General features: G+C 56.7%; 162 protein-coding genes and 1 pseudogene (1 of these 163 only partly in view). 91 read left to right on the top strand and 72 right to left on the bottom strand.

The genetic code is table 11. The features are described from left to right. Positions 1-186 precede the first annotated feature (186 nt). Positions 187-1,425 (top strand): hypothetical protein, encoded by a 1,239-nt coding sequence (locus HGT1_RS13300; RefSeq protein ID WP_176250436.1) that lies wholly within the window; start codon positions 187-189, stop codon positions 1,423-1,425. Between the two features lie 61 nt (positions 1,426-1,486). Continuing rightward, positions 1,487-1,837, top strand: a complete 351-nt coding sequence (locus HGT1_RS13295) for a hypothetical protein (protein ID WP_176250435.1) — start codon at positions 1,487-1,489, stop codon at positions 1,835-1,837. Positions 1,838-1,941: 104 nt separating this feature from the next. Here HGT1_RS13295 and HGT1_RS18345 read toward each other — a convergent pair. From HGT1_RS18345 to HGT1_RS13280, 4 genes and pseudogenes are all read right to left on the bottom strand, one after another. After that, a pseudogene (locus tag HGT1_RS18345) lies at positions 1,942-2,082 on the bottom strand (IS481 family transposase); the annotation flags it as partial. A gap of 226 nt (positions 2,083-2,308) precedes the next feature. Continuing rightward, complete coding sequence (locus HGT1_RS13290; protein WP_176250434.1) at positions 2,309-3,748, bottom strand: DUF6538 domain-containing protein; 1,440 nt, start codon at positions 3,746-3,748, stop codon at positions 2,309-2,311. Positions 3,749-4,250: 502 nt separating this feature from the next. Continuing rightward, positions 4,251-5,492, bottom strand: a complete 1,242-nt coding sequence (locus HGT1_RS13285; protein WP_176250433.1) for a saccharopine dehydrogenase family protein — start codon at positions 5,490-5,492, stop codon at positions 4,251-4,253. 44 nt (positions 5,493-5,536) lie between these two features. Next, complete coding sequence (locus HGT1_RS13280; protein ID WP_176250432.1) at positions 5,537-6,631, bottom strand: carboxynorspermidine decarboxylase; 1,095 nt, start codon at positions 6,629-6,631, stop codon at positions 5,537-5,539. A gap of 477 nt (positions 6,632-7,108) precedes the next feature. Between HGT1_RS13280 and HGT1_RS13275 the strand changes: the two genes are divergently transcribed. The 16 genes from HGT1_RS13275 (at position 7,109) to HGT1_RS13200 (ending at position 20,689) form a co-directional block, all read left to right on the top strand. Then, positions 7,109-8,002 carry a DMT family transporter gene (locus HGT1_RS13275; RefSeq protein ID WP_176250431.1) on the top strand — a complete coding sequence of 298 codons (894 nt, stop codon included), beginning with the start codon at positions 7,109-7,111 and terminating at the stop codon, positions 8,000-8,002. 264 nt (positions 8,003-8,266) lie between these two features. After that, entirely contained in the window at positions 8,267-9,472 is a 1,206-nt protein-coding gene (pcaF, locus tag HGT1_RS13270; RefSeq protein ID WP_176250430.1) for a 3-oxoadipyl-CoA thiolase, read from the top strand. 29 nt (positions 9,473-9,501) lie between these two features. Beyond that, positions 9,502-10,494, top strand: a complete 993-nt coding sequence (paaA, locus tag HGT1_RS13265) for a 1,2-phenylacetyl-CoA epoxidase subunit PaaA (RefSeq protein ID WP_176250429.1) — start codon at positions 9,502-9,504, stop codon at positions 10,492-10,494. A 6-nt stretch (positions 10,495-10,500) separates the two neighbouring features. Further along, positions 10,501-10,794, top strand: a complete 294-nt coding sequence (gene paaB / locus HGT1_RS13260) for a 1,2-phenylacetyl-CoA epoxidase subunit PaaB (protein WP_176250428.1) — start codon at positions 10,501-10,503, stop codon at positions 10,792-10,794. A gap of 29 nt (positions 10,795-10,823) precedes the next feature. Continuing rightward, positions 10,824-11,546, top strand: a complete 723-nt coding sequence (gene paaC / locus HGT1_RS13255) for a 1,2-phenylacetyl-CoA epoxidase subunit PaaC (protein WP_176250452.1) — start codon at positions 10,824-10,826, stop codon at positions 11,544-11,546. Then, complete coding sequence (paaD, locus tag HGT1_RS13250) at positions 11,540-12,007, top strand: 1,2-phenylacetyl-CoA epoxidase subunit PaaD (protein ID WP_176250427.1); 468 nt, start codon at positions 11,540-11,542, stop codon at positions 12,005-12,007. Before paaC ends, paaD begins: the two co-directional genes overlap by 7 nt. A 3-nt stretch (positions 12,008-12,010) precedes the next feature. Then, positions 12,011-13,075, top strand: coding sequence for a ferredoxin--NADP reductase (locus tag HGT1_RS13245; protein ID WP_176250426.1), 1,065 nt, complete (start codon positions 12,011-12,013; stop codon positions 13,073-13,075). 10 nt (positions 13,076-13,085) lie between these two features. Further along, the gene (paaZ, locus tag HGT1_RS13240) at positions 13,086-15,110 is read left to right on the top strand and encodes a phenylacetic acid degradation bifunctional protein PaaZ (RefSeq protein ID WP_176250425.1); all 2,025 of its coding nucleotides are present in this window, start codon (positions 13,086-13,088) and stop codon (positions 15,108-15,110) included. Next, the gene (locus HGT1_RS13235; protein WP_176250424.1) at positions 15,100-15,870 is read left to right on the top strand and encodes a PaaX family transcriptional regulator C-terminal domain-containing protein; all 771 of its coding nucleotides are present in this window, start codon (positions 15,100-15,102) and stop codon (positions 15,868-15,870) included. Before paaZ ends, HGT1_RS13235 begins: the two co-directional genes overlap by 11 nt. A 55-nt stretch (positions 15,871-15,925) precedes the next feature. Next, positions 15,926-16,540, top strand: a complete 615-nt coding sequence (locus HGT1_RS13230; RefSeq protein WP_176250423.1) for a ribonuclease D — start codon at positions 15,926-15,928, stop codon at positions 16,538-16,540. Beyond that, entirely contained in the window at positions 16,537-17,499 is a 963-nt protein-coding gene (locus HGT1_RS13225) for an SIS domain-containing protein (RefSeq protein WP_176250422.1), read from the top strand. The genes HGT1_RS13230 and HGT1_RS13225 overlap by 4 nt, the downstream gene beginning before the upstream one ends. Before the next feature lie 5 nt (positions 17,500-17,504). Beyond that, positions 17,505-18,113, top strand: coding sequence for an LPS export ABC transporter periplasmic protein LptC (gene lptC, locus HGT1_RS13220; protein WP_176250421.1), 609 nt, complete (start codon positions 17,505-17,507; stop codon positions 18,111-18,113). A gap of 35 nt (positions 18,114-18,148) precedes the next feature. Continuing rightward, positions 18,149-18,604: a lipopolysaccharide transport periplasmic protein LptA gene (lptA, locus tag HGT1_RS13215; protein WP_176250451.1), complete on the top strand. Its 456-nt coding sequence runs from the start codon at positions 18,149-18,151 to the stop codon at positions 18,602-18,604. Then, entirely contained in the window at positions 18,604-19,362 is a 759-nt protein-coding gene (gene lptB / locus HGT1_RS13210) for an LPS export ABC transporter ATP-binding protein (protein WP_176250420.1), read from the top strand. Before lptA ends, lptB begins: the two co-directional genes overlap by 1 nt. Before the next feature lie 251 nt (positions 19,363-19,613). Then, the gene (gene hpf, locus HGT1_RS13205) at positions 19,614-20,180 is read left to right on the top strand and encodes a ribosome hibernation-promoting factor, HPF/YfiA family (RefSeq protein ID WP_176250419.1); all 567 of its coding nucleotides are present in this window, start codon (positions 19,614-19,616) and stop codon (positions 20,178-20,180) included. Between the two features lie 44 nt (positions 20,181-20,224). Continuing rightward, on the top strand, positions 20,225-20,689 hold the full coding sequence (locus HGT1_RS13200; protein WP_176250418.1) for a PTS sugar transporter subunit IIA: 465 nt from the start codon (positions 20,225-20,227) through the stop codon (positions 20,687-20,689). 5 nt (positions 20,690-20,694) lie between these two features. Here the strand turns inward: HGT1_RS13200 and HGT1_RS13195 are convergent, their stop codons facing one another. From HGT1_RS13195 to cysQ, 9 genes are all read right to left on the bottom strand, one after another. Further along, the gene (locus HGT1_RS13195) at positions 20,695-22,122 is read right to left on the bottom strand and encodes a nodulation protein NodH (RefSeq protein ID WP_176250417.1); all 1,428 of its coding nucleotides are present in this window, start codon (positions 22,120-22,122) and stop codon (positions 20,695-20,697) included. 3 nt (positions 22,123-22,125) lie between these two features. Further along, complete coding sequence (locus tag HGT1_RS13190) at positions 22,126-23,823, bottom strand: beta-1,6-N-acetylglucosaminyltransferase (protein WP_176250416.1); 1,698 nt, start codon at positions 23,821-23,823, stop codon at positions 22,126-22,128. After that, complete coding sequence (locus HGT1_RS13185; RefSeq protein WP_176250415.1) at positions 23,820-24,800, bottom strand: glycosyltransferase family 2 protein; 981 nt, start codon at positions 24,798-24,800, stop codon at positions 23,820-23,822. The genes HGT1_RS13190 and HGT1_RS13185 overlap by 4 nt, the downstream gene beginning before the upstream one ends. A gap of 95 nt (positions 24,801-24,895) precedes the next feature. Further along, positions 24,896-26,026, bottom strand: coding sequence for a glycosyltransferase (locus HGT1_RS13180; protein WP_176250414.1), 1,131 nt, complete (start codon positions 26,024-26,026; stop codon positions 24,896-24,898). Between the two features lie 67 nt (positions 26,027-26,093). Further along, entirely contained in the window at positions 26,094-27,077 is a 984-nt protein-coding gene (gene galE / locus HGT1_RS13175) for a UDP-glucose 4-epimerase GalE (RefSeq protein ID WP_176250413.1), read from the bottom strand. A gap of 20 nt (positions 27,078-27,097) precedes the next feature. Further along, positions 27,098-27,991, bottom strand: coding sequence for a UTP--glucose-1-phosphate uridylyltransferase GalU (gene galU, locus HGT1_RS13170; RefSeq protein ID WP_176250412.1), 894 nt, complete (start codon positions 27,989-27,991; stop codon positions 27,098-27,100). Positions 27,992-28,100: 109 nt separating this feature from the next. Continuing rightward, complete coding sequence (locus HGT1_RS13165) at positions 28,101-29,333, bottom strand: glycosyltransferase family 2 protein (RefSeq protein WP_176250411.1); 1,233 nt, start codon at positions 29,331-29,333, stop codon at positions 28,101-28,103. Beyond that, positions 29,330-30,130, bottom strand: a complete 801-nt coding sequence (locus tag HGT1_RS13160; RefSeq protein WP_176250410.1) for a 3-deoxy-manno-octulosonate cytidylyltransferase — start codon at positions 30,128-30,130, stop codon at positions 29,330-29,332. The genes HGT1_RS13165 and HGT1_RS13160 overlap by 4 nt, the downstream gene beginning before the upstream one ends. Continuing rightward, positions 30,130-30,927, bottom strand: coding sequence for a 3'(2'),5'-bisphosphate nucleotidase CysQ (gene cysQ, locus HGT1_RS13155; RefSeq protein ID WP_176250409.1), 798 nt, complete (start codon positions 30,925-30,927; stop codon positions 30,130-30,132). Before cysQ ends, HGT1_RS13160 begins: the two co-directional genes overlap by 1 nt. A gap of 113 nt (positions 30,928-31,040) precedes the next feature. On the opposite strand from cysQ, the gene HGT1_RS13150 reads away from it, so the two are divergent. Beyond that, positions 31,041-31,865: an ABC transporter permease gene (locus HGT1_RS13150; RefSeq protein WP_176250408.1), complete on the top strand. Its 825-nt coding sequence runs from the start codon at positions 31,041-31,043 to the stop codon at positions 31,863-31,865. A 1-nt stretch (position 31,866) separates the two neighbouring features. On the opposite strand, the gene HGT1_RS13145 is transcribed toward HGT1_RS13150, so the two are convergent. Further along, entirely contained in the window at positions 31,867-32,469 is a 603-nt protein-coding gene (locus HGT1_RS13145) for an alpha-ketoglutarate-dependent dioxygenase AlkB (RefSeq protein ID WP_176250407.1), read from the bottom strand. A gap of 209 nt (positions 32,470-32,678) precedes the next feature. Between HGT1_RS13145 and dnaK the strand changes: the two genes are divergently transcribed. The 4 genes from dnaK (at position 32,679) to HGT1_RS13125 (ending at position 37,334) form a co-directional block, all read left to right on the top strand. Next, on the top strand, positions 32,679-34,586 hold the full coding sequence (dnaK, locus tag HGT1_RS13140; RefSeq protein ID WP_176250406.1) for a molecular chaperone DnaK: 1,908 nt from the start codon (positions 32,679-32,681) through the stop codon (positions 34,584-34,586). A gap of 77 nt (positions 34,587-34,663) precedes the next feature. Further along, a complete protein-coding gene (dnaJ, locus tag HGT1_RS13135; RefSeq protein ID WP_176250405.1) occupies positions 34,664-35,821 on the top strand; it encodes a molecular chaperone DnaJ in 1,158 nt (385 codons plus the stop codon). 96 nt (positions 35,822-35,917) lie between these two features. Further along, positions 35,918-36,679 (top strand): DNA repair protein RadC, encoded by a 762-nt coding sequence (gene radC / locus HGT1_RS13130; RefSeq protein WP_176250404.1) that lies wholly within the window; start codon positions 35,918-35,920, stop codon positions 36,677-36,679. A gap of 67 nt (positions 36,680-36,746) precedes the next feature. Continuing rightward, positions 36,747-37,334 carry a hemerythrin domain-containing protein gene (locus tag HGT1_RS13125; protein ID WP_255200201.1) on the top strand — a complete coding sequence of 196 codons (588 nt, stop codon included), beginning with the start codon at positions 36,747-36,749 and terminating at the stop codon, positions 37,332-37,334. Between the two features lie 4 nt (positions 37,335-37,338). Here the strand turns inward: HGT1_RS13125 and HGT1_RS13120 are convergent, their stop codons facing one another. From HGT1_RS13120 to HGT1_RS13055, 14 genes are all read right to left on the bottom strand, one after another. Next, positions 37,339-38,901 carry a substrate-binding domain-containing protein gene (locus HGT1_RS13120; RefSeq protein ID WP_176250403.1) on the bottom strand — a complete coding sequence of 521 codons (1,563 nt, stop codon included), beginning with the start codon at positions 38,899-38,901 and terminating at the stop codon, positions 37,339-37,341. Positions 38,902-38,919: 18 nt separating this feature from the next. After that, positions 38,920-39,927, bottom strand: a complete 1,008-nt coding sequence (locus HGT1_RS13115; RefSeq protein ID WP_176250402.1) for a hypothetical protein — start codon at positions 39,925-39,927, stop codon at positions 38,920-38,922. Positions 39,928-40,041: 114 nt separating this feature from the next. Next, positions 40,042-42,171 (bottom strand): polysaccharide biosynthesis tyrosine autokinase, encoded by a 2,130-nt coding sequence (locus tag HGT1_RS13110; protein WP_176250401.1) that lies wholly within the window; start codon positions 42,169-42,171, stop codon positions 40,042-40,044. A 238-nt stretch (positions 42,172-42,409) separates the two neighbouring features. Further along, positions 42,410-42,973 carry a membrane integrity-associated transporter subunit PqiC gene (locus tag HGT1_RS13105; RefSeq protein ID WP_176250400.1) on the bottom strand — a complete coding sequence of 188 codons (564 nt, stop codon included), beginning with the start codon at positions 42,971-42,973 and terminating at the stop codon, positions 42,410-42,412. Between the two features lie 3 nt (positions 42,974-42,976). Continuing rightward, entirely contained in the window at positions 42,977-45,061 is a 2,085-nt protein-coding gene (locus tag HGT1_RS13100) for an intermembrane transport protein PqiB (protein ID WP_255200200.1), read from the bottom strand. Position 45,062: 1 nt separating this feature from the next. Then, positions 45,063-45,659, bottom strand: a complete 597-nt coding sequence (locus tag HGT1_RS13095; RefSeq protein WP_176250449.1) for a paraquat-inducible protein A — start codon at positions 45,657-45,659, stop codon at positions 45,063-45,065. Positions 45,660-45,670: 11 nt separating this feature from the next. Beyond that, positions 45,671-46,318, bottom strand: a complete 648-nt coding sequence (locus HGT1_RS13090; protein ID WP_176250398.1) for a paraquat-inducible protein A — start codon at positions 46,316-46,318, stop codon at positions 45,671-45,673. A 126-nt stretch (positions 46,319-46,444) separates the two neighbouring features. Next, positions 46,445-47,767, bottom strand: coding sequence for an aspartate aminotransferase family protein (locus tag HGT1_RS13085; RefSeq protein ID WP_176250397.1), 1,323 nt, complete (start codon positions 47,765-47,767; stop codon positions 46,445-46,447). Between the two features lie 24 nt (positions 47,768-47,791). Further along, complete coding sequence (locus HGT1_RS13080; RefSeq protein ID WP_176250396.1) at positions 47,792-48,763, bottom strand: C45 family autoproteolytic acyltransferase/hydolase; 972 nt, start codon at positions 48,761-48,763, stop codon at positions 47,792-47,794. A gap of 18 nt (positions 48,764-48,781) precedes the next feature. Continuing rightward, positions 48,782-50,242 (bottom strand): biotin carboxylase, encoded by a 1,461-nt coding sequence (locus tag HGT1_RS13075; protein WP_176250395.1) that lies wholly within the window; start codon positions 50,240-50,242, stop codon positions 48,782-48,784. A 17-nt stretch (positions 50,243-50,259) separates the two neighbouring features. Continuing rightward, positions 50,260-52,998, bottom strand: coding sequence for an aminotransferase class I/II-fold pyridoxal phosphate-dependent enzyme (locus tag HGT1_RS13070; RefSeq protein ID WP_176250394.1), 2,739 nt, complete (start codon positions 52,996-52,998; stop codon positions 50,260-50,262). Between the two features lie 79 nt (positions 52,999-53,077). After that, positions 53,078-54,196, bottom strand: coding sequence for a carbon-nitrogen hydrolase family protein (locus HGT1_RS13065; protein ID WP_176250393.1), 1,119 nt, complete (start codon positions 54,194-54,196; stop codon positions 53,078-53,080). A 170-nt stretch (positions 54,197-54,366) separates the two neighbouring features. Continuing rightward, positions 54,367-57,135, bottom strand: coding sequence for a TRAP transporter permease (locus tag HGT1_RS13060; RefSeq protein WP_176250392.1), 2,769 nt, complete (start codon positions 57,133-57,135; stop codon positions 54,367-54,369). 122 nt (positions 57,136-57,257) lie between these two features. Further along, positions 57,258-58,217: a TAXI family TRAP transporter solute-binding subunit gene (locus tag HGT1_RS13055; RefSeq protein ID WP_176250391.1), complete on the bottom strand. Its 960-nt coding sequence runs from the start codon at positions 58,215-58,217 to the stop codon at positions 57,258-57,260. A gap of 445 nt (positions 58,218-58,662) precedes the next feature. Here HGT1_RS13055 and HGT1_RS13050 point away from each other — a divergent pair, with 445 nt between their 5' ends. After that, complete coding sequence (locus HGT1_RS13050; protein ID WP_176250390.1) at positions 58,663-60,279, top strand: FMN-binding glutamate synthase family protein; 1,617 nt, start codon at positions 58,663-58,665, stop codon at positions 60,277-60,279. Positions 60,280-60,395: 116 nt separating this feature from the next. Here HGT1_RS13050 and gabT read toward each other — a convergent pair whose 3' ends face one another. Beyond that, positions 60,396-61,706, bottom strand: coding sequence for a 4-aminobutyrate--2-oxoglutarate transaminase (gabT, locus tag HGT1_RS13045; RefSeq protein ID WP_176250448.1), 1,311 nt, complete (start codon positions 61,704-61,706; stop codon positions 60,396-60,398). 254 nt (positions 61,707-61,960) lie between these two features. On the opposite strand from gabT, the gene HGT1_RS13040 reads away from it, so the two are divergent. Then, positions 61,961-62,512 carry a cupin domain-containing protein gene (locus HGT1_RS13040; protein WP_176250389.1) on the top strand — a complete coding sequence of 184 codons (552 nt, stop codon included), beginning with the start codon at positions 61,961-61,963 and terminating at the stop codon, positions 62,510-62,512. Between the two features lie 21 nt (positions 62,513-62,533). On the opposite strand, the gene HGT1_RS13035 is transcribed toward HGT1_RS13040, so the two are convergent. The 4 genes from HGT1_RS13035 to HGT1_RS13020 form a co-directional block, all read right to left on the bottom strand. Continuing rightward, entirely contained in the window at positions 62,534-62,692 is a 159-nt protein-coding gene (locus HGT1_RS13035; RefSeq protein ID WP_176250388.1) for a hypothetical protein, read from the bottom strand. A gap of 311 nt (positions 62,693-63,003) precedes the next feature. Beyond that, positions 63,004-64,725, bottom strand: coding sequence for a sensor histidine kinase (locus tag HGT1_RS13030; RefSeq protein WP_176250387.1), 1,722 nt, complete (start codon positions 64,723-64,725; stop codon positions 63,004-63,006). Between the two features lie 2 nt (positions 64,726-64,727). Then, the gene (locus HGT1_RS13025) at positions 64,728-65,285 is read right to left on the bottom strand and encodes an RNA polymerase sigma factor (protein ID WP_176250386.1); all 558 of its coding nucleotides are present in this window, start codon (positions 65,283-65,285) and stop codon (positions 64,728-64,730) included. Further along, complete coding sequence (locus HGT1_RS13020) at positions 65,282-65,452, bottom strand: NepR family anti-sigma factor (protein ID WP_176250385.1); 171 nt, start codon at positions 65,450-65,452, stop codon at positions 65,282-65,284. The genes HGT1_RS13025 and HGT1_RS13020 overlap by 4 nt, the downstream gene beginning before the upstream one ends. Positions 65,453-65,556: 104 nt before the next feature. Between HGT1_RS13020 and HGT1_RS13015 the strand changes: the two genes are divergently transcribed. The 4 genes from HGT1_RS13015 (at position 65,557) to HGT1_RS13000 (ending at position 68,257) form a co-directional block, all read left to right on the top strand. Continuing rightward, positions 65,557-66,366 (top strand): response regulator, encoded by an 810-nt coding sequence (locus HGT1_RS13015; protein WP_176250384.1) that lies wholly within the window; start codon positions 65,557-65,559, stop codon positions 66,364-66,366. Positions 66,367-66,500: 134 nt separating this feature from the next. Continuing rightward, a complete protein-coding gene (locus tag HGT1_RS13010; protein ID WP_176250383.1) occupies positions 66,501-67,379 on the top strand; it encodes a glycosyltransferase family 2 protein in 879 nt (292 codons plus the stop codon). A 189-nt stretch (positions 67,380-67,568) separates the two neighbouring features. Then, positions 67,569-67,871: a YqjD family protein gene (locus tag HGT1_RS13005; RefSeq protein ID WP_255200199.1), complete on the top strand. Its 303-nt coding sequence runs from the start codon at positions 67,569-67,571 to the stop codon at positions 67,869-67,871. After that, complete coding sequence (locus tag HGT1_RS13000; RefSeq protein WP_255200198.1) at positions 67,871-68,257, top strand: hypothetical protein; 387 nt, start codon at positions 67,871-67,873, stop codon at positions 68,255-68,257. Before HGT1_RS13005 ends, HGT1_RS13000 begins: the two co-directional genes overlap by 1 nt. A 65-nt stretch (positions 68,258-68,322) precedes the next feature. Here HGT1_RS13000 and HGT1_RS12995 read toward each other — a convergent pair whose 3' ends face one another. Continuing rightward, complete coding sequence (locus tag HGT1_RS12995; RefSeq protein ID WP_176250445.1) at positions 68,323-69,204, bottom strand: YihY/virulence factor BrkB family protein; 882 nt, start codon at positions 69,202-69,204, stop codon at positions 68,323-68,325. Between the two features lie 386 nt (positions 69,205-69,590). Between HGT1_RS12995 and HGT1_RS12990 the strand changes: the two genes are divergently transcribed. Beyond that, positions 69,591-70,841 (top strand): aminotransferase class V-fold PLP-dependent enzyme, encoded by a 1,251-nt coding sequence (locus HGT1_RS12990; RefSeq protein ID WP_176250382.1) that lies wholly within the window; start codon positions 69,591-69,593, stop codon positions 70,839-70,841. Between the two features lie 100 nt (positions 70,842-70,941). Beyond that, positions 70,942-72,222 (top strand): acetylornithine deacetylase/succinyl-diaminopimelate desuccinylase family protein, encoded by a 1,281-nt coding sequence (locus HGT1_RS12985; RefSeq protein WP_176250381.1) that lies wholly within the window; start codon positions 70,942-70,944, stop codon positions 72,220-72,222. Between the two features lie 3 nt (positions 72,223-72,225). On the opposite strand, the gene HGT1_RS12980 is transcribed toward HGT1_RS12985, so the two are convergent. Continuing rightward, on the bottom strand, positions 72,226-73,497 hold the full coding sequence (locus HGT1_RS12980; RefSeq protein ID WP_176250380.1) for an Hsp70 family protein: 1,272 nt from the start codon (positions 73,495-73,497) through the stop codon (positions 72,226-72,228). A gap of 144 nt (positions 73,498-73,641) precedes the next feature. On the opposite strand from HGT1_RS12980, the gene HGT1_RS12975 reads away from it, so the two are divergent. Further along, the gene (locus HGT1_RS12975) at positions 73,642-75,120 is read left to right on the top strand and encodes an ABC transporter substrate-binding protein (protein WP_176250379.1); all 1,479 of its coding nucleotides are present in this window, start codon (positions 73,642-73,644) and stop codon (positions 75,118-75,120) included. A 162-nt stretch (positions 75,121-75,282) separates the two neighbouring features. Then, on the top strand, positions 75,283-75,471 hold the full coding sequence (locus tag HGT1_RS12970) for a CTP synthetase (protein ID WP_176250378.1): 189 nt from the start codon (positions 75,283-75,285) through the stop codon (positions 75,469-75,471). Positions 75,472-75,480: 9 nt separating this feature from the next. On the opposite strand, the gene HGT1_RS12965 is transcribed toward HGT1_RS12970, so the two are convergent. Then, a complete protein-coding gene (locus HGT1_RS12965; RefSeq protein ID WP_176250377.1) occupies positions 75,481-76,590 on the bottom strand; it encodes an acetoin utilization protein AcuC in 1,110 nt (369 codons plus the stop codon). Positions 76,591-76,689: 99 nt separating this feature from the next. Beyond that, positions 76,690-77,136: an HdeA/HdeB family chaperone gene (locus tag HGT1_RS12960; RefSeq protein ID WP_176250376.1), complete on the bottom strand. Its 447-nt coding sequence runs from the start codon at positions 77,134-77,136 to the stop codon at positions 76,690-76,692. 178 nt (positions 77,137-77,314) lie between these two features. On the opposite strand from HGT1_RS12960, the gene HGT1_RS12955 reads away from it, so the two are divergent. The 7 genes from HGT1_RS12955 (at position 77,315) to HGT1_RS12925 (ending at position 84,535) form a co-directional block, all read left to right on the top strand. After that, positions 77,315-78,262, top strand: a complete 948-nt coding sequence (locus HGT1_RS12955) for an ABC transporter permease (RefSeq protein ID WP_176250375.1) — start codon at positions 77,315-77,317, stop codon at positions 78,260-78,262. Beyond that, positions 78,259-79,074 carry an ABC transporter permease gene (locus HGT1_RS12950; protein WP_176250374.1) on the top strand — a complete coding sequence of 272 codons (816 nt, stop codon included), beginning with the start codon at positions 78,259-78,261 and terminating at the stop codon, positions 79,072-79,074. Before HGT1_RS12955 ends, HGT1_RS12950 begins: the two co-directional genes overlap by 4 nt. Beyond that, complete coding sequence (locus tag HGT1_RS12945) at positions 79,071-80,672, top strand: ABC transporter ATP-binding protein (protein WP_176250373.1); 1,602 nt, start codon at positions 79,071-79,073, stop codon at positions 80,670-80,672. Before HGT1_RS12950 ends, HGT1_RS12945 begins: the two co-directional genes overlap by 4 nt. Continuing rightward, positions 80,669-81,133 carry a GNAT family N-acetyltransferase gene (locus HGT1_RS12940; RefSeq protein ID WP_176250372.1) on the top strand — a complete coding sequence of 155 codons (465 nt, stop codon included), beginning with the start codon at positions 80,669-80,671 and terminating at the stop codon, positions 81,131-81,133. Before HGT1_RS12945 ends, HGT1_RS12940 begins: the two co-directional genes overlap by 4 nt. Positions 81,134-81,223: 90 nt before the next feature. Then, positions 81,224-81,970, top strand: a complete 747-nt coding sequence (locus HGT1_RS12935; RefSeq protein ID WP_176250371.1) for an SDR family oxidoreductase — start codon at positions 81,224-81,226, stop codon at positions 81,968-81,970. Between the two features lie 65 nt (positions 81,971-82,035). Further along, a complete protein-coding gene (locus tag HGT1_RS12930) occupies positions 82,036-83,031 on the top strand; it encodes a P1 family peptidase (RefSeq protein WP_176250370.1) in 996 nt (331 codons plus the stop codon). 127 nt (positions 83,032-83,158) lie between these two features. After that, positions 83,159-84,535, top strand: a complete 1,377-nt coding sequence (locus HGT1_RS12925; protein ID WP_176250369.1) for a tetratricopeptide repeat protein — start codon at positions 83,159-83,161, stop codon at positions 84,533-84,535. Positions 84,536-84,591: 56 nt separating this feature from the next. On the opposite strand, the gene HGT1_RS12920 is transcribed toward HGT1_RS12925, so the two are convergent. The 7 genes from HGT1_RS12920 to HGT1_RS12890 form a co-directional block, all read right to left on the bottom strand. Further along, complete coding sequence (locus HGT1_RS12920; RefSeq protein WP_176250368.1) at positions 84,592-85,029, bottom strand: cytochrome c family protein; 438 nt, start codon at positions 85,027-85,029, stop codon at positions 84,592-84,594. 77 nt (positions 85,030-85,106) lie between these two features. Further along, complete coding sequence (gene maiA / locus HGT1_RS12915) at positions 85,107-85,754, bottom strand: maleylacetoacetate isomerase (RefSeq protein ID WP_176250367.1); 648 nt, start codon at positions 85,752-85,754, stop codon at positions 85,107-85,109. Then, entirely contained in the window at positions 85,751-86,455 is a 705-nt protein-coding gene (locus HGT1_RS12910; protein ID WP_176250366.1) for a fumarylacetoacetate hydrolase family protein, read from the bottom strand. Before HGT1_RS12910 ends, maiA begins: the two co-directional genes overlap by 4 nt. Positions 86,456-86,524: 69 nt before the next feature. Then, positions 86,525-88,771: a heavy metal translocating P-type ATPase gene (locus tag HGT1_RS12905; protein WP_176250365.1), complete on the bottom strand. Its 2,247-nt coding sequence runs from the start codon at positions 88,769-88,771 to the stop codon at positions 86,525-86,527. Between the two features lie 155 nt (positions 88,772-88,926). Then, entirely contained in the window at positions 88,927-90,435 is a 1,509-nt protein-coding gene (locus HGT1_RS12900; RefSeq protein ID WP_176250364.1) for a heme biosynthesis protein HemY, read from the bottom strand. Between the two features lie 10 nt (positions 90,436-90,445). Beyond that, on the bottom strand, positions 90,446-91,636 hold the full coding sequence (locus HGT1_RS12895) for a COG4223 family protein (RefSeq protein ID WP_255200196.1): 1,191 nt from the start codon (positions 91,634-91,636) through the stop codon (positions 90,446-90,448). A gap of 216 nt (positions 91,637-91,852) precedes the next feature. After that, entirely contained in the window at positions 91,853-92,557 is a 705-nt protein-coding gene (locus HGT1_RS12890) for a uroporphyrinogen-III synthase (protein WP_255200195.1), read from the bottom strand. Between the two features lie 80 nt (positions 92,558-92,637). On the opposite strand from HGT1_RS12890, the gene tsaD reads away from it, so the two are divergent. From tsaD to HGT1_RS12870, 4 genes are read left to right on the top strand one after another with little or no spacing between them, the layout of a single operon-like run. Continuing rightward, positions 92,638-93,723: a tRNA (adenosine(37)-N6)-threonylcarbamoyltransferase complex transferase subunit TsaD gene (gene tsaD, locus HGT1_RS12885; protein WP_176250362.1), complete on the top strand. Its 1,086-nt coding sequence runs from the start codon at positions 92,638-92,640 to the stop codon at positions 93,721-93,723. Continuing rightward, complete coding sequence (locus HGT1_RS12880) at positions 93,720-94,673, top strand: NAD(P)H-dependent glycerol-3-phosphate dehydrogenase (RefSeq protein ID WP_176250361.1); 954 nt, start codon at positions 93,720-93,722, stop codon at positions 94,671-94,673. Before tsaD ends, HGT1_RS12880 begins: the two co-directional genes overlap by 4 nt. 1 nt (position 94,674) lies before the next feature. Beyond that, a complete protein-coding gene (locus HGT1_RS12875) occupies positions 94,675-94,947 on the top strand; it encodes a YciI family protein (protein WP_176250360.1) in 273 nt (90 codons plus the stop codon). After that, complete coding sequence (locus HGT1_RS12870; protein ID WP_176250359.1) at positions 94,947-95,366, top strand: EVE domain-containing protein; 420 nt, start codon at positions 94,947-94,949, stop codon at positions 95,364-95,366. The genes HGT1_RS12875 and HGT1_RS12870 overlap by 1 nt, the downstream gene beginning before the upstream one ends. 235 nt (positions 95,367-95,601) lie before the next feature. Here HGT1_RS12870 and HGT1_RS12865 read toward each other — a convergent pair whose 3' ends face one another. Then, complete coding sequence (locus tag HGT1_RS12865) at positions 95,602-95,943, bottom strand: DUF2853 family protein (protein WP_176250358.1); 342 nt, start codon at positions 95,941-95,943, stop codon at positions 95,602-95,604. 104 nt (positions 95,944-96,047) lie between these two features. Further along, on the bottom strand, positions 96,048-96,806 hold the full coding sequence (locus HGT1_RS12860; protein ID WP_176250357.1) for an MBL fold metallo-hydrolase: 759 nt from the start codon (positions 96,804-96,806) through the stop codon (positions 96,048-96,050). A gap of 42 nt (positions 96,807-96,848) precedes the next feature. Here HGT1_RS12860 and HGT1_RS12855 point away from each other — a divergent pair, with 42 nt between their 5' ends. Next, a complete protein-coding gene (locus HGT1_RS12855) occupies positions 96,849-97,985 on the top strand; it encodes a pyridoxal phosphate-dependent aminotransferase (RefSeq protein ID WP_176250356.1) in 1,137 nt (378 codons plus the stop codon). 28 nt (positions 97,986-98,013) lie between these two features. Next, positions 98,014-99,366, top strand: a complete 1,353-nt coding sequence (locus HGT1_RS12850; RefSeq protein WP_176250355.1) for a cytochrome-c peroxidase — start codon at positions 98,014-98,016, stop codon at positions 99,364-99,366. Here the strand turns inward: HGT1_RS12850 and HGT1_RS12845 are convergent. Together HGT1_RS12845 and HGT1_RS12840 are read right to left on the bottom strand one after the other, a co-directional pair. Then, positions 99,363-100,877: a CRTAC1 family protein gene (locus tag HGT1_RS12845; RefSeq protein WP_176250354.1), complete on the bottom strand. Its 1,515-nt coding sequence runs from the start codon at positions 100,875-100,877 to the stop codon at positions 99,363-99,365. The two genes, HGT1_RS12850 and HGT1_RS12845, sit on opposite strands and share 4 nt — an antisense overlap. Beyond that, a complete protein-coding gene (locus tag HGT1_RS12840; RefSeq protein ID WP_176250353.1) occupies positions 100,874-102,073 on the bottom strand; it encodes an ROK family protein in 1,200 nt (399 codons plus the stop codon). The genes HGT1_RS12845 and HGT1_RS12840 overlap by 4 nt, the downstream gene beginning before the upstream one ends. A 282-nt stretch (positions 102,074-102,355) precedes the next feature. On the opposite strand from HGT1_RS12840, the gene xylF reads away from it, so the two are divergent. The 6 genes from xylF (at position 102,356) to HGT1_RS12810 (ending at position 109,060) form a co-directional block, all read left to right on the top strand. Further along, positions 102,356-103,378 carry a D-xylose ABC transporter substrate-binding protein gene (gene xylF / locus HGT1_RS12835; protein ID WP_176250352.1) on the top strand — a complete coding sequence of 341 codons (1,023 nt, stop codon included), beginning with the start codon at positions 102,356-102,358 and terminating at the stop codon, positions 103,376-103,378. Between the two features lie 125 nt (positions 103,379-103,503). Then, positions 103,504-104,817, top strand: coding sequence for a sugar ABC transporter permease (locus HGT1_RS12830; RefSeq protein WP_176250351.1), 1,314 nt, complete (start codon positions 103,504-103,506; stop codon positions 104,815-104,817). Next, complete coding sequence (locus HGT1_RS12825) at positions 104,814-105,560, top strand: ATP-binding cassette domain-containing protein (protein ID WP_176250350.1); 747 nt, start codon at positions 104,814-104,816, stop codon at positions 105,558-105,560. The genes HGT1_RS12830 and HGT1_RS12825 overlap by 4 nt, the downstream gene beginning before the upstream one ends. Before the next feature lie 22 nt (positions 105,561-105,582). Further along, a complete protein-coding gene (gene xylB / locus HGT1_RS12820; protein WP_176250349.1) occupies positions 105,583-107,016 on the top strand; it encodes a xylulokinase in 1,434 nt (477 codons plus the stop codon). A 22-nt stretch (positions 107,017-107,038) separates the two neighbouring features. Then, positions 107,039-108,337, top strand: a complete 1,299-nt coding sequence (gene xylA, locus HGT1_RS12815) for a xylose isomerase (protein WP_176250348.1) — start codon at positions 107,039-107,041, stop codon at positions 108,335-108,337. A gap of 30 nt (positions 108,338-108,367) precedes the next feature. Beyond that, positions 108,368-109,060: a DUF1045 domain-containing protein gene (locus HGT1_RS12810; protein WP_176250347.1), complete on the top strand. Its 693-nt coding sequence runs from the start codon at positions 108,368-108,370 to the stop codon at positions 109,058-109,060. Here HGT1_RS12810 and HGT1_RS12805 read toward each other — a convergent pair. Genes HGT1_RS12805 through HGT1_RS12790 form a run of 4 tightly spaced genes read right to left on the bottom strand, consistent with a single transcriptional unit; the run spans position 109,034 to position 114,039 of the window. After that, the gene (locus tag HGT1_RS12805) at positions 109,034-110,566 is read right to left on the bottom strand and encodes an indolepyruvate oxidoreductase subunit beta family protein (protein ID WP_176250346.1); all 1,533 of its coding nucleotides are present in this window, start codon (positions 110,564-110,566) and stop codon (positions 109,034-109,036) included. The genes HGT1_RS12810 and HGT1_RS12805 overlap by 27 nt on opposite strands. Continuing rightward, the gene (locus HGT1_RS12800; protein ID WP_176250345.1) at positions 110,563-112,698 is read right to left on the bottom strand and encodes an indolepyruvate ferredoxin oxidoreductase subunit alpha; all 2,136 of its coding nucleotides are present in this window, start codon (positions 112,696-112,698) and stop codon (positions 110,563-110,565) included. The genes HGT1_RS12805 and HGT1_RS12800 overlap by 4 nt, the downstream gene beginning before the upstream one ends. A gap of 10 nt (positions 112,699-112,708) precedes the next feature. Then, positions 112,709-113,182, bottom strand: coding sequence for a MarR family winged helix-turn-helix transcriptional regulator (locus HGT1_RS12795; protein WP_176250344.1), 474 nt, complete (start codon positions 113,180-113,182; stop codon positions 112,709-112,711). A 59-nt stretch (positions 113,183-113,241) separates the two neighbouring features. After that, entirely contained in the window at positions 113,242-114,039 is a 798-nt protein-coding gene (locus tag HGT1_RS12790; protein WP_373028356.1) for a cyclase family protein, read from the bottom strand. A gap of 177 nt (positions 114,040-114,216) precedes the next feature. Between HGT1_RS12790 and HGT1_RS12785 the strand changes: the two genes are divergently transcribed. After that, positions 114,217-115,269, top strand: a complete 1,053-nt coding sequence (locus HGT1_RS12785; RefSeq protein WP_255200194.1) for an aminotransferase class V-fold PLP-dependent enzyme — start codon at positions 114,217-114,219, stop codon at positions 115,267-115,269. On the opposite strand, the gene HGT1_RS12780 is transcribed toward HGT1_RS12785, so the two are convergent. After that, positions 115,266-116,372 carry a pyridoxal phosphate-dependent aminotransferase gene (locus tag HGT1_RS12780; RefSeq protein ID WP_255200205.1) on the bottom strand — a complete coding sequence of 369 codons (1,107 nt, stop codon included), beginning with the start codon at positions 116,370-116,372 and terminating at the stop codon, positions 115,266-115,268. The two genes, HGT1_RS12785 and HGT1_RS12780, sit on opposite strands and share 4 nt — an antisense overlap. Positions 116,373-116,524: 152 nt before the next feature. Between HGT1_RS12780 and HGT1_RS12775 the strand changes: the two genes are divergently transcribed. After that, complete coding sequence (locus HGT1_RS12775; RefSeq protein ID WP_176250340.1) at positions 116,525-117,247, top strand: SDR family NAD(P)-dependent oxidoreductase; 723 nt, start codon at positions 116,525-116,527, stop codon at positions 117,245-117,247. Positions 117,248-117,319: 72 nt separating this feature from the next. Here the strand turns inward: HGT1_RS12775 and ahcY are convergent, their stop codons facing one another. Beyond that, the gene (ahcY, locus tag HGT1_RS12770) at positions 117,320-118,708 is read right to left on the bottom strand and encodes an adenosylhomocysteinase (protein WP_176250339.1); all 1,389 of its coding nucleotides are present in this window, start codon (positions 118,706-118,708) and stop codon (positions 117,320-117,322) included. A 208-nt stretch (positions 118,709-118,916) separates the two neighbouring features. On the opposite strand from ahcY, the gene HGT1_RS12765 reads away from it, so the two are divergent. Further along, positions 118,917-119,513 carry an HD domain-containing protein gene (locus tag HGT1_RS12765; RefSeq protein ID WP_176250338.1) on the top strand — a complete coding sequence of 199 codons (597 nt, stop codon included), beginning with the start codon at positions 118,917-118,919 and terminating at the stop codon, positions 119,511-119,513. Then, complete coding sequence (locus HGT1_RS12760; RefSeq protein ID WP_176250337.1) at positions 119,510-119,995, top strand: GNAT family N-acetyltransferase; 486 nt, start codon at positions 119,510-119,512, stop codon at positions 119,993-119,995. Before HGT1_RS12765 ends, HGT1_RS12760 begins: the two co-directional genes overlap by 4 nt. A gap of 3 nt (positions 119,996-119,998) precedes the next feature. Here HGT1_RS12760 and HGT1_RS12755 read toward each other — a convergent pair whose 3' ends face one another. Next, entirely contained in the window at positions 119,999-120,553 is a 555-nt protein-coding gene (locus HGT1_RS12755) for an ActR/PrrA/RegA family redox response regulator transcription factor (RefSeq protein ID WP_176250336.1), read from the bottom strand. A gap of 78 nt (positions 120,554-120,631) precedes the next feature. Further along, on the bottom strand, positions 120,632-121,249 hold the full coding sequence (locus HGT1_RS12750) for an SCO family protein (protein WP_176250335.1): 618 nt from the start codon (positions 121,247-121,249) through the stop codon (positions 120,632-120,634). A gap of 100 nt (positions 121,250-121,349) precedes the next feature. Here HGT1_RS12750 and regB point away from each other — a divergent pair, with 100 nt between their 5' ends. The 8 genes from regB (at position 121,350) to trxA (ending at position 133,227) form a co-directional block, all read left to right on the top strand. Continuing rightward, complete coding sequence (gene regB / locus HGT1_RS12745) at positions 121,350-122,741, top strand: sensor histidine kinase RegB (RefSeq protein ID WP_176250334.1); 1,392 nt, start codon at positions 121,350-121,352, stop codon at positions 122,739-122,741. Between the two features lie 93 nt (positions 122,742-122,834). Further along, positions 122,835-124,349: a PAS-domain containing protein gene (locus HGT1_RS12740; protein ID WP_176250333.1), complete on the top strand. Its 1,515-nt coding sequence runs from the start codon at positions 122,835-122,837 to the stop codon at positions 124,347-124,349. A 50-nt stretch (positions 124,350-124,399) separates the two neighbouring features. Then, positions 124,400-124,870 carry a tRNA (adenosine(37)-N6)-threonylcarbamoyltransferase complex ATPase subunit type 1 TsaE gene (gene tsaE, locus HGT1_RS12735; protein ID WP_176250332.1) on the top strand — a complete coding sequence of 157 codons (471 nt, stop codon included), beginning with the start codon at positions 124,400-124,402 and terminating at the stop codon, positions 124,868-124,870. Next, positions 124,867-125,871 (top strand): phosphotransferase, encoded by a 1,005-nt coding sequence (locus HGT1_RS12730; RefSeq protein WP_176250443.1) that lies wholly within the window; start codon positions 124,867-124,869, stop codon positions 125,869-125,871. Before tsaE ends, HGT1_RS12730 begins: the two co-directional genes overlap by 4 nt. Continuing rightward, the gene (locus HGT1_RS12725; RefSeq protein ID WP_176250331.1) at positions 125,847-126,539 is read left to right on the top strand and encodes a nucleotidyltransferase family protein; all 693 of its coding nucleotides are present in this window, start codon (positions 125,847-125,849) and stop codon (positions 126,537-126,539) included. Before HGT1_RS12730 ends, HGT1_RS12725 begins: the two co-directional genes overlap by 25 nt. Next, positions 126,532-129,495: a double-strand break repair protein AddB gene (gene addB, locus HGT1_RS12720; RefSeq protein WP_176250330.1), complete on the top strand. Its 2,964-nt coding sequence runs from the start codon at positions 126,532-126,534 to the stop codon at positions 129,493-129,495. The genes HGT1_RS12725 and addB overlap by 8 nt, the downstream gene beginning before the upstream one ends. Then, the gene (addA, locus tag HGT1_RS12715; RefSeq protein WP_176250329.1) at positions 129,492-132,869 is read left to right on the top strand and encodes a double-strand break repair helicase AddA; all 3,378 of its coding nucleotides are present in this window, start codon (positions 129,492-129,494) and stop codon (positions 132,867-132,869) included. Before addB ends, addA begins: the two co-directional genes overlap by 4 nt. A 37-nt stretch (positions 132,870-132,906) precedes the next feature. Further along, positions 132,907-133,227, top strand: coding sequence for a thioredoxin (gene trxA / locus HGT1_RS12710; protein WP_176250328.1), 321 nt, complete (start codon positions 132,907-132,909; stop codon positions 133,225-133,227). A 50-nt stretch (positions 133,228-133,277) separates the two neighbouring features. Here trxA and HGT1_RS12705 read toward each other — a convergent pair whose 3' ends face one another. Further along, on the bottom strand, positions 133,278-134,186 hold the full coding sequence (locus HGT1_RS12705; RefSeq protein WP_176250327.1) for a hypothetical protein: 909 nt from the start codon (positions 134,184-134,186) through the stop codon (positions 133,278-133,280). Between the two features lie 100 nt (positions 134,187-134,286). Here HGT1_RS12705 and hslV point away from each other — a divergent pair, with 100 nt between their 5' ends. The 3 genes from hslV to HGT1_RS12690 are packed head-to-tail and all read left to right on the top strand — an operon-like array spanning position 134,287 to position 137,413. After that, complete coding sequence (gene hslV, locus HGT1_RS12700; RefSeq protein WP_176250326.1) at positions 134,287-134,844, top strand: ATP-dependent protease subunit HslV; 558 nt, start codon at positions 134,287-134,289, stop codon at positions 134,842-134,844. Next, positions 134,841-136,148, top strand: a complete 1,308-nt coding sequence (gene hslU, locus HGT1_RS12695; protein WP_176250325.1) for an ATP-dependent protease ATPase subunit HslU — start codon at positions 134,841-134,843, stop codon at positions 136,146-136,148. The genes hslV and hslU overlap by 4 nt, the downstream gene beginning before the upstream one ends. Before the next feature lie 38 nt (positions 136,149-136,186). After that, complete coding sequence (locus tag HGT1_RS12690) at positions 136,187-137,413, top strand: MFS transporter (RefSeq protein WP_176250324.1); 1,227 nt, start codon at positions 136,187-136,189, stop codon at positions 137,411-137,413. Here the strand turns inward: HGT1_RS12690 and HGT1_RS12685 are convergent. Genes HGT1_RS12685 through HGT1_RS12675 form a run of 3 tightly spaced genes read right to left on the bottom strand, consistent with a single transcriptional unit; the run spans position 137,404 to position 139,672 of the window. Then, positions 137,404-137,985, bottom strand: a complete 582-nt coding sequence (locus HGT1_RS12685) for a Smr/MutS family protein (protein WP_176250323.1) — start codon at positions 137,983-137,985, stop codon at positions 137,404-137,406. The genes HGT1_RS12690 and HGT1_RS12685 overlap by 10 nt on opposite strands. Continuing rightward, positions 137,982-138,992 (bottom strand): murein transglycosylase A, encoded by a 1,011-nt coding sequence (locus HGT1_RS12680; RefSeq protein ID WP_176250442.1) that lies wholly within the window; start codon positions 138,990-138,992, stop codon positions 137,982-137,984. The genes HGT1_RS12685 and HGT1_RS12680 overlap by 4 nt, the downstream gene beginning before the upstream one ends. Before the next feature lie 20 nt (positions 138,993-139,012). After that, a complete protein-coding gene (locus HGT1_RS12675) occupies positions 139,013-139,672 on the bottom strand; it encodes a Tim44/TimA family putative adaptor protein (RefSeq protein ID WP_176250322.1) in 660 nt (219 codons plus the stop codon). A gap of 102 nt (positions 139,673-139,774) precedes the next feature. On the opposite strand from HGT1_RS12675, the gene HGT1_RS12670 reads away from it, so the two are divergent. Both HGT1_RS12670 and secB read left to right on the top strand, forming a co-directional pair. Beyond that, a complete protein-coding gene (locus tag HGT1_RS12670) occupies positions 139,775-140,272 on the top strand; it encodes an FxsA family protein (protein ID WP_176250321.1) in 498 nt (165 codons plus the stop codon). Between the two features lie 63 nt (positions 140,273-140,335). After that, positions 140,336-140,827: a protein-export chaperone SecB gene (gene secB / locus HGT1_RS12665; protein ID WP_176250320.1), complete on the top strand. Its 492-nt coding sequence runs from the start codon at positions 140,336-140,338 to the stop codon at positions 140,825-140,827. On the opposite strand, the gene dnaQ is transcribed toward secB, so the two are convergent. Genes dnaQ through HGT1_RS12645 form a run of 4 tightly spaced genes read right to left on the bottom strand, consistent with a single transcriptional unit; the run spans position 140,824 to position 143,522 of the window. Beyond that, the gene (dnaQ, locus tag HGT1_RS12660) at positions 140,824-141,510 is read right to left on the bottom strand and encodes a DNA polymerase III subunit epsilon (protein ID WP_176250319.1); all 687 of its coding nucleotides are present in this window, start codon (positions 141,508-141,510) and stop codon (positions 140,824-140,826) included. The genes secB and dnaQ overlap by 4 nt on opposite strands. Continuing rightward, a complete protein-coding gene (gene coaE / locus HGT1_RS12655) occupies positions 141,503-142,093 on the bottom strand; it encodes a dephospho-CoA kinase (protein WP_176250318.1) in 591 nt (196 codons plus the stop codon). Before coaE ends, dnaQ begins: the two co-directional genes overlap by 8 nt. Then, entirely contained in the window at positions 142,093-142,926 is an 834-nt protein-coding gene (locus HGT1_RS12650) for a shikimate dehydrogenase (RefSeq protein ID WP_176250317.1), read from the bottom strand. The genes coaE and HGT1_RS12650 overlap by 1 nt, the downstream gene beginning before the upstream one ends. Next, positions 142,923-143,522 carry a nucleoside triphosphate pyrophosphatase gene (locus HGT1_RS12645; RefSeq protein WP_176250316.1) on the bottom strand — a complete coding sequence of 200 codons (600 nt, stop codon included), beginning with the start codon at positions 143,520-143,522 and terminating at the stop codon, positions 142,923-142,925. The genes HGT1_RS12650 and HGT1_RS12645 overlap by 4 nt, the downstream gene beginning before the upstream one ends. A gap of 402 nt (positions 143,523-143,924) precedes the next feature. Here HGT1_RS12645 and HGT1_RS12640 point away from each other — a divergent pair, with 402 nt between their 5' ends. The 7 genes from HGT1_RS12640 (at position 143,925) to HGT1_RS12610 (ending at position 151,261) form a co-directional block, all read left to right on the top strand. Next, positions 143,925-144,374, top strand: a complete 450-nt coding sequence (locus HGT1_RS12640) for a CopD family protein (protein WP_176250315.1) — start codon at positions 143,925-143,927, stop codon at positions 144,372-144,374. Between the two features lie 125 nt (positions 144,375-144,499). After that, positions 144,500-145,771 (top strand): transcription termination factor Rho, encoded by a 1,272-nt coding sequence (gene rho / locus HGT1_RS12635; protein ID WP_176250314.1) that lies wholly within the window; start codon positions 144,500-144,502, stop codon positions 145,769-145,771. A 30-nt stretch (positions 145,772-145,801) separates the two neighbouring features. Beyond that, positions 145,802-147,088 (top strand): tRNA uridine-5-carboxymethylaminomethyl(34) synthesis GTPase MnmE, encoded by a 1,287-nt coding sequence (gene mnmE / locus HGT1_RS12630; RefSeq protein ID WP_176250313.1) that lies wholly within the window; start codon positions 145,802-145,804, stop codon positions 147,086-147,088. Between the two features lie 14 nt (positions 147,089-147,102). Further along, positions 147,103-148,965: a tRNA uridine-5-carboxymethylaminomethyl(34) synthesis enzyme MnmG gene (mnmG, locus tag HGT1_RS12625; protein ID WP_176250312.1), complete on the top strand. Its 1,863-nt coding sequence runs from the start codon at positions 147,103-147,105 to the stop codon at positions 148,963-148,965. Continuing rightward, entirely contained in the window at positions 148,962-149,570 is a 609-nt protein-coding gene (gene rsmG, locus HGT1_RS12620) for a 16S rRNA (guanine(527)-N(7))-methyltransferase RsmG (protein WP_176250311.1), read from the top strand. The genes mnmG and rsmG overlap by 4 nt, the downstream gene beginning before the upstream one ends. After that, positions 149,563-150,363: a ParA family protein gene (locus HGT1_RS12615; RefSeq protein WP_176250310.1), complete on the top strand. Its 801-nt coding sequence runs from the start codon at positions 149,563-149,565 to the stop codon at positions 150,361-150,363. The genes rsmG and HGT1_RS12615 overlap by 8 nt, the downstream gene beginning before the upstream one ends. Positions 150,364-150,373: 10 nt before the next feature. Further along, complete coding sequence (locus tag HGT1_RS12610; RefSeq protein WP_176250309.1) at positions 150,374-151,261, top strand: ParB/RepB/Spo0J family partition protein; 888 nt, start codon at positions 150,374-150,376, stop codon at positions 151,259-151,261. On the opposite strand, the gene hemW is transcribed toward HGT1_RS12610, so the two are convergent. The 3 genes from hemW to rph are packed head-to-tail and all read right to left on the bottom strand — an operon-like array spanning position 151,258 to position 153,729. Next, positions 151,258-152,415, bottom strand: a complete 1,158-nt coding sequence (gene hemW / locus HGT1_RS12605; protein WP_176250308.1) for a radical SAM family heme chaperone HemW — start codon at positions 152,413-152,415, stop codon at positions 151,258-151,260. The genes HGT1_RS12610 and hemW overlap by 4 nt on opposite strands. After that, positions 152,408-153,019, bottom strand: a complete 612-nt coding sequence (gene rdgB / locus HGT1_RS12600; protein ID WP_176250307.1) for an RdgB/HAM1 family non-canonical purine NTP pyrophosphatase — start codon at positions 153,017-153,019, stop codon at positions 152,408-152,410. Before rdgB ends, hemW begins: the two co-directional genes overlap by 8 nt. Beyond that, a complete protein-coding gene (gene rph / locus HGT1_RS12595) occupies positions 153,016-153,729 on the bottom strand; it encodes a ribonuclease PH (protein WP_176250306.1) in 714 nt (237 codons plus the stop codon). The genes rdgB and rph overlap by 4 nt, the downstream gene beginning before the upstream one ends. 99 nt (positions 153,730-153,828) lie before the next feature. Between rph and hrcA the strand changes: the two genes are divergently transcribed. Together hrcA and HGT1_RS12585 are read left to right on the top strand one after the other, a co-directional pair. Beyond that, positions 153,829-154,893, top strand: a complete 1,065-nt coding sequence (hrcA, locus tag HGT1_RS12590; RefSeq protein ID WP_176250305.1) for a heat-inducible transcriptional repressor HrcA — start codon at positions 153,829-153,831, stop codon at positions 154,891-154,893. Between the two features lie 9 nt (positions 154,894-154,902). After that, the gene (locus HGT1_RS12585; RefSeq protein WP_176250304.1) at positions 154,903-155,466 is read left to right on the top strand and encodes a nucleotide exchange factor GrpE; all 564 of its coding nucleotides are present in this window, start codon (positions 154,903-154,905) and stop codon (positions 155,464-155,466) included. Between the two features lie 66 nt (positions 155,467-155,532). Here the strand turns inward: HGT1_RS12585 and mutS are convergent, their stop codons facing one another. After that, positions 155,533-158,154 carry a DNA mismatch repair protein MutS gene (gene mutS, locus HGT1_RS12580; RefSeq protein ID WP_176250441.1) on the bottom strand — a complete coding sequence of 874 codons (2,622 nt, stop codon included), beginning with the start codon at positions 158,152-158,154 and terminating at the stop codon, positions 155,533-155,535. 151 nt (positions 158,155-158,305) lie between these two features. Between mutS and HGT1_RS12575 the strand changes: the two genes are divergently transcribed. The 3 genes from HGT1_RS12575 to HGT1_RS12565 all read left to right on the top strand — a co-directional run bounded on the left by HGT1_RS12575 (position 158,306) and on the right by HGT1_RS12565 (position 163,254). Next, positions 158,306-160,036 carry a DUF563 domain-containing protein gene (locus tag HGT1_RS12575; protein WP_176250303.1) on the top strand — a complete coding sequence of 577 codons (1,731 nt, stop codon included), beginning with the start codon at positions 158,306-158,308 and terminating at the stop codon, positions 160,034-160,036. 75 nt (positions 160,037-160,111) lie between these two features. Next, positions 160,112-162,370: an NADP-dependent malic enzyme gene (locus HGT1_RS12570; protein WP_176250302.1), complete on the top strand. Its 2,259-nt coding sequence runs from the start codon at positions 160,112-160,114 to the stop codon at positions 162,368-162,370. Further along, positions 162,367-163,254, top strand: coding sequence for a ribokinase (locus HGT1_RS12565; protein ID WP_176250301.1), 888 nt, complete (start codon positions 162,367-162,369; stop codon positions 163,252-163,254). Before HGT1_RS12570 ends, HGT1_RS12565 begins: the two co-directional genes overlap by 4 nt. On the opposite strand, the gene msrA is transcribed toward HGT1_RS12565, so the two are convergent. Further along, on the bottom strand, positions 163,244-163,909 hold the full coding sequence (gene msrA, locus HGT1_RS12560; protein ID WP_176250300.1) for a peptide-methionine (S)-S-oxide reductase MsrA: 666 nt from the start codon (positions 163,907-163,909) through the stop codon (positions 163,244-163,246). The genes HGT1_RS12565 and msrA overlap by 11 nt on opposite strands. A gap of 147 nt (positions 163,910-164,056) precedes the next feature. Here msrA and HGT1_RS12555 point away from each other — a divergent pair, with 147 nt between their 5' ends. Together HGT1_RS12555 and HGT1_RS12550 are read left to right on the top strand one after the other, a co-directional pair. After that, entirely contained in the window at positions 164,057-164,965 is a 909-nt protein-coding gene (locus HGT1_RS12555; RefSeq protein WP_176250299.1) for a D-amino acid aminotransferase, read from the top strand. Next, a complete protein-coding gene (locus HGT1_RS12550; RefSeq protein ID WP_176250298.1) occupies positions 164,965-165,657 on the top strand; it encodes an HAD family hydrolase in 693 nt (230 codons plus the stop codon). The genes HGT1_RS12555 and HGT1_RS12550 overlap by 1 nt, the downstream gene beginning before the upstream one ends. An 86-nt stretch (positions 165,658-165,743) precedes the next feature. Here HGT1_RS12550 and HGT1_RS12545 read toward each other — a convergent pair whose 3' ends face one another. After that, the gene (locus tag HGT1_RS12545; protein ID WP_176250297.1) at positions 165,744-166,964 is read right to left on the bottom strand and encodes an argininosuccinate synthase; all 1,221 of its coding nucleotides are present in this window, start codon (positions 166,962-166,964) and stop codon (positions 165,744-165,746) included. 125 nt (positions 166,965-167,089) lie between these two features. On the opposite strand from HGT1_RS12545, the gene ilvA reads away from it, so the two are divergent. Next, positions 167,090-168,322, top strand: coding sequence for a threonine ammonia-lyase IlvA (ilvA, locus tag HGT1_RS12540; protein ID WP_176250296.1), 1,233 nt, complete (start codon positions 167,090-167,092; stop codon positions 168,320-168,322). A gap of 2 nt (positions 168,323-168,324) precedes the next feature. Here ilvA and HGT1_RS12535 read toward each other — a convergent pair whose 3' ends face one another. Next, positions 168,325-168,657, bottom strand: a complete 333-nt coding sequence (locus HGT1_RS12535) for an Hpt domain-containing protein (RefSeq protein ID WP_176250295.1) — start codon at positions 168,655-168,657, stop codon at positions 168,325-168,327. Positions 168,658-168,866: 209 nt separating this feature from the next. Here HGT1_RS12535 and HGT1_RS12530 point away from each other — a divergent pair, with 209 nt between their 5' ends. After that, on the top strand, positions 168,867-170,069 hold the full coding sequence (locus HGT1_RS12530) for a fused response regulator/phosphatase (RefSeq protein WP_255200192.1): 1,203 nt from the start codon (positions 168,867-168,869) through the stop codon (positions 170,067-170,069). Here the strand turns inward: HGT1_RS12530 and HGT1_RS12525 are convergent. Further along, positions 170,056-170,499: an NUDIX domain-containing protein gene (locus HGT1_RS12525; RefSeq protein ID WP_176250293.1), complete on the bottom strand. Its 444-nt coding sequence runs from the start codon at positions 170,497-170,499 to the stop codon at positions 170,056-170,058. The genes HGT1_RS12530 and HGT1_RS12525 overlap by 14 nt on opposite strands. Before the next feature lie 80 nt (positions 170,500-170,579). Here HGT1_RS12525 and HGT1_RS12520 point away from each other — a divergent pair, with 80 nt between their 5' ends. The 6 genes from HGT1_RS12520 to HGT1_RS12495 form a co-directional block, all read left to right on the top strand. Further along, on the top strand, positions 170,580-171,566 hold the full coding sequence (locus HGT1_RS12520; protein WP_176250292.1) for an Hsp33 family molecular chaperone HslO: 987 nt from the start codon (positions 170,580-170,582) through the stop codon (positions 171,564-171,566). A 43-nt stretch (positions 171,567-171,609) separates the two neighbouring features. Next, positions 171,610-172,152, top strand: a complete 543-nt coding sequence (locus tag HGT1_RS12515) for a CoA pyrophosphatase (RefSeq protein ID WP_255200204.1) — start codon at positions 171,610-171,612, stop codon at positions 172,150-172,152. Continuing rightward, positions 172,131-173,315, top strand: coding sequence for a CCA tRNA nucleotidyltransferase (locus HGT1_RS12510; RefSeq protein WP_176250290.1), 1,185 nt, complete (start codon positions 172,131-172,133; stop codon positions 173,313-173,315). Before HGT1_RS12515 ends, HGT1_RS12510 begins: the two co-directional genes overlap by 22 nt. A 67-nt stretch (positions 173,316-173,382) precedes the next feature. Next, positions 173,383-175,218 (top strand): ABC transporter ATP-binding protein, encoded by a 1,836-nt coding sequence (locus HGT1_RS12505; protein ID WP_176250289.1) that lies wholly within the window; start codon positions 173,383-173,385, stop codon positions 175,216-175,218. A 2-nt stretch (positions 175,219-175,220) separates the two neighbouring features. Continuing rightward, positions 175,221-177,050: an ABC transporter ATP-binding protein gene (locus HGT1_RS12500; protein WP_176250288.1), complete on the top strand. Its 1,830-nt coding sequence runs from the start codon at positions 175,221-175,223 to the stop codon at positions 177,048-177,050. 39 nt (positions 177,051-177,089) lie between these two features. Beyond that, positions 177,090-177,507 carry the 5' end (the start) of a class I SAM-dependent RNA methyltransferase gene (locus HGT1_RS12495; protein WP_176250287.1) on the top strand. 821 nt of this gene lie beyond the right edge of the window, so the window shows 418 of its 1,239 coding nt (coding positions 1-418); its start codon is at positions 177,090-177,092; its stop codon lies off the right edge, out of view.

Raw genomic sequence — 177,507 nt, 5'->3', positions numbered from 1 at the left:
TTTTAAGTGACATCCAACAGTACTCCTTAGACCTGGCTCAACGGTAAAATCATCTTACGCTACGCCGGTGCAGGGTCCGTCTACAGCATCAGGGCAAACTGATTAGCGCTTTGCAGCCAACCAGCCAAGCACTATCATTGCGACAGTTGAATGGACCGCACGAGCGGCAATGACAGGAGAGCGCGCTTGGCACAGGCACTTCGAAGGCATGATCATACGGCCTGGGTCACACATTTCGTGCGAAATCGCTTGCCGGAGCAAGATTTCCCCGGTGAAGACGAAGACGAGTATGGATACTTCGCGGGCGGCGAGCTTGAGGCCGATGCGGGTGCATTTCAAGTGCTCACTGCAATCATTCGCCTGGGCGGTCTTATGCCCGGCTATTCGTTTCGCAAGGGACGCACCACGATATACGGCGGACAGCCGGCGGTTTGTGCAACAGAGATGCCGCTCTATGCCTTCGCAACTTATGCGCGCGAGCGTGCGGAAGCCGGCAACGTCTCAGCCTACGGCATATCGTTCCTGAAGTCAGAGTTCTATGCAGCAGGCGGACGTCCAGCTATCTACGGGCTGTCGACTGATAACGTCAAATACAGTCGAAATGATCCCACCTGTAGGATCATCGATGAGGCGATCCTACCAGTCCGAGAACAGTTCCGTTTCATCGCGCATAATCCGGGCGGTGCGACCCGCCCTATCGACTGGAGCCATGAGCGGGAATGGCGCTGGGTAGCCTGCGACGACGAAGTCGATAATATCTGGGTCCAATACTATAATGGCATTTACGGCCCTGCGCCCGCCCTGCCTCTGTTCAAGGGTCCCAAGGAGGGACGGCCGCTCTCGCGCGTTTGCATCATCGTGTGGACGGCGGACGAGGCCAAGGAGATCAACGAACTCCTGACCGGATTTCATCTCGCCGGCTCGAACAACTACGGCTCACCCTTCGACAGACAAGTGATCGAACGATCGCGGATAATCGTGCTCGAGGAAGTCATCAAAGCTGTCGAGAAGAATCATGAACTCAATGCTCAGACGATAGAAGGTTTAGAAGAGGCCCAACTGTTGAGGTCTATAACCATCGCCCGCCCTCCTAAAAACGCGGCCAAGATTGTCGCAGACGCTTTCGCCGCGGCGAAGACGGCCGGCGAGCAGGCTGGTGCCGCCTTCAACGCGAAACATGGCAATGCCTCGGCCAGCTTCGGCTTCGCCCACGCCGCCACTACTGACGTCACAAGTCCTATCGTCCAGTACCTGCTCGCGTCCAAACAGGCGTCAGGGCCTTTCGACGGCGAGGTCTGGCTCAATTACCCAGGTCCCCACGGCTCCGGAAACATCGACTATGTCGAGGTAGTCTGCCGGGCGGCTGCGCAGGTCTTGGCTGAGAAACTTGGAATCGAGGTCTATGTGTCAGTGGCTTTGGACTGACTGAACCAACGCGGCCTCCAAGCCCGTGCTTCTATACAACCAAGCTCGCAGTATCGCGCTGATGAAGATAAAAAAGAGACTGCTTTGGTCAACTACCAATCAGCTTAACGGCGACGGCTATGGGGTCGGCTTCCGCCCCGACGATAACGCACGGGAACTGGAAGCTATCAACATTTGCCCTATCGAAACATGCCAGTCTGCCAGCGACTTCGAAGCCGCCATTGCCTTGGGTCCAAAGAATGGCAGGTATGTCCGCACAACGGACCTTGGTGCAACACGCAGCGAACGGCTGCTCTCCGCCCTTGGTGTCGGCGCTGGCTTTTTAGGCCAATCCAATTTCGCGGTTGCCGCGAAAGTCGGAAAAGTACGCCTACCAGACATAGACAAGCTCCGAGAAACAGATCCCAATTAAGCTCCCGAAAAATTCTTTGGCAGCTTCACGTCGTCTGCGTCCCTTTGTGGTATGACCGCGCCACGCCATTTGCATCATTTACAGCAAAGGGCTGGCGCGACACTATCTCGCTTGCGCCATTTCCACACAGTCTGTTCTGTTATGCCGTACCGCTCCGCCAGAACCCAAGCAGGCTCATCACTCGCTTGTATTTCCGCCTGCACCTTGTGCGTTGTCGTCGCCTGGCTCTGAAGTTTAATCAGTATTTGGCGTTCTTATGGATGTCATCTAAAACCGATCTTGCCATGAAAAATGAAGTACGGTGAGGGTCTAAGTGATCGTCCGAGATGGAATAGTCAGGGACTATGTTTACAGCGCCTGCTTATCAGAACAAAGGTATGTGGGACGTTTCCAAGAACAGTTGTTTTTGGAAGGTCGCGCACCCTGCCCCATTTACGCCGCCAGAAACCCATTTCACAACAAAGGCCAATTCTATCGCAACCGGTGACCCTCTTCCTCGAGCAACTGGTCAATCTTCGCCCAGAGTTCGGCTCTCGGACGTGGTTCCCAGCCATCTCCCTCGATACCAACGATCTCCTGGAGCAGGGCGCGCGTGCGTAGGTCCAACTCACTCCCGTAGACGGGACGCCCTCGCACTCTGCCGATCGAGTGCCCCATGAGGTATGCTCTTTCCTCGTTAGGCAAGCCTGCTTTCTTCATCCGGTCTTCAAACGTGTGGCGTGTACCGCTGATGACGTAGCGGCCGGTCTGACCATCGGGCAGCGAAGGGAAGAGGCCATTCTCACGGAGGAACCCGTTCACGGCTCCCGAGTAGGACGCCTTACCGCGATACTTTGCGAAGCCCATGGGGTACCTCCGCATGGCTTCGAGAGCCGGTCCAAGCAACACGATCGCACGGGCCGCAGACTGTCTCTTCAGTTCGCGCCGGTTCTCTCCCTCCAGCACCACCCTCAGCATGATGTGCGGAATCGGATCCTCCAGATGGATGTCCTCTTCTGGAAGATCGTAGATTTCGGACGCGCGGCAGCCGCATATGGCTGCAATGATAGCGATGTCCGAAGCCTCTTGATTCAAGCCTTCGAGCACTCTGTCTCTGATCAGGCTCTGCCGAACCCATTTCTCGGGTAGCACAAGCTTCTTCCGCTCGTCATCGGAAGGGTCGTAGGAGAGCTTCTCTACGCGCATACCCTTGAAAACGTTGGTGCGCTTGCTTTTCGGCAGCCGGATGTCGTCGTAATGCGCGTCGATCATCTGGCGCACGTATCTGATCTGCTTGTTTCCATAGTTCGTGGTCACCTCGCCGGTTCTGGCGCGCCGCTTCCAGAAGTCCTCATAGTCGGCCGCGTCCTGTTCAGAGATCGTGAGGATGGTCCGCATCCCGATCTGCGCCGTGAAGTCCTTGGCCGCGCGCTTGTAGTTTCCGCACCATTCACGGTGCTGGCGGGCATTCTTGGCACGGATGTCAGCCTCCTTCAGGACAGGCATGCGCTTTGACATCTCGTCGAGCGAGGCATCTGGGAGGTCGATGGAACCTAAGGCCGCAGGAACCGCCGCCGAATTTGGGTCGACGTTGGCGATGGCCTCGATTCGCGAGAGGAGCTCCTCTATAGGTCCTTTGAGCAGGTCATCCATCGGGCTAAATGTCAGGCCCCAGCCCTTGAGCAGCTCGATCGACGTATCGAAGATCGCGCGGGTGTCAGCTGCCTTGCCGGCACGTCGCGCCCTCCAGTCATTGAAGAGTGCCGCCCGCATGATCGAACACTGAGCTTCAGCCTCAATTCTGTCGCGTGTCTTCAGGGACCTGTTGATCTCAGGAAGCGGCTCGACGTCCGCGAATTCTGCCGGGACGCGCATGCGGATGTAGTAGGTCTTGCCTCGCTGGTCGAGGTATTCGGCGGTACTTGATGACAAAGGATCTGCCCCACATTCTGCCCCACACTGGGGTCGGCTTTAAGGATCCCCATCCGAGGTCGGATGGAGCGATTTCTCCTTAAATACTTGGGTTCATTTGCCCGAAGAGGAAAAACCTTACTTCCCTCCTGTTTGCCTCTTCTGGGCACCATTTAAACAGAGTAAGTTCTTTGATTGAAAAGAATTTATGACTGGGGGAAATTTTTAGACCGCGTTATCCTCTCAGCGCTGCTTGTATTCATCGCCCCATAAATATCGGCAGATGCATTTAGAGATATGTTGATTCATATCCATGGGTCTAGATTTCCACCGCTATCGGAAAAATCCAGTTCGCAAACCTTGGCATACACACACGCGTAATAGTTCTTGGTGTCGGCCGTAGATTTCTCATCACGGGTCGCTGGCGACGGTCCGGTTGCACCAGACCGCCGAGCGCGATGTTACCCGCAATGTTTGTTGTCATTAAGCAAACGGGCCCAAACCGTGACAGTGACGCCTGAGCCTAAGCGAGATGCCATTCCCGGTCCCCTTTGGCGTCTTTCACCCGTGTCGGAAGACCAATGTCATCAAGCAAGGTGAACAGCGGCTTGGGGTCCAGCTCTTCGACGTTCAGCATCACACCCTTGTCGTAGGTGCCATCCGCGATCAACATCGCGACCGCCACCGGAGGTACGCCCGCAGTGTAGGAAATGCCCTGGCTGCCGACCTCGTTAAAGGCGTCCTTGTGATCGGCGACGTTATAGACGAACACCTCGACCTCCTTGCCATCCTTGGTGCCTTTTACCAGATCACCGATGCAGGTCTTGCCGGTGTAGTTCGGCGCAAGACTGGACGGGTCAGGCAACACGGCCTTGACCAGTTTCAGCGGCACGACCTCAAGCCCTTCGGCTGTGACGACAGGCTGCTCGGACAACAGCCCGAGGTTTTGCAACACGGTAAAGACGTTGATGTAGTGGTCGCCAAAGCCCATCCAGAACCGGACATCGGCCTGCGGATAGTTGGCCGCCAGCGAATGAACCTCGTCATGGCCGGACATATAAGCCTTTTGCTTGCCGACGACGGGCAGATCCCATTCGCGGCCGACCTCGAACATCTTGTTCTCCTGCCACGCCCCGTTCTGCCAGCTGTAGACCGTGCCGGTAAATTCGCGAAAGTTGATCTCGGGATCGAAGTTGGTTGAAAAATACTTGCCGTGGTTGCCCGCATTGATGTCAACGATGTCGATCGACGTGACCTCGTCCATGAATTCATCCACCGCGAAACGCGCAAAGGCATTCACCATGCCGGGATCAAAACCGGCACCCAAAATCGCCGTCACGCCAGCCTTTGCGCAATCGTCGCGACGCTTCCATTCGTAATTTCCGTACCATGGGGGCGTTTCGCAAATCTTGGCGGGGTCTTCGTGAATGGCGGTGTCAATATAGGCGGCACCGGTCTGGATGCACGCCTCGAGCACGGTCATGTTGACGAAAGGCGACCCTACGTTGATCACGATCTGGGCACCGGTCTTGGTGATCAGGGCAGCGACCGCGTCACTGTCCATGCCGTCGACCTCATGCGCTTTGAACACGCCGTCCTGTTTCATCGCAGCCTTATCATGCACGCTTTGGATGATCGCCTCGCATTTCGCGACTGTCCGGCTGGCAATATGAAGATCGCCCAGAACATCGTTATTTTGCGCGCATTTATGCGCCACGACCTGTGCGACGCCACCAGCGCCAATGATAAGAACATTGCGTTTCATGTATCCAAAAGACCTCTTTTGTTGTTGCGTTCGTGTGAGCAGTTTTACGACAGGGCCGCGGCGAAATCATCGTAATCAAAATCGCGTACCAAGCGCGTCGTGCCATCCAGTTCACGGATCGCGATGCCCGGCATCTTGACCCCGTTGAACCAGTTTTTCTTGACCATTGTATAGCCTGCGGCGTCCTGAAACGAAAGCCGGTCCCCGGCCTTCAACGGCGCATCAAAGCGGAATTCGCCAAAGATATCGCCCGCAAGGCAGGATTTCCCGCAGATCATCCATTCATGATCGCCGGTGTTCGGGCTGATTTTCGCGGGCTCGCGGTAGATCAGCAGATCCAGCATATGCGCCTCGATCGAACTGTCGACGATGGCAAGGTTCTTGCCGTTGTACATGGTGTCCAGCACGGTCACCTCAAGCGTTGCGGCCCCTGTGATCGCGGCCTCGCCCGGTTCCAGATAGACCTGAACGCCATAGGTCTGCGCAAAAGCTTTCAGCCGCGCGGCCAAGCGGTCAAGCGGGTAATCCGCGCCGGTAAAATGGATGCCGCCGCCCAGACTGATCCAGTCCATATCACGTATCACCGCGCCAAACCGATCCTCGATCAAGGTCAGCATCTCGTCAAACCGTTCAAAACTGTCGTTTTCGCAATTGTTGTGGAACATCAGCCCGCTGATCTGGTCCGCGACGGCGGCAATCCGGTCGGGATCATGTTCGCCAAGCCGGCTGAACGGGCGCGCGGGATCGGCCAGATCGAATTCGGAAGTGGATACCCCGGGATTGACCCGAAGCCCCCTGATATGGCCCTGCGACGCATCAGCAAATTTGGTCAGCTGACCGATGGAGTTGAAAATGATCTTGTCGGAGCATTCCAGCACTTCGGCGATCTCGTGATCGGCATAAGCAACTGAATAAGCGTGGGTTTCACCGGGAAACTTTTCGTGCCCCAAGCGGACTTCGTACAAGGACGATGACGTTGAGCCGTCCATGTATTGCGCCATGAAATCAAACACCGACCACGTCGCGAAACACTTGAGCGCCAACAACGACTTCGCCCCGGACTCCGCGCGCAGCCAGGCGATTTTCTCGAGGTTCGGCAGCAGGCGCGCCTTGTCGATCAGGTAATATGGTGTTTGCAATTCAAGATCTTTCAACACGTTTCCGAGGTCTGTCTAGGTAGGGCCGAATGATCAAATCGGCAAGGCTTTGAGTAGGGCAATGTGGCTGAATTAGCGTCAACGCCAACCAACAGCCCGCGCGTGTCCTGGGGCCGCAGGCGACGTCAACCACCAATCAGGACACACCCCTGCAACCAAAGGATCAGCGAAGAGCGCATGATCCAGACCCACGCGAGCCGTTTCACCCCAGACAAACAGGCGTTTGCGATTTGAAATCGGGCGGCGAAGATCCGCGCCAGAATCAACGCGCGGGCATTCAGCAACCCCGGCTGGAGAAGCAGGCAGTTTCAACGATGCAAGGCTCAGTGCGCCCGCCCTGCCCCTCAACCTGTGATGTTCGGTCAATTCCTTTGGCTTTCTCTTGCCCTGCCCCGATACTGGTCCTACTGCTGGTGGTCTGGGAATTTTCCCATCGTTTTTTGGGATGGCAAAGCGCAGATGACCACCGGAAATCCCTCACAGGTCACTGGCTATACGGCCGCTTGGGTGATCGTCTTTGTCTGGTCCTTTTGGCTGATCGTCAGCCGTGTCGCAAATAACAGCGGCCTGACAGTGTATGATCTGGCCGCGATGCGCTACGGGCTGGCGTCCATCGTGGCGATACCGCTTTGCCTTTATTACAAACCGTGGCGGGGGCTTTCGCTGACGCAGATTGCAGTGCTCTCGTTCATTCTGGGGCCTGTCTATATCCTGTCGGTGTTTTCCGGCTTCCTTTTTGCGCCTGCCGCACATGGCGGTATCTTCATGAACGGGATACTGCCGCTGGTCGGCATCATTTTGGGTCTGGTCCTTTTCAGCGCAAAGCCCAGCCTGCGGCAGATGCTGGGGGCCGCGCTGATCCTCGTGTCTGCGGTCGTGCTGGCCTGGGACGGGGTCGCCACCAGAAGCGAGACAGCATGGATCGGCGACCTGCTGTTCATCGTGGGGGCGGTGTTCTTTTCATTTTACATGATCCTGTCAGAGCGGTGGCAGCTGGGGGCGATGCAGATCATCTTTTGCGGCACCGTCGTGAATGCAGCGCTCTATCTGCCCGTCTGGGCGCTGTGGCTGCCCTCTGGCATTGCTGACGCGCCGATGGGGCCGCTTTTGTTACAGGCCGTTTATCAGGGGTTTGTGCCCAACCTGATCGGGCTGCTGTTCATCGCCCACGCCTCGCGCAGGATCGGAAACGGCAATACCTCGTCCATCCTTGCGGCTGTCCCCGGTGTGGGCGGAATTTTAGGTGCGTTGATCCTGGGCGAAAACCTGAGCTGGCTGAGCATTGCCGCCCTTGGCCTTTTGACAGTTGGATTGTTGATCAGCGTGCGCAAGCGCCAGATGCTGCCGCCATGATGTGGCACCGCCCGTCCACCTAAAGGGGCCATGTTTGCGGGCAAGCATCGCAGACTCGTTGACAACGCGCAGGCGAAACCTGTCGGCCAAGGTGAATGACGCACACGCCCCAGGGTTCACGCTTTGACAAAGGGTACACGGATTTGGGGGCCGCGCTATCGGAACATTGTGTTACAGTTATTTATATCACCCAATTTTTAAGTAACATTTAAGTTGCGGCGAATCACGACTAACCCTAAGTTCGTCAAACTAAGGGAGACTTTCATGGACGCTTACATTTGTGACGCACAGCGCACGCCCATTGGCCGCTTTGGTGGGGCTTTGTCATCGGTTCGGGCCGATGATCTGGCCGCAGTGCCGATTGCTGCGCTGATGGCACGCCACCCCGATCTGGACTGGTCAAAGGTGGACGATGTGATCTTTGGCTGCGCAAATCAGGCGGGCGAAGACAACCGTAACGTCGCGCGGATGGCCGCCTTGCTGGCTGGCCTGCCTGTCGATGTTCCGGGTGCCACGATCAACCGTTTATGCGCCTCAGGCATGGATGCCGTTGGTGCCGCCGCCCGTGCAATCAAGGCTGGCGATATGGATCTGGCCATTGCCGGTGGCGTTGAAAGCATGACGCGTGCGCCGTTTGTGATGCCCAAGGCCGAAACCGCGTTTTCGCGCGGCAATGCGGTCTATGACACCACCATCGGTTGGCGGTTTGTGAACCCCAAGATGAAATCAAAATACGGCGTCGAATCCATGCCCGAAACCGGTGACAATGTGGCCACCGACTATAACATCAGCCGCGCCGATCAGGATGCGTTTGCCAAGCGCAGCCAGGACCGTTGGGATGCCGCCGACAAGGCTGGCATTTTCGCGGATGAAATCGCACCTGTGACAATCCCGCAGCGCAAGGGTGATCCGATTGTGTTTGACCGCGACGAACACCCGCGGCCCGGCACGTCGATGGAAGCGCTGACAAAACTGCGCCCTATCAACGGCCCTGATCTGACCGTCACAGCCGGCAATGCGTCCGGCGTCAATGACGGTGCCGCTGCAATGCTTATGGCGTCCGAAGCGGCGGCCAATCTGCACGGCCTGACCCCGATTGCCCGCGTCGTCGGCATTTCGGCCGCCGGTGTCGAACCGCGCGTGATGGGCATTGGCCCGGTGCCCGCCAGCCAAAAGGTTCTGGCCCGCGCCGGTCTGACCATCGACCAGATGGATGTGATCGAACTGAACGAGGCATTCGCCAGCCAGGGCATCGCCACATTGCGCGCCCTTGGGGTTGCGGATGACGCGCCACATGTGAACGCAAATGGCGGCGCGATTGCCATTGGTCACCCGCTTGGCATGTCGGGCGCACGGTTGGTGATGACTGCCGCGTTGCAACTGAAACGCACAGGCGGCCGCTATGCCCTGTGCACCATGTGCGTCGGTGTCGGCCAAGGTGTCGCCATCATTCTTGAACGCGCAAGCTAACTGGTAAATCCCCTGAAAGGATCTGAACGATGTATGCACAGATGATCAAATCCACCGGCGAAGGTGTCAAATCTCTCGAAGAGATGGATCCGCAAGAGCGCGCCTTTCAGGAACGGATCAATGCAGGCGGCAAGATAGAGCCGAAAGACTGGATGCCGGACGGGTATCGCAAGAACCTGATCCGGCAGATCGGCCAACATGCGCACTCTGAAATCGTCGGCCAATTGCCCGAGGGCAACTGGATCACCCGCGCGCCCACGCTGGAACGCAAGGCGATCCTGCTGGCCAAGGTGCAGGACGAAGCAGGCCACGGTTTGTATCTGTATTGTGCCGCAGAAACGCTGGGGGTGACCCGTGATCAACTGACGCGCGATTTGCTGTCGGGCAAGATGAAATACTCCTCCATCTTCAATTATCCGACCCTAACATGGGCAGATATGGGTGCTGTGGGCTGGTTGGTTGATGGTGCCGCGATCATGAACCAGGTGCCATTGCAACGCACATCCTACGGGCCCTATGCCCGCGCGATGGTGCGTATCTGCAAGGAGGAATCGTTCCACCAGCGCCAAGGTTACGACATCATGATGAAGATGGCGAATGGCACGGCAGCGCAGAAAAAGATGGCGCAGGACGCGCTGAACCGCTTTTGGGGGCCTGCGTTGATGATGTTCGGCCCGTCAGATGAAAATTCGGTCCATTCGGCGCAATCCATGGCGTGGAAGATCAAGATGAACAGCAATGACGAGCTGCGTCAGAAGTTCGTCGATGAATGCGTCCCGCAGGCTGAATATCTGGGCCTGACCGTCCCTGACCCCGATCTGAAATGGAACGAGGAACGCGGGCATTACGACTTTACCCAGCCCGATTGGGACGAATTCTTTGACGTGCTCAAGGGCAACGGTCCTTGCAACACCGAACGGCTCGAAGCGCGCAACAAGGCGTGGGATGACGGCGCTTGGGTACGCGATGGCCTGATGGCCCATGCGGCGAAAAAACGCGCCGCAAAACTGGCAGCGGAGTAGACTGAAATGACCAATACAACACATGAATGGCCCCTGTATGAGATCTTTATCCGTGGACAACACGGGCTAAGCCACCGCCATGTCGGATCGCTGCATGCGCCCGACGCGGAAATGGCGATCAAGAATGCGCGCGACGTCTATACCCGCCGCAACGAAGGCGTCAGCATCTGGGTCGTTCAGGCCGCTGATATCGCCGCGTCCTCGCCCGAGGAAAAAGGGTCGCTTTACGAGCCTGCGAATGACAAGGTTTATCGCCACCCGACTTTCTTTGATATCCCCGACGAAGTGGGTGCAATGTGAGCGATCACCTGTTTGAATACCTCTGCCGGATGGGCGACAACACCTTGGTTTTGGGGCACCGCGTGTCTGAATGGTGCGGCCACGCGCCCGTGCTTGAGGAAGACATCGCGCTTGCCAATACCGCGCTGGATCTGATCGGGCAAACGACCCTGTGGCTGGATCTGGCCGGAGAGGTCGAAGGCGCAGGTCGTGACGCTGACAAACTGGCCTTTCACCGCGATGTCTGGGATTTCCGCAATCTGCTGTTGGTCGAACAACCCAACGGGGATTTCGGCCAGACCATGATGCGGCAGTTTCTGTTTGATGCGTGGCACCTGTTGCAGCTCAAGGCGCTGATGGGCAGTAGCAATGCGCAGGTTGCCGCCATCGCCGAAAAATCCTCCAAGGAAGTCACCTACCATCTGGAACGGGCCACCGACACGGTGGTTGGTCTGGGCGACGGGACCGAGGAAAGCCACAACCGGATGCAGGCCGCATTGGATAAATTATGGCCCTATGTCGGGGAAATGTTCACTTCTGATGATGTGGACGCCGCTATGGTAGATGCTGGCATTGCGCCCGATCCGGCATCCTTGCGCCCTGCATTTGACGCGCTGCTGGACGATGTGTTCACCGCCGCCACGCTGGTCAAGCCGCAGGATGACTTTGGTCACAAGGGCGGCAAATCCGGCAAGCGGCATACCGAACATCTGGGTCACATGCTGACGCAAATGCAATGGCTGCAACGCGCCTATCCGGATGCCACATGGTAGTCGAAAAGCCCACGTTAGAGACTGTTTGGGGCTGGCTTCACGCGGTACCAGACCCCGAAATCCCAGTCATCTCGCTTACCGATCTGGGGATCATCCGGGATGTTCAGTGGCAAGATGACACGCTAGAGGTGACAGTGACGCCGACCTATTCGGGCTGCCCTGCAACCACGATCATCAACCTTGATATCGAAACCGCCCTGCGCGGGCATGGCATCGAAAAACTGACCCTAAAACGGCAACTTTCGCCTGCCTGGACGTCAGATTGGATGACGGATTCAGGCCGCGCCAAATTGGAAGAATACGGCATCGCGCCGCCCCAGCCTGCGGGCGGGCCGCAGCACTGCCCCCGTTGTAAATCCACAGATGTGGAAAAGATCAGCCAGTTCGGTTCGACCCCTTGCAAGGCGCAATGGCGCTGTACCGACTGCCTGGAACCCTTCGATTATTTTAAGTGTATCTGACCCATGAGCCAATTTCTCCCCTTATTAGTCACTGATATTCACCACACAATCCGCGATGCTGTGGTGCTGACGCTCAAGCCCGAAGACGCGGATGCCTTTGCGTTCAGGCAAGGTCAGTACCTGACGTTCAAGCAGGATTTCGACGGCACCGAACTACGCCGCAATTATTCCATCTGTGCCGGTCTGGACGATGGCGTGTTGCAGGTCGGCATCAAGCGCGTCGACGGCGGGGCGTTTTCGACCTTTGCCAATGAAACGCTCAAGGTGGGCGACACGCTGCACGCGATGCCGCCACAGGGCAAGTTTTTCACCGAGTTAGAGCCTGATACCGCCAAGAACTACCTTGGTTTTGCGGGCGGGTCCGGCATCACTCCGGTGCTGTCGATCCTGAAAACCGTACTGAAACGCGAACCGCAATCCACCTTTACGCTGGTCTATGCCAATCGCGCCGTGAACACGATCATGTTCCGCGAAGAGCTTGAAGACCTCAAGAACCGTTTTATGGGGCGGCTGAGCGTGATCCATATGTTGGAATCCGGTCAGGATATCGACCTGTTCACCGGCCGCGTCGATCAAGCCAAATGCGATGCCTTGTTCGAAACATGGATCGACATCAAAAACATCGACACCGCGTTTATCTGCGGGCCGGAACCGATGATGCTGGCCATTGCGGAATCCCTGAAAACCCATGGGTTAGAGCCTGATCAGATCAAGTTCGAGCTGTTCAGCGAAAGTCAGCAAGGGCGACTGGCCAAGCAGGAAATGGCCAAGCGCAGCGAAGACCAGGCGCTGACCCAAGTGACCGTCACCATTGACGGTGCGGCCCATAATTTCACCATGACCAAAGGCCAGTCCGTGCTTGAGGCTGCGTTGGAAAACAATCTTGATGCGCCGTTTGCCTGCAAGGCGGGCGTGTGTTCGACCTGCATGTGCAAGGTCACCGAAGGCGAGGTAGAGATGCTGTCGAACCACGCCTTGGAGGATTACGAGGTGGAACGCGGCTATCGTCTGAGCTGCCAAAGCTATCCGATCAGCGACAAACTTTCCATCGACTACGACCATCACTAGGGAACTTATTATGCGCGATATTCAAAGCTTTGCCGCCGGTCAGTGGATCAATCCGGGGGCCGGTTCCCGCAATATCGCGAGCGCCATTACCGGCGATGTGATCGCGCGCGCTGGCAACGACGCTTTGGATATTCAGGCCATGCTGGCTTACGCCCATGACGTTGGCGGACCGGCCCTGCGCAAGCTGACGTTTCATGACCGAGCCAAGATGCTCAAGGCGCTGGCGACCTATCTAAAAGAACATAAACAGAGCCTATATGACCTGTCCTTTGACACCGGCGGCACCAAATCCGACCACATGATCGATGTGGATGGCGGCATTGGCACGATGCAGGTCTACGCCGCCAAGGGCCGCCGCGAGATGCCGGATGATCAGGTATTTCTGGATGGCCCCCCCGAACAACTGGGCCGTTCCGGTCAGTTCATGGGCCGCCATATTTGCACACCCCTGCAAGGTGTCGCCGTCCACATCAACGCGTTCAACTTTCCCGTCTGGGGAATGCTGGAAAAGCTGGCCCCGACCCTGCTGGCCGGTGTCCCTGCGATCGTAAAACCCGCAACCGCGACCTGCTATGTGACCGAGGCGTGTTTTCGCCTGATGATCCAGTCGGGCATCTTGCCAGATGGCGCTATCCAACTGGTGACAGGGGGATTGGGCGATATGCTGGATCACCTTGATTGTCAGGACGTGGTCAGCTTTACCGGATCCGCCGAAACTGCCAACAAACTGCGCAGCAATCCCGCGCTATTGGAACGGTCCGTCCGGTTCGCATCCGAGCAGGACAGCCTGAATGCGTCCGTGTTAGGGTCTGATGCAGCGCCGGGCACGCCCGAATTTGATCTGTTCGTCAAAGAGGTCCAGCGCGAGATGACTGCGAAAGCGGGTCAGAAATGCACGGCCATTCGCCGGATCATGGTGCCTGAGCCGCATGTCGACGCGATGATCGCTGCGATCTCAGCACGGTTGGCCAAGGTGACCATCGGTGATCCACGGCTGGAAACAACGAAAATGGGCGCGTTAGTGTCACAATCGCAACGCCGCGACGTGCTGGAAAAGGCCGCGCTGATCGGGGCCGAGGCCGAGCGGGTCTTTGGTGACCCTGACAGCTTTGCAGTCGATGGGGCCGACTGCGAAAAGGGCGCTTTTGTCCCGCCGATGCTGTTCCATTGCGCCGATCCTGACAACGCGATCCGTGTTCACGATACCGAAGCGTTCGGGCCCGTTTCAACGATCATGCCCTACCGCGACACCGACCACGCCATCGCACTTCTGAACAAGGGCAAAGGGTCGCTTGTCGCCTCGGTCATCACCCGCGACGGAGATATCGCGCGGCAAATGGCAATGGGGGCAGGTGCCTTTCACGGGCGGCTGTACTTCAACAACCGCGATTCCATGGCCGAGGCGACAGGCCACGGTGCCCCCCTGCCCCACATGGTGCATGGCGGGCCGGGCCGTGCAGGCGGCGGCGAAGAACTGGGCGGCATTCGCGGGGTCATGCATTACATGCAGCGCACCGCCATTCAGGGCAGCCCCGACATTCTGACCGCCATCGGCAAACAATGGGTTCCCGGCGCAACCGAGATTTCAGACCGCGACCACCCGTTCACCCGTGTCTTTGGTGATCTGGATCTGGGCGAGACGTTCAATTCAGCCAGCCGGACCATTTCGCTGGACGATATCGAAACCTTTGCGCACTTCACTGGCGATACCTTCTATGCCCACATGGACGAAGACACCGCCAAGGCGAACCCGTTCTTCCCCGGTCGTGTTGCCCACGGTTACCTGCTGCTGTCCTTTGCCGCCGGTCTGTTCGTGCAACCCGATCCCGGACCTGTGCTGGCAAACACCGGTTTGGACAATCTGCGCTTCATGGCACCGGTGCAGGCCGGCGACAGCATCAAGGTCCGGCTTAGCGTCAAGGCAAAGACCCCTCGTAATGATGAATACGGTGAGGTACGCTGGCACGTGACCCTGACCAATCAGGATGATGCCGCCGTGGCCGAGTATGAACTGCTGACGATGAATGCCTACTGACGATTTTACAAATGCAATAACCCCCCTAAAACAACTTGGCGGACAGCGCGTCTGGTCGCTGATGATCAGCCTGTTCGGCGACCTTGCGCGACGCAAGGGCGATATTATCGACGGGCCGGTACTGTCTGCAATCATGGCCGAAATGGACGTGCGCCCCGAAGCGGCGCGCGTGGCGCTGCACCGGTTGCGCAAAGACAATTGGATCGCATCGGAAAAGCAGGGGCGGATCAGCAGGCACAGCCTGACACCTGACGGTCGCAGCCAGGCCGATGATGCAAGCGCACGTATTTACGCAACGCCAGATGAACTTTGCCAGGGATGGCAGATGGTGTTGCTAAGCGGTGTCGCCGCTGAGGCGGATGATTTAAACGGATTCACCCAAGTGAATGGCCGCGTGTATGTGGGCCCGTCTGACATCGAACCACCGCAAGATGCCTTTGTTACCACGGGAAACACTGCGCCCGATTGGCTCAAGACCGAATTGGAACCCGCAACGCTTGAACAAGCCTATGCCCAGCTGCAAGCGGCGTTGGAACACGCGGCGCAGCATCTGCCCGCCCACGAGTCCCTAAGCCCGCTGCAAGTCGCGACCTTGCGCTGTTTGATCGTCCATAACTGGCGGCGCTTGGCGCTCAAGCATCCTGCATTGCCGAAACCGCTGATGCGAAACGACTGGGTCGGGCTGAAATCTCACGGTCTGGTTGCCGATCTGCTGGCGCAGTATCCGCGGCCGGATCCGTCGATGATTGCCGCCGCTTAACCGGCGCTCAAAAGCGGCGCTTTCCCAAACCGCGCGAGGGCGATATAGGGAAGGCATGAAAAATAAAGTTTACCAAAATGACCTGCCGGACGGGCTTGATCTGGGTGCAATCGTCGCGATTGATTGCGAGACGATGGGCCTGCATCCGCATCGCGACCGCCTGTGCGTTGTGCAACTGTCAAGCGGCGACGGCCACGCGCATCTGATCCAGATCGCCAAGGACCAGACCACGGCACCCAATCTATGCGCATTGCTGGAAAATCCGGATGTGCTCAAGCTGTTTCACTTTGGCCGTTTCGACATCGCCGCGATGCTGAACCGGTTCGGGGCCAAGGCCACGCCGGTCTACTGCACCAAGATCGCTAGCCGCCTTGTGCGCACCTATACTGACCGCCACGGGCTGGCAAAGCTGTGTCAGGAACTGCTGAGCGTCGATATTTCCAAGCAGCAGCAATCCAGCGACTGGGGCGCGGAAAAGCTGACCAAAGCGCAGATCGACTATGCCGCGTCGGATGTTTTGCACCTGCACAAGCTGCGTGACGCGCTGAATGTGATGCTGCTGCGCGAAGACCGTATGGAGATCGCGCAAGCGTGTTTTGATTTTCTTCCCACCCGAGCCCAACTGGATCTGGCAGGCTGGCCCGACACGGATATTTTTGCACACGTATGAGCACCCCATTCCTTGATACTGCCCGGCGGGTCATCCGCACCGAGGCTGACGCGCTGACGGCTTTGGCTGACAGTCTGGATGATCGCTTTCGTCAGGCGATTGACCTGCTGATCGCCACCCGTGGCCGCGTGATTGTTACCGGTATCGGCAAATCCGGCCATATCGCCAAGAAAATTGCGGCCACGCTGGCCAGCACCGGCACGCCTGCCCAATTCGTCCACCCCGCCGAGGCAAGCCACGGCGATCTGGGCATGATCACGGGCGATGATGTGGTGCTGGCGATATCTAACTCGGGCGAGGCCCCTGAGCTGGCCAATCTGATCGCCTATTCCCGGCGCTTTTCCATTCCCTTGATCGGGATCACCAGCCGCGAGGGCAGCAGCCTTGGTGCCCAATGTGATGTGGTGCTTTTGCTGCCGCAACTGGCCGAGGCCTGCGGCACCGGCGTTGTGCCATCGACATCCACGACCATGACCCTTGCGATGGGCGATGCGGTTGCGATTGCATTGATGGAAAACCGGTCGTTTACCGCGGAACATTTCCGCGAATTTCACCCCGGCGGCAAATTGGGCGCGCGGCTAAGCCGTGTGGCCGATCTGATGCATACGGGCGATGCCCTGCCCATGGTCAAAGACGATGCGCCGATGTCTGACGCATTGATGATGATGAGCAGCAAATCATTCGGTGTGGTGATCGTTACCGACGCCGCCGGCACCCTTGCCGGGATCATCACCAGCGGCGACTTGGGGCGCCATCTGGACGGACTGATGACAAAGACCACGCGCGATGTGATGACGACAGCGCCCGTGACAATCGCCCCCGATGCGCTGGCCGAAAAAGCCGTGGGAATCATGAACACCCGCAAGATCACCTGCCTGCTGGTTGTCGAACCGAACGGCAAAAACGTCCCTGCGGGGCTGATCCATATCCACGACTGCCTGCGCGTCGGATTGGGCTAAGGATCATGCAGGGGGACCGCTACTCCAAACTGGTATCCTGGCTAAAGGTCTTGTTCCCGCTGATGGCTTTGGCGCTGTTATCGACACTATTCCTGATTTCGCGCGCCATTGATCCCGGTCAGTCCATCCCCTTTGCTGAAAAGGAAATTCAGGAAAGACTGCGCGACCAGCAACTTACGGCACCTTTTTTTACCGGTACCACGGCTCAGGGCGACGAACTGACGTTCTATGCTGATATATTGACCACGCCGGACGGGAAAATCGGGTCAAACAAGGCCGAAAACATCCGTCTGACGATCAAAACGGCCCAAGGCGCATCCTATCGTCTGCAATCCGGCCAGGCCGAGATTGATCTGGCCAAGAATATCGCCGAACTGACCAATGATGTGATCATCATGACTTCGACCGGATATCGCATGACCAGCGACTATATGACATCCGGCCTGTCGTCTCTTGATCTGGAATCTCCGGGGCGTGTGTATGGCACAGCACCCGAAGGCATCCTCGAGGCCGGTTCAATGACAGTATCGCAACCAGAAAATGGCGAAGCGACCCAATTGTTTTTCACAAATGGGGTGAAGCTGATATATAAACCGAAACCTTTGATAGAGTAACTTGCGTGAAATACATTCTGCTGCCGCTTTTTTTGATGTTCTCTGCCATGTCGGTTGCGGCCCAAGGGGCCAATGTGGCCTTTGGAACGATCCGCCAGGATACCGGGCTTCCTGTTGAAGTGACCGCTGACAACCTGTCTGTCGATCAGGCAACAGGAACCGCGATTTTCACCGGAAATGTGCTAATTGGACAGGGTGAAATGCGTTTGTCCGCATCGCGGGTTCTGGTCGTGTACCGCGCCAACGGCGACGGCATTGCCCGGCTAGAGGCGACGGGCGGCGTTACGCTGGTATCCGGCCCTGATGCCGCCGAATCAGAGCGGGCAGATTACGATATCGACAAGGGTACAATCGTGATGTCTGGCAATGTTTTGCTGGCTCAAGGCCGCAATGCGCTCAGCTCCGACACGATGAGCGTCAAGCTTTCTGACGGTACGGCGCAGATGTCGGGCCGGGTCAGAACGGTTTTGCAGCCCGGTGGCAATAACTGATGTCGACCCCACAATTGACTGTTAAACAGGGTGGCAGTGGCCTGCGTATCGAACACCTGCGCAAATCCTATCGCAAAAAGACGGTCATTCGCGATTTTTCAATGCATCTTGATCGGGGTGAGGTTGTCGCCCTGCTGGGGCCGAACGGGTCTGGCAAGACGACGACATTCTACGCCGTGGCGGGCCTTGTGATGCCCGAAGGCGGGACTGTCACCATTGACGGCAAAGACGTGACGTCCTTGCCCATGTACCGTCGTGCGCAGTTGGGGATTGGCTATCTACCTCAGGAAATGAGCATTTTTCGTGGGTTGAGCGTTCAGGATAACATCTCGGCGATCTTGGATATTTCCGTGCCGGACGCGCGCAAACGGCGTGAACGCCTCGAGGCACTGCTGTCCGAGTTTTCAATCGAACATTTGCGCCGCGCACCTGCCTTGGCCCTTTCGGGCGGGGAACGTCGCCGCGTAGAGATCGCCCGCTGTCTGGCCGCCGATCCGAAATACCTGCTGCTTGATGAGCCCTTTGCCGGGGTAGATCCGATATCGGTCGATGACATCCGGCATCTGGTCGCAGACCTGAAAAAACGCGGAATCGGCGTGCTTATTACCGACCATAACGTACGCGAAACACTCGAGATCGTGGACCGCGCCTATATTCTGCACGAAGGCAAGGTTCTGATGTCGGGCACCCCGTCCGAAGTCGTTCAGAACGAGAACGTCCGGCGTGTCTATTTGGGTGATAATTTTCGTATCTCCTAATTTTTCATGAATTTGCTGGGCTATTTTTCGCACATTTTTCTGCCAGATTCATTTGACAATCGGTGCCTTTCGGGCGCTCAATGGAGTTATGGCGACACTACGTTCCTTGTTTGTCCTACCTGACCCTTTCAACCAAGGGCCAAAGGCATTCATTCTGAACGCATCGCCATTCACCCGCATCTGACCCCGCCCCAAACCGCGTTTTTCGCGGTCATGGACGCTGTTCAGAACGTTATGAATAAGGAGACTATATGCGGTACCAAATCAGTGGCAAACAGATCGACATCGGCGAAGCCCTGCAGACCCATGTGAAAACCGAACTGGGCGAAGCAGTCAAAAAATATGCAGAGCGTCCGACGGATGCGAATGTCATCTTTTCCAAGTCCGCCCATGAGTTTGTTTGCGAAGCGACGGTGCATCTTTCAACCGGTCTGACCGCGTCGGCAAAAGCTCATGCTACTGATATTTATGGCTCTTTTGACTCCTGTGCAGCCAAGATGGAAAAACAGCTTCGCCGTTACAAGCGACGGTTGAAGGACCACCACAGAGAGCGCCCGGAGCCTGTTGAACTTTTCGGCGCTTCCTCGTATATCCTCGCATCAGAAAGCGATTCAGATGCGCAGGAACCCGAAACCCTCCAACCCATGATCATTGCCGAAATGCAGACCAAGATCGCAAACTTGTCTGTCGGAGAAGCGGTTATGCAAATGGAAATTTCAGGCTCACCTGTCGTCGTGTTTCGTAAAGAGGGTAAAGAAGGCGTAAACGTTGTGTACCGTCGTGATGACGGAAACATCGGCTGGATCGACCCGTCCTAGACACAACGGATCGCGAAAAAGCGGACCAGAATTGAGCCAGCAGAATGAATTTTGCGACACTCCTAAAGCCCGGGGCCGTTAAGGTTCTGACGTCCGCATCAAGCAAGAAGCGTCTGCTCCACGATATCGGGGAGTTGGCGTTTCACGCATATGGTCTGGAGTCTGGCGCTGTTGTCGAAGCTTTGCAAACGCGCGAATCCCTTGGCCCCACAGGTGTGGGCCACGGGGTCGCCTTGCCACACGCACGTCTTGAAGGGTTGGAAACTGTCCTTGGCGCGTTCGTGTTGCTGGACAAGCCGATTGATTTCAACGCAGTCGACCGACAGCCGGTTGATATTGCCTTTGCGCTTTTTGCCCCCGAAAATGCTGGTGTTGAGCATCTAAAGGCATTGGCACTGGTATCGCGCACGCTGCGCAACGCATCGGTCTGTGCCAAGCTGCGCGCAAACCCGGAGCCGACGACGCTTTACACAATTCTGACAGAAGCACAGGCAACGCAAGTGGCCTGAGGTCGCTATTGCCAGCTGTCAAACCCGAAAATCATATAATCCCGCTGATAGGCATCCGAGGCGAGCTTTTCGATCTCGGCATCGTAAATTTCTGGCAGGTCAAACGGGCCGGTTTGCAGGCGCTTCGGCACGGCTGGCGCCGCCGTGACGCCAACGGATGCCGCCAGTTCGGCCAAATCGTTTTCCAGATCTGCCTCGCGGATAATGCGGTCGGGAAGGGCGAATTCGCCGAAACCCTGTACGGCTTGCGCTTGGGTACACCAGGCTTGATCAACACGAATGGCGGTCTGGCCATTCAGGTTCCCCTTGAGGAAAACCAGAAACGCCTTGAACGCCGCGCGATGCGCATCCGCGTCATAGTTGGCATCGGGTTCGCCTTCGGGCAAAGGCAGTTTATAGCGCCTGATCAGATTGCCCCGCAGCTGGGTATAGCTGCCCTTGCCGGTCGTCACGATATGGCGGCAAAAGGCGTCATGGGCGCGGTCAACGGGGTGGCGCAGCACCGTAAAGCTGCGATGCCCGACATTGCGGCGTTTCCATTGGCGCAAATCCTTTTGGCTCATCTTGTTGTGCAACTGGTTGCGCTTTACCCCATCAACGGCAGCCAGCCAGTCCAGAACCTGCGGTTCCGGCCCGCTGCGCAGCGGCAGATACAGCAAGGGTGCTTCGGCCGCAGCAACATAGGACGGCACCACAGGCCCGCGACGGGGCTCGAAATTCGGCGTGCGCGTCAGATCAAAGCGGTCCAGCCGCGCCAGAGCCGAAAGCATATCATCGTAATTGCTGACCTTGGTCGAGATAGGTTCGGGGTTTTGCTTTTTCAGGCTTTTGTCCAACCCCTCAAGCGCCTCGTCCACACCCAGGAACCGCGCAAGCCCGTTCATCACCTCAACGCTTTGCAGGTCTTCGTAGGCGACATAAAATGCAGTCTGGCCCAAAACCTGAAGACGGTTCAGCAACAGCAACTGGAACTCTTGCAGGGCTTCCAGATGGGCCGCGAATTCATCCTCGTCAAACAGCGCCTGACCGGCCTTATGTGCCTTCATGTCGGTCAGCTTCCACTGTCCGGTGGCCTGCGCGATCTTCCAGCTGACATAGCTTTCGACGGGGTTGCGGGTCAAAATGATCTTGGCACAGGTGTCGTCATTCAGCAGCGTGTCCAGCACGCGGGGGTCGTGATCGTGAAAATAGCGAAAACCGCCCAGCCCGTCGGATTTTGTCCGTATCGCAGCCAGCAGGACGTCAGGGTTGGTATCACGGGTTTCCTGATCGACACCCAGAATATCCGCCGCCTTTGGGTAGCCAATAAAATGCGGGTTAAAGGCCTCTCCGTGGCAGGAGATACCCTTGAAAGCGTTCAGGTTGGTTTCAAGAAAATTCGATCCGGTGCGCATCTCGGCGAAAACAACAAAGCTTTTGAAACTGGAAGGCATGATTTACTGCACCAAATAGGGTTTGCGCGACGACGCCTGATTGGCTGCCACACCGCGTTCCACAGGGAAGTCGCCCATAAGATGCGGATGCATCCCCTGATTCTTGAGGTTTTGCAAAAATTGCCCGAACCCTGACAGATCGACCATCCTTGGGACCTCGGCAATGCGGTTCAGCTTGGTGTGTCCGATCTCGTCCAAAATCCCTTGAAGCGGCTCCATCGGAGCCTCGATGAATTCGGCCATATTCCAGATCCGGACGCGCGCCTTGGTATAGGGCGACCGCAGGATGTTCATATGTTCGCTTTCGACTTTTTGCAAAATCGCAGCCTCGCGGCGGATGTCGGCGAAATCCATATTCGACCGGAACAAAGGCACCGACCACGCACCCGTAATAACGGACACCTGCGCATTCGGGTCTTTGGCAATACGCCAGCAAACGTCCTGATTGTCACCCGGCCCGAATTGGAAACATTGCCGTTCGCCACGGGTGTTCCAGATCAGGTTGGTTAGAAACGCCTTGGCATTGTAATCGCGGGTCGTGGCACTGTCGCTTAGCGCACCGTTGATGGCTGTCTGGTTTTCGGCATAGTGAACCTTGTCAGGGGCAAACAGATGCCCGTGCACGCGCGCGCCTGTGGATTTTGCCAACCACGGCTCAAAATTCTCGAACAATTCGGCAAAGCCCTGAAACATCGAATACGTGGCCGCAGTCACCCCGTTTTCCCAGTCTTCATTCGGGAAACGGCTTTGCATATACAAACCCGACCGCCCGCGCGTCCGGCGTTCAACGGCCTTGGCAAAGATGCGGTCGATCTTGCCGGGGTTCGGCTCGGTCTTTTTCAGCGCGTCGGCTTCGTCGGTCAGAAACGCCTCGTAGAGGCGATCTGCGTAGGGCCAGATCTTGCGCGCGACAAAGCAGTCAGAGCGCCGCAAAAGCTGCAAATGGTCATCATAGAAAATATGCGGTTTACCCTGAAAGTCGAATTTGGACAGGGTCAGTGAACGGCTTTCGATCTTGATCGCATATTGCCGCGCCAGGGTCTGGAAATAGCTTTCGTCGGGAATCCAGACATGGCGGAAATAGCGGTCGTATTCATCACGGTCAGGGTCTTGTAAAATAGCTGATAACGTCTGGCGCGTAAGACACCACCATTGTGACCCCATATGCGGGACAAGGCCGTTCGGCATTTTACGCTTCAGGCCGATAATGCGTTGGAGAGCGACTGATTTATCAAACAAATACCGCTGCTTCTTCCAGGAAAACGGGAAGTGCATGGTAAAGCGTTCTTCGTCCAGACCGCCCACCGTCCATGGCACATCCGCTGTTGTCGCGCTTTCGATAAAGTCGGTTTTGGGACGTGCTGCAAGATAGTTGATCAGCTCTTGGACCGGGCGAAGTGGCAGGCAGGAACCGGATGCAAGATAGACATGGCGCACGTCGGGAAACTGCGCCAGCATCATCTCTGACCCCGCCTGAGAGGCCGCGATGATGCCCCAGGTGCCCCATTCACACCGGAACCGTTTGCAGAATTTCAGGTCCGGCACATCAGACAGGCTTTTGACAAAGGCGTCATAGACCTTGCGCGACACGTTTTTGTCGACATGGATAACGACGGGACAGCCCGCAGCCGACCAATGGCGCGCGACCTGCTCCGCCCGGCCAAGGGCAGTATGCACCAACATGACAACACCGACCGTCATGCCCAGTTCCCCTTGGACATGAGGCCCAGAATTTCAAGCTGGCGCCAGTTGATATAACGTTCAGACCATTTGCACCAAAGCTGGGGATCGGACTGCAAGCTTTCGGCATAGGCCTTGTATTCGACCGACCCGGCATAGTGTTGACCGCGCTCAAGTTCCTCAAGCGCTTTGGCGCTAAAGGTATCAATGAACTTGGCATGCAGCAGCACGCCCGACGCCTTTTCCCCGCCCCATTCGTCATAGACCTGGTTCAGCCCGCGTGGCAGCAGCATATGCGTCGAACTGACATAGACATAGCGCCGGTCCCATTTCACCAGCGGTATCTTGTTGAGCGCCGGCGCTTTCTTGGGATCGTCCTTGAAGAAGACACGCGCGCGCGGGCCACCCTGAATCCATAAATTCGCAAAACCGAAGTTACGCGAGAGCGAATAGTTTCCGCTGTCGAACCACGATGCAATTTCGATCGGGTTTTGCCCCGATTGATAAGGTTGTTCGTCAAGCCGCCCCTTGGGGTACATATCCAGCAACATCGCGGAAAACGACTTGATCGACGACGCATCCAGCCAGTCGGTTAGCGCCCGCAACGGTCTTGTATCACAAAACGGATAAATCAGGAATTCATCAGGGTCGACGGTCAGGGTCCAATGACCGTGGGCATGTTTCATCTGCAACCAATTCAGCCAATCCACACCAAACCGCGCGCTCTTATAGCTTGCGCGAGCGTGCCATACCGACACATCCGGCTGATCCGCCAAGTATTCCGCAGATCCGTCATCGCTGTTATTGTCCACGAAAAAGAAATGACCAACGCCCAGTTTCCGGTAGTAATCAAGGAAATAGGGCAGGCGTATTTTTTCGTTTCGCTGCGTGCAAAACAGCAAAATATCGTCGGGCTTGATCTGTTTGGTGCGGTTCACAATAGGCTTTAGCTCGCGGCGCTTGCGAAACGCGCGAATACGCCATCTCTTGCGCTGCATTCTAAGCCGATATGATTGAACGATACCCAAAAACTGCCCTTCATTCTCGGGGGTGTGCTAAGCTTTTTAACCAGAGTGGCCCGTTATGGGACAGTCTACGCCCGCAGGCTTAACACACTATTGAAATGATTTTGCCATGTCGGACCTTTAAACCCCGTCAAAGTATCATCTATTTCTGGCGCGCTGGCCCATTTTTTTATTACCCTTAACCACTGATACTGGTCTGAAACGCTTGCGTAAACAGGCTTATCACTCAAAAACTCGTGCAAGACCTCAAGATCGTTGCATAAAACACGCGTTTCCAGCATCAGCGCCTCAAGCGGAGGCAGGCCAAAGCCCTCGGCAAGGCTGGGGAACAATGCGCCAGCAGCATTTTGCACCAGTGCCCCAAGGGCAGCATCCGACAGATCTGGCAATTCTCGCACGCGGCTATCGGGGCCCAGAGAATCAAGACGGGCAAACAGCGCTTCATTGTTCCAGCCACGGGTACCACAGATCAGCAAAAGCGGTGCATCCGCGCCCAGAGCGTCCCAAATATCCAGCAAGAAGGCGTGGTTTTTGCGAGGTTCAATTGTTCCGACGGTGACAAAATACGGCCCCTCTGGCGGCAGGCCCACAGGCAGCGCTGACAGGTCTGACTGGGGTGTTACTGTTCCCAGATGCGCAACAATACCGTATGGGACAGCCCCCCATTCGGCCATCTTCGCCTCGCTCCGGCGTTGTGTATCGGCCGAATTATAGATCACACGATCAGCCCATTTTTGCACGCGCTGCAACTTGTCTTGAAACGGCTTTACCGTCCCGGGGCGCTGGTATTGCGGATATTCAAGCGGGATAACGTCGTGGACCAGCACATTGATATCGATGCCTTTGGCGTTCATCCCCGATAAAGCGCGGGTGGTCAGGTTGCTGTGGCCCACATTGAAATAGCTGCACGGTGCAGGCAGTTTAGCCAGCAACCGTGACAGACGCCAAGGCGTAGCGCGTGCAATAGCCAACCGCCGGAAATCAGCCTCGGCGCGCTTGCCCGCCATCGACCGGCCCCGCAGGAATCGGGAAAGAACATCAGGCGGGCCCCAGCCAGATCGCCCGACCATCCGGTCTTGAAGCCCCTGCAAACCGGCGCGATCCAGCAAAAGGTAGCCATACGCGGTGCGGGCCAGGCCAAAGCAAGGCGCATCATCCGATAAAAAGCGCGCGAGATAGGCAAGTTCGACCCGATCCACACCCGTCGCCATACGCCCAGCGCGGCGCAGAGTCCGCGTGATATCCAGCAGCCGGGCGGGCGGTGCTTTATGTGTCGTAGCGGCCAGTTTGGTGCCATCTCCATGCGTCAGAAATCATTTGCGACATGGTGGACCGTTTGGGGGACCACCCCAGCTCTGCCATAGCGCGGGTGGACCCCGAAACCAGCTTGGTGCAATCGCCCGGACGACGCGCGCCTTCCTTGACGGGTACCGCGCGATTGGTCACCTCGCCGCTGTGATCGACCACTTCGCGCACTGAAAACCCGGTACCGGTACCCAGATTGAACACCCGGCTGGGCTTGCCTTCCAGCAACCAGTTCAGACCCAACACATGGGCATCAATCAGGTCGCAGACATGCACATAGTCGCGGATGCAGGTGCCATCGGGCGTATCATAATCCGTGCCAAAGATTGTCAGCGCGTCGCGTTTTCCGTCGATCGCATCCAGCATCAAGGGCACAAGATGTGTCTCGGGCTGGTGGAATTCGCCCACCTCCCCCTCGGGATCAGCGCCAGCCACATTAAAGTAGCGGAAGATCACATTCTTCAGGCCATAGGCTACTTCAAAATCGCGCAGGATGTCTTCGATGGCACGTTTGGACGCGCCATAGGCGTTGATCGGCAGCTGAACGCTGTTTTCGTCCAGAACAACATTATCCTGATCACCATATGTCGCGCAGGTGGATGAGAACACGAAATTCTTGCACTCGGCCTCAACCGCAGCTTCGATCAGGTTCAGCGATCCCTGAACGTTATTGCGCCAATAGACACCGGGCTGATTCATGCTGTCGCCCACCTGACTAAGTGCCGCGAAATGCATGACTGCAACGGGTTTATACTGCGCAAATGCCGCGTCGATTTGGGCGCGGTTCAGCAAATCCCCTTCGATCATCGGCCCGAACTTGACAGCATCACGCCAGCCGGTGACAAAATTATCAAAGGTCACGGGGGTAAAGCCGGCAGCGGCAAGGGCTTTGCATGCGTGCGATCCAATATAGCCCGCACCGCCGGTTACCAAAACATTCGCCATCAATTCGCCTTTGCCAAAGTCTATTGAGCAGCTCTATCAACGCTCATGATATCTTGCAAATAGGCATAGAGATCATCGCGCAGGTCTTCCCGGGCCAGACCAAAGGAAACAGTCGCCTGAAGGAACCCTGATTTAGAACCACAGTCAAACCGTTGCCCCTTGAAGCGATAGCCGTATACGTCATGGCCTTGCGTCAATTCCGCCGCAATCGCATCGGTCAGCTGGATTTCCCCGCCCGATCCGGATTTCAGGTGGCTCAGGTTCTTGAGCACGTTTGGCGACAGGATATAGCGGCCGATCACGGCCAGATTGGATGGAGCGTCTTCGGCTTTGGGCTTTTCGACCATGCCGCGCACCTTGACCAATGCGCCCTGATCGTCCGCCACATCCAGCATCCCGTAGGAAGAGGCGCGTTCTCGGGGTACTTCCATCGCGGCGACCATGTTGCCGCCGGTTTCTGCGTAGGCCTCGACCATTTGTTGCAAGCAGGGCTTTTCGGCGGCAATCACGTCATCTGGCAACATAACCGCGAAAGGTTCGTTGCCGATCAGACGACGGGCACACCAGACAGCGTGACCCAACCCCAACGCCTTGTGCTGGCGGATATAGGCGATGGCACCACTTTCCATGTTTGTATTCTTCAGAATTTCCAGAAGCTCGGTTTTCTTTTTCGACCGCAATTCCTGCTCGAGCACAGGGGAGTGGTCAAAATAATCTTCCAATGCGCCTTTGCCGCGCGAGGTCACAAAGATGAATTCCTTGATGCCGGCAGCGCGTGCTTCGTCAATCGCGTACTGGATCAAAGGGCGGTCGACCAAGGTCATGATTTCCTTTGGCACCGATTTGGTCGCTGGTAGAAACCGCGTACCCAAACCCGCCACCGGAAAAATTGCTTTTGTTACCTTCTTGCGCATAAATGCCCCTGTAGACTTCATATTTGTTTTTTGCTCTGTAAGACACAAACCACTAACAATGCAGTGTTAAAATAGTTTTGCCTGAAAAATATAGCGAGATTTTGCCCGTTTATCGGCGAAAGCCTCTTTGTAAAGCGATCCGCCGGGTTTCCTGCTCTGCCTTTCTGGCTCTGGATGACAGCTTGAACACACGATCACTGCGCTCAACCTTACCAAAAAGCCCGCCTTTCTGCACCCATAATCCGTCATCCGTGAACGAGACTTGGTGGAATGCAACCGTGGGTGACAGAATCAACAACGTCACGATATGGCCCGACGCCAAATCTTCCAGCGCGCGCTTGCGGTCCCGTGTGGCGCTGAGCGGTCTGCTTACGATCATCTTGGGGTGTCTTGGCTGGCTCGGGAAACGCTTGAACGGATCAATGGGATGTTTCGCAAGCGGCGCAGGTGCGACTTTGCGTTCCAGCCCTTCGGCATAGCCGCGATCCAACCGCTGCATCAGGCGACGTATATCGCGCGGTTCCAGCGCGCCAGTTTGAAGAAACCTAAGCGCCCTTTGACGCTGTTCTTTGCGAAGGCTGCGCCATTGGGCGGGTCTGTCGCCTTGGGGTACGTGTTTGCGTTGGAAAGCGGCCCAGCTTGCCCCGATATCGAACAGGTCGGTCGGCACCCTCGCCGCTGTCCGCATCCGGTTTTCTGCGTAGCCGTGGTGGACCTCGGCCAAAGGGACAATCGCCGTGGCATAGCCCGCTTTGGCCAAGCGCATGTTCAGATCGGTTTCGTCCAGATAATAGTGAAAGGCCGGATCGAACCCGCCCAGATCAATCAGCACATCGCGCCTAAACGCCATGTTAGTGCCTTCTGTCTTGATCGCGCGGCCTTTTGGTGGCGTCATCACTGTCGCCTGTTGCGGATCAAGCGCCAGCGCGTGGGGCATCCCGTTACTGTCCAGACTGGCAGCTTTCCATTGATAGGAAATGCCATTGCGTCCGCGCACATATCCCCCCATCGCCGCAACATCACTGCGCATGGCAGGGGCAACCAGATGGCGCAGCCACATGGGTTCAGGCACCGCATCATCGTCAATATACGCAATGATCTCGCCCGCAGCATGGCAAAGCCCAAGATTGCGCGCAGCCGAGATATTAGGCGTATCGTAAGGGACCAGCTTTAGGTCGTCGGCAAAGGGCAAGGCTGTGGCCGATGCGATCCCTGCGGGGTCCGCAACGACGACCACCTCGAAATTCCAGTATTGCAGCTGCGAAATGCCTGTCAGCGTGCGAGCCAGTGATTGTGGGCGTCCACGACTGACGATCACAACACTGACAGGCAGGTCGATCATTCCAAACCCATCTGCGCCATCATTGCCTCGATCTTGGGCACGTCTTCGGGGTTGTTCAATTCCCAGAACTGGCGGCCTTTTGCCTCCACCTCGACGCACAAAACCGTATGACTGTTTTCCATGAACCGAAGCTGTTCCAACCCTTCGAGCTGCTCAAGCGGGCCAACGGGCCACGAGGGGTATGCAGCCAGCGCATCGGGGCGATATGCATAGACACCCACGTGATGAAAAACCGGTGTCGGATCATCGTCGCCATAGGTTTTCGACGTGAACGGCACGACTTCTTTCGAGAAGTAGAGCGCACTGTGATCGGCCGCAAAGACAGATGTCGTGCCCCCGACGCGCCCCGCTTTGCGATCGGCAAGCAGGCTGTTCAACGCAGCACCATCGCAACGCAACACAGGCGTGGCTATCCCTGCTTTAGGGTCGCTTTTCAGCCCCTCGACCAGGCTTTCGACGAACCAATGCGGCGTCAGGGGGGCGTCCCCCTGAAGGTTCACAACGATGTCGTATCCGCCGCCCAGAACCGCGTGTGCCTCGGCGCAACGTTCTGTTCCATTGGCGCATTCAACCGACGTCATGACGACTTCGGCACCAAAGGCTTCTGCCGCCGATTTGATCCGGTCATCGTCGGTTGCGACAACAACCTTGTCCACACCCTGCACTTCGCAGGCCGCGCGCCAGCTGCGTTCAATCAGACTGCGGGATGTGCCGCTGGCCCCCTTGAGCATCGCCAAAGGTTTCGCCGGATAGCGGGTCGATGCATAGCGGGCAGGGATTACAATCAGGACCGACATCAAGACGCCTTTAGATCGACGCCGGGTGCATAGGCGATAAAGAACGGATTTGCGAAATCAGCCTTGCCGTATGTCAGCGGTGTCAGATCATCAAAGCGCACAACCGCACCGCCTGCCCCGTTCAGGACTGCGTGACCCGCGGCAGTGTCCCATTCCATCGTGCGACCCACACGCGGATACAGATCAGCCTCGCCCGTGGCGATCAGACAGAACTTGAGCGACGAGCCCGCGCTGGTCATGTCACGCACGTTGTATTTGGCGATATAGTCATCGGTCGCCTGATCGCGATGCGATTTCGATGCCACGACCATAAGCGCCGAATTATCCGGGTTAGAGACTGTAATTGCCTTTGTCGGGCCCGTTTCACCCTTGGGGAAATCACCGGTTTCTTCAACAGCGCTGCCATCTGCCAGCGTAAAGAACATACGCCCGCGCGCAGGGGCATAGACGACACCACGGGTCGGCACGCCGCCTTCGACAAGGGCGATGTTCACGGTGAAATCACCCCGGCGGTTGATAAATTCCTTGGTGCCGTCCAGCGGATCAACGATCAGGAACGTATCGCCACTGGCGGTATGTGTGGCGGATTGTTCTTCGGTGACCAGCATAACATCGGGAAATGCAGCGCGCAGACCGTCGGAAATGATCTTGTCCGCTGCCTCGTCCGCGATTGTGACGGGGCTTTCATCAGACTTGGTTTTCACCTCAAAATCATCGGTTCCGTAGATCTCCATGATCTTGTCGCCCGCCTCCAGCGATAGACGCCGCATCACTGTCACCAGCTTTTGATAATCCATTATGACGCGACCCCTTCAGTTTCGTTGATTACTTTGCGCAGACCCCTTATGATTATAGATTAACGGAACAGCAAGAATTCCGTGCAAAAACCCATTGCATAGAGGCTTTTGAGATGTTCCAACCCCGCCGCACTGCCCAAGGGCCACTCGCCTCCGCCCTTTCGATTGCTGAACTGGTGTATCATTCGGTTGTCCGGCAGGTGCGCAAGCAGCACAACAATGCCTTTGCTGCGATCGGGATCAACATCTTTCAGGCGGTGATCTTTGTTGGCGTCTTCTATGTGATGTTTTCGCTCCTCGGCATGCGTGGATCTGCGATCAGGGGTGACTTTGTCATCTATATCATGAGCGGCATCTTCCTTTACATGATGCACACCAAAACGGTGACGGCTGTTGTCGCAGCCGAGGGGCCCGCCAGCCCGATGATGCAACATGCCCCGATGACAACGATGGTCGCTTTGGCGGCTGCGGCGTTGGGGTCCCTTTATGTTCAGATGCTGTCGCTGGTGATGATCATGTCGGTCTATCACCTCGCCTTTAATCCGGTGGTTATCTACGACTGGTCAGGGGTGTTTGGCATGATGATGGTGGCATGGTTCACCGGAGTAGCCGTTGGCATGGTCTTGCTTGCAATCAAACCTTGGGCACCGTCTTTTGCGACGATTTTCACGTCCCTGTACCAGCGTGCCAACATGATCGCGTCGGGCAAGATGTTTCTGGCCAATTCACTGCCCAGTTTCATGCTGGCCATGTTTGACTGGAACCCGCTGTTCCACATCATCGATCAGGCGCGCGGTTTCGCATTCATCAATTACAACCCACGCTACAGCAATTGGGAATACGCGGTCTGGGTTGGTGTCGTTTTGATGGTGATCGGTTTGATGGGCGAATTTTATACCCGCAAACACGCCTCGGCCAGCTGGAACGCACGGCGCTGACCTAATCGACCACACGCAGGGTCAGGTTGATACGCCCGCCTTTAGGCAGCAACTTTGACGATCCGGCCCTGATCCGGTCCACCCCGTGATGGTTCAAACGCGCCTCGCCGCCCATGACAACCACATCGCCTGATTGCAGCCAAAGACTGTCGGTTTTGCCGCCGCGCTTTTGGCCGCCGATCCGAAACAGCGCTTCGTCGCCCAGCGAAACCGATACCACCGGCCACCTGAAATCGGCCTCGTCGCGGTCTTGGTGCATGCCCATTTTCGCGTCAGATGCGTAATAGTTGATCAAGCAACACTCGGGCCTGCGCTCCAACCCTGTCAGGCTGTCCCAAATCGCCAAAACGGGATCAGGGATCGCAGGCCAGACCGCCCCGTTCGGATGGGTTTCTGCATAGCGATAGCCGTCGGCATCCGACATCCAGCCATACTGACCCGCAGACGTCATACGCACAGACATCTTTTGCCCACCGGGTGTGACCGGGCGGAAAAACGGGGCTGCCTTGACCACAGTGCGCACCCCATCAAGCACGGCGCGCTGCGCATCGGGATCAAGAAACGCTTTGTGGATTTCAAAGCCACGCAACCGCAAAACCGTCATTTATTTGCCCCTCATGGCCTGAATACGGAAAAATCCACACAGATTCTCCATTTCCTTTCTCATGCAACGGTTGCAGGGTCCAGAACTGCTCCTTATATACCCATCGAACCGCTGAGGGCATCCCGCCCTTGGTCCAAAAGATCGGGGCACGGGTGCCACAATGGGCCCAAGCCTCGTGTCATCGCCTTAACTCAATGAGGGATCAAACCATGGCCAAAGTAATTGGTATCGACCTAGGAACCACCAACAGCTGTATCGCCATTATGGACGGCAGCCAGCCACGCGTTATCGAAAACGCGGAAGGTGCACGTACAACTCCATCAATCGTCGCCTTTACCGACGACGAGCGTCTGGTCGGCCAGCCTGCCAAGCGGCAAGCGGTCACAAACCCAGAAAACACAATTTTCGGCGTTAAGCGCCTGATCGGGCGTCGCAACGATGACCCGGATCTGGCCAAGGACAAAAAGAACCTGCCGTTTAACGTCATCGACGGCGGCAATGGCGACGCATGGGTCGAAGCCAAGGGCGAGAAATATTCCCCTTCGCAAATCTCTGCGTTCATCCTTGGCAAGATGAAGGAAACAGCTGAATCGTATCTGGGCGAAGAAGTGACCCAGGCGGTTATCACTGTGCCTGCATACTTTAACGACGCCCAGCGTCAGGCCACCAAAGACGCGGGCAAGATTGCCGGTCTTGAAGTGCTGCGGATCATCAACGAACCGACAGCGGCGGCCCTGGCCTATGGTCTGGACAAAAAAGAAACACAGACAATCGCGGTCTATGACCTTGGCGGTGGTACATTCGACGTAACCATCCTGGAAATCGACGACGGTCTGTTCGAAGTTAAATCCACCAACGGTGACACGTTCCTTGGTGGTGAAGACTTTGACATGCGCATCGTGAACTACCTTGCGGATGAATTCAAAAAGACCAACGGCGTTGACCTGACCAAAGACAAGATGGCGCTTCAGCGTCTGAAGGAAGCGGCAGAAAAGGCCAAGATCGAACTGTCCAGCGCCAGCCAGACAGAGATCAACCAGCCGTTCATCTCGATGGGCAAAGACGGTTCGCCCTTGCACATGGTGATGAAACTGACCCGTTCCAAACTGGAACAGCTGGTTGGTGACCTGATCAAAGCGTCGATGAAGCCATGTGCCGCCGCGTTGAAAGACGCTGGTATCTCGGCCTCTGACATCGACGAAGTCGTTTTGGTTGGTGGTATGACCCGCATGCCGCGCGTCATCGAAGAAGTGACCAAATTCTTTGGCAAAGAGCCGCACAAGGGTGTGAACCCTGACGAGGTTGTTGCCATGGGTGCGGCCATTCAGGCGGGCGTTCTGCAAGGCGACGTGAAAGACGTTGTTCTGCTTGACGTTACACCGTTGTCGCTGGGTATCGAAACATTGGGCGGCGTATTTACCCGTCTGATCGATCGTAACACCACGATCCCGACCAAAAAGTCTCAGGTCTTTTCGACTGCCGAAGACAACCAGAACGCTGTGACCATCCGCGTGTTCCAAGGTGAACGCGAAATGGCTGCGGACAACAAGATCCTTGGTGCCTTTAACCTGGAAAGCATCCCGCCAGCACCACGCGGCATGCCCCAGATCGAAGTGACCTTTGACATCGACGCGAACGGTATCGTTGCTGTTGGCGCGCTGGACAAAGGCACAGGCAAGGAACAAAAGATCACGATCCAGGCCTCTGGTGGTTTGTCCGATGCAGACATCGAAAAGATGGTGAAAGACGCCGAAGACAATGCCGAGGCCGACAAGGAACGTCGCGCATTGATCGAAGCGAAAAACCAAGCGGAATCGCTGATCCACTCGACCGAAAAGTCGTTGGAAGAGCATGCCGACAAGGTTGACCCAACCACCGTCGAAGCGATCGAACTGGCCATCGCGGCCCTGAATGACGAGCTGGAAACCGACAACGTCGAAAAGATCAAATCGGGCATTCAGAACGTCACAGAAGCAGCGATGAAATTGGGCGAAGCCATCTATAAGGCCGCACAAGACAGCAACGAAGACATGGCCGAGGCAGCTGATGCACCTCATGGCGATGACGATATCGTTGATGCCGACTTCGAAGATCTGGACGACAACAAGCGCGCGTAAGCGTGCCATTGGAACCACTGATGGGGCCGGTCCGCTTGCCGGGCCGGCCCGTCACGTTCCAGCGTAGGAGCTAATTCATGGCCAAACGTGACTATTACGAGATCCTCGGGGTTGCCAAAGGTGCATCCGCTGACGAGATCAAAAAAGGCTACCGTACCAAAGCCAAAGAATTGCATCCCGACCGCAATGCCGACAATCCCAAGGCCGAAGCCCAGTTCAAAGAAGCGAACGAAGCGTATGAGGTTCTAAAGAACGCCGACAAGAAAGCAGCCTATGACCGTTACGGTCACGCCGCTTTTGAAGGTGGCATGGGCGGTGGCGGTCAGCGTCCTGGTGGTTTCGGCGGCGGCGGTCAGGGTGATTTTTCATCCGCATTTTCCGATGTATTCGACGATTTGTTCGGCGATTTCATGGGGCAACGTGGTGCTGGCGGCGGCGGACGTCGTGCCGCGCGCGGTGCTGACCTGCGCTACAACCTTGGCATCTCGCTTGAGGATGCTTTCACGGGACTGCAAAAATCGATCAATGTGCCAACATCCGTTGCCTGCGATTCCTGTAGTGGCACAGGTGCCGAAGGCGGCGCTGAACCCACGACTTGCCCGACCTGTTCCGGCATGGGCAAGGTGCGCGCGCAGCAGGGGTTTTTCACGGTCGAACGGACCTGCCCGACCTGTTCGGGTATGGGTCAAATCGTTAAAAACCCATGCAAATCCTGCCGGGGTGCGGGCCGCCTTGAGAAAGAACGCGCGCTTTCGGTGAATATCCCCGCGGGTGTCGAAACTGGCACACGTATTCGCCTTGCTGGCGAAGGCGAAGCCGGGATGCGTGGCGGTCCATCGGGTGATTTGTACATCTTTATCGAAGTGCAAGATCACGAGCTGTTTGAGCGTGACGGGCCAAACCTGTTTTGCCGCGTTCCCGTGTCAATGAGCACGGCCGCCTTGGGTGGCAGCATCGAAGTGCCGACCATTGATGGCGGGCGCGGGCGTGTTCAAATCCCGTCGGGCAGCCAGTCGGGCCGCCAGATGCGTTTGCGGGGCAAGGGTATGCCCCCCCTGCGCGGTGGTGGCACGGGCGATATGATCATCGAACTGGCGGTCGAGACGCCCGTGAACCTGACCAGTCGCCAAAAAGAATTGCTGCAAGAGTTTGAAAAGGAATCCGAGAACAACAACCCGGAATCCAGCAGCTTCTTTTCCTCGGTCAAATCCTTTTGGGATTCGATGAAGGGCTAAAATTAGGGTGGGGCTTTGGCCCCGCCTGACCCCACATCCTGTGTTTCTTCGGACGCGTTAACTTGTTTGTAACCAGTGGCCATAGATGCTGCTGCTATGCGAAAAAACGCCTCCTCTTTTGCTGATCCACTGCTGCCCTTCCTTCGGGATGAAGCACCTTTGGCGACCCCTGTTTCAGCCAAGCAACCTTCCTACATTGCCGATCACCGCCAACGGTTGCGGGCGCGGTTCATGCAAGGAGGTGCTGACCCGCTCCCGGATTACGAACTGCTTGAACTGGTCCTGTTCCGCGCTATCCCCCGCCGCGATGTGAAACCGCTTGCCCGTGCACTGATGGACAGGTTTGGCGATTTCAACCGCGTTATCACAGCCCCCGAGCCGCGCTTGCGCGATATTTCAGGGGTCGGCGATGCCGTTATTGTCGAGCTCAAAATCGTCGAAGCAGCAGCGCATCGCATGGCCCGGTCAAAAATCATGCAGCGCCATGTTGTGTCCAGTTGGGACGCCCTGCTTGATTATTGCCACACCGTGATGGCGCACCGCGAAACCGAACAGTTTCGGGTTCTCTATCTTGACCGTAAAAACGTCATCATCACAGACGAGGAACAAGGCAAGGGAACGGTTGACCATGTGCCCGTCTACCCCCGAGAGGTCGCAAAACGGGCGCTTGAATTAAACGCCAGCGCGTTGATTCTGGTGCATAATCATCCATCCGGCGATCCGACCCCGTCCCAGGCTGACATCGACATGACACAGCAGGTTATGGCAGCCTGCCAGGCCCTTGGGATGACCCTGCACGACCATCTGATCATTGGAAAATCAAACGAGCTGAGCTTTCGATCCGAAGGATATCTTTAAATCTGCGGCTGACCTGTTCGGATTTGCAGAATTTACGTGACGGCCCGTATCTTCTATCACGCACTCCATGACAGATATGAATATCCCCCAAGATTTGCTTCTTTCAAAACGCGACGGGTTGCCAGATGCACTGCGCGCCCTGATCAAAGCATACCCCCGTGCCGGTTGGGTTCAAAACCCCAACTATTCCCAGCTGATCGCCTTTTGGCTTGACCGTCACATGATGTTTCGCCGCTTGCTGGACCAGTTGGACAGCGACGTCAAAGCAGCGCTGGATGGCGCTGAATCCCAAGACGTTTATAAACGTAAACTGCACCGGTTTGGCGGCATGCTGATCAATGAATTGCACGGACATCATCAGATCGAGGATGCACAATATTTCCCCGTGATGGCCAAGCTTGAAAAAAACGTCGAGCGGGGTTTTGATATTCTGGATACCGATCATCATGCCTTGGATGGCATCCTGTCGGATCTGGCAACCAGCGCCAATGGCGTCTTGCAACACGGCGGGGCGACTGCGGGGTTTATCGATGCGGCAGCCGCGTTCAAAGGGCGGTTGGATGCGTTTCACCCGATGCTGAACCGTCACCTTACCGACGAGGAAGAATTGGTCGTGCCGGTCTTGCTGAAATACGATCCGCCGCAGTTCCGTTAACGGCCTAGCGCACCCAGACTTCGACGCGCCGGTTGGCCTGCCGGCCCCACGCGCTGTCATCGCAGGCCATTGGCAACGCCTCGCCGAACGCATCAACATCCAATGTCACACGTTCAAGGTTAACGGTTACGGCTGCGGTGGTTACGGCACGGCGCACGGCTTCTGCACGGCGCAGGGCAATCTCTCGGTTGGCGCGGGCAGCCCCTTCACCATCACTGAAACCTACGAACAAAAGGCGGCGCGCATCATACTGACCAACCTCAAGCGCGCGGGCCAATTGCTGTACGTTTGACCGCGATTGCGCATCCAGTCTGACCGACCCTGTTTCAAACCGGAAAGACGTGGAAAGCCGCGCCATCGGGGTCAGCGTCGCAGTCATGCGTTGCAGTTCTTCCAAGGTGGTTTCGGGGCCGGCGACACTGATCGCGTTGGCAAAACGATTGCCCTGATCATCGACCGGGATTTCTTCGGGGGTTTGATCCACAAATCCCGCCCGGCGGATTACGATCTGCGCCGTCGGGCTGCGGGTGAACGACAGAAAATCCCGCGCCAATTGCGGCAAACGCCGAGCCGGAAAATACAGAAACATCGGTGCCGTCAACGGATAGTCTTCGGTTTTGATCGTCCGGCGAGAGGCATCAAGCGCAAACCCGCAAGCGCCTGTTAACGTCAACACATTGGTATTTCGCCGCTCGGCATAGCTGGTGATGCCCAGGGAAAAAGTATCAGCTGCAACGGCAGTCGCCAAATCAACCGGCAGCGCATGGCGGGTGATACCTTTCGCCAGTTCCAGGTCGACAGGGCCCAAGACCTGATCCGTGATCGCCTGCGCCAGACCGCTGCTGTCATCGGGCAGGTGCAGATCAATCGGCGCGTCAGGCCCGCCCAAGCTGTTCCAATTCGTGATCTTGCCGGAAAAAATTTCAGCCAGGGTGACTGGCGAAATGGATTTAACCGGGCTCGACGCCGACACCACCGGAACAACCGCATCCAAGGCCAACACACGGCTACGGTTCAGCCCTGTCATGTCGCCCATTCCTGCTTCTCGGGCACGTTGGCGTTCCTCGGGGCGCATTTCGCGCAGGGACATCACGATATCGGCCTCATCGGCCAGTAGATCGGCAAAGCCCTCGTCGGTATTGCTGGCATGAAACATAAAGATGCCAACTGTCTTCCCGGTTTTCTCGTCTTCCAGAAGATAGGTAAACCGGTCGTCTTCCTCATCTTCACGGCGGGCGCGATAGCCGCTTCGAGCGGCAAAGGCGTCAATGAGGGCGGGCATCAGAACCTGCCCCATTGTGGCCGAGCCGGATAATTGCAGCTCAGCGACATAGCTTTCGAGGTTGGGACAGCCCGGACCAGAACATTGTACTCCTGACCCGTCGACGGTCAGTTCGCCATATTCGGTGTCGATCCGGTAAAATTCGCCGTCAAAACCCAGCAGTGTCCCGCTAAGTTCGATCTTGCCATCCCGCGACGTCAGCGCCACATCCTGTGCCACCAAGGATCCAGCCCAGCCAAATATGAAAAGTGCGACGAAAACCGCCGCACGTAATGAAGTGAGCATGTACCCTCAAACGCTGATTTAGTTGCTGGCAACTTTCAGGTCTGTGAACAGATTATTCAACACCAGAAAGCTACCAACTGCATCACAATCGGGCACAGACAGGGTTAAATCTCGTGTTCGGATATCATTCCCCGAAACCAGTTCCAAGGATTGGGCTTCTATCTCCTGGCCGCAATTGCGTGAATTCACCTCTGCCTCGACGCTGATTGCAACGCCGCCATCGCGGCCAACACTGTCAGCAGGCAAGGTATACACTTCGGCAATCATCGGTGAAGTCGCGCTCAAATCACCGTTGATGGTGATAAACCCGCCTTCGCCTGTGATCGCTGACGCCATATCGCGCGGCTTGCCAGACCAGACATGGCCGGCGTCGCCGTATCCTGCGCCGAACTCAAGCGCGTGAATCTCGAAGCCGGCGTTGTCTTTCCATTGCAGGACCACACGGTCAAAATCGGCAAGGTCTTCGACTTTGGCCTGCGCCACGGCACCGTCACCATTGCCAAAGGCAAATACAAACACGGCTGTTTCGCTTAGGGCGGGAACGTTGATGTTCAGCCCGCCGGTGGACGACGTGGTTTGCGAAAAGATCATGCCGTTGTGATGAACGGTGATCCGTTCGTTCGGAAGGCACGGCGCATCAAGGGTAAGGTTTACCATTGCGGCGGCCATCGGGCGCGCCTCGGCGCTGATCTCGCAACTGTCAGAGACCACCTGTGCCGAAGACCCTGCCACAGGCGCTTCAACGTCTGATACGGCGGCAAGCGTTGCCTCTGTAGCGGGTACAGAAAACTCGACCTCGACTTTCTCTTGGTCCAGATCAAAGGCTGCCGATGTCAGTTCGATATCCTGCACCTCGAGGATCGACGATTCAGCGGCAAGGCCTTGCATCTCACGCTCATGCTGCGCCACGTCCGATGCGGCCCCGTAACGGTCGGTCGCCGCGTCAGAGCTTTGCATGATAAATCCGATGCCCAAAGCGCAACCAAGGGTGCCTGCGGCAGTAAAGATTTCTTTGGTACGTGACATGTCGATGACCCCGCTTGGAATGATTCCAGTCGAATATCGGACATAAGGACGTCGAAGCTAAGGCAACGCAAAGGTATCAATCAGGCAATTTTGAGGCAGCGACACCCGGTGGCGTCAGGTTTCGTAATAGCCCTGGCCATACGCGGCATATGCACCGCCCTTGGCACCATAGCCGTATCTTTTCATGCCCTTTTCATCAATCTGACCCAGAACAAACCCGGTAATACGCTGATTGGAATTGTGGAACATCCGCATGGATTCGTCCAATAGCGCCTTGCTGGTGCTGTCCCATTTCACCGAGAACAGGATCGCGTCAGCATTCTGGGCAATGATCCGCGCGTCGGGAACAACCAACACTGGCGGCGTATCGATGATGATAAAATCATATTGCTTGCGCATCTCGGCGATGAACGTCTTGAAGGTATCGGACGAGAAAATATCCGCCGCGTTCACGCTGGTTTTTTCGCCCGCCAGAACATCCGCTTCAAAACCCTTTGGGCGGTGAATGGCATCGGCAAAATCAATTTCCCGGTTCAACACGGACGCAATGCCGACTTTTGGCAGGGAGGGGAAATATTCGTTCAACGTCCGGCGTCTGATATCACCTTCGATCAGCAGCACGGATTTCCCCAGACCGGACAGGAACTTGGCCAGAGCCAGCGAAACCGTGGTCTTACCCTCGCCGGGGATCGACGAAGTTGACACGATGACCTGAGGCTTCTTATCAAGATTCGACAACATCAAGGAGGTTCGCAGGTTGCGAATGGCTTCTGCTGCGGCCGATGTTGGCTTGTCCGAAAGATACTGCAACGTGTCCTGACGTTTACGGGTCGGGATGAGCGGTATTTGCCCCAGAACGGTATAACCTGTGTAGGCTTCCAGATCGCCCGCCGTGCGGAACGTGCTCATCCGGAACTCGCGCAGCAGCACAAGGCCGGAACCGATCATGGCCCCAAGGATCATGGCAAGCGCTACGATCTGCGATTTCTTGGGCGCGCTCGGGCTCGCGGGCACAACAGCATGGGACAAAACCCGGCTATCCGCTTTTTGAATGCCTTCCTGGGCGGATGTTTCTTTCAAACGGGTCAGGAAATATTCGTACAACAGCCGGGTTGCCTCGGATTCACGGGTCAACTGTTGCAGCGCAATCAGGTCTTGGCCTTGGTTCTCAAGCTGGCTGCCAAGCTCCGTTTCCGACAGGCGCAAGGCGGTCAATTGTTGCCCGGCCCGTGTGATATCTGTCTGCACGCGATTGATGATCGTCTGAAAGCGCAGATCAAACGTGTTCAGGTTCGCCGCAGATGACATCCCGCCACTGGCGATACGGTTAAGCGTCGCATCATTGGCCACGGCCAGTTTTTCGTCAGGCGTTTTGGCGGCGTTCAGCTCGTCCAGCGCTTTCTCAAGGCCAGCCTTGGTGATCTCGGCATTGGTGATCCGATCCCGCAGATCCTTGATCTGCCGCTCGAGTGCTTGCAATCCGTCAACAGAGACAAGCTGCGTTTGCGCGGTGAAATCCGATACTTTCTTTTCAGCGGTCTCCAACTGGACCTGCAATTCGGAAACCCGATTGCTCAACCATTCTGTCGCTTGCTCGGTTGCGGCGAACTTCACTTCGATCTGGTTCAAAATATAGATTTCGGACAGTGTATCAGCGATTTTTGCAGATTTGACCGGCGATTGGGTTTCAACTGCAATATTGAAGACCAGACTTTGCCGGATGTTGCTTACCGCAATTTTGCTCAGCAAGTTGGCAGTTACGTTATCGCGGATACGGTTCTTCTTTAGAACTTCATCCTGCGCGATTGCATCGGAACTGCTGGGGCGGATGATAGATTTGATCATGCCAATGACCGATCCGATCAGCGACGGTTCCCTCAAACTGCCGTTAAACTCCGGATCTTCGATCAGGTTTAGCCGCTCGACCACTTTTTCAGCCAAACCACGAGACCTCAACACCTCTACTTGGGTGTTTACCTCGGTGCTGTCGCCCGACAGACCGCCGGCAACGGATTGCAGGTCAACAATGCTATCCTGCTTTGTCTGCAAAATTACCACCGCAGTGGAGCGGTACATCGGAATTGCCACGAAATACGCATAGTAAATGGCCAGGGTCATTGCGATGCCGGTCACGATCGCGATCAGCCACTTTCCCCGCCATAGAGTCCCGATCAGGGCACCAATGTCGATTGTATCCTCTTCGGCTTCGGATCCGCCCTGAGGTTTCTGCAAAATATCGCGCATTGTATTCCTGTCGTTCTTCAAAAGGTGGCTCAATTCCGTGGAGGAAATCCGCCACCAAATCAATTTCAACCAAAGTTCGGCTCAGTAAAGTTTCATGTGCCAGCTACAGTGCTGATCCTATTGTCCTGCTAAGAATTGGCTACCCTGTCATATTTGGGGGACTACTAATGGCTTGGTCGGAAATTTCAACATAAAGTTGACTGCCACACACTAGTTCGCGTGACTTTCAGCGCTGCCATTACATCAACCCGTCTTTTGCAATAAATTCGGCCAGCTTGAGAATCAACTGCCCGCGTGCCGCGGCAATTCCGGCGGGGCCGCTCTTGGGGTCAAACGTGACGGTTTGATCGAACAGGCCCGACCGTTCCCGGCCACCGCCGGTGACGGCAACGAAATACTGGCCGGTTGCGCGGAACTGACCGGTTTCTGTCGCCAATAGCTCGGCAAAACGCAGCTCGAGCCGGGCATCGGGGTAGGCCTCAAAGGGCCACGGCTCGGATGCGATGCGGCGGTTGGTCAGGCGGGACAGGCTTTCACTCAGCTCAAGCGCGACGGCGCGTTCGGGCGCATCGGCCCACAGTTGATCTGAAGAGCTGACCAATGTGCCGTCATTTTTACGAATGTGGATTTCGTCGGCAGCTGCATAGCTGGGCAAGGACACATCGCGCACCTCGACCGATCTAAATGCAATGCGCACGGTTTCCGTCACAGGGGGGATCGTAACAGCATAGCGATCCACAGACCCGCAGGCCGCAAGCGCCAAGGCAAAGCCCAATGTTGCAATCGTTTTCAAAGCATTCATTTTTTAGCGTCCTAGCAGTAGCGAGTTTGGATTACGTTCAATGGTCCGCGCCAAAGAAGCAAGCGCGTCAGCCGCTTTTTGAATATCACGCAGTGTCTCTTGTGCGGTGCGGCTTATCTGTTCGCCTTGATCATATCCCTGAATTGTACGGCTGGCCTGATTGAACAGCGATGACAGTCGGTCAACGATTTGTGGCAGGTCTTTTGCCGATACGGCGATATTATCGGCGGCATTGCGTGCGGAAGCCAGGGTTTGGTTCACGTTTTCAACAGCCCCGCCTTCACGCAGTTCTTGCAGGGTGTAATTCAGCTCGTCCAACGCGTTTTTCAGCGATCCCGGCAATGCAATAGCATCAGGGGTACCGATAACGGCGTCGGCTGAACGGGTCAACGCGGTCAGCTCGTCCACCAATTGCTGCAACTCGATCTCGCCGGCTTTCGCGGCGACGGCCTGCATCTCTGTGATCAGTTCCGGCACGCCTTCGGTTGAGCTTGTGAACGCATCCGCGGCACCGGATACCGCGTCAACGGCATCCATCAACCGCCTGGCCATTTGCTCTTGCTCAAGCGTTGCGACCAGCGCTTCGACCCGCGACAAGGTCGCGTTCAAGGTAACCGGGATGTTTTGCACGGAGTCCGATGCAACCAATCCGGTGACTTCGTTGATCAACGTCCGCACATCTTTGGGCGTCTGTTGCAATTCGTCACTGCCGATAAACGACTGGGCCGAATTCATCAGGGCAATGGCGCTGTTCAACAGCTCTTCGATGGGCAGGTTATTGATACGGGTGAACACACCTTCCACGGTTGCAGCCGCGTCAGAGGTTTCGTTTTTCGTTGTCGGCATGACAGGCAAACCATCAGGTGCCGCAACCAGCCGTGCCGTTGGCGCGCCTTCGACCGTCACCAGTTCAACCTTAAGGCCGCCGGTCAGCAGGCTGGCCGAGGCCAGACGCGCGCGCAAACCGTTCGCCACGCGGTCTTGCAGGAATTCCAGCGCGCTTTCTGCCGATACCTCGCCGGGAAGGCCAAGGCGCGCGGGCTGGATCGAAAGGGTCACATTCAAACGGACACGGCTGTCGCCAAACTGGTCGTAATCAACAATGCCGGACAATGCTTCGACCTGACCGATGTTCAGCCCGCTCAATTCAACTGCAGCCCCGACCGCAAGGCCCGAAACATTTTCATCAAAGATCACGCTTAGCTCCAGCGGATCGACGGCAGAGGAATTGAATACCGCGCTGCGGGCCTCTTCTTTGCTTGAAAAGATTTCAAACACGGTCCCGTCTTGGACCCGACCCCCGCCTGACACGAATGTGTCAAAGGTCACGCCACCCCCAATAAGTGTCGCGATGGATTGGAAATCGATTTCGGCACCGCTTGGCCCGATAGAGACGCTAAATCCGGAACTTTCCCAAAAGCGGGTGGATGTGTTTATCAGATTGCGGTGCTCTTCATAGATCAACGCCTCCACGATTGCGAAATTGCCAAGCGGTGCGATTTCGGCCTTGCCCAGACGGCCCACTTCGATGCCGCGATACAGGATCGGCGCGTCGTCTGTCAGTTGACCGTTCCCGACCGTACGAAACGCGATCTGCAAACCGTTCTGTCCCGCCCGGATCAGCGGCGCAGAGTCAGCCCCGCTAAAGCGGTTTTCAAAGGTGCCGATTTCGTCGTTCCAGGACCCTTCAATATAGACCCCGCTTAACACGGTACTCAGACCGGTAATCCCTTTGGCAGACACTTCGGGCTGCACGATCCAGAATGCGGCGCTGTTATCAATATAGGGTGCCACATCTTTATCGACGCGGATCGTGGCAACAACCTTGCCCAATCCCCGGGAGAACCCGACCGCTTCGACGCGGCCGACGGTCACATCGCGATACCGCAATTCGGTTTCACCCGCCTTGATGCCGGCACCCTTTTCGAATTCAACGTAAATTTCGGGCCCGCGCGCATTATAGCTGTTCCACGCGACACCCAGGGCAACCAAAAGCGCCAATAACGGAATGATCCATACGATCGACGCGCCGCTCAGGAATATCTTGCGTGCGGATTTGATCGACACGTCAGGTGGTGTATCAGTCATTTTAAACGGAGTCCCCATCCCTTGCCTGGTCATCCCAAATCATACGGGAATCGAAAGCCTGCGCCGAAAGCATCGTGAAGATCACGGAAAGTGCGAAAAACATGCTCGCGGGTCCGGGATTGATTGTTGCCAGTGTCTTGAGTTGCACCAGCGATGATAAAATCGCAACGACAAAGATATCGATCATTGACCAACGGCCAATGTATTCAACGATTTCATACATAAAATGCCGCGCGTGGTTTGACGCCATTTTACTGCTTTTGACGCTGATCGCCAAAAAGGCGATGGCCCAGAATTTTGCCAAAGGAATGACCACCGAGGCCAGCAAAATGATAAAAGCGATGCCGAATGCGCCGTGCTGGGCCAATTCAACGGCACCGCTGATAATCGTGCTTTCGTCTTTCTGAAACAACGTCTTGGTCTGAAGCATGGGATATAAATTCGCGGGAACATAGCACATCAGCCCCATCACCCAAAACGCCCAAACCCGCTGCAAGCTGCCAAAATCGCGCGACACCATTTTATGGCCACAACGCCCGCAGATTTGCGTGCCAAAAGGCCATGCCTTTGTGCAGCGCGTACAGGCCACAATGCCCATCTGGCGTGCGCTCAGGATTTTTTCGGGTTTTCCAGCGAATTCCATACCGACCATCTACAAATATAGTTGTCTTGGGCAACAACCAGAACCACCAAGCCGCCAAACATCCAGAACGCGGGGCCAAACCCCACCGTCGCCAGATCGGCAATCTTGACCAGCGCAACCGCGCAACCCAATGCGAAAATCTCTGCCATTGACCACGGGCGCAACGCCTCGGACAGGCGAAATGCCTGTATCGCGTATCGCGAAGGCGGCAGATCCAGCACAATCGGCACCAGCACATAAAGCGTGATCACCACACGTATCAGCGGCACAATCAGGATCAATCCTGCGGTCGCCAGGGCCAACATCAGCAAAGGCCCGCTGGAGAATGCCAGCGCCGCATCCATCACAGAGACCGAATTTTTGTTACCAGCCGCATCAATATCAAGAAACGGAAAGAACGCCGCGCCAATAATCAGAATGAAGGTCGCAAACGAGATCGCAATGATCTTTAGCCCGGCCTTGTGCCGTGGGGCGATCAGAACCGTATGACATTGCTGACAAATTGCCTTTTCGCCCATTTTCGGAATTTTCAGATGATACACGGCATCGCATTTCGGACAGACAATAATATCTGACAACGGCATGGATGTTTCATGATCAAGGGCGTCTTTCATGCTGGGCTTATACAGTGCCTTTCAGGGGTATAATATCCGAAACCTCACACGATTTAGTCATAGGGTTGCATCGTTTCACCATTTTTACGGGCGGTTTTCTCAACCGCAAAAACCCTGACCTGACGGTCAGGCCAGCGCTTGGGTGATGCTTTTACCCAGCTTTTCAACCAATTCGTCGATCTGCGCGTCGGTGATGATAAAAGGCGGGGCCAGCAGCACGTGATCTCCGGTTTTGCCATCAATTGTTCCGGACATCGGATAGCAGATCAGGCCATTCTCGAAGCCATGTTTCTTGATCTTGGCGGCGATACCACGGGACGGATCAAAGGGGGCTTTTGTCTCTCGGTCGGCGACCATTTCAACCCCCATAAACAGGCCACGCCCCCGGATATCACCAACATTCGGGTGCTGCCCAAAGGCAGCGGTCAACGCATTGCGCAATGTGTCGCCCTGCCGCTGCACATTGGACAGCAGATCGCGGCCCAGCACGGCAGAGACAACAGCAACCCCGGCAGCCGCCGCCGTAGGGTGACCGATATAAGTATGCCCGTGCTGGAAGAACCCTGTGCCGTCCTGGATGGTTTTATAGATATGTGCGGTACACAGCATGGCACCGATGGGTTGATACCCGCCGCCCAAACCCTTGGCGATACACAGGATATCGGGGGAAACACCCTCTTGAGTGCAGGCAAACAGCGCGCCGGTGCGCCCCATGCCGCACATGACCTCGTCAAGGATCAGCAAAACACCGTATTGATCGCAAATCTCGCGGATGCGTTTGAAATACCCCGGTGCAGCGGTCAACGCGCCAGAGGTCGCCCCCACCACAGGTTCCGCGATAAAGGCCATGACGGTCTCAGGCCCGACGCGCAGCAATTCTTCCTCAAGCAGGTTCGCGGCGCGAATGCCGTATTCTTCGGGCGTTTCACCGTCACGCTTCAGGCGGTATTCATAGCACGGGTCAATGTGGCTGATGTCCAGCAGCAGCGGCGCGAATTGCGCGCGACGCCATTCATTGCCCCCTGCCGACAGCGCCCCGATCGTATTGCCGTGATAGCTTTGCTTGCGGGCGATGATGCGGCCCCGTTCCGGCTCGCCGCGTTCCACGTGATACTGGCGCGCCAGCTTGAGCGCGGCCTCGACCGCCTCTGACCCGCCGGACACCAGATAGACGCGGTCCAGATCACCGGGGGCGTGTTTGATCAGCAGATCGGCAAGGGTTTCGGCAGGTTCAGACGTGAAAAAACCCGTGTGTGCATAGGCCAGACTGTCCAACTGCGCCTTGATCGCGTCGATCACCTCGACGTCGCCATGACCAAGACACGACACTGCCGCCCCCCCAGATGCATCCAGATATTGTTTGCCACTGGCATCGGTTAAATAGCACCCTTTGCCGCTGACAGCGACCGGCGGGAGGTTGCGGGTATGACGGGGAAAAATATGGGACATGGGCAGGCTCCTAGGGTGAAAGGGTCAGGCAGCACCGGGCAGCAGAACGTTACGCGACCCTTCTTCGAAAGTGTCGATGGTTTGGGACCAGACAGTGCCGGGCCAACGCAGTTCCATCTGACGTTTGCGGGGCCGGTACACAGCAGTATAAAGCGTTCCAAACCCGGCGTTAAAGGCATGGGAATACAGGGGCGGCTTTAGGAACGTGCCGATGAATTTTTCTTCGGGGTCGCGATGAAAGCGCAGCCGTTGCAACAAATAGCGTTCGCGTTCAACCGTCGCAGTGAAACGCGCGTGGCTGATCCATTCAACGGTTTCTTGATGGTTGGTGGCCACGGCGGCATTGGTGATGATTGTCTCGCGGTCGGGGGCCATAAACGCGGTCAGATACTTGCGTTTGCGGTCCAGCACAGTGACGTTATAGCTCATGTGGGTTGGGACGCGGGCCAATACTTCGCCCGCCTGTTCGGTGTTTTCGCACGTTTGCAGAACATAGCGCAGAATCAGCGGCACGCCAAATCCGACACCCACAACCCGCCTGCCGCCAAAGGTTAACGAAATCGACAGGCCCGCGTCATTCACGCCGTCCACCAACCCGAACAGCCCGTCCGACGTGCCCATGACTTTGCGGCCTTGCCACCCCGTGTGCAAAACCAGACTGTCAAAGGCGTTGGTGTTATAATCATAATTGCGCACCAGCACGGGTTCCCTGCCGCCCCAAACCGCCTGACTGCACCCCGAAAGGTAAGGGGGCGGGCAGTAGAAGCTTAGGAACCGCGCTGCCAGATCGCCGCCGCCTGCTTGTTCGCACAGTTCTTCGTAGAGCGGGATCATCTCGGGCATGTGCTTTTTCAGCGCACGCACGCATTCGGCATAGGTCGGGCGCACGGATTCACCCTCCTTCAGCCACCATTTACGGTAGTGAGGCCAATATTCGGCGAAAAGCCCGGCCCATTTGGGACCGGGCGTTTCTTCTGATATCGCACGCCAAAGCATGTGCTGGCCTCTCGAACCTTAGAGGATTTTAAAAGCCGGGTCTGAAAACGCCGGACCTGCCTCTGCCACTGGCAAAGGACGGCCGTGAACCGACTGCTTGATGCCGTGAATCCACTTTTTCGCGCGTTCATTCAACTGGAATGATTTGGTCATCGACCGGCCACGGGTCACAAGGATGCCAATATCGGCCCCTTCATAGCGGTAATCGCCGGGCTGGAGGATGCGCAAAAAGAACGCTTCGTTTTCGGATTCAACCGCACGACGGTGATAGTCAAACCGGTCAAACACCACACGACCGTCTTCAAGCATCTTGTAGATGCCGGTTTCAGGCGCATCGCTACAGATATCGACGCTGTCGTCGGTGTGCTTGATCACCATCTGCGACCAGCCATCGATCATCGCAGGATCAGCCCAACGGTTGTTCAGCTCTGTTGTGTCCAGATTGAATTTCTTTTTCGAGAATTCAAGCAGGTGGAACAGGAACAGAGGGGCATCGGCATGGGCGAAAGCCGCGTGGTTGGTCATGGAGGACGCGCCGGTGATGCGCGGGTTCAATTCGCCCAACCAAAGATCGCCGGTCTTTTTGTCGATCAGGAAATCGAGCTCGAAATAGCCACGGTAGCCTTCCTTGCGCAGCTGTTCACCAAATTTGAAGGTCAGTTCACGGGCCTGCTGGCGCACTTTCGGCGGGAAGGCCGTGGACAGGATTTCGTTACCACACCAGCCACCCCGATAGGGTGTGAGGTCTTTGAAACCAACAAGTTCGGTCATCAACGGGCCAACGATCGTGCCTTCTTTGGTGGCACAGGCCTCGATCGCGGAACCACGGCAATCGATGCGCTTCATGATCTTGATCTCGCCCTCGCCGACGATCTCGGATTCGTGACGGCGGAAGTCGGCCTCGGATTTGATGAAGAACGTGGTGTGGCCACTGTCGCCAAAGGCCGATTGCAGCACCAGATCGTGACCGATACCCGCTTTCTCACAGGTTTTCTTGAGGTCTTCGTAATCCTTAACCTCGGCCAGCACGTTTGGCACCGACGGCACGCCCGCCTTGTTGCCGATGCGGACGGTTTCGATCTTGTTGTCCATCTTGGTGCGCAGCTTGGCCTTGGGGAACCAGACTTCGGCACCCAGCTCTTTCGACAGACGCTCGGTTTCTTCATCGAACATCAGGAACACGAACTTGGGCTTGCCACCGCGGCGCTTGATAAAGTCGATGACTTCTTTGTGCTGCAACAGATAGTTGTTGATGTCTTCGATGCTTTGGAATTCGGCATGGGGCTGTTCGGACGGGCAGAACACGTTCGGGTGCTTGCCGCCGTAGCAGTCGATGTAGCAGATATATTTAAAGTTCTTCACCCATTCATCGAGACCCAACAGGTTAAAATTGGTCGCCGAAATGAAATAGATCGGGTCTTCGTTTCGGTGAAAGAACCGGCGGATTTCCGAGATATTCTTGAGAACAGTCGTGGTCATAGGTTTGGGTCCTTTTCTTATTCAGGTGAAGACGAAAGATTTTTCTTCCGCACGCGTTTCAGCGCTGCTTCGGTAAAGACGCGTAGCCCCAGATCGGGGCGGTAGCCGTGTATTTCGCTGACATCCAAAGCACGCATGAACGACAGGATTTCCTGGCTGACGACCTGCCCGGGGACAAGGATCGGAAAGCCGGGAGGATAGGGGATGATAAAGCTGGCCGACACCACGGTTTTACCCGCATCCATCGCCTCGCGCAGGGTGCCGTCAAGATCCAGATAATCCGTGTTCTTTTCCTCATAAGCGAGGAAGAAGGCGGTGCGAATATCCCCTTCCGACGTCACGCTATCGGTACGGAACGCATCATGAAAACGACTGAAATCAGGCAGCGGCGGATAGTTTTCCATCAGGTTCGCCACGCGATTGTCGAATGACCGGCGCTCCATCTTGCTGGCGTCATCCAGTAGATCATCCAGCGATTTGGCGATCTCGACCAAAACCTCGATCAGATAGGCAACGCTGGACCGAGTCGTGCCGATGTTGGTCATGAACAACACGGTGTTGCGCGATGTCTTGTTGATCTGGATGCCGTATTTATCCATCAGGATATCGGTCTTGAACGTGTCGCCGTCCCAGCCTGTCCCGCCAACCAGCAAGGTCACACGGCTGGCGTCCAGAACGAACTGGTCTTTCTCCCAGCAGTCCCACATGTCGGTCCAGCCCTGTTCCTGATCGTAATAACTGGTCACCCCGCTTTCGCGATATTCTTCGGGGATCATGTCACCTGCGGTCAGCACCTTGAAGTATTTCGACAGCAGCGGATGGTCGGCAATGGCACGCCGCATCGAAAGCGCCGCTTCGATCTGGCGCTGGACGAATTCGAACCCTTCCAATTCCACCTGACGCCGGCCCACATCCAGTGACGCGATGATCTGGTAGTTCGGCGATGTAGACGTGTGGGTCATATAGGCTTCGTGGAACGACTGTTCGACCTCGCCCTTGAAATCCTGATCGTTGACGTGGATCATCGACCCTTGGCGCAAAGATGTCAGCGTTTTATGGGTCGATTGCGTGGTATAGACCCGCACCCGCGACTTTGGCGGCGGGATCAGGCGCGTATTCATCAGCGTCTCGTCATCCGCGTCTTTCAGCTCGGCCTGTTGTTTTTCGTAGGCTTCGGCGTGCTTGGCGGATTTGAACTTTTCGCGCAGGGTGTTGGCGGCGTTCATGCCGGTGCGCTGGCGATAGGTCGGGTTGAACCGGGCAAAGGCAAACCACGCTTCGTCCCACAGGAAGATCAGGTCGGGCTTGATCGCCAGACATTCTTCCATGACGCGTTCAACGTTATACACCAGGCCGTCAAAGGTACAGTTGGTCAGCAGCAGCATGCGCACCTGATCCAGCTTGCCCGCCGCTTTCAGCGCCAGCAACTGGTGCTTGATCTCGCGCAGGGGCACAGCGCCATACATGGAATATTCGTTCAGCGGATAGCTATCAAGGTAACAGACCTGCGCACCGGCCAGCACCATGCCGTAATGGTGCGACTTGTGGCAATCGCGGTCGACCAGCACGATATCACCGGGACGTACCAGCGCCTGAACGACGATCTTGTTACAGGTCGACGTGCCGTTGGTGGCAAAGAACGTCTGCTTGGACCCGAAAGCCCGCGATGCCAGTTCCTGCGCTTCCTTGATGGGGCCGTGCGGTTCCAGCAAGCTGTCCAGCCCCCCCGAGGTGGCAGAGGTTTCGGCAAGAAAGATGTTCGGGCCGTAGAACGCACCCATGTCCTGAATCCAGTGCGACCGGGTGATCGACTTGCCGCGGCTGATCGGCATGGCGTGGAAAACACCGGTTGGCTGTTTGGAATATTCGACAAGCGCCGTAAAGAACGGCGATTTGTTACGGGCCTGAACACCGCGCAGAATGTTCAGGTGCAGTTCCATAAAGTCTTCCTGATTATAGAAAACCCGACGGCAGATCCCCAGATCAAGACCGGCGATATCTTCGACCGACCGTTCGGTCACCAGATAGGCATCAAGCTCGGGGCGCACTTTGGCGATCATCCGGCACAGCTCGGGGCCGTAGTTTTCCGGCTGCAACTTGTCGATCTCTTCCTGACCGCCTGCACGGGCCAGATACCGCGTCAAAATCGACTCGTCGTTTTTGGATTTCAGCGTCAATCCGGGACGCACGACAATGGCTTGAATATTGTGGTTGAACAGGACTGCGATCAGCGCGTCTTCGATGGATTTAACGACCACGGCCTCGTAATGAAACGGGTCTTCCGACCGGCGCATGCGGCTGACGTTGGATTTCAGCCAGCGTTCCTGCTGGTCGTTCACATCATCAACGATCAACACTTCGAAATACGGCTTGGTCAGGGCGCGCGCCTCGGGAGAGAGCATCGCTTCGTCATCATGTTCGTCGTGGTCAATGCTGTCGCGCTCCAGCGGAATCGACCGGCGGCGATAGGCCCCTGTGGTCAACGCGCGGGTGATGCGGTTGACGGCAAATGACAGATCTTCAAAGCTGTTGTGGTTCAGCATCCGTTGCAGATGCTCGAACGCGGGCATGCCCGGAAACGCCCAATAAGGTTCAATCAGCGCAAGCGACGCGAACAGAGCCTGGCATTTGCTCCGCAGCCTTTCGGTCTCTTCTTTGCTTGGGCCACGGGTCAGGGCCATGCTGGATTCGCGCAAGGCGCTCCACCGGTCTGATCGTAACTGTATAGCCGACGAATAGTCGTTCATAGAATGCATCAATCGTACTCCGCTATGGGCGTTTGGCTGCTGCATGCTATGACCCGACCAAAGAATGGTCGGGTCGAAATGCCTCAGCTTAGCCGCTGGATGTTTCTCCGCTGCCAGCATGAATGCCCGGCTTTACGGGTGGAATGGGTGTCTCTGCGGGGGCAACCGCATGAGCATGAGCGTGGACGTCGACCGGAACGGTCGCTGTTCCGGCAGTTGGGTTCGGCAAGGGTTCGGGTGCAAATTCAGGCTGAACCGACGCGAAACCGGGCTGGGTTTCTTGGCCCTTGAAAACAGGCGCATCGGGGATCCGTTGCGCGGGCACATCAACATGCAGACCTGCGCGGGTCCCCTGATGGGGCACCTCAAGCGGGCCGAGCGTGTTCAGATAGGCATCCGTTCCGCTGCTGCGATCATAAACCGAAAAATCGGTCGAACGGTCGCGGAAGGATTTCAGAACCTGACCCAGACCCTTCATGCCGGTTTCACGCTGACGACGGACCATCGACAGGTCGACCTCGATCGGGAACATGTCTTCCTGGCCAGCGGACTGGTGCAGAACCATGGATGTGGGATCAACAACCAGAGATTTGCCAACGCCGCCTGCGCCCAAACCGTTCACGGCGAAAACATAGCACTGGAACTGCGCCGCCGTGGCACGCGCGATGGCCAGTTCGGCATCGCGGTCGGTTGTGCCGGTCAACACAGGTGTCAGCAAAACTTCGACGCCCTGGCTGGTCAGTTGGCGCGTGGTTTCGGGGAACCACATGTCATAACAGATCGACAGGCCGAAACGGCCCACTTCCGGCACGTCGAATACGCAGAATTCTGTGCCCGCAGCGATGCCGGATTCGTAAGGCCGGAACGGAAACATCTTGGCATAACGGCGGATGATCTCGCCTTCGGGGTTGATCACCACGGCGGTGTTGTAAACGCGGCCGTCTTCGGGGTTTTTCAAGAACATAGACCCCGGAATCAGCCAGACCCGATGCTTGCGCGCCGCAGCTTGAAACAGCTCAAGCGTTTCATTTTCCTGCGGCAGGGCAAAGCGGTCCAACGGGCCAAAAGGGGCCAGTTCCGAAAACAGAACCATCTGTGTCCACGGAAAACGCGCCATCAGGATATCAAGCCGGTGGATCATACCCGCGACGTTGGATTCCAAGGCGTTCACGTACATTTGCACGCCGGCAATTGCGAAAGGTGTCATAACTGGTCACTCCGTCCAAAGGGGCTGGTCTGGCGGAAAACATCCCCGCCAGAAGCCCAAGTTGAACCGTCCATATCCCGTCTGTTCAGGATATTAAACAGGTGACATGCTGGTGCCCTCAGCGCCCTGTGCATGGCTTCTATGCGTAACTTGCACATCGGTTTTTTTGCTTAAACTGCTGCGGTCTTGCGGGAGCCGCGCGCGTTGCGGCCCCGTTGCAGCAAGACAACCAGCGCAAGCAACAAAAGCGCAGGGATAAACATCCAGTATTTGCTTGGTGTTGGCACAGGCTTGAGCACGCGCAGCACCTCTTGATCCCAGTCCAGACCGGCGGTCGACGCCGGTGAATTGTACAGCACATCATCAATGATCATCTTGTCGCCATCCATGCGCGTCACGATACCGGCAGCTTCCAGCTTTTCCTCGCCCGTGGTGCCCGCACCGATCGGCAGCAGCGCAACGAATTCGATCGGATCGCCCAGATCACCAACGCCGGACACGCGCAGGCGCAAGTCTTGGCCAATAGGTGTATCGGCTGCGGCCTGCACGATCTCGGCCGGGGCTTCCTCAAGATAGGGTGGGAAGACCATGTCCATCCAGAACCCCGGACGGAACAGCGTAAAGGCGATCAGCAGCAGGGCAATCGTTTCGTAGAAACGGTTTTTCGCCAGGAACCAACCTTGGGTCGCCGCCGCGAACAGCAGCATTGCAAAGGTCGCGACAATGAAGACGAATATGCCTTGGAACATGGTCACGTTGATCAGCAGCAGTTCGGTGTTGAAGATGAACAGGAACGGCAAGGCGGCGGTGCGCAGCGAATAGAAGAACGCGACCACACCGGTCTTGATCGGATCACCACCGGATACAGCGGCAGCGGCAAAGCTGGCCAGACCCACAGGCGGCGTCACATCGGCCATGATGCCAAAGTAGAACACGAACAGGTGCACAGCGATCAGCGGCACGATCAGTCCGTTCTGCTGGCCCAGTGTTACGATGACGGGGGCAAGCAACGCGGACACAACGATATAGTTCGCTGTGGTCGGCAGACCCATGCCAAGGATCAGCGACAAGATTGCGGTCAGGAACAGGATTGCAAGGATATTGCCGCCCGACAGAACCTCGACCACATCGGCAAGCGCTGAACCAACACCGGTCTGGCTGACCACGCCCACGATGATACCCGCCGTCGCCGTGGCGATACCGATACCGATCATGTTGCGCGCACCGACGACCAAGCCGTCGATCAGGTCTTTCAACCCTTCGACCACATCATTGGCGAATTTGCTTTCGCCGCGGAAAATCGCCATCAGCGGACGCTGGGTAACAAGGATGAACACCATATAGGTCGTCGCCCAAAAGGCCGACAAACCGGGGGACAAGCGGTCAACCATCAGCGCCCAGACCAGCACAACGATCGGCAGGATAAAGTGCAGACCGGACCGTACGGTCGGGCCAGGCATTGGCAAACGTGTGACAGGGGCGTTCGGGTCGTCCAGCTTGAGCGGCTCTTCTTTTGAACCGACATAGAGCAGGGCGGCGTAAACGGCTGTCAGCACACCAAAGATGATGTAGCCCGCGCTGTTGGGGAATGCGGGGCGCAACCAGCCCATACCATAGTAAACGGCAAAGCTGAGCGCACAGATGCAAGCCACGATAAACGCGGAAACCAGCAGGCGTTGGATGATGGGTTTGGGGGTATAGGGGCGTTCAAGGCCGACCATACCGGCCTTCAGGGCCTCAAGATGCACGATATACACCAGCGCGATGTAGGAAATCACCGCTGGCAGAAACGCGTGTTTGACCACGTCGAAATAGGGGATACCGACATATTCAACCATCAGGAACGCGGCCGCGCCCATAACGGGTGGCATGATCTGGCCGTTCACAGACGAGGCAACCTCGACCGCGCCCGCCTTTTCAGAGCTGAACCCGACCTTCTTCATCAACGGGATCGTAAATGTACCCGTGGTCACCACGTTCGCGATGGAGGACCCCGAGATGAGGCCCGTCATGGCCGAAGAAACAACGGCAGCCTTCGCAGGCCCGCCCTTCATGTGACCCATCAGGCTGAACGCCACCTGAATGAAGTAATTGCCCGCGCCAGCTTTATCCAGCAATGCGCCGAACAGAACGAACAGGAAAACAAACGAGGTTGAGACACCAAGCGCGATACCGAACACACCTTCGGTGGTGATCCACTGGTGGTTCACGATCTCGGACAGGCTGTTGCCCTTGTGTGCGATGATGTCGGGCATGACCGGACCAAGCACGTTGTAGATCAGAAACACGGACGCAACGATCATCAAGGCAGGCCCAAGCGCGCGACGGGTCGCCTCGAGCAGGATCATGATGCCGATGACGAAAACAACGGTGTCTTGCATGTTTGGCGCACCGACGCGGCCCGAGATTTCACGGTAATAGACGAACAGATACAGGGCAGAAGCAGCCCCGACGACGGCCAAGATCCATTCCCAAACCGGTATGCGGTCTTTGGGGGATCCCAGAACAACAGTGGCGACAACAGCAATGGCAACCAGCGGAATCCACCATGTCGAAACGCCATCTTTGGCACCGACCATGAACAGATAGGCCAGAATAATGGGAACCGCGACGCCAAGGCCCAGTTGCACTTTGGTGCGGGCGGCAGGGAATGCGGCGATCCCCAGGAAAATAGCAAAGGCAAGGTGGATCGAACGGGTTTCGGTGTCGTTGAAAACACCCCAACCCACAATAAAGGGAACAGGTGACGCGATCCAAAGCTGGAACAGCGACCATGCAAGGGCGGTCATGGCAAGGAAAACACCAACGCCCCCTGTCGCAGAACGGCCACCGGTATCAGAGGAAGCAACCAGCTCATCCAGTTCCGTTTGGCTCAGGCCACCTCGGCCTGCGGCTTCGGCTTCGACGGCGGCGGCTTGCTGTTGATCGTTGTTTGACATGTTACGTCCCCTTGGCGGCCCCGTCTTAGGACAGGTGCACTTTTATTATCTTTGGGTAGATCGTCGGTAACGCAGGGCCGGAAGCGGGGCGCGCCCGCTTCCGGTTATTTTAGAGGGGTGGATTACTCCATCCAGCCACGCTCTTTGTAGTACTTCACAGCACCGTCATGCAGAGGGGCGGACAGACCATCCGTGATCATCTCTTCTTCCTTGAGGTTCTCAAACGCGGGGTGCAGCTTCTTGAAGCGGTCAAAGTTGTCGAAAACAGCTTTTACAACTTCGTACACAACATCGTCGGCAACATCAGAAGACGTCACGAAGGTTGCTTTCACACCAAAAGTTTTCACGTCGCTGTCTGTACCTTTGTACATGCCACCCGGGATCGACGCATAGGCGTAGAACGGGTTGTCAGCGACCAGCTTGTCGATGGCTTCGCCCTGGACTGGAACCAGCTTGGCATCCACTGTGGAAACGGCTTCCTGGATCGACCCGTTCGGGTGGCCCACGGTGTAGATGATTGCGTCAACCTTGTTGTCGCCCAGTGCGGCGGCTTGCTCGGCTGGCTTCAGCTCGGATGCCAATGCAAAGTCATCCATTGTCCAACCCTTGGCGGCCAGAACGACCTCCATCGTGGCCAGCTGACCGGAACCGGGGTTGCCCACGTTCACGCGCTTGCCCTTAAGGTCGTCAAAGCTTTCGATGCCTGCATCGGCACGTGCAATCACGGTGAACGGTTCGGAGTGTACAGAGAAAACCGCACGCTCTTTGTCGAACTTGTCGCCTTCGAACTGCGAGGAACCGTTATAGGCGTGGAACTGCCAATCGGACTGGGCAACGCCCATGTCCATGTCGCCGGCCTTGATCGCGTTGATGTTGGCGATGGACCCGCCTGTCGAAGGTGCCGTGCACTTCAGACCGGTTGTGGCGCTGTCACGGTTAACCAAGCGGCAGATCGACTGACCCACAACAAAGTAGACGCCCGTTTGGCCGCCTGTACCGATGGTGATGAATTTTTCCTGTGCTGTCACAGCTGTACCCGCAAGCAGTGCGGAAGCGATAGCGATGGACTTGAAAATCGTCATTTTAAGTCTCCCAACTTTTTCTCAGAACCCCCGTCATTGTGCGCGGGGTTTCAATAATACCTGAAATGAGCGCAGATATTCAGGCGTAAAACAAGCAAATTTATCCCGCAAAAAGGGTTGTTTTGCGCTGCATGACAGCAACTGAACCTTTACCGGCCCGCTTGCTGCGCATTTTGCACAATCGCGCGTATGCGTTGGATTTAATACCCACACCTTCCAGTCGCTCCGGATCAATACGGACTAACCAATTGTTTTTAAAAACATATAGGAAAATTATTTTCACCCACTAAACCCCAATAATTTCCAGACGTTGAAAAAATCAAACGACCGGATTTCATATCTGACGGGGTAAAAGATGATCCGTTCGTGAATTCTCAAGTTTTTATGCTATAGGCTGTATCAACCTTACCGAATGCCCATCAAATGCCCATCCGCAGGAGCAAATATGAAAAGAATCTCTTCCCTCGCCCGCTTTGGTACGTTCGCGGGGGTGCTGCTTTTAGCCTTGCTGTCGCTTATCCTTTTGATCACCTGGTCGCTCTGGTTCATCGTGCCGCTTGTCCTGTTCGGGGTCCTGTCGGCGATGGGCGTCTACGACGTCATTCAGGAAAAACATTCCATCCTTCGCAACTATCCGGTGCTCGGCCACATGCGGTTCTTCTTTGAGGGGATTCGCCCGGAAATCAGACAATACCTGATTGAATCCGATCAGGATGAAGAACCCTTTAGCCGCGACGACAGGTCGTTGGTCTATCAACGCGCCAAGGGTCAAGAGGACGCCCGGCCCTTCGGGACCCGGATGCGGGTCTATGATGCGGGCTATTCCTGGGTGACCCACTCTGTCCAGCCCGTCCATATTGAAAACACTGATTTTCGCGTCCGTATCGGGAACAAGGATTGCAAACAGCCCTACGATGCGTCGATCTACAATATCTCCGCGATGAGCTTTGGATCGCTTTCCGCAAACGCCATCAGCGCCCTGAACAAAGGTGCCAAGATGGGCGGTTTTGCGCATGACACAGGCGAAGGCGGGGTCAGCCGTTATCATCGCTCCGGCGGGGGTGATCTGATCTATGAGGTCGGTTCGGGCTATTTCGGCTGCCGCACCGATGACGGGCAATTCGACCCCGAAAAGTTCAGGGATCAAGCCAGTAGCGATCAGATCAAGATGATCGAGGTTAAACTAAGCCAAGGCGCAAAGCCGGGGCATGGCGGCATGTTGCCAGCCTCGAAGATCAGCAAGGAAATCGCAGAGGCGCGCGGCGTGCCGATGGGGCAGGATTGCGTGTCCCCTGCGGCGCATTCGGCATTTACAACGCCGATCGAGATGATGGATTTCCTGGGTCAACTGCGGGACTTGTCGGGCGGCAAACCGGTGGGGTTCAAGCTGTGCATCGGCCACCAGCGTGAATTCATGTGTATGGTAAAAGCGATGCTGGAAACCGGCATTGTCCCTGATTTCATCGTGGTCGACGGCACCGAAGGCGGCACCGGGGCTGCACCGCTTGAGTTTGCCAACCATGTCGGTATGCCGATGGTCGAGGGGCTTACCTTTGTGCACAACACGCTTCGGGGTGCCGGCATTCGCGATCAGGTCAAGCTGGGCGCGGCGGGCAAGGTCGTATCGGCCTTTGACATCGCGCGGGCCTTGGCCTTGGGGGCAGACTGGTGCAATTCCGCGCGCGGTTTCATGTTTGCGATCGGCTGTATTCAGGCGCAGGCATGTCACACGAACCATTGCCCCGTTGGTGTCGCAACCCAAGACCCCACCCGCCAACGCGCGTTGGATGTCGGCCACAAAAGCGAACGCGTTGCCCGGTTTCATCGCAATACCCTGAAAGCGTTGGGTGAAATGACAGGCGCTGCGGGGCTGGAAAACCCGAGTGAGTTTCTCCCCCGCCATATGATGCTGCGCCAAGGCGACAAAAGCATGGTGCAAGGCGACGAGGTCTATGGCTACCTTCCCGAAGGGTATCTGCTTGATGACAAGGCACAGGACTACAAGGGCAACAAAACCCGCTGGAGCCGCGCGCAGGCTTCGAGCTTTGTGCCCTTCGATTAACGCAGACGCCGGAATTTTTCAAAATTCCGGACCGTTTTCTTTGAAAGAAAACGTCCACAAACGCAAAAGGCGCGCTGGTTTCCCGGCGCGCCTTTCTCAATTCGGGTGATCCCGGCTTATTCAGCCATTGCAGCCTGAACAGACTCTTCGAATATGGCCAGGCCTTCTTCGATGATTTCATCCGACGCCGTCAGGGGCACCATCACACGGATGGCATTGCCATGCATGCCACAGCTAAGCAGCAACAGGCCGCGCTTCATCGCATGGGCGATGACACGTTTGGTAAAGCCGCCGTCAGGCGCTGCTGTTTCAAAATCCGTCACGAATTCGACTGCAACCATAGCACCCAAACCGCGGATATCCCACATGCGGAACGGTGCGGAGCGTGCGCCGATCTCGGCAAAGCGCGCCTTGAGGTGATCACCCATCGACGCTGATCGCGCCAGCAGGCCTTCTTCCTCGATCGCGGCGATGGCTGCCAAGGCTGCGGCGCAAGCAACAGGGTTGCCGCCATAGGTGCCGCCCAAGCCGCCCGGGGCCATTGCATCCATCACATCGGCACGGCCAATCACGCCCGCCAGAGGATAGCCGCCCGCCATGGATTTCGCCACGGTGATCAGGTCAGGCACAACGCCGGAATGTTCGATTGCGAACCACGTACCTGTGCGGCCGAAACCGGCCTGTACTTCGTCAGCGATCAACAGGATGCCATGTTCGTCGCAGATGTCGCGCAGTTGGCGCATCATGTCGAATGGGACGGGGGTATAGCCACCCTCGCCAAGTACGGGTTCGATGATGATGGCAGCAACACGTTCGGGCTGCGCATCTGTCAGGAACAGGTTTTTCAGGCCGGTAATCGCATCCTGCACGGTGATACCGTCACGCTGGGACGGGAAAGGCGCGCGGAAGATGTCGGACGGGAAAGGACCCACGTCTTTTTTGTAGGGCGACACTTTGCCAGTCAGGCCCAGCGTCAGCAGCGTGCGACCGTGATATCCGCCGGTAAAGGCGATCACACCGGGGCGACCCGTTGCAGCGCGTGCAATTTTAACAGCGTTTTCAACCGCTTCGGCACCTGTGGTGACCAGCAGCGTCTTTTTCGGCATATCACCGGGGGCCAGCGCGTTCAGTTTCTCGGCCAGCTCGATATAAGGGCCGTAAGGCACAACCTGAAAGCTGGTGTGGGTGTACTGGTCTTCTTGGGCTTTTGCTGCCGCGATCACCTTTGGGTGACGGTGGCCTGTGTTCAGCACACCAATACCGCCAACGAAATCGATATAGCGGTTGCCTTCAACATCCCAAAGCTCTGCGTTCTCGGCGTATTTTGCATATATCGGCGCGGCAGAGGCAACACCACGTGGCACAGCCAGTTCGCGGCGGGCAATCAACTGCGCATTTGTTTCAACTGTCACGTTCGCTTGGAGCATATCTGGGACCACCGTGCTTTTGGCCGATTTCTGTGCAGCGCCTTTGCGGGACTGCTTTTTGACTGTGCTGGACATATACAATTCCTTTTGTAGGACGCAGGTGTTGCGTTTAAAATCCTCTTATTGCGTTTAATTTAATTGTCAATGAAGTTTGGTTTGCCCAGATGGGTAGCGTCGAGGCGCGGCTAAAATTCGCCTGTGATCGCACGCAGATACAGGTTAGAGGTCAGGAAAGAAAAATTCAGGGGCCAGACATGAACATCGGTCAAAGGCTAAGAACGATTCGCGAGGAGCGCGGGCTTTCACAACGGGAGCTTGCCAGTTTGGCTGGCCTAACTAACGGCACAATCTCGTTGATTGAAAAGAACAAAACCAGCCCGTCTGTCGCGTCGCTGAAAAGTTTGCTCGATGCGATCCCGATCAGCATGGCAGAGTTTTTCGCCACTCTTGAGGATCAAGAGACCCCGAAGGTCTTTTACCGCAAGAATGAATTTGTCGAAGTTTCGCCTTCAAGCGAGGGTCAGGTTTCCCTTCGCCAGCTTGGCAATGCGGAGCAGCACAGTTTGCAGGTTCTGCACGAAACCTATCAACCCGGCGCAGATACCGGGCCTGAATGGATCGTGCACGAGGGAGAAGAGGCCGGCGTCGTGATTTCGGGCGAGGTCGAAGTGACTGTCGATGGCATGATCGAGGTGCTTGGCGCAGGTGACGGCTATCTTTTTGATAGCCGGCTGCCACATCGTTTCCGGAATATCGGCGATACGGTCTGCGTAGTTGTCAGCGCCTGCACGCCGCCCAGCTTCTGAAAACAGGCGATCCGGGCCTGCCTACGTACCCGTCATGTTGTTGTTGTCGTCATCATCCGATCGGAAACCCGACCATCTGTTCTTGCGTTGGTCGCCGCGTCTGCGGGTCGTCAAGGAAATGATGGCGATGACAGCCAAGGTCAGGATCATCAAGGATCCGATGAACAAGTCTACTGTCACAGCTGCCTCCTTTCAAAATTCGTGTTTCAGGTCTCGGGGCCTCAACGGGCGTCACAGCTTATGGTTCCATATCGAAAATCGGGTTTCGGTCCCATTTTCGTGAACGCACAGCTGAAAATTCGCCGAAATATGGCTCGCGACATTATGGTTGGGCGCGGCCGACACGGAATATCGCCTTTATTTCAAGGCGTTTCGCATGATAATTCCAAAACTGTCGGTCAAGTTCTTTTGGCTCTTGGGCAGAGGCTGACGTATAGAAATAGTTATATATGTAACAATTCCGAGAGCGCGTTTCAGAGCGCAGATGCCCGTTAGTAATCGTAAACGATCTTGGATTTCTGCGGCACTGGGAATTCGACGGTCAAGGTATAGCTGTCGGCTTCTTCCAGCACTTGGAACTGCCCGTTCAACTGGCGCGAAAACGCATTGATCAGCCGTGACCCAAGTCCGGTACCTTCTTCGACTTCACCATGACCGGTCGAGTTTTTGACCGTCAGCAAAGCCATTTCTGGGCCAGTGTATTTCAAGCTAACCTCGATCGACCCTTTTTCGACCTGATCCACGGACACGTATTTTAGCGCGTTTGTAACGGCCTCCGACACCAGCAGCGTCAAAGGTGCCGCATCATCGGGGTCAAGCTGGATCGCTTCGTAATTCTGCCTGACTTTGATGCCCGACCCGCTGGGCAGGCCGACGCTCAGCAACTGGTTCACAATTTCATGCATCAACACGCCGCCATCGACACGCGTCAGGTTGTCGTTTTGATACAGGCTTTTGTGGACAGTCGCGAGGCTGAGGATACGGTCCTGAAGCCGCTGCAAGACGCGCTTGGCGTCGGGCGTTTTTGCCTGCCGGATCTGCATGTTCATGATCGACGAAATTAGTTGCAGGTTATTTTTGACCCGATGATGCACTTCTTTCAAAAGGATGTTCTTTTGGCGCAGGTTGTCTTCCAATTTGGCTTCGTCCCGCAGGATCGATTCCGCCATCCCGAGGAATGCTTCTTCCATGTCCACAATTTCGGTGGGAACAACGCCGCTCAGTGCGGTGCGTGGCAGCGTTCTGTTCAAAGCGAAATGCCGCATCTGCCGGCCAAGTTTGCGAATGTGTTTAATCGCCAGCCGGTTCAGCGCCCAAAACGCCACAACCAAGCTTGCGATCCACATCACAACCGGCAGCAACAGGTTCAACCGGGAAGCGGCACCGGCCTTCAGAAAAAGGGAATCAGGCGGCCAGACGCTCATGGCATAAACAACACCCGGAACAATGGGAAGGATCGCATAAACCCGGTCATCGCCTGCGCCATTGGTGTCACGGATCACCCGGCCCGATTGGCCAGTATACCACTTAAGCTCTTGAAAGGACGGGAGCTCTTTTTCTGCAAAAGCGCGATCATTTTCTGTGGTCAGGATGTCGCCATCAGCGTTGAAAGTCACCATCGCGGTGGGCCGGATTTCCAGGTCCGGCTCTAGAACCTGACGAAAGACACGTTCTGGGATCGACATATTTACAAAGCCCAGCAATTGATCTTCGACATTTAACGGCACGCTGACGATAAGCACGGGTTCTTTGCTGAAAGGGGGGGTCAACGACAAGTTTGCCGCACGTTTCTTATTATGCAGCAGCCTTTTGAAAATCACGTTTTCGCTCAGGTCCGCCGATGCACTCGACGAAACGCACTCCATCTTCCCGTCAGCAGCGACAAAGCTGACAATCGTATAAAGATTGGAGGATTCCTGATATTCACGTAAAAACGAGCTGCACGAGAAACTATCGGCCTTGATTAGGTTAACGACAGCCGCCAGCGCATCTGCAGCACCAAAGGCTTCCTGGATCAGACTGCTTTCGGTCGACGACGCCTGCTCTGTAATAGCAAGCAAAGACAGTTCGGCATTTACCATGTTCTGATCGGCGATCTCGCGGGTCTGCACCACCGAGATCAACCCGATCGGCAGCAACGCCAAAGACAGAAACAGCAAAACCCGAAAGGTCAGCCCCCGAAAGACGTCAGCACCAAGAAAACCTGAGGTCATCGTTAAAAGGACGAAACTTTGGAAGACGAGATAACCGACATCGTCGCGTCATCTGTCATCTCGAGGCTCTCATCATCCCGAAGGCCCATAAGCTCGGCGATTTTTGCACGTGCGCGGTTCGTGCGGCTTTTGATTGTCCCCACGGCAACGCCACACATCTCGGCGGCTTCCTCATAGGAAAAACCGGACGCCCCAACCAAAAGCAGTGCTTCGCGTTGTTCGACTGCCAGTTCGTTCAATGCCTTGCGGAAATCCGTCATTTGCATGTGGCCGTCATGTGCCGGCTTTTCAGCCAAACTTTCGGTAAAGACACCATCAACATCCGCAACTTCGCGGTTGGCCTTGCGACGTGACGAATAATAGGTGTTGCGCAGGATCGTGAACAGCCAGGCCCGCATGTTGGTCCCGACCTCGAATTTGTCGATGTTGGTCCAGGCTTTTACGACCGTATCTTGCACCATATCATCCGCAATCGCAGAATTTCGCGTCAAGCTGATGGCAAAAGCGCGCATGGCTGGCAGGTGTTCTACCAGCTCATCGCGTGGGTCTGACCTGCTCATTCGGACTTTCCAGTAGCTGGCTGCCCGGAGCTTTCTTCCTGCTCTTTCAGCTTTTTCAGCAAATCCTTGAACTTGTCAGGTATGCCTTCCTCGACAGTCTCTTCATAGACACGGCGAAGATTTTCGTCGATAAAACGCTCGTTGTCATCGTTTTTGCCCAGCTGCATCAACAATTTTCCTGACTTTACTTAAGATTTCTTGCACACGATATGGAACTAAACACATACCCGCGGGGTTTGGTTCCATAAATATTTTAAAAGGACAACGATAAATGACGGACGCCAAAGAAACCACCAGTGTCAGCGATGCGTTAAGTCAATGCCTGCCATATCTGCGCCGCTATGCCCGCGCGCTGACCGGTAGTCAAACCAGCGGCGATGCATTTGCGGCCGCAGCCCTCGAGGCAATTCTGGTTGATCGCTCTGTGCTGGACGGCATGGATGTGCGGACCGGAATTTTCAAAGTATTGTACAGCATTTGGGCCAGCGCCGGTGCCCCCATTGAGGAAGGCGAAAGCGGCGCACGTGCCCGCGCGCAAAAGCATCTGGCAAAGCTGACCAACCACAGCCGCGAAGCATTGCTGCTGCACACCATCGAAGGGTTTTCTTTTGCCGAGGTCGGTATGATCATCAACGTCGAAGAAGAAGAAGCCAGCCAGCTGGTGCAGATCGCCCGCCGTGAAATGGCCGACAGTGTCACAGGTTCGGTGATGATCATCGAAGACGAGGCGATCATTGCGATGGACATTGAATCCATCGTTGCCGACATGGGCCACCGGGTCACCGGCATCGCCCGCACCCGTGATGAAGCCGTGAAATTGGGCAAGGCCGATGTGCCTGACCTGATCCTTGCGGACATCCAGCTTGCGGATAACTCCTCGGGTATTGATGCGGTGAATGATCTGCTGGCCGATCTCGGGCACCGTCCGGTCATTTTTATCACTGCGTTCCCCGAACGTCTGCTGACAGGTGACAAACCGGAACCCGCGTTCCTGATCTCCAAGCCATACACCGTCGATCAGGTTGTATCGGCCGTATCGCAAGCGATGTTCTTTTCCTCGACGGAAACGCTGAACACCTGATCGGTTTTCGGAACAGCATTCAAAGGCCGCGCCCCAAAGCGCGGCCTTTTTCGTTGGGTCATCGCCACATGGTCCAACGCCGCTAAAAATCAAAAGCCCTTGTCACAGCTTTTAGACGCGGCATAAAAGAACCCATGAGCACATGCGCAATCACAATGGTTTACAAGGACTACTGGGCGCTCTCGCAATGGTACGCGCATTATGGCCGCCTGATAGGGTACGATAACCTTTATATCGTCGCCCATGGCGCTGACCCGATGATCGCCGAACTATGCCCCCAGGCAGATGTTATTACCGTGCCGCGTGAAACCCTCGAAGGGTTCGACCGGCGTCGTGGGCAGATGTTGAACAGTTTCGCGGATGGCTTGGGGCTGTCCTATGACTGGGTCATTCGCACCGATGCCGATGAACTGGTTTGCTTTGACCCGGCGCTTTACGCGTCTTTTGACGATGTTTTCAAAAATCCCACGTCGAATGCCATGTTCGCCTTGGGCTTGAATGTTGCCGAAACGATAGGCGACCAGATTTTGAACGCGGGCGAAATGGCCCTGGGCCACCGGTCCACAGCAGTTTTCACCGGCCATTACAGCAAGGCCTGGGCCTCAAAACGCGGGACAGCATTGTGGCGCCACGGCATCTGGGTCGGCCCCCGCAAGCTGGCCACGGCCGCGTTCCAGCTTCCTCAGGGGGTGTATCTGTTGCACCTTAAATACGCCAACCTGAAGGCCCTTGAGGATGCCAACCACCACCGGATGGAAGTTGGAAACGCCGAAGGCAAAGGTCTGCCCGGTGCCGCCTGGCGTGAGGCTGACAAAGACGCTTCGCGGTTTTACGCAAATTTGGCGCGGTACAAAGAAAAGGATTGGACCAGCGCCCGGGATGAAGCCTATCGGTCAATCACCACCGAGCCTATCCGCGATGAAAAAGAGAACGTACTCAGAAGCAGCTCCAAGGTGTTCAAACACCGCGTGACATTGCCAAGTTGGTTCAAAACGCGGTTCGGTACCCGCTAAGGCACAACTGCCAATCCTAACCCAAAGCCAGACAGCCCCGACCAGGGGACTGCACTTCCTTGCGGGCCGTTTTCAGGCAACCCTGATTGATTTGCATCAACCCGTTCGTGCCCCGACCGCTATGATATAATGGAACTGAATCACAGCCCGCGCGTTTGTAGGACAGATAATACGTTAAGGAGACAGAAAATGGCTAAGGACATTAAAATGAGCAAAGACGTCACCGTAGAAGATCTATCCACGCAAATCGCAATCCTCAAGGATGACATTGCTGCCCTGACCAGTTCGGTCAGCCAGTTCAGCAAAAGCACAACACGCGATGCCGCAAATCAGGCAAAGGCAGCCGCTCATGATTACGCCGACCTTGGCAAAGAGAAGGTCGTTGACGCGCAGAAAACCGCAGAAGACTTTATTCGCACGCAGCCAGCCACAGCGATGGGTGTTGCAGCAGGGGTTGGTTTTCTGATCGGGCTGATCACGGCACGCCGGTGATGCAAGCCATATTGGACGCCCTCACCGACAGAGTAGCCCAAAGAGCGGCTGAAACAGCCCAGACCGCAGCAATCGGTCTGGGTGCTGGTTTGTGCCTTGTGGTTGGATCAATCTTTCTGTCTGCGGCAGCCTGGATATTCCTGCTCACGATCACCTCGACATTAATTGCATGTCTGGTCATTGGTGGCGTGTTTTTTGGCGCGGGTCTGGTAATGGTCGCTGCCACCAGCATCCGATCGCGGAACCTGAAACACCAAAGAGAAGCAGAACGCTTGCGCCTTCAGGCACAGCAGCGTGCACAGGCGTTGGGCGGGGTCGAAGGTATCGCGACTTTGGTCGTCGCTTTGATCAACGGCTTCAACGCAGGAAAGAACGCGCGTTTATAACCGCTTGGGTCAAACTCTCATCGGTAAAAGGGGTTTGGGACCGCAGGCATCCATTAAAGGGCCGTCTATTCAGACTGGCCCTTTTCTGCTGTGATGAACGTCTCTGCAACGGCAGGCCCGCGCTTTGCCGGTTGATGCGGGTGCCCGATAGCGGTGTCCGGGCGCAGACGCATTTCGACCTGAGCATTCCAGGACGCGCCCATAAGCACCAGAAAACTGCTGATCCAAAGCCACACCAACATCGCAATCACAGCCCCAATGGACCCGTAAACCTGATTGTAGTTGCCGAAATTAGCGACGTAATAGCTGAATCCGATGGATACCACCGCCCAAGAGGCCACGGCGAATATAGCGCCAAAGCTCAGCCAGTTTGGCTTGGCTGTGCGGTGGTTTGGTCCGAACCGGTATAGCACCCCGATACCCGCCAGCAGCACCGTAATGGCAATGCTCCAGCGGATCAGATCAGCCAAAATAACTCCGAAGATACCCAAGGGGATGAAGGCCAGAACGATCGGCGCAATAACCACGGTGACCAGCGCAATGATCCCGACCATAACCAAACCAAAGGTCAGCATCAGCGCACGAAAGTAATGCCTTGCCACATTCCGGTTGGGCTGGTGATAGACACTGTTCAACCCGATCATCATCGCCCCGACACCGGCACGGGCAGACCACAACGCCGCAAGCACCGATATCGCGCCGGCCCAACCCAATGTCTCGGAACTGGTGGTCACCAAAGACACGATTTGCTGGTTCATGATGTCATACACGTCGTCAGGCAGCAGGCCACGCATCTCTTCGAGCTGGGCAATCACAACGACCGGGTCCGAAATCAGGCTCAGCAAGGTGACAAGGGCCGCCAATGCGGGAAACAGCGACAACATCCCATAAAACGCCACACCCGCCGCAATCAGCGCAATATTCCGTTCGCTGATATCTTCAATCATCGCCCTGAAAGCAGTCCAATACAGCACGACCGTATCCAATGTTATTTTTCCCAAGGATCGGGTCCTTTCGATGCGGTCCGGCAATGCACCCACGGGCTGACAAACGCCTCGGGATATAGCTATTTCAATACTTCTACCTCATCGCGCCGCTGACCCCAAGCCGCGAGGGCAAAACTGATCACCCCCAGACGATATTTTCCGAAATTGCCGGAATAAAAACCCCGAACACAGCCCCCGGACCCGGTTGTCCCTTCGGGATCAACGCCACCATTTCGACCCACCGCGCCTAAATGCTGATGACCCAAGCAGATAATTGTGGTTGTGATTCAAGGGCGAACCAGCGCAGAAATCTCAAATCCACTCACGCCAACGCAGTCAGGGCCAAAATGTTCACGCACAACTCAGACCTCATGCAATCGATCCGCGCCAGCTTTGCCCATGTGGATACCTGCCCGTTCCAGGGGCCGCGCATCTTCTTCGAAAATGCCGGTGGCGCTTTGACGTTGAATTCGGTGGTACAGACCTCGACCCTGTTCGCGTCGATCCCGGACAATCAGGGCCGCGACAACCCCGCCTCACATGCGCTCGTTGAAACCATCAAACAGGCCAAGGCTGACATGGCCGTGTTTTTCAACGCGCCCAACGGCCAGTTTTTCGTTGGCGAAAGCGGCACAGAACTGTCCTTCCGCCTGATCCGCACCGCTGTGACGGGCACCCCCGATGGCGCTGTGATAGGCTCTAGTGTTGAACATCCCGCCTCGCGCAGCGCCGCGCTGCATTGGGCCGAAAAAACGGGCAAAGCCTATATCAACGTCCCCCATGATGATGCCACAGGGCAGGTCACACCCGCCGCCTATGCCGCCCTGATGACACCCCAAGTACGGGTCGCGACGATCCTGCACACGTCACCCGTCACCGGCATCGCCAATGATGTCGCCGGTATCAGTGCCGCGATCCGCGCCGTTGCCCCCGATGCGTTCATCTTCGTCGATGGCATCCAGCACGCCAGCCACGGGCGTATCGACATCGCCAGCTACGACATCGACGGCTATGTGATCTCGCCCTACAAACTGTTCTCGCGCCACGGCTATGGCATCGCCTGGGCGTCGGACCGCCTGAGCACGCTGTCGATTGAAACGCTCAAGGACGGCCCCGCCGGAAATTGGGAAATGGGCACGCGCGATACTGGCGCTTACGCCACCTTCAGCGATGTGGTGCGCTATTTCGAATGGCTGGGCCAGCAGGTTTCCGATGCAACCGCCCCCCGCGCCCAGATCGAAGCCGCCGGTGTCGCGATCCATGACCACGAAAAACACCTGACCGACGCCCTGCTGTTCGGCACAGGCAACCTTGCCGGTCTCGCCGATCTGCCCGATGCCACCATTCTTGGGGGCACGGGTAACCCCGACCGCGAAGGTCTGGTTTGTTTTAGCCTCAAATCGGTCCCCGCCGCCGAGATTGTCGAAAAACTCAATGCCCAGGGCATCCGCACCCATCTGCGCAAGGCGGATCACTACTCCGGAAACATCCTGACCCCTCTTGGCCTGGATGCTGCCGTGCGCGTTTCGCTGTGCCATTACAACACATTGGACGAAGTCCGCGCTTTGCTCACCGCAATAAAGGACATCGCCGGATAATCCCTCCGGCCCTGTTTCATTTTGCAAAATAAACTCAAATCCAACGGCGCAACCCAAGTCACCGCTTGCCATATCAATGCACACGATCAAACATGCACCTATGACAAGCACACTCTCCGCCGCCATTATCGCCAAGCGTGACGACCTGATCGCGCTGACCCAGGATTTGATCCGCATCCCGACGCTCAACCCGCCGGGGCGCGACTATCTGTTGATCTGTGAATACCTCGACAAAAGGCTCAAACAGCACGGGTTCGAGACGCAATTGATCCGCGCTCACGGCACCCCCGGCGACAGTGCGAAATACCCCCGTTGGAACATCATCGCCCGCCGCGAGGGCACGCAGTCCGGGGAAACGGTGCATTTCAACAGCCATACCGATGTGGTCGAAGTCGGCGCAGGCTGGACGTTTGACCCTTTCGGGGCCGAAATCTCGGACGGCAAGATTTACGGGCGCGGCACCTGCGATATGAAAGGCGGGTTGGCCGCGTCTATCATCGCCGCCGAAGCGTTCATCGAAACGCATCCCGAATTTTCCGGCGCGATCGAAATTTCCGGCACCGCAGATGAAGAATCCGGCGGCTATGGTGGCGTGGCCTATCTGGCGGAACAGGGGTTCTTTAACCCTGAACGGGTCCAGCATGTGATCATCCCCGAACCCTTGCAGAAAGACCGGATTTGTTTGGGCCATCGCGGTGGCTGGTGGGCGGAGATCGAGACAAAGGGCGAAATCGCCCACGGTTCGATGCCGTTTCTGGGCGATTGCGCCGTGCGCCACATGGGTGCCGTCCTGTCCGAGTTCGAGAACAAGCTGTTCCCCGCCATGGCCGCACGTCACACCGATATGCCCGTCGTCCCCGAAGGGGCGCGCAGTTCAACCATGAACATCAATTCGATCCACGGCGGTCAAAAGGAAAACGACGAAGATTTCGACGGCCTGCCCGCCCATTGCGTGCCCGACAGTTGCCGGATCACCATTGACCGGCGGTTCCTGATGGAAGAACCGCTCGACCAAGTGCGCGACGAAGTGCGCGCCCTGCTGGAAGGGTTGCGCGAAACGCGGGTCGATTTTGATTACGAGCTGACTGAGCTGAATTCGGTGCTGCCCTCAATGACAGACCGGGACGCCCCCATCGTTCAAACCGTGGCCAGCGCCATTCAGGATATCATGGGCAAAGCGCCAGAATACGTCGCCTCGCCCGGGTCATATGACCAGAAACACATCGACCGGATTGGCAAGCTCAAGAACTGTATCGCCTACGGTCCGGGCCTCTTGGAACTGGCGCACAAGCCTGACGAATATATTGGCATCGACGATATGATCGACAGCGCCTGCGTGATGGGTGCCGCACTCGAAACGCTGCTTTTGCCGAAACAATAGGCTCTATTCCGTCGCAAAAGCGTGGGACGCGGCAATTGCCAGCCCGTCGACGATCGCGGTCATTGCGGCACCCCGATGCAATTCAGCCTGCGGAAAGGTGCCGCGCATGGCCATGTCGATCACCCCCATCAGGCTCGACCCGCCGACAAAGATCAGCTTGTTCACATCCGAAGGCGCAAGGTCGGCCTGCGCGACCAGATCGGTGGCAACCTGCGCGATGCTATTGGCCATTTCATTCAATGTCGCGGCCATCATCGCGGGGGGCAGCGGCACGCGCAGACCACGCTCCAGAATATCGAGTTTGATTTCGGGCGGCGCGGTCGCTGCCACATCATTCGCCGCGATCTTCCCTGCCTCGACGGCAAAGGCGATGTCGTGGCCCAGCTCGTCCTCAAGCACCTTGACCAGACGGTTCAGCAAATCAGGCTCGACCGCATATTTCGCCAGATCATCGACGGCACGCCGTTGTTCGCGGGTATAAAGGAACGGGATTTTTTGCCATGTCGCCAGATCGGTGAACACGGCATGGGGTGCGGCATGGGTTTCATCGCCGAACACATGTTTGATCTGGCTGCCCATGCCCAGATGCGGCATGACGTGATGCAAGCTGAGCTCCCGGTCGAAATCCGTACCGCCCATGCGCAGGCCCTTGCTGGCCAAAATATGAATGCCTGCGTCGCCTTGCTGGCGAAACAGCGTAAAATCCGATGTACCCCCACCGATATCCACGATCAGCCCCAGATCACCGGGTTCAAGCACGCCGCGGTTGGCCAGGGCGGCTGCTTCGGGTTCAGGCATGAAACGCACGTCTTTGAAACCGGCAAGGTGATAGCATTCGGTCAAATCGACCAACGCCTGGGCATTGCGCGCGGCATCGGCGCTGTGAAACATCACAGGGCGCCCCGATAGCGCACGATCGAATGTCTGGCCTGTGGCCGCTTCGGCGCGTTTTTTCATCTCGGCCAGAAAGCTGGCCACGATGGCGACAAAATCCATCCGCTTGCCCATCAACATCCGGCTTTCGCGCATCAAGGGCGTGCCCAGCAGGCTTTTGAGCGCGCGCATATACCGCCCCTCGTCGCCGCCGATCAGCGCTTCTTGGGCACCGCGCCCGTATATGATCCGCTTTTCCTCGACATCGAAAAACAACGCCGTGGGAAGGGTGTTTTCGCCTGCCTCGACATCAATCAGACGGGGCACACCGTCGATGGCATAGCCCGCCGCAGAGTTGGACGTCCCGAAATCAATTCCCAATGTGGAAGATACCGCAGTCATAACGCACCCCTGCCTGATAAGCGAAGGTGGCGCATAAACCGCCAGCGCAAGCGGCACAATACAAATTTGTTAGTGTTATGGCAGTGCTGGTCAAAGCGTTTCGAACTGGATAGACTTTTTTTGAAAGTTAACAGGAGACCTCCGATGTTTCACCTTCGCTCGCTTATTCTTGGTACTTGCGCTGCCGCGCTGATGGCCGGTGGTGCCGCTGCACAATCCGACATTACCGTCGCAATGCAACTTGAACCGCCACATCTGGACCCGACAAGCGCCGCTGCTGGCGCGATTGATCAGGTGCTTTATTCCAACGTTTTTGAAGGCCTTACGCGGTTCATGGGCGATGGATCGGTTGTTCCCGGTCTGGCAAAATCGTGGGAAATTTCAGAAGACGGTCTGACCTATACGTTCAAGCTGCAAGAAGGTGTGACCTTTCACGATGGCACCACAATGGACGCCGAAGATGTGAAATTCAGCCTTGACCGGATCGGGGCCGAAGACAGCGCCAACGCGCAAAAAGCGTTGTTTAGTGCCATTTCCGAGGTCAATGTGATTGATCCCACAACGGTCGAGATCAAGCTGAGCGAGCCGAACGGCAACATGCTGTTCAACCTTGCGTGGGGCGATGCCGTGATTGTGGCACCCGAAAGCATCGACAACATCAAACAGCTGCCCATCGGCACCGGTGCGTTCAAGTTCACCAGCTGGACGCAGGGCGATAACATCATGATCGAAAAGAACCCCACCTATTGGGGTGCGCCTGCCGCGCTGGACATGGCAACATTCAAGTTCATCTCGGACCCGACTGCAGCTTTTGCGTCGATGATGGCCGAAGATGTCGATGTTTTCGTTGGCTTCCCCGCCCCTGAAAACCTGCCCCAATTCGAGGCAGACCCGCGCTTTCAAGTGCTGGTCGGATCGACCGAGGGCGAAACCATTCTGGCGATGAACAACAAGCAAGCGCCGTTCGACAACGTAAAGGTGCGCGAAGCCGTCGCCCATGCGATCAACCGTCAGGCCATCATTGACGGTGCGATGTTCGGCTATGGTACGCCCATCGGCACCCATTTCGCACCGCACAATCCGGCCTATGTAGATGAAACCGCGATCAGCGCGTTTGATCCTGAAAAATCCAAAGCCCTTCTGGCCGAGGCCGGTTTCCCAGACGGGTTCGAGACAACGCTTGACCTGCCGCCCCCTTCCTATGCCCGCCGTGGCGGTGAAATCATCGCGGCGCAACTGGCCGATGTGGGGATCACCGCAAAGATCAACAATGTCGAATGGGCGCAATGGCTTGAGACTGTGTTCAAGGGCAAGAACTTTGGCCTGACCATCGTAAGCCACACCGAACCGATGGACATCGGAATCTACGCAAATCCGGATTACTATTTCCAGTATGACAACCCCGATTTCCAGGCGTTGATGGCCAAATTGAACGCAACCACAGATGCGGATATGCGGACTGAAATGCTGGGCCACGCGCAAAAGATGATCTCGCAAGACTATGTGAACGGCTATCTGTTCCAATTGGCCGCCATGTCAGTCGCCAAGGCCGGGGTGCAAGGCCTTTGGTCAAACGCACCGACGCAGGCAACCGACCTGACGGGCGTAACCTGGGCTGAATAGACCTTCGTCTTTTAAAGAAATTGAAACGCCTCCGTTTTGCGGGGGCGTTTTTCGTTGGGAAAGGGGCCGGGATTCACACGGGCTTTTGTTGATATACATCAAGGACGGGCCACCTGCCCCGCCGATAGTTTGCCCACAAACCAAACAACCGGAGAGCGCGACATGTTACGCCTTGCATCAATTCTATATTCAATCGTCGCAACATCTTTGGCAGGCTCTTTGATCATTGTCGCTCTGGCTTCAGGCTACGATACCCTCACGCCTATTCTTGGCGGGGCCGTGATTGGTGCGGTGCTTGCCATTCCGGTCAGCTATTTCGTGGCACGGGCGATTATTTCCAACAAACGATAGCGCCTGCCCTCAGCTGCGTGCGGCAAGCAGCTTTACCATCTGTCTGATTTCATCCCGAACGCCCCCTTGGCGCGGCGTGTCGCGCAAGGTTGTGAACCAGTGATCGGGCGGGTTTTTGCCCCGACGGTTGCCATCAAACCGCAAGGCGCGCAGCACGGTCTGGGCCTTGTCGGGCAGACGTTCAGGTATTTCCAACCCGTTCAAAGTTGCCCAGACCCCTGTCCATAACCGCCCGACCGACCACGGGTTATACCCGCCCCCGCCAAGCACCAGCAGGCGCGGGGCCATACCCATCAGCCCGCGCAAAACATCCAAATGCGCGTTGTTAGAGAGTGATAGATGCGACAGGGGGTCTTCCTCCACGGCATCAGCACCACACAGCAACACAATCGCATCGGGCCTGAACGCCTGAACCTTGGGCAAGATCAGATGATCGCGGATATGGGCCATTTCACTGTCGTTCAACCCGCGCGGCACAGGCAGGTTAAACGCATTTCCACCCGCATCATTTTCGATGGGCCCACTGCGCGGCCAAAGACGGTCTTCGTGAATTGAAATCATCAGGCAGTCGGGATCACCGCCAAAACCGACCTCGACCCCGTCGGGATGATGCGCGTCGATATCAACATAGGCGATGCGGCGGACACCATGATGGCGCAGGGATTTCATCGCCAACACCGGATCGTTCAGATAACAAAAGCCGTTGGCGCGGTCTGGCATCCCGTGATGGGTCCCACCAGCAGGGTTATAGATCACGCCGCCATCGCGCAGCAATTCACCGGCAAGGATCGACCCGCCCGCAGCTGTGGCAGGTCTGCGGAAAATTTCACCAAAGACTGGGTTGGTCACACTGCCGATATCATGGCGATCCAAATCATCAGCGGTCGCTTTCTGGTCCGCTTCAACGCGCTGCAAGGCTGCGATGTATTCTGGCGTGTGCCAACCGATCAAGGCCTTTGGTTTCGCCCGAGGAGAGGTGATGTATTGCGATGGAGGCAACCATCCCATTGCACGGGACAGGTCGATTACCGTCGATACCCGCGGCACACGCAACGGGTGCCAGCGCCCATAACTAGAACCCCGGAAAATTTCGTGCCCGATGAACATTGGTCTGCGCATAGCCAAGATATCTAACGCTTTGGCATCGGATAGCGAGGCATGTTTCACAAAAAAACGGGCGCAAAAATGCGCCCGTTCAAACTCGTTAACAAACAGCTATTACTTGGTGCCAACAAGGCCAGCTGCTGCTTCACCTACTGTCGCGTCAAAGTTGAGCGAACAAATGCGGTAAAGCTGCTTTGTTGCCGTCACAACAGTCGGTTCCGCCGTTTCATTGGACGCTTCGGTGTTTCCGCCTGTTGGCTCTACCGCTCTGGCTTCGCCGTCTATGATCGAATCGCTGACAGCCACACCATCAGTCGCGACTTCAGCGGTGACATCCGCTGACATATCGGTGGCACGGGCGTTATCATCAAGGGATTCGCCGTTATAGCCATCGTCGATTTCAGCAATCGCCATGGATGCGACGGTCGCTTGGTCTTCCTCGGACAGTTGGTTGAACTCGCCACATGTCATCTGCGGGCTGGCGTGAGCCGCGGCAAATGCCGGTGCGGAAATGGTACCCATCAGGGCGGCAATTGCGAGAGTTTTAAAAGTATTGGTCATCGTTAAGCTCCTTGTTACTAACTTCTGCATTACCAACACGACCAGTTGCCTTATTGTTCCAACTTTTGCGAACATCCTGTAATTTTATTTTATTTCAGATGGTTAAAAGCTGCCAAATCAGCGGGTGACATTCCTTTCCTATCTGGACGCGTTCAAAATCCGCGCCTAACCTGTGAAAATGTTGCGTTATACAATCAAACGATTGCTTTCCCTTTGCATCAGCCTTGCTGTGGCATCCCTTGTCATCTTTTCCGTTATCGAAATCGCGCCCGGTGATCCTGCCTCGTTCATGCTGGGCATGAATGCACAGCCCGAAACATTGGCCGCCCTGCGCACGGAACTTGGCTTGGACGCGTCAAAACCCGAACGGTATTTGTCATGGGTTGGCGGTTTGCTGACCGGTGATTTCGGCACGTCCTATACATACCGCACCCCCGTCGCTGATATGATCGCCGCGCGCATGTGGGTGTCGCTGCCGCTTGCGCTTTATGCTTTGGCTCTGTCCACGCTGATCGCCTTTCCCGCCGGAATATATGCCGCCTCGCGTCGGGGCCGTGCGGGGGATCTGGGCGTTATGGGGGCCACGCAACTGGGTGTCGCTGTGCCGAACTTCTGGTTTGCGATGATGCTGGTGCTGATTTTTTCGATCAATCTGCGGTGGTTTGCAGCGGGCGGGTTTGTTGGCTGGGACAAAGGGCTGTTGGCCGGTCTGCATGCCCTGACATTGCCCGCAATCGCGCTGGCCTTGCCCCAGGCCGCGATCCTTGCGCGGGTGATGCGGTCATCGCTGCTGGATGTCTTGGGCGAGGACTACATGCGCACCGCACGCGCCAAAGGTTTGACCGAACGCCAGGCGCTGTGGCGGCACGGTTTGCGCAATGCGTTGATCCCGGTGCTGACGATCATCGGTTTGCAATTCTCGTTTTTGCTGGCGGGGTCCATCATCATCGAACAGGTGTTTTACCTGCCCGGATTGGGGCGGCTGGTGTTTCAATCCATATCCGCGCGCGATCTGATCGTCGTGGAATCTGTTGTGATGTTGCTGGTGTTCTCGGTTATTCTGGTCAATTTTCTGGTCGATCTGGCCTATGCCGCCGTCGATCCGCGCCTAAGGTCCCGCACATGAACCGCAATCTGATCATTGGCGCGGCGCTCACCGGATTTTTCATCCTTGCCGCTCTGGTATCATTCGTCTGGACGCCATTTGATCACACCGCGATGGACATCCCCAACAAGCTAAAGGGAATTGGCGGCGATCATCTGCTGGGCACAGATCACTTTGGCCGCGATATTCTAAGCATGATCATGGTGGGGGCCCGCACATCCATCGCCGTTGCGCTGGTGGCCGTTGGCATCGGCATGGGGCTGGGCATACCGTTAGGCCTGTGGGCGGCAGCACGGCGCGGGTCGCTGGTGGACGAGCTGATCATGCGCGGCAACGACCTGATCTTTGCCTTCCCCTCGCTGGTGATTGCTATCCTGATCACAGCAATCTTCGGGGCCAGCGCGATCAACGCCATCATCGCCATCGGCATTTTCAACATCCCGGTCTTTGCCCGCATCACCCGTGGTGCCGCGCTAAGCCTTTGGGAACGCGAATTCATCCTTGCTGCCCGAGTTGCTGGAAAATCCGCCACGCGCATATCGGTTGAACATATCCTGCCGAATGTGACCAACCTGCTGATCGTCCAAAGCACAATCCAGTTCAGTCTGGGTATTCTGGCCGAGGCGGGCCTTTCCTATGTGGGTCTAGGTGCCCAACCGCCGACACCGTCATGGGGGCGGATGCTGGCAGACGCCCAAACACTGGTGTCGATCGCGCCGCATATGGCGCTTATCCCCGGCTTTGCGATCATCCTGACCGTGTTGGGGTTGAACCTGATGGGTGACGGTTTGCGCGATTACCTTGACCCACGGTTGCGGGTGGCGCGGGTATGACATTGCTCAGCATCACCAACCTGTCGGTCGCGATCCACAGCTATCCGATCTTGCATGATGTAACGATCACCGTGGATCAAGGCGAAATCGTCGCCGTCACGGGGGAAAGCGGATCGGGCAAATCCATGACAGCCCTGGCTGCGATGCAACTGCTGCCCAAGGGTGCCCATGCCAAAGGGCATATCATGCTGGGCGATCAGGATTTGCTGAAACTGTCCGAACAGGAACTTTGCGCGATCCGTGGCAACGACATCGGCATGGTGTTTCAGGAACCGATGACCGCGCTCAACCCTGTGCAAACCATTGGGGATCAAGTCGCCGAAACGATCCGTGTGCATGACCGGTCAGTCTCACGCGGTGATGCGCTGGCGCGGGCGGCGGAAACCCTGGAACGTGTCGGCCTTCCAAATGTGAAATTCCCCCTGTCCCGCTATCCGCATGAACTGTCGGGTGGCCAACGCCAGCGCGTTGTCATTGCCATGGCGATTGCCCTTCGCCCCCGGTTGCTGATCGCCGATGAACCCACAACGGCGCTGGATGTGACCACACAGGCGCAAATCCTTGACCTGCTCAAATCGCTGGCCAAGGCCGATAATATGGGCCTGCTGATGATCACCCATGATTTGGCCGTCGTTGCCGATATGGCTGACCGCATTGTCGTCATGCGCAAAGGCGAAGTGGTCGAACAAGGCGAAACCCGATCCCTGCTGCGCGACATGCACCACCCCTATACGAAAATGCTATTCGCGGCTTCGAACCACAAGGTTGCACTGCCCCCCGCGCCACCACCCGCCCCCCTGCTTGAGGTGCAAAATGTCAGCCGTGATTACCGTCTGCCCCGTACCACTGTGCTTGGCAGTTCCGGCACATTCAGGGCCGTCGATAACGTGTCCTTTACCCTCAAACGAGGCGAGCGTCTGGGTCTGGTCGGTGAATCCGGCTGTGGAAAATCGACCCTGACAAAGGCAATATTGGGCCTTGAACAGATCCAGTCAGGCACAATCACCCTCGAGGGAGAGCCGGTTTTTTCCGGAAACAAGCCGAACCTTTCCGTGCGCCGCAAAATGCAGGTGGTGTTTCAGGACCCCTTTGGCAGCTTCAACCCCCGTCACCGCGTTGACCGCCTGATCACCGAACCCTTTCACCTGCTGACCGACCCGCCCAACGGTGCCGCGCGTGAAAATGCCATAGCCGAGGCCCTGACCGCTGTCGGTCTGACCCCGGATGACGCGCGCAAATACATTCACGAATTTTCCGGCGGCCAGCGCCAGCGCATCGCCATCGCACGCGCCCTGATCATCCGCCCCGATCTGATCCTGTTCGACGAGGCCGTCAGCGCCTTGGATGTGTCCGTGCGTGCCCAAATCCTCGACCTGCTGGCCGATCTTTGCAAAGCCTATGATCTGACATATCTTTTCATCTCGCATGATTTGTCGGTGGTGCGGACCATTACGGATCGCGTGTTGGTGATGAAATCCGGCCAGATCGTTGAACAAGGGGACACCGAAACCGTTTTTGAAAACCCTCGGCATCCCTATACCCAAGCGCTGCTTGCCGCAGCGCCCGTGCTGCCCGAACTTGGGGGGATTAACCCGTGACGCTTTCAATCGCACCCGTTCCAGAACACAACCGTTCGGTGTTGGATACGATGGCCAAAACGTATTTCGCCGAACTGCTGCCCGATGGGCCGGTCTATTACCCCTCGGCGCTTGACCGCTACTGGATCGAAAAGGGCCGGCACCCCTATCTGATCAACCTCGACGGGGTGCCCATCGGGTTCGCCCTGGTATGGAACCATGCGGATGGCACCCACGAGCTGACAGAATTCACAATCCGCCCCGACCACCGCCACCAAGGGATCGGCACACAGGCCGCGCATCTGATATTCAACGCCCTTGGCGGCGATTGGACATTGGGCGTGGCCACCCATTCTCCCGGCGGCATGGCGTTCTGGGAACAATGCCTTTCCGACTGCGAAAACGTCTGCGAGATCACAGCAGGCCCACCCAAAACGGCGCAGCAGATCGGCTGCTTCACCTTTCGGATCGAACGCCCCTGATGTCCCCGACGCCTTCTTCAACACGCCACTTGGCGGCGGCACAGATCCTGCGTAGCATACCTGCAACAAACCCCAACAAGGAGACCCAAGATGCGACTGACAGGAAAAACCGCAATCGTGACAGGTGGTGCCTCCGGCTTTGGGGCCGGCATCGTGCGCCGTTTTTTGCAAGAAGGCGCACGCGTGATGGTCGCCGATATCAATGGCACCGCAGCCGGACAATTCGCCATTGAAATGGGCGATCATGCAATTGCCCAACAGGTTGATGTGGGCGACGGTGCTTCGGTTCAGGCGATGACAGATGCGGCTCTGGCGGCATGGGGCCATATCGACATCCTGGTCAACAACGCAGGCGTTTCGCATATGCCTGCCCCCCTCGAGACGATCAGCGAAGACGATTTTGACCGTGTCACCCGCGTAAATATAAAATCCGTCTACCTGACGGCCCGCAGCATCGTACCGCATATGAAACAACGCCAAACCGGCGTGATCCTCAACGTTGCCTCTACCGCCGGTGTGTCCCCGCGGCCGAACCTGAACTGGTACAATGCTTCAAAAGGGTGGATGATCACCGCAACAAAGACCATGGCGGTTGAACTTGCCCCCCAAGGCATCCGCGTCAACGCGATCAACCCCGTTGCGGGTGAAACGCCGCTGCTGAAAACCTTCATGGGCGAAGACACCCCCGAAATGCGCGCCAAGTTCCTGTCCACCATCCCGCTCGGTCGTTTCAGCCAACCCGAAGACATGGGCAACGCTGCCCTGTTCTTGTGCTCGGACGAGGCAAGCATGATCACCGGCGTCGCAATGGAAGTCGACGGCGGCCGTTGTATCTAGGCCATTTTCATTTTGCCAAATAAACTCCCCGCGGAGCGTTCCGCCCTTGCTACAGGCACGAAGCCATGAAAACCGGTCCCCAAAACCTGATTACGGATATCGCCGGGCTTCGTGTCGGCAACGCTCAGGATGACCCCTTGAAATCCGGCACCACGGTCTTGACCGCCGATGCACCTTTTACCACCTCTGTCCATGTGATGGGCGGCGCACCGGGTACGCGCGAAACCGATTTGCTGGCACCGGACAAATCCGTCGCTGCCGTCGATGCCTTGGTCCTGTCGGGCGGGTCTGCTTTCGGCTTGGATGCCTGCTCTGGCGTGGTTGACCGTCTGCGCGCCGTCGGTCGCGGCTTTCAGGTGGGGCCTGCCACGATCCCCTTGGTGCCCGGCGCAATTTTGTTTGATTTGCTGAACGGCGGCCAGAAAGACTGGGCCGAAAACCCCTACCGCGCCCTTGGTCGTGCTGCATTTGATGCGGCCAGCGACAGTTTCGCCTTGGGAACGGTTGGCGCGGGCACTGGCGCGCTCAGCGCTATGGTCAAAGGCGGGCTTGGCTCTGCCTCGTTGCAATTGCCCGACGGCACGATGGTTGGCGCATTGGTTGCCGCAAATCCCGTGGGTGCCGTGACAACCCCCGGCGATCGTCATTTTTATGCTGCCCCGTTTGAAATGGGCAGCGAATTCGGCGGGCTTGGTCCTGATCCCGCCAGCGGCCTGGGGCTTACCCTTGATAGTCGGAAAATCGCAGCAATGTCGCCGCGCGAAAACACCACGATTGCGATTGTTGCCACAGATGCGACCCTAACAAAGGCGCAGTGCAAGCGGATGGCGGTTGCAGCCCATGACGGTATTGGCCGCGCAACAGTCCCCGCACACACCCCGCATGACGGGGATCTGGTGTTCGCGCTCAGCACCGCAGGTCATCAGGTTGAGGATCGGATGCTGGCCCTTATCGGCCACGCGGCATCATTGTGCCTTGCCCGTGCAATCGCCCGCGCGATCTACGAGGCCACCCCTGCCCCGGGTGACCTGCTGCCGTGTTGGAGGGATCTGAATGCCTGAGCATTCCCTTCCCAAGTGGGCCGGCATTTGCTTTGGCGGGGAATGACAAGATTGTTCTGCGCGTCTTGCTGAACGATATCATGACGCATTTTGGCTCTAACACAGGGCATTTAGTAAAGGGTGCAGTATGACAACCGATCTATACGGTCTGCCGATCACCACGCAAAACCCGCAGACCCTTCAGGGGATCAATGATTTCATTCACGGTTTCATCGCCTATGAGACGAAGGCCCCGAATATCATTCCGACAGCCGATGCCGACCCGGCCTGTGGGCTGGCAAATGCCTATGCCGCGATGCTGTGGATGTTTCTTGAGGCCCCCGCCGCCCCGGCCAAGGCTGCACCCTATATGGCCCGCGCGCGTTCAGCCGACCCCGGCACCCAACGCGAGGCGCAGGTGATTGAAACCATCGGTCAATGGGTTGATGGCGATATCCCCGCGATGCTGGCAGGATGCGATGCCATTACCACCGACCATCCGCGCGATGTCACCATGCTCAAGCTGGCGCAGTATCATCTATTCAACACCGGTGATGCCGCCGGTATGCTGCGCTTTGCCCTCAAGGCCCTGCCAGACGCCGTTGATATCCCCTATGTGCACGGCATGATCGCGTTCGGCTATGAACAATGCCACCTGCTGGACGATGCCGAAGCCGCCGCGCGGCGGGCCATGTCCCTGCGCCACGACGAACCTTGGGCCCATCACGCCTTGGCGCATGTCATGCTTACCCAAGGGCGCGTATCCGAAGGGGCCGCGTTTCTGGAAAGCGTTGCTGGCACATGGCAGCCCCTGAATTCCTTTATGCGCAGTCATAACTGGTGGCATCTGGCGCTGTTTTATCTGTCACAGGGGCGACATGACGACGTGCGCTGCGCCTATGACACGCATATCTGGGGCTTGGCCAAAGACTATTCCCAGGATCAGGTCGGTGCCGTGTCGCTGCTGGCGCGGATGGAATTCGCAGGCGTCAGCGTGGGTGACCGATGGGCAGATGTTGCCGATCACATCGCATTGCGCGGGCAGGATACGGTAAATGCATTCCTGACCCTGCAATATCTATATGCGTTAGGTCGCACAGCCAAACCGGAGGCACAGTCCCTGATGGCTGCCATCAAAGCCCGCGCCGCAGATACCCGCCAACATGATCATATTGCGTGGGCAGAAGTCGCCCTGCCTGCTGCCCGCGGGATCATCGCACATAGCAAGGGCGATTGGCCGACTGCGATCACGCTGTTGGGTCAGGCGTTGCCCCGCATGGCGGAATGTGGCGGCAGCCATGCGCAGCGCGACCTGTTCGAGCAAATCCATCTGGATGCGCTGGTTCACGACGGGCGTGCATCAGCCGCGCAACAAGTGCTTGAGATGCGCCGCACCTATGACCCTGACGGCGTGCCGCTGAACATGCTTTTGGGCGATATCTATGAAAAAACAGGTTTGCCCGAACAGGCCGCCAAGGCCCGTGCCCGCGCGGAAAAGACCCGCACATCGGTCGCATCACAGTAAAAGACCCGCACAACGATACCGTTGGGCGGGCCTTTTGGTTATCCGTTCAAGGTCGTTTATTCGCTTTTAGGCTCTGCTTCGCCCGCGGCGGGGGAAACGCTGGCCAGATATGCAGCCACGTCTTCGCCACCCTTGCGCAGTTTGAACGACATGTTCGACCGCACCTTGGCGTCGTCCAATGTTTCACGCAGAAAATCGGTCGGGTTCGTCATATAGGCGGCCAAAGTGGCTTCGTCCCAGATCAGGCCCGCTGCGCCAGCCGCAACCAGTGCATCGCTATATTTAATGCCATCAACCGAGCCGGCCTGACGCCCAACGATATTGAACAGGTTCGGGCCGGTTTTGCCACCCTTCTGGATCACTTCGCCTGCATCATCGACGATCGCGTGACAGGCCTTGCACTTGCCAAAGTTCTTTTCGCCATCGGCTACGTCGCCTGCGAATGCAGGGGCTGCAAAGGCGGTTGCCAAAAGTGCTGTATAGATCAGTTTCATGTGTCGTCTCCCGTTTAAAGCTTGTGGAGTAAGATAGCGCGCAACGGCACTAGTCAATATCGACCAATGGGCAGGTTTCAGCCGGCATCGGGCTGGTTGGGCGGTGATGCCTGCACCAAAGCGGGGATCGCCATGCAGTTCTCGTGGATCCGCCGGATCGTCGGGAAGGGTGTCATATCCACCTCGAACCGCACGTTGTTGAGCACTTGCGCATAGAGGCAGAGATCGGCAAGACCCACCTTGTTTTCATGACAAAAATCGCCTGTTTCCGGTTCGGATGCCAACCGCTTTTCCAATGCCTCAAGGCCCGCACTTGCCCATTTGCGGAACCACGCGGCCTTGCCCTGGGCATCCACCCCAAACTCTGTCTCAAGATGCTTGAGGATGCGCAGATTGTTCACCGGATGGATGTCCAATGCGACAATATGCGCAAGGCTTCGCACCCGTGCACGGCCCCAAGGGTCGGAAGGCAGCAGCGGTGGCTCCGGATGCGACTCGTCCAGCCACTCGAGAATAGCGAGCGATTGCGGCAATGCACCCTGCGGTGTGACCAAAGTGGGGACGAGGCCCGAGGGGTTCAGCGCCAGATGTTCGGGGCTGGCCTGTTCGCCCTTGAGCAAAGACAGCGGGATATAGTCGTATGCCAACCCCTTGAGGTTCAGCGCCGCCCGCACCCGTACCGAGGTAGAGCTGCGGAAATAGTTATGCAGCGCAAAACCCGTCATGCTCGTGGGCCTATGGTGACCTCGAGCGTGCCAATGCCCTCAACGCCGCCTGTGACAACATCGCCCGCTATGATTGCACCAACACCGGCCGGTGTGCCGGTCATGATGATATCACCGGGGGCCAACGTCATCGCGCGCGACAGGGTCGCCACATGTTCACGCACAGACCAGATCAGATCGGCCAGATCGGCGTCTTGTTTCGTCTCGCCGTTCACGGCCAGCCAGATGCGCCCGTTTTCAACAGAAGGCACATCGGCAATCGGGACAATCGGCGCGATGGGGGCCGAATAATCAAACGCTTTACCCCAATCCCACGGGCGGCCCATCGTTTTGGCCTCGTTCTGCAAATCACGGCGGGTCAGGTCGATGCCGACCGATGCCCCCCAGACGTGATCCATCACGTCTTCCTCGGCGATATCAGCGCCGCCCTTGCCAATCGCGATGATCAATTCGATCTCGTAATGCAGGTTTTCGGTCAGTGGCGGATAGGGGATGGTGCAAGGCGTATCAATCGCCGCGTCAGCGGGTTTCGTGAAAAAGAAGGGGGCCTCGCGCGTCGGGTCTTTGCCCATTTCGATCGCATGGGCCTCGTAATTCCGGCCAACGCAAAAGATACGGCGTACGGGAAACCGTGCGTCTGATCCTTTGATCGCAAGACTTGCCTGTTTTGGCGGCTCAAATGCATAGGTTTCAGACGTCATGTACGTGCCCTTTCTGAAGATTACATGTCTGGGATAGCGCCCAATTTTTCCGGCGTCATCCGTTAAGGATCAAACCTTTACATTTATGCGCCGCAACCGCAGAGCGTTGGTCAGCACAAACACCGACGAAAACGCCATGGCCGACGCGGCAAGGATCGGTGACAGCAAAATCCCGAACACCGGATACAGCACACCTGCGGCAACGGGGATCAACGCCACGTTATAGCCGAACGCCCAGAACAGGTTCTGGCGGATATTGCGCAAGGTTTCATGGGACACGGCAATGGCGCTGTTTACGCCGGTCAGACTGCCGGACATCAACACCACATCGGCGGATTCAATCGCGACATCGGTGCCGGTGCCAATGGCGATCCCGACATCCGCATGGGCCAAGGCAGGGGCGTCATTGATGCCATCCCCGACAAAGGCGATCTTTTTGTCCGATCCGCGCAGCTTGTCCAGCGCATCGATTTTACCATCAGGCAGAACGCCCGCAACGACGTGGTCAATGCCAAGGGTCGCTGCCACGCTATGGGCTGTTTTGGGGTCATCGCCGGTAATCATCGCGACCTGAATGCCGCGTTGGTGAAGCGCTGCAATCGTGGCTTTGCTATCGGGTTTGATCGGATCGGAAATTGCGACCAAACCTGCAATTTTCCCCGCAACAGAGACATAAAACACGGTTTCACCCTGTGCTGCGCGGGTGTCGAATTCGGTCACGAAGGATGATGTATCAACATTCAGCTCCTCCATCAGCCGCGCATTCCCGATGTGAATGTCCTGACCATTTACTGATGCGGTGACCCCTTGGCCATTAATCGCCTGAAACCCTGTGGCTTCGGGCAGTGTCATGTGTTTTGCGGCGGCGGTAATCGCGCTTGCGATCGGGTGTTCCGACAGAATTTCCACTGCCGCAACCTGCGCCAACAGGCTGTCGCGCGACCGGCCTTGCGCAGGGATCAGGGCGGTCAGCGCCGGGTGGCCCTGGGTCAGGGTACCCGTTTTATCAAACGCCACGATATCAACGCCACTTAAGGCTTGCAGCGCGTCGCCCTTGCGGAACAACACGCCCATTTCAGCCGCACGGCCAGTGCCCACCATAATGGATGTCGGTGTGGCCAGACCCATTGCACAGGGGCAGGCGATAATCAGCACCGACACCCCCGCAACAAGCGCATGGGACAACACCGGCGAAGGCCCGAAAAATGCCCAGATGGCGACCGTCAGCAGCGCGATCCCCAGAACGGCAGGCACAAACCAAAGCGTAACCCTGTCAACCAACCCCTGGATCGGCAACCGCGCGCCTTGGGCTTGCTGAACCATACGAATGATCTGCGCCAGCGTCGTATCATCCCCAACCGACGTCACGCGGCATGTCAGACTGCCTGTACCATTTACGGTACCACCGGTCACAGGATCCCCAGCCGTTTTGCGTTGCGGCATCGGTTCGCCGGTGATCATGCTTTCGTCGATGCCGGAATCGCCGCTCAGGATCGTAGCATCAGTCGGCAAGCGTTCACCCGGACGGATCAATATCTCATCGCCGACTTTCAGGGTCGAAATATCCACATCAACCCAATCTGCCCCGCGTTTGACCCGCGCCGTATTGGGTTGCAGCCCCATCAGCTTTTGGATCGCGGCACCTGTCCGGCCCTTTGCGCGCGCCTCGAGCCAGCGGCCCAGCAAGATCAGCGCGATGATTGCGGCGGCGGCTTCGAAATAGACCTCGCGGGCGGTGGCCGGCAAAAGTTGCGGCAAAAACAGCGCGACGGTCGAATAAGAAAACGCAGCCCCCGTGCCCAAGGCAACCAGACTGTTCATGTCAGGTGCGCCGCGCAGAAAGGCCGGTATGCCCAATGAATAGAACCTGCGGCCGGGACCAAGGATCAGAACCGTGGTAAGGACAAACTGGATCAGCCAACTGCCCTGATGGCCGATTGTGCCAGCGATCAACCTGTGCATCCCAGGGACCATATGAGCCCCCATCGCCAGGATAACTACCGGCAACGCCAGCGCCGCAGCAACATAGAAGGCGCGCCCGACTTCCTCTGCCTCTTCGCGTTTGTGGATGGCGTGGTCTTGCGTTGTGGTTTTGGTCGCGGCCACGGCGGGATAGCCCGCATCTGTCGATGCTTTGGCAAGGGTTTGGATCGTTACCGCGCCCTTGGCATGGGTTACCATCGCCGTGTCGTCCGCAAGGTTCACACTGACCTCGGTCACACCGGGCACGGCCCGCAAGGCCTTGTCGACCCGCGCGGCACAGCCTCCGCAGGTCATACCGCTTACCGACAGTGTTTGTATTTCGTCCCGCGCCATTTCAAACATCCTAACCGAAAGGGTTACCCACTATATAGGCCTTCGGGGGATGCATTGAACAGGGGGCGCTGATCAAAGCGCCTGCGTCACAAAAACAAAGACCGACGCCAACGGGGTACGCTGGCATCGGTCTGACGATTTGTGCAGTCCGGCGGTTACTTTTCCGCAGGGGTATCCGGCTGTTTCTTATCTTGCTCGGCATCAACAGGGTCGTCGATCAATTCGGCGTCCTCAATATCAGCCCGCGTTGCAACGGGTGCTTGCGCATCCGCACCTGAATTATCTTCGATTGCGCCTACGATCAGCGGCAGCATTTGCAACCCGCCCGGCATCGCGACTTCGGACATGGGCGGTGTTTTCCACGCCAGCGTATCAAAGCTGTGGCAGTTTTCGCAGGTCGGTGCCCATGCAGCGTGGATATGCTGGCAGTTGTCACAAATCCACTGCGGGCCACGCGATACGGTCAGCGCGCGGGCAAGCCAGCCTTTGACGACAGTATCAGACGCGCCCTCTCCCCGCTCAATCGCAGCCATCAAAGTGACGGACCGCGCTGTCGGATCGGTTTCAACCAGATCACCCAAAGACCGCCGCGCTTGCGGGAAATCTTCGTTGGCGATGTTCAGTTCAGCAAGCAACATCTTGGTTTCAGCATGATCCGGCTGCGCTTTGGTCAGCGCCGTGAACCGTTTCAACCGTTCGCTCGGGCTCTCGTTTGGTGCAATTGCGGCAAAGGCTGCGGCCAGATCGGGGTGCGGTTGAACGCTCCATGCCTTTTTCAGCAGACGGGCGGCGTATTTGGGTTTGCCTTGATCGATAAAACCATGCGCCGCCATCACGGCCGCCGGGATCAGGTCAGGCGACAAACGGTTCGCTTCGATCGCCGCTTCGCGCGCTTCGATGCTGCTGCCGTCGCTGATGATGTCTTTTGCTTCGGACAAGGCCAGAACGGCATCGCGGCGTTTGTGAACATCGCGCGGCAACTGGCCATTTTTCAACTTGGTGTTCAGCGTTTCGCGTGCACCCTTCCAGTCTTCTTTTTCAGCCTGAAGCTTTAGCAAAACATCGCCGGTTTCTTCGTGCTTTGGCTTCAACGCAAAGGCTTTCTTTGCCAGCATCAGCGCTGTGTCCGTGTCACCATCGGCCAGTTTTTGCTTCATGATGCCGCGTATGCCCACAAAACGGGTCGATGTATTTTCCACCATCTTGCGATAGGATTCTTCGGCCAAACGGCGGTCGCCGGCCATTTCGGCGGCTTGGGCAATCAGCAGATTGGTCAGTTCAGGCTTTTCCAGATATTTGTCCGCTTTGGCGGCCTTGGCCAACGCCAACCGGCCCTCGCCACTGGCCAGCGCCATCAACCCTTCGGACAGGGCCTCGTAACCTTTTCTTTCGCGGTTGCGATCAAAATAGCGCGACAACGCGGTCTCATCGCCATTCAGGAAGTGCCAGGTCGCCACCAAAAGCGCGATCACCTTGAGCAACACCCAAACCCCGATAACCAACAGAATAATTGCGATAACAGATTGCAGTGGGCCAAAGTTGAATTCGGTCCCCATGACAGTCACCTGCAATCCGCCCGAGCTTTCCAGCAGGAAACCGGCACCCCATGCCAAGGCGGCAATGGCCGCAACAAACACAACGATCTTAATCAATGACCAAAGCATATCAGTTTCCTTAATTTGCCGTCAGGCGTTGCGTCAGGGTGTCTACGGCATCTTGCGCTGCCTGACGGGCTTGCGCATCCGCGATCCAGTCGGCCAATGGCGCTTTGGCGCTGTCGGGCAGGGCGTCGATTTCGGTCAATGCTTGTGCCAGTTGCCCTTCGCGCATCGCCGCTTCGGCACGCGACAAGATTGCGTCGGGGTCATTGCCTTCGCGCGGGATAACAGATCGCGCCCCAAGCTGGTTTTTCAAGAAATTGCCCAAGCCGCCAGTGGCACCCGCAGGCTCTTCTGCACGCGCAACCGCCAAGGATGCCCGCGCGGCATCGGGGAAACGGTCTTGCAAATTCGCACTGGTCACAACGCCCGTTTCGGCGGCTTCTGCCAGAACGGTGGGCAGATCGTTGATACCGTTGGCCTGCAATTCGGCAAGTTCATCCGCAAACGGCTGGCCGGTGCTGATCGCCGCAACGATCCGGGCAAGGGCCGATTGTGCTGCTGCGGCCTTCGCGGCTTTTTCTGTTGCTTCCTCCACGCTCAGCGCGTTCTCCAAAAGCTTCGCGATTTCGTCACGTTGGGTTTCAACCGAAGACTTGAGCCCGGCCAGTTCGGCCTCGAACCCTGATGTGTCGATTTGTGGGCCATCACCCGCGCTTGGGGCTGGACGGCTGGCAATCTCGTCTACACGGGCGGACAAATCCGCGATCGCGGCTTCAATTCCGGACATATCTGCGGGGGCAGCAGCAGGCGCTGCGCTTGCTTGCTCAAGCTTGGCGATCCGCGCCTCTTGTGCGGCAAGGTCCTGCGTAAATGTGGCTGGTGCTGCATCCTCAGAACGCAGCCCCAAAACGTTCAGCTCTGCTGCGGCAAACCCGATGGCACCGGCAACGATCCCCCCCAGAACCATCGGAAAAAACACGCTTCTGGATTTTTCGGGTTCTACCTTGGGCGCAGCAGGCGGGGACGACACAGATGCGGTGCTGGCTGTTTTCACAGGCTCGGTTGCCGGCTTTGCAGGTTCGGCCTTTTTCTCAACCGGTTTATCGACGGTTTCGGCCTTGGCTGAGGTTTCGGGTGCGATAGCAGGCTTTGCGCTGTCCATCTTGGGCACATCCGGCGTCGAAGATGTCGTTGGATCTTTGGGTGCCTTCGCGGCGGCAGTGGGTGCCGGCGTCGCGGGTGCAGGCTGGGTCGGCTTTTTCACTTGATCAGCCTTCTCAGCGGGTTTCGTTGTTCTGGCTGGCGTTTTACGCACGGGTTTCGGCTTGGCCGCGGCAGAGGACGCACGCGAGGCCGTATTTTCCGTGGGCTTGTCGCCGCCAGTGGTTGGAGTTTTCGCTTTCGCCACGCTTGAAACCTTTCCGATTCTGACTGTTTGTCAGGCAATATCCTCAACCTTAGACGGCAATCAGGTTGGTCTTCAAGGTAACGTGGCCCAATCTACGGCAGTTTCAAGCGCAATATGCATGGATGCGGCGTTAGGGCAGTCGGCAACCACAAGTTTACCGATGTCGGACTGCGCAAGCGGCTTTGCCACAGCATCGCTTAGCGCAATCACCACGGCTTTGTGTAAGTTTGCGCAGTCAGCAACGAACTGCGTCGCCGTTCTGGGCGAGAACAGCGGCACGATACAGGGGATTCCAGCGGCAAGCGCGGTTTGTGCAGCCATCGAGAGCGGCAAAAGCTGTTGATCGTACACGGCAACAACATCCGTTTGCACCCCCGCAGCTGTCAATCGCGCAGCGATATCCCCGCGCTGGTGGACGCCGCCGATATGCAGCAAAGGGGCCGGGGGCGGGGCTTTGATCAGGTTTTCAATCAATTCATTTGCATTTTGACCCAAAACGCTGGCATTCCAGCCGCGCTGCCTTGCGGCCTCGGCCGTGCGGGCACCGACGCAATAGGCCGGAAAACCATCACCGTTCCCCGCATGATCGACCCCGTTTGCCGAAGTGAAAATCACCCCTCGATAACGCGTCAGGTCCACGACCGCATCTGTCGGCATAATTTTCAGCAAGGGGCTGGTAATCAGCGCCAGCTTTGCCAGCACCTCAGGCTTGATCGCGTCAACAAACCGCTGGGACGCAAGCGCAGGGCGGGTCATGATCAGCACAGGCAATGTCATTCGGCCAAGGCACCCCAAGGATTGTTCCGTCTGTCCCAAGGTGTTACTTGGCCCGGAACACCCTTGCAACGGAAACGGCCATGATTGTTCTTGGATTGGAAAGCAGCTGCGACGATACCGCTGCCGCAATAGTACGTCATACACCCGGTGAAAACGGGGTTGTTTTGTCGTCGGTTGTCGTGGGCCAAACGGATCTTCACGCCGCTTTTGGTGGTGTCGTTCCTGAAATCGCCGCCCGCGCGCACGCCGAAAAGCTGGACCTTTGCGTAGAAGAAGCCCTGAAAAAAGCGGCTCTAACACTGGGTGATGTTGATGCGATCGCCGTGACGGCTGGCCCCGGTCTGATCGGCGGTGTGCTGTCAGGGGTCATGTGTGCCAAGGGGTTATCGGCCGCAACGGGCAAGCCGCTTTACGGGGTGAACCATCTGGCGGGTCACGCCCTGACGCCGCGCCTGACCGATCATGTCGCCTATCCTTTCCTGATGCTTTTGGTATCGGGCGGCCACTGCCAGTTTCTGCTGGTGCACGGGCCGGACCGGTTTCAACGGCTTGGCGGCACGATTGACGATGCCCCGGGCGAGGCATTTGACAAGGTTGCGCGGCTGATATCACTGCCGCAACCGGGCGGGCCTGCCATCGAACAGGCCGCTTTGACCGGCGATGCCAAACGCTTTGCGCTGCCCCGGCCCCTGCTGGACCGTCCCGATTGCGATATGTCGTTTTCCGGTTTGAAAACGGCTGTTCTGCGGGCCCGTGACAAGGTTATTGCCGAAAAAGGCGGGCTTACCGTTCAGGATCAAGCCGACCTTGCCGCCGGATTTCAAGCCGCTGTCGTTGATGTACTGGCGGAAAAGACGCGACGCGCGATGAAGGCCTATATGGATCACGACCCTGCCGAGCCTGCCTTGTGTGTTGCAGGCGGGGTTGCGGCGAATCTGGCCATTCGCGCTGGGTTAGAGACTGTTTCGGACGAATATGGTGCCCTATTTGTCGCGCCCCCGCTGGCCTTGTGCACAGATAACGCCGCCATGATCGCCTTTGCCGCAGCAGAGCAAAGCAGCCTGCGCGGGCCGGATGATCTGACGTTATCCGCACGGCCAAGATGGCCGCTGGACACCAACCAACCGTCAATGTTGGGCAGCGGAAAAAAGGGAGCAAAAGCATGAGCATTGCAGTTCTTGGTGCCGGTGCCTTTGGGACCGCGCTGGCGATTTCACTGGCGCATAAAGGGCCTGTTTCGCTTTGGGCGCGTGACAGTGGTGACATGGCGCTGGTGCGTGAAAATGCCAAACGGCTGCCGGGCTGCCCCTTTCCCGACCCGCTGTTTGTGACCGATATGATCGAGGACGCGACCAAGGCCGATATCCTGCTGGTGACGGTCCCCATGCAAAAACTGCGCGGATTTCTGACCCAGAACGCCGGCTATTTGAACGGCAAGAACATCGTCGCGTGCTGCAAGGGGATCGAACTGGAAACCGGGCTGGGGCCGATCGCAGTGATCCGCGAAACGCTGCCCGATGCGGTGCCTTCCATTCTGACAGGCCCCAGCTTTGGCGCTGATATCGCGCGCGGCCTGCCCACGGCACTGACCCTCGCCTGTGCGGATGCGAATGTGGGTAAAATGCTCCAGACCGCTTTGACCACCAATAACCTGCGGCTTTACCGGACCACTGACACAATCGGTGCCGAACTGGGGGGCGCATTGAAAAACGTGGTCGCCATCGCCTGTGGTGCCGCGATCGGTGCCGGTTTGGGGGAAAGCGCGCGTGCCGCTGTGATGACGCGGGGCTTTGCCGAAATGCAACGGCTGGCCGAACACCTGAACGCCAAGCCGGATACCTTGGTAGGGCTATCGGGGTTTGGTGACCTTGTGCTGACCTGCACATCGACCCAATCGCGGAATTACCGGCTGGGGCTGGCCTTTGGCGAAAAGCAGCCCTTTGACAGCACAACAACCGTCGAAGGGGCTGCCACCGCGCGCGCCGTTGATACGCTTGCCCGTGAACGCGGTCTTGACCTGCCGATCACCGCAGCCGTTGCAGGGTTGGTCGAGAATAGATTAGATGTGCCCAGCGCCATGAAAGCGCTTTTGAACCGTCCGCTAAAGGAAGAATAACATGTTTGTTGCCCTATTCGCCCACGACAAACCCGGTGCACTGCCCGTGCGTCAGGAAAACCGTCCCGCCCATGTCGACTATCTGAAATCGACCGGATGCGTTGCGCAGGCCGGCCCTTTGCTGGATGCTGACGGCCAAATGTGTGGATCACTCGTGATCTTGGATGTGGCAGATATGGCTGCCGCGCAAAGCTGGGCCGACAATGACCCCTATGCCAAGGCCGGTCTGTTCGCGGATGTGCAATTAATCGCTTGGAACAGGGTCATCGGCTGATGGCGTTTTGGCTATTCAAATCCGAACCATCGACCTGGGGCTGGGATGACCAGGTCGCCAAAGGTGCCGAGGGCGAAGAATGGGACGGCGTACGCAACTATCAGGCGCGGAATTTCATGCGCGAGATGGCGTTGGGGGATCGTGGATTTTTTTACCATTCCCAAGGCGAACGCGCGATTGTAGGCATCGTAGAGGTGTGCGCCGAGGCGCATCAGGACAGTTCAACCGACGATGAGCGTTGGGAATGCGTCGATATCAAAGCCGTGCGACCGTTCAAAAAGCCCGTTACGCTGGATCAGATCAAATCAGATGGCAGGTTTGACGATATGCCATTGGTCACAAGCCCGCGTTTGTCAGTGCAGCCTGTTACGGATCAGCAGTGGCAGCAGATTTGCGCGATGGGCGATACGGAAGCGTGATTTGTAAAAGGGTTCCGGCACCCCGCCAGAACCCTTTCTCACCCCACACGTCCCCCGAAAGGCCACCTCGTGTGTATCGAAATTTGTTCTGGCCATCCTGGCCGACTTGGTTTGGATACAGCCGCAACTGCGTCGGCGCAAGAATCTAATGTTTAAAAGGCCTTACAATACATAAACGCCCGATTAACCAACCGGGCGCCTATGACTTGGTCTTGGTTTCGTAATCTGTCCGGGCTTAACCGTAGACGGATTCTTTGCCGAAATGCTTGGTCAGCATATAATAAATCACCGCGCGGTATTTGTTGCGCTCTGATTTGCCGTATACTTCGATCACTTTATTGATCGCTTCCATCAGCTCGGGGCCGTCTGCCATGCCCAGCTTTTTGATAAGAAAGTTATTCTTAACCAGCTCAAGTTCGCTTGCTTGCGATCCGGCCACTGTTTGCGCATCCGCGTTGTAGATCGACGGTCCGCAGCCAATTGTAACTTTGGTCAGCAAAGCCATATCCGGCGTCATGCCGCATTTATTTGTCAGATCATCCGCGTATTTCGCGATCCATTCGTCTCTTTTTCCCATTTGATATCTCCCACAGTTGTATTTGACCGATGATTACGGCCTTGGAGCGAAGCCTAGTCAGAAATTTTCAGTCGCAAAAGGTTTTTTGTGACGTTGACGCAAAGTCACGGAAACCAATGCGGTGCCTTTTTTAATGTGGGCCAGTCTTCGGGGCTGTGGCCAAAGATGATAAGGGCATCCCGCTCGGCCGCCATCTGCATCAACCGATCACCATGATGGATGGCAAGATCAACATCCCATGATCCCGCGAATTTCTCGTCAATCTCGGACGCGCGGCTGATCGCGTCTGACGTCAGCAACACCCAGCCGGTTTGTGGAAGCCGCAGCATAAACGCCAACTGACCCGGCGCATGTCCGGGGCACAGCAGCACGTCAAACCCATCCCCCAGCGCGAAATCCTGCGTGACCAGTGCGTAATCGGCATCCGGCCACTCCATCGCCTGTTTGCCGGACCAATAAAGTGGCCGTGGCAACGCGCGCTCGGCTGCGGCGATCAGAATTGGTGCTTGGGGATAGCCGCCCATATCGCCCACATGATCGATATGCGTATGGCTTTGGATCATCAGCGTCACATCACCTTTGGACAAGCCCAGTTTGGCCAATTGCGGCCCGGGCATGTTGTCGGCGGTCACTGACAAAACCTGACCAAAGCCACCCAAGCTGTCCTGAGCCGTGGCTGCATCTGCATCCTTCGCATATTTTTGCGGAAAACCAGTGTCTATCAAGACGGTTTCACCTGCGTCCGTCTGGATGACGTACCCACAGATCCCGACATCACGGGGCCCTGAATGCACGCGGAACAACCCGTAATCCAGCACCGCCAGACGGATCGGTTTGCCTTTCAACGAAACTTGCATATTCATATATCCGGCCCCTATCGCGGGCATGTTAGCCCAAGGCGCGTCATGAAAGTCAAGATACACACCCTGTTCCAGTATCTGCTGGAAACCACCGATGCCGCCCCCGAGGCGATTGTCGGCTTTTCGCTGTCAGGGTCACCCAAGCTGGGGGATTATCTGGCCGACCTGAACCCCGAACAATCGCTGGATTGGAACAACCGCGACTTTCGCGGCCTGCCGGAACTGCGCGATCATGTCTTGGCCCAAGCGGGACTGACGGGCATTTGCACCCCCGCCGATGTCCTGATTACCGCCGGGGCAGCCGAGGCGAATTACCTCGCAATCATGCAAACGCTTCAACCCGGCGACGAGATCGTGATCGAAACACCCGGCTGGCCGCAAGCCGAGGTGCTGGCCAAGGCGATCGGGGCCAGAATCACGCGGATCGAACGGCGCGAGGCGGACGGCTGGCGACTGCCCATCGACCAGATTGCCGATGTGGTAAACGACCGGACCAAGATGATCTTTCTCACCAATCCGAACAATCCCACAGGCGATCTGCTGTCTTCTGACGAAATTGCCGAACTGGTGCGCATCGCCGATCCGGTCGGGGCGTGGTTGCTGATCGACGAAGTGTACGCCGGGCTAGAATGGGATGGCCCCCGCGCACCGTCTGTCGCCGGTATGTATCAGCGTGGGATAACCACCGGCTCTGTTTCAAAGGCGTTGGGACTTCAGGGGTTGCGCACGGGCTGGATGATTTGCCCCGATCCCCAGATGATCATGGACGCGGTTATTTTACGTGAAAATTCATCCGAGATCATGAACATCATGGGCGAAGTCATTGCCGAAATTGCCCTGCGGCCCGACCGCTTTGGCGCAGCCATGCACAAGGCCAGAGCAGAAGGCCGCGCAAACCTTGCCCAGATGAACGCTTGGGTGGAGGCGCAGGACGGGCTTTCTTGGATATCGCCGCGTGCGGGGCTGATCGGGCTGGCACGTCTACCTGATGGTATTGACAGCGATCTATTTGCCCGCACCCTTTTGGCGGACCCGTATCGCACGTTCCTGCTGCCGGGCAGCGCCTATGACCAGCCGAACCACATCAGACTGGGTGTCGGCGGCGGTGCTGCGGTCAATCTGCAAGACGGCTTGGAACGTGTTGCCAAGGCCCTGCAAAATTGGGATCACCAGCCTTGTTGAGACGGAAAAATTGCGCAATGTTGTCCCCATGATTTTACGTCGTTCATCCCCTGTTCTGTTTGCCTTCAGCGCGGTTGCCGCTTTGGCCGACCCCTTGCCTGAACCTGTACCGGCATCAGCGTTTGATCCTGTGAACATGGACGAAGCGATATTGGGGCAATTGCTGTTCTATGATCCGGTTCTCTCAGGCAATAAGAACATCGCCTGTGCAACCTGCCACCACCCGGATTTCGCCACCAGTGACGGGGTATCGCTGGGCTTGGGCGAAGGCGGCGTTGGTCTGGGGCTTGAGCGGCGCGGTGATCCTGACAACATGCCAGAGCACCGGATTCCCCGCAATTCGCCCGCTTTGTTCAACCTTGGTGCATCGGAATTCACCGTTCTGTTCCATGATGGCCGGATCGAAGTTGACGCGGCCATGACCTCGGGGTTTCGCACCCCGCTGGACGACGACATGCTGGAGGGCTTTGCCTCGCTTTTGTCGGCGCAAACCATGTTTCCGGTTCTCAGCCCGGATGAAATGGCGGGGCAAGGGCGCGAAAACGATGTGGCCAAGGCCGTGCGACAGGGGCTGATCACAGGTGAAGGTGGCGCTTGGGATATTCTGGCGCGCAGGGTTGCGGCGCTGCCCGGCTATGCCCAGCGGTTCCAAGCCGTTTATGACCATATCGACAGTCCTGACCAGATTGCCTTTACCGATATTTCCAACGCGATAGCAGTGTTTATTGCCCATGAATGGCGGTCGGATACATCTATTTTCGATGCTTACCTGCGTGATCCCAAGACGGATTACCCCTTGGATGCGGCCAAGGGGCTGGACCTGTTTTATGGCGATGCGGGATGCAGCACCTGCCATTCCGGCCCGTTCCAGACCGACCATAAATTTCACGCGATGGGTGCACCGCAGCTTGGCCCCGGCAAGGCAGCGGCCTTCGAGACCCATGCCCATGATTTGGGCCGCCAAGGAGTTACCGGCGATCCAGGTGATGCTTTTGCCTTTCGCACACCGTCCTTGCGCAACGTGATGCAGACCGGGCCGTGGGGCCATGCCGGTGCCCACAGCCGGATCGAAAGGTTTCTTTACGATCACCTTGATCCGGCATCCGCCGCAAAAACCTATGCTGATGATACCGACGAACGACGCGCGGTGCGCTTGCCCCCGCTTGCCACCGATGACTGGCGTGAAATGGATGACCCGACCGCCCGCGACAACATCCTTCAGGCCGCGCTGATCCGCGCGCCTGTCGGGCTGAGTTCAACAGATATCGCCATGTTAGTCTCGTTTTTGCGCACACTGGATGATGAAACGGCGTTGAATGGCCGGCTTGGCATCCCGCGTGACGTGCCCAGCGGTTTGCCCGTGGGCGGTGCCCCGAATTAATCCGCTTGAACAATCACGGCTGTTTCGCCTGCCTTGGCGGTGATGGGCGCGCTTGTTGTACCATCGGGCCAGCGTACGGTGATCTGGGCCGTTTCCGCGCGCCCGATCCCGAAATGCAGCGGCAAGGCCACGCCGCCCGCATGACCCCCGCCAACAGTGACCTGCTGGCTTTGCCCTGATCCGCCCGCGTTGATCATGACCCGCGCGCCTATAGCAAAGCGGTTGCCACCAGCCCCGTCAAGCCGCACCGCGATGGCGTTGCCCGAATCTGTGCTGACGTTATGATACAGTCGCATCGGTGCGCGCCGGTTCACCACCACCAAATCCAACAAACCGTCGCCATCAAAATCGGCCAAACCCGCCCCACGGGACCGCGCCACATCGGCAAGACCAGCCGTTTCGCCTGCTTCGGCAAACCGGCCATCTGCGCCTTGGATCAACAGGTTGTTGGGGTCACGCATTGCCATCCCGGGCATCTGGTCGACATTGCCCTTTGCGATAAACAAATCAGGCAGCGCATCGTTATTCACGTCACCAAACGTCGCGTGCCAGCCGGTCGATGGCCGCCCATCGCCCTTGATATAGGGGTTATGCGCAAAGGTGCCGATATCGTAGGGCGCGTTTATATAGGTGCCATCCGGTTGGGCGATCTGCATCAGTTGATCCCCCATCGACGTCAACATCAGCTCGTCCCGACCGTCCCCCGTCAGATCACGGCTGGCAATTCCCATACCCCAAAGTGACACGGTCGCAAAACCGTCATCAGGACCCAGAAAGCGGCGCTCCTTGATATCCCACACCTGTTCCGACCCGCCGGAAACATAGTAATGCCGATCATTCGAAATGCGCAGCGACATTACACCACGCGCATCTTGGGCCGCCAGCATCGACAAGGTGCAATATCCGGGCGCAAGCGTTTCGGCGGCATAGGTTAGCGTATCGGTGGCGGCTGGGGACAGGATGGTTTGCGTATCACATGTGCCAAACGGGCCGTCAGGGTTGGCGCGGTCAACATAGTGACCGACAGCCAAGGTGGGAAACTGCGCGCCTTCGTCCCACCAGGCGGTAAAGGCGGTTGTCCATTGATCGGTCTGCGGAATGGCCCAGCTTTCGGTAACATCCGTGAAACCGCAATCAGGCCCGCCGCGCAACACACGGTCTGGCCCGACACGCATCACATACAGATCCAGAACCCCGTCGCCATCAATATCAACCGGATAGACCCCCGTTACGCCGGTCAGCTCGCCCGATACAGAGACCGGATCAAACGCGATAGCCCCTGCGTTAGAGACGTTTCTAAGCAAGATCATCGGTGACGTGCCGCCCGCTGCCACAAGATCGGGCAAACCATCGGCCGAACAGTCAAAGGCCGACACGCCACCGCCGACAAAATGTTCCCAGCCGCCGGTGTACATATGGTCGGGCAACGCGGTGGTGATATCGCTGAACACAGGTTCGGCCTGCAATGATCCGGCTGCCAGGACGCAGACAATAGACAGCCGGCAGATCATGCGGCGTTTTCCCCCAGCAGCGCATCTGTCACTTCGGACAAGGCAAGCGCCGCAGCACCCTTGGCCCAGACTGAGCCGCCCCAGGCGTGAATATCGACGGGGGTTGGCGTCCGTCCGGCAGGGAGAATCATGCTGTTCATCTCGGCTAACATATCGTCGGTGGTCAAATAGTCATAGCGCATCCGCTCGCCGCTCAGGATGATCCGCTCGGGATCAAACAGCTGGACGATATTCGCCAAACCCACACTCAGGAACCGCCCTGCCCGCCGGAAAATGGCCAATGCGGCCTCGTTTCCGGCATTTGCTTCCTCGTACAATGTCTCGATCATGGTCACCGCAGAACTGTTGGATCTGGGATCGCGGTCCAGCGCGGTGCCAGCCTCGCGGACAAGGGCGTAATCAGCGACATAAGCCTCAAGACACCCGCGCTGGCCACAGCGGCACAGCGCCCCATCCAGCTGCACCTTGGTGTGGCCCAGCTCCATCCCCGGGCCCAACGCGCCGCGGAACAGCCGGTTGTTCAACACCAGCCCCATGCCAACGCCGCGTTCAATGGTAACAACAACGAAATTCGACGTCCCCCGCCCCGCACCGAACCACAATTCGGCAAGCGTCAGCAGGTTGGTGTCATTGTCCAGCGATACGGGCAGGTCCAACTGCTCCATCAGCAATTCGCGCAGCGGAATGTCGGTGTCGGTCATCACCGGCGACCATTTTACAACTCCGGTACCTGCATCCACGATCCCCGGCAGGCCGATCCCGACAGCACTGATGGAATCATGCTCTTGCCCGGCTTTCTGCAAAAGCTTCTTAATTAGGGTCGAAACCTCGGCTAAAACTTCGGCTGTGCTTTGGCGTAATGCACCACTGGTCAACTGCGCCTCGGCGATGACCGTGCCCGCCAGATCCAGCAGGATAGCGGTATGGCGTTCGTCTGAAAGCTTCATCCCGACCACAAACCGGCTGCACGGGGCCACACGCAAGGCGATTGGCGGACGGCCACGGCTGGTGCCGCGCTGGCTGTCCTCGACCTCTTGCAGCAGGCCGCGCGTGATCAGGTCGGATGTGATCGTTGTGACCGAACCGGGGCTGATATCAAGGGTGCGCGCCACGTCCATGCGGGGCATGTGCCCTGCCGCACGCACCTGTTCGAACACCTGCTGACGCAGCGGGCGGGTATCTTCTTGCGACAGCATAAGTCGCGGCCCGCAGCCAAAAGGCGCTGCTTCGCTGCCTTCCAATCTGCCCTGCCGAATTAGTTCGCTAGCCAAACTTTATTCCCCCATCAGATCCAGTGATCCAAATACTTCTCCCCGGATCAGTCGAAATAAGCCGCCTTTTGCGGACATCTGTCAAATTATTTATCGTTTTTTTGAAAATTTATTTTGACAACTGAATTAAAACGCGCAACCTCAGGACACGGAGAAAAAATCGATGCCATCTGGGACATCGGAATCATTTCATCTGGGAGGAAAGAAATGCGTAAACTCTTTATGGCAGCGGCTGTCGCCACTGCCGGATTCACCCATGCCGCAGCAGCACAAGACATCACTGTCGGCGTGAGCTGGTCCAATTTTCAGGAAGAACGCTGGAAGACTGACGAAGCCGCGATCAAAGCTGCTTTGGAAGCTGCCGGTGCGAAATACGTCAGCGCCGATGCGCAGTCGTCTTCAGCCAAGCAATTGTCCGATGTTGAAAGCCTGATCGCCCAAGGCGTTGATGCCTTGATCATTCTGGCACAAGACAGCCAAGCGATTGGCCCGGCCATCACAGCCGCGGCTGATGAAGGTATTCCGGTTGTTGGCTATGACCGCCTGATCGAAGATCCTCGTGCGTTTTACCTGACATTCGACAACGTCGAAGTTGGCCGTATGCAGGCCCGCGCCGTTCTGGAAGCCATGCCAAAAGGCAACTACGTCATGATCAAGGGCTCGCCCACCGATCCAAACGCCGATTTCCTGCGTGGCGGCCAGCAAGAAGTGCTGCAAGCTGCAATCGACGCGGGCGACATCACCATCGTTGCCGAAGCGTACACAGACGGCTGGTTGCCTGCCAACGCACAGCGCAACATGGAGCAGATCCTGACAGCGCAAGACAACAAGGTTGATGCGGTTGTTGCATCCAACGACGGTACAGCTGGCGGTGCGGTTGCAGCCCTGACAGCACAAGGCATGGAAGGCACACCTGTGTCCGGCCAAGATGGCGACCACGCTGCGTTGAACCGCGTTGCAATGGGCACACAGACCGTCAGCGTTTGGAAAGACGCCCGCGATCTGGGTAAGAACGCTGCTGAAATCGCAGTTGCCCTTGCTGGTGGTGCAGAAATGGGTGCCGTTGATGGCGCACAGGAATGGACATCGCCCGGCGGCACAACATTGTCGGCCAAGTTTCTGGCACCTGTGCCGGTTACCATCGACAACCTGAACGCCGTTCTGGACGCCGGCTGGATCACCAAAGAGGCGCTTTGCCAAGGTGTTACAGACGTCGCAGCCTGCGAGTAATCAAAACAATTGCATCCCGGCCCCGGTCGGGATGCACCCCCTTATTCCTTTTATGCGCGGGCTGTTTTTCGAACCAATGCCCTGACCGCTGAAAGAAACCGCGACCCAATCCGGAAGCCAATCACATGACAGATACATCGACACCCGGGACAGATTCACATCGGTCACCGACAGCCTCTAAACGTTCTTTCCTGACCCAGCTTGAGATCGACACACGCCTGTTGGGCATGATCGGTGCCTTTGTTCTGGTGTGTCTGGTGTTCAACGTGCTGACAGACGGCCGGTTTTTGACGCCGCGCAACATTTTCAACCTGACCATCCAGACCGTCAGCGTCGCCATTATGGCCACTGGCATGGTGTTTGTGATCGTCACTCGCCACATCGACCTGTCCGTGGGGGCCATGCTGGCAACCTGTTCGGCCGCGATGGCGATTACCCAAACCGACATTTTGCCCAAGATGCTGGGGCTTGGCCTTGGTCACCCGCTGATCCCTTGGATCTCTATTCTGGCGGGATTGATCGTAGGCACCGTGATCGGCGCGTTTCAGGGGTGGCTTGTCGGTTATCTGACGATCCCCGCCTTTATCGTGACGCTGGGCGGCTTGCTGATCTGGCGCAACGTGGCGTGGTACATGACCGACGGTCAAACCATCGGGCCGCTGGATGAAACATTCCGCAATTTTGGCGGCATCAATGGCACCTTGGGCGAAACATGGTCCTGGGTCGTTGGCGTGATCGCCGTCGTCCTTGCGCTTTGGGCCCTGTCGGCGTCGCGTCGCAACAAGATCGGGCATGGTTTTCCGGTCAAACCCGTCTGGGCAGAAGCGATTGTCGGGTTGATCATCACTGTCGGCATCCTTGGCTTTGTCGCCATCCTGAACGCCTATGAGGTGCCCACCGCGCGACTGATCCGTGAATTCAAAGCAAATGGCGAGGCGATGCCAGAGGGTTATACAGCCGCCTATGGCATTCCCTATTCCGTGCTGCTGCTGATCGCGATTGCCATTGGCATGACCGTGATTGCGAAACGCACGCGGCTGGGACGCTATATCTTTGCGACAGGCGGCAACCCTGACGCGGCAGAGCTGTCCGGCATCAACACACGGCTGCTGACGGTCAAGATCTTTGCGCTGATGGGTGCCTTGGTCGCGCTGTCTGCGGTTGTCGCATCGGCCCGTCTGACCAACCATTCCAACGACATCGGCACGCTGGATGAACTGCGCGTCATCGCTGCTGCGGTGATTGGCGGCACGGCCCTTGCGGGCGGGATCGGCACCATTCACGGCGCAATCCTTGGGGCGCTGATCATGCAATCGCTGCAATCGGGCATGGCCATGGTGGGCGTCGACGCGCCACTGCAAAACATCGTTGTGGGGGCTGTTCTTGTCCTCGCCGTTTGGATCGACATTGTCTATCGCCGCCGCACAGGAGGGAAATGATGACACCTTTAGTAGAGCTTAAGAATATCTCGTTGTCCTTCGGGGGCGTGCGTGCCGTCGATAACGTGTCGCTTGATCTATATCCGGGCGAAGTTGTCGGCCTGCTGGGCCACAATGGCGCGGGCAAATCGACGCTGATCAAGATTTTGGCCGGTGCCTATCAGATGGACGAAGGCGAAATCTGGATCGAGGGCAAAAAGGTCAACATCCAGTCGCCCCGTGATGCGCGGCGTCACAACATCGAAACGATTTACCAAACGCTTGCGCTGGCCGATAACCTTGATGCGCCCAGCAACCTGTTTCTGGGGCGCGAATTGACCACCCGTTTCGGTCTGGTCGACGACGCCAAGATGGAGGCAGAGACGCGCAAGATCATGGCGCGGCTCAACCCAAACTTTAAAAAGATCAGCGAACCTGTTTCGGCGCTTTCGGGTGGCCAGCGGCAGTCGGTGGCGATTGCGCGCGCGGTGTATTTCAACGCGAAAATCCTGATCATGGATGAGCCCACTGCCGCTTTGGGCGTGCACGAAAGCAAGATGGTCGCCGATTTGATCAAGGAGCTGAAGGCCCAAGGTCTGGGCATCTTCCTGATCAGCCACGACACACGCGAAATGCTGGATCTGTGCGACCGCGTATCGGTAATGAAAAACGGCACGCTGATCGGCACTGAAAAAGTCGGTGACGTGACCGAGGATGACATCCTCAGCATGATCATCATGGGTAAAGCGCGCGACGCTGCTTAGGCTCTAACACACGGGGAAACACATGTTTTTAGGTCTTGATTTAGGTACTTCGGGCCTGAAAGCGCTGCTGGTGGACGGTGATGAAAACATCATCGCCGAATCCAGTGCGCCTTTGCAGGTATCGCGCGCCCATGACGGGTGGAGCGAGCAAACCGCCGTTGATTGGTTCACCGCCTGCGCAGCTGCCGTGCGCGGTCTTGGCGTCGATCTTAGCGCTGTTCAGGGCATTGGGCTAAGCGGTCACATGCATGGCGCGACGTTGATTGATGCAAACGGCGCGGCGTTGCGCCCCTGTATGCTGTGGAACGATACCCGCGCTGCCGTTGAAGCGGCTGAAATGGATGCCAACCCGATCTGGCGCAAGGTCACGGGCAACATCGTTTTCCCCGGCTTTACCGCGCCCAAGGTTGAATGGGTCCGGCGGCACGAAGCAGATATCTTTGCCAAGATCGACAAAGTGTTGCTGCCCAAAGACGCCCTGCGGTTCTGGCTTACGGGCGAAGCCGTGTCAGAAATGTCCGACGCCGCTGGCACCAGCTGGCTGGACACTGGCGCGCGCGACTGGTCGGATGAACTGCTGGCGCTGTCGGGTCTGTCACGGGCGCAAATGCCCCGTCTCGTCGAAGGCTCCGAGGTTTCTGGCACCCTGACCGGATCAATCGCCGCCAAACTTGGCCTGCCTGCGGGCATTCCCGTCGCGGGGGGTGGTGGGGATAATGCCGCCTCCGCCATCGGGATGGGTGTTGTGAAACCGGGGCAGGCGTTTGTGTCGCTGGGCACCTCTGGCGTGTTGTTCGCCGCGACGCCCAACTATGCCGCAGCCCCCGAAAGCGCCTTGCACAGCTTTTGCCATGCCTTGCCTGATCTGTGGCACCAGATGGGAGTGATCCTGTCTGCGACAGATGCGCTGAACTGGCTGGCGGGGGTGTTGAACGAAGATGCCCAAACGCTGACCGGTGATCTGGGGCAGCTACAGGCCCCAAGCCGCACGATATTCATGCCCTATCTGGGCGGCGAACGTACGCCCCACAACGATGCGCAAATTCGCGCCGGATTCCTGCATTTGGGTCACGCGACAGATCGCGCCGCAATGGTCCGCGCCGTCCTAGAGGGCGTCACCCACGCCCTGCGCGACAGCTTTGATGCGATGGCGCTGACCGGTACCAAGATCGACAGCCTGATGGCAGTCGGCGGCGGGTCAAAGTCCGATTACTGGCTCAAGGCGATTGCAACTTCGCTGGATATGCCGATCCAGCTTCCTGCGGCTGGTGACTTTGGTGCCGCCTTGGGCGCTGCGCGTCTGGGCCGCATGGCCGCAACTGGCGAAGGTGCCGAAATTGCTGTGCCGCCCCCCGTTTCCCGCGTGATAGAGCCTGATCAAAAGCTCGTTCCAGCTTTTGCTGACGCGCACGAACGCTATTCCGAGACATATCGCGCAATCAAGTCCCTGCGCTGACCTACACTTAAGGAGCCTCCCCATGACCGACTTTTTCGCTGGTATCCCGACGATCACCTACGATCCCGATGCGACCCATGATTTCGCCTATCGCAGCTATAACCCTGATGAGATTGTCATGGGCAAGACGATGGCGGAACACCTGCGCTTTGCCGTTGCCTATTGGCACAGCTTTGCCTGGGAAGGCGGCGACCCGTTTGGCGGCCAGACGTTTGAGCGCCCCTGGTTCGGCGACACGATGGATCACGCCAAGGTCAAGGCCGATACCGCGTTCGACATGTTCAAGATCCTTGGCCAGCCGTATTTCTGTTTTCACGATGCCGACGTCCGGCCCGAAGGCGATACATTCGCCGAAAGCACTGCGCGCCTGCACGAGATCACCGATTATTTCGGCGAAAAGATGGAGCAGACAGGCACCAAGCTGCTGTGGGGCACCGCGAACCTGTTTTCGAACCGCCGCTATATGTCGGGTGCGGCGACCAACCCGGACCCTGATGTCTTTGCCTATGGTGCCGCGACCGTCAAAGAATGCATTGACGTCACCCACAAGCTGGGTGGTGAAAACTATGTGCTGTGGGGCGGGCGCGAAGGCTATGAAACCCTGCTGAACACCGACATGAAACGCGAACGTGAACAGGCGGGCCGTTTCCTTCAAATGTCGGTCGAATATGCACGCAAGATCGGTTTCAAGGGCGGCATCCTGATCGAGCCTAAACCTCAGGAACCCACCAAACACCAATATGATTACGACGTCGCCACCGTTTACGGTTTCCTCAAGGATTTCGGGCTTGAGAACGAGGTGAAGGTAAACATCGAACAGGGTCACGCGATCTTGGCCGGGCATTCGTTTGAACACGAGCTGGCGCTTGCCTCTGCGCTTGGTATTTTCGGATCGATCGACATGAACCGCAACGATTACCAATCGGGTTGGGACACCGACCAGTTCCCCAATTCGGTGCCCGAAGTCGCATTGGCCTATTACGAAGTACTCAAGGCAGGCGGTTTCACCACAGGCGGCACCAATTTCGACGCCAAGCTGCGCCGTCAATCGCTGGACGCACAGGATCTGATCCTTGCCCATGTCGGCGCGATGGATGTCTGCGCCCGTGGTCTGAAAGCCGCAGCCGCGATGCTGGAAGACGGCAAGCTGGAAGCCGCCCGCGATGCCCGCTATGCTGGTTGGGGTTCGGCGCGCGGTCAGGACCTGTTGAACAGCAACCTCGAGGCTATCAACGCACAGGTCAAAGCAGACAACCTGAACCCGCAGCCAGCCTCGGGCCGCCAAGAGGCGTTGGAAAATCTGGTGAACCGGTATCTTTGACCTTTAGCCCGCGTCGGAGTAGCTGAACCCATGTTCAAACGCTACGCCATCTATTTCACGCCGCAGTCAGGCCGGTTTGCCCAATCGGGTGCCGCCTGGCTGGGGTGGGATTTGGCCAAAGGCTGCGCCGTTGCGCAGCCACATATCGATGGTATCGACGTTGCCGCGATAACAGACAGGCCGCGCAAATACGGGCTGCACGCCACGATAAAGGCCCCGTTTACCCTAGCCGCCGCCGTGACCGAGCAGGATTTGACGGAGGCGTTAGGGGATTTTTGTACCTCGCATCAAGAACTGTCGATTGAAGGGCTGCACCTGACCCAGATTGGCCGATTTTTGGCTCTGACCCCCAAAGGGGATGTGTCGCAGCTGAACACGCTGGCCGCCGCAGTGGTGCGTTCGCTGGACCGGTTTCGCGCACCGATCACCACCGCCGAATTTGACCGCAAGAACCGACGCAACATGTCTGATCGCCAGCGACAGCTGTTGCGCCAATGGGGCTATGCCGGGGTCGAAGAATTCTTTCAGTTTCACATCACACTGACCGGGCCGATCCCCGACGATGTTAAAGACCGCGTAATCGACTTTCTGGATGGCTACCTTTGCCCAACGATCCCCGCGCCATTGAAAATCGACGGCCTTTCCCTGTGTGCAGAACGAACGGATGGTTGTTTTCAACAAATCGCGCGGTTTGCGTTAAACAAAGCTCCGAACAGTCTCTAACGCGCCGGAAAGCGCCTTTCCGTCGGGGTCTTGCAAGGCGGCTTCGCGCAGGCGGGCAACCCAATCGGACGCATCTTCGCGCCCCTTCAACATGTCGGCGGCGTTCATGACGCTGTCAAATTTCGCCAATCCCCGCGCATGGGTGTCGGAATACCCTTTCACCAGACGCCTGCACCGCAGCAGTTCAACGCAAAGCTCGTAATCATTGGTAAGTGGCGCAAGACTGCGGTCAAGCCACGCCTCAAGATGCGCAACCTCGACCGCATGGCGGCGGGTTTTCAGGCGGTAGGATTTCAGCCCGCCCAGAAGATGCAGCATCACAAAGGCAGGCAGACTGTCTGTGCGCAACCGCCGCCCCATGCCAAACCACCGATCCAGCCGCGCCATCGCCTTTGGCTTTCCTTCGATCCACGCGCCAAGCCTTGCGGGCAAAAGCCCGGCAATTTCCTCTGCCCTTGGGTGGAAATATTCGGTCAATTGCATGACCTGATCGAGTTTCGCGCCCATTTCGTTGCGGATGCGGTCGAATCTGGGGCTTCGCGTCTTGATGTCGGCAACGCGGATCATGTCGTCATAGGCCATCGCGTTGGCGATATATTTCGCGGCTGTCACGCTAAGCAGCCAATCTTGCGCGGCGCTGTCACGGGCGATCATCGCGTTGAGCCGATCCAGATAGGTCGCGCCATAGCCGCAATCCTGAAAATCGACGACCTTTCGCAGGCCCGCCGTAGCCATCTGCTGAACGGTTGGCGGCATTGCGTTGATGCGGTCGACCAGCGCGTTCCATTCGTCCAACACCCCTTGGGGTCCGGTGATCTTCTGTTCGGGTTCCGGTTTCTGCACGTCCACCGTTTCGCGATGCTGCGCCGCATCGAAGCCCGCTTTGAAGGCGCGCAAACTGGCATCGACTCCCTTGCCGCTTTTGCGGATCGCGTCCTCGAACGCCTCGCGCGGAAATGGCAAAGCGCCGGACCCGGCAAGGGCACCAAACAGGCTCGCCGAAATAACCGAGCCCTGATCGACGGCCAATTGCTCCATATTGGCCAATATCAGTCTCTGCGCAGCGATTTCAGCGGCGGCGCGGACTTCGTCGGCATCTGCAATACCGTCACCCGGCACCGTCTTTTCAGACACGGCAAGCGCCCGGTGGGTTGATCCGATCAACACGGTGCGATCCGGGGTCACGAACCCCCGCAAGACGGCGCGCCCGACCTCCATCATCTCGGCTGCGATCAGAATATCAACATCGCCGGCGGACGGAGCCAGGGCAAAGACCGGCAGCTGATCGGTTCTGGGGATCATTTCGATGTAATAAATCGTAGCCCCGGTGCGTTGCGCCACACCTGCAACGCTGGTGGCCTGCACATCATAGCCCTGCGCACGGGCCAATGCCTCGATCCAGCTCGTCAGAACGCCGCCGCCCTGCCCGCCAACAGCCATCACCGCCAGCTTGGTGATCTTGGCAAGGCCCGCATCTTGGGGCTTTTCCGGAAACAGCGCGTTCATAGGGCCAACCGTTTGGCAGCACGGCGGTTTTGCAGCCAGCCGATAATCTTGATGCGTTGTCTTGCCCGCCATGCCTCAAAACCGGTCGGGTTATGCACCACATCCGCCTGATAGAATGACGGACACAGGATCGCCTCGTCCGCGACTTCGCCGCAATTGCCGCAGCCAACGCAGGTCTGGTCAATATGCGCCACAGGGTCGTCGCGCAGCGGGTCATCAAGCTTCTTTAACGACAGCGACGGGCAGCCCGACAGCCGGATACACGCGTGATCGCCCGTGCAAATATCAGGGTCCACGCCAAAGCGCGGGATATCAACGCGGCGGCCATCCTGTATCGCTTGATTGCGCAGCGGCTTTTCGCGGCGCTGTTTGTTCAACATACATTCCGACGATGCCACGATCACCTTTGGTCCGGCGTAATCGGTCGTTAATGCTTCGCGCAGAACCTCGCGGACTTTGCCAACGTCATAGGTGCGGTCGATCTGGCGCACCCATTCGACACCAACCCCCTTTAACGCTGCTGAAATCGGATTATTCGTCGATTTAGTGTCGTTTATTGCGCGGCTGGACAGCACGTCCTGCCCGCCCGTTGCGGCGGAATAATAGTTGTCGACAATCACCGCGACCGTGTCTGATTTGTTGAACACCATGTTCCCGATCGAGGAACTGAGCCCGTTATGCCAGAACCCGCCATCCCCAAGGATAGAGATCGCCCGCCGTTCGCCACCGCCATCAAAAGCGGCGTTTGACGCAGGCCCCAACCCATAGCCCATCGTCGAACCGCCAATTTCAAACGGAGGCAAGGCGGCAAATAGATGGCAGCCAATGTCGCCACTGATCTGATGCTTGCCAAGTTCCTGTTCCGTCAGCTTCAACGCAGCGAAAATCGGGCGTTCGGGGCAACCCGTACAGAACCCCGGTGGCCGGATCGGCACGGTTTTGGACAGGTCCGGTATCTGCGGGGCCTTTGCATTTGGGGCACGAACGGCACCCGGCAACATTTCAGGCGCGGCGGCCTTTAGAAATGCGGTCACACCGTCCAGCATTACCTGCCCGGTATATTCACCAGCCATCGGCAGCATGTCTTTGCCATGCAATTCGACCGAGCTGCGCGCTTTGTACAGAAAACTGCCAAGCTGCTGCTCGATAAACTCAGGCTGACCTTCCTCGACAACCAGCACATGATCCTTGCCCTCGCAAAACCGGTTAAATTCGTCCCTAACCAAGGGATATGTGACGTTCAGAACATAAAGCGGCACGTCGCTGTTGCCATAGATATCTGCCAGCCCCAACCGCTGAAGCGCCCGCACCACGCCGTTATACATGCCCCCCTGAACAACGATCCCCAAAGGGGCGCGGTTGGGGCCGATGATTTCATTCAGCTTGTTGTCGATGATGAATTTTTCCGCCGCAGGCCAGCGGTTTTGAACTTTGTCCTGTTCGTGAAGATAGCTCATCGGAGGAAGAACCACGCGGGCGAAATCACTGCGCGGGGCAGACAGGGCATCGCGCACCGTCAACGGCGGCGGCACGTTATCGCGGGTTTCAAAGCTGCCTGTAACGTGGCACGATCTGATCCGTACCATCAACATCACAGGGGTATTGCTGGCCTCGGACAGTTCAAAGCCATCTTTCACCGCTTTGGTAATGCTGGGCAGGTTCGGGCGCGGGTCCAGCATCCAGAATTGCGATTTCATGGCAAAGGCGTGGGATCGCTCTTGCATGATCGACGACCCTTCGCCGTAATCTTCGCCCACGATCACCAAAGCGCCGCCCGTCACACCGGATGAACTGAGGTTCGCCAGCGCATCCGACGCCACATTTACGCCAACCGGCCCTTTGAACGTCACGGCACCACGGATCGGATAGTGGACAGACGCCGCCAACATCGCAGCGGCTGCCCCTTCGCTTGCGTTTGCCTCGAACCTGACGCCAAGTTCGCCCAGCACGTCCTGGGCATCGGCCAGCACGTCCATCAAATGGCTGATCGGCGCACCCTGATAGCCGCCAACATAGCCAACGCCGTTTTCCAACAGCGCTTTGGTCAGGGCCAATATCCCTTCTCCGGTAAATACGTCTCCGTCGCCCTTGCGCAGATGCTCTACCTCTTTTTTGAAGGAACGTTCGGCCATCTGAGCCCTTTCAGAAATCGTGTTTACGAATGTTTTTCAGCACTTTTTGCAATGTGCCGATGAACGCCTGTTTTTCGTCACCCTCAATGCCCACAAACATCGCGTGATATGCATCAGACATATGTGGCCATAGACGCCTAAATGCCTCTCGGCCGGCATCGGTCAGAAAGATGCGGGTGGCACGGCTGTCGTCGGGGTCAGGCTGACGCAGAACCAAACCGTTTTGCGCCAATGTATCCAAGCCCCGGCTAAGGGTTGATTGCTGAACAACGGCATAAACCGCAAGTTCGCGGATCAGGATCCCGTCGCGCACAGACAGCACGGCAAGGGACCGCATCTGGGGCGTCGTCAGACCCAGCTTGGACATTTCTTCCTGCAAGGCAGCGTTGTAGCGCCCCATGATCCTGTTCATCAGATAGGGGGCAAAGCCGTCCAGCCCCATATCGCCCAAGGAGTCTATTTCAGCAATTTCCTTGCCAGTCATCCGAAAGGTCCCTTCCAATAGCCGACCCCAGGTTAGGGCCGAAAGTGGGGTGTTAAATCTCAAGCTTTGGGGATCAAGGCAAGGGCGCGGATCGGGCTGCCGGTGCCCCGTTCGATCTTGAGAGGCGCGGCAATCAGAATGGCCCCCTTTGCAGGCAGTTTGTCGAGATGTGCAAGGGAGGCGAGGCCAAAGCAATTGTCACGGTGCAGCAGGTTATGGGCGGGGTATGGCGGCTCCATTCCTCCGGCTTGGCCGGCGTCGGTGCCGATACATTGCGTGCCCCATCCAACGATCCCTTTGGACAATAGGTATTCGATACAGTCGGGGGTCGGGCCGGGGCTGTGCGGGCCTGTGTCGTCAGCGTTCAGGAACTTTGCCGCATCATCAGCGCGTTTGTCCCAATCCGTGCGCATCACGACCCATTCACCCTTGCCGATCGCGCCATGTTCGGCTTCCCAGGCTTTAACGCCATCCGCAGTCAAAAGGAAATCTTCGTTCTGGGCAGATTGTGCCGCGCAGTCGATCACGTTGACGGGTGCCACAAGGCGCTGCACATCCAGCGTATCGGTATAGCCGTCTTCGTAATCCTTGCCCGTGATCCAATGGTGCGGCGCATCAAAATGGGTGCCGGAATGTTCGCCGAGTTTCAGCCAGTTCCACGCGAAAAACGGGCCGTCGCTGTCGTATTCGCTGATTTTGTGGATCTCGATTTTCGGGGTGTTTTTGGCAAAATCTTCGGGCAGTTGCAAAATCGGCGTATCGGGGCCAAGGCTGCCAGAGCAGTCGATCACTTCGACAGCCCCTGTCGCCAACATCATCGCAAGGTTCGTCAGACTATCTGCGCCGCTCATATTCATTTCTCCCCTGACTGTGTGGCTGCACTGTTGTTGATATAAGATGCTACGTAGCGTTATATGCGTTTGCAACTAAATTCACATGCCATCTGGGTTCTACATTAAAACGAGGGGCTTATGCCTGATCCTGCTTACTTTCTTTACCATTCCATTGGTCAATATCCCGGCAAAGCACAGGATATGGCAGCCGCCCTGGCCGCGTTTTCAACTGGCTGGGGTCAGCCGGATGATGCGCAGTGGCCCACTGTTTTGGGCAAACGCCAAAAGTTTCTGACCCTTTGGCGTGATCTGATCGACGCACCGGCTGACACCCTGACCAGCGCCGAGAATGTGACAACCGCGTTGTTTTCGATCCTTGGCGGGCTGCCCAAGGGACAATTGCGCGGCAAACGGGTGTTGATCGCGGCAGATTGCTTTCCTTCGCTGCATTTCCTGCTGAACGGCTTGGCAGATCGGATGGGGTTCACCTTGCACACCGTGCCGATACGCGATGGTGCATTTTGGGTAAATGATGATGATCTGCTTGACGCTTGGGGCAGCGATGTCGGCCTCGCGCTTTTGACTTTTGTCACCTCGACCAGCTCGCACCGCTGCGATTTGCAACGGCTGATCGCCCACGGGCGTGAAATGGGCTCGCTGATCGGGGTCGATCTGACCCAAGGAATCGGGATCATCCCGTTTTCGTTAAACGACTATCCCGCCGATTTCGTGATCTCGACCAGTTTGAAATGGCTGTGCGGCACACCGGGTGCGGGCATTATCCAGATGCGCAAGGAATTGATCGACGACGTGACGCCCGAATTGCGGGGGTGGTTTTCGCAGGACAATCCGTTTTCGTGGGATCTGGATGCGTTTGATTATGCGCCCGATGCACGGCGTTTTGACCATGGGACACCATCTGTTTTGGCCTGTTTAGGGTCTATTCCTGCCCTGCGCTGGCACGCGGCGCAACCTGACTTGCCGGGCCAGAACCGCGCATTGACCGATCTGATTATCGCTGCCGCAGACGATGCTGGGCTGACCATTGCGACCCCGCGAGACCCTGAAAAGCGGGGCGGGTCCATCATGGTGCAATTGCCGCCCGCCGTTGATGCGCAGGCGCTGGTTGGCCAATTGCGGGATCAACATATTCACGTTGATTGCCGTGGCCGGATTTTACGGTTGTCACCGGGTGCAGTCACCACAGCGGCGCATGTTTCAAACCTGTTTATCGCGTTGAAAACACTGATCTAAAGACCGTTAAAGAACCGTTGCATCCTGTCCATCGCATCGGTCAGCACGTCAATTTCAGCGCACCCGAAACACACACGCAAATGCCCCTCGCCTGCGTCACCGTAAAAGCTGCCTGCCTCGACCACCACACCGGTTTCCTCCAGCAGGCGGTCCGCACAATTCTGCGCCGTCAATCCGGTCGCCGTAATATCCGGAAAGGCGTAAATCGTCCCTTCGACCGTGGCGCAGGTCACACCGGGCATCTGGTTCAGCCGCCCGATCACCAGATCGCGCCGCGTGCGATCCCGTGCGACCATGCCCGCCAAAATGGACGGGTCGCCCGTGACCGCCGCAAGGGCACCGTGCTGAATGAACGTGTTCACATGGGTCACTTCGTTGGTCGTGATCTTCATCAACGGTCCCATCAAATCGCTATCGGCGACAACATAGCCCAAGCGCCAACCGTCCATCGCATAGGCTTTGGTAAAGGCAAACATCGAGATCGTGCGCGCCTTCATGCCGGGCAAGGACGCAATGGAAATATGCGTCGCGTCATAGGTGATCTCTTCATACACCTCGTCCGAGATCACCAATAGATCGTGTTCCTGTGCAAGATCGGCGATGACTTGCAGTTCATCACGGGTATAGACGCGGCCTGTCGGGTTGCAGGGGTTGATCAAGGCAATCGCGCGGGTCGCCGAGGTGATATGTGGCTCTATCAAGGCGCGATTGATGGAAAACCCGTTTTCAGCATCCAAGGGCGCGATGGTGACCTTGGCACCTGCCAGCTCGGCTTTGCCGATATGTTGCGGATAATAGGGGGCCAGCAACAGTGCCTCGTCGCCGTGATCCAGAAACGCCATGAAGGCAGCAAATGACCCTTGGGTCAGACCGTTGGTGATCAGCACATTATCGGCTGTCACGTCCAGCTTGTTCTGGCGGCGCAGCTTATCCGCCAAGGCGCTGCGCAGTTCCGGCAGGCCTTGCAGATCGGAATAATGCACCGCCCCCCGTTGCAAGGCAGCAATCGTTGCGTCCTTGATGTGTTGGGGGGTATCTTCCGCTGGCATGCCAAGCTCCAGATGGATCAAATCGCCTGTCCTCCCGACCGCCTTGGCAAACATTCCAAAGTTCTTTGGGCTGGTATCGGTAATTCTGCGAGCGGGTCGAATGGGCATCTGGCTCTCCTTGCATGGAAAAATACATGCGTTTACATCTATTTTGGATAACGCGGGTTTGATGAAAATGCCAACCGCAAATGGCGTGGGGGACTGAGATGAAGAAGATTGCAGTGGTTACAGGGGCCGCAGGCGGCATGGGGCGGGCGATTGTAGACAGGCTTAGGGCTGACAGTTTTCATGTCATCGGCTTGGATATCGACGCAATCGGGCTGGCTGACATGCTGTCGGACGGTTTCGAAGGTATCTCCATCGATCTGACCGACCCGAAAGAGATCAAAAAGGCGTTCAAGCAGATTGAGGCCAATCACAAGGGTGTCGATGCGCTGGTCAACAACGCAGGCACCTGTTTCATGTCTGAATTCCCCAACATTCCTGTGGGCGAATTCGAAAGGCAGATGGCGCTGAACTTTTCCGGTGCGTTCCACTGCTGTCAGGCCGCGATCAAGCTGATGGCCGGGCGCGATGGCGTGCGAAAAATCGTCAACATCAGTTCCAACGGGGCGTATAATTTCGACGCCTTTGACCCGCCCCATTATCGCGCCTCAAAAGCGGCATTGGACACACTGACCAAGGATCTGGCGCGGCGCTACGCCACCGACAAGATCGCCGTGAATTCGATTGCACCCGCGATGACAGAAACGCCCCTGTTCGGTGTGGTCAGCAAGGAAGTGCTGGAAAAAGCCATCGCGCAAATGCCCCATGGCCGTGCGATGCAGCCGTCAGAGATTGCGGCATGGGTCGGGTTTCTGATCTCGCCTGCGGGGGATGTTTCCAGCGGGAATGTGATCATCCTGAACCAGGGGCGTGATGTCAGATAAAAAAACGCCGCCTCGCATTTCTGCAAGGCGGCGTTGATGTGATCGTAGGGTGGGGTTAACCCCACACCCCGCTTAGTAGCGATAATGCTCTGGCTTGAACGGGCCATCAGCGGATACGCCGATATAGGCCGCTTGTTCGTTGCTCAACTGGGTCAGTTTAACGCCGATCCGTGCAAGGTGCAGACGCGCAACCTTTTCATCCAGATGCTTGGGCAGGATATATACGTCGTTTGTATATTTGCCGGTGTTTTCCCACAGTTCGATCTGTGCCAAAACCTGGTTGGTAAAGGACGCGGACATCACGAAAGACGGGTGGCCAGTCGCGTTACCAAGGTTCAGCAAACGACCCTCGGACAGCAGGATCAGACGGTTGCCCGAAGGCATCTCGATCATGTCGACCTGTTCTTTGATGTTGGTCCATTTGTGGTTCTTCAACGCAGCAACCTGGATTTCATTGTCAAAGTGGCCGATGTTACCAACGATCGCCATGTCCTTCATCTCACGCATATGCTCGATGCGGATCACGTCTTTGTTGCCTGTGGTGGTGATAAAGATGTCGGCAGTTGCCAGTACGTCTTCCAGCAGCACAACTTCGAAACCGTCCATCGCGGCTTGCAACGCGCAGATCGGATCAACTTCGGTGACTTTTACGCGGGCACCGGCACCAGCAAGGGACGCAGCCGACCCTTTACCAACATCACCGTAGCCCATGACGACGGCAACTTTACCGGCCATCATGGTGTCGGTGGCGCGGCGGATGCCGTCGACCAGCGATTCCTTACAGCCGTATTTGTTGTCGAACTTGGACTTGGTGACGCTGTCGTTCACGTTGATCGCAGGGAAGGGCAGCTGGCCTTGCTTGACCAGTTCGTACAGGCGGTGAACGCCGGTTGTTGTTTCCTCGGAAACGCCTTTGATCTGGTCGCGCATTTTGGTGAACCAGCCGGGGCTTGCTTCCATACGCTTTTTGATCTGCGCCTTGATCGCGACTTCTTCTTCGGATTGCGGCACTGCAATCACGTCTTCACCGGCTTCGGCACGGGCACCCAGCAGGATGTACAGTGTCGCATCGCCGCCATCGTCCAGAATCAGGTTCGGGCCTTCGGGGAACATAAAGGATTTATCAAGGTAATCCCAATGCTCTTCCAGCGACTGGCCTTTGATCGCGAATACAGGCGTACCACCGGCAGCAATCGCCGCAGCAGCGTGGTCTTGGGTCGAGAAGATGTTGCACGATGCCCAGCGGACGTCGGCACCAAGCTCAACCAGCGTTTCGATCAGAACAGCGGTCTGGATCGTCATGTGCAGGGATCCAACGATGCGCGCGCCTTTCAGCGGCTTCTTCGTCCCGTATTCCTCGCGCAGCGCCATCAGGCCCGGCATTTCTGTTTCAGCAATATCAAGTTCCTTGCGGCCATATGCAGCAAGGTTAATGTCTTTAACGATATAATCGTTGGCCATTTGGCATCCCTTTTCAAAAGATCGGATATTTGCCACGCGCGTAGCACTTTAAAGCGGCAATCTCAACGATTGATGGGAAGATGCATTAACAAGTGATCTATTTTGCACCATTCCGGCGCTCGGAACCGGGCCGCCCTGCGCATTTCCGGTTCCATGATTGCGGGCTACGTGGGATGAACAGGGCAAAACCGAATGACGGAGGATCATCATGGCGCAGCAACCCCGTGCATGGCAACGCATGCTGTCGGGCCGCAGGCTGGACCTGCTTGACCCCACCCCCGTCGATATCGAGATTGAAGATATCGCGCACGGGTTGGCTTTTGTCGCCCGCTGGAATGGTCAAACCCACGGGGATTACGCCTATTCCGTTGCTGAACATTCGCTGTTGGTCGAAACATTGTTTGCGCGTCTGAATCCGAAATCACCCGCCAAATGGAAGCTGGCCGCACTGCTGCATGATGCGCCGGAATATGTGATCGGCGATATGATTTCACCTGTAAAGGCAGCCGTCGGGCCCGGCTACGGTGCGCTGGATGAGCGGTTAACGGCCGCAATCCACATTCGTTTCGGGCTGCCTGCCGCGATACCAAAGACCGTCAAACAACAGATAAAGAAAGCGGATAAAATCAGCGCCTGGATGGAAGCGACCCAGATCGCAGGGTTTTCAGAAACCGAAGCAACACGGTTTTTTGGCAAACCCGACACCCGCATCATCGAAGATCTGGCAATCGTGCTGCGCCCGCCGGTCGAGACCCGCAATGATTTCACCGCCCGTCACGCGATCCTGCTCAAGGAGATATCATGACCAAAGTCAGACCCCCCATTGCCCTGGATGCCCCCGATATGGCGCGACTGTTGAACGAGATTATCGAGATTGGCGGCACCACCGCAATCACCCGGCCTGTCACGGGGGGTGATCTGAAACAATGGATGGCGTCAAACACGGAGCAAAGCGCGTGGCATGTTGCCTTGGACGAGAATGAAAAGGTCGTCGGCTTTCAATGGATCAGCCCCCATCCCGATTTGCCAGCCGAGGCCTGCGATGTCGCGACATTTGTGCAGGTCGGGCGCACCGGTCTTGGCATCGGGTCGGCGTTGTTTAGCGCCACATCAGCGGCGGCAAAACAGCTGGGCTATGTCTGGATCAACGCAACAATCCGCGCCGATAATTCGGGCGGGCTGACCTATTATCAAAGCCGCGGGTTTCGCGACTGGCATTTTGACGAAGGGGTGTCACTTGCGTCTGGCCAGATCGTCGACAAGATCAGCAAACGATACGACGTTTAGATCCTAACGCGGGCTTCTTTTCGCAAGAATGCGCTGCAATGTCCGGCGGTGCATGTTCAGGCGCCGTGCTGTTTCAGACACGTTGCGATCGCATAATTCATAGACCCGCTGGATGTGTTCCCATTTCACGCGGTCCGCGCTCATCGGGTTTTCGGGGGGCGGGGGCAGGTCATCACCATTCGCCAACAGCGCATTGGTGATGTCATTGGCGTCAGCCGGTTTGGACAGGTAATCCGTTGCGCCGATTTTCACGGCAGCCACCGCAGTCGCAATCGCGCCATATCCGGTTAGCACAACGACCCGCGCGTCAGGGCGTTTCTCGCGCAGAACTTCGACAACATCCAGACCGTTCCCGTCCTCAAGCCGCAGATCAATCACGGCATAAGCTGGGGGGCGGGCTGTTGCGATGGCACGACCCCCGGCGACGGAACCTGCGGTTTCCACCTCGAAGCCGCGTTTTTCCATGGCTTTGGCCAGACGACGCAAGAACGGTTCGTCGTCGTCCACCAAAAGCAAAGTCCGATCATCGCCTAGATCAAGCGCCTGCGTCTCAGCCATGTTGTGCCTCGCTCTTGTCGGGTTGGTCGTCACATTCATAAACAGCTATGTAGTGCTTCTTTGTGCAGGTCAAATTTTCTACTGATTTTCGATGAAGCAGCCGATCTTGTCTGCCATCTGGTCAGGCGACACATCGCGCCGGAAAAAGTCGACAAATCCTTCGCCGGGCATCACCAGATAGCTAAAGGTCGAATGATCAACGAGATAGAACTCATCCTTGGCCTCATGGGCTTTGTAATACGTGCGGTACGCTGCACTTGCCGCTGCGACCTGTTCAGCCGAGCCGGTAAGCCCGATCATCTTTGGGTGCATGTTATCGGCGAATTCGCCAACGGTTTCAGGCGTATCGCGTGCCGGGTCGATCGAGATAAAGACAGGCGTGACCGACATGCCGCGTTCTTCCAGAATATCAATGGCAGTGGCATTGCGCGCAACATCAAGCGGGCAGACATCGGGGCAGAACGTATAGCCGAAATAGATCAGGCTTGGTTCGGTGATCACATCCGTATCGGTCACCGTCTGACCGGCTGAATTCACCAGTTCGAACGGGCCGCCCAAATCACTGTCACCTGCAACGGCAGAGTTCTTGCATTGCGCATATTTGTCATCGCTATCCCCGCCAGTGCCCAGATAAAGGGTCAATGCCATGAAACCGAGCGCCACCACGGCGGCACATATTGCAATTATTCGCGTCATCATCATTCTCCTGCGCCAATTGGGGCTCTTGATCACTGTGTATAGCAGACCTACGCTTGTGTCCTATCTATGCAATGTATCAAGTTGAAAAGATGCGCCAATGACGCAGGCCACAATTACACCCTTGGGCGATCGTACCCGGGCGAACTGGATCAGACTGCGCACAATGATCGTGCTGCGGTGGGTTGCCATCGCCGGACAGTTAACCGCGATAACCGTGGCAGAACGGCTGTTTGGCCTCCAGCTTGAGCTTGGGCTTTGCTATCTGGCTATTGGTGTGTCCGTTGTGGGCAACCTGGTCGCGATCTTTGTATTCCCCGAAAACAAGCGCCTGTCAGAGCGTGAAAACCTGTCGATGGTGCTGTTCGACCTGCTGCAACTGTCGTTTTTACTGTTTCTGACGGGCGGGCTGCACAATCCGTTCTGCTTGCTGCTTTTGGGTCCGGTCACCATTTCAGCAACGACACTTAGCCTGCGATCAACGGTGATTTTGTGCACCACCGCAATCGTTCTTGTCAGCCTGTTGTCGCTGTATCATTTGCCGCTGAAAACCCAGACTGACGGGGTGTTGGTGATCCCGGGTATCTTTGTTTTCGGCCACTGGGTCGCGCTTGTCATCTCGATCCTGTTTTCGACCGCTTATTCCCGTCGGGTTACGACCGAAATCCATTCCATGTCGGACGCGTTGGTTGCCACACAGATGGCACTGGCGCGTGAACAGAAGCTGACCGATCTGGGCGGGGTGGTCGCCGCCGCCGCGCACGAGCTGGGCACCCCGCTGGCAACGATCAAACTGGTCAGCGCAGAGCTGCTGGATGAATTGCAAGACAACCCCGAACTTGCCGAAGATGCCGCGTTGATCCGCGATCAGGCCGATCGGTGCCGCGATATTTTGCGCGACATGGGCCGCGCCGGAAAAGACGATTTGCATCTGAGGCAGGCACCGCTCAGCGCCGTGATAGAAGAGGCCGCTGAACCGCACAAAGACCGTGGAAAAGCGATCGAGTTTTCATTCGGGAAAACCGCAGGTCCGGCGCAAGAGCAACCTTCTATCCTGCGCAAACCCGAAATCATTCACGGTCTGCGCAATTTGATTCAAAACGCCGTCGATTTTGCCGATAGCACAGTCTGGGTCGAAGCGAATTGGACAGATACCCAGGTTTCAGTCCGCATTTTCGATGATGGCAGGGGCTTTCCTCCGCATCTTTTGGGCCGGATCGGTGACCCGTTGATGCGCAGACGCAGGTCACAGCAGACCTCGGCCGAGCGTCCCGAATACGAGGGGATGGGCTTGGGGTTGTTCATTGCGAAAACCCTGCTGGAACGGTCGGGCGCTGAGCTGAGCTTTGCCAATGGATCAGACCGCGCATCACGTGCAGACCGGCGCAGGCTTGGCGCGGTGGTCGAGGTCGTTTGGCCCCGTCGCAAGATTGATGCCGTGTGGGGAGAAACCCAAATCCCGCAGGGCGAAAATATGCCCATCGTTGTCTAGGATCGTCGCGGGCAAACCTCACGTCGGTCAAAAATTAACCATTAGTTAACATTTGAACCGCAAACATTCCGCTACAGTCACAAGGAATGTCGCGTGATCGATCCAATCGATTTCATTTTGATGATATGTTTCGCCATTGTTTCTGGCGGACTTGCCCTTGGCTGGATCAACAGCCCGACAAAACACCAAAATCCACATCACAAAACCGCCGCTGACGATCAGGTTTATCATTTTGATCACGGGGTTTTGCAGTACGCATCCGAAGGGACCCGAAATCTTGTACCGCTCGAAGCCGGATTTCACGAATGGGACGATCTGCGCGAAAAAATACTGGACCGCTTTACCCTTTTTCCAAAACAGCCAAGACTGGAAGGTGCGGGCAGCCTGACCCTTGAGGCAATTGACCTGAACGGGCCAACGCAGATCCATATCAGTTGGGACAATGGCCTCAGCAGGGTCCAGTTTCTTTGCCACGAGGATCACCAGCATGCAGAAGCTTCTGAAAGCAGGATTTTATCCAACGGATTGACCGCCTCTTTGACAGTCCCCGTGTGGCAAGCAACCAAAGACGGCACAGTGCTTTGGTGGAACCCCGCCTACGAAGAATTACATGCGCGGATATTCCCGAACGAAGCTGTCGAGGAAACGCCGCTGTTTACGCCCGAAAGCGCTGCATCATCCCAGCGCGTTTCCCTGCGCGATACCGTTTCAGGCAAGAAAGAATGGTTCGATGTCCAATATCGCGAGGTTGACGGGATGTTGAACTTTCAGGCCATTTGCATCAGCAACCTTGTCCATGCCGAAGAAGCGCAACGCAATTTCGTGCAAACCCTGACCAAGACATTTGCGCAACTGTCTATTGGTCTCGCCATTTTTGATCGCAACGGTCAGCTTGCCCTGTTCAACCCTGCGCTGGTCGATCTTACCGGTCTGCGGGCGGAGTTTTTGAGCGCGAGACCAGCCTTGCAAACCTTCTTTGACCGTCTGCGCGAAACCCGCAAAATGCCCGAACCAAAGAACTATGCCGATTGGCGCACCGCAATCTCTGAACTGGTCAACGCGGCCCATGATGGCAGGTACGAGGACATCTGGTCGCTGGATTCAGGCCAGACCTTTCGCGTAAAGGGGCGCCCGCACCCCGACGGGGCCACCGCATTTCTGATCGAAGACATCAGCGCCGAGGTCAGCCTGACCCGCAATTTCCGCGCCGAGCTTGAGCTGGGGCAATCCATGCTGGACACATTGGACGATGGCATTGCGGTATTTTCCGGCACCGGCATTCTGACATTTTCCAACACGGCCTACCAAAATCTTTGGAAAGTCGACCCAAATACCAGCTTTGCCGATATTACGATCCACGATGCGATCCAGGATTGGAAACGAAAGGCCGCTGAGAATCCGATGTGGTTTGAAATTGAAAATTTCGTGCGCAGTTTCGCAGACCGCAAAAGCTGGAGCATCCCAGTCTATCTGACAGACGGCACCCATATGACCTGCATGATTTCTCCGATTGTTTCAGGGGCGACCCTTATCAGGTTTCACATTATCAAACCCCCCGATGTGGTTGTCCCCCTCAAGCCCTTCCTTGGCTTTCCGCAAGACAGCTAAGCACCGCTTTCACCTTGCAGCGCACCTGCCTGGCCAAGTAGCTTGGGCATATGTCTGACCACACCCTTACCCTTGAGCTGCCAGATGCAGACCACACCAGCCAAGCCGCCCGTAGCCTGGGTGCTGCTTTGGCGGCTGGCGATACAATTTTGCTGACCGGCGATGTCGGGGCGGGCAAAACCCATTTCGCGCGGTCCCTTATCCAGTCGCTGCTGACCGCCCCCGAAGATGTGCCTTCGCCGACGTTCACCCTTGTGCAAACCTATGACACATCCGCCGGCCCGGTTTGGCATGCGGATTTATACCGCCTGACCTCAACATTCGAGATCGAGGAACTGGGCCTTTCAGACGCGTTCGAGGATGCGATTTGTCTGGTGGAATGGCCGGATCGTCTGGGGCCGCTCAAACCTGAAAATGCGTTGAAGATCACGTTGACGACAACCGGCGACGACGGCCGCGTTTTGACGGCAAGCTGGGACGCCGGCAAATGGGGCCCGAAATTGAAAAGCTGGCGCAAATGACACCCCGCAGCACCGCAGCACAAGATTTTATCAAAACCGCCGGATGGGGGGCCGCCACGCAATCCCTGCTGGCCGGCGACGCCTCAAACCGCCGTTATGACCGGCTGACACAGCCCGATGGCACCGCGGCGGTTTTCATGGATGCCCCCGCCGACAAGGGCGAGGACGTCAGACCCTTTGTGCGCATTGCCCAGTTCCTGATCCTGAACGGGCTCAGCGCCCCACGCATTCTGGCGCAGGATACTGAAAACGGGTTTTTGATCATCGAAGACTTGGGCGATGCGCTGTTTGCACGGTTGATGGTCGACACACCCGACATGACCGCCCCGCTTTATACTGCCGCCACCGACATGCTTGTGGCCTTGCACAAAGCGCCACCGCCGGAATTGCCAATCTGCAATTCCGACTGGCTGGTGAGTATGACCGATCTGGCCTTTGGCTGGTATGCAAACGACGAAACCGCATTCGCCGGTTTTGATGCCCTGTTCCGGCCACTGGCCCGGCAGCTTGATCAGGCCGCCCGCGTTGTGATCCTGCGGGATTTCCACGCCGAGAACCTGCTGTGGCTGCCCGACCGGAAAGGCGTTGCGCAAGTCGGTGTGCTTGATTTTCAAGACGCGCTGCTGGGGCATCCGGCCTATGATCTGGTGTCGATCCTTCAGGACGCCCGCCGCGACGTTCCACCCGCGATCGAAGCCGATATGATTGCGCATTACACGAGCGTCACAGGCACAAAGCCTGATGCTTTCAAAAACGCCTATTCCGTTCTTGGCGCGCAGCGCAACCTCCGCATTCTGGGGATTTTCGCGCGGTTGTGTCTGCGGGATGGCAAGGCGCATTATGTTGATTATATCCCGCGGGTCTGGGGCTATTTGCAGCGCAACCTTGATCATCCCGATCTGGCTGAACTGGCCACGTTTCTGGGCAAGACCCTGCCCTATCCCAGCCCCGATTTCCTTGAGGATTTGAAAGCACGATGCGCAACACACCCCACGCCGTGATGATGTTTGCCGCTGGCTTTGGCACGCGGATGAAACATCTGACACATGACCAACCCAAACCGATGGTCAAGGTCGCGGGGCGGCCCCTGATTGATCACGCGCTGGATCTGGCAACGGGTATTGCTCAGGATCGCATTGTCGCGAACCTGCATTACAAACCCGAACCCTTGCTGGCCCATCTTAAGGGGCGCAATGTTCAAACCATTGTTGAACATCCCCAGATCCTCGAGACGGGCGGCGGATTGCGCAATGCATTGCCGTTGTTGGGGGATGATCCGGTTTTCACCATGAACACCGATGCGATCTGGGCCGGACCGAACCCGCTGGCGATGCTGCTAGACGCCTGGAACCCCGACCTCATGGATGCCCTGCTGATCGGAATTCCGACAGGTCAGGCTGTGGGCCATTCCGGCAAGGGTGATTTCATTCTGGGGCAAGACGGGCAGCTTTCCCGGGGAGCCGGGGTGATTTATGGCGGCGTGCAAATCATCAAAACCGGCCTGTTAGAGACTATTCCAGATCAGGCATTTTCCCTGAACCTGCTGTGGGACAAGATGCTGGCCAAAGGCCGCATGTACGGTATCAGCTATACGGGGCAATGGTGTGATGTCGGCCACCCCGAAGGGATCACCCTTGCGGAAACCATGCTAAGGGATGCCAATGTTTGAGCCCTCTGACACGCCACGTATCTTTGGCCTCGCCCCCGGTGTGGATTTCCCCCAAGAGCTGCTGAACGGCCTGCTTGACCGGTTGAACGGCCATCCCCCCCAAGCGATCGGGCGGATTGATCTGGTTGTTAACACCCGCCGGATGCAGCGCCGCCTGCGCGAGCTTTTCGACAAAGGCCCCGCCAGCCTGCTGCCGCGCATTCATCTGATTGATAACCTTGATACCCTGTCGTCCGGCATCGCCCTTCCCCGCCCCAGCCCGGCGCTGCGGCGACGGTTGGAACTGATCACGCTGGTTTCAAAACTGCTGGATCAAGCGCCCGAATTGGCCCCGCGCGCATCGCTTTATGACCTGTCCGACAGTCTGGCTGGCCTGATCGACGAAATGCAGGGCGAAGGCGTCCCGGTCGAGGCGGTCACCAATCTGGATGTCAGTGACCAGTCGGGGCATTGGGAACGCGCCAAGCAATTCCTGGACATCGCCCATCGTTATCTTGGGGAAAGTGTCACCCGCCCCGACCCGCGCGCGCGTCAGCGCCAAGTCGCAGCGCAACTGATTGCCAGCTGGGCAGAAACACCACCCCAACACCCCGTGATCGTTGCGGGGTCAACCGGATCACGCGGGACATCCGCCCTGTTGATGCAAGCGGTTTCGCGGTTGCCGCAGGGCGCTATCATCTTTCCTGGTTTTGATTTCGACATGCCCGGCAATGTCTGGACAGATCTGGGCGACGATCAGGAAAAGCTGTCGCAGGATCATCCGCAATACCGGTTTCGCGACATGTTGCGTGCGCTTGATATGTCGCACAGGCATGTCACCGCCTGGACAGACAGGCAGCCCCCGTCGCCCGAACGCAATGCCTTGGTTTCCTTGTCACTGCGCCCTGCCCCCGTCACCCACGTCTGGCTTACCGAAGGGCCCAAATTGCCGGACCTTCAGGCCGCGACCCAAGGGCTGACGCTGATCCAGGCCCCGACCCCCCGCGCCGAAGCGATTGCGATTGCGCTGCGCTTGCGGAAAGCCGTCGAAGACGGGCAGACCGCTGCGCTGATCACGCCGGACCGGATGTTGTCGCGGCAGGTCACATCGGCGCTGGACCGCTGGAATATTGTGCCCGATGACAGTGCCGGATCGCCCTTGCACCTGTCGCCCCCCGGCCGTTTCCTGCGCCACATTGCCGATCTGTTCGTGCGCAAGCTGGATTCAGAGGCGCTGCTGACCATCCTGAAACATCCGCTGACCCACAGCGGCGGCGACCGCAACCTGCATCAGCTCAACACCCAACGGCTGGAATTGCAGCTACGCCGCGACGGCCTGCCCTATCCTGACGCCGAAGGTATCCTGCGGTTGGCGCGCAAATCGGTCGCCCGTTCGCCGGACCCTGATCAAATGGATGTCTGGGCGACCTGGGTCGGCCAAAGCTTTGCCGATCTTGAGGGCACGGGCGACGGCCCTCTTGAGGCGTGGGTGGCGCAGCATCTGAGCCAGGCCGAAACAATCGCCAACGGATCAAACCCCACAAGGGAAAGCCGGCTGTGGCACCATACGTCGGGCGAAGAAGCCAGCAAGGTCATGACCAATCTGGCGGAAAATGCGGAATATGGCGGTGACATGTCTGCGTCGGACTATGCCGATCTGGTCGGTGCCCTCCTGCAAAGCGGCGAGATCAGGGAACGTGATGCACCGCACCCCCATGTGATGATCTGGGGCACGATGGAGGCCCGCGTTCAGGGTGCCGATCTGATCATCATGGGTGGTCTGAACGACAGTACCTGGCCCGAGGCACCGCCGCCAGATCCGTGGTTGAACCGCCAGATGCGGCTAAAGGCCGGATTGCTGTTGCCCGAACGGCGCATCGGGTTGTCTGCGCATGATTACCAGCAATCCATCGCCGCGCCCGAAGTCTGCCTGACCCGCGCCATCCGGTCGGACGAGGCTGAAACCGTGCCATCCCGCTGGCTGAACCGCCTGGGCAACCTGCTAAACGGCTTGCCCGATCAGGGGGGTGATGCGGCGTGGAAGGCGATGATCAAACGCGGCGATCACTGGCTTGAACAGGCTCGCGCCCTTGAAACGGTGACCCGCGTCGCCCCTGCTACGCGGCCTTCGCCACGGCCACCACGTGCTGCGCGGCCCCATGCCTTGTCAGTGACGGAAATCAAGCGACTGATCCGCGACCCTTACGCGGTTTATGCCAAACACAGCCTGAAACTGCGGGCCCTTAATCCGCTGGTTCAATCGCCTGATGCCCCAGTGCGCGGCATCATCGTTCACGAGATCATGGAGCGGTTCATCAAATCCGTATCCGCAAACCCTGCAAATCTGACGAAATCCCACTTGTTAGAGACTGCCGCGCAGGTTCTGGAAGTCGAAGCCCCCTGGCCTGCCGCCCGCGTCATGTGGCTGACCAAAATTGAACGCATCGCGGATTGGTTTGTGGAAAACGAGATCAAACGCCAAAGCTATTCCAGCCCCGCCGCCTTTGAAAAAGCCGCTAAGGGCAGCCACAGCTTTGCCGATCTTGGCTTTACCCTCACCGGCTTTGCCGACCGGATCGACCGGACGGATGATGGTGAGATCCTGATTTATGATTACAAAACCGGCGCACCGCCCAGCAAGGCCGAACAAAAAGCATTTGATAAACAACTGCTGCTTGAGGCCGCGATGGTCGAGGAAGGCGGCTTCAAACAGATCGGTGTCGCCCGTGTTGCCAATGCCGCCTATATCGGGCTCGGCAGCAATCCGGTTGAGCTTTCTGCCCCGCTAGAGGAAGAGCCCCCGCACGAGGTTCTGGCCAAGCTGCATGCGTTGATGACCAGCTATTTGTCGGATGATCAGGGGTTCACATCGCGCCGCATGGTGAAAACCACCGATTTCGCAGGTGATTACGATCAGCTTGCCCGTTTTGGCGAATGGGATGGCACGAATGACCCCGTTCCAGAGGATCTGACATGACATCGGAATTTGATGATGCAACCCGCGCGCAAATTGATGCCGCCCGGCCCGATGCGTCAACATGGTTGGGTGCGAATGCGGGGTCCGGCAAGACACGGGTGTTGACCGACCGTGTCGCACGTCTGCTGTTGAACGAAGTCGAACCACAGCACATTTTGTGCCTGACCTATACCAAGGCCGCCGCGTCAGAGATGCAGAACCGGTTGTTCAAACGCTTGGGCGCTTGGGCGATGCTCAAGGATAATGATCTGCGCGCGTCATTGGCTGAACTGGGCGTGACCGATGCCTTCACCCCCGAAAAGCTGCGCATGGCACGCACGCTGTTTGCCCGCGCGATTGAAACCCCCGGCGGGCTGAAAATTCAAACGATCCACTCGTTCTGCGCCTCTTTGCTGCGACGGTTTCCGCTTGAGGCCGGGGTAAGCCCGCAATTCACCGAAATCGAAGACCGCGCTGCTGATCTGCTGCGGGCCGAGATCGTGGATAAAATGGTCGAAGGTGATGACGCGGAGCATGTGATTGCTTTGGCCCGGCATTACACCGGCGAGGATTTCAGCAAGCTGACCAGCGCCATTGTCGGTGAACGCGAAGGGTTCGAGGTGCCGTTGGCCTGGGGTGACGTGCTGGCGCTGTTTGATCAAGCCCCTGACCTGACCCCCGAAACCATCGCATCGTCGGTATTTTTGGGATCAGAGGCCGCCATCATCGACGAGATGATCGCCGCCATGAAAGACAAATCCGTCACCGACCAGAAAAACGCGGAAAAGCTGCGGTCGATTGGCGCGCTCGACATCACCGCCCTGCCCGTTCTTGAGGGGGTCTTTCTAACCGGCGGTTCAGCCGCGTCACCGTTTAGCGCGAAAATTGGCACCGTGCCAACCAAGGCCACACAAAAGGTTTTGTCGCATATCATGCCACAGATCGACGATCTGATGGCGCGGGTTGAAACTGCCCGTAATGCGCGGCTTTCGCTTAAAGCGGCGCAAAAGACGTTTGTTCTGCACCAATTCGCCCATGCGTTCCTGAAACGCTATGCGCTTGAGAAACAAAAACGCGGCTGGCTGGATTTCGACGATCTGATCCTTAAAGCGCGGGCATTGCTGACCGACCCCACCGTTGCTGCATGGGTTTTGTACCGCATTGATGGCGGCATCGACCATATTCTGGTGGACGAAGCGCAAGACACCAGCCCGCGTCAATGGGACGTGATCGAACGGCTGACAGACGAATTTTACAGCGGCGATGGTGCCAACGAGGGCGATGCGCGCACCTTGTTCGTCGTGGGCGATAAAAAGCAGTCGATCTATTCCTTCCAAGGGGCTGACCCACGGGAATTCGATCACAAGCAAACCCTTTTTGAAGGCAAGATCACCGATGCCGGACAGGTATTCCAACGACGCAGTCTGGATTATTCGTTCCGGTCGTCATCGGCGATTTTGCAACTGGTCGATACCAGTTTCATCCCCCATGCCAGCGCCGGCTTTGCAGCAGATAGCCAACATATTGCGTTCAAATCCGCCCTGCCCGGCCGTGTTGATCTATGGCCTTTGGTCGAAAAATCAGAAGAACCGGATGATCGCGAATGGTCCGATCCCGTCGACCAGCAATCGGGTCACCATCACACGGTCGTGCTGGCAGATAAAATCGCGGCGCAGATCAAAACCCTGATCGAAGGGGATCATTATCTTCCTGTCGATGCGGAAACACCGGGCGGGTTTGAACGGCGGCGCATTCGGGCGGGTGATTTCCTAATCCTTGTCCAGCGGCGCAGCGCCCTGTTTTCCGAGATCATTCGCGCCTGCAAAACCGCTGGCTTGCCCATTGCGGGTGCGGACCGCCTGAAGGTTGGTGCCGAACTTGCGGTCAAGGATCTGGCGGCGCTGCTGTCGTTTCTGGCCACACCCGAAGACAGCCTGTCACTGGCCACGGCGCTGAAATCGCCCTTGTTCGGGTGGTCCGAACAGATGCTGTTCAAGCTGTCGCATTACCGAACCCAAGACCACCTTTGGCAGGCTTTACGCGATAATCCTGATTACCCCGAAACCGTCGAAATCTTGCGTGATTTACGCGACAAAGTTGATTTTCTGCGGCCATATGACCTGATCGAGCGGATTTTGACGCGTCACGAGGGCCGGAAAAAATTGCTGGCGCGTTTGGGACCCGAGGCAGAAGACGGCATTAACGCGATGCTTTCCCAGGCGCTGTCTTATGAACGCGGCGCGATCCCCAGCCTGACCGGGTTTCTGGTGTGGATGCAGACCGACGACCTCGAGATCAAGCGCCAGATCGACAATGCCTCTGATCAGATCAGGGTGATGACGGTGCACGGCGCAAAGGGGCTTGAGGCACCGATCGTGATCCTGCCCGACACCGGCAAACGCAATCTTGTGATCCGCGACGAGATTATCAAAATGGGCGAAACTCCCGTTTGGAAAATGTCGGATACCGATATGCCGAACGCCATGCGCGCAGCGCTTGAGGCACGCAAAGACCGGGAACGCGACGAGCGGTTGCGGTTGCTCTATGTGGCGATGACGCGGGCGGAAAAATGGCTGATCGTCGCCGCCGCCGGTGAGCTGCCAAAGGATGACAGCAGTTGGTACCAGATGATCGGTGCTGCAATGGGTCAGGCCGGCGCTGTACCGGTTGGAAAGAACGGGAAACTGCGCTTTGAATATGGTGATTGGGATGAGCTGCCCATTCGGGACCAACGGTTTGAGACGCCAAAGCGCCCCTTATTAGAGCCTATTTTCCTCGAAAAACTCGACAAAGTTCCGCAGCGTTTCGCAACGATATCACCCTCTAACCTCGGGGATGCCAAGGCGCTTGCCGGCGAGGACGGGATGACCGAAGCAGAGGCCAAAGCATATGGCAACCTTGTCCACAAACTGCTTGAAACCATGCCCGCCTTGCAAAGCGATCTGTGGGATGACCAGCTGCGCAGCATCAGCGACGGCTATGACCCCGCAACAGCCAACCGCACCCTTCAAGAAGCTGTGGGCGTGATGACCAAGCCAGAGATCGCACATATCTTTGCGCCTGATGCCCTGGTCGAGGTGCCGGTTACCGCGACGATCCCCCTGGGTCGCATTCACGGAACGATTGACCGGTTGCTGGTGACCGATACCGACGTGCTGGCGATTGATTACAAGACGAACCGCGTTGTGCCGACCACGCCTGCCGCCTGCCCCGGTGGGATTTTGCGCCAGATGGGTGCTTATGCCGCAGCGCTGGCGCAGGTATTCCCAAACCACCGTATTCGCACTGCAATTTTATGGACGCGGGGTGCGACCTTGATGGAACTGCCCGACGATCTGATCACAAATGCCTTGTCCCGCGCTGTCGATCTTGACGAAGTCACGGCGGCTACATAGGTTCCCACTCTAATCATTCCTTGTGCAGGAGAGCATCATGGCCACGGTCGCAGTCACAGACGCAACATTCGACGCTGAAGTTAAAAATTCCGATATCCCCGTTGTGGTGGATTTCTGGGCAGAATGGTGTGGCCCATGTAAGCAGATCGGCCCATCGCTGGAGGAGCTTTCTGCTGAGATGGACGGCAAGGTAAAGATCGTCAAAGTAAACGTTGACGAAAACCCCAACAGCCCAGCGCAAATGGGTGTTCGCGGCATTCCGGCCTTGTTCATCTTTAAAGGTGGCGAAGTTGTTTCGAACCTGTCCGGCGCACGCCCAAAAGGCCAGATCCAAAGCTGGATCGAAGAGTCGATCTAAACCTGATCTGAGTTCAGTTTTTCAAAGGGCGTGCCGGAAACGGTGCGCCCTTAATCTATGGGCCAGTCAAATCGCCGGAACCGCGCGGCGATCTTGCCATAAACATCATCCCGCCCTGCGTTGATGCTTTGGTCTTGCCAGAACCAGTACAGGTATTTCGCATAGTCAGGGCGATGGGTTTGTACCTGGGCAAAGCTGTCTGCCAGCCTGTCCATATCTGCGCGCACGGCAATGTGGTGAAAATCAATATCGCCAAACAGCAGCGCCGGTTTGCCAAAGAAATATCCGGCAAAGGCAACGCTGGAATTCTGGCTGACAACGTAATCACAGGTTTGCAGCAGCGGGATCATATCACCCACATCCACGCGCAAACGCGGGTATTTCCGCTCCAGCGCCTCAAGCGCGGCAATTTCGGTATCGGTATAGGTTTCGGTCGGGTGGATCGTCGCAATCACCTGACGGGTTTTGTCATGGGCCAGACAGTGTTCGACCATCGCGATCGGACTGCACGACTGGAAAGACCGATGCTCGGTCAGGTGCCCTTGCAGGGGAATATAGACAAAACCGTCACGGGACGTGGTTCGGGGGGCATTCTGGTACTGGCGCTTTTGCCAGAACTCATAGAATTGCGCAGCCTCTGGCCCAGAAATCAGCGCCGGATCGAATGCAGATTTGGCAACATCCCATTCCCAGCGCTGGGCCGACCCGTCAATTTGCCAGAACGGGTATTCATAGACGCGCCGGAATACCAAGCCACGCTTTTCCGGCGGCGGCTTCATATGGCTTAAAACATAGGTGTCGTTGCTGCGATCTGTATCGCCATGGTCGCGATATTCGACCCTGAACCCCGCAGATTCCAGCACCAACGCCATTTTTGCGATGAACGGATGCTCACCCAAGGCCGCCGCCTGTCGCAGGTCTGGTTCGAGGTGAAAATGCAGATGATGTGCGTCGCTCATAGGGGCAGGCTAGCCTTGGCAAGTCTGTGCCACAAGTGGCGGCACCCTTGTCCCCCGCGTTTTCGGGGACCATATAGAAGATCAAAGAAGGAGACCGCGCATGTCTAGCCAAGAATTCCCCGGATGGCACGGGACCACGATCATCGGCGTCAAGAAAGACGGAGAGGTGGTCATTGCAGGCGACGGTCAGGTCAGTCTGGGCCAAACCGTGATCAAGGGTACCGCGCGCAAGGTGCGCAGGTTGAACCCCGGCGGTTTTGACGTGGTGGCAGGTTTTGCCGGATCAACAGCAGATGCATTTACCTTGCTGGAACGGCTTGAGGTCAAGCTTGAGGCAACGCCGGGGCAGCTGGCGCGCGCAAGCGTCGAGTTGGCGAAAGACTGGCGGACTGACAAATACCTGCAAAAGCTTGAAGCGATGTTGATTGTCACCGACGGTACCGAATTGCTGATCATCACAGGTGCCGGCGACGTGCTTGAACCTGAACATAACGTGGCTGCCATCGGGTCGGGCGGAAACTATGCGCTGGCCGCAGCCCGCGGCATGATGGACAGCGACCGCGATGCCGAAGCTGTCGCGCGTGACGCAATGAAGATCGCAGCGGACATCTGCGTTTACACAAATGGCAACCTCACGGTGGAGAAAATCAAACCATGACCGATCTAACCCCCCGCGAAATCGTATCCGAACTTGACCGGTTCATTATTGGCCAGAATGACGCGAAACGCGCGGTTGCCGTGGCCTTGCGCAACCGCTGGCGCCGCAAGCAGTTGGGCGACGACCTGCGCGACGAAGTGTACCCCAAGAACATCCTGATGATCGGGCCCACAGGCGTTGGTAAAACCGAGATCAGCCGCCGCTTGGCCAAGCTGGCCCGCGCGCCGTTCCTGAAGGTTGAAGCCACCAAATTCACCGAAGTCGGCTATGTCGGGCGCGATGTTGAACAGATCATCCGCGATCTGGTTGACAGCGCCATCCTAATGACCCGCGAACATATGCGCGAAGACGTCAAAGCCAGCGCCCACAAGGCTGCCGAAGAACGTGTGATTGATGCCATCGCCGGTGAAGACGCCCGCGAAGGCACCCGCGAGATGTTCCGCAAAAAGCTGAAATCAGGCGAGCTGGACGCCACGATGATCGACCTTGAGGTAAGCGATACCTCCAGCCCGTTCCCGACCATGGATATCCCCGGTCAGCCCGGCGCTGGCATGGGCATGATGAACCTGGGCGACCTGTTTGGCAAAGCCATGGGCGGCCGCAAGACAAAGAAGCGGCTTTCCGTATCGGAAAGCTATGAAATCCTGATCAGCGAAGAGGCTGATAAACTGCTGGATGACGAAACGGTAAACCGTGCGGCGATTGATGCGGTCGAACAGAACGGCATCGTGTTTCTGGACGAGATCGACAAGGTTTGCGCGCGCTCTGACGCGCGTGGCGGTGATGTGTCCCGCGAAGGGGTGCAGCGCGATTTGCTGCCGTTGATCGAAGGCACGACCGTTTCGACAAAATATGGGCCGGTGAAAACCGACCACGTCTTGTTCATCGCCTCGGGGGCGTTTCATATTGCGAAACCGTCTGATTTGCTGCCTGAATTGCAGGGTCGTCTGCCGATCCGGGTTGAATTGCGCGCCCTGACCGAAAACGACTTCGTGCGCATTCTGACAGAGACCGACAACGCGCTAACCCTGCAATACACCGCGCTGATGGGCACCGAGGAAGTGGAAGTGTCCTTTACCGAAGACGGTATCAAAGCGCTGGCCAAGATCGCGGCAGATGTGAACCATACCATCGAAAACATCGGGGCGCGGCGGCTTTATACTGTGATGGAGCGGGTGTTCGAAGAACTGTCGTTTAGCGCACCGGATCGCAGCGGTGAAAAGATCGTCGTCAACGGTGATTTCGTCGAAAAGAACCTGGGCGAACTGTCGCGGTCCACCGATCTGTCGCGCTACGTGCTTTAACGCTTTCCATTTCACCATGCGCCTGAGAATGATGGCGCATGGTTTATCTTCAGTTTATCCGCGCCAATTGGCTGTTTTTATTGGCTGGTTTTCTGCTGACCTTTACGTCTTCCTATGGGCAGACCTATTTCATCTCGCTTTTCGCAGGCGAGATTAAGGGCGAATTCGGCCTGAGCGATGGTCAATGGGGCGGTATTTACACCATCGGCACGACGCTTTCGGCGATCACGATGGTCTGGGCGGGGGTTCTGACAGACCGGTTTCGTGTGCGCCGTTTGTCATTCTGGGTGATGATCGCGCTGGCAACGGCCTGTCTGGCGATGGCCACTGTGCCCAATTGGATCGCGCTGATCTTTGTGATCTACGCGCTGCGCCTGACCGGACAGGGGATGATGTCCCAACTGGGGTCCGTCGCCATGGTGCGCTGGTTCGAAGCGACGCGGGGCAAGGCGCTGTCGCTGTCGTCTATGGGTTTTGCAGCGGGGCAGGCGATCTTGCCAGTTGTCTTTGTGGCCTTGTTCGCCAGTTTTCACTGGCGCAGCCTGTGGATGCTGGCCGCCGCGCTTGTGCTGATCACCATGCCGGTAATGCTGATGCTGCTACGTCAGGAACGCACCCCGCAATCCATGGCCGAGACCACGCAAAGGACAGGGATGGACGGGCTGCACTGGACGCGGATGCAAATGATGCGTCACGGGCTGTTCTGGCTCATGATCCCGATGATTATCGGGCCTGCTGCCTGGGGAACGGCGCTGTTCTTCCAGCAGGTCCACCTGACCGAGGTCAAAGGCTGGACGCTGGTCAGTTTTGTCGCCCTGTTGCCGCTTTATACCGTGACATCCGTGATCTCGACCTTTGTTTCGGGTTGGGCGGTAGACCGTTTTGGTGTCAACCGTGTGACGCCCGTGCAAATGCTGCCCTTTGCCCTTTCATTCGCAGTGCTGGCCTATGCCGATACGATCGTCATGGCGGGCGTCGGGCTGATGATATTCGGCGTCGGGCAGGGGATGCAGGCCACTGCAACATCCGTGTTCTGGGCAGAGTTTTACGGCACGCGCTATATCGGGTCGATCAAGGCGGTCGCAGCGGCGTTGATGGTGTTCGGATCGGCAATCGGGCCGGGCGTTACCGGCCTGTTCATTGATTTGGGCGTGGATTTCCCTGAACAGATGATCCCGATTGCGATCTATTATGTGATCGCCGCTGCCATGGCGACGACTGGCATCCTGAAATACCAAGGCAGGCTAGGCCGATTTCAGCGGTGACGCCTCAGATAGACGTAATAAGCGCCGCCGCCGCCGTGGCTGATATGGGCCTGACTGACCTGCAACACAGCACTGGCCAACGGTGCCATCGACAGCCATTGCGGCACCTGATGGCGCAAGACCCCGTGCCGCACGGGGATTGGCCCGCCTTCGTCGCGCATTTTGCCTTTGCCGGTGATCACCAGCACCAGACGTTTGCCGTTTTTATGCGCGTTCAGAATGAACCGCGTCAGGGCAGGGTGGGCACGATCCAATGTCATGCCATGCAGATCGATCCGGCCTTCGGGGCTTAGCTTGCCACGTTTCAACCGCGTAAAGGCTTTGCTGTCCATCTGGACAGGGGCCTTGCGGATCTGATCTGGCAGGGACGGCATCAGGTCGTGGGTAGACCGGCGCGGTTTGGGCTTGGGTTTGCCCAGAATAACCGACGTCGTTTTGCGGATCTGCGGTGCGCTGGGCGCGGGCGCATCAATTTCGGGGCGGAAAAGCTGGTTCATGTCCAGTTTCTCTGTCCGTTCGGTCACTTTCTGCCACAGCGACAGGTCATCCTTGTTCAACCGCTTCCGGGTCATAAGAGGGGCTCTGACAGCAGGGCATAGGCGCGTTGGATTGGCATCAAGACCATCATCCGCCCGGGATCGCGCAGCTTGCCGGCAGCCCGGCCCGCTTTGTCGCCCGTCCCAAAGAAGATATCCGCACGTTGGGCCCCTTTGATCGCTGATCCGGTATCCTGGGCGATCATCAACCGGTGCAGCGGTTTCTTACCTTCCTTTTCAATCCAGACTGGCGCGCCAAGGGGGACAAACTTTGGGTCAACCGCAACGGTCCGCATATCGGTAACAGACCGGTTCATCGCGCCAAGCGGCCCCTTGTCTGCGGGCACTTGGCTGACCTCGCGAAAGAAAACATATGACGGGTTGTGATACAGCAAATCGCGCCCGTCTTCGGGGTTACGGCGCACCCAGTTCTTGATGACTTGGGCGCTGACCTGATGGGCATCATAGACACCGCGCCGCACCAGTTCGACACCAATGGACCGATAGGGATGCCCGTTTGCGCCACGGTATCCGACACGGATATATTGCCCGTCTGGCAGACGAATACGGCCAGACCCTTGGATTTGCAGGAAAAACAACTCAACGGGATCATCGACATAGGCAATCTCGAGGCCGCGGCCCTTCATCACGTCTGTGTCCAGAATATCCCTGCGGGGCAGCCAGGGGTTGTTCGTTTTCGCCTCGTCCGGCATGGAATAGATCGGATATTTATACCGCGATGACGGGTAGAGATCACCGTCAAGTTCAGGTTCGAAATAGCCGGTAAACATCGCCTCTGCGCCGTCTTCGATCAGCACGGGGCGAAAAAACAGCTCAAAGAACTGGCGCGGTTCAGGTTCGGCTTCGGCGAATTTGCACAGATTGCGCCAATCCACGTCTTTCATGTCGCGGCAGGTGTTCAGAAACGTCGTCAGCGCGGCCGCGTGGTCATCGGTTTCCCAAGCGGCCAGCTGGTCGTAATCCATGATGGTATAGGTCACGTCTGCAAAAGCGGGCGGCACCGTTAGGCCCGCCCACAGCATTGTACCCGCACAGGCACGAATTAACCGTCTGTAGAAACGAGCAGCCAATTTGGATCATCCGAGCCCATGACCCGCGAGAATACCCACGTGTCTTTTTGACGTTTCACTTCGGTCGGGCTCCCTTCGACAACATTGCCGTCCTGGTCTTTCACAACCGAAGTCATTTCAGCAACGAAACGAATGGTCAGGTCAGCCTCGTTGGTGGCTTTGTCCATTGTCGCGCTGTCCAGTTCCATTTCGCGAATGCCAATGAAATGGGATTCAACAGTCAGGCCCTGATCTTCGCGGGCGGCAACACCGTCCACAAAGCTTTCGTAGATTTCTTCGGACAGGAACGGTTTGATTTCGTCCAGATTGCCATGCTCGTACCCCATGACGATCATCTCATAGGCACCGCGGGCACCGCCCAGAAAATCGCTGACGCCAAAGGAGGGTTCGACGCGCTTCATATCGGCCAGAGCGATTGCAGTGTCAGACCCTTCGGGAGCGTGATCCGTGATGTCCAGATCGGGGCCGCCCTCGATGACTTCGAATGCGGGACCGGCAGGTTTTTTCGGAGACACGTCGACCTCGGGTGTTTTTTCAAACCCGTCGCGTGTGCCCAAGGCGTTTTTCAAACGCAAGATCAGGAATACCGCAATGCCGGCAAGCACCAGAAGCTGTATCATAGGCGAATTCATAGGAACCTCTTGGTGAGAAACATGGAAACGTCGTGTCGTTGCCCTTATGTAGGGTGTGAACCGGGCCAAGTCCACTCTGGCCCTTATGAAAGGACCCGCGACATGTGGTTGTTTTTGGCATTTCTTGCCGTACCATTGATTGAAATCGCTTTGTTTATCCAAGTAGGTGGGGCAATTGGCCTCGGCTGGACGCTTGCGATTGTTGTTTTGACGGCCCTTATCGGCACGTCATTGATGCGCACACAGGGGGCGATGGCAATGAGCCAGATCAAATCCTCCCTTTCCGAAGTCCGCGATCCGACTGAACCGCTGGTAAACGGCGCGATGATCCTGTTTGCCGGCGCATTGTTGCTGACGCCGGGGTTTTTCACCGACGCCCTTGGCTTTGCCCTGTTGGTACCGGGTATTCGGCGGGCTGCATTTCAGGCCATGCGGTCGCGCGTCAAGGTCAGCGGCTCCATGAGCTTTAGCGGCGGGTTTACCAACACCCGAAAAGAACCACACCGGCCCATGCAAGGTGATGTGATTGACGGCGAATACCACGAATTGTCCGAAGACGAAAAGAAAGCCCAGCATCCATCGGGTTGGACAAAGCATTGAGCGCCGCCGCCAGGTCTGATAAAGCCAGCAAAACGCATTTTTTACCCTCAAGGAGCCCGCAACATGGCTGAAGAAGCAGCACCACAACCGACACAAGCAGCCCAGCCGCAAATGCGCATTTTGGGTCAGTTCATTCGCGACATGTCGTTCGAGAACATCATGGCGCAAAAAGGGGCACCAAGTGATGTGCAGCCTGACGTTCAGGTTCAGGTAAATCTGGACGCCAAAAAGCGTTCGGCAGACAACCAGTATGAATCTGCAATCAAGTTGCAGGTCACATCAAAGGCTAAAGACGGCGACGCCATGCTGTTCCTGTTGGAAATCGACTATGTCGGCATTTTCCACATCGAAGGTGTGCCAGAAGACCAGATGCACCCGTTCTTGCTGATCGAATGCCCACGGATGATCTTCCCGTTCCTGCGCCGCGTTGTCAGCGACATCACGCGCGATGGTGGTTTCCCGCCGCTGAACCTGGAAAACATTGATTTTGTTGCGCTTTACCGCAATGAAATCGCACGCCGTCAGGCCGAGAATCCCCCAAAAGCCGACGCCTAAAGCGTCTTCCACACCGCGCCGTCGCCCAGCTTGCTGACAAACTCAGCATGGGCGGCGGCCTCGTCCTGCGAAATCCGCGAGGGCAGGGGATTGGGCCGCGGCTTTGGCGTCCACTCCACCGACATATCACCGGCCCTGCGCTCCGGCTTGGTTGACAGACCAAAGTCAGGCTGACGCCCGCCGATCAGTTCCAGATAAACTTCGGCCAGAATTTCACTGTCCAGCAACGCGCCGTGAAGCGTTCGTGACGTGTTGTCGATGCCAAAACGGCGGCACAACGCATCCAGCGACGCGGGTGATCCGGGAAACCGCTTGCGGGCAATCGCCAGCGTATCCAACGCTTGTTCCCAAGGGATAAGGGGCAACCCCATCCATCTCAGCTCCGCATTCAGAAACTTGATATCGAATGCAGCGTTATGGATGATCAGCTTGGAATCTCCGATAAAATCAAGAAATCTTTGCCCGATCTGCGCGAACTTGGGCTTATCACGCAAAAAGTCGTCACCAAGCCCGTGCACCTGAAACGCCTCGTCCGGCATGCTGCGTTCGGGGTTGATATATTGATGATAGGTTTCGCCCGTGGCCACGTGACCCATCAGTTCAACCGCACCAATTTCGACAATCCGGTCGCCGCTTTCGGGGTCAAATCCGGTGGTTTCGGTATCCAGAACGATCTCACGCATGGTTCATTTTTCCTTTGATATCGTCGATAATGGCCAGCACCTGGGCGCGGGCATGGTCAAGGGTATCAGTCTCGATCACGTAGTCGGAAAGCGCACATTTCTGGTCATTCGGCATCTGTTTGGACCGGATATTCTCGAACTGTTCCAAGGTCATCGTCCCGCGCGCCATCACGCGTTCCTGCTGGGTTTCTGCCGAAACAGTGACACATGCAACCGCATCCATATTTTTATTGCCGCCGGTTTCAAAGATCAGCGGAATATCCAGTACAACAATGTCCGAAGGTGCCTGCGCCAGAAACGCGGCACGGTCCTGACCGACCAGCGGATGCACAATCGCTTCGATCTTTTTCAATGCTCCCGGGTTCTGGCCGATGATCGCCTTGAGCGCGGGGCGCGAAACGGCACCGTCGATCACAGCCTCAGGAAATGCCTCTTTAAAGGCGGGCACGGCCGCGCCGCCCTTGGCATATAAACGGTGCACTGCGGCGTCGGCATCCCAAACGGCGCATCCCGCCTCTGCGAACATGGCGGCGGTTGTCGATTTACCCATCCCGATTGAACCGGTCAAACCTAGCAGAAACATCAGCGCAGCGCCGCCGCACGGGTGGCGCGGTCAATCTCGGGGCGGGTACCGAACCAGCGTTCAAATCCGGGAACCGCCTGATGCAAAAGCATACCCAACCCGTCCACGGTCACGCAGCCAACTTCTTCGGCTGTCAGAAGCAGGTTCGTCTTGAGCGGCGCATAAACCAGATCGGTCACAACAGTCTGCTTGCGCAACCCGTCCAGCGGCACACGCAATTCCGGCTTGCCGACCATCCCGAGCGAGGTTGTGTTTACCAAAAGGGCGGCATGATCCAGCATATTCCCGGCCTGCACCCAATCATAGACGGTCACACGGGGCCCAAAGACTGTTTTCAAATTATCCGCACGCACCCGCGTCCGGTTGGACAAAAGGATTTCAGGCACGCCTGCGTCCAGCAGCGATGCAATAACGGCGCGCGCGGCCCCGCCGGCACCAAATATCGCTGCGGGCCCAGCCTTTGGGTCCCAATCGGGCGCGCCGCTTTTCAGGTTTTCCAAAAACCCGTAACCATCTGTATTATCGCCTTGAATCTTGCCGTCGGCGCGAAAAATAAGTGTATTTACCGCCCCGATCAAAGCTGCGCGATCCGTGATTATATCGACAATCTCCATCACTGCTTCTTTATGCGGAACAGTGATATTTGCGCCGACGAACCCCATTTTCGGCAGGGTGCGCAACACCTGTTCCAGATCCTCAGCCGCAACATCCATAGGGATGTAAGCGCCCTGAATCCCCAGATTTTTCAGCCAATGGCCATGAATTTGGGGTGATTTTGAATGTGCTATTGGCGATCCGATCACGCCAGCAAGCGGAATTTTTGGCAAAGTCATGCGGGCAGGTCTCCCCTGATCGTTAGGTAGTTAATAAGCTCAATCAGCGGCAATCCTAGGACATTAAAGTAATCCCCTTCAATGCCACTGAACAGGCGCACACCCTCTTCCTCAAGTTTATATGAACCCACAGCATGTTGGATGCTATCCCAGTTTCGTTCAACGTAGTCGGCAATATAGGCGTCAGACGCATCGCGCATGCGCAACCGGACCTGACCCACGTGACGCCAGATCGGTTTGCCATCCTCTACGATAACGGCTGCTGACAGCAGGCTATGGCGATCCCCGCGCAATCCGGTCAGCTGTTCGATCGCGTCCTGGGGTGTTTTCGGCTTGTTTAACAGCTTTCCACGATGATCAAGCACCTGATCGCAGCCCAGAACCAAGGCACCGGGGTTCTTGTCACTGACCCTGCGGGCTTTCATCTCCGCCAGAGAGTCAGCGATATCACGGGGCGGGGCCCCTTCGGAAAGCAAGGCAGCTTTGATCATTTGTTCATCAATCCGCGCGACGCTGACCTGATGCGGGATGTTTGCCTGCTGCAACAACTGCGCCCGGATGGAGGAGCCGGAGGCAAGGATGAGGGTCTGAACCATGTGGATAACCTGTGTGCGATGTTAAGGAGTTTTTAAGGACTTATCCCCGAGAATGCGAGGGCAAGCACGTTGCCACGGGATATCCGTGAATTCCGCTGCGACTATCCCGATTTATGCGGGGTAGGATAAGGATAACTTTGCAAAGCCCTGGATCGCGTTTATAACAAGATTATCCACAGTCTTGTACAGTAGCATCACTTGATTATTTTACATTAAACATCTGTTATATATATATTATTTTTGGCACTTTGATATTTCTCGTTCATCTGTGATCTAAACGTTAACAAGTGGATAACCACTCGTATATCTCGTTAATCCACAGAAAATCGCCTCCCTACTTACATCATCATCTTTCTTCTTTTCTTATTTATATTAGAAAGGAGGCAATGAACGGAGTGTGACATGTCTGACTTTCTGGCCCTTGCCTATCCTTGGACAAAGTCGATCCATATCATGGCGGTGATCTCGTGGATGGCAGCCTTGTTCTATCTTCCCCGTTTGTTGGTCCATCACACGGAACGGGTCGGCCTTTCCGGGGAAACTCATGAATTGTTTACCATGATGGAATTCAAGTTGGCCAATGTGATCATGCGCCCAGCAATGATTGCCACCTGGATTTTTGGTCTTTGTCTGGTTTTTACGCCCGGTATCGTCGATTGGTCGATGATCTGGCCCTGGACCAAGGGATTGGCCGTGATCGCAATGACAGGCTTCCATGAATGGCTGTACGCACGGGTTAAGGGGTTTGCCGCGGGGCAGAATACCCTAACCGGCAAACAATACCGGATGATGAACGAAGTTCCGACAATTTTGATGATTGTCATTGTCTTGTCGGTTGTCGTAAAATTCTAAGCGGATTGACGAAAGCACCTGTCCTGACTATGTATCCCTTCGCACCCTGTTCTGGGATTGCATCCGTCTGACAAATTTAACGATACGACCCGCCTGATGTGATCTGGCCGGTACAGGATATTTCCATGACAACCGAAACGCTGAACCTCGCTGATCTTAAGGCGCAGACCCCCAAGAACCTTCTGGCAATGGCCGAAGAGCTTGAGATCGAAAACGCGTCGACGATGCGCAAAGGCGAGATGATGTTCCAGATCTTGCGCGAACGCGCGGATGAGGGCTGGGAAATCTCGGGCGACGGTGTGTTGGAAGTGTTGCAAGACGGGTTCGGCTTTTTGCGTTCACCCGAAGCAAACTATTTGCCGGGCCCTGACGATATTTACGTTTCACCCGAAATGATCCGCCAGCATTCGCTGCGCACAGGTGACACGATTGAAGGGTTGATTAAGGCCCCTGATGACACGGAACGCTATTTCGCGCTGACCGAAGTCACTAAGATTAACTTTGAAGATCCTGAAAAGGCCCGCCACAAAGTTGCGTTTGAAAACCTGACGCCGCTTTACCCTGACGAACGTCTGACGATGGAAGTCGAAGACCCAACCGTCAAAGACCGTTCTGCCCGGATTATCGATTTGGTATCGCCCATCGGTAAAGGCCAGCGTTGCCTGATCGTGGCCCCGCCGCGCACTGGTAAGACGGTTCTGCTTCAAAATATCGCCAATTCGATCGAAAAAAACCACCCTGAGTGTTATTTGATCGTTCTGCTGATCGATGAACGCCCCGAAGAAGTTACCGACATGCAGCGTTCGGTTAAGGGCGAAGTTGTATCTTCGACCTTTGATGAACCGGCGACACGCCACGTTGCTGTTTCCGAAATGGTGATCGAAAAGGCCAAGCGTCTGGTTGAGCACAAGCGTGATGTTGTCATCCTGCTCGATTCGATCACTCGTCTGGGCCGTGCATTCAACACTGTTGTTCCATCGTCGGGCAAGGTTTTGACCGGTGGTGTTGATGCGAACGCCTTGCAGCGTCCGAAACGGTTCTTTGGTGCCGCGCGCAACATCGAAGAGGGTGGCTCCCTGACCATTATCGCGACTGCATTGATTGATACCGGCAGCCGCATGGACGAGGTGATCTTTGAAGAATTCAAAGGGACCGGTAACTCTGAAATCGTTCTGGATCGCAAGATTGCAGACAAACGTGTGTTCCCGGCCATTGATATTCTCAAATCCGGTACCCGCAAAGAAGACCTGCTGGTTGATAAAATCGATTTGCAGAAAACATTTGTTCTGCGCCGTATTCTGAACCCGATGGGTACAACGGATGCGATCGAATTCCTGATCGGAAAACTGAAACAAACCAAGACGAATTCCGACTTCTTTGATTCAATGAACACCTAAGTTATTAAATTATAACAGTGGGTTAGACCAATGGATACGATTTTTGCCCAGGCCACCGCGCAAGGGCGTGCTGGGGTTTGCGTTATCCGTATCTCTGGCGCTCATGCGTTCGAAATTGCGGAGAAAATTGCACACCCGCTGCCCCCTGTTCGCCACGCTGCGGTCAGGCCGATTGTCGGTCTGGATGGCGGGACAATTGATAACGCTTTGGTTTTGGTCTTTCAGGGACCAAGCAGTTTTACAGGTGAAGATGTCGTTGAACTGCATCTTCACGGAAGTATCGCTGTTGTAAAAGCGGTTCTGACCTTGCTTTCGACGTTTCCGGATACCCGTTTGGCTGAGCCGGGGGAGTTTACCCGCAGGGCGATGGAAAACGGCAAGCTTGATCTGACCCAGGTCGAAGGTTTGGGTGATCTGATCGAGGCAGAGACAGAAGCACAACGCAAGCAGGCACTTCGTGTTCTTTCCGGGCATCTTGGTCAGCGTGTTGACGATTGGCGGGAAAAACTGATCAGAGCGGCGGCACTTTTGGAAGTTACCATTGATTTCGCCGATGAAGATGTTCCCGTTGATGTTTCCGGTGAAGTTGGTGAGCTTCTTGCATCTGTTAACAATGATATATTGAATGAACTCAAAGGCTTCCATACGGCGGAACGTATTCGGACAGGGTTTGAAGTCGCAATTATCGGCCGGCCAAATGCCGGAAAATCGACGCTTTTGAACGCACTTGCGGGGCGGGATGCTGCGATTACGTCTTCTGTCGCCGGCACAACCCGTGATGTCATCGAAGTCCGGATGGATATCGGTGGTCTTCCGGTGACTTTGCTGGATACCGCTGGCCTAAGAGAAGGTGCCGATGAGGTAGAAGCGATTGGCATCGATCGCGCGATGACCCGCGCGGCACAAGCAGACTTGCGCGTCTTTCTGGTGGAAGAGGGCGAGGAATTGCCGGTCTTGGCTGAACCGGAAGACATCCGCCTTTTGCCCAAAGCAGATTTGCGCGACGATCCTGCCGGTGCTGTCTCTGGCACAACGGGGCAGGGGTTAAGCGATTTGATCGCTCAAATTCAGTCTGTTTTGGAAAAGCGAAGCCTGACTGCTGGCCTTGCCACGCACGAGCGGCATAGAAATGCTCTGCAGAAAGCCGCTGATGGTCTGGAATTTTCGATGTCAATTCTGGATCATGGACCGGATCAGTATGATATAGCTGCTGAAGAGCTGCGGCATTCGATTCGTGCGCTGGAAGCCTTGGTTGGGCGAATCGATGTAGAAAATTTGCTGGACGTGATCTTTTCCAGTTTTTGTTTGGGTAAATAGATGGAGTGTTTCACGTGAAACATTTTGACGTCATTGTTATAGGTGGTGGTCACGCGGGGGCAGAGGCCGCCCACGCATCCGCGAGAATGGGCGCATCGACAGCGCTGATTACAATGTCGCGCGACGGAATTGGCGTTATGTCTTGCAACCCGGCAATCGGGGGGCTTGGTAAAGGTCACCTGGTCCGCGAGATTGACGCAATGGATGGCGTGATGGGCCGGGTCGCCGACAAGGCGGGCATTCAGTTCAGGTTGCTTAACCGCCGCAAGGGGCCGGCGGTTCAAGGTCCTCGCGCACAGGCGGACCGCGCCATATATCGCACCGAGATGCTATCAGAGACCGAAAAGCGAGATAATCTTGAGATTATCGAGGGTGAGGTTACCGATTTTGTTGTCGAGGATAGCCGCGTTTGTGGGGCAGTTCTGGCGGATGGTACGACGATAAGGTCCAAAACCGTAATCCTGACTACGGGCACCTTTTTACGTGGTGTTATTCACATTGGTGATGTGTCCCGCTCCGGTGGCCGGATGGGGGATAAAGCGTCGGTCGATCTCGCAAACCGGATCGATTCATTCAATCTGCCTTTGGGCCGCCTAAAGACCGGTACGCCGCCGCGCTTGGATGGGCGCACAATTGACTGGGCCAATCTTGAGATGCAACCGGGTGACGATGATCCCGTTGTGTTTTCGTTTTTGTCGAAAGGTGTGTCGGCCAAACAGATTTCTTGCGGAATCACGCATACAAACGAAAAGACCCACGAGATCATCCGATCGAATCTGGAACGCTCGGCGATGTACGGCGGTCACATTGAGGGGATCGGTCCGCGCTACTGCCCATCGATCGAGGATAAAGTCGTTCGTTTCGCCGATAAAACGTCCCATCAGGTGTTCTTGGAGCCTGAAGGTGTTGATGACCACACGATATATCCGAACGGTATTTCCACATCCCTACCTGAAGATGTGCAGCTTGAATATGTTCGATCGATGGCGGGGCTGGAGAATGTAAAGATTCTGCAACCTGGCTATGCCATTGAATATGACTACGTTGACCCGAGGGCGTTGGATTTGACGCTGAAAGTCCGGACAGTCCCTGGGCTTTACCTTGCTGGTCAAATCAACGGGACAACCGGTTACGAGGAAGCGGCAGCACAAGGCCTTGTCGCCGGATTGAACGCGGCACTTGAAGCGCAAGGCAAAGAACCTGTGATATTCAGCCGTGCACAAAGCTATATCGGGGTGATGATCGACGACCTTACCATGAGAGGTGTTACCGAACCGTATAGAATGTTCACGTCGCGTGCTGAATTCCGCCTGTCGCTGCGGGCTGATAATGCGGACCAGCGGTTGACGCCGCTTGCGATGAAGCTTGGATGTGCCTCTGAGGAGCGTTCCGCCGTTTTTCTAGACAAGATGGAACAGATGGACAAGGCGATGCAGCTTTTATCCGATGTTACTTGGTCGCCGAAAGAGATCGCGCAAGTGGGTATCAAAATCAATCAAGACGGCACCAAGCGGTCTGGTTTCCAACTCTTGGCTTTTCCAGATGTTGTTTTTGAGGATTTGTTAAGCTTGCAGCCAAATCTGGCTGAGGTTTCCGAAGAAATCCGCCGCCAGGTAGAGCGTGACGCGCTTTATGCGAACTATATCGCGCGCCAACAGAGGGATATTGATCTTTTGCAGAAGGATGAAGCTCACGTCATTCCTGCGGATTTTCATTACGGTCAAATTGACGGCTTGTCGAACGAGCTTACGTCAAAACTCGAAAAGACAGCACCTACAAATCTTGCGCAAGCAGCTAGAATTGATGGCATGACCCCCGCCGCGCTTACGTTGCTGCTATCGCATTTGAAGCGGGATAGCAGAAAGAAGTCAGCGTGAGTGCGTTTGAGGGTGCAGATGTTTCACGTGAAACATCTGATCGGCTGGCGCAATTCGCGCAATTGGTCGAGAAGTGGACCGCCAAGATCAATCTGATCTCAAAGCCAAGCATACCGCATATCTGGGAGCGGCATATCATTGACTCCGTTCAACTCTATCAGCACGCGCCTGTCGCAAATCATTGGGTTGATCTGGGAAGTGGCGGAGGCTTCCCTGCAATAGTCTTGGCAATTTTGTCAGCAGAAGATGGTCGCGAGACGAAGTTTACGATGGTCGAGAGCGATCAGCGTAAGTGTGTGTTTCTGCGCACCGCCTTGAGGGAGCTGGGCTTGGAAGGTCAGGTGCTGAACAAGAGAATTGAAGAACTGCCAAGCCTTGAGGCTGATGTTTTGTCCGCAAGGGCGCTAGCGGATCTGACAACCTTGCTACAGTTTACCGATTTGCACCTCCGAAATGATGGAACGGCGCTTTTCCCGAAGGGTGAAAACTGGCAGGTTGAGGACGCAGCTGCAAGAGCTGCTTGGCGATACACCTGCGAGCCCATCCCAAGCGTTACAAATCCTGCCGCCGCTATTCTTAGAATCAAGGAATTAACCCATGTCTGATCTTTCGCGCCCTGCAGGACCAAAAATTATTGCAGTCGCAAATCAGAAAGGCGGCGTGGGGAAAACCACGACGACAATTAACCTTGCTGCAGCCCTTGCCGAACAGGATCAGCGGGTTTTGGTCGTTGATCTGGATCCGCAGGGCAACGCGTCGACGGGTTTGGGTATTGATCTTGATGACCGCGAATTCACTACCTACGAACTGCTTCTTGAGGACATTTCGCTGGATAAAGTGGTTCTGAAAACCGAAACGCCAGGCCTGTATATCGTGCCTGCAACCGTGGATTTGAGTTCGGCTGATCTTGAACTTATCTCGAATGAGAAGCGGAGTTTTCTTTTGCATGACGCGCTGCGGCAGACGCAAATGGACAGCTATGCATTTGATTATATTCTAATTGATTGCCCGCCGTCGCTGAATTTGCTGACCGTTAATGCTATGATTGCCGCACATTCGGTGCTTGTTCCGTTGCAAAGCGAGTTTTTCGCGCTTGAGGGCTTGTCGCAACTTATGCTGACAATTCGAGAGGTCCGGCAAAGCGGCAACAAGGATCTCAGGATTGAGGGGGTTGTCTTGACGATGTACGATCAGCGCAACAACCTTTCCCAGCAGGTCGAACAGGATGCGCGGGCAAATCTGGGGGAGCTTGTTTACAAGACTGTCATTCCTCGAAATGTTCGGGTCAGTGAAGCGCCCAGTTTTGCGATGCCGGTGCTGAGCTATGATAGCGGATCAAAAGGCGCAAAGGCGTATCGCGATCTGGCGCGGGAAGTATTAGAAAATAGCGTAATTTAAGGGGTCAAACATGGCAGACAGAGAAAAACGGCGCGGATTGGGGCGTGGGCTTTCGGCTTTGATGGCAGATGTTGCTGAAACACAGACGGTAGCTGCCCAGGGGAGTGCCGAACAGTACATCCCGATCGAGAAAATATCCCCGAACCCCGAACAGCCAAGAAAACGGTTTGATCCGGAGGATTTGAACGATCTCGCGAACTCGATCAAGGAAAAGGGGGTTATTCAGCCTCTTATTGTGCGTCGCAGGGAAGATGGGACATTTGAAATCGTCGCCGGCGAACGCCGCTGGCGCGCGTCGCAAATGGCAAAACTGCACGAACTTCCTGTAATCGTTCGTGAATTTACAGATCTCGAAGTTCTCGAGGTTGCGATTATCGAGAACATCCAGCGGGCTGACCTCAACTCCATCGAGGAAGCCGCCGGGTATCGCCAATTGATGGACAAGTTTGGTCATACGCAGGAAAAGATGGCCGAAGCGCTTGGTAAAAGCCGGAGCCACATCGCCAACTTGTTGCGCCTTTTGAACCTGCCGGACACCGTGTTGGAAATGGTTCGCACAGGCGATCTTACTGCAGGACATGCCAGAACTTTGGTTCCTGCCGATGACCCCGTAAAACTAGCCAAGCAGATTATTGCGGGTGGTTTGTCTGTTCGGGCGGCGGAAGCTTTGGTTAAGAAAGAGCAAAACGCTGGAAAAGACGACGCGCCACTTAAGGCCCCCAAGGCGCTAACCGAAAAGGACGCAGATACGCGTGCGCTTGAGAGCGATCTTTCGGCAAGCTTGGGGATGAAAGTGACATTGAACCACAAGCCGGGGCAGGAAGCCGGGCAAATGGTTCTAAGCTATAAAAACATGGACGAACTGGACGAGCTTTGCCGCCTTTTGTCGGTCAGCTAGTCGGCCAATAGCTCAGCTAGAATAGCGTTAAGGACCATAAAACCCTGATCCGTTACTTTCAGCTGATCACGCTCCAAACTGATCATCCCGATGTCTTGCATCCGGATGATCTTTTTTTGTGACAGAGGGGTGCCAGCGAGCGCCGAATATCTTTTCAGATCGACCCCCTCTTTGAGACGCAGGCCCATCATAAGAAATTCACTGGCTTGATCCTCAGGAGAAAGCGCCTCTCGGGGTTTTTCTGTTTTGCCAGAGGCCGCGGCATCCAGCCAGCGCTGCGGATTGCTGAAACACTCAGTCGCAAAGCGGTGGCCGTTCTGGGTTAACCGGCCATGTGCGCCGGGCCCGATCCCAAGATAGTCGCCATAGCGCCAGTAGATCAGATTGTGCCGCGATTGAGCCCCGTCGCGCGCGTGGTTTGAAACCTCGTAGGACGGCATGCCCATCTCGTTGCAAATGTCTTGGGTGGCGGCATACATATCTGCGCCAAGATCGTCGTCGGGCAACCCGCGCAACTTGCCAATTGCGTAACGGTCACCGAAGGCCGTGCCTTGTTCGATCGTGAGTTGATAAAGTGAAATATGGTCTATCGCTAGGGATAGGGCCTGTTTTAACTCGGATTGCCACGCTGGCAAGGTCTGGTTTTGCCTGCCGTAAATCAGATCAAAACTCACCCGATCGAAGGTAGAACGCGCAATATCAAAGGCTGCCAATGCCTCTGCCGTGTTATGGATACGACCAAGACGTTTCAGATCCGCATCGTTCAGCGCCTGAATCCCCATTGAAACGCGGTTGACCCCGGCGTCGTGAAATCCCTTGAACCGTCCTGCCTCGACCGAACCGGGGTTGGCTTCCAGGGTGATTTCCAGATCATTTGCTGTTGGCCACAGACGGTAGATCGCAGCGATCACATCTGCAACGATATCCGGGTCCATCAGGCTGGGGGTGCCACCGCCAAAGAACACTGCGTTCAACACGCGCCCTTGGGTTTCGGCAGCACCACGTTCAAGCTCGGCCAGGTAGGCATCGCACCAGGCTCTCTGGTCAATTTTGCGACTAACATGGCTGTTAAAGTCACAATAGGGGCATTTAGCCTCGCAAAATGGCCAGTGGATATAAAGGCCAAAGCCGCCCTGGCACCAATCTTCAGTCAAAGCAGGCAGAGGTCAGTTTGGCGAATGCATCCGCGCGGTGGCTGATCCGGTTCTTGGCATCATGCGACATTTCACCAAAGGTCTGTTCGTATCCGTCAGGTTGGAACATCGGATCATACCCGTGACCAATTTCGCCCCGCATCGGCCAAACCAAGGTGCCGTCAACTTTGCCTTCGAAAATCTCTTCGTGACCATCGGGCCAAGCCAGGATCAAAGTTGCGCAAAACCGTGCGCGACGGGGGTGAGGGGCGTTCTTTCCTTCAAGCAGGTTGTGGGTTTTTGTCATCGCCATGACGAAATCACGGCCATTTGGTGTCTCTGACCAATCCGCGGTATAAACGCCGGGCGCTCCATCCAGAGCTTCGACCTCTATCCCTGAATCATCGGCCAGCGCAGGAAGGCCAGTTGCCTTGACCGCCGCAACCGCTTTGATCCGCGCATTACCGATAAAATTGTCCTCAGTTTCTTCAGGCTCGGAAAGGTTCATTTCGGCGGCACCCACAACGCGCACGCCAAAAGGGGCAAAGAGTTCGGCCATCTCTGCCAGTTTGCCCGCGTTATGTGTGGCGATCAGGATTTGATCGCCAGTGAATTTACGTGTCATGCAGTTGCGGCTTTCTGTATTTCGACCAACTCGGCGACGCCTTTTTCGGCAAGATCCATCAGATGGTTCATCTGTTCGCGCGAATAGGTGGACCCTTCGGCGCTCATCTGGGTTTCGATCAGGCGGCCAGTGCCCGTCATGATAAAGTTGCCATCAACACCGGCTTCGGAATCTTCGGGGTAATCCAGATCAAGAATGGGCTGGCCCGCGTAGATGCCACAGCTGATCGCGGCGACGGGATCAATCAACGGGTCGTTCTTTACGTCGCCAGCTTTCATCAGCTTGTTCACAGCCAGTTTCAAGGCAATCCAGCCCCCGGTGATCGACGCGCAGCGGGTGCCGCCATCGGCCTGCAAAACATCGCAATCGATGGTGATCTGACGTTCGCCAAGGGCGCTGCGATCAACGCCGGCACGCAGGGCGCGGCCGATAAGACGTTGAATTTCAACGGTGCGCCCGCCTTGCTTGCCCATTGCGGCTTCGCGGCGCATGCGGGTGTTTGTTGCGCGGGGCAGCATCCCGTATTCAGCGGTAACCCAGCCCAGACCGGACCCCTTGATAAACGGGGGAACGCGGTCTTCGATGGTCGCGGTGCATAGCACATGGGTGTCGCCCATTTTGATCAGCGCCGACCCTTCGGCATGTTTGGTAAAGCCTGTTTCAACAGACACAGCACGCATTTCGTCAAGTTTCCGTCCGGAGGGGCGCATAAGATTATCCTTTATGAGTTGCATTGGGGATAACTCTGCACGCCATCTTGATGCAACCCCGATTGACGTTTGCCCCCCGAGCCCCTTTATTAGGGCATCATGGAAAAAACACCCACAGTTCTAGATGAAATGAATGACCGCTCGCGCGAAGTGTTTCGCCGCGTGGTCGAAGGATATCTGGCGAATGGTGATCCTGTTGGGTCGCGAACCCTCACGCGTGACTTTAGCGAAAAGGTCAGCGCGGCGACCATTCGCAATGTGATGCAGGACCTGGAATATATGGGTCTGCTGGGCAGCCCCCATGTCAGCGCCGGGCGTATTCCGACCCAGATGGGGTTGCGGATGTTTGTCGACGGGATGATTGAAATCGGCGATCCGACCGATATCGACCGCGAGAAAATCGACGCAACCATGGGCGATAACGGTGCTGATGTGGGTGGTATTCTGGACCGCGTCGGATCGGCGCTGTCGGGGGTTACAAAAGGGGCTTCGCTGGTATTGACGCCCAAACACGAAGCACCGATCAAACATATCGAATTCGTCTCTCTTTCGCAGGATAGAGCCTTGGTCGTTCTGGTTTTCTCGGACGGCCATGTTGAAAACCGCTTGTTCACGCCACCGCCCGGCCAGACGCCAAGCAGCATGCGCGAAGCGGCGAATTTCCTCAATTCATTGGTTGAAGGAAAAACCATTTCCGAATTGCAGCGGACCATTCTGACCCAGATCAACCAACGCCGGCAAGAAATCGACATTCTTGCGCAACAGCTTGTCGAAAGCGGCCTTGCGTTGTGGCAAGGCGACGGCGAACACCCCGAGCGTTTGATCGTGCGGGGACGGTCGAATTTGATCAACGCAGAAGGCGAGGCGGAGAACGTCGAGCTGATCCGGCAACTGTTTGATGATCTGGAGCGCAAGCGGGATATTGCCGAATTTCTTGAACTTGCGGATGGCGGCGACGGTGTGCGCATTTTTATTGGGTCTGAAAACAAACTTTTTTCACTTTCGGGTTCCTCTCTCGTCGTTTCCCCTTATATGAACGCAGATCGTAAGGTGATTGGTGCCGTCGGTGTGATTGGCCCCACACGCCTTAATTATGGACGTATCGTGCCGATTGTGAATTACACGGCGCAGCTGGTTGGGAAACTGATCTCAAACCGCAGCTAGAGGTGGACTATGGCAGAGCCGAGAGACAACGAATTTTTGGACGACATTGATGACGCAGAGGCAGAGGCCTATGCGGATGAAATGGAAGAGATCGACGATGAAGCGCTGGAATTGGACCAGCTGCGCGCCGAACGTGATCTGTTGAAAGACCGCTTTATGCGGGCACTGGCCGATGCAGAAAACGCACGCAAGCGGTCCGACAAAGACCGCCGTGAGGCCGAAAACTATGGCGGGTCAAAGCTGGCCCGTGACATGCTGCCGGTCTACGACAACATGAAGCGCGCGCTGGAAGCCGTGACCGACGAGCAGCGGGCGATTTCGGGCCCATTGCTGGAAGGGATTGAACTGACAATGCGCGAGCTTTTGAACGTGTTCAAAAAGCACGGTATGGAAGTGATCGCGCCCGAAGTCGGCGATAAGTTTGACCCGCAGCTGCATCAGGCGATGTTTGAAGCACCTGTGCCAGGCACAAAGGCCGGTGAAATCATTCAGGTCGCAGCCGAAGGGTTCATGCTGCACGATCGCCTGTTGCGCCCTGCGCAGGTTGGCGTTTCGTCCATGCCCGCAAGCTGAGGCGTTTTGCCTTAGCGGCGGACCCTTCGGGGAGGATTTATTTCCATTTGGAATTTAAGGGGGCGGTCAATCTTTGGCCGCCTCTTTTAGTTTATAGAGCAGATCAAGGGCTTCGCGCGGGGTCAGTTCATCGGGCAGAATATCGGCGAGGGCCGCTTCGACTTTTGATGCCTTTGCCGGTTTTGGTGGTGGCGTGGGGTTGATCGCGAAAAGCGGCAAATCGTCGATCAGGGTTTTTTGCGTGGCACCCCCTTCGCGTTCGCCCTTTTCAAGCGCCTCAAGAACAACGCGGGCGCGGGCGATGACAGAGGGCGGCAGGCCAGCCAGTTGGGCAACTTGCACACCATAGGATCTGTCGGCCGCACCTTTTTTCACCTCGTGAAGGAAGATGACTTCGCCTTCCCATTCCTTGACGGTGACGGTCGCGTTTTCAACGCCGTCCAGCTTGTTCGAAAGCGCGGTCATTTCGTGGTAATGGGTGGCGAACAACGCGCGGGACCGGTTCACATCATGCAGGTGCTCAAGGGTTGCCCATGCGATGGAAAGCCCGTCATAGGTTGCCGTTCCGCGCCCGATTTCATCCAGAATGACCAAGGCGCGATCATCGGCCTGGTTCAGGATCGCCGCGGTTTCGACCATTTCGACCATGAAGGTCGACCGGCCACGGGCCAGATCATCAGAGGCCCCGACGCGGCTGAATATCTGGCTGACCAAACCGATATGCGCCTGCGACGCGGGCACATAGCTGCCCATTTGCGCCATCAAGGCGATCAACGCATTCTGACGCAGAAAAGTTGATTTACCAGCCATGTTCGGGCCGGTGAGCAACCAGATATGCGCGTTTTCGTCATTTGCGGAAAGGGTGCAATCATTGGCGATAAAGGCCGCGCCCGATTGTTGGGCAAGCGCGCGTTCGACAACCGGGTGACGCCCGCCCGTAATGTCAAAGGCGCGCGAGTTATCAACGCGTGGTTTCACCCAGTTTTCGGACTGGGCAAGTTCTGCCAAAGCGGCGGCCAGATCGACTTCGGCCAAACCGGCAGAGACCACACCAATAGGCCCGGCCTGTGCCAGAATAGCGCTTTTGAGGCTGTCATAGAGCCGCTTTTCAATTTCCAGCGCATGATTTCCGGCGTTGAGGATCTTGGTTTCCATCTCGGACAGTTCGACCGTGGTAAAGCGGACCTGGTTCGCGGTGGTTTGGCGGTGGATAAAGGTTTCGGACAGGGGGGCCGACAGCATTTTATCGGCATGGGTCGAGGTTACTTCGATGAAATACCCCAAGACGTTGTTATGCTTGATCTTGAGGGCGGTAATGCCTGTGGTCGACACGAACTCTTGTTGCATCTGGGCGATAACGCTGCGGCCTTCGTCGCGCAGGGTGCGGACCTCGTCCAATTCGGTGTCATAGCCGGGTGCGATAAATCCGCCATCACGGGCCAAAAGCGGTGGTTCGGCGATCAACGCCTGATCCAACAGGTCGATCAAATCATCATGGCCCCGCAAACCCTTGATGGCTTGGGACAAGAGATCGGGCAAATCCGAGGTATCGGTTTTTTCTGCCAATTGGCTGGCTTCTGCCAAACCGTTGCGGATGGCAGCCAGATCACGCGGGCCGCCACGGTCAAGCGAGAGGCGGGACAAGGCGCGTTCAAGATCGGGCACATTCCGCAGATGCTGGCGCAAGTCTTCGCGCAGACGGGTGTTTTCAACGGCAAAGGAAATTGCCTCAAGCCTTGCGTGAATCGTCTCTAAAACCCGGGATGGGGATGAAATACGCCGTTCCAACAGTCGGCCTCCACCGGCGGTAACCGTCTTGTCCATGACCGCCAGCAACGTGCCGGCACGGCCGCCCGAAAGCGCGTGCGTCAGTTCAAGATTGCGACGTGTCGCTGTGTCGATCTGAACGCTGCGGGCTTCGGATTCTTTCACGGGCGTGCGCAGCAGGGGCAGTTTGCCCTTTTGGGTGATCTCGAGATATTCGATGACCGCGCCCATCGCTGAAATATCCGCGCGTTCGAAATTGCCAAAAGCATCAAGCGACCCAACGCCAAACAGGTCGCAGATGGACTTTTCGGCGCTGCTGCTGTCAAAGGCAGAGCGGGCGAGGGGCGTGAGCGACAGGTTGAAATCGGCAACCAATTCGCGGAGTTCCGCTTCCTTTGCTTCGGATACGATCAATTCGGAAGGGGACAAACGCGCGAGTTCGGGGCCAAGCCGTGCCAGCGTCACAGGCATCACGTGAAAAGCACCGGTGGAAATATCCACCCAAGCGAGCGCATGTTGGCCGCGGACCTCGGCGAAGGCAGCCAGATAATTATGGCGGCGGGCATCAAGAAGGGATTCTTCGGTTAATGTGCCGGGCGTCACCAGGCGCACGACATCGCGTTTCACGATCGCCTTATAGCCGCGTTTTTTGGCTTCGGCCGGGCTTTCCATCTGTTCACAGACGGCGACGCGAAACCCTTTGCGGATCAGGGTGAGCAGATAGCCTTCGGCGGCATGAACGGGAACGCCACACATTGCAATGTCTTCGCCGCCGTGTTTGCCCCGTTTTGTCAGCGCGATATCCAGCGCTTCGGCGGCCGCGACGGCGTCATCAAAGAACATTTCATAGAAATCGCCCATGCGATAAAATAGCAAAGCGTCGGCATATTGCGCCTTAAGCTCAAGATACTGAGCCATCATTGGCGTGATTTTTTCGTCGCTCACCACAAACCCCCGTTCAACATATGCCTGTTTACAAAACCAATGGCGGGCATGAAAGGGGCGATCCTGATGGACCTGCGTCCGGACTGTGCTAGAAAGATGTTCAATGACCTAATTTGAAGAGTTTTCTGTGCGTAATCAGGTGGACCTTGCCCAAGAGCCAGAGCAGGTTTTTTTGAACCCCTGGTCGGATGGCGGCGTCACATTATTGGCGCAGCCCCCCTATTACTGGCGCAAGATCGCGCCTGCGTTGATCGACGGTGTGGGGGCCAGCGACAGCCCTGCCTTGAACGAAAAAATCGAGGCGTTTCTTACGCAAACCCGGCGGCATCGGAAATTCAAAGAGCCGATCATGTATGCGACCGTGCCAGCCGTTCTTGAGAATGTCGGCTTTCGAAAATCGCTGCTGATGGCCCAGGGTAAGATTGTGTTAAGCGGTGCGCCGGGCGTACGCGCATTGAACAAGTATCGTTGGGCAAATGAGCAGGCAGAGTTTGATCCGCAGCAGCGGCTGATGGAATTTTTTGCCAAGGGGTTGAAGGAAAACAAGGGGAAAACGTTAAAGCTGGACCCCGATGCATTGGGGCCGGATGTCGATTTCGCCATCATTGCCCGCAACACGTTCAACTATTACCACTTCATCACCGAAACGCTAAGCCAGCTATGTGTTTTGGACGATCTGGATTTTCAGGGCCGCGTCTTCATCCACTTCCCGAACCGCGAAGATAAAACGCGGGATTTCGCGAAGAACTTTGTTGATGTGCTGTTTCCTGAGCTTAAGGACCGCGTCTTCTTTGAACGGGCACCGAAAGACTATGATCGGGTGTTAACGGCCTATGATCTGGTCAGTGTCCATTATCTAAACCCAATGTTAGAGCCTGAAAAACTGAATGCGCTGGCCCCCTCCGACCAGTTCTGGAACGGTCAGGCCGCGACGATTTCATCGCAAAACCTATTGCAGATGAATGTTGTTCAATCGGGTCTGGCCGCCCTGCGTGACCGTGCATTGCGCCGGATCGAGGGGTTTGATTTCAGTGATCTGCCCAAAAAATTCTATGTCGGGCGGGATACGCGCCAAAGCCGGACAAGACATATGGAGGGGGAGGACGAGTTGTTCGATCATCTGCGGCTGTTCGGTTTCGAATATGTTGTGTTTGAGAATATGCACCCGCTGGAACAGATTGCGCTGATGGCCAATGCCGAGGTGATGATTTCGTATCACGGGGCGGGGTTTACGAATATGTTGTTCGCCAACCCCGATGCCTATGTGATCGAGGTTGGAACCTTGCAAACTGCGATGACCCGTTGGGGTGATTTCTGGCCCGTCGCGAATGCGGCGCAGTGTAAATACATGAGCTTTTTCGCCGACTATAAAGGAGTCAAAGCCGGGCAGGAGCCGAGCCCGTTCAAGGACGAGCTGTTGCCTGCCGCGCTGAGCCGTCAGGCGATCGGGCAGTTGATGGCTTTTGTCGTGTCTCTGGATGGTCATGTGCCCGAAATGCCCAAGCGTCGCGATCTTCTTCGGCTTGCGCGGTCGCTGTTTCGCGCGGACGAGTTTGCAAAAGCGCTGGCCGTTCTTGAGGCGCATCCAAAGCTGACTCTGGGGCATTTCGATCTGCAAATGCTGATGGCCGACTGCTATAAATCCGTGGATGAGCCCAAATCCGAGCTGAAGGCCCTTGATGCGGCCTTCAAGGCTGACAAATCGCGGTGGCAAACCCTGATCCGGATGATCTGGTGCGCGAACCGCTGCGAAAGGCCGCAGGTGATCCGTTGGGCGGTTTCACGTTTGCAGGCGGATTTCCCCGAACGGCATGACGCATTTGTCGAAAATCACGACTGGGTTCGCTACGTCGTCTGACTGTGAGCGCCATCATGATTGTACGCAGGGCTGTTCGTCGATATTAAACCCTGAAACAACAGGGAAGCTTTGTCAGTGTCCAAGAACCGTATCACATCCGAAGAGGCGCTTGCCTTTCACCTAGAGCCAACGCCCGGCAAGTTCGAGATTACTGCGACTGTCCCGATGACAACGCAGCGCGATCTTAGTCTGGCCTATTCGCCGGGTGTTGCCGTACCTTGTGAATCCATCGCGGCGAACCCCGAATTGGCGTATGATTACACCAACAAGGGCAATCTGGTTGCGGTGATTTCAAACGGGACGGCGGTTCTGGGCTTGGGCAACCTGGGCGCGTTGGCCTCCAAGCCGGTGATGGAAGGCAAGGCAGTTCTGTTCAAACGGTTCGCCGATGTGAATTCGATTGATATCGAACTGGATACCGAAGACCCCGAAGCGTTCATTAACGCGGTCAAACTGATGGGCCCGACCTTTGGCGGCATCAACCTTGAAGACATCAAGGCACCTGAATGTTTCATCATTGAACAGCGCCTGAAAGAAGAGATGGATATCCCTGTCTTTCACGACGACCAACATGGCACGGCGGTTATCTGTGCCGCTGGCCTGCTGAATGCGCTGCATATCTCGGGCAAGAAAATCGAAGACGTCCGCATTGTGCTGAACGGTGCCGGTGCTGCCGGGATCGCCTGCCTTGAATTGCTAAAGGCGATGGGCGCACAGCATAACAACTGCATCATGTGTGACACCAAGGGCGTGATTTATCAGGGCCGTACCGAAGGTATGAACCAGTGGAAATCGGCCCATGCCGCGTCGACCGAATTGCGCAGTCTGGAAGAAGCTATGGTGGGTGCCGATGTATTTTTGGGCGTCTCGGTCAAGGGTGCCGTGACCCCGTCGATGGTTGCCAGCATGGCCGATAATCCGGTGATTTTCGCGATGGCGAACCCCGATCCCGAGATTACCCCCGAAGAAGCGCACGAAGTCCGCCCCGATGCGATCGTTGCCACGGGCCGCAGTGATTACCCCAACCAGGTCAACAACGTTCTGGGCTTTCCCTATCTGTTTCGCGGTGCCCTCGATATTCACGCCCGCGCGATCAATGACGAGATGAAGATCGCTTGCGCCCATGCTTTGGCAAACCTTGCGCGCGAAGACGTGCCGGACGAGGTCGCGTTGGCCTATGGCAAAAACCTGAGCTTTGGCCGTGATTATATCATTCCGACGCCGTTTGACCCGCGTTTGATCCACCGTATTCCGCCAGCCGTTGCGCGGGCGGGGATGCACACCGGTGTGGCACGGCGCCCGATTATTGATATGGACGCCTATGAGCTGAGCCTGAAATCGCGCATGGATCCGACGGCAAACATTCTTCGCGGTATCAACGCTCGCGCACGTGCGAACCAAGCACGCATGATCTTTGCCGAAGGGGATGATCCCAAGGTGTTGCGCGCTGCGGTCACCTATCAACGGTCCGGTCTGGGCAAAGCGTTGGTTGTCGGCCGCGCGGATGACGTAAAAGCCAAGCTGGCAGCCGCCGGTCTGGAAGATGCGTTCCGCGAACTTGAGATCGTGAATGCGGCCAATACCCCGCATTTGGAAACCTATAAAACGTTCCTTTATGATCGTCTGAAACGCAAAGGGTTCGACAGCAAGGATATCCACCGGCTTGCGGCGCGTGACCGCCATGTTTTCGCATCGTTGATGTTGGCGCACGGACATGGTGACGGCCTTGTCACTGGCGCGACACGCAAATCGGCGCATGTTCTGGAACGCATCAATCATGTGTTCGATGCCGATGCCCAACACGGTGCGGTCGGCATTACAGCCGTTTTGCACAAAGGCCGCATCGTCTTTATCGGCGACACTTTGGTGCATGAATGGCCGGACGAGAATGATCTGGCGAACATCGCAGAAAGCGGTGCCAAGGTTGCACGGCATTTGGGGCTTGAACCGCGTGTGGCTTTCGTCAGCTTTTCAACATTCGGGTACCCGATTTCCGAACGTGCAGAAAAAATGCAGCGCGCCCCGAATGTTCTGGATCAGCGCGGCGTGAATTTCGAATACGAAGGCGAGATGACTGTTGACGTGGCGCTGAATGCGGAAAGCCAAAAGAACTATCCTTTCTCGCGGTTGACGGGTCCGGCGAATATCTTGGTCGTACCAGCCCGCCATTCGGCCAGCATTTCCGTCAAACTGATGCAGGAAATGGCCGGCGCGACTGTTATTGGTCCGATTTTGACAGGTTTGGACAAATCGATCCAGATTTGTTCAACTACATCGACGGCCAATGACATCTTGAACATGGCAATTCTGGCGGCGTGTAAGGTCGGCGAATGATCTGGAACCTCGGCTCGATTAACGCGGATAATTTCTACTATCTGCGCCATTTGCCGCAACCCGGTGAAACAATCGCCGCCGAGGAATTTCGCCAGGGTTTGGGCGGCAAGGGGGCCAATATGTCGGTCGCCGCCGCCCGCGCCGGAGCCCGTGTCATGCATATCGGGGCTGTCGGGCCAGACGGTAAATGGGCGGTCGAACGTCTGTTGGAATATGGCGTTGAAACCCAGCATATCCACATGATCAACATGCCAACGGGCCATGCAAATATCTGCGTGGCCGAAGATGGCGAGAATTCTATCGTTTTGTTTGCAGGCGCAAATCACGAGGTGAACGACCGGATCATCGGCGCAGCCCTGGCCGAGGCGTCGCCGGGTGACTTTTTGCTGATGCAGAATGAAACATTGGGTCAGGAATTTGCAGCCCCTACCGCCAAGACGCTTGGGATGCGCGTTGTCTATGCCGCCGCCCCCTTCGAGGCCGAAGTCGTCGCGGATGTGATGGCTGATGTTGACCTGCTGGTTTTGAACGAAGGCGAAGCCGCCGAACTGGAAGAGGTTTTGGGGCAATCGCTGGAGCAGCTTCCCATTGATGATATCATTGTCACCTTGGGGGCCGACGGGTGTAAATGGGTCTCTAACAAAGGGAAAAGCGAAGAGATTTTCCCAGCTTATCCGGTCGAGGTTGTCGATACTACGGGTGCGGGTGATACATTCACCGGCTATCTGGTCGCCGCACTTGACCGCGGCCTTAGCATGCAAAGCGCGATTACCCTGGGCATGCAAGCTGCGGCGTTGATGGTTATGCGCAAGGGCACGGCAGACGTGATCCCGGACCTGAAGGAGATCCAGGATCACGATTTCGACGGCGATCTTAGTGAGTAAAAGCGGCAGCTTTGCCCCATAATTGTTTCACCCGCTGGTCGCGGCCACATCCGTTCCGGTAGCGTTTGTAAGCGACTGATTTTTTCACGCCCAAACCAACGCTGCTGAACGCCAAGCGGTCATCGCTTTTGTAGTAATTTTGGTGGTAGTCATCAGCCGGATAAAACGCTGTCTTGCCCAAGATCGGCGTGACCACCGTTTTGCCCAATGCCGCTTGCGCGTCTGCTTTGGCTTTTTCGGCTGCGGCCTTTTGGGCCGAACCATCCGCAAAGATTGCGGAGCGATAGCTGTCGCCGCGATCGCAGAACTGGCCACCTGCATCTGTCGGGTCAACCGACCGGAAGAACAACGCCAGCAATTGATCGACGCTGACAACCGCCGGATCAAACTGGATTTGCGCGACTTCATAATGCCCTGTGCCACCTGCGACGACCTGCTTGTAGGTCGGGTTTTTGACCGACCCTCCGGCAAACCCGGAAACGACTTCTTTCACGCCTTTGACGCTTTCGAAATCGGATTCGACGCACCAAAAGCATCCGCCAGCAACCAGAAGCGTCTCTGTTCCAGCGGCTTTTGCGCTGGTTCCTTGGACGATCAGGCCCAGACCGATGGTCGCAGACAGGGCGATCAACTTTAGATTTGTTGCGATACTCATCATTCTTCTCCTCTTTGCGGAAACGGTGACGTGGTTCGCGCCGTCACGCAACACACGGCTTGGCGATGTCACGGCCTAGTGATTTCAATTTCAGGCTTGGCGCGGGCTGGCGAAATTCATAGCGTCACGTTCAAAAGGGGATTCCAGATGCAAGATCACGTGACCACACATCAAGCCGAAGAAGACGCGCGCAATGACGAGATCCTGATTTATCTGAATGGTCAGATCGTTCCCAAGGCGCAAGCGATGGTCAGCGTGTATGACAGTGGTTTCATGTTGGGCGACGGCATCTGGGAAGGCTTGCGCCTGTATGACGGCTGCTGGGCCTTTATCGATGAACATTTTGACCGCCTGTTCGAGGCCGCAAAAGCCATTGATCTGAACATTGGTATGACCCGTGAAACATTGATTTCAGCCTTGTTAGAGACGCAAGAGGCCAATGGTATGACCACCGATGCCCATGCGCGGCTCATGATTACGCGCGGCGTCAAAACGCGGCCTTTCCAACATCCTTCACTGTCGCAATCCGGCCCGACGATCACGATTATCATGGAGCATTCGCGCCCCAGCATCCCGCGCCCGATCCGGTTGGCGACCGTTCCGCATTTGCGCGGCTTGCCGATGACCCAAGACCCCAAGCTGAACAGCCATTCCAAACTGAACTGTATTCTTGCCTGTATCGCTGCGGAAAAGGCGGGCGCAGACGAGGCGTTGATGTTGGATATCAATGGTTTCGTGAACACGACCAATGCCTGTAACTTTTTCATTGTCCGGAAGGGCGCGGTTTGGACCAGTACGGGCGATTACTGCATGAACGGGATTACCCGCCAAAAGGTGATCGACCTGTGTCGCGCCAATGATATTCTGGTTTTTGAACGCAATTTCTCGCTTGTTGATACGTATGGCGCAGACGAGGCGTTCTTGACCGGCACCTTTGGGGCGCAGACGCCCGTTGCGTCGATTGACGGGCGGCAGATCGGGACAGGTGACATGGGGCCGATGACCCAGCGTTTGCGCGATCTGTACAAGGGTCTGATCAAGCAGGAGTGTCGCTGATGCGGATTGCGATGTGGTCCGGTCCGCGCAACCTAAGCACGGCGATGATGTACAGCTTTGGCAACCGCAGTGATTTCGCGGTGATGGACGAGCCGTTTTATGCGGCCTATCTGGCGGCGACCGGCGATGATCACCCGATGCGTAGTGAAATTCTGGCGGCACATGAAACTGATCCCCAGCAGGTGGCGGCGCAGTGTGAACAACCCGGTACACCGCATCTGTACATGAAGCATATGCCGCATCACATGCTGGATGGTTTCCCGATGGATTGGGCCAAGGATTGCGTGAACATTCACCTGATCCGCCATCCCGCCCGCGTGATCGCCAGCTATACGGCCAAACGCGAAGCCCCCAGTTTCGATGATATCGGGTTTGGTCAGCAGACCGCGCTTTATAACAAGATCGGCGGGCTGGTTATCGACAGCGCCGATATTCGTGCGGACCCCGAGGGGATGTTGCGCAAACTATGCGCTGCGATTGATCTGCCGTTTGATCCTGCGATGTTGACCTGGCCCGCAGGTGCGCGGCCCGAGGATGGGGTATGGGCATCCCATTGGTATGGTGCTGTCCATCAAAGCACAGGCTTTGCCGGGGCCGAAGGGCCATTGCCAACATTGTCCGGCACCGGAAAACTGCTTCTGGATAAGGCTTTGCCCTATTATGATCAGCTATACCGCCAACGTATCACGTAAACTTTGGCCAGCCGGAAACGGTTGATTTAGCATAAAAAAGGCCCGGACAGATATCCGCCTCTCCGGGCCTCTTTCGTCTCTAACGCTTAGCTTTTCAGGCGTTTGTCGCGGGCAGCCAGCAATTTCAGGCGCAGCGCGTTCAACTGGATGAACCCGGCGGCGTCTTTTTGATCATAGGCTCCGGCATCATCTTCGAATGTTACATGCGCTTCGGAATACAGCGAATGATCCGACCAGCGGCCAACAGTGCGCGCGTGGCCTTTGTACAGCTTCAGGCGCACAGTACCGGTCACATGGGTTTGCGACGCGTCGATCGCGGCCTGCAACATGGTGCGTTCGGGGCTGAACCAGAAACCATTATAAATCAGTTCGGCATAGCGCGGCATCAGTTCGTCTTTCAGGTGCATCGCACCACGGTCCAGCGTGATCGATTCGATCCCGCGGTGAGCTTCCAGCAGCAATGTGCCGCCGGGGGTTTCATAGATGCCGCGTGATTTCATCCCGACAAAACGACCTTCGACCAGATCAAGACGGCCACAGCCATGCTTGCCGCCCAATTCGTTCAGCTTGGTCAGGATCGTGGCGGGCGACATTGCTTCGCCGTTGATGCTGACGGCATCGCCGCGCTCGAACCCGATTTCGACATATTCGGGCGTGTCAGGCGCATCTTCGGGCGCAACAGTGCGCTGATAGACATATTCTGGCGCATCAATTGCGGGGTCTTCCAGCACTTTGCCTTCGGAGGAGGTGTGCAGCAGGTTCGCATCAACGCTAAACGGTGCTTCGCCACGTTTGTCTTTGGCGACAGGAATCTGGTTCTTTTCGGCGAATTCAAGCAGCTTGGTGCGGCTGGTCAGATCCCATTCACGCCAAGGCGCGATTACTTTGATATCGGGGTTCAGCGCATAGGCGGCCAGTTCGAAACGAACCTGATCGTTGCCCTTGCCGGTGGCACCGTGAGCGACAGCATCGGCACCGGTTTCGGCAGCGATTTCAACCAGACGTTTGGAAATCAGCGGGCGCGCGATGGAGGTGCCAAGCAGGTACAACCCTTCGTACAACGCGTTGGCGCGGAACATCGGAAATACGAAATCGCGCACGAATTCTTCGCGGACATCTTCGATATAAATCTCGGATGCGCCCATCATTTCGGCTTTGGCGCGGGCGGGCTCAAGCTCCTCGCCCTGACCCAGATCGGCGGTGAATGTGACCACTTCACAACCGTATTCGGTCTGTAGCCATTTCAGGATGATCGACGTATCCAGCCCACCGGAATAGGCGAGCACAACTTTTTTGGGCGCTGACATGTTATTTCCTTTGCGGTTTGCATCGCGAGGTATCGGGTTTTAAAGGCGTGAGCAAGATTGAAGGCTGCGTTGACCGCACGCATTGGGGGTCGTATCGACAGTTATTCAACGCAAAGGCCGATGAAATGACTGATACGTTCAAAACCGCAGCGCAAAAAGCAACCCAAGCCATGCGTGACGTGTTCCCGCAGACACCGCTGATGCGCAACGAACATCTGTCGGAAAAATATGGCGCTGACATCTGGCTCAAGCGCGAAGACCTGAGCCCGGTAAGGTCGTACAAGCTGCGCGGTGCGTTTAACGCCATGCGCAAGGTGATCCCTGAACAGAAGCTGTTTGTCTGTGCAAGTGCGGGCAATCACGCGCAGGGTGTCGCGTTTATGTGCAGCCATTTCGGGGTGAAGGGTGTGATTTTCATGCCGGTCACGACGCCGCAGCAAAAAATCCAGAAAACCAAGATGTTTGGCGGTGCCCAGATCGAAGTGCGGCTGGTTGGCGACTATTTTGATAAAACGCTAGCTGCGGCGCAGGAATTTTGCGTAGCTGAAGGCGCGCATTTCTTGTCGCCGTTTGACGACGATGATGTGATCGAAGGGCAGGCGTCTGTCGCGGTCGAAATTGAAGAGCAGTTGGGCCGCATTCCTGATCATATTATTCTGCCGGTTGGCGGTGGCGGGCTTTCCTCGGGTATCTACAGCTATTTCGGGAAATCCTGCGAATACACGTTTGTCGAACCGAAAGGCGCGCCAAGTCTGGCCCGCGCTTTGGCCGAAGGCAGACCTGTTGATATTTCGCCGATCAATAGTTTTGTGGACGGTGCCGCGGTGGCCAAAATCGGACAGCGGAATTTTGACCGGCTCAAGGGGGTTGATCCGAAAGACGTGATAAACTTGGCCGAGGACCGGATTTGCGTAACGATCATCGAAATGCTGAATGTTGAAGGCATCGTTCTGGAGCCCGCCGGTGCCCTGTCGATCGAGGCGCTGGGCGATGTTGCGGATCAGATAAAGGGCAAGACCGTTGTGTGCGTCGCGTCAGGCGGCAATTTTGATTTCGAACGTTTGCCCGAGGTCAAAGAACGCGCCCAGCGCTATTCCGGTGTGAAAAAGTATTTCATTCTGCGCATGCCGCAGCGCCCCGGTGCGCTCAAGGAGTTTTTGAATCTTCTGGGGCCGGACGATGATATCTGCCGGTTCGAATACCTCAAGAAATCGGCCCGCAACTTTGGGTCGGTTCTGATCGGGATCGAAACGCGCAGCCCTGACAGCTTCGGGCCATTCCTGACGCAGCTAAAAGACGCCGGTTTTACCTATACCGACATCACAAATGATGAAACATTGGCGCAATTCGTGCTGTGATTTCAGCGGGTCAGGGCCATGGGTAGTGCCGACAGGAATTCCGCCTTCGATTCATAATAGGCTGATAATATTGTAGGGATATCGACCTGATCCGCGCGACCCGCCGCCGAATTTGCTTCGCCCTGCTGGCATTGTTCTGAAAATGTCGAAAACCCAAGGTTCAGGGCGCTGCCTTTAAGAAAGTGCAGATCATCACCCAGATTTTTCAGGTCGGGTGTCGTGCGCAGCCTTTCGAAAACGCTTTCTACCTCCTCGATAAAAATATCGATAATTTCAGCAAATTCTTCTTTTCCAACGTCATCACGCAAGGTGTTGATCTGTGCCCAGTCAATCATTGTGCAACCTCCATACATTCAATGGATAGACGACCAAGATTAACGGCGCGTGGGCCTGAGCCGTTTTTCTGTTCAATTTTTATGCTTCATGAGCTGTTAAATAACCGTGCAGTAGGGCGGTGTTTTCAGCTTGAGAGTTGCGCAAATAAATGCCCCAGAGCCAGCCAATCCCAGATTCAGCGCAACGTCTTGGCGTTATGCAGCTTGCCATGGTCGTGGATGATAGCAAATTGCAGCGCCGTATCCTTGGTGCGTCGCTGAAAAAATGGGGTTTCAAGGTGGTGGAAGCGGCATCAGGCCCCGAGGCCATCGAGAAATGCAAAGATCGCCTGCCTGATCTGGTCCTGAGCGATTGGGTTATGCCCGGTATGTCCGGTCTGGAATTCTGCCGTGAATTTCGCGCGTTGTCCGAAACGCAATATGGCTATTTTATTCTACTGACCTCAAAAAGTGAAAAGGCCGAAGTTGCCAAGGGGCTGGACAGTGGTGCCGACGATTTTCTAAGCAAACCGGTCGATGTTGACGAACTGCGCGCACGGATCGCGGCGGGCGAACGTATCTTGGAAATGCAGCGGCAGTTGACCGATAAAAACCTGATTATCACCCATACATTGGACGAACTTCAGCGCGTCTATGACCTGCTTGATAAGGATCTGATAGAAGCAAAGAAATTGCAGCAATCACTGGTTCGCGAACGCACCCGTGATTTTGATGGTGGAACGCTTTCGCTTTTGTTGCGGTCCAGCGGCCATGTTGGTGGGGATCTGGTGGGGTTCTTTCCGGTTAACGATACCAAACTGGGCCTGTTCGGGATCGATGTGTCCGGCCACGGCATCAGTTCCGCCCTGATGACAGCGCGGCTGGCAGGCTATCTGTCTGCTGCCGTGCCCGATCAAAACATCGCTTTGATCCTGCAAAGCAACGGAACCTATGCCATGCGTCCCCCGGACGAGGTCGTGTCCGAGCTGAACGAACTTGTGCTAAGCGAAATGGAGACAGAGCATTATTTCACGCTGCTTTTGGCCGAGGTTGATTTGACCACAGGGCATGTATCCATGTGTCAGGCCGGCCACCCCCATCCGGTTGTGCAGCGGCGTGGTGGCCAGATCGAACAGAACGGGCCGGGGGGGTTTCCTGTCGGGCTTATGGCGGGTGTCGAATATGGAAAATTCGAATTGAAATTGTTGCCGGGTGACCGGCTGCTGATTTTATCGGATGGGGTGACGGAATGCCCCAACCTCGATGGCGTAATGATTCAGGAGGAAGGCCTTGCCGATCTGCTTTATGAACTGCGCGACGTTACAGGGCCACCCTTGCTTGAGGCGATGCTGTGGAAGCTGGCCGAATTCGCGGGTCAGGGGGATTTTCCGGATGATGTGTCGGGAATTCTGTTCGAATTCACCGGGCGCTAGCGTGATATTTCTCTAGAAATGACCGGTCCCCGTCATTGCCCAGCACAGTAAGCGCTTCTTCGGCAGACAGAACGATGGTGGTGTGATCGGGTTCGATCGGATCTTTGATCTGGCGGATGGGGTGCGCAACATAAATATGGCACAGTTTTTCAGCCCAAAGGTCATATTCAGGCATATAGACAAACCGCCTGAATGCACCCAAGCGGCGGGGGTACGCGATGGACCAGCCGATTTCCTCCATCACCTCGCGGTACAGCGCCTGAAGGGGTGATTCGCCTTGATCAATACCACCACCGGGCAGCTGTACATCCACCTGCGGTGACAGTTGCGCTGTCATCAAGAACCGGTTTTTCAGGGGCAATATCGCGTAAGCACCGGGCCGCAAGGTATAGGTTTTCCCCGCCAATGGCGGCTCTCCGAATCTTCGCATGACGTGACACCCCTTTTCGTGTGGCTTGTTGCCCTTATATAGACGCGGTATGCCAATCGTCCGCCTGTAAGGAAAGCCTGATGAACCAAGGAACTAAAATCGCGTGGGACGACACCGTTCTTCCCTTTCAACTTGATGCGTCCGACATCCGGGGCCGCGTTGCCCGTCTGGATGGCGTCCTTGAAGGGATTTTGCGTCAGCACGATTACCCCGAAAAGGTCGAAGCCCTGGTCGCTGAGATGGCTTTGCTTGCCGCGTTGATTGGCCAAACGATCAAATTGAGGTGGAAATTGCAGTTGCAGGTCCAGTCAAATGGCCCCGTGCGCATGATCGCTGTTGATTATTATGGCCCCTCCGACGAAGGCGAACCGGCCCGCATCCGCGCCTATGCCAGCTTTGATGCGGATCGCATTACCGACGCGCCTGCCTTTGATCAGGTTGGCGAAGGGTATTTTGCCGTGATGATCGACCAAGGCAAAGGGATGACCCCGTATCAGGGGATCACACCACTGGCAGGTGGGTCGCTGTCTGCCTGTGCCGAAGCGTATTTTGCACAGTCCGAACAGTTGCCGACGCGGTTTCAGCTGAGTTTTGGCAAATCGTCGATGCCGACCGAGGCCGAGCATTGGCGCGCAGGTGGTGTGATGTTGCAGCATATGCCCAAAGCGTCCCCCTTTGCGGCCAAAGCCGAAGGAACCGGCGATATCCTGACGCCTGATGATCTGGTTGACGGAGAAGAAGGTGAAAACTGGCGGCGCGCCAATGTTTTGCTTGATACGGTTGACGAGCTTGAGCTGATCGGGCCGACCTTGCCGCCCACGGATTTGTTGTTGCGCCTGTTTCACGAGGAAACACCGCGCGTCTACGATACCCAACCGGTACGTTTCGGTTGTTCCTGCTCCGAAGACCGTGTGCGCCAAAGCCTGTCGATCTATTCTGCCAAGGACATCGAAAAGATGACCACGGAAGATGGCCGTGTGACCGCAGATTGCCAGTTCTGTAGCGCGCATTATGATCTTGACCCAAAGACGGTTGGATTTGAGGCCGAAGCCGCCCGTGGTGAATGATCAGATCAACCGTTTTCGGACGGCGCTGGCGCAATCGGGCGTCATGTCGTCCGATTTCGACCTGAACAAGGATGTCGTGCTGCCTGCGGATCGCGTCTTGCGGCCTGCGGGCGTCCTTGCCCCGATCATTGAAAAGAACGGCCGGCTTGAACTGATCCTGACCAAAAGGTCATCGTCGCTAAAGCACCATCCGGGGCAAATCGCGTTTCCGGGTGGCAAGCAGGACGATGGCGATGTCGATGTGATTGCCGCCGCCTTGCGTGAAGCGCGCGAAGAGATCGGGCTGCCGACTGAACTGGTCGAGGTTTTGGGCACGTTGCCTGCCCATGAAACAGTGACCAACTTTCACGTGACCCCTGTTATTGGCCTTGTTAGAGACGTTTTTGACTTTCTTCCCGAGCCCGGAGAGGTCGAAGAAGTGTTTACTGTGCCGCTAAGCCACGTGTTGAACGCCGATAATTATTTGATCCAATCGCGTCGTTGGCGTGGAAAACAGCGGCATTATTACGTTGTTCCCTACGGCCCCTATTACATTTGGGGTGCAACCGCGCGTATGCTGCGGGCATGGACAGAACGTATGACTTAACCCTTCCCGGCGACACCAGCTGGCTGGCCGATTCGGATGCGCAGGCGGTTTGCGAAGCTGTGGAAGCAGGCGGGCATCGCATTTACTTTGTTGGCGGCTGTGTGCGCAACGCGTTGTTGGGCGTGCCTGACAGCGATGTGGACATGTCGACCGATGCATTGCCTGAACGGGTGATGGCCTTGGCCGCGCGCGCTGGGCTAAAGGCCGTGCCAACGGGTGTCGAGCATGGAACGGTTACGGTCGTCTCGGGCGGTAAACCGTTCGAGGTGACAACCTTTCGTCGGGATGTTGAGACCGATGGTCGCCGCGCTGTTGTTGCGTTTTCGGACAATATTGATGACGACGCGCGCCGCCGCGATTTCACCATGAACGCGCTATATGCCGATGCGTCTGGTCGCATTATTGATCCGCTCGAGGGGATGGCAGACCTGCGTGCCCGCCGCGTGCGGTTCATCGAAGATGCGGATGCCCGCATTCGCGAGGATTACCTTAGAACGCTCCGGTATTTCCGGTTTTGTGCCTGGTACGCGGACCCAAATACCGGGTTTGATCCAGATGCCTTGTCGGCAATTGCGTCGAATACCGATGGGTTAGAGACACTGTCGGCAGAGCGGGTCGGTGCCGAGATGAAAAAGCTTTTGCTGGCACCGGACCCGGCACCATCCTTGGCAGTTATGCGCCAGACCGGGGTGTTGCCCACGGTATTGCCCGGATCGGATGACCGTTGGGTCGGCATGTTAGTGCATTTTGAACAGCTTGCAGGGCTGTCGATCAACTGGTTGTGGCGGCTTGCCGCACTTGGCGGGGATGATGTGGCAGAGCGGCTTAAGCTAAGCAAAGCCGACGCGCGAGAGTTGGAGCGCTTGAGGATTGCCGCGTATGAAGGGCCGGGCCTTGCAGAAATCGCCTATCGAAATGGTGAGGGGATTGCGCAGGGTGCGTTGCTGCTTCGGGCCTGTATGGCTGAAACTCCGCCCGATTTACCAATGTTAGAGACGATTCATCACGCAGCCCAAGCCGTCTTTCCTATCAAGGCAGGTGATCTGATGCCTGACTATTCAGGGCCCACGCTTGGCAAACGTCTAAAACAGCTAGAGACGGTATGGATCGCATCGGATTTTACCGCCGATCCTGCAACTTTATTGAATACACCGGATAATTGATCGCAACGGATGGCTTTTTGTCACCAACGGTCAATATTTCAAACCAAACCGTTGGAAAATGCCTGCCATGTTTCGTTTTTTTGAAAACCTCGTCGACCCCTATGTCGATTACCCCGAGCAGGACACACCGCCAACCGGGCTGTGGGCGTTTTTTCGCGACTATAGCCAGCCGTTCAAAAAGGTATTCATCCTGACTGGCATCATGTCGATTGTCGTCGCCGCGATCGAAATCGGGCTGATCTATTACATGGGGCGTCTGGTGGATCTGCTGGATGGGTCGCCGGCAGAGGTTTGGCAAACATACGGGACTGAATTCATCTTGGTCGGTTTGTTCATTCTGATCCTGCGGCCTGCGTTGCAAGCTTTGGATGTGTTGCTGCTGAACAACGCGATTATGCCCAACTATGGCACGTTGTTTCGCTGGCGCGCGCACCGGCAGGTGTTGCGGCAATCGGTCGGCTGGTTCGAGGATGACTTTGCCGGGCGCATTGCCAACAGGATCATGCAAACACCCCCCGCCGCCGGAGAGGTCGTGTTTCAGGTTTTTGACGCGATATCCTATTCCTTGGCTTATCTGATCGGGGCTGCGATCTTGCTGACAACGTCGGATTGGCAGTTGCTGGTTCCGCTGGTGATTTGGTTTACGCTTTATGCGCTGCTGACCCGTTGGACGGTCAAGCGTGTCGGCGTCGCGTCCAAAGCGGCGTCAGATGCCCGGTCCGAGGTCACGGGGCGGGTCGTTGACAGCTATACCAACATCCATTCGGTCAAGATGTTCGCGCATCATGACCGCGAGGTGAATTATGCCAAGTCAGCGATCGAAAATGCCCGCAAAACCTTTCAAAAGGAAATGCGCATTTTCACGGTGATGGACGTGTGTCTGGTCACTTTGAACGGGTTTTTGATCGTTGGTGTCGTGGGCTGGGCGTTCTTTTTGTGGTCTAACGGGCACGCCACGGTTGGTGCCGTGACAGCCGCCGCTGCGCTGACCTTGCGGCTGAACTCCATGACCGCCTGGATCATGTGGGCGCTATCGACGTTCTTTCAGCAGCTTGGCGTCGTCGCCGAAGGGATGGAGACGATTGCCCAGCCGATAACCCTTGTGGATGATGCGGGTGCGGCGGCGCTTGATCTGACCAAGGGGCGGGTCGAGATGATCGGTTTGTCCCATCACTATGGCCGCGGGTCGGGGGGATTGGACAAGGTTGATCTGGTCGTGAAACCCGGTGAAAAGATTGGGTTGATCGGGCGGTCGGGTGCCGGAAAATCGACCCTGGTAAAGCTGCTTTTGCGGTTTTACGATCCCGAAACCGGTCAGATTTTGATCGACGGTCAGGACATCACCAAGGTCGGTCAGGACAGCCTGCGCCAGAACATCGGCATGGTGCAGCAAGACAGCGCGCTGTTGCACCGCACCATCCGCGAAAACATTCTATACGGCAGGCCAACCGCCACGAATGACGAGGTGGTCGCCGCCGCCAAGCAAGCCCAAGCGCATGATTTCATCACCGATCTGGCAGATGCCGACGGACGGTCGGGCTATGACGCGCAAGTCGGTGAACGGGGGGTCAAGCTGTCGGGTGGGCAGCGGCAGCGCATCGCCTTGGCGCGTGTCATTCTGAAAAACGCCCCGATCCTGCTGCTGGACGAAGCAACGAGCGCGCTGGACAGCGAGGTTGAAGCCGCCATTCAGGAAACGCTGTACGGGATGATGGAAGGCAAGACCGTCATCGCCATCGCGCACCGTCTGTCGACGATTGCTGAAATGGACCGCATTCTGGTGATGGACGCCGGGCGCATCGTCGAAGAAGGCACCCATGAGATGCTTTTGGCGAATGGCGGGCTATATGCTGATTTCTGGGGCCGGCAATCCGGCGGGTTCCTCAAGACGGAAGATTTGTGAAGATGAAGATTGCCAATTGGATTGACCCCTTTGCTCCCGCAGATGGCGACCCGCCGCAGCGTTTACTGCCGTTCTTTGGCTGGACGCTCAAAGGGTGCGGCTATGCGTTGGCTTTGGCGGCCGTGCTTTCCATCGCGGCAGGTGTGGTCGAAGTCTTGGCGGCGCTGGTGTTGGGCTGGGTGGTGGACGCCGCATTGTCATCGACGCCAAGCGCGGTTTTCAGCGATCAGACGGGTTTGATGATCGGCTGTCTGGGGTTCTTTTTGGTCCTGCGGCCGCTGATTTTCGGCGTTAGTTCTTATATGCAGTCCATTGTCGTGGGGCCGAATGTGTTCAACATCGCCCTGTCGCGGCTGCACCGCTATACCTTGGGGCAGGCGGTTACGTTTTTCGACAATGATTTTGCGGGCCGGATTTCGCAAAAGGAAATGCAGACCAGCCGCGCCCTGACCGATGTGGTGATTGAAATGATCCACACAGTGTTGTTCGCGGCGGCGTCTTTTGTCGGGGCTGTGATGCTGCTGGGAACGGTGGATTGGCGGATTGCGGCAGGGCTGGTGTTGTGGATGGTCGGATATGTCTTTTTGATCCGTCATTTCATGCCCCGCGTCCGCAAGTTTTCGCAGGCGCGTGCCGGTGCGCGGGCGATGGTGACTGGGCAGGTGGTTGATACCATCACCAATATCAAAACCGTGAAACTATTCGCCCATGCCGATTTCGAAGACCGTGCCGCCCTTGGCGCGATGAACAAGTTTTTGGACACAAGCCTTGATTTTGGCCGTGTTAGTGTCTCTTTTCGGTTTTGGCTGATGACGATTGCGGGGCTTTTGCCGGTGCTGCTGGTTGGCGGTGCGCTTTGGTATTGGTCGCTGGGTTTGGTGACGGCGGGCGATATCGCGGCAACGGGTGCGGTGTCTTTGCGCTTGGCGCAGATGACGGGCTGGGTCAGCTTTACGCTGATGGGGCTTTACGCAAACATGGGCGAAGTCGAAGACGGCATGCGCACATTGACCCCGCGCCAGCAGTTGCGTGATGTCTCTGGTGCGCAGGATCTGGTTGTGGACCGCGGTGCAATCACGCTGGACGATATCCGCTTTACCTATGGCCGCGAGGCCGGAGGCGTCGAACATCTGGCGCTGGATATCAAACCGGGTGAAAAGCTGGGCATCGTCGGGGCGTCAGGGGCGGGCAAGTCCAGCCTCGTTTCGCTCCTGCTTCGGCTCTATACCTTGGAGGAAGGGCGCATTCTGATCGACGGTCAGGATATCGCCAACGTCACGCAGGAAAGCCTGCGGCGTCAGATCGGGATGGTCACGCAGGAAACCGCGATGTTCAACCGGTCGGCCTTTGACAACATCCGCTATGGCAAACCCGACGCGACCGAGGAAGAAGTGATTGCCGCCGCCACCAAGGCCGAGGCGCATGAGTTTATCAAGAACATGCAAGACCACACAGGGCGCAAAGGCTATGCTGCGCATCTGGGCGAACGGGGTGTAAAACTGTCCGGCGGACAACGCCAGCGCATCGCCTTGGCCCGTGCGATCTTGAAAGACGCCCCGATCCTGATTTTGGACGAAGCAACAAGCGCGCTGGACAGCGAGGTCGAAGCCGCCATTCAAACCGCGCTGACCCGGGTGATGGAAGGCAAAACCGTTGTTGCCATCGCGCACCGTCTGTCGACCCTGACCGAGATGGACAGGATCGCCGTTATGGAAGCTGGCCGGATCGTTGAAATCGGAACCCATGATGCGCTGCTGGCGCAAAACGGGTTGTATGCGCGCTATTGGCAACGCCAGTCCGGCGGGTTTCTTGATATCAAGGCCGCTGAATAGGGGCTTTTGCTGGCGCTTCCTTCGCGCTATGCGCGGTGTATGACAGAATATGTAATTCAGCGACTTGGTCACCTGGGCGACGGCATTGCCGCCGGCCCGCTTTTTGCCCCCATGACTTTACCGGGAGAGGTCGTCACAGGTACGCCCGACGGGCAAACCCTGACCGACATCCGCATCGTTAAGCCTTCGGAACACCGCGTTGCGGCACCGTGCAGGCATTTCAAAGCCTGCGGCGGTTGCCAGTTGCAGCACGCCTCGGACAGTTTCGTGGCGGATTTCAAGATGGGTGTCGTCAAGGCATCGCTTGATGCACACGGGATCGAGACGGTTTTCAAGCCGATCCAGACCTCGCCACCGCAATCACGTCGCCGCGCGACCTTTGCCGCCAAGCGCACCAAAAAGGGCGCGATGGCCGGGTTCCATGGGCGCGGATCAGACGTGGTGATCGAAATACCGG

The organism is Sulfitobacter sp. HGT1 (assembly GCF_013282155.1).
Taxonomy (GTDB): Bacteria; Pseudomonadota; Alphaproteobacteria; order Rhodobacterales; family Rhodobacteraceae; genus Sulfitobacter.
This window is presented reverse-complemented; position numbering and strand designations above follow the sequence as displayed.

Coding starts and splice junctions, on each gene's coding strand:
- HGT1_RS13295 (WP_176250435.1), top strand. CDS start 1,487: ATGAAGATAAAAAAGAGACTGCTTTGGTCAACTACCAATCAGCTTAAC.
- HGT1_RS13285 (WP_176250433.1), bottom strand. CDS start 5,492: ATGAAACGCAATGTTCTTATCATTGGCGCTGGTGGCGTCGCACAGGTC.
- HGT1_RS13275 (WP_176250431.1), top strand. CDS start 7,109: ATGACCACCGGAAATCCCTCACAGGTCACTGGCTATACGGCCGCTTGG.
- pcaF (WP_176250430.1), top strand. CDS start 8,267: ATGGACGCTTACATTTGTGACGCACAGCGCACGCCCATTGGCCGCTTT.
- paaA (WP_176250429.1), top strand. CDS start 9,502: ATGTATGCACAGATGATCAAATCCACCGGCGAAGGTGTCAAATCTCTC.
- paaB (WP_176250428.1), top strand. CDS start 10,501: ATGACCAATACAACACATGAATGGCCCCTGTATGAGATCTTTATCCGT.
- paaC (WP_176250452.1), top strand. CDS start 10,824: ATGGGCGACAACACCTTGGTTTTGGGGCACCGCGTGTCTGAATGGTGC.
- paaD (WP_176250427.1), top strand. CDS start 11,540: ATGGTAGTCGAAAAGCCCACGTTAGAGACTGTTTGGGGCTGGCTTCAC.
- HGT1_RS13245 (WP_176250426.1), top strand. CDS start 12,011: ATGAGCCAATTTCTCCCCTTATTAGTCACTGATATTCACCACACAATC.
- paaZ (WP_176250425.1), top strand. CDS start 13,086: ATGCGCGATATTCAAAGCTTTGCCGCCGGTCAGTGGATCAATCCGGGG.
- HGT1_RS13235 (WP_176250424.1), top strand. CDS start 15,100: ATGCCTACTGACGATTTTACAAATGCAATAACCCCCCTAAAACAACTT.
- HGT1_RS13230 (WP_176250423.1), top strand. CDS start 15,926: ATGAAAAATAAAGTTTACCAAAATGACCTGCCGGACGGGCTTGATCTG.
- HGT1_RS13225 (WP_176250422.1), top strand. CDS start 16,537: ATGAGCACCCCATTCCTTGATACTGCCCGGCGGGTCATCCGCACCGAG.
- lptC (WP_176250421.1), top strand. CDS start 17,505: ATGCAGGGGGACCGCTACTCCAAACTGGTATCCTGGCTAAAGGTCTTG.
- lptA (WP_176250451.1), top strand. CDS start 18,149: ATGTTCTCTGCCATGTCGGTTGCGGCCCAAGGGGCCAATGTGGCCTTT.
- lptB (WP_176250420.1), top strand. CDS start 18,604: ATGTCGACCCCACAATTGACTGTTAAACAGGGTGGCAGTGGCCTGCGT.
- hpf (WP_176250419.1), top strand. CDS start 19,614: ATGCGGTACCAAATCAGTGGCAAACAGATCGACATCGGCGAAGCCCTG.
- HGT1_RS13200 (WP_176250418.1), top strand. CDS start 20,225: ATGAATTTTGCGACACTCCTAAAGCCCGGGGCCGTTAAGGTTCTGACG.
- HGT1_RS13195 (WP_176250417.1), bottom strand. CDS start 22,122: ATGCCTTCCAGTTTCAAAAGCTTTGTTGTTTTCGCCGAGATGCGCACC.
- HGT1_RS13190 (WP_176250416.1), bottom strand. CDS start 23,823: ATGACGGTCGGTGTTGTCATGTTGGTGCATACTGCCCTTGGCCGGGCG.
- HGT1_RS13185 (WP_176250415.1), bottom strand. CDS start 24,800: ATGCAGCGCAAGAGATGGCGTATTCGCGCGTTTCGCAAGCGCCGCGAG.
- galE (WP_176250413.1), bottom strand. CDS start 27,077: ATGGCGAATGTTTTGGTAACCGGCGGTGCGGGCTATATTGGATCGCAC.
- galU (WP_176250412.1), bottom strand. CDS start 27,991: ATGCGCAAGAAGGTAACAAAAGCAATTTTTCCGGTGGCGGGTTTGGGT.
- HGT1_RS13165 (WP_176250411.1), bottom strand. CDS start 29,333: ATGATCGACCTGCCTGTCAGTGTTGTGATCGTCAGTCGTGGACGCCCA.
- HGT1_RS13160 (WP_176250410.1), bottom strand. CDS start 30,130: ATGTCGGTCCTGATTGTAATCCCTGCCCGCTATGCATCGACCCGCTAT.
- cysQ (WP_176250409.1), bottom strand. CDS start 30,927: ATGGATTATCAAAAGCTGGTGACAGTGATGCGGCGTCTATCGCTGGAG.
- HGT1_RS13150 (WP_176250408.1), top strand. CDS start 31,041: ATGTTCCAACCCCGCCGCACTGCCCAAGGGCCACTCGCCTCCGCCCTT.
- HGT1_RS13145 (WP_176250407.1), bottom strand. CDS start 32,469: ATGACGGTTTTGCGGTTGCGTGGCTTTGAAATCCACAAAGCGTTTCTT.
- dnaK (WP_176250406.1), top strand. CDS start 32,679: ATGGCCAAAGTAATTGGTATCGACCTAGGAACCACCAACAGCTGTATC.
- dnaJ (WP_176250405.1), top strand. CDS start 34,664: ATGGCCAAACGTGACTATTACGAGATCCTCGGGGTTGCCAAAGGTGCA.
- radC (WP_176250404.1), top strand. CDS start 35,918: ATGCGAAAAAACGCCTCCTCTTTTGCTGATCCACTGCTGCCCTTCCTT.
- HGT1_RS13125 (WP_255200201.1), top strand. CDS start 36,747: ATGACAGATATGAATATCCCCCAAGATTTGCTTCTTTCAAAACGCGAC.
- HGT1_RS13120 (WP_176250403.1), bottom strand. CDS start 38,901: ATGCTCACTTCATTACGTGCGGCGGTTTTCGTCGCACTTTTCATATTT.
- HGT1_RS13115 (WP_176250402.1), bottom strand. CDS start 39,927: ATGTCACGTACCAAAGAAATCTTTACTGCCGCAGGCACCCTTGGTTGC.
- HGT1_RS13110 (WP_176250401.1), bottom strand. CDS start 42,171: ATGCGCGATATTTTGCAGAAACCTCAGGGCGGATCCGAAGCCGAAGAG.
- HGT1_RS13105 (WP_176250400.1), bottom strand. CDS start 42,973: ATGAATGCTTTGAAAACGATTGCAACATTGGGCTTTGCCTTGGCGCTT.
- HGT1_RS13100 (WP_255200200.1), bottom strand. CDS start 45,061: ATGACTGATACACCACCTGACGTGTCGATCAAATCCGCACGCAAGATA.
- HGT1_RS13095 (WP_176250449.1), bottom strand. CDS start 45,659: ATGGGCATTGTGGCCTGTACGCGCTGCACAAAGGCATGGCCTTTTGGC.
- HGT1_RS13090 (WP_176250398.1), bottom strand. CDS start 46,318: ATGAAAGACGCCCTTGATCATGAAACATCCATGCCGTTGTCAGATATT.
- HGT1_RS13085 (WP_176250397.1), bottom strand. CDS start 47,767: ATGTCCCATATTTTTCCCCGTCATACCCGCAACCTCCCGCCGGTCGCT.
- HGT1_RS13080 (WP_176250396.1), bottom strand. CDS start 48,763: ATGCTTTGGCGTGCGATATCAGAAGAAACGCCCGGTCCCAAATGGGCC.
- HGT1_RS13075 (WP_176250395.1), bottom strand. CDS start 50,242: ATGACCACGACTGTTCTCAAGAATATCTCGGAAATCCGCCGGTTCTTT.
- HGT1_RS13070 (WP_176250394.1), bottom strand. CDS start 52,998: ATGCATTCTATGAACGACTATTCGTCGGCTATACAGTTACGATCAGAC.
- HGT1_RS13065 (WP_176250393.1), bottom strand. CDS start 54,196: ATGACACCTTTCGCAATTGCCGGCGTGCAAATGTACGTGAACGCCTTG.
- HGT1_RS13060 (WP_176250392.1), bottom strand. CDS start 57,135: ATGTCAAACAACGATCAACAGCAAGCCGCCGCCGTCGAAGCCGAAGCC.
- HGT1_RS13055 (WP_176250391.1), bottom strand. CDS start 58,217: ATGACGATTTTCAAGTCCATCGCTATCGCTTCCGCACTGCTTGCGGGT.
- HGT1_RS13050 (WP_176250390.1), top strand. CDS start 58,663: ATGAAAAGAATCTCTTCCCTCGCCCGCTTTGGTACGTTCGCGGGGGTG.
- gabT (WP_176250448.1), bottom strand. CDS start 61,706: ATGCTCCAAGCGAACGTGACAGTTGAAACAAATGCGCAGTTGATTGCC.
- HGT1_RS13040 (WP_176250389.1), top strand. CDS start 61,961: ATGAACATCGGTCAAAGGCTAAGAACGATTCGCGAGGAGCGCGGGCTT.
- HGT1_RS13030 (WP_176250387.1), bottom strand. CDS start 64,725: ATGACCTCAGGTTTTCTTGGTGCTGACGTCTTTCGGGGGCTGACCTTT.
- HGT1_RS13025 (WP_176250386.1), bottom strand. CDS start 65,285: ATGAGCAGGTCAGACCCACGCGATGAGCTGGTAGAACACCTGCCAGCC.
- HGT1_RS13020 (WP_176250385.1), bottom strand. CDS start 65,452: ATGCAGCTGGGCAAAAACGATGACAACGAGCGTTTTATCGACGAAAAT.
- HGT1_RS13015 (WP_176250384.1), top strand. CDS start 65,557: ATGACGGACGCCAAAGAAACCACCAGTGTCAGCGATGCGTTAAGTCAA.
- HGT1_RS13010 (WP_176250383.1), top strand. CDS start 66,501: ATGAGCACATGCGCAATCACAATGGTTTACAAGGACTACTGGGCGCTC.
- HGT1_RS13005 (WP_255200199.1), top strand. CDS start 67,569: ATGGCTAAGGACATTAAAATGAGCAAAGACGTCACCGTAGAAGATCTA.
- HGT1_RS13000 (WP_255200198.1), top strand. CDS start 67,871: ATGCAAGCCATATTGGACGCCCTCACCGACAGAGTAGCCCAAAGAGCG.
- HGT1_RS12995 (WP_176250445.1), bottom strand. CDS start 69,204: ATGATTGAAGATATCAGCGAACGGAATATTGCGCTGATTGCGGCGGGT.
- HGT1_RS12990 (WP_176250382.1), top strand. CDS start 69,591: ATGTTCACGCACAACTCAGACCTCATGCAATCGATCCGCGCCAGCTTT.
- HGT1_RS12985 (WP_176250381.1), top strand. CDS start 70,942: ATGACAAGCACACTCTCCGCCGCCATTATCGCCAAGCGTGACGACCTG.
- HGT1_RS12980 (WP_176250380.1), bottom strand. CDS start 73,497: ATGACTGCGGTATCTTCCACATTGGGAATTGATTTCGGGACGTCCAAC.
- HGT1_RS12975 (WP_176250379.1), top strand. CDS start 73,642: ATGTTTCACCTTCGCTCGCTTATTCTTGGTACTTGCGCTGCCGCGCTG.
- HGT1_RS12970 (WP_176250378.1), top strand. CDS start 75,283: ATGTTACGCCTTGCATCAATTCTATATTCAATCGTCGCAACATCTTTG.
- HGT1_RS12965 (WP_176250377.1), bottom strand. CDS start 76,590: ATGCGCAGACCAATGTTCATCGGGCACGAAATTTTCCGGGGTTCTAGT.
- HGT1_RS12960 (WP_176250376.1), bottom strand. CDS start 77,136: ATGACCAATACTTTTAAAACTCTCGCAATTGCCGCCCTGATGGGTACC.
- HGT1_RS12955 (WP_176250375.1), top strand. CDS start 77,315: ATGTTGCGTTATACAATCAAACGATTGCTTTCCCTTTGCATCAGCCTT.
- HGT1_RS12950 (WP_176250374.1), top strand. CDS start 78,259: ATGAACCGCAATCTGATCATTGGCGCGGCGCTCACCGGATTTTTCATC.
- HGT1_RS12945 (WP_176250373.1), top strand. CDS start 79,071: ATGACATTGCTCAGCATCACCAACCTGTCGGTCGCGATCCACAGCTAT.
- HGT1_RS12935 (WP_176250371.1), top strand. CDS start 81,224: ATGCGACTGACAGGAAAAACCGCAATCGTGACAGGTGGTGCCTCCGGC.
- HGT1_RS12930 (WP_176250370.1), top strand. CDS start 82,036: ATGAAAACCGGTCCCCAAAACCTGATTACGGATATCGCCGGGCTTCGT.
- HGT1_RS12925 (WP_176250369.1), top strand. CDS start 83,159: ATGACAACCGATCTATACGGTCTGCCGATCACCACGCAAAACCCGCAG.
- HGT1_RS12920 (WP_176250368.1), bottom strand. CDS start 85,029: ATGAAACTGATCTATACAGCACTTTTGGCAACCGCCTTTGCAGCCCCT.
- maiA (WP_176250367.1), bottom strand. CDS start 85,754: ATGACGGGTTTTGCGCTGCATAACTATTTCCGCAGCTCTACCTCGGTA.
- HGT1_RS12910 (WP_176250366.1), bottom strand. CDS start 86,455: ATGACGTCTGAAACCTATGCATTTGAGCCGCCAAAACAGGCAAGTCTT.
- HGT1_RS12905 (WP_176250365.1), bottom strand. CDS start 88,771: ATGGCGCGGGACGAAATACAAACACTGTCGGTAAGCGGTATGACCTGC.
- HGT1_RS12900 (WP_176250364.1), bottom strand. CDS start 90,435: ATGCTTTGGTCATTGATTAAGATCGTTGTGTTTGTTGCGGCCATTGCC.
- HGT1_RS12890 (WP_255200195.1), bottom strand. CDS start 92,557: ATGACATTGCCTGTGCTGATCATGACCCGCCCTGCGCTTGCGTCCCAG.
- tsaD (WP_176250362.1), top strand. CDS start 92,638: ATGATTGTTCTTGGATTGGAAAGCAGCTGCGACGATACCGCTGCCGCA.
- HGT1_RS12880 (WP_176250361.1), top strand. CDS start 93,720: ATGAGCATTGCAGTTCTTGGTGCCGGTGCCTTTGGGACCGCGCTGGCG.
- HGT1_RS12875 (WP_176250360.1), top strand. CDS start 94,675: ATGTTTGTTGCCCTATTCGCCCACGACAAACCCGGTGCACTGCCCGTG.
- HGT1_RS12870 (WP_176250359.1), top strand. CDS start 94,947: ATGGCGTTTTGGCTATTCAAATCCGAACCATCGACCTGGGGCTGGGAT.
- HGT1_RS12865 (WP_176250358.1), bottom strand. CDS start 95,943: ATGGGAAAAAGAGACGAATGGATCGCGAAATACGCGGATGATCTGACA.
- HGT1_RS12860 (WP_176250357.1), bottom strand. CDS start 96,806: ATGAATATGCAAGTTTCGTTGAAAGGCAAACCGATCCGTCTGGCGGTG.
- HGT1_RS12855 (WP_176250356.1), top strand. CDS start 96,849: ATGAAAGTCAAGATACACACCCTGTTCCAGTATCTGCTGGAAACCACC.
- HGT1_RS12850 (WP_176250355.1), top strand. CDS start 98,014: ATGATTTTACGTCGTTCATCCCCTGTTCTGTTTGCCTTCAGCGCGGTT.
- HGT1_RS12845 (WP_176250354.1), bottom strand. CDS start 100,877: ATGATCTGCCGGCTGTCTATTGTCTGCGTCCTGGCAGCCGGATCATTG.
- HGT1_RS12840 (WP_176250353.1), bottom strand. CDS start 102,073: ATGCTGTCGCAAGAAGATACCCGCCCGCTGCGTCAGCAGGTGTTCGAA.
- xylF (WP_176250352.1), top strand. CDS start 102,356: ATGCGTAAACTCTTTATGGCAGCGGCTGTCGCCACTGCCGGATTCACC.
- HGT1_RS12830 (WP_176250351.1), top strand. CDS start 103,504: ATGACAGATACATCGACACCCGGGACAGATTCACATCGGTCACCGACA.
- HGT1_RS12825 (WP_176250350.1), top strand. CDS start 104,814: ATGATGACACCTTTAGTAGAGCTTAAGAATATCTCGTTGTCCTTCGGG.
- xylB (WP_176250349.1), top strand. CDS start 105,583: ATGTTTTTAGGTCTTGATTTAGGTACTTCGGGCCTGAAAGCGCTGCTG.
- xylA (WP_176250348.1), top strand. CDS start 107,039: ATGACCGACTTTTTCGCTGGTATCCCGACGATCACCTACGATCCCGAT.
- HGT1_RS12810 (WP_176250347.1), top strand. CDS start 108,368: ATGTTCAAACGCTACGCCATCTATTTCACGCCGCAGTCAGGCCGGTTT.
- HGT1_RS12805 (WP_176250346.1), bottom strand. CDS start 110,566: ATGAACGCGCTGTTTCCGGAAAAGCCCCAAGATGCGGGCCTTGCCAAG.
- HGT1_RS12800 (WP_176250345.1), bottom strand. CDS start 112,698: ATGGCCGAACGTTCCTTCAAAAAAGAGGTAGAGCATCTGCGCAAGGGC.
- HGT1_RS12795 (WP_176250344.1), bottom strand. CDS start 113,182: ATGACTGGCAAGGAAATTGCTGAAATAGACTCCTTGGGCGATATGGGG.
- HGT1_RS12790 (WP_373028356.1), bottom strand. CDS start 114,039: ATGAATATGAGCGGCGCAGATAGTCTGACGAACCTTGCGATGATGTTG.
- HGT1_RS12785 (WP_255200194.1), top strand. CDS start 114,217: ATGGCAGCCGCCCTGGCCGCGTTTTCAACTGGCTGGGGTCAGCCGGAT.
- HGT1_RS12780 (WP_255200205.1), bottom strand. CDS start 116,372: ATGTTTGCCAAGGCGGTCGGGAGGACAGGCGATTTGATCCATCTGGAG.
- HGT1_RS12775 (WP_176250340.1), top strand. CDS start 116,525: ATGAAGAAGATTGCAGTGGTTACAGGGGCCGCAGGCGGCATGGGGCGG.
- ahcY (WP_176250339.1), bottom strand. CDS start 118,708: ATGGCCAACGATTATATCGTTAAAGACATTAACCTTGCTGCATATGGC.
- HGT1_RS12765 (WP_176250338.1), top strand. CDS start 118,917: ATGGCGCAGCAACCCCGTGCATGGCAACGCATGCTGTCGGGCCGCAGG.
- HGT1_RS12760 (WP_176250337.1), top strand. CDS start 119,510: ATGACCAAAGTCAGACCCCCCATTGCCCTGGATGCCCCCGATATGGCG.
- HGT1_RS12755 (WP_176250336.1), bottom strand. CDS start 120,553: ATGGCTGAGACGCAGGCGCTTGATCTAGGCGATGATCGGACTTTGCTT.
- HGT1_RS12750 (WP_176250335.1), bottom strand. CDS start 121,249: ATGACGCGAATAATTGCAATATGTGCCGCCGTGGTGGCGCTCGGTTTC.
- regB (WP_176250334.1), top strand. CDS start 121,350: ATGACGCAGGCCACAATTACACCCTTGGGCGATCGTACCCGGGCGAAC.
- tsaE (WP_176250332.1), top strand. CDS start 124,400: ATGTCTGACCACACCCTTACCCTTGAGCTGCCAGATGCAGACCACACC.
- HGT1_RS12730 (WP_176250443.1), top strand. CDS start 124,867: ATGACACCCCGCAGCACCGCAGCACAAGATTTTATCAAAACCGCCGGA.
- HGT1_RS12725 (WP_176250331.1), top strand. CDS start 125,847: ATGCGCAACACACCCCACGCCGTGATGATGTTTGCCGCTGGCTTTGGC.
- addB (WP_176250330.1), top strand. CDS start 126,532: ATGTTTGAGCCCTCTGACACGCCACGTATCTTTGGCCTCGCCCCCGGT.
- addA (WP_176250329.1), top strand. CDS start 129,492: ATGACATCGGAATTTGATGATGCAACCCGCGCGCAAATTGATGCCGCC.
- trxA (WP_176250328.1), top strand. CDS start 132,907: ATGGCCACGGTCGCAGTCACAGACGCAACATTCGACGCTGAAGTTAAA.
- HGT1_RS12705 (WP_176250327.1), bottom strand. CDS start 134,186: ATGAGCGACGCACATCATCTGCATTTTCACCTCGAACCAGACCTGCGA.
- hslV (WP_176250326.1), top strand. CDS start 134,287: ATGTCTAGCCAAGAATTCCCCGGATGGCACGGGACCACGATCATCGGC.
- hslU (WP_176250325.1), top strand. CDS start 134,841: ATGACCGATCTAACCCCCCGCGAAATCGTATCCGAACTTGACCGGTTC.
- HGT1_RS12690 (WP_176250324.1), top strand. CDS start 136,187: ATGGTTTATCTTCAGTTTATCCGCGCCAATTGGCTGTTTTTATTGGCT.
- HGT1_RS12685 (WP_176250323.1), bottom strand. CDS start 137,985: ATGACCCGGAAGCGGTTGAACAAGGATGACCTGTCGCTGTGGCAGAAA.
- HGT1_RS12680 (WP_176250442.1), bottom strand. CDS start 138,992: ATGCTGTGGGCGGGCCTAACGGTGCCGCCCGCTTTTGCAGACGTGACC.
- HGT1_RS12675 (WP_176250322.1), bottom strand. CDS start 139,672: ATGAATTCGCCTATGATACAGCTTCTGGTGCTTGCCGGCATTGCGGTA.
- HGT1_RS12670 (WP_176250321.1), top strand. CDS start 139,775: ATGTGGTTGTTTTTGGCATTTCTTGCCGTACCATTGATTGAAATCGCT.
- secB (WP_176250320.1), top strand. CDS start 140,336: ATGGCTGAAGAAGCAGCACCACAACCGACACAAGCAGCCCAGCCGCAA.
- dnaQ (WP_176250319.1), bottom strand. CDS start 141,510: ATGCGTGAGATCGTTCTGGATACCGAAACCACCGGATTTGACCCCGAA.
- coaE (WP_176250318.1), bottom strand. CDS start 142,093: ATGTTTCTGCTAGGTTTGACCGGTTCAATCGGGATGGGTAAATCGACA.
- HGT1_RS12650 (WP_176250317.1), bottom strand. CDS start 142,926: ATGACTTTGCCAAAAATTCCGCTTGCTGGCGTGATCGGATCGCCAATA.
- HGT1_RS12645 (WP_176250316.1), bottom strand. CDS start 143,522: ATGGTTCAGACCCTCATCCTTGCCTCCGGCTCCTCCATCCGGGCGCAG.
- HGT1_RS12640 (WP_176250315.1), top strand. CDS start 143,925: ATGTCTGACTTTCTGGCCCTTGCCTATCCTTGGACAAAGTCGATCCAT.
- rho (WP_176250314.1), top strand. CDS start 144,500: ATGACAACCGAAACGCTGAACCTCGCTGATCTTAAGGCGCAGACCCCC.
- mnmE (WP_176250313.1), top strand. CDS start 145,802: ATGGATACGATTTTTGCCCAGGCCACCGCGCAAGGGCGTGCTGGGGTT.
- HGT1_RS12615 (WP_176250310.1), top strand. CDS start 149,563: ATGTCTGATCTTTCGCGCCCTGCAGGACCAAAAATTATTGCAGTCGCA.
- HGT1_RS12610 (WP_176250309.1), top strand. CDS start 150,374: ATGGCAGACAGAGAAAAACGGCGCGGATTGGGGCGTGGGCTTTCGGCT.
- rdgB (WP_176250307.1), bottom strand. CDS start 153,019: ATGACACGTAAATTCACTGGCGATCAAATCCTGATCGCCACACATAAC.
- rph (WP_176250306.1), bottom strand. CDS start 153,729: ATGCGCCCCTCCGGACGGAAACTTGACGAAATGCGTGCTGTGTCTGTT.
- hrcA (WP_176250305.1), top strand. CDS start 153,829: ATGGAAAAAACACCCACAGTTCTAGATGAAATGAATGACCGCTCGCGC.
- HGT1_RS12585 (WP_176250304.1), top strand. CDS start 154,903: ATGGCAGAGCCGAGAGACAACGAATTTTTGGACGACATTGATGACGCA.
- mutS (WP_176250441.1), bottom strand. CDS start 158,154: ATGATGGCTCAGTATCTTGAGCTTAAGGCGCAATATGCCGACGCTTTG.
- HGT1_RS12565 (WP_176250301.1), top strand. CDS start 162,367: ATGATCTGGAACCTCGGCTCGATTAACGCGGATAATTTCTACTATCTG.
- msrA (WP_176250300.1), bottom strand. CDS start 163,909: ATGAGTATCGCAACAAATCTAAAGTTGATCGCCCTGTCTGCGACCATC.
- HGT1_RS12555 (WP_176250299.1), top strand. CDS start 164,057: ATGCAAGATCACGTGACCACACATCAAGCCGAAGAAGACGCGCGCAAT.
- HGT1_RS12550 (WP_176250298.1), top strand. CDS start 164,965: ATGCGGATTGCGATGTGGTCCGGTCCGCGCAACCTAAGCACGGCGATG.
- HGT1_RS12545 (WP_176250297.1), bottom strand. CDS start 166,964: ATGTCAGCGCCCAAAAAAGTTGTGCTCGCCTATTCCGGTGGGCTGGAT.
- ilvA (WP_176250296.1), top strand. CDS start 167,090: ATGACTGATACGTTCAAAACCGCAGCGCAAAAAGCAACCCAAGCCATG.
- HGT1_RS12535 (WP_176250295.1), bottom strand. CDS start 168,657: ATGATTGACTGGGCACAGATCAACACCTTGCGTGATGACGTTGGAAAA.
- HGT1_RS12530 (WP_255200192.1), top strand. CDS start 168,867: ATGGTCGTGGATGATAGCAAATTGCAGCGCCGTATCCTTGGTGCGTCG.
- HGT1_RS12525 (WP_176250293.1), bottom strand. CDS start 170,499: ATGCGAAGATTCGGAGAGCCGCCATTGGCGGGGAAAACCTATACCTTG.
- HGT1_RS12520 (WP_176250292.1), top strand. CDS start 170,580: ATGAACCAAGGAACTAAAATCGCGTGGGACGACACCGTTCTTCCCTTT.
- HGT1_RS12515 (WP_255200204.1), top strand. CDS start 171,610: ATGTCGTCCGATTTCGACCTGAACAAGGATGTCGTGCTGCCTGCGGAT.
- HGT1_RS12510 (WP_176250290.1), top strand. CDS start 172,131: ATGGACAGAACGTATGACTTAACCCTTCCCGGCGACACCAGCTGGCTG.
- HGT1_RS12505 (WP_176250289.1), top strand. CDS start 173,383: ATGTTTCGTTTTTTTGAAAACCTCGTCGACCCCTATGTCGATTACCCC.
- HGT1_RS12500 (WP_176250288.1), top strand. CDS start 175,221: ATGAAGATTGCCAATTGGATTGACCCCTTTGCTCCCGCAGATGGCGAC.